At 65.7% G+C, this 224,423-nt stretch carries 228 protein-coding genes, 2 tRNA genes and 2 pseudogenes (2 of these 232 cut by a window edge); 117 read left to right on the top strand and 115 right to left on the bottom strand.

The window, feature by feature from the left end:
- The 5 genes from RD110_RS10615 to RD110_RS10595 all read left to right on the top strand — a co-directional run.
- Positions 1–272, top strand: partial view of a DUF1330 domain-containing protein gene (locus RD110_RS10615; RefSeq protein WP_076199247.1) — the 3' portion only. Its footprint begins 19 nt before the window's first position; 272 of the gene's 291 nt are visible here — the last part of the coding sequence; the start codon falls outside the window, past its left edge; its stop codon occupies positions 270–272.
- A gap of 49 nt (positions 273–321) precedes the next feature.
- Positions 322–1,608, top strand: coding sequence for a phosphopyruvate hydratase (gene eno / locus RD110_RS10610; protein ID WP_076199245.1), 1,287 nt, complete (start codon positions 322–324; stop codon positions 1,606–1,608).
- A 20-nt stretch (positions 1,609–1,628) separates the two neighbouring features.
- On the top strand, positions 1,629–1,907 hold the full coding sequence (ftsB, locus tag RD110_RS10605; RefSeq protein ID WP_076199243.1) for a cell division protein FtsB: 279 nt from the start codon (positions 1,629–1,631) through the stop codon (positions 1,905–1,907).
- Between the two features lie 163 nt (positions 1,908–2,070).
- Complete coding sequence (gene pnuC, locus RD110_RS10600) at positions 2,071–2,715, top strand: nicotinamide riboside transporter PnuC (protein WP_076199242.1); 645 nt, start codon at positions 2,071–2,073, stop codon at positions 2,713–2,715.
- Positions 2,712–3,398: an AAA family ATPase gene (locus tag RD110_RS10595; RefSeq protein ID WP_076199240.1), complete on the top strand. Its 687-nt coding sequence runs from the start codon at positions 2,712–2,714 to the stop codon at positions 3,396–3,398. Before pnuC ends, RD110_RS10595 begins: the two co-directional genes overlap by 4 nt.
- Here RD110_RS10595 and RD110_RS10590 read toward each other — a convergent pair.
- Positions 3,395–4,129 carry a GntR family transcriptional regulator gene (locus RD110_RS10590; RefSeq protein WP_083686212.1) on the bottom strand — a complete coding sequence of 245 codons (735 nt, stop codon included), beginning with the start codon at positions 4,127–4,129 and terminating at the stop codon, positions 3,395–3,397. The two genes, RD110_RS10595 and RD110_RS10590, sit on opposite strands and share 4 nt — an antisense overlap.
- A 239-nt stretch (positions 4,130–4,368) precedes the next feature.
- Between RD110_RS10590 and RD110_RS10585 the strand changes: the two genes are divergently transcribed.
- Together RD110_RS10585 and RD110_RS10580 are read left to right on the top strand one after the other, a co-directional pair.
- Positions 4,369–5,262, top strand: coding sequence for a polysaccharide deacetylase family protein (locus RD110_RS10585; RefSeq protein ID WP_076199238.1), 894 nt, complete (start codon positions 4,369–4,371; stop codon positions 5,260–5,262).
- 11 nt (positions 5,263–5,273) lie between these two features.
- Positions 5,274–5,693: a hypothetical protein gene (locus RD110_RS10580; protein ID WP_157900129.1), complete on the top strand. Its 420-nt coding sequence runs from the start codon at positions 5,274–5,276 to the stop codon at positions 5,691–5,693.
- Here the strand turns inward: RD110_RS10580 and hslO are convergent.
- On the bottom strand, positions 5,687–6,670 hold the full coding sequence (gene hslO, locus RD110_RS10575; RefSeq protein ID WP_076199234.1) for an Hsp33 family molecular chaperone HslO: 984 nt from the start codon (positions 6,668–6,670) through the stop codon (positions 5,687–5,689). The genes RD110_RS10580 and hslO overlap by 7 nt on opposite strands.
- Positions 6,671–6,702: 32 nt before the next feature.
- Complete coding sequence (locus RD110_RS10570; RefSeq protein WP_076199221.1) at positions 6,703–7,227, bottom strand: gamma carbonic anhydrase family protein; 525 nt, start codon at positions 7,225–7,227, stop codon at positions 6,703–6,705.
- A 71-nt stretch (positions 7,228–7,298) separates the two neighbouring features.
- Between RD110_RS10570 and RD110_RS10565 the strand changes: the two genes are divergently transcribed.
- Entirely contained in the window at positions 7,299–8,093 is a 795-nt protein-coding gene (locus RD110_RS10565; RefSeq protein WP_076199219.1) for a ferritin-like domain-containing protein, read from the top strand.
- Here RD110_RS10565 and RD110_RS10560 read toward each other — a convergent pair whose 3' ends face one another.
- Positions 8,094–8,933 carry an alpha/beta hydrolase gene (locus RD110_RS10560; RefSeq protein ID WP_239467214.1) on the bottom strand — a complete coding sequence of 280 codons (840 nt, stop codon included), beginning with the start codon at positions 8,931–8,933 and terminating at the stop codon, positions 8,094–8,096.
- A 278-nt stretch (positions 8,934–9,211) separates the two neighbouring features.
- Between RD110_RS10560 and RD110_RS10555 the strand changes: the two genes are divergently transcribed.
- The 3 genes from RD110_RS10555 to RD110_RS10545 all read left to right on the top strand — a co-directional run bounded on the left by RD110_RS10555 (position 9,212) and on the right by RD110_RS10545 (position 13,751).
- Entirely contained in the window at positions 9,212–10,972 is a 1,761-nt protein-coding gene (locus RD110_RS10555) for a methyl-accepting chemotaxis protein (protein ID WP_076199215.1), read from the top strand.
- A gap of 89 nt (positions 10,973–11,061) precedes the next feature.
- Positions 11,062–12,321, top strand: a complete 1,260-nt coding sequence (locus tag RD110_RS10550) for an EAL and HDOD domain-containing protein (protein ID WP_076199213.1) — start codon at positions 11,062–11,064, stop codon at positions 12,319–12,321.
- A gap of 161 nt (positions 12,322–12,482) precedes the next feature.
- Positions 12,483–13,751, top strand: a complete 1,269-nt coding sequence (locus RD110_RS10545) for an EAL and HDOD domain-containing protein (protein WP_076199211.1) — start codon at positions 12,483–12,485, stop codon at positions 13,749–13,751.
- Between the two features lie 3 nt (positions 13,752–13,754).
- On the opposite strand, the gene xerD is transcribed toward RD110_RS10545, so the two are convergent.
- The 3 genes from xerD to RD110_RS10530 all read right to left on the bottom strand — a co-directional run bounded on the left by xerD (position 13,755) and on the right by RD110_RS10530 (position 16,319).
- Entirely contained in the window at positions 13,755–14,660 is a 906-nt protein-coding gene (gene xerD / locus RD110_RS10540; RefSeq protein ID WP_076199209.1) for a site-specific tyrosine recombinase XerD, read from the bottom strand.
- 67 nt (positions 14,661–14,727) lie between these two features.
- Positions 14,728–15,690 carry a tripartite tricarboxylate transporter substrate binding protein BugE gene (locus tag RD110_RS10535; RefSeq protein WP_076199207.1) on the bottom strand — a complete coding sequence of 321 codons (963 nt, stop codon included), beginning with the start codon at positions 15,688–15,690 and terminating at the stop codon, positions 14,728–14,730.
- A gap of 44 nt (positions 15,691–15,734) precedes the next feature.
- On the bottom strand, positions 15,735–16,319 hold the full coding sequence (locus RD110_RS10530; RefSeq protein WP_157900128.1) for a chalcone isomerase family protein: 585 nt from the start codon (positions 16,317–16,319) through the stop codon (positions 15,735–15,737).
- A gap of 58 nt (positions 16,320–16,377) precedes the next feature.
- Here RD110_RS10530 and RD110_RS10525 point away from each other — a divergent pair, with 58 nt between their 5' ends.
- Positions 16,378–17,331 (top strand): AEC family transporter, encoded by a 954-nt coding sequence (locus RD110_RS10525; protein WP_204250050.1) that lies wholly within the window; start codon positions 16,378–16,380, stop codon positions 17,329–17,331.
- A gap of 231 nt (positions 17,332–17,562) precedes the next feature.
- Positions 17,563–18,396, top strand: a complete 834-nt coding sequence (locus RD110_RS10520) for a THxN family PEP-CTERM protein (protein ID WP_083686210.1) — start codon at positions 17,563–17,565, stop codon at positions 18,394–18,396.
- A 14-nt stretch (positions 18,397–18,410) separates the two neighbouring features.
- Here the strand turns inward: RD110_RS10520 and queG are convergent, their stop codons facing one another.
- Positions 18,411–19,508: a tRNA epoxyqueuosine(34) reductase QueG gene (queG, locus tag RD110_RS10515; protein WP_076204789.1), complete on the bottom strand. Its 1,098-nt coding sequence runs from the start codon at positions 19,506–19,508 to the stop codon at positions 18,411–18,413.
- On the opposite strand from queG, the gene tsaE reads away from it, so the two are divergent.
- The 3 genes from tsaE to RD110_RS10500 all read left to right on the top strand — a co-directional run bounded on the left by tsaE (position 19,491) and on the right by RD110_RS10500 (position 21,826).
- Entirely contained in the window at positions 19,491–20,018 is a 528-nt protein-coding gene (gene tsaE, locus RD110_RS10510; protein ID WP_076204791.1) for a tRNA (adenosine(37)-N6)-threonylcarbamoyltransferase complex ATPase subunit type 1 TsaE, read from the top strand. The genes queG and tsaE overlap by 18 nt on opposite strands.
- Positions 20,015–21,451 carry an N-acetylmuramoyl-L-alanine amidase gene (locus RD110_RS10505; RefSeq protein WP_076199203.1) on the top strand — a complete coding sequence of 479 codons (1,437 nt, stop codon included), beginning with the start codon at positions 20,015–20,017 and terminating at the stop codon, positions 21,449–21,451. Before tsaE ends, RD110_RS10505 begins: the two co-directional genes overlap by 4 nt.
- A gap of 153 nt (positions 21,452–21,604) precedes the next feature.
- Positions 21,605–21,826, top strand: coding sequence for a glycine zipper 2TM domain-containing protein (locus RD110_RS10500; RefSeq protein ID WP_076199201.1), 222 nt, complete (start codon positions 21,605–21,607; stop codon positions 21,824–21,826).
- A gap of 42 nt (positions 21,827–21,868) precedes the next feature.
- Here RD110_RS10500 and RD110_RS10495 read toward each other — a convergent pair whose 3' ends face one another.
- Together RD110_RS10495 and RD110_RS27870 are read right to left on the bottom strand one after the other, a co-directional pair.
- On the bottom strand, positions 21,869–22,522 hold the full coding sequence (locus RD110_RS10495; RefSeq protein WP_076199199.1) for a VTT domain-containing protein: 654 nt from the start codon (positions 22,520–22,522) through the stop codon (positions 21,869–21,871).
- 244 nt (positions 22,523–22,766) lie between these two features.
- Positions 22,767–22,943: a hypothetical protein gene (locus tag RD110_RS27870; protein ID WP_157900127.1), complete on the bottom strand. Its 177-nt coding sequence runs from the start codon at positions 22,941–22,943 to the stop codon at positions 22,767–22,769.
- A gap of 949 nt (positions 22,944–23,892) precedes the next feature.
- Between RD110_RS27870 and RD110_RS10485 the strand changes: the two genes are divergently transcribed.
- Complete coding sequence (locus RD110_RS10485) at positions 23,893–24,984, top strand: hypothetical protein (protein ID WP_076199195.1); 1,092 nt, start codon at positions 23,893–23,895, stop codon at positions 24,982–24,984.
- Between the two features lie 263 nt (positions 24,985–25,247).
- Here the strand turns inward: RD110_RS10485 and RD110_RS10480 are convergent, their stop codons facing one another.
- Both RD110_RS10480 and RD110_RS10475 read right to left on the bottom strand, forming a co-directional pair.
- The gene (locus RD110_RS10480) at positions 25,248–26,192 is read right to left on the bottom strand and encodes a DMT family transporter (RefSeq protein WP_076199193.1); all 945 of its coding nucleotides are present in this window, start codon (positions 26,190–26,192) and stop codon (positions 25,248–25,250) included.
- Entirely contained in the window at positions 26,189–26,572 is a 384-nt protein-coding gene (locus RD110_RS10475) for a 2OG-Fe dioxygenase family protein (protein ID WP_076199191.1), read from the bottom strand. Before RD110_RS10475 ends, RD110_RS10480 begins: the two co-directional genes overlap by 4 nt.
- A gap of 91 nt (positions 26,573–26,663) precedes the next feature.
- Between RD110_RS10475 and RD110_RS10470 the strand changes: the two genes are divergently transcribed.
- The 16 genes from RD110_RS10470 (at position 26,664) to RD110_RS10395 (ending at position 42,482) form a co-directional block, all read left to right on the top strand.
- Positions 26,664–27,581, top strand: a complete 918-nt coding sequence (locus tag RD110_RS10470; RefSeq protein WP_076199189.1) for a LysR family transcriptional regulator — start codon at positions 26,664–26,666, stop codon at positions 27,579–27,581.
- A 126-nt stretch (positions 27,582–27,707) separates the two neighbouring features.
- Positions 27,708–28,625, top strand: coding sequence for a LysR family transcriptional regulator (locus RD110_RS10465; RefSeq protein ID WP_076199187.1), 918 nt, complete (start codon positions 27,708–27,710; stop codon positions 28,623–28,625).
- 234 nt (positions 28,626–28,859) lie between these two features.
- Entirely contained in the window at positions 28,860–29,273 is a 414-nt protein-coding gene (gene madL, locus RD110_RS10460; RefSeq protein ID WP_076199185.1) for a malonate transporter subunit MadL, read from the top strand.
- Between the two features lie 4 nt (positions 29,274–29,277).
- Positions 29,278–30,042, top strand: coding sequence for a malonate transporter subunit MadM (madM, locus tag RD110_RS10455; RefSeq protein WP_076199183.1), 765 nt, complete (start codon positions 29,278–29,280; stop codon positions 30,040–30,042).
- An 8-nt stretch (positions 30,043–30,050) separates the two neighbouring features.
- Entirely contained in the window at positions 30,051–31,721 is a 1,671-nt protein-coding gene (gene mdcA, locus RD110_RS10450) for a malonate decarboxylase subunit alpha (RefSeq protein WP_076199181.1), read from the top strand.
- A 26-nt stretch (positions 31,722–31,747) separates the two neighbouring features.
- On the top strand, positions 31,748–32,077 hold the full coding sequence (gene mdcC, locus RD110_RS10445; RefSeq protein WP_076199179.1) for a malonate decarboxylase acyl carrier protein: 330 nt from the start codon (positions 31,748–31,750) through the stop codon (positions 32,075–32,077).
- Positions 32,074–32,973 (top strand): biotin-independent malonate decarboxylase subunit beta, encoded by a 900-nt coding sequence (locus RD110_RS10440; RefSeq protein ID WP_076199177.1) that lies wholly within the window; start codon positions 32,074–32,076, stop codon positions 32,971–32,973. The genes mdcC and RD110_RS10440 overlap by 4 nt, the downstream gene beginning before the upstream one ends.
- The gene (gene mdcE, locus RD110_RS10435) at positions 32,970–33,668 is read left to right on the top strand and encodes a biotin-independent malonate decarboxylase subunit gamma (protein WP_076199175.1); all 699 of its coding nucleotides are present in this window, start codon (positions 32,970–32,972) and stop codon (positions 33,666–33,668) included. Before RD110_RS10440 ends, mdcE begins: the two co-directional genes overlap by 4 nt.
- A gap of 14 nt (positions 33,669–33,682) precedes the next feature.
- On the top strand, positions 33,683–34,366 hold the full coding sequence (gene mdcG / locus RD110_RS10430; RefSeq protein WP_157900126.1) for a malonate decarboxylase holo-[acyl-carrier-protein] synthase: 684 nt from the start codon (positions 33,683–33,685) through the stop codon (positions 34,364–34,366).
- 5 nt (positions 34,367–34,371) lie between these two features.
- On the top strand, positions 34,372–35,262 hold the full coding sequence (gene mdcB / locus RD110_RS10425; RefSeq protein WP_076199171.1) for a triphosphoribosyl-dephospho-CoA synthase MdcB: 891 nt from the start codon (positions 34,372–34,374) through the stop codon (positions 35,260–35,262).
- Positions 35,259–36,176: an ACP S-malonyltransferase gene (locus RD110_RS10420; RefSeq protein ID WP_076199169.1), complete on the top strand. Its 918-nt coding sequence runs from the start codon at positions 35,259–35,261 to the stop codon at positions 36,174–36,176. The genes mdcB and RD110_RS10420 overlap by 4 nt, the downstream gene beginning before the upstream one ends.
- A gap of 65 nt (positions 36,177–36,241) precedes the next feature.
- Positions 36,242–38,269, top strand: coding sequence for a DNA mismatch repair endonuclease MutL (mutL, locus tag RD110_RS10415; RefSeq protein ID WP_083686207.1), 2,028 nt, complete (start codon positions 36,242–36,244; stop codon positions 38,267–38,269).
- 255 nt (positions 38,270–38,524) lie between these two features.
- The gene (locus RD110_RS10410; protein ID WP_083686206.1) at positions 38,525–39,487 is read left to right on the top strand and encodes an alpha/beta hydrolase; all 963 of its coding nucleotides are present in this window, start codon (positions 38,525–38,527) and stop codon (positions 39,485–39,487) included.
- An 81-nt stretch (positions 39,488–39,568) separates the two neighbouring features.
- Positions 39,569–40,813 (top strand): Bcr/CflA family efflux MFS transporter, encoded by a 1,245-nt coding sequence (locus tag RD110_RS10405; protein WP_076199167.1) that lies wholly within the window; start codon positions 39,569–39,571, stop codon positions 40,811–40,813.
- On the top strand, positions 40,810–41,817 hold the full coding sequence (gene miaA / locus RD110_RS10400) for a tRNA (adenosine(37)-N6)-dimethylallyltransferase MiaA (RefSeq protein WP_076199165.1): 1,008 nt from the start codon (positions 40,810–40,812) through the stop codon (positions 41,815–41,817). Before RD110_RS10405 ends, miaA begins: the two co-directional genes overlap by 4 nt.
- Positions 41,817–42,482, top strand: a complete 666-nt coding sequence (locus RD110_RS10395; RefSeq protein ID WP_076199163.1) for an ABC transporter ATP-binding protein — start codon at positions 41,817–41,819, stop codon at positions 42,480–42,482. Before miaA ends, RD110_RS10395 begins: the two co-directional genes overlap by 1 nt.
- A 104-nt stretch (positions 42,483–42,586) precedes the next feature.
- Here the strand turns inward: RD110_RS10395 and RD110_RS27865 are convergent, their stop codons facing one another.
- On the bottom strand, positions 42,587–42,820 hold the full coding sequence (locus tag RD110_RS27865) for a hypothetical protein (protein ID WP_157900125.1): 234 nt from the start codon (positions 42,818–42,820) through the stop codon (positions 42,587–42,589).
- A 262-nt stretch (positions 42,821–43,082) separates the two neighbouring features.
- Between RD110_RS27865 and RD110_RS10390 the strand changes: the two genes are divergently transcribed.
- Positions 43,083–43,724 (top strand): CDP-alcohol phosphatidyltransferase family protein, encoded by a 642-nt coding sequence (locus RD110_RS10390; RefSeq protein WP_076204783.1) that lies wholly within the window; start codon positions 43,083–43,085, stop codon positions 43,722–43,724.
- 10 nt (positions 43,725–43,734) lie between these two features.
- On the opposite strand, the gene RD110_RS10385 is transcribed toward RD110_RS10390, so the two are convergent.
- The 3 genes from RD110_RS10385 to RD110_RS10375 form a co-directional block, all read right to left on the bottom strand.
- On the bottom strand, positions 43,735–44,793 hold the full coding sequence (locus RD110_RS10385; protein ID WP_083686205.1) for an SDR family oxidoreductase: 1,059 nt from the start codon (positions 44,791–44,793) through the stop codon (positions 43,735–43,737).
- A gap of 34 nt (positions 44,794–44,827) precedes the next feature.
- A complete protein-coding gene (locus RD110_RS10380; RefSeq protein ID WP_076199161.1) occupies positions 44,828–45,085 on the bottom strand; it encodes a hypothetical protein in 258 nt (85 codons plus the stop codon).
- 166 nt (positions 45,086–45,251) lie between these two features.
- Positions 45,252–46,040 (bottom strand): SDR family oxidoreductase, encoded by a 789-nt coding sequence (locus tag RD110_RS10375; RefSeq protein ID WP_076199159.1) that lies wholly within the window; start codon positions 46,038–46,040, stop codon positions 45,252–45,254.
- Positions 46,041–46,113: 73 nt separating this feature from the next.
- On the opposite strand from RD110_RS10375, the gene RD110_RS10370 reads away from it, so the two are divergent.
- From RD110_RS10370 to RD110_RS10360, 3 genes are read left to right on the top strand one after another with little or no spacing between them, the layout of a single operon-like run.
- Positions 46,114–47,223 carry a DMT family transporter gene (locus RD110_RS10370; protein ID WP_076199157.1) on the top strand — a complete coding sequence of 370 codons (1,110 nt, stop codon included), beginning with the start codon at positions 46,114–46,116 and terminating at the stop codon, positions 47,221–47,223.
- 48 nt (positions 47,224–47,271) lie between these two features.
- The gene (locus RD110_RS10365; protein ID WP_076199155.1) at positions 47,272–47,955 is read left to right on the top strand and encodes a response regulator transcription factor; all 684 of its coding nucleotides are present in this window, start codon (positions 47,272–47,274) and stop codon (positions 47,953–47,955) included.
- Positions 47,952–49,325, top strand: coding sequence for a histidine kinase dimerization/phospho-acceptor domain-containing protein (locus RD110_RS10360; RefSeq protein WP_076199153.1), 1,374 nt, complete (start codon positions 47,952–47,954; stop codon positions 49,323–49,325). The genes RD110_RS10365 and RD110_RS10360 overlap by 4 nt, the downstream gene beginning before the upstream one ends.
- Here the strand turns inward: RD110_RS10360 and RD110_RS10355 are convergent.
- From RD110_RS10355 to RD110_RS27860, 18 genes are all read right to left on the bottom strand, one after another.
- Entirely contained in the window at positions 49,291–50,187 is an 897-nt protein-coding gene (locus tag RD110_RS10355) for a ChbG/HpnK family deacetylase (RefSeq protein ID WP_076204778.1), read from the bottom strand. The two genes, RD110_RS10360 and RD110_RS10355, sit on opposite strands and share 35 nt — an antisense overlap.
- Positions 50,177–51,757, bottom strand: a complete 1,581-nt coding sequence (locus tag RD110_RS10350; protein ID WP_076199151.1) for an ArnT family glycosyltransferase — start codon at positions 51,755–51,757, stop codon at positions 50,177–50,179. The genes RD110_RS10355 and RD110_RS10350 overlap by 11 nt, the downstream gene beginning before the upstream one ends.
- Entirely contained in the window at positions 51,754–52,764 is a 1,011-nt protein-coding gene (locus tag RD110_RS10345) for a glycosyltransferase family 2 protein (protein WP_204250049.1), read from the bottom strand. Before RD110_RS10345 ends, RD110_RS10350 begins: the two co-directional genes overlap by 4 nt.
- Positions 52,761–53,336, bottom strand: a complete 576-nt coding sequence (locus RD110_RS10340; protein WP_157900124.1) for a phosphatase PAP2 family protein — start codon at positions 53,334–53,336, stop codon at positions 52,761–52,763. Before RD110_RS10340 ends, RD110_RS10345 begins: the two co-directional genes overlap by 4 nt.
- Positions 53,337–53,420: 84 nt before the next feature.
- Entirely contained in the window at positions 53,421–54,218 is a 798-nt protein-coding gene (locus RD110_RS10335) for an ABC transporter permease (protein WP_076199147.1), read from the bottom strand.
- A 12-nt stretch (positions 54,219–54,230) separates the two neighbouring features.
- On the bottom strand, positions 54,231–54,875 hold the full coding sequence (locus RD110_RS10330) for an ABC transporter ATP-binding protein (RefSeq protein WP_083686202.1): 645 nt from the start codon (positions 54,873–54,875) through the stop codon (positions 54,231–54,233).
- On the bottom strand, positions 54,872–55,582 hold the full coding sequence (locus tag RD110_RS10325; protein WP_076199145.1) for a phosphatase PAP2 family protein: 711 nt from the start codon (positions 55,580–55,582) through the stop codon (positions 54,872–54,874). Before RD110_RS10325 ends, RD110_RS10330 begins: the two co-directional genes overlap by 4 nt.
- A 168-nt stretch (positions 55,583–55,750) precedes the next feature.
- Positions 55,751–57,304 carry a methyl-accepting chemotaxis protein gene (locus RD110_RS10320; protein WP_076199143.1) on the bottom strand — a complete coding sequence of 518 codons (1,554 nt, stop codon included), beginning with the start codon at positions 57,302–57,304 and terminating at the stop codon, positions 55,751–55,753.
- A gap of 572 nt (positions 57,305–57,876) precedes the next feature.
- Entirely contained in the window at positions 57,877–58,452 is a 576-nt protein-coding gene (locus tag RD110_RS10315; protein ID WP_076199141.1) for a recombinase family protein, read from the bottom strand.
- Between the two features lie 96 nt (positions 58,453–58,548).
- On the bottom strand, positions 58,549–58,959 hold the full coding sequence (locus tag RD110_RS10310; protein ID WP_076199139.1) for a hypothetical protein: 411 nt from the start codon (positions 58,957–58,959) through the stop codon (positions 58,549–58,551).
- 10 nt (positions 58,960–58,969) lie between these two features.
- Complete coding sequence (locus RD110_RS10305) at positions 58,970–59,896, bottom strand: rolling circle replication-associated protein (RefSeq protein ID WP_157900123.1); 927 nt, start codon at positions 59,894–59,896, stop codon at positions 58,970–58,972.
- Between the two features lie 585 nt (positions 59,897–60,481).
- A complete protein-coding gene (locus RD110_RS10295; RefSeq protein WP_076199133.1) occupies positions 60,482–61,579 on the bottom strand; it encodes a zonular occludens toxin domain-containing protein in 1,098 nt (365 codons plus the stop codon).
- A complete protein-coding gene (locus tag RD110_RS10290) occupies positions 61,576–61,866 on the bottom strand; it encodes a DUF2523 domain-containing protein (RefSeq protein WP_076199131.1) in 291 nt (96 codons plus the stop codon). Before RD110_RS10290 ends, RD110_RS10295 begins: the two co-directional genes overlap by 4 nt.
- 3 nt (positions 61,867–61,869) lie before the next feature.
- Entirely contained in the window at positions 61,870–63,342 is a 1,473-nt protein-coding gene (locus tag RD110_RS10285) for a virulence factor TspB C-terminal domain-related protein (protein WP_157900122.1), read from the bottom strand.
- The gene (locus RD110_RS10280; protein WP_076199127.1) at positions 63,332–63,730 is read right to left on the bottom strand and encodes a hypothetical protein; all 399 of its coding nucleotides are present in this window, start codon (positions 63,728–63,730) and stop codon (positions 63,332–63,334) included. The genes RD110_RS10285 and RD110_RS10280 overlap by 11 nt, the downstream gene beginning before the upstream one ends.
- A gap of 78 nt (positions 63,731–63,808) precedes the next feature.
- On the bottom strand, positions 63,809–64,087 hold the full coding sequence (locus RD110_RS10275) for a hypothetical protein (RefSeq protein WP_076199125.1): 279 nt from the start codon (positions 64,085–64,087) through the stop codon (positions 63,809–63,811).
- Positions 64,088–64,223: 136 nt separating this feature from the next.
- On the bottom strand, positions 64,224–64,718 hold the full coding sequence (locus tag RD110_RS10270; protein WP_157900121.1) for a hypothetical protein: 495 nt from the start codon (positions 64,716–64,718) through the stop codon (positions 64,224–64,226).
- Between the two features lie 158 nt (positions 64,719–64,876).
- Positions 64,877–65,161, bottom strand: coding sequence for a hypothetical protein (locus tag RD110_RS27860; protein WP_157900120.1), 285 nt, complete (start codon positions 65,159–65,161; stop codon positions 64,877–64,879).
- 113 nt (positions 65,162–65,274) lie between these two features.
- On the opposite strand from RD110_RS27860, the gene RD110_RS10265 reads away from it, so the two are divergent.
- Positions 65,275–65,628, top strand: coding sequence for a YdaS family helix-turn-helix protein (locus tag RD110_RS10265; RefSeq protein ID WP_076199123.1), 354 nt, complete (start codon positions 65,275–65,277; stop codon positions 65,626–65,628).
- On the opposite strand, the gene RD110_RS10260 is transcribed toward RD110_RS10265, so the two are convergent.
- The 6 genes from RD110_RS10260 to orn form a co-directional block, all read right to left on the bottom strand.
- Positions 65,596–65,688, bottom strand: a tRNA-Ser gene (locus RD110_RS10260). The genes RD110_RS10265 and RD110_RS10260 overlap by 33 nt on opposite strands.
- Positions 65,689–65,721: 33 nt before the next feature.
- Entirely contained in the window at positions 65,722–66,990 is a 1,269-nt protein-coding gene (locus RD110_RS10255) for an aspartate kinase (protein ID WP_076199121.1), read from the bottom strand.
- A gap of 105 nt (positions 66,991–67,095) precedes the next feature.
- On the bottom strand, positions 67,096–68,067 hold the full coding sequence (gene tilS, locus RD110_RS10250; protein WP_076199119.1) for a tRNA lysidine(34) synthetase TilS: 972 nt from the start codon (positions 68,065–68,067) through the stop codon (positions 67,096–67,098).
- Positions 68,068–68,073: 6 nt separating this feature from the next.
- Positions 68,074–69,501 (bottom strand): sensor domain-containing diguanylate cyclase, encoded by a 1,428-nt coding sequence (locus RD110_RS10245; protein WP_076199118.1) that lies wholly within the window; start codon positions 69,499–69,501, stop codon positions 68,074–68,076.
- A 134-nt stretch (positions 69,502–69,635) separates the two neighbouring features.
- Positions 69,636–71,567 (bottom strand): DEAD/DEAH box helicase, encoded by a 1,932-nt coding sequence (locus RD110_RS10240; protein WP_076199116.1) that lies wholly within the window; start codon positions 71,565–71,567, stop codon positions 69,636–69,638.
- A 249-nt stretch (positions 71,568–71,816) separates the two neighbouring features.
- The gene (gene orn, locus RD110_RS10235) at positions 71,817–72,425 is read right to left on the bottom strand and encodes an oligoribonuclease (RefSeq protein ID WP_076199114.1); all 609 of its coding nucleotides are present in this window, start codon (positions 72,423–72,425) and stop codon (positions 71,817–71,819) included.
- Between the two features lie 37 nt (positions 72,426–72,462).
- Between orn and RD110_RS10230 the strand changes: the two genes are divergently transcribed.
- From RD110_RS10230 to rsgA, 3 genes are read left to right on the top strand one after another with little or no spacing between them, the layout of a single operon-like run.
- On the top strand, positions 72,463–73,785 hold the full coding sequence (locus tag RD110_RS10230; protein WP_157900119.1) for a M48 family metallopeptidase: 1,323 nt from the start codon (positions 72,463–72,465) through the stop codon (positions 73,783–73,785).
- Complete coding sequence (locus tag RD110_RS10225; protein WP_076199112.1) at positions 73,782–74,117, top strand: 4a-hydroxytetrahydrobiopterin dehydratase; 336 nt, start codon at positions 73,782–73,784, stop codon at positions 74,115–74,117. The genes RD110_RS10230 and RD110_RS10225 overlap by 4 nt, the downstream gene beginning before the upstream one ends.
- Positions 74,118–74,126: 9 nt before the next feature.
- Positions 74,127–75,071: a ribosome small subunit-dependent GTPase A gene (gene rsgA / locus RD110_RS10220; RefSeq protein WP_076199110.1), complete on the top strand. Its 945-nt coding sequence runs from the start codon at positions 74,127–74,129 to the stop codon at positions 75,069–75,071.
- Here the strand turns inward: rsgA and hisC are convergent.
- The 7 genes from hisC to rpsP all read right to left on the bottom strand — a co-directional run bounded on the left by hisC (position 75,068) and on the right by rpsP (position 80,287).
- Positions 75,068–76,150 (bottom strand): histidinol-phosphate transaminase, encoded by a 1,083-nt coding sequence (gene hisC, locus RD110_RS10215; RefSeq protein ID WP_157900118.1) that lies wholly within the window; start codon positions 76,148–76,150, stop codon positions 75,068–75,070. The genes rsgA and hisC overlap by 4 nt on opposite strands.
- A gap of 7 nt (positions 76,151–76,157) precedes the next feature.
- Complete coding sequence (locus RD110_RS10210) at positions 76,158–77,144, bottom strand: CobD/CbiB family protein (protein ID WP_076199108.1); 987 nt, start codon at positions 77,142–77,144, stop codon at positions 76,158–76,160.
- Between the two features lie 36 nt (positions 77,145–77,180).
- Positions 77,181–77,933: a CoA pyrophosphatase gene (locus tag RD110_RS10205; protein WP_083686200.1), complete on the bottom strand. Its 753-nt coding sequence runs from the start codon at positions 77,931–77,933 to the stop codon at positions 77,181–77,183.
- A 108-nt stretch (positions 77,934–78,041) separates the two neighbouring features.
- The gene (rplS, locus tag RD110_RS10200; protein ID WP_076199106.1) at positions 78,042–78,428 is read right to left on the bottom strand and encodes a 50S ribosomal protein L19; all 387 of its coding nucleotides are present in this window, start codon (positions 78,426–78,428) and stop codon (positions 78,042–78,044) included.
- Between the two features lie 120 nt (positions 78,429–78,548).
- Complete coding sequence (gene trmD / locus RD110_RS10195; RefSeq protein WP_076199104.1) at positions 78,549–79,346, bottom strand: tRNA (guanosine(37)-N1)-methyltransferase TrmD; 798 nt, start codon at positions 79,344–79,346, stop codon at positions 78,549–78,551.
- A 13-nt stretch (positions 79,347–79,359) separates the two neighbouring features.
- On the bottom strand, positions 79,360–79,938 hold the full coding sequence (gene rimM, locus RD110_RS10190) for a ribosome maturation factor RimM (RefSeq protein ID WP_076199102.1): 579 nt from the start codon (positions 79,936–79,938) through the stop codon (positions 79,360–79,362).
- A gap of 73 nt (positions 79,939–80,011) precedes the next feature.
- A complete protein-coding gene (gene rpsP / locus RD110_RS10185) occupies positions 80,012–80,287 on the bottom strand; it encodes a 30S ribosomal protein S16 (RefSeq protein WP_076199100.1) in 276 nt (91 codons plus the stop codon).
- A 165-nt stretch (positions 80,288–80,452) separates the two neighbouring features.
- Here rpsP and RD110_RS10180 point away from each other — a divergent pair, with 165 nt between their 5' ends.
- From RD110_RS10180 to rfbC, 6 genes are all read left to right on the top strand, one after another.
- The gene (locus tag RD110_RS10180) at positions 80,453–80,983 is read left to right on the top strand and encodes a GNAT family N-acetyltransferase (RefSeq protein WP_076199098.1); all 531 of its coding nucleotides are present in this window, start codon (positions 80,453–80,455) and stop codon (positions 80,981–80,983) included.
- Between the two features lie 10 nt (positions 80,984–80,993).
- The gene (locus RD110_RS10175) at positions 80,994–81,440 is read left to right on the top strand and encodes a TM2 domain-containing protein (protein ID WP_076199096.1); all 447 of its coding nucleotides are present in this window, start codon (positions 80,994–80,996) and stop codon (positions 81,438–81,440) included.
- Between the two features lie 114 nt (positions 81,441–81,554).
- Entirely contained in the window at positions 81,555–82,637 is a 1,083-nt protein-coding gene (gene rfbB, locus RD110_RS10170) for a dTDP-glucose 4,6-dehydratase (protein WP_076197017.1), read from the top strand.
- Between the two features lie 10 nt (positions 82,638–82,647).
- Positions 82,648–83,538, top strand: a complete 891-nt coding sequence (gene rfbD / locus RD110_RS10165; protein WP_076197019.1) for a dTDP-4-dehydrorhamnose reductase — start codon at positions 82,648–82,650, stop codon at positions 83,536–83,538.
- 20 nt (positions 83,539–83,558) lie between these two features.
- Complete coding sequence (rfbA, locus tag RD110_RS10160; RefSeq protein ID WP_076199094.1) at positions 83,559–84,443, top strand: glucose-1-phosphate thymidylyltransferase RfbA; 885 nt, start codon at positions 83,559–83,561, stop codon at positions 84,441–84,443.
- Positions 84,443–85,000 carry a dTDP-4-dehydrorhamnose 3,5-epimerase gene (rfbC, locus tag RD110_RS10155; RefSeq protein ID WP_076199092.1) on the top strand — a complete coding sequence of 186 codons (558 nt, stop codon included), beginning with the start codon at positions 84,443–84,445 and terminating at the stop codon, positions 84,998–85,000. Before rfbA ends, rfbC begins: the two co-directional genes overlap by 1 nt.
- A 40-nt stretch (positions 85,001–85,040) precedes the next feature.
- On the opposite strand, the gene RD110_RS10150 is transcribed toward rfbC, so the two are convergent.
- Together RD110_RS10150 and RD110_RS10145 are read right to left on the bottom strand one after the other, a co-directional pair.
- Positions 85,041–86,051 (bottom strand): inorganic phosphate transporter, encoded by a 1,011-nt coding sequence (locus RD110_RS10150; RefSeq protein WP_076199091.1) that lies wholly within the window; start codon positions 86,049–86,051, stop codon positions 85,041–85,043.
- A gap of 20 nt (positions 86,052–86,071) precedes the next feature.
- Positions 86,072–86,719, bottom strand: coding sequence for a DUF47 domain-containing protein (locus RD110_RS10145; protein WP_076199089.1), 648 nt, complete (start codon positions 86,717–86,719; stop codon positions 86,072–86,074).
- Positions 86,720–87,279: 560 nt separating this feature from the next.
- Between RD110_RS10145 and RD110_RS10140 the strand changes: the two genes are divergently transcribed.
- The 14 genes from RD110_RS10140 to RD110_RS10075 all read left to right on the top strand — a co-directional run bounded on the left by RD110_RS10140 (position 87,280) and on the right by RD110_RS10075 (position 104,877).
- Entirely contained in the window at positions 87,280–88,698 is a 1,419-nt protein-coding gene (locus tag RD110_RS10140; protein ID WP_239467212.1) for an undecaprenyl-phosphate glucose phosphotransferase, read from the top strand.
- Positions 88,695–89,993 (top strand): XrtB/PEP-CTERM-associated polysaccharide biosynthesis outer membrane protein EpsL, encoded by a 1,299-nt coding sequence (epsL, locus tag RD110_RS10135; protein WP_076199087.1) that lies wholly within the window; start codon positions 88,695–88,697, stop codon positions 89,991–89,993. Before RD110_RS10140 ends, epsL begins: the two co-directional genes overlap by 4 nt.
- A gap of 32 nt (positions 89,994–90,025) precedes the next feature.
- The gene (gene epsE / locus RD110_RS10130) at positions 90,026–90,835 is read left to right on the top strand and encodes a polysaccharide export protein EpsE (protein WP_083686199.1); all 810 of its coding nucleotides are present in this window, start codon (positions 90,026–90,028) and stop codon (positions 90,833–90,835) included.
- 93 nt (positions 90,836–90,928) lie between these two features.
- Complete coding sequence (locus RD110_RS10125) at positions 90,929–92,332, top strand: Wzz/FepE/Etk N-terminal domain-containing protein (RefSeq protein WP_076199085.1); 1,404 nt, start codon at positions 90,929–90,931, stop codon at positions 92,330–92,332.
- Positions 92,333–92,351: 19 nt separating this feature from the next.
- A complete protein-coding gene (locus tag RD110_RS10120) occupies positions 92,352–93,245 on the top strand; it encodes a polysaccharide biosynthesis tyrosine autokinase (RefSeq protein ID WP_157900117.1) in 894 nt (297 codons plus the stop codon).
- 8 nt (positions 93,246–93,253) lie between these two features.
- Positions 93,254–94,603: a hypothetical protein gene (locus RD110_RS10115; RefSeq protein WP_076199083.1), complete on the top strand. Its 1,350-nt coding sequence runs from the start codon at positions 93,254–93,256 to the stop codon at positions 94,601–94,603.
- Between the two features lie 101 nt (positions 94,604–94,704).
- Entirely contained in the window at positions 94,705–95,751 is a 1,047-nt protein-coding gene (locus RD110_RS10110) for an acyltransferase family protein (protein WP_076199081.1), read from the top strand.
- A 4-nt stretch (positions 95,752–95,755) separates the two neighbouring features.
- Positions 95,756–96,700 carry a glycosyltransferase family 2 protein gene (locus RD110_RS10105; protein WP_204250048.1) on the top strand — a complete coding sequence of 315 codons (945 nt, stop codon included), beginning with the start codon at positions 95,756–95,758 and terminating at the stop codon, positions 96,698–96,700.
- Between the two features lie 29 nt (positions 96,701–96,729).
- Positions 96,730–97,932, top strand: a complete 1,203-nt coding sequence (locus RD110_RS10100) for a glycosyltransferase family 4 protein (protein ID WP_076199079.1) — start codon at positions 96,730–96,732, stop codon at positions 97,930–97,932.
- Positions 97,929–99,911, top strand: coding sequence for a glycosyl hydrolase family 28-related protein (locus RD110_RS10095; RefSeq protein WP_083686197.1), 1,983 nt, complete (start codon positions 97,929–97,931; stop codon positions 99,909–99,911). Before RD110_RS10100 ends, RD110_RS10095 begins: the two co-directional genes overlap by 4 nt.
- 68 nt (positions 99,912–99,979) lie before the next feature.
- Positions 99,980–100,951 (top strand): glycosyltransferase, encoded by a 972-nt coding sequence (locus RD110_RS10090; RefSeq protein ID WP_204250047.1) that lies wholly within the window; start codon positions 99,980–99,982, stop codon positions 100,949–100,951.
- On the top strand, positions 100,948–102,042 hold the full coding sequence (locus tag RD110_RS10085; protein WP_083686195.1) for a glycosyltransferase: 1,095 nt from the start codon (positions 100,948–100,950) through the stop codon (positions 102,040–102,042). Before RD110_RS10090 ends, RD110_RS10085 begins: the two co-directional genes overlap by 4 nt.
- A 46-nt stretch (positions 102,043–102,088) precedes the next feature.
- Positions 102,089–103,375 carry a glycosyltransferase WbsX family protein gene (locus RD110_RS10080; RefSeq protein ID WP_076199071.1) on the top strand — a complete coding sequence of 429 codons (1,287 nt, stop codon included), beginning with the start codon at positions 102,089–102,091 and terminating at the stop codon, positions 103,373–103,375.
- Positions 103,372–104,877 carry a lipopolysaccharide biosynthesis protein gene (locus RD110_RS10075; protein WP_076199069.1) on the top strand — a complete coding sequence of 502 codons (1,506 nt, stop codon included), beginning with the start codon at positions 103,372–103,374 and terminating at the stop codon, positions 104,875–104,877. Before RD110_RS10080 ends, RD110_RS10075 begins: the two co-directional genes overlap by 4 nt.
- Positions 104,878–105,146: 269 nt before the next feature.
- Here the strand turns inward: RD110_RS10075 and RD110_RS27855 are convergent, their stop codons facing one another.
- The 3 genes from RD110_RS27855 to RD110_RS10070 are packed head-to-tail and all read right to left on the bottom strand — an operon-like array spanning position 105,147 to position 105,719.
- A complete protein-coding gene (locus tag RD110_RS27855) occupies positions 105,147–105,317 on the bottom strand; it encodes a hypothetical protein (RefSeq protein ID WP_157900116.1) in 171 nt (56 codons plus the stop codon).
- The gene (locus RD110_RS27850; protein ID WP_157900115.1) at positions 105,284–105,547 is read right to left on the bottom strand and encodes a hypothetical protein; all 264 of its coding nucleotides are present in this window, start codon (positions 105,545–105,547) and stop codon (positions 105,284–105,286) included. The genes RD110_RS27855 and RD110_RS27850 overlap by 34 nt, the downstream gene beginning before the upstream one ends.
- The gene (locus RD110_RS10070) at positions 105,519–105,719 is read right to left on the bottom strand and encodes a hypothetical protein (RefSeq protein ID WP_076199067.1); all 201 of its coding nucleotides are present in this window, start codon (positions 105,717–105,719) and stop codon (positions 105,519–105,521) included. Before RD110_RS10070 ends, RD110_RS27850 begins: the two co-directional genes overlap by 29 nt.
- Positions 105,720–106,302: 583 nt before the next feature.
- Here RD110_RS10070 and RD110_RS10065 point away from each other — a divergent pair.
- Complete coding sequence (locus RD110_RS10065) at positions 106,303–107,421, top strand: acyltransferase family protein (RefSeq protein ID WP_083686194.1); 1,119 nt, start codon at positions 106,303–106,305, stop codon at positions 107,419–107,421.
- A gap of 862 nt (positions 107,422–108,283) precedes the next feature.
- Here RD110_RS10065 and RD110_RS27845 read toward each other — a convergent pair.
- From RD110_RS27845 to hda, 11 genes and pseudogenes are all read right to left on the bottom strand, one after another.
- Positions 108,284–109,021, bottom strand: a pseudogene (locus tag RD110_RS27845) (acyltransferase family protein); the annotation flags it as partial.
- Between the two features lie 16 nt (positions 109,022–109,037).
- Complete coding sequence (locus RD110_RS28955; protein ID WP_076199063.1) at positions 109,038–109,355, bottom strand: acyltransferase family protein; 318 nt, start codon at positions 109,353–109,355, stop codon at positions 109,038–109,040.
- A gap of 10 nt (positions 109,356–109,365) precedes the next feature.
- Positions 109,366–110,439: a glycosyltransferase family 4 protein gene (locus RD110_RS10055; protein ID WP_076199061.1), complete on the bottom strand. Its 1,074-nt coding sequence runs from the start codon at positions 110,437–110,439 to the stop codon at positions 109,366–109,368.
- 79 nt (positions 110,440–110,518) lie between these two features.
- Positions 110,519–111,841: a UDP-glucose dehydrogenase family protein gene (locus RD110_RS10050; protein ID WP_076199059.1), complete on the bottom strand. Its 1,323-nt coding sequence runs from the start codon at positions 111,839–111,841 to the stop codon at positions 110,519–110,521.
- A 68-nt stretch (positions 111,842–111,909) separates the two neighbouring features.
- The gene (gene gmd / locus RD110_RS10045; protein WP_076199057.1) at positions 111,910–113,031 is read right to left on the bottom strand and encodes a GDP-mannose 4,6-dehydratase; all 1,122 of its coding nucleotides are present in this window, start codon (positions 113,029–113,031) and stop codon (positions 111,910–111,912) included.
- 18 nt (positions 113,032–113,049) lie between these two features.
- The gene (gene fcl, locus RD110_RS10040; RefSeq protein ID WP_076199055.1) at positions 113,050–114,039 is read right to left on the bottom strand and encodes a GDP-L-fucose synthase; all 990 of its coding nucleotides are present in this window, start codon (positions 114,037–114,039) and stop codon (positions 113,050–113,052) included.
- 332 nt (positions 114,040–114,371) lie between these two features.
- Positions 114,372–114,725 (bottom strand): hypothetical protein, encoded by a 354-nt coding sequence (locus tag RD110_RS10035; protein WP_157900113.1) that lies wholly within the window; start codon positions 114,723–114,725, stop codon positions 114,372–114,374.
- A 244-nt stretch (positions 114,726–114,969) separates the two neighbouring features.
- Positions 114,970–115,458 carry a 2-amino-4-hydroxy-6-hydroxymethyldihydropteridine diphosphokinase gene (folK, locus tag RD110_RS10030; protein ID WP_076199051.1) on the bottom strand — a complete coding sequence of 163 codons (489 nt, stop codon included), beginning with the start codon at positions 115,456–115,458 and terminating at the stop codon, positions 114,970–114,972.
- 54 nt (positions 115,459–115,512) lie between these two features.
- The gene (gene pcnB / locus RD110_RS10025; protein ID WP_076199049.1) at positions 115,513–117,120 is read right to left on the bottom strand and encodes a polynucleotide adenylyltransferase PcnB; all 1,608 of its coding nucleotides are present in this window, start codon (positions 117,118–117,120) and stop codon (positions 115,513–115,515) included.
- A complete protein-coding gene (locus RD110_RS10020) occupies positions 117,117–117,824 on the bottom strand; it encodes an HAD family hydrolase (protein ID WP_076199047.1) in 708 nt (235 codons plus the stop codon). Before RD110_RS10020 ends, pcnB begins: the two co-directional genes overlap by 4 nt.
- Entirely contained in the window at positions 117,821–118,507 is a 687-nt protein-coding gene (gene hda, locus RD110_RS10015; RefSeq protein ID WP_076199045.1) for a DnaA regulatory inactivator Hda, read from the bottom strand. The genes RD110_RS10020 and hda overlap by 4 nt, the downstream gene beginning before the upstream one ends.
- Positions 118,508–118,709: 202 nt before the next feature.
- On the opposite strand from hda, the gene purM reads away from it, so the two are divergent.
- The gene (gene purM, locus RD110_RS10010) at positions 118,710–119,759 is read left to right on the top strand and encodes a phosphoribosylformylglycinamidine cyclo-ligase (RefSeq protein WP_076199043.1); all 1,050 of its coding nucleotides are present in this window, start codon (positions 118,710–118,712) and stop codon (positions 119,757–119,759) included.
- 5 nt (positions 119,760–119,764) lie between these two features.
- On the opposite strand, the gene RD110_RS10005 is transcribed toward purM, so the two are convergent.
- The gene (locus tag RD110_RS10005) at positions 119,765–121,702 is read right to left on the bottom strand and encodes a glycosyl hydrolase family 28-related protein (RefSeq protein WP_076199041.1); all 1,938 of its coding nucleotides are present in this window, start codon (positions 121,700–121,702) and stop codon (positions 119,765–119,767) included.
- A gap of 437 nt (positions 121,703–122,139) precedes the next feature.
- On the opposite strand from RD110_RS10005, the gene RD110_RS10000 reads away from it, so the two are divergent.
- The 3 genes from RD110_RS10000 to RD110_RS09990 all read left to right on the top strand — a co-directional run bounded on the left by RD110_RS10000 (position 122,140) and on the right by RD110_RS09990 (position 124,383).
- Entirely contained in the window at positions 122,140–122,652 is a 513-nt protein-coding gene (locus RD110_RS10000) for a hypothetical protein (RefSeq protein WP_076199039.1), read from the top strand.
- 83 nt (positions 122,653–122,735) lie between these two features.
- On the top strand, positions 122,736–123,356 hold the full coding sequence (locus RD110_RS09995; RefSeq protein WP_076199037.1) for a DJ-1/PfpI family protein: 621 nt from the start codon (positions 122,736–122,738) through the stop codon (positions 123,354–123,356).
- A gap of 1 nt (position 123,357) precedes the next feature.
- Positions 123,358–124,383: a GlxA family transcriptional regulator gene (locus RD110_RS09990; protein ID WP_239467211.1), complete on the top strand. Its 1,026-nt coding sequence runs from the start codon at positions 123,358–123,360 to the stop codon at positions 124,381–124,383.
- Here the strand turns inward: RD110_RS09990 and RD110_RS09985 are convergent.
- Positions 124,370–125,671, bottom strand: a complete 1,302-nt coding sequence (locus RD110_RS09985) for a hemolysin family protein (protein ID WP_076199035.1) — start codon at positions 125,669–125,671, stop codon at positions 124,370–124,372. The two genes, RD110_RS09990 and RD110_RS09985, sit on opposite strands and share 14 nt — an antisense overlap.
- A gap of 24 nt (positions 125,672–125,695) precedes the next feature.
- Here RD110_RS09985 and RD110_RS09980 point away from each other — a divergent pair, with 24 nt between their 5' ends.
- Complete coding sequence (locus RD110_RS09980) at positions 125,696–126,538, top strand: symmetrical bis(5'-nucleosyl)-tetraphosphatase (RefSeq protein WP_076204747.1); 843 nt, start codon at positions 125,696–125,698, stop codon at positions 126,536–126,538.
- A gap of 4 nt (positions 126,539–126,542) precedes the next feature.
- Here RD110_RS09980 and RD110_RS09975 read toward each other — a convergent pair whose 3' ends face one another.
- The 8 genes from RD110_RS09975 to RD110_RS09940 all read right to left on the bottom strand — a co-directional run bounded on the left by RD110_RS09975 (position 126,543) and on the right by RD110_RS09940 (position 138,858).
- Complete coding sequence (locus RD110_RS09975; protein WP_076199033.1) at positions 126,543–128,066, bottom strand: DEAD/DEAH box helicase; 1,524 nt, start codon at positions 128,064–128,066, stop codon at positions 126,543–126,545.
- Positions 128,067–128,262: 196 nt separating this feature from the next.
- Positions 128,263–130,704: an endopeptidase La gene (gene lon, locus RD110_RS09970; RefSeq protein ID WP_076199031.1), complete on the bottom strand. Its 2,442-nt coding sequence runs from the start codon at positions 130,702–130,704 to the stop codon at positions 128,263–128,265.
- A 123-nt stretch (positions 130,705–130,827) separates the two neighbouring features.
- Positions 130,828–132,096 (bottom strand): ATP-dependent Clp protease ATP-binding subunit ClpX, encoded by a 1,269-nt coding sequence (gene clpX / locus RD110_RS09965; RefSeq protein WP_076199029.1) that lies wholly within the window; start codon positions 132,094–132,096, stop codon positions 130,828–130,830.
- 99 nt (positions 132,097–132,195) lie between these two features.
- Complete coding sequence (clpP, locus tag RD110_RS09960; protein WP_076199027.1) at positions 132,196–132,816, bottom strand: ATP-dependent Clp endopeptidase proteolytic subunit ClpP; 621 nt, start codon at positions 132,814–132,816, stop codon at positions 132,196–132,198.
- A gap of 104 nt (positions 132,817–132,920) precedes the next feature.
- The gene (tig, locus tag RD110_RS09955) at positions 132,921–134,234 is read right to left on the bottom strand and encodes a trigger factor (RefSeq protein ID WP_076199025.1); all 1,314 of its coding nucleotides are present in this window, start codon (positions 134,232–134,234) and stop codon (positions 132,921–132,923) included.
- A 21-nt stretch (positions 134,235–134,255) separates the two neighbouring features.
- Positions 134,256–134,342: transfer RNA gene (locus RD110_RS09950), tRNA-Leu, on the bottom strand.
- A 162-nt stretch (positions 134,343–134,504) separates the two neighbouring features.
- Entirely contained in the window at positions 134,505–137,714 is a 3,210-nt protein-coding gene (locus RD110_RS09945; protein ID WP_076199023.1) for an efflux RND transporter permease subunit, read from the bottom strand.
- A 7-nt stretch (positions 137,715–137,721) separates the two neighbouring features.
- Positions 137,722–138,858 (bottom strand): efflux RND transporter periplasmic adaptor subunit, encoded by a 1,137-nt coding sequence (locus RD110_RS09940; RefSeq protein WP_076204744.1) that lies wholly within the window; start codon positions 138,856–138,858, stop codon positions 137,722–137,724.
- Positions 138,859–139,053: 195 nt separating this feature from the next.
- Here RD110_RS09940 and hpnC point away from each other — a divergent pair, with 195 nt between their 5' ends.
- The 4 genes from hpnC to RD110_RS09920 all read left to right on the top strand — a co-directional run bounded on the left by hpnC (position 139,054) and on the right by RD110_RS09920 (position 143,465).
- On the top strand, positions 139,054–139,929 hold the full coding sequence (hpnC, locus tag RD110_RS09935) for a squalene synthase HpnC (RefSeq protein ID WP_076199021.1): 876 nt from the start codon (positions 139,054–139,056) through the stop codon (positions 139,927–139,929).
- A 178-nt stretch (positions 139,930–140,107) separates the two neighbouring features.
- The gene (gene hpnD / locus RD110_RS09930) at positions 140,108–140,947 is read left to right on the top strand and encodes a presqualene diphosphate synthase HpnD (RefSeq protein WP_076199019.1); all 840 of its coding nucleotides are present in this window, start codon (positions 140,108–140,110) and stop codon (positions 140,945–140,947) included.
- On the top strand, positions 140,944–142,263 hold the full coding sequence (gene hpnE / locus RD110_RS09925) for a hydroxysqualene dehydroxylase HpnE (RefSeq protein ID WP_076199017.1): 1,320 nt from the start codon (positions 140,944–140,946) through the stop codon (positions 142,261–142,263). Before hpnD ends, hpnE begins: the two co-directional genes overlap by 4 nt.
- Positions 142,260–143,465, top strand: coding sequence for a CynX/NimT family MFS transporter (locus tag RD110_RS09920; RefSeq protein ID WP_083686190.1), 1,206 nt, complete (start codon positions 142,260–142,262; stop codon positions 143,463–143,465). Before hpnE ends, RD110_RS09920 begins: the two co-directional genes overlap by 4 nt.
- Positions 143,466–143,478: 13 nt before the next feature.
- Here RD110_RS09920 and RD110_RS09915 read toward each other — a convergent pair whose 3' ends face one another.
- Together RD110_RS09915 and RD110_RS09910 are read right to left on the bottom strand one after the other, a co-directional pair.
- Positions 143,479–143,979 carry an RES family NAD+ phosphorylase gene (locus RD110_RS09915; RefSeq protein ID WP_076199015.1) on the bottom strand — a complete coding sequence of 167 codons (501 nt, stop codon included), beginning with the start codon at positions 143,977–143,979 and terminating at the stop codon, positions 143,479–143,481.
- The gene (locus tag RD110_RS09910) at positions 143,979–144,683 is read right to left on the bottom strand and encodes an HAD family hydrolase (RefSeq protein WP_083686189.1); all 705 of its coding nucleotides are present in this window, start codon (positions 144,681–144,683) and stop codon (positions 143,979–143,981) included. Before RD110_RS09910 ends, RD110_RS09915 begins: the two co-directional genes overlap by 1 nt.
- Before the next feature lie 19 nt (positions 144,684–144,702).
- Between RD110_RS09910 and hemH the strand changes: the two genes are divergently transcribed.
- Both hemH and RD110_RS09900 read left to right on the top strand, forming a co-directional pair.
- On the top strand, positions 144,703–145,836 hold the full coding sequence (hemH, locus tag RD110_RS09905) for a ferrochelatase (protein WP_239467210.1): 1,134 nt from the start codon (positions 144,703–144,705) through the stop codon (positions 145,834–145,836).
- 61 nt (positions 145,837–145,897) lie between these two features.
- The gene (locus tag RD110_RS09900; protein WP_076199009.1) at positions 145,898–147,121 is read left to right on the top strand and encodes a BaiN/RdsA family NAD(P)/FAD-dependent oxidoreductase; all 1,224 of its coding nucleotides are present in this window, start codon (positions 145,898–145,900) and stop codon (positions 147,119–147,121) included.
- A gap of 12 nt (positions 147,122–147,133) precedes the next feature.
- On the opposite strand, the gene RD110_RS09895 is transcribed toward RD110_RS09900, so the two are convergent.
- Together RD110_RS09895 and RD110_RS09890 are read right to left on the bottom strand one after the other, a co-directional pair.
- Positions 147,134–148,711, bottom strand: coding sequence for a GGDEF domain-containing protein (locus tag RD110_RS09895; protein WP_076199007.1), 1,578 nt, complete (start codon positions 148,709–148,711; stop codon positions 147,134–147,136).
- An 8-nt stretch (positions 148,712–148,719) separates the two neighbouring features.
- Positions 148,720–149,178: a putative pterin-binding protein gene (locus tag RD110_RS09890; protein ID WP_083686188.1), complete on the bottom strand. Its 459-nt coding sequence runs from the start codon at positions 149,176–149,178 to the stop codon at positions 148,720–148,722.
- 323 nt (positions 149,179–149,501) lie between these two features.
- Between RD110_RS09890 and rpsU the strand changes: the two genes are divergently transcribed.
- The 3 genes from rpsU to RD110_RS09875 all read left to right on the top strand — a co-directional run bounded on the left by rpsU (position 149,502) and on the right by RD110_RS09875 (position 152,507).
- Positions 149,502–149,714 carry a 30S ribosomal protein S21 gene (rpsU, locus tag RD110_RS09885; RefSeq protein WP_068628364.1) on the top strand — a complete coding sequence of 71 codons (213 nt, stop codon included), beginning with the start codon at positions 149,502–149,504 and terminating at the stop codon, positions 149,712–149,714.
- 142 nt (positions 149,715–149,856) lie between these two features.
- Entirely contained in the window at positions 149,857–150,318 is a 462-nt protein-coding gene (locus tag RD110_RS09880) for a GatB/YqeY domain-containing protein (protein WP_076199003.1), read from the top strand.
- A gap of 191 nt (positions 150,319–150,509) precedes the next feature.
- Positions 150,510–152,507: a DUF6600 domain-containing protein gene (locus RD110_RS09875; RefSeq protein WP_076204738.1), complete on the top strand. Its 1,998-nt coding sequence runs from the start codon at positions 150,510–150,512 to the stop codon at positions 152,505–152,507.
- A gap of 17 nt (positions 152,508–152,524) precedes the next feature.
- Here RD110_RS09875 and pmbA read toward each other — a convergent pair whose 3' ends face one another.
- Positions 152,525–153,967, bottom strand: a complete 1,443-nt coding sequence (pmbA, locus tag RD110_RS09870) for a metalloprotease PmbA (RefSeq protein WP_083686187.1) — start codon at positions 153,965–153,967, stop codon at positions 152,525–152,527.
- Positions 153,968–154,054: 87 nt separating this feature from the next.
- On the opposite strand from pmbA, the gene yjgA reads away from it, so the two are divergent.
- A complete protein-coding gene (yjgA, locus tag RD110_RS09865; protein WP_076198999.1) occupies positions 154,055–154,705 on the top strand; it encodes a ribosome biogenesis factor YjgA in 651 nt (216 codons plus the stop codon).
- Positions 154,702–155,301, top strand: a complete 600-nt coding sequence (mog, locus tag RD110_RS09860) for a molybdopterin adenylyltransferase (RefSeq protein WP_076198997.1) — start codon at positions 154,702–154,704, stop codon at positions 155,299–155,301. Before yjgA ends, mog begins: the two co-directional genes overlap by 4 nt.
- Before the next feature lie 26 nt (positions 155,302–155,327).
- On the opposite strand, the gene cysE is transcribed toward mog, so the two are convergent.
- Both cysE and RD110_RS09850 read right to left on the bottom strand, forming a co-directional pair.
- Positions 155,328–156,101 (bottom strand): serine O-acetyltransferase, encoded by a 774-nt coding sequence (cysE, locus tag RD110_RS09855; protein WP_076198995.1) that lies wholly within the window; start codon positions 156,099–156,101, stop codon positions 155,328–155,330.
- A gap of 9 nt (positions 156,102–156,110) precedes the next feature.
- Positions 156,111–156,914: an RNA methyltransferase gene (locus RD110_RS09850; RefSeq protein ID WP_076198993.1), complete on the bottom strand. Its 804-nt coding sequence runs from the start codon at positions 156,912–156,914 to the stop codon at positions 156,111–156,113.
- Between the two features lie 110 nt (positions 156,915–157,024).
- On the opposite strand from RD110_RS09850, the gene RD110_RS09845 reads away from it, so the two are divergent.
- Positions 157,025–157,960: an inositol monophosphatase family protein gene (locus RD110_RS09845; RefSeq protein ID WP_076198991.1), complete on the top strand. Its 936-nt coding sequence runs from the start codon at positions 157,025–157,027 to the stop codon at positions 157,958–157,960.
- Between the two features lie 15 nt (positions 157,961–157,975).
- Here RD110_RS09845 and RD110_RS09840 read toward each other — a convergent pair whose 3' ends face one another.
- A complete protein-coding gene (locus RD110_RS09840; RefSeq protein ID WP_076198989.1) occupies positions 157,976–159,088 on the bottom strand; it encodes a response regulator in 1,113 nt (370 codons plus the stop codon).
- Positions 159,089–159,366: 278 nt separating this feature from the next.
- On the opposite strand from RD110_RS09840, the gene mutS reads away from it, so the two are divergent.
- Both mutS and RD110_RS09830 read left to right on the top strand, forming a co-directional pair.
- The gene (gene mutS / locus RD110_RS09835) at positions 159,367–162,069 is read left to right on the top strand and encodes a DNA mismatch repair protein MutS (RefSeq protein WP_076198987.1); all 2,703 of its coding nucleotides are present in this window, start codon (positions 159,367–159,369) and stop codon (positions 162,067–162,069) included.
- Between the two features lie 36 nt (positions 162,070–162,105).
- Entirely contained in the window at positions 162,106–162,933 is an 828-nt protein-coding gene (locus tag RD110_RS09830; protein WP_076198985.1) for a proteasome-type protease, read from the top strand.
- A gap of 7 nt (positions 162,934–162,940) precedes the next feature.
- On the opposite strand, the gene RD110_RS09825 is transcribed toward RD110_RS09830, so the two are convergent.
- From RD110_RS09825 to RD110_RS09805, 5 genes are all read right to left on the bottom strand, one after another.
- The gene (locus RD110_RS09825) at positions 162,941–163,789 is read right to left on the bottom strand and encodes an IclR family transcriptional regulator (RefSeq protein ID WP_076198983.1); all 849 of its coding nucleotides are present in this window, start codon (positions 163,787–163,789) and stop codon (positions 162,941–162,943) included.
- Positions 163,790–163,839: 50 nt separating this feature from the next.
- Positions 163,840–164,559 carry an SDR family NAD(P)-dependent oxidoreductase gene (locus RD110_RS09820; protein WP_076198981.1) on the bottom strand — a complete coding sequence of 240 codons (720 nt, stop codon included), beginning with the start codon at positions 164,557–164,559 and terminating at the stop codon, positions 163,840–163,842.
- A 213-nt stretch (positions 164,560–164,772) separates the two neighbouring features.
- Positions 164,773–165,741 carry a tripartite tricarboxylate transporter substrate binding protein gene (locus RD110_RS09815; protein WP_076198979.1) on the bottom strand — a complete coding sequence of 323 codons (969 nt, stop codon included), beginning with the start codon at positions 165,739–165,741 and terminating at the stop codon, positions 164,773–164,775.
- 40 nt (positions 165,742–165,781) lie between these two features.
- Complete coding sequence (locus RD110_RS09810) at positions 165,782–166,513, bottom strand: SDR family NAD(P)-dependent oxidoreductase (protein WP_076198977.1); 732 nt, start codon at positions 166,511–166,513, stop codon at positions 165,782–165,784.
- A gap of 7 nt (positions 166,514–166,520) precedes the next feature.
- On the bottom strand, positions 166,521–167,048 hold the full coding sequence (locus RD110_RS09805; RefSeq protein WP_076204735.1) for a 2,4'-dihydroxyacetophenone dioxygenase family protein: 528 nt from the start codon (positions 167,046–167,048) through the stop codon (positions 166,521–166,523).
- A gap of 218 nt (positions 167,049–167,266) precedes the next feature.
- Here RD110_RS09805 and RD110_RS09800 point away from each other — a divergent pair, with 218 nt between their 5' ends.
- Complete coding sequence (locus RD110_RS09800; protein ID WP_076198975.1) at positions 167,267–169,198, top strand: secretin N-terminal domain-containing protein; 1,932 nt, start codon at positions 167,267–167,269, stop codon at positions 169,196–169,198.
- Here the strand turns inward: RD110_RS09800 and RD110_RS09795 are convergent.
- The 4 genes from RD110_RS09795 to RD110_RS09780 all read right to left on the bottom strand — a co-directional run bounded on the left by RD110_RS09795 (position 169,195) and on the right by RD110_RS09780 (position 171,725).
- Positions 169,195–170,022 (bottom strand): undecaprenyl-diphosphate phosphatase, encoded by an 828-nt coding sequence (locus tag RD110_RS09795; protein WP_076198973.1) that lies wholly within the window; start codon positions 170,020–170,022, stop codon positions 169,195–169,197. The two genes, RD110_RS09800 and RD110_RS09795, sit on opposite strands and share 4 nt — an antisense overlap.
- A gap of 98 nt (positions 170,023–170,120) precedes the next feature.
- Positions 170,121–170,510 (bottom strand): hypothetical protein, encoded by a 390-nt coding sequence (locus RD110_RS09790; RefSeq protein ID WP_239467209.1) that lies wholly within the window; start codon positions 170,508–170,510, stop codon positions 170,121–170,123.
- A 152-nt stretch (positions 170,511–170,662) separates the two neighbouring features.
- A complete protein-coding gene (locus tag RD110_RS09785) occupies positions 170,663–171,115 on the bottom strand; it encodes a CHRD domain-containing protein (RefSeq protein ID WP_076198971.1) in 453 nt (150 codons plus the stop codon).
- A gap of 139 nt (positions 171,116–171,254) precedes the next feature.
- Positions 171,255–171,725, bottom strand: a complete 471-nt coding sequence (locus RD110_RS09780; RefSeq protein ID WP_076198969.1) for an Lrp/AsnC family transcriptional regulator — start codon at positions 171,723–171,725, stop codon at positions 171,255–171,257.
- 184 nt (positions 171,726–171,909) lie between these two features.
- Here RD110_RS09780 and RD110_RS09775 point away from each other — a divergent pair, with 184 nt between their 5' ends.
- Positions 171,910–173,310 (top strand): amino acid permease, encoded by a 1,401-nt coding sequence (locus tag RD110_RS09775; protein WP_076198967.1) that lies wholly within the window; start codon positions 171,910–171,912, stop codon positions 173,308–173,310.
- A gap of 12 nt (positions 173,311–173,322) precedes the next feature.
- Here the strand turns inward: RD110_RS09775 and RD110_RS09770 are convergent, their stop codons facing one another.
- On the bottom strand, positions 173,323–174,480 hold the full coding sequence (locus RD110_RS09770; protein WP_076198965.1) for an acyl-CoA dehydrogenase family protein: 1,158 nt from the start codon (positions 174,478–174,480) through the stop codon (positions 173,323–173,325).
- A gap of 197 nt (positions 174,481–174,677) precedes the next feature.
- Here RD110_RS09770 and RD110_RS09765 point away from each other — a divergent pair.
- The 4 genes and pseudogenes from RD110_RS09765 to RD110_RS09750 form a co-directional block, all read left to right on the top strand.
- Positions 174,678–175,154: pseudogene (locus RD110_RS09765) on the top strand (GNAT family N-acetyltransferase); the annotation flags it as partial.
- Between the two features lie 26 nt (positions 175,155–175,180).
- The gene (locus RD110_RS09760) at positions 175,181–175,789 is read left to right on the top strand and encodes a chromate transporter (protein WP_076198963.1); all 609 of its coding nucleotides are present in this window, start codon (positions 175,181–175,183) and stop codon (positions 175,787–175,789) included.
- Entirely contained in the window at positions 175,786–176,373 is a 588-nt protein-coding gene (locus RD110_RS09755) for a chromate transporter (RefSeq protein ID WP_076198961.1), read from the top strand. The genes RD110_RS09760 and RD110_RS09755 overlap by 4 nt, the downstream gene beginning before the upstream one ends.
- 215 nt (positions 176,374–176,588) lie before the next feature.
- A complete protein-coding gene (locus tag RD110_RS09750) occupies positions 176,589–176,768 on the top strand; it encodes a hypothetical protein (RefSeq protein ID WP_076198959.1) in 180 nt (59 codons plus the stop codon).
- Positions 176,769–176,777: 9 nt separating this feature from the next.
- Here the strand turns inward: RD110_RS09750 and RD110_RS09745 are convergent, their stop codons facing one another.
- From RD110_RS09745 to RD110_RS09720, 6 genes are all read right to left on the bottom strand, one after another.
- On the bottom strand, positions 176,778–177,812 hold the full coding sequence (locus RD110_RS09745; RefSeq protein WP_076198957.1) for an L-idonate 5-dehydrogenase: 1,035 nt from the start codon (positions 177,810–177,812) through the stop codon (positions 176,778–176,780).
- A gap of 14 nt (positions 177,813–177,826) precedes the next feature.
- Complete coding sequence (locus RD110_RS09740; RefSeq protein WP_076198955.1) at positions 177,827–178,600, bottom strand: glucose 1-dehydrogenase; 774 nt, start codon at positions 178,598–178,600, stop codon at positions 177,827–177,829.
- Positions 178,597–179,160, bottom strand: coding sequence for a gluconokinase (locus RD110_RS09735; protein WP_076198953.1), 564 nt, complete (start codon positions 179,158–179,160; stop codon positions 178,597–178,599). The genes RD110_RS09740 and RD110_RS09735 overlap by 4 nt, the downstream gene beginning before the upstream one ends.
- 1 nt (position 179,161) lies before the next feature.
- Complete coding sequence (locus RD110_RS09730) at positions 179,162–180,154, bottom strand: 2-hydroxyacid dehydrogenase (RefSeq protein ID WP_076198951.1); 993 nt, start codon at positions 180,152–180,154, stop codon at positions 179,162–179,164.
- Between the two features lie 17 nt (positions 180,155–180,171).
- Positions 180,172–180,843: an RraA family protein gene (locus RD110_RS09725; protein WP_076198950.1), complete on the bottom strand. Its 672-nt coding sequence runs from the start codon at positions 180,841–180,843 to the stop codon at positions 180,172–180,174.
- 63 nt (positions 180,844–180,906) lie between these two features.
- On the bottom strand, positions 180,907–181,893 hold the full coding sequence (locus tag RD110_RS09720) for a Bug family tripartite tricarboxylate transporter substrate binding protein (RefSeq protein ID WP_076198949.1): 987 nt from the start codon (positions 181,891–181,893) through the stop codon (positions 180,907–180,909).
- A 214-nt stretch (positions 181,894–182,107) separates the two neighbouring features.
- On the opposite strand from RD110_RS09720, the gene gntR reads away from it, so the two are divergent.
- The gene (gene gntR / locus RD110_RS09715; protein ID WP_076198948.1) at positions 182,108–183,130 is read left to right on the top strand and encodes an HTH-type transcriptional regulator GntR; all 1,023 of its coding nucleotides are present in this window, start codon (positions 182,108–182,110) and stop codon (positions 183,128–183,130) included.
- 40 nt (positions 183,131–183,170) lie between these two features.
- Here gntR and RD110_RS09710 read toward each other — a convergent pair whose 3' ends face one another.
- Complete coding sequence (locus RD110_RS09710; protein WP_076198947.1) at positions 183,171–184,394, bottom strand: aspartate transaminase; 1,224 nt, start codon at positions 184,392–184,394, stop codon at positions 183,171–183,173.
- A gap of 240 nt (positions 184,395–184,634) precedes the next feature.
- Here RD110_RS09710 and nac point away from each other — a divergent pair, with 240 nt between their 5' ends.
- The 12 genes from nac to RD110_RS09650 all read left to right on the top strand — a co-directional run bounded on the left by nac (position 184,635) and on the right by RD110_RS09650 (position 194,527).
- Complete coding sequence (gene nac, locus RD110_RS09705) at positions 184,635–185,585, top strand: nitrogen assimilation transcriptional regulator NAC (RefSeq protein WP_076198946.1); 951 nt, start codon at positions 184,635–184,637, stop codon at positions 185,583–185,585.
- A 134-nt stretch (positions 185,586–185,719) separates the two neighbouring features.
- Positions 185,720–186,172, top strand: coding sequence for an acetyl-CoA carboxylase biotin carboxyl carrier protein (gene accB, locus RD110_RS09700; protein ID WP_076198945.1), 453 nt, complete (start codon positions 185,720–185,722; stop codon positions 186,170–186,172).
- A 2-nt stretch (positions 186,173–186,174) separates the two neighbouring features.
- The gene (gene accC / locus RD110_RS09695) at positions 186,175–187,551 is read left to right on the top strand and encodes an acetyl-CoA carboxylase biotin carboxylase subunit (RefSeq protein ID WP_076198944.1); all 1,377 of its coding nucleotides are present in this window, start codon (positions 186,175–186,177) and stop codon (positions 187,549–187,551) included.
- Complete coding sequence (pxpB, locus tag RD110_RS09690) at positions 187,548–188,216, top strand: 5-oxoprolinase subunit PxpB (protein ID WP_076198943.1); 669 nt, start codon at positions 187,548–187,550, stop codon at positions 188,214–188,216. Before accC ends, pxpB begins: the two co-directional genes overlap by 4 nt.
- Positions 188,213–189,193: a 5-oxoprolinase subunit C family protein gene (locus RD110_RS09685; RefSeq protein ID WP_076198942.1), complete on the top strand. Its 981-nt coding sequence runs from the start codon at positions 188,213–188,215 to the stop codon at positions 189,191–189,193. The genes pxpB and RD110_RS09685 overlap by 4 nt, the downstream gene beginning before the upstream one ends.
- A gap of 2 nt (positions 189,194–189,195) precedes the next feature.
- Positions 189,196–189,639, top strand: coding sequence for a hypothetical protein (locus RD110_RS09680; RefSeq protein ID WP_076204730.1), 444 nt, complete (start codon positions 189,196–189,198; stop codon positions 189,637–189,639).
- A gap of 10 nt (positions 189,640–189,649) precedes the next feature.
- A complete protein-coding gene (locus tag RD110_RS09675; RefSeq protein WP_076198941.1) occupies positions 189,650–190,423 on the top strand; it encodes a LamB/YcsF family protein in 774 nt (257 codons plus the stop codon).
- Positions 190,424–190,616: 193 nt separating this feature from the next.
- On the top strand, positions 190,617–191,369 hold the full coding sequence (locus tag RD110_RS09670) for an SDR family oxidoreductase (RefSeq protein WP_076198939.1): 753 nt from the start codon (positions 190,617–190,619) through the stop codon (positions 191,367–191,369).
- A gap of 34 nt (positions 191,370–191,403) precedes the next feature.
- The gene (locus RD110_RS09665) at positions 191,404–192,105 is read left to right on the top strand and encodes an amino acid ABC transporter permease (protein ID WP_076198937.1); all 702 of its coding nucleotides are present in this window, start codon (positions 191,404–191,406) and stop codon (positions 192,103–192,105) included.
- Positions 192,106–192,123: 18 nt separating this feature from the next.
- On the top strand, positions 192,124–192,873 hold the full coding sequence (locus tag RD110_RS09660; RefSeq protein WP_076198935.1) for an amino acid ABC transporter permease: 750 nt from the start codon (positions 192,124–192,126) through the stop codon (positions 192,871–192,873).
- Positions 192,874–192,895: 22 nt separating this feature from the next.
- Positions 192,896–193,630, top strand: coding sequence for an amino acid ABC transporter ATP-binding protein (locus RD110_RS09655; RefSeq protein WP_076198933.1), 735 nt, complete (start codon positions 192,896–192,898; stop codon positions 193,628–193,630).
- Positions 193,631–193,684: 54 nt separating this feature from the next.
- A complete protein-coding gene (locus RD110_RS09650) occupies positions 193,685–194,527 on the top strand; it encodes an ABC transporter substrate-binding protein (RefSeq protein WP_076198931.1) in 843 nt (280 codons plus the stop codon).
- A gap of 21 nt (positions 194,528–194,548) precedes the next feature.
- Here the strand turns inward: RD110_RS09650 and RD110_RS09645 are convergent, their stop codons facing one another.
- Entirely contained in the window at positions 194,549–195,463 is a 915-nt protein-coding gene (locus tag RD110_RS09645; protein WP_076198929.1) for a protein NO VEIN domain-containing protein, read from the bottom strand.
- Between the two features lie 130 nt (positions 195,464–195,593).
- Positions 195,594–196,688 (bottom strand): YncE family protein, encoded by a 1,095-nt coding sequence (locus RD110_RS09640; protein ID WP_083686181.1) that lies wholly within the window; start codon positions 196,686–196,688, stop codon positions 195,594–195,596.
- Between the two features lie 183 nt (positions 196,689–196,871).
- Here RD110_RS09640 and RD110_RS09635 point away from each other — a divergent pair, with 183 nt between their 5' ends.
- The gene (locus RD110_RS09635) at positions 196,872–197,975 is read left to right on the top strand and encodes a DNA glycosylase AlkZ-like family protein (RefSeq protein WP_076198927.1); all 1,104 of its coding nucleotides are present in this window, start codon (positions 196,872–196,874) and stop codon (positions 197,973–197,975) included.
- 17 nt (positions 197,976–197,992) lie between these two features.
- On the opposite strand, the gene RD110_RS09630 is transcribed toward RD110_RS09635, so the two are convergent.
- Complete coding sequence (locus RD110_RS09630) at positions 197,993–198,937, bottom strand: MYG1 family protein (protein WP_239467208.1); 945 nt, start codon at positions 198,935–198,937, stop codon at positions 197,993–197,995.
- 86 nt (positions 198,938–199,023) lie between these two features.
- Between RD110_RS09630 and RD110_RS09625 the strand changes: the two genes are divergently transcribed.
- Positions 199,024–199,263, top strand: coding sequence for a hypothetical protein (locus RD110_RS09625; RefSeq protein WP_157900111.1), 240 nt, complete (start codon positions 199,024–199,026; stop codon positions 199,261–199,263).
- Between the two features lie 102 nt (positions 199,264–199,365).
- Positions 199,366–199,617 carry a hypothetical protein gene (locus RD110_RS09620; protein WP_076198921.1) on the top strand — a complete coding sequence of 84 codons (252 nt, stop codon included), beginning with the start codon at positions 199,366–199,368 and terminating at the stop codon, positions 199,615–199,617.
- Positions 199,618–199,647: 30 nt separating this feature from the next.
- Here RD110_RS09620 and RD110_RS09615 read toward each other — a convergent pair whose 3' ends face one another.
- The 7 genes from RD110_RS09615 to RD110_RS09585 form a co-directional block, all read right to left on the bottom strand.
- The gene (locus RD110_RS09615) at positions 199,648–200,475 is read right to left on the bottom strand and encodes an alpha/beta fold hydrolase (RefSeq protein WP_076198919.1); all 828 of its coding nucleotides are present in this window, start codon (positions 200,473–200,475) and stop codon (positions 199,648–199,650) included.
- Positions 200,476–200,503: 28 nt separating this feature from the next.
- Complete coding sequence (locus RD110_RS09610) at positions 200,504–201,499, bottom strand: SLAC1 anion channel family protein (protein WP_157900110.1); 996 nt, start codon at positions 201,497–201,499, stop codon at positions 200,504–200,506.
- Positions 201,496–203,142: an MFS transporter gene (locus RD110_RS09605; RefSeq protein WP_076198917.1), complete on the bottom strand. Its 1,647-nt coding sequence runs from the start codon at positions 203,140–203,142 to the stop codon at positions 201,496–201,498. The genes RD110_RS09610 and RD110_RS09605 overlap by 4 nt, the downstream gene beginning before the upstream one ends.
- Positions 203,132–203,551: a DoxX family protein gene (locus RD110_RS09600; RefSeq protein ID WP_076204723.1), complete on the bottom strand. Its 420-nt coding sequence runs from the start codon at positions 203,549–203,551 to the stop codon at positions 203,132–203,134. Before RD110_RS09600 ends, RD110_RS09605 begins: the two co-directional genes overlap by 11 nt.
- Entirely contained in the window at positions 203,551–205,434 is a 1,884-nt protein-coding gene (locus RD110_RS09595; protein ID WP_076198915.1) for an amidohydrolase, read from the bottom strand. Before RD110_RS09595 ends, RD110_RS09600 begins: the two co-directional genes overlap by 1 nt.
- A gap of 20 nt (positions 205,435–205,454) precedes the next feature.
- Positions 205,455–206,108, bottom strand: a complete 654-nt coding sequence (locus RD110_RS09590; protein WP_076198913.1) for an isochorismatase family protein — start codon at positions 206,106–206,108, stop codon at positions 205,455–205,457.
- A 146-nt stretch (positions 206,109–206,254) separates the two neighbouring features.
- Entirely contained in the window at positions 206,255–206,956 is a 702-nt protein-coding gene (locus RD110_RS09585; protein ID WP_076198911.1) for a pirin family protein, read from the bottom strand.
- A 95-nt stretch (positions 206,957–207,051) separates the two neighbouring features.
- Between RD110_RS09585 and RD110_RS09580 the strand changes: the two genes are divergently transcribed.
- Positions 207,052–207,969, top strand: a complete 918-nt coding sequence (locus RD110_RS09580) for a LysR family transcriptional regulator (protein ID WP_076198910.1) — start codon at positions 207,052–207,054, stop codon at positions 207,967–207,969.
- Positions 207,970–208,003: 34 nt separating this feature from the next.
- Here the strand turns inward: RD110_RS09580 and RD110_RS09575 are convergent, their stop codons facing one another.
- Together RD110_RS09575 and RD110_RS09570 are read right to left on the bottom strand one after the other, a co-directional pair.
- A complete protein-coding gene (locus RD110_RS09575; RefSeq protein WP_076198909.1) occupies positions 208,004–208,957 on the bottom strand; it encodes an AraC family transcriptional regulator in 954 nt (317 codons plus the stop codon).
- Between the two features lie 115 nt (positions 208,958–209,072).
- Positions 209,073–209,546, bottom strand: coding sequence for an SET domain-containing protein (locus tag RD110_RS09570; protein ID WP_076198907.1), 474 nt, complete (start codon positions 209,544–209,546; stop codon positions 209,073–209,075).
- A gap of 149 nt (positions 209,547–209,695) precedes the next feature.
- On the opposite strand from RD110_RS09570, the gene RD110_RS09565 reads away from it, so the two are divergent.
- The 4 genes from RD110_RS09565 (at position 209,696) to RD110_RS09555 (ending at position 211,577) form a co-directional block, all read left to right on the top strand.
- Positions 209,696–210,019, top strand: coding sequence for a hypothetical protein (locus tag RD110_RS09565; RefSeq protein ID WP_157900109.1), 324 nt, complete (start codon positions 209,696–209,698; stop codon positions 210,017–210,019).
- A gap of 87 nt (positions 210,020–210,106) precedes the next feature.
- Positions 210,107–210,454 carry a hypothetical protein gene (locus tag RD110_RS09560; RefSeq protein WP_076198903.1) on the top strand — a complete coding sequence of 116 codons (348 nt, stop codon included), beginning with the start codon at positions 210,107–210,109 and terminating at the stop codon, positions 210,452–210,454.
- Between the two features lie 37 nt (positions 210,455–210,491).
- Entirely contained in the window at positions 210,492–210,644 is a 153-nt protein-coding gene (locus tag RD110_RS27840; protein ID WP_157900108.1) for a hypothetical protein, read from the top strand.
- A 39-nt stretch (positions 210,645–210,683) separates the two neighbouring features.
- Positions 210,684–211,577: a DMT family transporter gene (locus tag RD110_RS09555; protein ID WP_076198901.1), complete on the top strand. Its 894-nt coding sequence runs from the start codon at positions 210,684–210,686 to the stop codon at positions 211,575–211,577.
- Here the strand turns inward: RD110_RS09555 and aroC are convergent.
- Positions 211,574–212,671, bottom strand: a complete 1,098-nt coding sequence (gene aroC, locus RD110_RS09550; protein WP_076198899.1) for a chorismate synthase — start codon at positions 212,669–212,671, stop codon at positions 211,574–211,576. The two genes, RD110_RS09555 and aroC, sit on opposite strands and share 4 nt — an antisense overlap.
- A 107-nt stretch (positions 212,672–212,778) precedes the next feature.
- On the opposite strand from aroC, the gene RD110_RS09545 reads away from it, so the two are divergent.
- The gene (locus tag RD110_RS09545; protein WP_076198894.1) at positions 212,779–213,201 is read left to right on the top strand and encodes a cupin domain-containing protein; all 423 of its coding nucleotides are present in this window, start codon (positions 212,779–212,781) and stop codon (positions 213,199–213,201) included.
- 195 nt (positions 213,202–213,396) lie between these two features.
- Here the strand turns inward: RD110_RS09545 and RD110_RS09540 are convergent, their stop codons facing one another.
- Positions 213,397–214,053, bottom strand: coding sequence for a glutathione S-transferase (locus RD110_RS09540; RefSeq protein WP_076204721.1), 657 nt, complete (start codon positions 214,051–214,053; stop codon positions 213,397–213,399).
- Positions 214,054–214,250: 197 nt separating this feature from the next.
- On the opposite strand from RD110_RS09540, the gene RD110_RS09535 reads away from it, so the two are divergent.
- A complete protein-coding gene (locus tag RD110_RS09535) occupies positions 214,251–215,468 on the top strand; it encodes a polyhydroxyalkanoate depolymerase (RefSeq protein ID WP_076198892.1) in 1,218 nt (405 codons plus the stop codon).
- A gap of 181 nt (positions 215,469–215,649) precedes the next feature.
- Here RD110_RS09535 and RD110_RS09530 read toward each other — a convergent pair whose 3' ends face one another.
- A complete protein-coding gene (locus RD110_RS09530) occupies positions 215,650–216,102 on the bottom strand; it encodes a CBS domain-containing protein (protein WP_076198890.1) in 453 nt (150 codons plus the stop codon).
- Positions 216,103–216,297: 195 nt separating this feature from the next.
- On the opposite strand from RD110_RS09530, the gene RD110_RS09525 reads away from it, so the two are divergent.
- The 3 genes from RD110_RS09525 to RD110_RS09515 all read left to right on the top strand — a co-directional run bounded on the left by RD110_RS09525 (position 216,298) and on the right by RD110_RS09515 (position 219,121).
- Positions 216,298–217,599, top strand: coding sequence for an O-acetylhomoserine aminocarboxypropyltransferase (locus tag RD110_RS09525; RefSeq protein ID WP_076198888.1), 1,302 nt, complete (start codon positions 216,298–216,300; stop codon positions 217,597–217,599).
- On the top strand, positions 217,596–218,402 hold the full coding sequence (locus RD110_RS09520) for an alpha/beta fold hydrolase (protein WP_076198886.1): 807 nt from the start codon (positions 217,596–217,598) through the stop codon (positions 218,400–218,402). The genes RD110_RS09525 and RD110_RS09520 overlap by 4 nt, the downstream gene beginning before the upstream one ends.
- A 71-nt stretch (positions 218,403–218,473) precedes the next feature.
- A complete protein-coding gene (locus tag RD110_RS09515; RefSeq protein WP_076198884.1) occupies positions 218,474–219,121 on the top strand; it encodes a phosphatase PAP2 family protein in 648 nt (215 codons plus the stop codon).
- Here RD110_RS09515 and RD110_RS09510 read toward each other — a convergent pair whose 3' ends face one another.
- Positions 219,122–219,517 carry a YciI family protein gene (locus tag RD110_RS09510; RefSeq protein ID WP_076198882.1) on the bottom strand — a complete coding sequence of 132 codons (396 nt, stop codon included), beginning with the start codon at positions 219,515–219,517 and terminating at the stop codon, positions 219,122–219,124.
- 114 nt (positions 219,518–219,631) lie between these two features.
- A complete protein-coding gene (locus RD110_RS09505) occupies positions 219,632–220,900 on the bottom strand; it encodes a YihY family inner membrane protein (RefSeq protein WP_076198880.1) in 1,269 nt (422 codons plus the stop codon).
- A 21-nt stretch (positions 220,901–220,921) separates the two neighbouring features.
- Here RD110_RS09505 and RD110_RS09500 point away from each other — a divergent pair, with 21 nt between their 5' ends.
- The 4 genes in view from RD110_RS09500 to RD110_RS09485 are tightly spaced (at most 47 nt apart) and all read left to right on the top strand, a layout consistent with a single transcriptional unit that may run on beyond the window.
- Positions 220,922–221,326, top strand: coding sequence for a DUF2069 domain-containing protein (locus RD110_RS09500; protein WP_076198878.1), 405 nt, complete (start codon positions 220,922–220,924; stop codon positions 221,324–221,326).
- Between the two features lie 7 nt (positions 221,327–221,333).
- Positions 221,334–222,752 (top strand): FAD-binding oxidoreductase, encoded by a 1,419-nt coding sequence (locus RD110_RS09495; protein WP_076198876.1) that lies wholly within the window; start codon positions 221,334–221,336, stop codon positions 222,750–222,752.
- A complete protein-coding gene (locus RD110_RS09490; protein ID WP_076198874.1) occupies positions 222,749–223,522 on the top strand; it encodes a tRNA-uridine aminocarboxypropyltransferase in 774 nt (257 codons plus the stop codon). Before RD110_RS09495 ends, RD110_RS09490 begins: the two co-directional genes overlap by 4 nt.
- A gap of 47 nt (positions 223,523–223,569) precedes the next feature.
- On the top strand, positions 223,570–224,423 hold the 5' portion of the coding sequence (locus RD110_RS09485) for a GGDEF domain-containing protein (protein ID WP_157900107.1). It continues 217 nt past the right edge of the window; 854 of the gene's 1,071 nt are visible here — the first part of the coding sequence; the start codon lies at positions 223,570–223,572; its stop codon lies beyond the right edge, outside the window.

Here is a 224,423-nt window from a genome sequence, read left to right as displayed (position 1 = left end):
TCGCCAACGTGCAAGTCCACGATGCCGAGCAGTACGAGGAATACAAGAAGTGGTCGTCCGCGGCCATGAAGGCGCATGGCGCCGAAGTCTGCGTTCGGGGTGGCAAGATCGAGGTGCTCGAAGGCGACTGGACGCCCGAGCGCATCGTCATCCTCAAGTTCCCGACGTTCGAGGCCGCCAAGGCCTTCAACGATTCGGCCGAATACGACAAGGCACGCCAGGCCCGCAAGGGCATCGCGGTGATGCGCATGGTGTTGGTCGAAGGCGTCTGATTCGAAACCACACGCCGGTTCTGATTTTTTAGCTCTGAAAGAAAAAGCAATGAGTGCAATTGTTGACATCGTCGGCCGCGAGATCCTGGACAGCCGCGGCAATCCCACCGTGGAATGCGACGTGCTGCTGGAATCCGGCGTGATGGGCCGTGCGGCCGTGCCGTCTGGCGCGTCCACCGGCTCGCGTGAAGCCATCGAACTGCGCGACGGCGACAAGAGCCGCTACCTCGGCAAGGGCGTGCTCAAGGCGGTGGAACACATCAACACCGAGATCTCCGAAGCCGTGCTCGGCCTGGACGCTTCGGAACAGGCCTTCCTCGACAAGACGCTGATCGACCTGGACGGCACCGAGAACAAGAGCCGCCTCGGCGCCAACGCCATGCTGGCCGTCTCGATGGCCGTGGCCCGCGCCGCCGCCGAGGAAGCCGGCCTGCCGCTGTACCGCTACTTCGGCGGCATGGGCAGCATGCAGATGCCGGTGCCGATGATGAACGTCATCAACGGTGGCGCCCATGCCAACAACAGCCTGGACATCCAGGAATTCATGATCATCCCGATCGGCGCGCCGAGCTTCCGCGAAGCCCTGCGCTACGGCGCCGAGGTGTTCCACGCACTCAAGAAGATCCTGAACGACCGCCACATCAGCACCGCCGTGGGCGACGAAGGCGGCTTCGCCCCCAGCGTCGAAAGCCATGAAGCCGCGATCCAGCTGATCCTGGAAGCCATTGCCGCCGCGGGCTACACCGCGGGCGAACAGATCGTGCTCGGCCTGGATTGCGCGGCCAGCGAGTTCTACAAGGACGGCCAGTACGTGCTCGAAGGCGAAGGCGGCATCAAGCTGTCGGCCGAGCAATGGACCGACATGCTGGCGAGCTGGTGCGACAAGTACCCGATCATCAGCATCGAGGACGGCATGGCCGAAGGCGACTGGGATGGCTGGAAACACATCACCGAGCGCCTGGGCAAGAAGGTGCAGCTGGTGGGCGACGACCTGTTCGTCACCAACACCAAGATCCTGCAGGAAGGCATCGACAAGCACATCGGCAATTCGATCCTGATCAAGATCAACCAGATCGGCACCTTGACGGAAACCTTCGCCGCCATCGAAATGGCCAAGCGCGCGGGCTACACCGCCGTGATCAGCCACCGTTCGGGCGAAACCGAAGACTCGACGATCGCCGACATCGCGGTGGGCACCAATGCCGGCCAGATCAAGACCGGTTCGCTGAGCCGTTCGGACCGCATGGCCAAGTACAACCAGCTGCTGCGCATCGAGGAAGACCTGGGCGACATCGCGACCTACCCTGGCCGCGCCGCCTTCTACAACCTTCGCTGACTCGCAGGTAGCAGGCGCTCATGGGCTCACGTGTCGTTCCGGTGATCCTGCTCGCCTTGCTGGCGATGCTGCACGCCCAGCTCTGGCTGGGCCGCGGCAGCGTGCCGCAGGTCAACCAGCTGCAGCAAAAGCTGGAGCAGCAGAAAGCCAACAACGCCAAAGCCCAGCTGGCCAACGAGCGTCTGGCGGCCGAGGTGCGTGACCTGAAGGAAGGCCTGGAGATGGTCGAGGAACGCGCCAGGATGGAACTCGGCATGGTCAAGCCCAACGAAATCTTCGTCCACGTGAGTAAAAAGTAACACCCCCAGGTTGGCTCACTGCGTGTAGCCGCCCACCCCCTTGCAGGGGGCGACACCAGCGGCCGGGCAAAGCCCGTTCCGCGGTGTCCCTGGAATAAGGCAGGCACGTCCTTCACGTCCGTTCGTGCTGAGCTTGTCGAAGCACCACCCTCGAAACGCCAAGATGACCGATGTGTGGAACACCTTGTGGGCGCTGGCGGAGCAAACCGCTTTCACGCTCTGGGGCGCGCCCACCACCTGGCTGGAACTCGTTGCCGTGGTGTTGGCGCTGGCCATGGTGTTGTGCAACATCCGAGAAATCCATTGGGGCTGGCCGCTGGCCATCCTCAGTTCGCTGCTGTATGGCGAACTGTTCTGGCGCAACCGGCTGTATGGCGATGCGGCGCTGCAGGGCGTCTTCGTCGTCCTGGCTTTCTGGGGCTGGTGGCAGTGGCTGCGGGGCCATCGGGCGGGCGGCAGCAGTCTGCACGTGCAATACTTGCCAGGCATGGGTGCTCTCAAAACGCTAGCTGCCTGCGCCGTGCTGTGGCCCGTCACGGGCCTGATTCTTCAAAATTTCACCAATACCGACGTCCCCTGGTGGGACGCGTTCCCGACCGCTGTCAGCCTGGTGGGCCAATACCTGCTGGGCCGCAAGTACATCGAGAACTGGCTGGCCTGGATCGCGGTAAACACGGTGAGCGTCGGCCTGTTCGCGTACAAGGGGCTGTGGCTCACCGCCGTGCTCTATACCCTTTTCATCGTCCTCAGCGTGGCCGGCTGGCGCGCCTGGCGCGACCGCGCGGTGCAGCAGGGGGCGGCTGCATGAGCGACGTCGTCACCATCGCGCTGCTGGGTACCGAAAGCACGGGAAAAACCTGGCTCACCCAGGCGATGTCCAGAGCCTTGGCCGCGCGCGGGCACCGCGTGGCGACGGTGGCCGAATGGCTGCGCACCTGGTGTGACCAGCACGGCCGCACGCCGCGGCCCGACGAGCAGGCCGGCATCGCCCAGACCCAGGCCAGCCACGTGCGCCAGGCCGTCGCGCAACTGGCCGGCGAGCCCTCGGCATCGCCAGGCTTCGTCATCGCCGACACCACGCCGCTGATGACCGCGATCTACAGCGACTGGCTGTTCGGCGACGATTCGCTCTACGCCATGGCGTTGGCCCATCAGCAGACCTACATCCACACCCTGGTCACCGGCCTGGACCTGCCCTGGGTGGCCGACGGCCTGCAGCGCGACGGCCCCCAGGTGCGCGCGCCGATCGATGCCCTGCTGCGCGGCAAGCTGGCGCAGGGCGACGTGCCCTACAAGGTGATCTACGGCAGCGGCGACGAGCGGCTGCACAACGCATTACAGGCCTGCCAACTGCTGCCCTCCCCCGCCTCGCGGGATCCGGCCAGCCCCGAGGCCGGCGCCGAGCGCTGGGTCTGGACCTGCGACAAGTGCAGCGACCCGGCCTGTGAACACCGGCTGTTCAGCCGGCTCACCAAGCCGCCGGCAAGCTAACGGAACGCGTCCTCCAGCGACCGCGATTCCTCGATGCGCGGCGCCAGCTTCAGCCCGCGTTCGATGTGCGCCAAATGGTGCAGCATCAGCGCCGCCGCGCCCTCGGTGTCGCGCGCCTCGATGGCTGCCAGCAGGCGTTCGTGTTCGTCCTGCGGACAGCTTTCACTACCCGGCGCGTCGTAGAGGATGATGCTCAGGCAGGTCAGCGACTCGAGTTCGCGCAGCGTGCGCGCGAGGAAGCCGTTGCCGGCGATCTCGGCGATCAGCAGATGGAATTCGCCGGTCAAGGGCATCAGCGCATAGGGGTTGCTGCCCGCGCGGGCCCTTGCCTCGCGCGCCACATGGCTGCGCAGCGTGGCGATCTGGCGCGCCGTGGCCTGGCGGGCGGCCAGGCGCGCGAGTTCGGGCTCGATGAGCCGGCGTGTGGCGAACACCTCGCGCGCCTCCTCCGGCGTGGGGCTGGTAATGAACGCGCCGCGGTTGGGGAAATTTGTGGCGATGCGGTCGTGCACCAGCCGGCCGATGGCCTCGCGGATCTTGGTGCGGCTGACCTCGAACAATTCGGCCAGCCGGTGCTCCACGAGTTGCGTGCCCGGCGGCAGCCGGTGTTCGAGGATGGCGGTGAGGATGCGCTCATGGATCTGGTCGACGCTCAACGCCACTTCGGTGGCCGTTTTCGCCGTGACCGTGCGTGGTTTTCGGATCGTCGTCTTGGCCGCTGGGGTTGGCATCGTGGTTCACCTGTAGGGAAGATGCCCGCGGCCGTGGAGTCGACCTCGAGCGCGCATTGCATCCGATTATGCATAGTCGCCAATCGATCCACGAATGGCATTCCATGCACCAGCCACGGGCAGCCCGACGCACCAATCCGAGTCACCATCGCGCCAATTGACGACTCAACCCTTCAGCAACCCTGGCATCAAGATTGCATGCCATTCTATAAAACATTGCATGCTTTATAGGATTTGACATGCCACTCGCCAACTTCCCGCTGCGCCATCACGCCCGCTATGCCGACAGTCCCATCACACGCCGCGCGCCGTTCGCCTGGCCCGAAGGACGCGGGCTGGCGGTCTATGTGGCGCTGAATCTCGAGCAATACGCGTTCGGCGAAGGCCTGGTGGAGGACCTGGTGCCCGGCATTCCCGGGCCGGACGTGCTCAACAACAGCTGGCGCGAATACGGCAACCGTGTCGGCGCGTGGCGCCTGCTCGAGTTGTTCAAGTCGCTGGCACTGCCGCTGTCGCTGCTCGTCAATTCCGCGCTGTACGAAACCTGCGGCCCGCTGCTGGCGGCCTTCCGGGCGCATGGCGCCGACTTCGCCGCGCATGGCCGCACGAACTCCGAGCACCAGGCCGACCTGCCCGAAGACGGCGAGCGCGCGCTGATCGACGAAGTCACGCGCACCATCGCCGGGCATGAGGGCCGCCACCCCGGAGGCTGGCTCAGCCCATGGATCGCCGAGACAGCCATCACCCCCGACCTGCTGCGGGAGGCTGGCTACGGCTACGTGCTGGACTGGTGCATGGACGACCAGCCCGTATGGTTGGCCACGCGCGACGGCGGCCGCATCCTGTCGGTGCCCTATCCGCAGGAGCTCAACGACAGCGCGGCCATCATCGGCCGGCACATGGGGGCGCGAGATTTCGCCGACATGGTGATCGACCAGTTCGAGGAGATGCGCCTGCAGGCACGCGAACAGCCGCTGGTGATGGGTATCTCGCTGCATTCCATGATCGCCGGCCAGCCGCACCGCATCCGCCACCTGCGCCGCGCGCTGGCGCACATTGCCGCGCAGCGCGAGCACTGCTGGATCACCACCGCCGGCGCCATCGCCGAACACGCCGCACGCCACATCGACTGAGGAGTCCCACCATGCAACACCCTCCCCCGCCTCAACTCGAAACCGCCGTGTCGCAGCTGCGCGTGGCCATCGCGCTGTTCCTGGAGGTGCGCGAATACGGCGAGGTCATCACGCTGGCCCGCACCGCCGAGCAGACGCTCGAAGACCTGGCGCGCGAAGCCAAGCAGGCGCCAAGGTTTCGCGGCCTCAACGGCTCGCATCAAAGGCTGGGTGCCGAGGCTGAGAAGGCGTTTGCCAAGCTCGGCGTCAAATGTGGCGATTTGAGGCGTCACAGTTGGGGCCTGCCGATCGAATTCGGCCTGGAGGCCGAGGCCATGCGGCTGATCAACCGCGCTGTCGAGAAATACCGGCTGCTGCACGCACGGGCCGCCAGCTTCATCCTGGTCTACGAACGGCGGCGCGACGTGTTGATGCGCCGCGCGTCCTACTGAACGCTGGAAGGCCCCGGCAGCGTCGCGTCCGGCTTCACGAAAAGCTGCGCGGCATCCACCGCGTCGAAGCGGTACTGCTGGCCGCAGAACTCGCAGCCGACCTCGACTTCGGCGCGTTCGGACAGAATGCCTTCCACTTCGTCGCGGCCCAGGCTCTGGATCATGTTGCCCACGCGTTCGCGGCTGCAGGTGCAGTGGAACCTGGGCGCCGTTTCGCCGGCATAGGGCGCGAACATCAGCACCTGCTCTTCCCAGAAAAGGCGGCGCAGGATGGTGTCGACGTCCAGCGTCAGCAGTTCCTCGCGCTTCAGCGTGGACGCCAGGTGCGCGATGCGGTTGTAGTGTTCGTTGACGCCGATCTCATCCTCGTCGGCCTGGCGGCCGCCGGCCAGGTTCGCCTCGCCCTTGGCCGGCAAACGCTGGATCAGCAGGCCGGCAGCCACCTTGTCGTCGGCGGCCAGCACCAGCAAGGTGTCGAGCTGTTCGCTCTGCAGCATGTAGTGCTGCAACACGTCGCTGACTTTCTCGAGCTTCTCGCGCTGGTCACCGAACAGCGGCACCACGCCCTGGTAGGGCTGCTGGCCGGGGAACTTGGTCTTGGGGTCGAGCGTGATCGCGCAGCGGCCCTGGTTGGTCACATTGACCATCTGGGAGAGCGTGGCGTCGGCCGCCACCTCGCCCATCACACTGGCGGTGGCGCGCAGGCTCAGGTCGGGCTGCACCTCGACCACGGCCAGCTTGACCGGGCCGTCGCCGAACACCTGCAGCACCAGCGCGCCGTCGAACTTGATGTTGGACTGCATCAGCGCCGCGGCCGCCGTCATCTCGCCCAGCAGTTCGGCCACCGGCGTCGGATAGGCGCCCACGGTGGTGTTCGACGCACGACGGCGCAGAATCTCCTGCCAGGCATCGGTGAGCCGTACGATGGAGCCGCGCACCGGCAGGCCGTCGAAGAGAAATTTATGGAGTTCGGACACGCATGGACCTTGATAAACAGATGAAGTGCGGCTCAACCGACTTTTTTCAACCCGCTGCGGTAACGCCGCGCGTTGTCGATGTAGTGCTGCGCGCTGCGCTTGAAGCCGGCGATCTGCTCGGGCGTGAGCTGGCGCACCACCTTGGCCGGGCTGCCGAGGATCATCGAGCCGTCTGGAAATTCCTTGCCCTCGGTGACCAGCGAACCCGCGCCGACCAGGCAATTCTTGCCGATGCGCGCGCCGTTGAGCACCACCGAGCCGATGCCGATCAGCGTCTCGTCGCCGATGGTGCAGCCGTGCAGCATCACCTGGTGGCCGATGGTGACGTTCTCGCCGATGACCAGCGGCACGCCCGCGTCGGTGTGCAGCACGCTCAGGTCCTGCACGTTGCTGCCGCGGCCGATGCTGATCAGGTGGTTGTCGCCACGGATCACCACGCCGAACCAGACGCTGCTGTCCTCCGCCAGGCTCACCTCGCCGATGACTTCGGCGCTGTCGGCCACCCAGGCCGTGGGCGCGAGCGTCGGGGCTTTGCCGTCGAGTTCGTAGATGGCCATGTGTCGATCTCCTGGGTGCCTGTTCGATGGGGTTGGCACGATTGTAGGTAGGGATGACCTAGGATGCCGCCATGACCTCCCTGCGCCAACAATGCCTCGCGCTGCTGCGCGAGCGCGACCCTGACCGCAAAGCCGCCGGTGCGCGCGCGCTCGACGCGGCGGGCCACGTCGACACGCACGAAGCCCTGGCCGAGCCGCCGGGCATTCCCGGCCGGCCCGACCGGCCCGAACTGTTCGCCAAGCTGCAGTTCAGGAAACAGTCGCTGCACACCCCGGAAGGCCGGGCCGTGTTGATCCATTCGCTGGCCCACATCGAACTCAACGCCATCGACCTGGCGCTGGACATCTGCTGGCGCTTTCCCGGCATGCCACCCGCGTTCTACGCCGACTGGCTCCGGGTGGCCAACGAGGAAGCCCTGCATTTCGAACTGCTGCGCGACCATCTGCACGGGCTCGGCCACGCTTACGGCGACTTCCCGGCGCACACCGGGCTCTGGGACATGGCCGAACGCACGAAGCACGATCTTCTGGCGCGGCTGGCGCTGGTGCCGCGTACGCTGGAGGCGCGCGGGCTCGACGCGTCGCCGCCGGTGCGGGCCAAGCTCATCGGCGCCGGCGACCACCGCGCCGGTGACATCCTCGCCATCATCCTGCGCGACGAGATCGGCCACGTGGCCATCGGCAACCACTGGTACCGCGTCGAATGCGCCCGACAGGGGCTCGACCCCGTGGCCATCTACCCGGGCCTGGCCGCGCGCTACGAGGCGCCGCGGCCGCGTGCGCCGTTCAATCTCGAAGCACGGCGCGCGGCCGGCTTCGAAGAGGCCGAACTCGCGGCCCTGAACCAACCCTCTGACGGCGCTTGATCAGCCTGGCGGCAAGGCCTCGCCACGCACGAAGGCCAGCACCGGAGGCAACACCGGCGCCAGCCAGTCCAGCGGCCGAGCCAGCGCGGCCACGGTGCGCACATGGCCGATGCCTTCGATGATGCGCACCTCTACCTCGGTGCCCGAAGCACGCAGCCGACGCGCCAGGCCTTCGGTGTTGCGCCGCGGATCGACCACGGTGTCGGCACTGCCGGCGATCAGCAAGGTGCGCGGCGCCCTGGCCATGGCGTGGTTGATCGGCTGCGAATCCGCCGGCGTACCGGGAAAGCCGAACGCCACCTTGACCTCGGGATCGACGATCGGCAGGAAATCGTAGGGGCCGGCCAGGCCGATCCAGCCCGCGAGCCGGCCCGGCGCGAGGCCGACTTCCCCCAGCCAGCGCGGATCGAGCGCCAGCATGGCCGCGTTGTAGGCGCCGGCGGAGTGGCCCATCAGCATGACACGTGCCGGTTCGCCCCCGTAGTCGCGTGCATGGGCCAGCGTCCACTGCAGGGCCAGCGCGCCGTCGCGCAGCATGTCGCCATACCGCACCTGCGGGCTGAGCCGGTAGTCGGCCACCACCGCGACGATGCCGTTGGCGGCCAGCGCCTCGCCGACGAAGCGGTAGTCGGCACGTTCCCCGCGGGTCCAGTTACCGCCATAAAAAAACAGCACCACGGGCGCACCGCCCGGCGGCGGCGTGCCGTTGGGCTGGTAGACGTCGAGCCGCTGGCGCGGATCGGGGCCGAAGGCCAGGCCAGGATCGCTGGTGTAACTGCGATGGGAAACCAGTTTGTCAAGCGCAGCGGTGGCCGAGCACCCGCTCAGCAACGTGGCCATGGCGGCGCCCAGAAGGCTGCGCCGACGGGTGGTTCGAGTGTCTGGTGCAAAGGAGGACATGGTGATATCTGAAGGATTGTCCGCCAGTACGCGGAAAAACGCTGTCCGGATTCAAGGTCAACCGTGTCACGCAAAATGTGACATTAATCACCAAATGTGACACAATTTACACATTGATTTTTGATCAACCTGACTTACGGCGTCGGATGTTTCCAGTGAAGCACCAAGGCCGAGGCCCGATAGGCCTGTTGACAGTGGCACAAGGAAGAGGATTTCCAATGCACATCCGCACCAGATTGAACCTGGCCTTTGGCGGCCTGGCCGCGGCCGCGGCGACCGTGGCCGCGCTCGGGCTCTATGCTTTGGCCGATGCCAACGCACGCTTCACCAGCTACACCGATGGGACCAATGCGCGCGCCACGGTGGCCGCGCATGTGCGCGCGGCGGTGGACGACCGCGCCATCGCCGCCCGCAACCTGGTGCTGGTCACCAAGGACGCCGACCTGGCCTCCGAGAAAGCCGCGGTGCTGGCCGCGCACAAAGACGTGCAGGCCAGGCTGGCCCAACTCGAGGGCATGATCGCCACCGGCGCCGACGTGTCCGACCAGGCGCGCACGCTGGTCGCCGACATCGGCAAGGTCGAACAGGCCTACGGGCCGGTGGCGCTGGCCATCGTCGACCTGGCACTCAGCGGCAGGCGCGAGCAGGCCATCTCCCGCATGAACGACGAATGCCGGCCACTGCTAGCGGCATTGGTCCGGGCGACCAGCGCCTACGCCCGCTTCACCGAAGGCCGCACTCAGGCCCTGCAGCAGCAGGCGCTGGTCGACTACGAGCGCCAGCGCAATCTGCTCGCTTCGCTGTGCCTGCTGGCCGTGGCCGCCGCCATCCTGGCCGGCTGGGGTATCACGCAGAGCATCACCGGGCCTTTGAACCGCGCCGTGGCGGCCACCGACCGCATTGCTGCCGGCGACCTCAGCGTGGAGATCGAAGCCACGGCCACCGACGAGACCGGCCGCCTGCTGGCCGGGCTGCAGCGCATGCAGCAGAGCCTGGTGAGCACGGTGAGCGCGGTGCGCGGCAATGCCGACAGCGTGTCGGTGGCGAGTTCGGAAATCGCGCAGGGCAACAGCGACCTCAGCATGCGCACCGAGCAGCAGGCAGCGGCCTTGCAGCAGACCGCGGCATCCATGGCGCAACTCGGCGGCACGGTGGCCAACAACGCCGACAGCGCGCGCCAGGCCGGTGAACTGGCGGCGGCGGCGTCCACGGTGGCGACCAAGGGTGGCGACGTGGTCGGCCAGGTGGTCGAGACCATGAAGGGCATCAACGACAGCTCGCGCCAGATCGCCGACATCATCAGCGTGATCGACAGCATCGCGTTCCAGACCAACATCCTGGCGTTGAACGCGGCCGTGGAAGCGGCGCGTGCGGGTGAACAGGGCCGCGGCTTCTCGGTGGTGGCCAGCGAAGTGCGCAGCCTGGCGCAACGCAGCGCCCAGGCGGCCAAGGAGATCAAGACGCTGATCACGGCGAGTGTCGAACGCGTGGAAAAGGGCACGGCTCTGGTCGACCGCGCCGGCAGCACCATGCAGGAGATCGTGGCCTCGGTGAAACGTGTTTCGGACATCATGCGCGAGATCAGCACCGCCAGCAGCGAGCAGAGCACCAGCGTGGCCCAGGTCGGCGACGCGGTGAACCAGATGGACCAGGCCACGCAGCAGAACGCCGCGCTGGTGGAACAAAGCGCCGCCGCCGCAGCCAGCCTGAAGACTCAGGCCGAACAACTGGTACAGGCCGTTTCGGTGTTCCAACTCGCGGCGCAGGCGCAAGGCCAGGTGCGTGCGCCGGTCCAGGCCGTGGCCGCGCCGGTGGCCGTGCGTTCCGCAGCCAGGAGCACGTCCCTTGTCGGCACCGACCGCCGCAGCCCGCAGCGTGCGACCAACGTCTCGCGCCTGCAGCCCGCGGCCGAGGCGCCAGCCACCGCCCAGGCCGCGCAGCCGGGGAGCACCGGCACCGACGACTGGACCAGTTTCTGAGACGGCAGGGGCAGCAGCGAGCCTCGGAGCCGACAGACGGAACGGCCCGCACGGTGCGATAACATCCGGTATCGCTCAGCCGCCCGCCCATGCCATCTCCTGACTCCGCAGCCGCATCCGCCCCCGCCGGTCCCGGCAACTTCGTGCTGATCGCACGCCAGCCCATCGTCGATGCGCGGCGCGAGGTGGTCGCCTACGAACTCTTTGATCGCTCGACCGCGGTCGACGCGCACACCCCGGCCAGCGACATCGCGATGATCTTCAACGCGCTGACCCATACCGGCAACGAATCCCTGGTGGGCAAGCTCACCATCTTCATCAACTGCACGCACAACAGCCTGGCCGGCGGCCACCTCGACCTGATCCAGCCCGACAAGGTGGTGCTGGAAATCCAGCCGGAGCCGGGGCATGGCGTGCAGGACATCCAGAACCGCTCGTTGGTGCTGGCCGAGCTGCGTCGGCGCGGCTTCCGGCTGGCCTTCAACCACACCATCCTGGCGCCGGCCTACGCCGCCTGGCAGCCGCTCGCCGACTTCGTGAAGCTCGACCTGGCCGCGCTCAAACCGGAGCAGTTGCAGGTGATCGTCGCCGCTGCGCACAAGCGGGTGCCGCAGGCCCAGGTGGTGGCCGAGAAGGTGGAGACCGCCGAGCAGTTCAGCGCCCTGGCCAGCTACGGCGCGACGCTATTCCAGGGCTACTGGTTCGCCCAGCCGACCATCGTCAAGGCCCGCGTGGTGAGTCCGTCCCAGGCGCACGTGCTGCAGCTGATCAACCTGGTGCGCAACCAGGCCAGCACCGACGAAATCGAGGAAGTCCTCAAGAAGGACGCGATGCTCGGCTTCAACCTCATGCGGTTGATCAACTCCTCCGGCTTCGGGTTGAACCAGGAAATCACCTCGTTCCGCCAGGCGGTGATGCTGCTCGGCCTCAAGAAGCTGTTCCGCTGGGCCGCGCTGCTGCTGAGCACCTCCAAGGCCAACGGCACGCCGCCCGCGGTCGGCAGCATGGCGGTGGTCCGCGGGCGCATGATGGAACTGCTGGCCGCGGAGAACATGTCGGCCGAAGACCGCGACAGCGCTTTCGTCGTCGGCATCTTCTCGCTGCTCGACACCATGCTCGGCATCCCGCTGCCCGAGGCGCTGCAGTTGCTGTCGTTGCCACCGGCCGTGGTGGAGGCGCTGGAACACGGCAGCGGCCCGTTCGGCCCGCTGCTGGCCCTGACCAAGGCCTGCGAAGGCGAGGACGATGCCGCCTTTGCCGCGGCGGCCGCCGTTTTGCCGTTCAGCAACCACCAGATCAACATGGCGCACATGGATGCGCTGGCCTGGGCCGACGAACTGGGTGCCTGAAGCGGCCGCCGACGCTGCGCTTGCAGGAGTTGCCGGGAGCTACACGCGGTTACTGCGTCAATTCAGCCGGTATCTCGCACGAATCGCCCCCGCGTGGCCGTTCTTCTCTAGAATGAAACCATCGCTCCGACGCTTCCTGCCCCACCGTTCCCGCCAACGCCATGTCCACCATTCCCGACCAACTTCAGTCCGTGCGCCAGTCCCTCGAGGCGGAAACGGAGAATCAGGCCGTCATCGCACGCCAGGCGATCGTGGACGAAAATCGGGCAGTGTTCGGCTACGAGCTGTTCGACCGCTCGCGCACCATTGAGACCCACACCGCCGAAAGCGATGCAGCCCTGCTGTTCAACGCCCTGTCCTTCGCAGACGCCGAGTCGCTGGTCAGCAAGAAGCTGGTCTTCATCAACTGCACCCACGACAGCCTGGCCGGCGGCCACCTGGAACTGGTGCATCCGGACAAGGTGGTGCTCGAAGTCCCGCCGATCCCGGGCAACGTGCCCGAGGACATCGAAGCCCGCGCCGTGCTGCTCGAGGATCTGCGCAAGCGCGGTTTCCGCTTCGCCTTCAACCACACGGTGCTCACGCGCGGCTACGCCTCCTGGCGCACGCTGGCCTCCTTCGTCAAGCTCGACATGATGGCGCTCAAGCCCGAGATGGTGCAGCCCTTCGTGCGCTTCGCGCAGGCCAACACCACGGCACAGCTCATCGCGGAAAAGGTCGAAACCTCGGAACAGCACCAGTTGCTCGCCAGCTACGGCATCAAGTTGTTCCAGGGCTACTGGTTCGCCAAACCCTCGCTGGTGAAGGCGCAGACCATCCGCCCCTCGCAGGCCACCATCCTGCAGCTGATCAACCTGGTGCGCAAGCAGGCCACCACCGCCGAAATCGAGGACTTGCTGAAGAAGGACCCGACGCTGTCGTTCAACCTGCTGCGTTTCATCAACTCCTCGGGTTTCGGCCTCAGCTGCGAGATCACCTCTTTCCGCCACGCGGTGATGATCCTGGGCCTGAAGAAGCTGTTCCGCTGGGCCGCGCTGCTGATGACCACCTCGCGCAACGGCGGCGCGCCGCCGGCCGTGGGCCAGACCGCGGTGGTGCGCGGGCGGCTGATGGAGTTGCTTGCGGCCGAACTGCTGTCCCAGGAAGAATGTGACAACGCCTTCGTCGTGGGTGTGTTCTCGCTGCTCGACACCATGCTCGGCGTGCCGCTGGACAAGGCCCTCGAATCCATGGCCCTGCCCCAGCCCGTGCTCGACGCGCTGCTGCGCCGCACCGGCGTCTTCGCGCCATTCCTCGAACTCACCGAGGCCTGCGAAAGCGGCAACGACGAGGTGTTTGCGCGCACCGCGAACGCACTGCACCTGTCGAACAAGCAGGTGAACTGGGCGCATCTGCAAGCCCTCACATGGGCTGAAAGCTTCGGGGAGTAGGTCTCAACCGCGCGGATGGTGCTGCCGGTGCAGCGCATGCAGCCGCTCCCGGGCCACATGGGTGTAGATCGTCGTCGTTGAAATGTCCGCGTGGCCGAGCAGCATCTGCACCGCGCGCAAGTCCGCGCCGTGGTTCAGCAGGTGGGTGGCAAAGGCATGGCGCAGGGTGTGGGGCGACAGGGCGACGTGGATGCCTGCCGCCGTGGCGTGTTTCTTGACGATCATCCAGAACATCACGCGCGACATGGCCTTGCCGGCCTTGCTGCCGCGGTGCGTGACGAACAGGTCGTCGGTCTGCTTGCCGGCCAGGATCGCCGGGCGGCTCTCCGCCATGTAGCGGTCCAGCCACTCGCGCGCGACTTCGCCAAACGGCACGAGCCGCTCCTTGCTGCCCTTGCCCATGATGCGCAGCACACCGTCGGCCAGGCTCAGGTGGAAGGTCTTGAGCTGCACCAGTTCGCTCACGCGCAGGCCACTGGCGTACATCAGTTCGAGCATGGTGCGGTCGCGCAGGCCGAGCGTGTCGCCCACGTCAGGTGCGCCGAGCAAGGCCTCGACCTGCGCCTCGGTCAGGGTCTTGGGCACGCGCAGCGCCTGGTGCGCGGCCTGCAGCTTGAGCGTCGGGTCGACCTGGATCGCGCGTTCGCGCAGCGCCCAGCGGAAGTAGCGCTTGAACACCGTGAGCCGGCGATTCGCCGAGGTCGCCTTGGTGCCGGCATGGCGGGCTGCGAAATAGGCCTGCAGGTCGGCCTCGGCGGTCTGGTCCAGCGCCCGCTGCCGGCCAGCCAGCCAATCGGCATAGAGGCTCAGATCGCGGCGGTAGGCGCTGAGCGTGTTCTTCGCCAGCCCCTCCTCGAGCCAGATGGCGTCGATGAAACTGTCGATTCGGGCTTGGCTGTCGGCATGCATGGATGAAAGGCGGTCGCTGCAAAAAGAAAGCCGCCCCACGGGCGGCTGGTGTGGCGTGGGAAGGGTATCAGTCCAGCGTCAGCTTGGCGTCGGTGACGACCTTCTTGTACACCTCGTATTCGGCCTTGATCTGCTCGGCGAACTGCTCGGGTGTGTTGGCCACGATCAGCGAACCCGTGTCCTCGATGCGCTTGCGCACCGCGGGATCTTCCAGCGCCTTGCGCACGCCCGCGTTGATCTTGTCGACGACTTCCTTGGGCAGGCCTTTCGGGCCATAGATGCCGTAGAACGCCATGCGGTTCACGGGCTCGAGGCCGACTTCCTTGAAGGTCGGCACATTGGGCAGCGCGGCCAGCCGCGTGGGCGCGGCGACGACGATCGGCACCAGGCGGTTGGTGTTGATGAAAGGCAACGCGGACGGCAGGTTGTCGAAAATCATCGGCACCTGGCCGGCCACGGTGTCGTTCAGCGCCGGGCCAGCGCCGCGGTAGGGGATGTGCGTGACGAAGGTGCCCGTCATGCTTTTGTAGAGCTCCATCTGCAGGTGGCCGATGCCGCCCGTGCCCGACGAAGAGAACGAATACTTGCCGGGCGCCTTCTTCAGTTCGGCCACGAAGGTCTTGTAGTCCTTGGCGGGAAAGCTCGGATTCACCGCGATGATGTTGGGCGTGGCCGCAATGTTGATGATCGGCGTGAAATCGGTCAGCGGGTTGTACGGAATCTTCGGATTGATCGCCGGATTGGCCGCCACCGTCGACACCGTGGCGATGCCCAGCACATAGCCGTCCGGCGGCATGCGCGCGGTCTCCGTGGCGCCGACCACACCGCCGCCGCCGGCCTTGTTCTCGACGATCACGCTCTGGCCGAGCACACGGCCCAGCGGCTCGGCAATCACCCGGGCAATGATGTCGGTGGTGCCGCCGGGGGCGAACGGCACCTGCAGACGGATGACCTTGCTGGGGTAACCCTGGGCCAGGGCGGAGCCGGCAGCGGCCAGCAGGCTCAAGGCAAAAATGGTACGGCGTTGCATGTTGAGAGATTCTCCATTCAGAAAAAAAACACTGACCAACTCATTCACTGGCCCAACAGGCCGCTTTTCAATTTCGCATCCACCGGACGCGGCCCCACGAAAATCCCCAGCACCGCGTTGTAGAAATCGGCACCCGGCACCACGGCGGGCTGGGCCTTGCCGTTGACCGCCAGCGTCATGCCGCGGGCCGGTTCGTAGTCGAGGTCGACGGTATCCCCCTGGCGCAGCGTGCCGGCCGCATCGATCATGCTCTCGAACAGGTCGATCCGCTCACGCAGCGCCGCCAGTTCGGCCTCGCTGGCGTTCTTGCGGATGCCCGAAACCAGCGCCTTGTTGAACACCTGTGGCGGCGCGTCGATCAACAGGCGCATCTGCACCCGCTTCGGGCCGGGTGCGGCCATTGCCTCCTCGCCGGTGCCAGCCTTCTGCGTCAGGTACAGACCGGCCACATAGCCCTTGAGGATGGATACGGCGCGCAGCCCCAGGCCGTTGAGCCGCAGGTCACTGCCGGCCAGGCGCACGGTGTCGTCGAAACGCGCGCCCTCCAGCGTGGCGGCCGCGGCCGGGCCACAGGCCAGCGCGAGCACAGCGACCATCACCAGGTTGGGTAGTTTGAGCAAGGGATTCATGGTCATGAGAGGAGTCGATGGTAAACACATCGGTGGCGCCCGCCAACGTGGATTACCCATGGGCGGCCGTGCGGGAAGCGCGGCGTCGGCTGGTATTCTCAAGCAGGTGAACTATGCGCAACTCCTTCTTCCCGATTTCTCCCTCATTCTTTGCGGCTACCTGGTGTGCCGCTTCACCGCGCTGAACCGCACTGTGTGGCTGCAGGTCGAGAGCCTGACCTACTATTTCCTGTTCCCTGTACTGCTCTTCCACTCCATCGTGAAGAGCCCGCTCGATCTCGGCGCGGCCTCGAGCCTGATCGCAGCGGGCGTGGCGCTGGGCCTGCTCGGCATCGGCATGGCCTACGCCCTCCCCCACCTCCCCTGGCTTGGGCGGCACATCGACCGGCGCGAACACGCGGCCAGCGCGCAGGTCGCCTTCCGATTCAATTCTTTCATCGCGCTGGCGCTGGCCGATCGGCTGGCCGGCCCGGCGGGCCTGCTGTTGATCGCGGTGCTGATCGGCGTCTGCGTGCCGATCTTCAACGTGGCAGCCATCTGGCCCATGGCGCGGCACGCACAGCGCGGGTTCGCGCGCGAGTTGCTGCGCAATCCGCTGATCCTGGCCACCGCGTCGGGGCTGCTGGCCAACGTGTTGGGCCTGCGCATTCCATTCTGGCTGGAGCCGGCCGTCGGCCGCATTGGCGCCGCTTCCCTGGCGCTGGGTTTGATGGCCGCAGGTGCCGGCATGCAATTCGGCCCGCTCGCGCGCGCCAAGGCCCTGGCGACCGCTGTGCTGGCGATCCGGCATTTTCTGTTGCCGCTGGTCGCGCTGCTGCTGTCCCGGGTGTTCGCACTGTCCCCTGTGCAAAGCACGGTATTGCTCGCGTTCTCGGCCTTGCCAACGGCCTCGAGCTGCTATGTCCTGGTAGCCAAGATGGGTTACGACGGCGCCTTTACGGCGGGCCTGGTGAGCCTGTCGACGCTGCTCGGCATGCTGAGCTTGCCCTTCGCATTGTGGTTGATCACATAAATTGAATACAAAAATAATGTGATTTTTTTACCGTCGACAATTCTTACAGTTTCAGTATTGAATACAAAAAATATAATTTAACCTATTGATTTGATTGGTTTTATTGGCGTTGGCACAAAACCCGCTGTATGCGGACAGTCAACCACTCGCCTGTGGTTGACCCGCGGCACCAGCCGGTGCTTCGGTACCGCATCCCCGGCCCGTCGGCCGGCCTCCCGAAAGCGCAACGCCATGAAAACCACTTCCATGAAACTCTTCTTCCTCGCCATGGCTTCGGCCCTGGGCCTGGCCAGCACGGCCGCCACCGCCGGTCCGCTGGTCACCGACTGGCAATACACCGTCAATGCCAGGTTCGATACGAGTTCACCCACCTTCTCGTCCAGTGGTGGTAGCCAGTACGTCTCCAGCGACATGATTTCCTGGGGCGCGGCAAACGCCAATCCGGCACCCGTCAACACCGGCAACAGCGACACCAGCCGCAGCGGCATCACCATCACCAACACGCCGGCAACGGGCAGCGTGGTGACGAACGGTGCCGCAGGCGCCGTCAATACCTACACGCACTACAACAACGCCATCTCGGGCACGTTCGGCACTTTGCAGACGGCCACGGTCAATTCGACACTGACCCTGACTTCGATTTCGCCGGTCACAGGCGTCAGCTACGGCCCGGTCACGGTGTCCTACGCCATCAACTTCCTCGAAACGCCGAACACAACCCCCTGTGTTGCGGCCAGCCCCACGCCCTGCAACGACATCTTCGTGATCGAAGGTCTGTTGAACAATGCTTTCACGGTCGACGGCAACACCTACTACGCCAGCTTTTTTGAATCCAGCAATGCCTTGACGCCGCTGCCCAACGCTGTTTGCGAAGCCGCCAGCGCTGCCGACAACTGCCTGGGCTTCACCACGGTGGAAGGCCAGGCGAATGCGTTCACCTTCAACCTGTTGATCACCAGCGCGCCGGTCACGGTCAACGTGCCCGAGCCATCGAGCCTGGCCTTGCTGGGCCTGGGCCTTGCCGCCGTGGCCGCATCGCGCCGCCGGGGTCAAAAGCAGGCCTGAATCGGCATGCAGCGCTAGGCCATCTGCCCCGCACCCTGGCGCAAGGCCCAGGCGACGTGCTCACGCACGATGGGGCTTTCGTGCATGGCCCGGGCCTGCAATGCCGCGCGGCCATCGCCGCCGTTGCCCATGCGCAATGCGTTGCCTAGCGCCACGGCCACATTGCGCAGCCAGCGCTCGTGGCCGATGCGGCGGATCGGACTGCCCTCGGTCAGGCGCAGAAACTCCTCTTCCGTCCAGGCGAACAGCGCACCGAGTTGCTGGCCGCTCAGGCCCCGGCGCTCGTCGAAATCGGGCAGCGCCGCACGCTGGGCGAACTTGTTCCAAGGACACACCAGCTGGCAGTCATCGCAGCCGTAGATGCGATTGCCGATCAGCGGCCTCAGTTCCAGCGGGATCGCACCGGGGTGTTCGATCGTCAGGTAGGAGATGCATCGCCGCGCATCGAGCCGCTGCGGCCCCAGGATGGCCTGGGTCGGGCACACGTCGATGCAGGCCTGGCAGCTGCCGCAATGGTCGCTGACTGGCGCAGTCGGCGGCAGTGCGATGTCCACATAGATCTCGCCGAGGAAGAACATCGAGCCCGCGTCGCGGCTCAGAACCAGCGTGTGTTTGCCGCGCCAGCCCTGGCCGCTGCGCGAGGCCAGCTCGGCTTCGAGCACCGGCGCGGAATCGGTAAAGGCCCGAAAGCCCATCGGCCCGAGGTGCGCGGCGATGCGCTCGCCGAGCTTTTGCAGCCGCGTGCGCAGCACCTTGTGGTAATCACGCCCCCTGGCATACACCGACACGATGCCCTCGCTCGGCCGTTGCAAACGTGCGAATTCATGCGCCTGCCAGTCCGGCGGCGTGCCACGCGGCAGATAATTCATGCGGGCGGTGATCACGCTGACCGTGCCCGGTACCAGTTCGGCGGGCCGCGCGCGTTTGAGGCCATGGGTCGCCATATAGGCCATCTCGCCATGGAACCCTTGGGCCAGCCAGGCACTCAACCCCGCTTCGGCGGAGGACAAATCCACCGGGGCCACGCCGATTTGGGAAAATCCCAACTCCCGTGCCCAAAGCTGAATTTGAGACACCAATTGGAGACCGTCGTTCTGAGCACTGTCAAACATCACCAGGCCATTGTAGGAAGCGCGCGGCCACAGGCCGCCGGCGGTCACCCGTTGCGGCTGTCCTGGCCCGACGAATCCGCTACCCAGGCCTTCGCCGAAGGCCTGGCCGCGCAGCCCGCACTGCGCAACGCCTTCATCTCGCTGCAGGGCACGCTGGGCGCCGGAAAGACCACCCTGGTACGCCACCTGCTGCGGGCACTGGGGGTGCGGGGCCGCATCAAGAGCCCGACCTACGCCGTGGTGGAACCCCATGAGTTGCCGGGCCTGAACATCTGGCATTTCGACTTCTACCGCTTCAGCGATCCGCGCGAATGGGAAGACGCGGGCTTTCGCGACATCTTCGCCAGCCCCGGACTCAAGCTCGCGGAATGGCCCGAGCAGGCCGGCGGCATGCTGCCCACGCCCGACCTGGTCATCGCCATCGAGCCGACCGGCGACACCGCCAGGCAAGCCACGCTCACCGCGGGCAGCGATACCGGCCGGGCGCTGTTGCGGGCGGTCGAGCCATGAAGCGCCGCGAAGCCCTGCGCGGCGGCGCCCTGGTCCTGCTGCTGGGCCTGCAGCAGATTGCCCGAGGGGCAAGCATCGTCGCCGTGCGCGTGTGGCCCGCGCCCGACTACAGCCGCGTCACCATCGAATCCGACACCGCCCTCGTGGCCAAGCAGATGTTCGTCACCAACCCACCGCGACTGGCGGTGGACATCGAGGGCATCGACCTGAACCCGGCGCTGCGCGACCTCGTCGGCCGCGTGCAGGCCGACGACCCGAACATTGCCGGCATCCGCGTCGGCCAGAACGCCCCCGGCGTGGTGCGCCTGGTGATCGACCTCAAGCGCGCGGCCTCCCCGCAGGTGTTCACGCTGCAGCCAGTGGCCGCCTACCAGCACCGCCTGGTGTTCGACCTGTATCCCGCCCAGGCCGAGGACCCTTTGGAGGCGCTGATCACCGAGCGCATGAAGGCGCCCGCGCCGGCGCCGGGCAGCACGAATTCGATCAACACGCCGCTGGTGGCTTCCGCGCCACCAGGCCCGCCTGCGCCCGCCGCCGACCCGCTGGCCGAACTCATTGCGCGGCAGGCCGAGAAGGCCGGCCATCCGGTGCCTGCGCCGGTCCCCATGACGCCGCCGGCCGACCGCGCCGTGGTCACGATCGCGCCGCCTGCGCCATCGCCCGCCGCCAAGGCTGCGCGGGATGCCATCCCTTCGCCGGCCAGCCGCACCGACCGGCTGATCATCATCGCGCTCGATCCGGGCCATGGTGGCGAGGACCCGGGCGCCATCGGCCCCGGCGGCACCCGCGAGAAGGACGTGGTGCTCAAGGTCGCGCACCTGCTGCGCGAACGCATCAACAACACCGTCATCAACGGCAGCCCGATGCGGGCGTTCCTCACCCGCGACGCCGATTTCTTCGTGCCGCTGCAGGTGCGCGTGCAGAAATCGCGCCGCGTGCAGGCCGACCTGTTCGTCAGCATCCATGCCGACGCCTTCATCACGCCCCAGGCGCGCGGCGCGAGCGTGTTCGCACTGAGCCACGGGGCGGCCTCGAGCAGCGCGGCGCGCTGGCTGGCCAACAAGGAAAACAACGCCGACCTGATCGGTGGCATCAACGTGCAGTCGAAGGACACGCAGGTGCAGTCGGCGATGCTCGACATGAGCACCACGGCGCAGATCAACGACAGCCTGAAGCTGGGCAGCGCCCTGCTGGGCGAGATCGGCCATGTGGGCCAGCTGCACAAGGCCCGCGTGGAACAGGCCGGCTTCGCGGTGCTGAAGGCGCCCGACATCCCGAGCGTGCTGATCGAGACCGCCTTCATCAGCAACCCCGAGGAAGAGGCCCGGCTGAAAAGCGACGCCTACCAGACGCAATTGGCCGATGCGATCATGCGCGGCATCACCGGCTACTTCGCCAAGAACCCGCCGCTGGCGCGCAACAGGACCGTGTGATCGGCCCGCCGATGGCGCAGGCAAGACGCCAGTTTGCAACCGGGGCCGACAACAGGGGCTGTTGTTGACCTACAAGGCCAGCGGCGCCGGCCCCTTAGATTAATCCCACAGGCCAGTCCAATCGGTCTGCAACAAGACTTAGAGGTGACCCTTATGAATTCCAGAATCCTGTTGGCCGCTGCGGCCGCTTCGATGATCGCTTTGTCGGGTTGCGCTTCCAACCCGAGCAACGCTCAGATCGGTACCGGCGTCGGTGCCGTAGCAGGCGGCGTGGTGGGCAATGCCGTGTTCGGCAGCACCCTCGGCACCGTCGGCGGTGCCGCGGCGGGCGCGCTGATCGGCAACGAAGCCGGCAAGAACCGCGACGGCCGTTAAGCCCCCGGCGTTTCGCCGCCGACCGCATTCACCGGATGCGGCTCACGTCGGTTCGGCCTTCCTGGCGTAACGCGCCTTGAGCGCGCCGAACACGACGATCAAACCTGGAACCAGGATCATCGCCCAGATGATCTTGTCCAGGTTTTGTTTTACCCACGGCACGCTGCCGAGGAAGAAGCCGGCCGTCGCGATGCCGAACACCCAGATCAGCGCGCCGACGATGTTGAAAGCGCTGAACTTCTTCCGATCCATTTCAGCCACGCCGGCCACGAAGGGTGCGAAGGTGCGGATGAACGGCATGAAACGCGCGGCGATGATGGTGAAGGCGCCGTATTTCTCGTAGAAGGCATGGGCCTCGTTGAACGCGCGCTTGTTGAAGAAGCGCGAGTTCTCCCACTGGAACACCTTCGGGCCAAAGTGCCGCCCGATCATGTAGTTGCTCTGGTCACCGAGGATGGCGGCCAGCAGCAGCACCGCGCAGGCGACCGGAAAACTCATCAGCCCCACGCCGCACAGGGCACCGACCACGAAGATCAGCGAGTCACCCGGCAGGAACGGCATCACCACCACGCCCGTCTCCACAAAGATGATCACGAAAAGCAAGGCGTAGACCCACGGCCCGTAATTGGTGACGAAGGCTTCGAGGTAGCGGTCGACGTGCAGGATGAAGTCGATGAGATGCGTGATGAGTTCCATGTGGCGCATTATCGATGCTGCCTTGCAACGGCCTCGCGACAACCCGCTGGCGCGCCGGTGTTTGCAACTGCATTGAAACGGTATACCCGCATGAAGTTTGCTAGCATCGTCTCAAACAATGCCCAGGCGACTCCGACTCCAAGAACGCCGGGCCACTCATCTATCTAGCGAGGGAACCCATGGCTGTCACCTGCCCGCGATGCAGCGCGGAAAACCGCGATGGCGCGACGCGCTGCGCGCAGTGCTATGCGCCGCTGCCCGCCGTGACAGGCGCAGCCGGCCGCTCCACCAGCGTGGTTTCGCCCGCGGTGTACGGTGCCATCGCGCCGAAGGAGAAAGACGGCGGCGATCCGATGTCGACCTTGCAGGCGGCGATCGAACGCAGTTCGAGACCCGCGAACCTGGAAGAGGCCGTGGCCAAAACGACGCCGACACCGAAGCCAGCCCCTGCACCTGAGCCGGAGCCTGCACCTGCACCTGCACCTGCACCTGTGCCTGCACCTGTGCCTGTGCCTGTGCCTGTGCCTGCACCAGCTCCAGCTCCAGCTCCAGCTCCAGCTCCAGTTTCGCCGCAACCCGGGGTGATCGACGCCCCGGCCCCGTCACCTGCCATGGCGCCACCGCCGTTACCGTCACCTGGCGCCGAGCAACCCGCTACAAGGGAATCCAAGAGCGCAGCATGGCTGATCGCCGCATTGGTCATCCTGCTGATCGCCGGTAGCGGCTACTGGTGGTGGTCGCACCGTGGCCAAGCCGAAACGTCCCCGGCACCAGCCGCTGACGCGCCAAGCCTCCCGGCCGTACCGTCGGCGCCTGCTGTCGCGCCGGCATCCGACGCGGAGCCGGTGGCCGTGCCCGCGCCAGAAGCGACGCCACCGCCATCGACGGCACCCTTGAACCCGTCCGAGCCGTCTACACCTTCGGCGCCTGCCGCCCTGCCGACACCGCCGACACCGCCCGTTGTCAGCGTACCACCGGCAGTGACGGCCGCTTCGGCCGCCCCGCGCGCAGTCGCCGCTCCCAAGCCGCCGAAAACCACCGCAAAGGCCATCGCCAAGCCGGCGTCACAACCACCGGTGGCCGAGCCCGCCCCATCGCCGCCGCCTCCCCCACCTGCGGCCAGCCCCGTGGCACCCACACCCGAGCCGCCCAAGCCGCAGCCCACCGGCCCAGCGAGCCCGGAAGAGGCCTGCAGCGGCCGCAGTTTTCTTGGCAAGGCCGCCTGCCTCTCCGAACAGTGCCAGCGGCCCCGGTTCGCCCGGCTTGCACAATGCGAACAGTTGCACGAGATGGAGGAGCGCCGCAGGGCGCAACGAGATCTGCGCAATTGATCCACGACACCTCAGAACAGAACACCAGGAGTGACTTGAATGCTTTCCCACCAGCTCAGGAACAGCGGCACGCTGCTCGACAGCATCGACGCCATCCGCAACTGGCGCGCCGTCGGCCTGTTGCTGACCACCTTTCTCTGCATGGCCCTGGTGGTCTCGGTCGCTGGGCTCGTGGGGCAGTTCAGCTATTTCCTCGCCAGCCCTTTCGTGCTGCTGGCCTACGTCATCTTCTTCTACGGCGCCAATGCCGTGGGCATGATGATGATGGACGAAGCGCGCGGCGGCGAGTCCCGGCATGCGATGGAAGCCGTCGCGGCCTCGGTGGCGACCTCGCACCGGCTGATCCTGGTGTTCCTGCTGCTCGGCGCGCTGTACCTCGCGGGCTTCGTCGCACTGGCGGTGGTGCTGTTCATCTGCAAGCTCCCCTTCATCGGGCCGGTGCTCTACACCGTGGTGTTCCCGGTGTCGGTGGTCGTGGCCGGCACGGCGATGTTCGCGGTGCCCACGGTGATCTTCCCGCTGTCTGCCCCGGCCATCTGGGGCGGCGCGGGCATCATGGCCTGCATCAGCCAGTTGCTGGTGATCGTGCGCGAGCGCCTGGTGATGGTGCTGGTGCTGATGCTGGCCGTGTCCTTCATGGCCGGCATGGTCGGCCTGTTGATCGGCGCCATCGTGTTCACCGGCGTGGCTGCCACCGCCGTGGTCTCGGTGCCGATCCTCGGCGGCATGCCGGGCGTCTTGCCGGCCATGAGCGGCATGGGCCTGGCCGGCGTGGTGATGGCCGGCAGCGGCCATGCGCTGGCCGCTGCCATCGGCGGCGCCTTGCTGTTCGCCGTGGCCTTCACGCTGCCGGGCATGGTCTACCTGCGCGGCGCGAGTTCGGTGTACCTGCGCGCCATCGACGGCCTCGATCTCGTGTCGGAACAAGCTTTGATGGACGAACGCATCGCCGCCGCGACGGCCAGGGCACGCGAGATGCAGGCCAAGGCTCAGGCAGCGGCGCAGAAATATACGGCGGCACCCGCGGCGCCCCCGCCGACCGCTCCCATCGAGCCCAAATGGATACCGCCGGCCTCCACGCCTGGCACCGATCCACACACGACCGGAGCGCCCACGTCGCCCCCTACGTGAAAAGGGCCACAAGCTGAGCCGACCACCACCGTAGCCCCTTGCCCTAGCCGGTCTTGGCACCGACGTGCTCCAAATGAGCACTGCCATCCGCTGATAGCTTGAATACGCAGCATGTTCATCCCCAGGAGCGAAGCAGCGCGGAAGAGAAACGCCACCTGAAGAAGAAGCCCGCCACGGGTCGCGGAGGCCTGCCGTGGCTGGTTCACGAAGGTCATGCACGTTTTCCGAAGTTGGAGATGCGGTAACACGCACCACCCGAGAAATCAAACGACGATCTTTTTTCCTTGGCGTGTGACCCACCATGCCGACGCAACGATCAACAAGCCACCGATCCAGCCCTGCAAGGCCATCTGCTCGCCCATCCAGAGAACGGCGATCAGTGCGCCCCACATCGGTTCGCTGCCCATCAACAAGGCCACGCGGGAGGGGCTGATGCGCGATGCCGCATAGTTCTGCGCGAAGAATGCAAACAACGTGCACAACAGGACCAGGAAGGCCATGGCCGACCAGAACGATGTACTGCTCGGCAGCGGTGGCCACGCGGTGCCGTGCACGGCCAGCATCAGGATGATCGAACCCAGCGCCATCACGCCCATCTGTACTGCCGTCACAGTCAGCGCGGGCAGGCCGTGTCGTTGACCATGGCGACGAGTCAGGCAGACCATGATGCCGCGCAAGAAGGCCGCAAGCACCATTAGGCCGTCTCCCCAGGCCAGACTGGCTGACCCGCCGTGCTGAAACGCCAGAAGTCCTGCTCCCAGCAACGAAAGTCCCGCTCCCGCCAGAACCGTTCCACCGGGCTTTGTCTTGAGCAACCACCACTCGCACAGCGGTGTGAAGGCGACGCAGAGGCTGATCAGAAATGCCGCATTGGAAGCGGTGGTCAATGACACACCGAAAGTCTCGCAGACGAAAATGGCCAGCAAGTTGATGCCCAGTATCAACGCCCCAGTCAGCGCCGCAGGCCATGAAGCCACAGCAAGCCCGCGCAAAGCGGGCAGCAGAACCAAGAAAGTCAGGCCAAAGCGCAGCACCAGAAACTGCAGCACGGGCATCTGCTCAGTCGCGACCTTGGCCGCGCTGTAGCTTCCTCCCCAGATCGCGGCCACCAGAAGCAGCAGCCATTCGACCGGGCCGAGCAACGGCCCGGACCGACCACCCGTTTTGACCGGTCCCTTCGAGTCCGCTGCGATGGACGGTGTATTCATGCAAGCACCTTGGTAGACGCGATCACCAGGACGTCCTGGCTGTTGATGTACTTGGGCTGCTCGTAGGGGCCATGCGGCAACTGTTGGCAGACTGATCCAGGCCGCGAATCAAACGCTCCATAGCGGCGCAGCCGGTAGGTCCCACCGTCACCCATATAGCGACCTTCAACCGCCTCGCGGGTCCATAGCTGCTCCAGCGCCCCCTTCTCGCGAAGCAGTTCCGCGTCCACCGAGAGCGCGGTGATGCGCAACTTTCGCTGCGACAGCTCCTCGAGCACATCGCTGCTATCAAGGCCGCCACTGAACAGCGTGAGTACATGGTCGACCTGACCTTGCATGGCGTCAAGGTCTCCGCAGCTGCGAATCCTGCGTGTTGACATGCCCTCTCCTCCTGAATGTTGTTGGCATGCGAATTGTTCGCTTCGCTCTCGGCATTGACTAGACTCGACGACAGAACAGGAGCTGTGCACCATGAGAACAGATGACTTCTTGGACGTGATGCACGAACTGGTGGCGTTCGTCCGCGTCGCGGAGGCCGGTAGTTTCTCGGCGGCTGCGCGTCGGCATGGGCTGACGCCGTCTGCCATCAGTCGGCAGGTCGCGCGGTTGGAAAGAGCCATGGGCGTTTCGCTCATGCAACGTACGACCCGGCAGTTGCGCCTGACCGAGGCCGGTCTGGCAGTGCTGGAACGCGGGCGCGAAATGGTGGCTGCGGCACAGGCAAGCATGCAAGTGGCTGAGGGACATGTGGACAAGCCCAAGGGCCTGGTCCGCGTCAGCGCGCCCAAGGCGTTTTCGCGCCACGTCCTTCAGCAACCCTTGCTGTCGTTTCTGCAACATTATCCCGACGTGGATGTGCATCTTCTCGTGGCTGATCGACCGGTAGACCCCTTGCGCGAAGGTTTCGACCTCGTCATCCGTCTGACCGATGACCCGCCGCACGGCATGGTGGCTCGCGCCTTGATGCCTGTGCGCCAACTGGTGCTGGCCAGCCCGTCCTATCTGGCATCGAATGAGAGCATTCGCATTCCCGAGGATCTGATGGCCCACAGTTGCCTGTCGATCGGCGAGCAGGCGCTTGACAGCCGCTGGCGCTTTGTGCGCGGCAACGACGAGGTGGAAGTGGCGGTGGTCGGCCGCTACAGCTTGAATCACAGCGAGATGCGTCTGGCGGCGGTCGAGGCAAGTCTGGGTGTGGGCTGCGTGCCGGATTTTGTGGCGCGCGATGCGCTGGCGGCTGGGCGGGTGGTCCGTTTGCTGCCCGATTGGGCTTTCGATACCAATTACCAGGGCATGGCGTACCTGCTGTTTTCCGCGTCCCGCTACACCACTCCCAAGGTACGCGCTCTGATCGATCATCTCGTCGCCGCGCTGACGATTCCGTCCTGAATGTTGCGCTTGAGGCCTGCCGTGACAATGAAGGACAAGTGTGAGCGGCCCTGGGTTAGACACTGTAGGTGCCGCACCAGCCACGCACTACCATCGGCACTTCCACCACCTGTGCCGAGCCCAGCCATGTCGTCCCCCCGCATCGACGAAGAAATCACCTTCCGCAAGCTCGAAGTGCTGCTGGCCTTCATGGAGACCGGCAACCTCACGCGGGCGGCCGAACTGCTCGAGGTGAGCACCGTCAGCGTGCACCGCGCGCTGCATTCGCTGGAGGTCGGCGTGCGCTGCACGCTGTTTCGCCTGGAAGGTCGCAACCTGCACCCGACCGAGGCCGCGCGAGCACTGGCCGACGTGGCGCGCGACGTGCTGCAGCGCATGAACGAAGGCATCCGCAGCACCCGCCACGTCGCTGGCTACTCGGCCGATCGCATCCGCATCGGCTCGCTGTATTCGCTGACCGTCAAGACCGTGCCGAAGGTGATCATGGCGCTGAAGCTGCGCAAGGCCGAGCTGCAGGCCGAGCTGGTGCTGGGCTCGAACGCCGACCTGCTGCAGAAGCTGCGCGACGGTGCGATCGACGCCGCGCTGATGGCCATTCCGCCCGCGGCCCCCGACATCGAATCCGAGCCGCTGTTCGAGGACGACATCCATTTCGCCGCGCCGGTGGGCTCGCGCTACGACGCGCTCACCGAGGTCGACCTCAGCCGCTGCGCCGACGAACGCTTCGTGAGCCTGACCGAAGGCTTCGCCACGTACAACGGCTTCCTGGAATCGTTCCGCATCGCCGGTTTCGAGCCGAATGTGGTGATGCGCACCGGCGACATCTTCTCGCTGATGAACCTGGTGTGCAACGGCCTGGGCTGCACCCTGCTGCCGGGCCGGGTGCGCGATGTGTTTCCACAAAAGGTGCGGCTGATTCCGCTGCAGGCCAAATACCTGATGCGGCAGACCATCGCACTCAACTTCCTGCACACGCGCGAGCGCGACCCCAACCTGTTGAGCCTGCTGGCCGTCTGCCGGGGGGCGAAGGCCGAGCTGGCCTGACACGCGTGCCGCCATGGAGCCTGCGTCCGGGCCGAGCGCGTCGAAGCGCCCCAGCTCGCGGTGAACAGGCACCTCGACGGGCTCGGCGCAAACGGGCGAGGCATCCGCGGCCCGCAACCGTTACACCCAGTGAAAACTTCGCCGCTCGGGGTTAATTGATCCTTCGTCGCCCGTTTCCTACCATGCGTCTCAAGGGATTTCCCCTTTATTCACTACAACGGACGGAGACACACCATGATCATCTACGGGACAGCGCTGCTGGCCGCCTGCCACCTGCTGGGCATCTTCATCGGCGACCTGCTCGGGCAGGCGATGGGCGTCAAGACCAACGTCGGCGGGGTGGGCATCGCCATGCTGCTGCTGATGCTGGCGCGGCTCTACATGCTCAAGCACGACAAACTGCCCAAGCTCACCGAGCTCGGCGTCGAATACTGGGGCGCCATGTACATCCCGGTGGTGGTGGCGATGGCGGCGCAGCAGGACATGGTCTCGGCGCTGCGAGGTGGCCCGGTGGCGGTGCTCTCGGCCATCGCGGCGGTAGCGGTCTGCGCGGTGGTGATCGCGGCCATCAACCGCGGCGAAAAACTCTCGCCCGACGACGAGGCCGAAGCCCGGCTGAACAACCCGCTCGTGGCCGCCGAGGAGTGACACCATGCTCGAAATCCTTGAAAAAGCCGCGCTGCAAAACGGCCTGGTGACGGCCTTCGCCGTGGTCGGCCTGATCGTGCTGCTGTCGGGCCAGATCTCCAAGCGCCTCACCTACGGCCGCGTGCACGGCTCGGCCATCGCCATCGTCATCGGCCTGGCGCTGGCCTACTGGGGCGGCAAGCAGACCGGTGGCCACAAAGGGCTGGCCGACATGTCGCTGTTCGGCGGCATCGGTCTGATGGGCGGCGCCATGCTGCGCGACTTCGCCATCGTGGCCACGGCCTTCGAGGTGCAGCCGCTGGAAGCGCGCAAGGCCGGCCTGATCGGTGTGGTGGCGCTGCTGCTGGGCACGGTGCTGCCGTTCATCGTCGGCGCAGCCATCGCCTGGAGTTTCGGCTATTCCGACGCGGTGAGCATGACCACCATCGGCGCCGGCGCGGTGACCTACATCGTCGGCCCGGTCACGGGCGCGGCCATCGGCGCCAGCCCCGACGTGATGGCGCTGAGCATCGCCACCGGCCTGGTCAAGGCCATCATCGTGATGGTCGGCACGCCGGTGGCCGCGCGCTTCCTGCGGCTGAAGACACCGCGCTCGGCGATGGTCTTCGGCGGGCTGGCCGGCACGGTGAGTGGGGTCTCGGCCGGCCTGGCCGCCACCGACCGCAAGCTCGTGCCCTACGGCGCGCTGGTGGCCACCTTCCACACCGGACTGGGCTGCCTGCTCGGGCCCTCCCTGCTCTTCTTCGCCACCAAGGCCATCGTCGGCTGAGGACATCTATGGAACACATGAACTGGAACACCCAACAGACCAACCGCCGGGCGCGGCAGGCGCGCGCGGCCGAGGCGCTCGGCGCGCAGCGCCAGGGCAAGACCGTGCTGGCCGAGGCCATCGCCACGCTGCTGCACGCGGTGATCGAGCCCGGCGACCGCGTCTGCCTGGAAGGCAACAACCAGAAGCAGGCCGACTTCCTGGCCCGCGCGCTGACCCAGCTCGACCCGGCCCGCGTGCACGACCTGCACATGGTGCAGTCGGTGCTGGCCCTGCCGGAGCACCTGGACCTGTTCGAGAACGGCATCGCCTCGCTGCTCGACTTCTCGTTCTCCGGCCAGCAGGCCGGGCGGCTGGCCAAGATGGTCTCGGCGGGGCAGATCCGCATCGGCGCGATCCACACCTACCTGGAGCTGTTCGCGCGTTACTTCGTCGACCTCACGCCGCGCATCGCACTGGTCTGCGCGCAGTCGGCCGACGCCCAGGGCAACCTCTACACCGGGCCCAACACCGAGGACACGCCGGCCATCGTCGAGGCCACGGCCTTTCGCGGCGGCATCGTCATCGCCCAGGTGAACGAACTGGTGGACGCGGTGCCGCGCGTGGACATCCCGGGCGACTGGGTGGACTACGTGGTGCTCGCACCCAAGCCCAACTTCATCGAGCCGTTGTTTACCCGCGACCCGGCGCAGATCAGCGAGATCCAGGTGCTGATGGGCATGATGGCGATCAAGGGCATCTACGGCGAATACGGCGTGCAGCGGCTCAACCACGGCATCGGCTTCGACACCGCGGCCATCGAACTGCTGCTGCCCACCTACGGCGACTCGCTGGGGCTCAAGGGCAAGATCGGCAGCCACTGGGCGCTGAACCCGCATCCGGCGCTGATCCCCGCCATCGAGGCCGGCTGGGTGAAGAGCGTGCACTCCTTCGGCTCGGAGCTCGGCATGGAGGACTACATCCGCGCGCGCTCCGACGTGTTCTTCACCGGGCCCGACGGCAGCATGCGCAGCAACCGCGCGTTCTGCCAGGCCGCCGGCCACTACGCCTGCGACATGTTCATCGGCAGCACGCTGCAGATCGACCTGAACGGCCACAGCTCCACCGCCACACTGGGCCGCATCTCCGGCTTCGGCGGCGCACCCAACATGGGGGCCGACGCGCGCGGCCGCCGGCATGCCTCGCCCGCCTGGCTCAAGGCCGGCGCGCAGGCGCGCGAGGGCCGCGGCGGCGTGTCCGCCATGCCGCGCGGACAGAAGCTGGTGGTGCAGATCGTGGAAACCTTCCGCGAGCACATGCAGCCGGCTTTCGTGGAAAAGCTCGACGCCTGGCAGCTCGCCGAGCAGGCCGGCATGGCCATCCCGCCGGTGATGATCTACGGCGACGACGTGACCCACATCCTCACCGAGGAAGGCATCGCCAACCTGCTGCTGTGCAGGAGCGACGAGGAGCGCGAGCAGGCGATCCGCGGCGTGGCCGGCTACACCCCCATCGGCCTGGGCCGAGACAAGCGCATGGTGGAGAACCTGCGCGACCGCGGCGTGATCCGTCGTGCCGAGGACCTGGGCATCGACCAGCGCGACGCCACGCGCAACCTGCTGGCCGCGCGTTCCATGCGCGACCTGGTGCGGGCCTCGGGCGGGCTGTACCAGCCGCCCAAGCGCTTCCGGAACTGGTAATCCCAAGAACAGAGAAGGCCAACACCATGAGCATTCCCGCTGGGCTCGAAGCCCTCCATTTCTCCTTCACCGGCACGCGGCCGGCCGGCCGGTTCGCGCCGGTGCTGGTCGGCGTGGTCGGCTCGGGCAACCTCGAAGTCCTGATCGAACCATCGCCAGACGCCGAATGCCGCATCGACGTCAGCACCTCGGCGCGCGGCTTCGACCCGATCTGGCGCGCGGTGGCCGAAGACTTCCACACGCGCCACGGCCTGGCCGGCGTGGCCATCTCCATCAACGACATGGGCGCCACGCCCGCCGTCGTCAACCTGCGGCTCGACCAGGCCGTGGCCCAATTGCGGAGCGCCAAGCCATGAGCACAACAACCTACAGCTTCGCCGAGTCCACCGCGCGCGAACGCGTGGCGCGGCTGCTCGACGCGGGCTCGTTCACCGAGATCCTCGGCCCATCGGAACGCGTGATGAGCCCGCACCTGGCCCAGCTCGGCGTGCCGTCCTCGTTCGACGACGGCGTGGTCGTGGGCGAGGGTCTGCTCGGCGGCCAGCCGGTGCTGATCGCCGCGCAAGAAGGCGAGTTCATGGGCGGCGGCGTGGGCGAGGTGCATGGCGCCAAACTCGTCGGGCTGTTCCAGCGCGCGCTGCGCACCCGGCCAGCCGCCGTGCTGGTGCTCGCCGAATCGGGCGGCGTGCGGCTGCACGAGGCCAATGCCGGGCTGATCGCCGTCTCCGAAGTCATGCGCGCGCTGCTGGCCACACGCGAAGCCAGCATCCCGACGCTGATGCTGATCGGCGGGGCCAATGGCTGCTTCGGCGGCATGGGCCTGATCGCCCGCTGCGCCGACCAGGTGGTGATGAGCGATGCGGCGCGGCTGGCGATGTCGGGGCCGGAAGTCATCGAGTCCTCCAACGGCGTGGAGGAATTCGACTCGAAAGACCGCGCCTTGGTGTGGCGCACCACCGGCGGCAAGCACCGCTACCTGATCGGCGACTGCGACGTGCTGGTCGAAGACGACGTGGCCGCGTTCCGCGAAGCGGCGCTGGGGCTGCTCCAGGCAGCCCGGCCGCTGACGCTCGAGGCGCTGGAGCAGGAGCACGCCATGCTGGCCGCGCGCATCCAGGACTTCGGCGACTGCTTTGACGCCGTCGACATCTGGCGCCGGCTGGGCGTGGCCGATGCCGAGCGCGTGGTCGACCTCGACGCCGCCCGGATCCGCGCCCTGAAACCCCAAACCCGAGAAGGAGTCCGGCCATGATCTGGACCGAACTGCTGAACCGCCTGTTCGCCGATCGGCACCAGGTGACTTGCGAAGGCGAACTGCTGCGCGGCACGGCGCAGCTCGATGGCGAAACACTCGCCATCGTCGGCACCACCGGCCACGCGGCCATCGGCGTGGAGCTTGCCCTGGCCCAGGCCCGCGCCGTGCTCGACACCGTGCACGCGCACCCGGGCCGCGCCATCCTGCTGCTGGTCGATACCCAGGGCCAGCGCCTGCGCCGGCGCGACGAACTGCTCGGCATCAACCGCTACATGGCGCACATGGGGCTTTGCATCGAACTCGCGCGCCGGCGCGGCCACCGCGTGCTCGGCCTGGTGTACGACCAGGCGCTGTCGGGCGGCTTCATCACCTCGGGCCTGATCGCCGACGCCTGCGACGCCCTGCCCGAGGCCGAGATCCGCGTGATGCGCCTGCCGGCCATGGCCCGCGTGACCAAGATCGACGAGTCCCGGCTCGCGCAACTGGCCGAGGCCAACCCGGTGTTCGCGCCCGGGGTGGAGAACTACGTGGCCATGGGCGGCGTGCGCGCCCTGTGGCGTGGCGACCTGGCCGCGCACCTGCGCGCCGCGCTGGCCGACACACCCACCACCGACGAACGCGCGCGCGACGGCGCCTCCCGCGGCGGCCGGTTGTTGGCCGCCGATGTGGCCCGACGCGTGGCCGAAGCCTGACCCAGGTGAGCGCCGTGTTGCAACTCGAACGCAACAGCCTGGTCTGGCCCACGCCGGCCGGCTGGGACGCACTGCGCACCCAGGCCTTGCAGGACGCGACCACGCAGGCCATCGTCGGCCATTGGCATGGCGAGCGCCTGCCGCTGGTGGTGAGCCGACAGCCGCCGGGCCGTGCCAGGGACCTCATTGCGCTCGGCCTGCCGGCGCCGCTGCAGTGGAACAGGCGCCGGCTCGCCTTCGCGCTGCCCGCGGCGCAACTGGCGTACAGCGGCCGCTTCCCAAGGCTGGCTGAAGCCGCGGCGCACCACCGCTGGCGCCGCGCGGCGCTGGCGCTCGAACATGCCCTGGGCGAGGCGCTCGGGCACGGCACGGGCGCGGTGCAGGTCTATGGTTCGTACGGCTGGCAATGCCTCACCGGCCTGCGTTACCTGCGCGAAGGCTCCGACCTCGACCTGCGTATCGCCGTGCCGGACGTGGCCGCCGCCGCTGCCGTGGTCGATCTGCTGGCCGCGCAGCGCCTGCCCTGCCGCATCGACGGCGAGCTGGTGTTTCCCGACGGCCAGGCCGTGGCCTGGCGCGAAATGGCGCAACTGTTCGAAGGCGAGGTCTGCCAGGTGCTGAGCAAACGACTCGACGGCATCGCGCTGGTGGGCCTGGCCGATCTCCAGCCCTGCGCCGCCACCGCCGTGGCCGCCTGAAGACCATGTACCAGGCAGCCGACCTCGACACCGCGGTGCACCGCCTCGCCCGCGAAGCCGTGCGCGCGCTGTACGCCGAACTGGTGCTCGAACCCAAGCCCGGTCTGGTGTCGCTGCGCGACAACGGCAGCCACAGCGACATGCATGCGGGGCATTTCATGCGCAGCCTGTTCGCGCTGCGCCACTATTTCGCGCGCATGGTGCGTGCCGGCGCCGAAGGCGCGCCGTTCGCCGAACTGGAACAACTCGGCCAGCAGGCCGAGGCCCGCATGCTGGCCGCCACCGGCGGCGTCAACACACACCGCGGGGCGATCTTCTGCCTGGGCCTGCTGTGCGCCAGCGCGGGCTGGCGCGTGGCAGCGGGCCTGCCGCTCGACGCGGAGGGGCTGCGCCAAAGCCTGCGCGCGCGCTGGGGCGCTGCGCTGCGTGCGCGGGCCGAGCGCGCGAGCCACCAGCCGCCGCGCTCCAACGGCCAACGCGCCGCACGCGAACACGGCCTGCACAGCGCCGGTGACGAGGCGGCCGACGCCTTCCCGGTGCTGTTCGAGGTCAGCCTGCCCGCGCTGCAGCGGGCCACGGCCGCGGGCTGGCCCGACCGGCGCGCCCGCGTGCAGGCGCTGTTCGCCACCATGGCCGTGCTCGACGACACCAACCTGGTCCACCGCGGCGGCATCCGGGGCCTGCACGACGCGCGGCAGGCGGCGCAGCGCTTCCTGGACGAAGGCGGCGCGGCAGGCGCCGACTGGCGCGACCGGGCGCGCGCCATCCATGCCGCCTTCGTGGCGCGTCGGCTCTCGCCCGGCGGCGCGGCCGACCTGCTCGGCGCGGCCTGCTGGCTGGCGCAGGTGACGGCGCCTGCCAGCTCGAAGCGGTTGCCGACCACCGCCCGCGCATGAGTTACGCCGTGCTCTTTCCCGGCCAGGGCAGCCAGCACGCAGCCATGTTGCCCTGGCTCGAGGAAGAAGCACCGTCCGCACTCGTGCTGCAGGCCATGGCCGCCATGCTCGGCGCGGACTGGCGGCAGCGGCTGGAAGATCCGGACTTCCTGGCCAGCAACCGGGTGGCGCAGGTGCTGGTCACCGGCGTATCGCTGGCCGCCTGGGCTGCGGTGCGCGCGCACCTGCCGGCGCCGCCGGACATCGTTGCGGGCTACAGCGTGGGCGAACTCGCGGCGGTGGCCTGCGCCGGGGCCTTCGATGCAGCCACCGCGCTTGCCCTGGCCGCGCAACGCGCCCAGGCGATGGACGCGGCGGTGCAGGGCCTGGCGACCGGCCTGCTCTCCGTCTCGGGTCCGAACCAGGCCGCGCGGGACCGCCTCCTCGCCGAATGGCGCGTGGAGACGGCCATCCGGATCGCGCCCGGCCATGTGATCCTGGCCGGCGAGGCAGCGACGCTGCAGGCCGTGGCGCGGCTCCTGGCCGACGAGGGCGCGCATTGCACGCCGCTGCCGATCCGCGTGGCCTCGCATTCGTCGTGGATGCGCGCGGCCGCCACGGCCTTCGCGCAAACCTTGGCCGATGTCGCCTGGCGGCCTTTGCAGTGCGCCGTCGCCGCCAATGCGACCGGCAGTGCGCTGCGCCGGCCCCAGCCCCTGTGCGAAGCCCTGAGCCGGCAGATCGACCACACCGTGGCCTGGGACGCCTGCCTGGAAACCGTGGCCGAACGCCGCGTCGAACGCGTCATCGAGATCGGGCCGGGCCGCGCCCTGGGCGCCATGTGGGCACACCAACATCCGGATGTGCCGGTGCGCTCGCTGGAGGATTTCCGTTCGGCCCGCAGCGCCGCGGACTGGGTGCAGCAGGCGGCCTGAGCACCGCTGGCGCTACCGGGCAGCCACAAGGCCTGGGGACATTCGCCTCCCCCTAAAATCATCCGGTGAACGACACCTCCACACTTCCAATTCCCGAGGCCGCCCCCTCGGCCACCTCGGCCCGCCGCGTCATCCGCGAGTTGCCCGACGAACTCATCAGCCAGATCGCGGCCGGCGAAGTGGTCGAACGGCCGGCCTCGGTGGTGCGCGAACTGGTCGACAACGCGCTCGACGCGGGCGCCACGCAGATCACGCTGCGCCTGCTGGCCGGCGGCGTGCGGCTGATCTCGGTGGAGGACGACGGCGGCGGCATTCCCATGGCCGAGCTGCCGGTCGCGCTCAAGCGCCATGCCACGAGCAAGATCGCCAACCTGGACGACCTCGAATCCGTGGGCACGATGGGATTCCGCGGCGAGGCCCTGGCGGCCATCAATTCCATCGCCGACATGGCCATCCTGTCGCGGGCGACGGGCCACGCCAGCGCCTATTTGCTCGATGGCCGCTCCGGCGAACTGCGGCCGGTGGCGCGCAGCGCGGGCACCACGGTGGAGGTCAAGGAGCTGTTCTTCAGCACGCCGGCACGGCGCAAGTTCCTCAAGACCGATGCCACCGAACTGGCGCATTGCATCGAAGCGGTGCGCCGCCATGCGCTGGCCCGCCCCGATGTGGGCTTCGCCATCTGGCACGAGGGCAAGCTCGTCGAACAATGGCGCGCCTGCCCGCACCCGGATGCCATGGACGCGCTGACCCAGCGCCTGCGCGACGTGCTGGGCGACGATTTCGTCGAGCAGTCGGTGGCGGTGGACTACCGCAGTTCGGCGCACAAGCGCCCCCATGAAGAGGACGGCCTGCCGCCGGTGCGCGTCTGGGGCCGGGCCGGCATTCCCGACGCCTCGCGCGCGCGGCCCGACCAGCAGTTCGCCTACGTGAACGGCCGCTTCGTGCGCGACAAGGTCATCACCCATGCGGCGCGCAGCGCCTACGAGGACGTGCTGCACGGCCAGCGCCAGCCGGTGTATGCGCTGTACGTGGCCATCGAGCCAAACCGCGTCGACGTGAACGTGCACCCGACCAAGATCGAGGTGCGTTTCCGCGACAGCCGCGAAGTGCACCAGGCCGTGCGGCATGCGGTGGACGATGCGCTGGCCGCGCCGCGCGCCGCGGCAGTGGCCGCAGCGGTTTCGGTGGCGGCGCCGTTGGCCACGCCCGCCTCGCCGGAATCTGCATCGATTCGCCCTCCCGCGCAGGCGCAATGGGCGCAGCCTGCTATGAATTTTGGTAGTGGCAACGTCGGGCACCGGATTTCGGATTTCGAAGCGCTGTGGCCGGTGCGCGCGGTCGTGCCATCGCCGTCCGATGCGCCGACGCCGCCGCTGTCGGCCACTGAAGCGCCGCCGCCGGTGTTCGCCACAGCGCCAGCCACGGCATCGGCGCCGGCCACCGCCGCGAACGACGAAGCCGCCACCCCCGCCGCCACACCCACCGCCACGGAAGCCCCCGCCTGGCCGCTGGGCCGTGCGCTGGCGCAGCTGCAGGGCGTCTACATCCTGGCCGAAAACGCCCAGGGCCTGATCGTCGTGGACATGCATGCCGCGCATGAGCGCATCGTCTACGAGCGGCTCAAGCTGCAGATCGAGAACACCAGCAGCGCCAGCATCGCCAGCCAGCCGCTGCTGATCCCCGTGACCTTCGCCGCCACGCCGCAGGAGGTGGCCACGGCCGAGGCCGCCGCAGACACGCTGGCAACCCTCGGCCTGGAGATCACCGCGTTCTCCCCCAAGACGCTGGCCGTGCGCGCGGTGCCGACCACCCTGGCCCAGGGCGACGCGGTGGAACTCGCGCGCAGTGTGCTCGCCGAGCTGGCCCAGGTGGACGCCAGCACCGTGGTCCAGCGCGCGCAGCACGAACTGCTGTCCACCATGGCCTGCCACGGCGCGGTGCGCGCCAACCGCAAACTCACCATCGACGAGATGAACGCCCTGCTGCGCCAGATGGAAACCACCGACCGCTCCGACCAATGCAACCACGGCCGGCCGACCTGGCGCCAAATCACCCTCAAGGAGTTGGATAGCCTCTTCATGCGCGGCCGGTAGGTTCTACCATGTTGATCATCGCCTCTGCCCCTTCCAGAACACCGCGGAACTGGCTCTGCCAGGCCGCAGGTGTTGCCCCCCTGCAAGGGGGTGGGCGGCTACACGCAGTGAGCCAATCTGGGGGTGAGCCTAATTAGCGGGTAAACACCGAGTAAATGAGACGGTTGGCCCGTCCACGGCATGGATGTTGCATCCGTTGAGGGACGTCCCGCCCGGAGAACTTTTCCGCCCCAAGCCTACTCAGTCCTTCCATCCATGAAACGCTGGTCTCTGTTCGGTTACCTCGGCTCCATCGCCCTCGGCTTCGCCGTCCTGGCGGGCTGCGCATCCCTCGACGAAAAACAACGCAGCTGGATCTTCCAGCCCAGCGACGCCAGCTGGGGCTCCAGCGCCGACATGGCGCGCGAGATGCAGGACGTGTGGATCTCCTTCGACTCCACCACCACCGGCAGCCCGGCCAAGCTGCACGGCCTGTGGCTGCCGGCCGACCCGGCCCAGCCCGGCTGGAGCGGCAGCGCCAAGGCGCCCGTGCTGCTGTACCTGCACGGCGCGCGCTGGAACGTGGCCGGCTCGGCGCCACGCATCAAACGCATGCAGGAGCTCGGCTTCTCGGTGCTGGCCATCGACTACCGCGGCTTCGGCAAGAGCACGCCGGGCCTGCCGTCGGAAGCGATGGCTTATGAAGACGCCCAGGTGGCCTGGAACTGGCTGGCGCAGCAGAACCCCGGCCAACCACGCTACATCTTCGGCCATTCGCTCGGCGGCGCCATCGCCATCGACCTGGCCTCCAAAGTCGACGACGAGGCCGGCACCATCGTCGAAGGCACCTTCACCTCCATCCTCGACGTGGCCAGCAGCATGAAGTGGGGCTGGCTGCCGCTGGCGCCGCTGATCACCCAGCATTTCGCCTCGGAGCAAAAGGTCGGCCACCTCGGCGCACCGCTGCTGGTGGTGCACGGCTCGAACGACAACATGATCCTGCCCGCCCTCGGCCGCAAGCTGTTCGAAGCCGCCAAGGGGCCGAAGGCCTTCGTTCTCGTGGAGGGCGGCTCACACTTCAACACCATGAACCTTGGCCAGGACCAGTACCGTGCGGCGCTGGCCGGCCTGTTCGGCACCGCCGGCCCGGGCCCGAACACGCAGCAGGGCACCATGGCCATGCAGACGCACGTGGACATCGGCGGCAACATTTCCTCGACACCGTCCACGCCGAACTGAGGCCGCGCGGCGCCCCCGCGGGCTGGGACGGATGCGAGGCTCACCCGGGGCTCACCCGGGGCTTTCTGTTAGCCTCGATCCATGCCCGCGTCTTCCTCTCCCGTCACGGCCGCGCCGCCGGCCCATGCGATGCAGCCCGGCCTGGTCGTGCTGATCCTGTCGCTGCTGCTCGGCATCCAGCCCGTCACGACCGACCTCTACCTCCCCGCCCTGCCCGCGCTCACCGACGGCTTCAAGGCGCCGATGGCCCAGGCGCAACTCACGCTGAGTGCGCTGCTGCTGGCCTTCGGCGTGTCGCAACTGCTCTGGGGGCCGCTGTCCGACCGCTTCGGCCGCCGGCCGATCCTGCTGCTGGGCCTGGCGGCCTACACGCTGGCGGCCGCGGGCAGTGCGCTGGCCGCCTCCATGGAACTGCTGATCGCCTGGCGCACCGTGCAGGGCGCGGCCATGGGCGCGGCGGTGATGGGCGCACGCGCCGTGGTGCGCGACCTGTATGCGCCGGAAACGGGCGCACGCGTGATGTCCAAGGGCTTGAGCGGCCTGGGCCTGATGGCCTGCATCAGCCCGCCGCTGGGTGGCCTGGTCTCCGACCTGCTGGGCTGGCGCGCGGCCCTGCTGCTGCTGGCGCTGTTCGGTGCCACGGCGCTGACCGTGGTGGCGCTGCGTTTCCAGGAAACCGTGCAGCGCCGGAATCCCGACGCCCTGCGGCCCGGCACGCTCGTGCGCACCTGGGCCGGCATCGTGCGCCATCCGACCTTCCTGGCCTACACGCTGCTGGCCACGGCTTCGTATTCGGTGCTATTCACCTTCCTGGCCGCCTCGTCCTTCATCTTCATCAAGGTGCTGGGCATGGGCAAGACGGCCTACGGTTTCGCGATGTTCTCCTCGGCCTTCGCCTACCTGGCCGGCACCTTTCTCTGCCGGCGCCTGCTGCCGCGATTCGGCGTGCGCCGCAGCGTGGCCATTGCCGGGGCGATATCGCTCACCGGCGGCAGCTTGATCGGCGGCTTCGCGCTCGCGGGCTGGCACAGCGTGGCGACCATCCTCGTGCCGTTCTGGCTGGTGATGCTGGCCCACGGCGTGCACCAGCCGTGCAGCCAAAGCGGCGCGGTCGGCCCGTTTCCGCAGGCGGCGGGCGCGGCCTCCGCACTGAACGGGTTCTCGATGATGCTGGCCGCGTTCGGCGTCGGCGGCTGGCTGGGCACACGCTTCGACGGCACGGTGTTTCCGCTGACCAACGGCATCTGGTTCTTCTCGGTGCTGATCGCGGCCGTGGCCTGGACGCTGGTGCAGAAGTTCGGCGAGCCGGGCCACGCGCAGCGATGACCGGCCCGACCTTGTCACCCCTCTTGACACCCGTCCTGCCACGGTCCATCGCCCTGGCCGGCCCCACGGCCTCGGGCAAGACCGCCGCGGCCTTCGCCATCGCGCACCACCTTGCGCCGCGCCGGCCGGTGGAGATCATCAGCGTCGACTCCGCCCTGGTCTACCGAGGCATGGACATCGGCACCGCCAAGCCCACGCGCGCCGAACTCGCCAGCGTGCCGCACCACCTGATCGACATCCGCGACCCTCTGCAAGCCTACAGCGCCGCTGATTTCGTGCACGACGCCGAGCGGCTGATGGCCGAAATCACCGCGCGCGGCCACCTGCCGCTGCTGGTCGGCGGCACCATGCTGTACTTCAAGGCGCTGTTCGAAGGCCTGGATGCCATGCCCAAGGCCGATGCGGCCACGCGCGCCGCGCTGGAGGCCGAAGCGGCACAGCTCGGCTGGCCGGCCATGCACGCGCAGCTGGCCATGGTCGACCCGGTCACCGCCGCACGGCTCGAGCCGGCCGATGCCCAGCGCATCCAGCGCGCATTGGAGGTCTACCGGGTGTCGGGCCAGCCGTTGTCAGACTTTCACACCGCACGCGATACCGCAGCCGAGGCCGAGCGCACACGCAACGTCACGCTGATCTCGCTGGAACCGGACGAGCGCGCCTGGCTGCACGCCCGCATCGCCCAGCGCTTTGACGCCATGCTGGCCGATGGCCTGATCAACGAGGTGCGCCACCTGCGCGCACGGGGCGACCTGAACCCCGAGCTGCCCAGCATGCGCTGCGTCGGTTACCGCCAGGCCTGGACCCTGCTCGACGAAGCCGATGTCCCCACGGCTGCGCAGAAGGCCGTGTTCCGCGACCAGGGCATCTTCGCCACGCGCCAGCTGGCCAAGCGCCAGCTCACCTGGCTGCGTTCCATGCCCCGGCGCCACCTCGTGGCCGCCGATGCGCCCGACGCCCTGTCCCAGGTGCTCGGGCTGGTGGATGCCGCGCTGGAGTCGACCTGATGCCGCCCACGCTGGCCCTGACAGGCCTTGCCAAACACTATGGCGCGACGCCGGTTTTCGCCAACGTGAGCCTGTGCGTCGAGGCGGGCGAGTTCGTGGCCATCGTCGGCGAATCGGGCGTGGGCAAATCCACCCTGCTCAACTGCATGGCCGGCCTCGACACCTGGGACGCGGGCCAGGTGCGCATCGACGGCGTGGACCTCGGCGAATTGAACGACGACCAGCGCGCCCGCCTGCGCCGCGAGAAGGTCGGCTTCGTGTTTCAGGCCTTCCACGTGTTGCCGCACCTGGACGTGGCGCAGAACGTGGCCCTGCCGCTGATGCTGCTCGGCCGCCCCGACGCTGCGCGGGTGCAGGCCCTGCTCGCCGACGTCGGCCTCGAAGGCCTGGGCGCGCGGCTGCCGCAGCAGCTCAGTGGTGGCCAGCTGCAACGCGTGGCCATCGCCCGCGCGCTGGTGCACCAGCCGCGCCTGCTGCTCGCCGACGAACCCACCGGCAACCTCGACCCCGGCACCGCAGCCAAGGTGATGGACGCCCTGCTCGCCCAGACGCGCCGCCACGGCGCAGCGCTGGTGCTGGTCACGCATTCGGAAGCCGCCGCCGCGCGCGCCGACCGCGTGCTCATGCTCAGTGCCGATGGGATCGGCGCGTCCCGGGCTGGGTGAAGGCCAAACAGCCCGCCGCCGCGCCAGTCATGTGGCATGCGGAATGCCCTCGCCGACAGGGGCTGCGGATCGCGCCGCCCGCTGACTGGCGGCGTGGCGCCAGATCAGACCTGCGCGTGCCGCCTCGAATTGCGGATCGGCACACATCCCTGCTCCTGGTCCGGCTCGGAAGCATGCGGTGACTTTGGCGATGGCCTGGGCTGGCTCGCCGCTGTGCATTTCGCGGGATTGGTGTTGGCCTTGGCGAGATCTTCCTCGCCGTCATGCAGCGTGTAGGCGGCGATGCACGCGATGAGAATGGCTGTGACACGCCACTTTGTCGTATTCGAACGTTTCATTCACCAGCCCAATCTGCCCATCAAGTTCTGCATTTTTGCATTGCATTGTGTGCAGATTGTGGAGACCGAATGCAGATCGCATACATGCTTGTACTTAGGTAGTTCCCCATCCTGGTCGGGTGGCCCCGGCTTCCACGGCATGCTGGCAGGCCACCGCCTACAGGCGCGCTCCCCTCCGGCCGACAGCCTGAAAAGCGGGGAACGTGCATGCTGCAGTTCAAGTTCCTGCCATGGCCCGCGGCCATCACCCAAAATGAACACCATGACCCCACACCACCCAGAACGCCGCACCGAGCGCCGCCATTTCACGATGATCCGCGGCTTTCACCTCGCCGACTTCTTCACCCTCGGCAATGCCGCCTGCGGCGCGGCCGCGGTGTTCTGCGCCATGCTGTACATGGCCCAGGGCCGTGTCGCCCTGTTCCACGCGTCGGCCGCGCTGATGGTGGCAGCGCTGGTCTTCGACGTGTTCGACGGCCGCATCGCGCGCTGGCGCCAGCAGAATTCCTCGCTCGGGCGTGAACTCGATTCACTGGCCGACGTGATCTCGTTCGGCGTCGGCCCTGCGGCACTGGGCTTCGCAGCCGGGCTGCAGGGCGGCTGGGACGTGGCCATCCTGCTGTACTTCGTCTGCTGCGGCGTGAGCCGGCTGGCGCGCTACAACGTGACGGCGGAAAGCCTGTCCGGCGACGACGACAAGGTGGCCTATTTCGAAGGCACGCCGATTCCGACCAGCGTGCTGCTGGCCGCGATCCTGGCCTTTTGCGCCTGGCAGGGGCGCGTTGGCGAGGCGCTGTACGGCGGCGGCTGGATGCTCGGCTGGGAACTGCACCCCATGTCGCTGCTGTTCGCGCTGTCCGGCACGCTGATGATCAGCAAGACGCTGCACATTCCGAAGCTCTGACCGGCCTCCGTCAGGCGCCGTCGCCGGCCGTTCCGGTCACCGGCAGGACGATGCCGGTGATGTAGCTCGCGCAGCAAGGCGCGGCCAGGAACACGTAGGCTGGCGACAGCTCCTCCGGCTGGGCCGCGCGGCCGAAGTCGGTCTTGCTTCCGAATTCGACGATGTCCTCGGGGGACTTGTCCGCCGGATTGAACGGCGTCCATACCGGCCCCGGCGCCACCGCGTTGACGCGAATGCCGCGTTCCAGCAGCTGGCTGGCCAGTGCCTTGGTGAACGCGTGGATCGCGCCCTTGGTGGTCGAATAATCGAGCAGCTCCTTGCTGCCGCGCAGCCCCGTCACCGAACCGGTGTTGATGATGCTGCCCCCGCTGGGCAGATGCGGCACCGCGGCCTTGGCCATGTGAAAGTAGCCGTAGACATTGGTCTTGAGGGTTTCATCGAAGCGTTCCTCGCTCAGGTCTTCGATCGACTTGGCGTGCTCCTGGAAGCCCGCGTTGTTGACGAGCACGTTCAGCCCACCGAAGGCCTTCACCGTCTTCTTCACCGCGCGGCGGCAGAAATCCGCATCCTTCACGTCGCCGGGGATCAGCAGGCAACGCCGGCCCTCCGCCTCGACGTGGGTGCGGGTCTGCTGCGCGTCCGCCTCTTCATCTGCGAGGTAGACGATGGCCACGTCCGCACCTTCGCGCGCGAACAGCACGGCCACCGCCCGGCCGATGCCCGAGTCGCCGCCGGTCACCAGGGTCGAGAAACCTTCGAGCTTGCCGCTGCCCTTGTAGTGCGGCGCCGTGAATTGCGGCTTGTGCACCATGTCCGCTTCCAGGCCCGGCTTGGGCAGGTGTTGCGCCGGCAACGGCGGCGCGGGCGGCATCTTTCCGGGGCCGGTGTGCGGGAGCCCGCCGGCAGCGCCCTTTTGCGTGGGCGCCGGCTCGGCCTTCTTCTCCTGCCGGTCGCGCTGGTCCTGCTCGCGCTGGAGGCGCAGCTGCTTCTCCACGACCGCGGACTTGGCCTCCTTCCGGTTCTTGCCGGTCTTCTTTTCGCTGGTTTTCGTTTCGCTGGTCTTTTTCATGACGATGGATCTTGTGTTGCCCGATGGCAGTGTTTCAGGAGGGCTTGTCGGCCCGCGCGTCGCCGAAGTCTTCCCACACCATCACGGCCAGCCGCAACAGCAGGCACACTGCAGCGCCGAAGATGCAGATCCACGAGCTTTGCAGCGCGTCCTCCGCCGGCACCCTCGGCAACCACAAGGTCGCGCAGAACGTGATGGCCGCGGCCACCACCAGCAGGTAGAAGCCGGCGTTGACACAGTGGTCGAACACCGCGAGTCGCGCGGGCTCGGGGCGGGCGTTGATGTCACGCATGACGAATCTCCTCGGAGGTCGATCAAAGCGGGCAGGCAACAGCGCCGGGCCCAGTGCAGAACTTAATCAGCGCGTGGCGGGCCCCAAGTCGGCGTGGCGGAACGGCCAGCGTAGGAAAAAGGCTTGTCCCCGATCGGTGGCCCCAGCAGGTTCCCCTAACGCCTTCTCAGTACACGCCCGGCGTGCCGCCGCCGTCCACGGCGATGGCCGTGCCCTGGATGTGGCGCGCCGCCTCGCCACACAGGAACAGCGCTAGCGCCGCCACGTCCTCGGGCGTGCCCAGCCGCGCCAGCCCCTCCTTCGCAACCTGGGCCGCACGCTCCTCGTCCACCGTCTTGCCGCTGGCCGCGGCGCGCTGCGCGAAAAGCTGGCCGACGCGCGCGGTCTCCGTCAGGCCGGGCAGGATGGCGTTGACGTTGACGCCATCGCGTTTGCCCAGGCCGGACAGGCCCTTCGTGAAGTTGTGCATGGCCGCGTTCACCGAGCCGCCGATCAGGAAACCCGGGTCGGGTGTGCGCGCCGCGCCGCCGATGATGTTGACCACATGGCCGTGCGATGCCGCCAGCATCGGCCAGAACAGCCGGCACAGGTGCACGCAGCCGAAGAACTTGAGCGCGAAGCCGTCCTGCCAGGCGTCGGCCGTGAGGTCGAGGAAGGCGCCGGCACGCGTGGCGCCGGCCGAGTTGACGAGGATGTCGCAGCGGCCGTGGCGCTGGCTCACCAGCGCGAACACGGCCTTGCAGCCGTCCTCGGTGCGCAGGTCGGCCGCGCACACGTCGGGGCGGATCGCGCCGCTTTGGGTGATGGCATCGGCCGTCGCGTTCAGGGTGTCCTGCGAGGAAGCCGCCAGCACGGTCTGCGCGCCCTGGGCGGCGAAAGCGGCGGCGATGCCGCGACCGATGCCGCGGCTGCCCCCGCTGACCACCACGATTTTTCCGGCGAATTCCTGCGTCATATGTTCGTCTCCGAGGCTTGGTTTGAGGGGTGTATCGTAGGACGCCGCTGCCCAACCGTGTTCGCCCGAAACCATGACCTTACGCTCCACTCTGCCAGCACTTCCTGCGCTGGCCGCCGCCCTGCTCTTCGGCGCCAGCACGCCGCTGGCCAAAGCGCTGGTCGGCGATATGCCGCCCTTGCTGCTGGCCGGCCTGCTCTACCTCGGCAGCGGCCTGGGACTGGGCCTGCTGCTCGGTCTGCGCCGTGTCCTGGTGGCCGCGGCCACCAGGACACGGCCACCAGGCCAGGACACGGCGCGGCTGCACATCCCGCGTGCCGAATGGCCCTGGCTGCTCGGCGCGATCCTGTTCGGCGGTGTCTGCGGGCCGGCCCTGCTGATGCTCGGCCTGACGCAGACCGGCGGCGCCACCGCCTCGCTGCTGCTCAATGTCGAAGCCGTGCTGACGGCGCTCATCGCCTGGCTGGTGTTCCGGGAGAACGCCGACCGCCGGGTCGTGCTGGGCATGGCCGCGATCGTGCTCGGCGGCGTGCTCCTGGCCTGGGAGCCCGGCGGTGCCACCCTGTCCACCGGTGCCCTGCTGGTGGTCGGCGCCTGCCTGTGCTGGGCCGTGGACAACAACCTCACGCGCAAGGTGTCGACCAACGACGCGATGCTGGTGGCCGGCCTTAAGGGCCTCTTGGCCGGCGCCACCAACACCGCGCTGGCGCTGGCCGGCGGCGCGGTGCTCCCCGCCGCGGGGCCGCTCGCCGCCAGCCTGGTGCTGGGTTTCTTTGGCTACGGGCTGAGCCTCACGCTGTTCGTGCTGGCGCTGCGCACGCTGGGCACGGCGCGCAGCGGGGCCTACTTCTCCGTCGCGCCGCTGTTCGGCGTGGCGGTGTCGTTCGCGTTGTGGCCAGCCGCGCCCGGGGCGCTGTTCTGGGCGGCCGCGGCGCTGATGGCCGGGGGCGTCTGGCTGCACGTGCGCGAAAGGCACGAGCACGCCCACGTGCACGAGCCGCTGGCCCACAGCCACCGGCATCGCCACGACGCGCACCATCGGCACACGCACGCCTTCGCCTGGAACGGCGAAGAGCCCCACACCCACGCGCATGTGCACGAGGTGCTGGTGCACCGGCATGCGCATTTTCCCGACATCCACCACCGGCATCGCCATGGCGCGCAAGGCGGGCATTCCCATTGAGCACGCGCGCCCCGCGGAAATCCATGCGGATCGACGCACAATGCGGGCATGCGCATATTGGTTGTCGAAGACGATGAGGGCATCGCCCGCGGCCTCGAGGCCCACCTGAAACAGCTGGGCTGGGCGGCCGACATGGCCGACGGCGTGGCCCCGGCCTGGGCGGCCCTGTGCGCCGAGCCGTTCGATCTGGTATTGCTCGACCTCGGCCTGCGTGACGGCGATGGCGGCGAGGTGCTGCGGCGCCTGCGCAAGGCGCCCCAGGGACGGCTGCCCGACGCCGACACGCCGGTGCTGATCATGACCGCGCGCGACCAGGTCGCCGCGCGCATCGAATGCCTGGACATGGGCGCCGACGACTACGTGATCAAGCCCTTCGATCCGGACGAACTCGCCGCCCGCATGCGCGCCCTGCGCCGGCGCTCGGTGGGCCGTGCCCAGCCCACGCTGAAGATGGCCGCGCTGGAGATCGACCCCGCCGCCCGTACCGTGCGCCACAACGGAGAGATCGTGGCCCTGTCGAGCCGCGAATTCGGTGTGCTGCTGGCGCTGGCGGAGGTGCGGCCACGGGTGCTGTCGCGCGCGCAGATCGAGACGCGGCTCTACAACTGGGGCGACGCGCTGGACAGCAACGCCGTGGAGGTGCACATCCACCACCTGCGCAGGAAGCTCGGGGAGAAGGTGATCCGCACCATGCGCGGCGTGGGTTACTTCGTGCCCGAGGATCCCGCGTGACCCGCCAGAAATACCTGACCACCAGCCTGCTCGCCTGGGCGCTCGGGGCCTTGCTGATCGTCTGGGGCGGCCTGCTGGCGCTCGGCTACAGGACCGGCGTCCACGAGGCCGACGAACTCACCGACGGCCACCTGGCCAGCGTGGCCTTGCTCGAGCTGGCCGAGGAGCCGGGCGCCTTCGCGCCGCAGGACGACAGCAGCCGCTATGCGGCCCTGTCCAACCTCAGGAGCCACGACTACCAGCGCTCGATGAGCATCGTGATCTGGGACGGCCAGGGCAAGGTGATCAGCCGCGGCGGCGAGGCACCCGACGTGCCCTTCAGCCGGACCGAGGGCTTCGAGACCCTTTCGCTGGGCTCGCCGCCGGTGGCCTGGCGTGCGTTTTCGCGCTGGGACAACAACGAGCGACGCACGCGCCGCGTCACCGTGCTGGTGAATGTGGTGGAGCGCGACGAACTGGCGGCAGACATCGCGGAACAGATCGCCGGGCCCGGCTTCTGGCTGCTGCCCGTGGTCGCGCTCGCGCTCGGCCTGGCGATCTACCGCGGGCTGCGCCCCCTGCATGCGCTCGCGCGCGAGGTCGACACGCTGAACATCCAACTGCCTTCGCCGCTGCAGGGCCACTACGTGCACCAGGAGCTGCAGGCGGTGGCCAGATCGATCAACACCCTGGCCGGGCGTTACCAGTCGGCGGTGGACAAGGAACGCGAACTCTCCAGCGAACTCGCCCATGAGTTGCGCACGCCGCTGGCCTCGCTGGCCCTGCAGGCGCGCGCGCTGCGCCGGGCGCGCTCGGACGACGAGCGCGAGACCCTGCTGCTGCAGCTCGAGCAGGACGCACTGCGCGCGGGCAGTGTGTTGTCCAACCTGCTGGCACTGGCGCGGGCCAGCCGCACCGAACTGCTGGAAACGCAGGAACAGGTGGACCTGGACGCGATCACCCGCGCCGAAGTCGCCGAGTTCGGGCAGATCGCCCTCGACACCGAACACGAGATGTCGCTGGTCAGCGATGGGCCTTTCCTGCTGAAGGGCCACGGGCTGTTGCTGAGCCTGGTGGTGCGCAACCTGGTGGAGAACGCGTTGAGCCACACGCCGCCCGGCACGCGCGTGGAAGTGCAACTCGATGCCGGGGCGGGCTGGCTCCAGGTTTGCGACTCTGCGCCCTCGGCGGACCGCACGGCCCCACGCGCTGCCTGCGCACCGGGCGAAGAAGCGGACACATCGCGCTCGCTCGGGCTCGGATCGGGTCACCGCGTGGTGGCCAAGATCGCGGCCATCCACAACGCGCGCTTCGCCAAGGTGTCCGCACCGCTCGGCTTCACGAGCTGCTACCGGATCAGCTTCGCGCAATCCCCTCCGGCCGCGGCCTGAGGATTCGGCTCATGGGCTGCAGCACGAAGCCCCCGTCGGCCAGCACGCGGCCCAGCGCGGCCCCGCGCAGCACGTCGAACTCCACCAGCCGGGCGGCCTCGATCTCGTCGAGGTCGTCGGCGCCGCTGCCGCCGACGAACTGGCTCGGATGGCACATCACCAGCGCCGCGTCCGGCGCCTGCGACAAGCCCGCGGACAGCAGCGCCAGGTAGCCCTCCCGGTCCGCATCGAAGCCGTAGGCGCCGAGCAGGCACCGGTTCTGCGCAATGCCCTGCCGGCGCGCCGCCGCGGCCAGGCCGCAAGCGCCGAGCGCCGCGATCACCCGCGCCTTCGCCCAGCCCGCCCAGCCGCCATTTGCAGCCGGCACGAGGCCGGCCGGCGGCCGGGTGGCGCGCAACCACGGCGGACTGTTGCCATAGCGGTCTTGGATCTCGGCCAACAGTTCGCTGCGCACGCCGGGCAGTTGGTGGACGTGCTGGTGGCCATCGATGTAGGCCGGCGGCCGGCCCAGGGCCGCCTCGAAGGCGTCGAGCTGCGCGCGGATTTCCTCCCGCAGCATGCGGCGCTGCAGCAGGCCCGCATGGCTCGCGAGGATCCAGCGCGGGAGCGACTGGCGCATCCTGGCCAGCAAGGGATGCTGGGTGAGGTCCAGATGCAGGCCGACGTCCACTTCGGCCGGTGGCAGCCGCCGCGCTTCGTACTGCCAGGGCGCCCATTTCGGCGCGCCCACCATGCAGCCCACGGCTTGGATGCGGCCGCGCTGCACCAGTTCCAGCACCGCCGAGCCGATGCCGTCATCCAGGCCGAAATCGTCCGCCGCGAAGCAGATGCGCCGTGGGCGGTCCTGGGTCTCAACCGGCATCTGGCCTTCCCGCACAGCCCGGCCCGCCGGCCTGGCCGGCATGGCGCCGGTCCACGCGCCAAAGCACCCGGCCTTCGCCGCGGTAGACCTGCTCGGCGCCGGCCAGCGCGGGCCACGCATCGGCCTGGTCCGCGGGGCCGATGACCCAGCTCAGTGGCGCATCGCACAGCGCGGCGGGCAATTGCGCCGGCAACAGCAGGCTGGCCGATGCGCGGGCCGGCGCAAAGCCTGCCGCATCGGCGATTTCCTTGCGCCAGTTGTCGGACTGTGCGAGTGCCGGGTCATCCCAGGCATCGACGATGGCCACCGGTTCGCGCAACCCGGCGTAGAAAGGCACGTCGTAGTCGTAGTTGCCGAGCATGAAAAGCGGCTCGGTCGGCTGGTGACGGTCCTTGAGCACCAGCGCCAGCTGCCGCGTGGACTTCACCGGATGCAGCGCCAGCCAGGCCACCACCGCCAGCGCGCCGATGGCCGACAGGGCCACGGCACCGGACCACCAGCGCCGTGGCCCATGCGCGCCGTCCACCCCTTCCACTGCGGCCGTCTGCACCGCGAAGCTGTCGGCCAGCAGATACACCAGCGGCGGCACGGCCGGCAGCACGTAGCCGACGAGCTTGGACTTCGGCAGCGAGAAGAACACCAGCACCACGGCGAACCAGACCCACATCAGCAGGCGCACCGGGTCCCGGCGCGCCGCCGTCAGTTGCGTCGGCGCGAAGATGCGCAGCAGCCAAGGCAGCCACAGGCCGTGGCACAGCAGCAGCACGGCCGGATAGAACCACCAGGCCTGCACATTGTTGAAGCCGCTGCCGCTGAAACGCTGGAAGTGCTGCACCACGAAGAAATAGTTCAGGAAGTCGGGAAACCGCGCCTGCATCACCAGGAACCAGGGCGCGGCAATGGCCAGCATCAGCAGCAGGCCGGGCCACCACCACAACGCCAGCAGCGTGCGCCAGCGCCGCAGGGCCAGCAGCCAGACGACGATGACCAGCCCCGGCAGCACGATGCCGATCAGCCCCTTGGCCAGCACGCCGAGCGCGGCGAACACATATGCCCCGGCCAGCGCGTGACGGTGTGGCCGCCCGGCCTGCTGCTGCAGCGCCCCGTGGGCGGCCAGCAGCACGGTCGCGCTGATGCAGCCGGCCACCAGCATGTCCAGGTTGGCGAACTGCCCGCCGAGGAAGAACAGCGGCTGCGCCAGCAGCGCCACCACGGCGAGCCGGGCCAGGCGGGGGCTGCCCCAGCGCCAGGCGAAAAGGTACACCGCCGTGGCGCCGGTCCAGGCCCCGAGCATCGAGGCCGCGCGAGCGGTCCACTCGTGCATGCCGAACATGGACATCGCCGCGGCGGTGATCCAGTAGAACAAGGGCGGCTTGTGGAAGAACGGCAGACCGTCCAGCGTCGGCGTCCACCAGTCGCCCGAGCGCAGCATCTCCCAGGCGACGCCGGCGTAGCGCCCTTCGTCGGGCAGCATCAGCGGCCGGGCCCAGGCCGTGGCCGCGAGCACCAGCAGGATGGCCAGGGAGACCTGCCACCGCTCCCCCCGCGCGGGCCGCGCCGCGGGCCTCACTTGCGTGCGACCTTCATGCCGCGGCCCACCCGGCTGCGCACCACGAACAGGGGTCTGGCCTTGACCTCCTCGAAGATGCGGCCCACGTATTCGCCCACCACGCCGAGCGACACCAGCTGGATGCCCACGAACAGCATCAGGCTGACGACAATGGTCGTCCAGCCGCTCACCTCATGGCCGTACAGCAGGTAGCTGACGGTGAGGAAGCCGCCGTACACGAAGGCCAGCAAGGCCATCACCATGCCCATCACGCTCACCGCGCGCAGGGGCCAGTTCGTGAAGGCCGTCAGGCCGTCGAGCGAGAGCTTGATCAGGCGCAGCAGGTTGAAGCTGCTGTTGCCGTGGGCCCGCGGCTCCGGCTGGTAGGGCACAGCCACCGTGCGAAAGCCGACCCAGGCGTACAGGCCCTTCATGAAGCGGTTGCGCTCGGGCAGGGCCAGCAGCGCATCGACCACCACGCGGTCCATGAGCCGGAAGTCGCCGGCGCCGGCTGGCACTTCCACGCCATCGGCCGCGTTGACCAAGGCATAGAAGCCACGCGCGCCGAGCCGCTTGAGGAAACCTTCGTCCTCGCGGTGGCGGCGCTGCGCGAAGGCGACATCCGCGCCGTACCGCCAGTGGCGGACGAATTCGTGAATCAGGGCCGGCGGGTGCTGCAGGTCGGCGTCCATCATCACCACGACCTCGCCGGTGGCCTCCTGCAGTCCCGCGGTCAGGGCGGCCTCCTTGCCGAAATTGCGCGACAGCTGCAGACAGCGGAAACCCGGCAGCTCGGCCCATTGCAGGGCCTCGGCCAAGGTGCCGTCGGTGCTGCCGTCGTCCACCAGGATCACCTCCCAGGCACGGCTGCAACTGTCGAGCACCGCAGCCAGCATCGGCAGCAGGCGCGCCAGATTGCGCGCCTCGTTGTGGCATGGGATGACGCAGGAAAGGGAAGGCAGCGCAGCGCGCGGCATGTCGGGTGGCGCGTACGCCCCGGGCTCCACGAAGACGGTTTCGCGTTTCATGATTCAGCGGACGCCCGCAACGGCACAGTGCCCTCGGGCGGGATGCGCTTCCCGTTCGTGAATGCCGTCTCGGCAAGGTGGAGCAGCCCGGCCACGGCCGCCCCCAGGCCGAATCCCGCAGCGATGTCGAGCGGGAAATGAACCCCCACGAACACCCGCGCGAGGCCGGTGGCGCAGGCCAGCAGCAGCAGCACCGCACCAAGGCGCCGCAGCGGCCGGCGCCGCAGATACATCAGCGCGATCAGCATCAGCACGGCCGCATGCGAACTGGGCAGGGAGCCGGTCGGGCTGTGGCTGATGTAGGACGGGCCGAAGCCGGACACGAATGGCCGGGGCACGGCCAATTTCGCCGCAATGTAGTGGGCCAGCAGGGTCGTGATACCGCAGGCGAGCATGGTCACCAACAGGTAGCGCCGCTGGGCGGGCCATCGCCAGAGGCTCCAGGCCACCAGGGCCGCCACCAGCCATGCGGTGCCCACGGCCACGCCGCGCGCCAGCGGCAGCAGCCACGGCGCCGCGCCGAAGATGGCCGCAATGCCGTGGAAGACCTGGGTATTGAATTCGTTCGCCATGTACATCGCTGTCGGACCTGTCATCGGCTCGAGAGCTTGCGCGGGGCCGCTTAAGTCAGTCTTAACAGCAGCGTCTCGGCGTCTTCAGCGGCCCCGCAGGCGGTCCAGCCGCAGCCGCTGGCGCTCGTCGGTGACGGCCGCCGCCGCGAGGTAGACCGCTCCGGCACCGGCCATGGCCCCCGCGCCGGTCAGCAGAAAGAGCAGCATGATCTGGTACTTGACCGATTCGAGTGGGTCCATGCCGGCGAGCAACTGCCCGGTCATGATGCCCGGCAGGGTGATGATGCCGGCAGCCGACATCTGGTTGATCAGCGGGATCAGGCCGCGGCGGATCGCGTCGCGCACGAACGGCGCGAAGGCTTCGCGCGTGGTGGCGCCCAGCGCGAGCCGGGCCTCGATGGCGGCGCGGCCCGCGGCCAGGCCACCGTAGAACGAATCCAGCGCCAGGCTCGCCGAATTCAGCACCGTGCCGAGCACGATGCCCATCAGCGGGATCGCATAACGCGGGTCGTACCAGGGCGAAGGCTGGATGGCAGTGAACAAGGCCAGGCAGACCGTGGCGATGCTCGACGCCCCCACCACCAGCGCGCCGATGCGGAAGTTGGCCCAGCCGCGCAGGCGTTCGGCCGGGCGCACCGCCACCTCGCGCGCAGCGGCACCGATCATCAACAGCACGATCAGCAGCGTGGCCGGCGCCGAGCCGGCGCGAAACACCAGCCGCAGCACCAGGCCGACCATCAGCAACTGCACCGTCATGCGCGCCGCGGCCCACAACAGCGGCCGGTGCAGCCGCAGTTGCAGCGCCAGCGAAGCCGCGGCGCTGGCCAGCACCAGGCCCGCGGCGATGGCCAGGTCGGTGAAGCCGAGGTGGACGACGTTCATCTCAGTGGGGTTTCATCCAACGGGATGCAGCCTGTGGTCGCGCACCTCGACGAGGCGGTGACCGATGCGCTCGGCCTGCTCCCGCGAATGCGTGACGAAGACCACGGCCAGCCCGGTCTCGCGCATGCGGGCCTGCAGCAGTTGCTCGACGGCCAGCACCGACGCCGCGTCGAGCGACGCCGTGGGCTCGTCCAGCAGCAGCACCCGTGGCTGGCGTGCCAGCGAGCGCAACAGGGCCATGCGCTGGCGCTCGCCGGTGGACAGGCGTGCCACCTCGGCGAGCAGCGCCTGGGGGCCCAGGCCGAGCTGTTCCAGCCAGGGCGCGAGCGCACCGGCCGTCTGGCCGCTCATATGTTCTTCGGCGGTCGGCGCCCACCAGGCGGGCTCGGCGGCCTGGTAGACCACCTGTCGCCGCCACGCGGGTGCAGGCCAGCCCGAGCGCGCCCGGCCTTCGAGCCAGACTTCGCCCTGGTGCGGATCGAGATCGGCGACCAGGCGCAGCAGCACGCTCTTGCCGCTGCCCGAGCGGCCCACGACGGCGATGCATTCGCCAGCCCGCAGCGTGAAGCTGTAGGGCCCCCCATGCGGGGAGTGAAGCGCATCGACCTGCAGCAAGGGCGGCGCCAGGGCGAGACCCTCCCCGGCCTCGACCGTCATGCCACCTCGCCCAGATCGCCTGGCAACTGCCCGAGCTTGAGCCGCGGCATCAGCGCATCCACCGCCCAGGCCGCGCACCAGCACAGCCAGCCGGTCCACAGCGTGTGGCTCATGAAATGTGCGCCGCGCATCTGCTGTGACACCCCCAGCACCAGGCCGACCAGCAACGACGTCGCCAGCCAGCGCCGCGCCAGCCCCGGTGCCTCGTGCCGGAACGCGAAATACCCGCCCACAAAAGCGAAACCCGCGGCCGCATGCCCCGCCGGGAAACAGGCGCCGCTGCCGCCATCGGTGACGAACCAGCCCGACCAGTGCGACACGTAATGCGCCACGCCACCGAACTCAGCCAGGCTCCAGGGACAGCTGGCATGGCTCGTGACGCGCGCCAGGGTCACCAGCGAAACCGCCACCAGCGTGGTGACGGCCAACTGCAACCGCCGCCGAAAACCCAACCGCCCGAGCCAGCCCGCCGGAAACCAGACGCCCAGGCAGAGCAGCAGCGCCAAGACCCAGGCCAGGTGCCGCACCCCGTCATGCAACACCCTCGTGAGGAACCATTCGTCCTGCAGCGGAAAACCACCCGGCCCGCCGGACCAGCGCGCCAGCGGCAGGTCGAGCCCTGAAAAATCCCAGGCCAGCACCGCCAGGCCGGCAAGGACGGTCAGGCAGGCAATCGGCGAAAGGCGTGAGGTGGGTGAGCGGAGCATGGCGGCGAGTGTCGGGGGATGGGCTTAACCCGAACTTAACCGGAAACTGCCGCTGGCCCCGGTCATCAGGTGCTCGGGCTTGGTCGCCACGCCACGCCACGACCACTGCCCTAACTGCCAGGCGAAAAAGGCTTACAGCAAGCGGGATCAACCGCGCTTCGGGCGGGTTCAGCCCTCCACGGCCCTGAGCTTGAAGACACCCACGGCATTCACCAGTTCCTCCGCCTGCGATCTGAGGCTGCTGGCGGCAGCGGCCATCTCCTCCACCAGTGCGGCGTTCTGCTGGGTGGCCTGGTCCATCTGGGTGACTGCTTCGCCGACCTGGGCCACACCCAGGCTTTGCTCTGTGCTGGCAGCGCTGATTTCACCCATGATGTCGGTGACCCGCCTGATGCTGGCGACCACCTCCGTCATCGTCGCGCCCGCACGGTCCACGAGGAGCGAGCCCTTTTCCACCCGGCCCACGCTGTCCGAAATCAGGATCTTGATCTCCTTGGCCGCCTCGGCGCTACGCTGGGCGAGGCCGCGCACTTCGCTGGCGACCACCGCGAAGCCGCGCCCCTGCTCCCCGGCGCGCGCTGCCTCCACCGCAGCGTTCAGAGCCAGGATGTTGGTCTGAAAGGCGATGCCATCGATCACGCCGATGATGTCCGCGATCTTGCGTGAACTGTCGTTGATCTCCCGCATGGTCTGCACGACCTCGTTCACCACTTCCCCGCCTTGCAACGCCACCGTGGAGGCGTTGGCGGCCAACTGGTTTGCGCTGCGGGCGTTGTCCGCGTTCTGGCGTACGGTGGAACTGAGTTCCTCCATGGAGGCCGCCGTCTGTTGCAATGCGCTGGCTTGGCTTTCGGTCCGCGAAGACAGGTCGTGGTTGCCCTGGGCGATCTGCGCACTCGCGGTGGCCACGCTGTCGGAGCCCTGGCGCACCTGGCTTACCACCGCTCGCAAGGCTTGCTGCATGCCCACGAGCGCGGTCTTGAGTTGCCCGATTTCCGTGGCGCCGCCAGCCTCGATGTTCTGGCGCAGATCGCCTTCGGCAATGTGGTTGGCAGCCGTCACCGCTTCTTCCATGCTGCGGGAGATGTTGTTCACCAGCAGCCAGCCGAGTGCGGCCGCGCTCCCCACGCCCACGACGATCGACACAATCGAGAACAAGCGCAATCGATCGTAGCGTTGGACAGCCGCCTCGTACTCGGTCTTGGCCACGTCGACCTGGAGCTTGATGATGTCGGCCAGCGGTGCCTGAACGGCGCCGAACACACGCTCGACCGTGCCCATCGCCAAACGTCTGCCAAGTGCCATGTCGTTGGCCCGCAGCGCATCGGTCATCGGTCCGATGGCCTCCTTTTCGATCAACGCTCGGCCTGCCTCGATCCGCTTGGCCAGCTCCGACTCCTCCGGCGTGAGATACGTCGCCATGTAGGCAGCCCACGTGCTGTCGATGAGCTTGCCATTGCTGGCAAGCTCATCCGCCGCGGCTCGGCCTGTCTCGGGTGTCCCAGTGACAACCGCGCTCGCAATCGACAGACGGTCCTGCAGCAAGAGCCTGCGGACGTCATTGAGTTGTTGCATCGGGACCGTGCGGTCCTCGTACACCGTTTTCAACGAGGCGTTGCTATCGGCAATACCGAACAGGCCCAGCAGTCCCACACCGATCAACAGCACCGAGAGCAGGCCGATGATGATGATCAGGCGCGTGGAAATCTTCAAGCCGTTCATTGTTGCCTCCGTCGGTGGTCACCCCGCAGCCGCATGTGCGACATCGATCAACCCCATCCATCGGAACCCATTGTCCTTGGAGACACTGTAATCAAAAGAATCAATAGCTGATGAAATTTACAAAATTTCGTATCTTTTTGATGACGGTTTTCTGCATGCAAAGTTCGATGAATTTTTGGACATCAACGCCGAAACGCGCATCCCATCCGCCACGCCCCAGAAACCAAAAATCCCCTGGGAGCACAGGGCTCGCAGGGGACAACTTGGCGGAAACGGAGCATTTCGAACAAAAAATCGACCCACTTTCAGGGTCTTTTTTTTGCCTTGGTTAAACGTACGCGCGTGGTTTTGGGAGCTTGGATGGCAATTCAAACGGCCACCCCACGCTATACGTGAACCAACCGGACTCTCCCTCTCTCTCCGCAACCGTGTTCAGAAGTACCCACCCCAAACTTAGATACCCATTCAACTCAGCCGTTTGCGTCGTGTGATGCACTTCGCGGATGTCACGAAAATTAAGTTGATCCACTCTGACTCCTTTCATTGAGGCAAGGACTTTAGCACCGCGTAAGTCACCGAAGACTCGAATGGCCCGGCTTCTTCGCCCGATAGATTGCCCGCTTCACGACAGAATCAGATACCCCAAAAAGCTTCGCCAACGTATTCAATGTGTATTCGCCACTGGCATATAGCTTGACGACTTCGGCTTCAGCATCTGGAACGAGCGCACGGGATCGGCCGGGGAGCTTTCCACGATCACGTGCGGCTTGCTGACCAGCGATCGAGCGTTCACGGATGATGCCGCGTTCCAACTCGGCCACAGCGCCGAGGATCTGAATGACGAACGAACCCATGGCGGTTGTAGTGTCGAGCGGTTCCGTGAGGCTTTTGACCAGCGCACCGGCAGTTTTGATATCGGCCAGGATAGACAACAGATCCGGCAGCGACCGGGCAACACGGTCGAGCTTGTAGATCACGAAAACGTCACCCTTTTTCAGGGCCGCAAGGCAACGCCTTAGCTGCGGTCGTGCACCAACCGAGCTTGCCTTCTCCTCATAGATCTCTGTCACCCCTGCCCTGCGTAGCGCATCAAGCTGCAGGTCGGTCTCTTGTTCCTTTGTGGACACCCGTGCATATCCAATCAGCATGCAATTTTCCTTCGTAGTTGAGGAAAAAAGCTACCGGTCGGTATTGCCGACAAAGCCCAGAAAAAGACCGTATTTGCTTGAATGTGAAAGTGCACGCTACTTAAAGAAGTCGATTTTTGGCTTGGGCTTCAACGCCTCGTTCTGGCGCTTCAACTCTTCGATCACACGCTGCTGTTCGACAAGCTGACGCTCCACACGGCGCTGTTCCTGTTGGCGACGCTCTAAAAACTTAAACACTCCGAACAACAAGCTGAGAACCGTAACCCACACGGCCACTTTCACCACCCAATGCCAAGACGCACCCCAAGGGTCGGGCGGACCATCGGTAACGCCGAGATCAACGCGGGGCCTGAGCGGCGGTTTTCGAATTTCCCGATCCTCATCCGTGTCCGCCACGACGCGATCAGCTTCCCGGCGCCTGGAATAGCGAGCGCGGCGCGAGTCGTATTGCATGCCCTGCTTTCGGGCAAATTCTTCGCGGTAATAGTCCCTATCCTGCATGCCCATTCGCGACCCCTTAAACCTCCGCCATAGCCCTGCGCTTAGGAGGCAGCTCAGCATAAAGGACAAACCAGTCTTTCCAGCGGTCCAGGCGCATCACGTCGACCTGATGGCCATCGAAAAGGATCGCGTAACCGCCTGCGATCATGGTTTCCAGGGTCGGGAAGATGCCGAGATCCACGGGTTTCGGCGGGGCATCGAAATTGCCGTATTTGGTCCAGCGGTTGGACTCCAGTTCGCCCTCTTCAAACGCCTTGATGATGTAGCCGGCGATGTAGCTGGCGATGCGGGCCGGGGTGCGCTGCATGCGGCGTTTGGCGTTCTGCACATCGATGTTGCCGCCGCGTTCCTTGGTGACACCACGCCACACGGCGCGGATGACGTTGAAGCTCTTGACCTTGGTGCCGTTCTTAGCCAGCAGTTCAACGGGGATGCGCTCCGTGGCCATGTGGACATGGCAGGCGCCCCGGTCTTGTCGTTCAAACGCGGCGACAAAGCGGAAGCCGGGAATCAGGCGCAGCATGCGGCGGTTGAATTCCTTCAGATCCGCTTTGCAGCGGGCCATGTCGGTTTCATTGGCCTGATAGGTCAGCGTGAGCAGGGTATCGGCCCCCATGCCCTTGCACAGTTGCCGAACGCGTTTCTTGGCCCGTTTGGCGGCCTGTTCGGCATGCTTTTGCCGGATCTCTTCGGCGTGTTCTTCGGCGTGCCGCTCCAGCATGTCGAGATGGTCGGCAATCTGGCCGATGGGCCAATCGAGTTCTTCCCAGAGCATGGTGCGCGAGCCGACGATCTCAAGGTGCCCGTTTCCGAGGTCGGTCGCCTTGAGCTTGAAGTGATCGCCGGACCTGCCGAGGTAGGCGCGGGCACCGCAGCGGCGCAGATGGGCCGGAGAACAGCCGGGTTTTACACGGTTACCCAATTGGTCGATAATTCTGATCATGAACAGTGCTCGTATCGCTGTTTGTCAAGAACCCGGAACAGTTTGCCGCTGTTGCCGGGTTCACCTTTTTGCGGGTTTCAACCCGCTATGTGCCAAAGTGTCTTAGGGATAAATCTAGCGCCGCTGCGCGGCGCGGTCGCCAGCGCCCGCTTGCCGCTGCAGCCTGCGCTCTCTGCCGCAGAACGAAAGGGAATCGGGAGGGGGAGCGCCATCAGGCTATGGCCTGACGGAACGCCGGGCAGCGCCACGGCCCGCCAAGGTTGACCATGGGGTTGCACCCCATACCCCGCCCCCCGTGCCGCATCGCTATTCGCTTGCTGGGGGCCCCCTTGCTGCAACCAGGAAGAGCGCCAGGCCTGCATGGCGGTTTTCACCAAGACAACCCCAGCGCACGCTCGATGGACCGCTTGGTGGAACGCTCCACATAGTCGTCTGCTTCAGCCCGCTGAAAGGTGCGAAGTGGCACACGGCAATGCGCGGCACACTGAACCTGCGTCATACCCTGCGCGATACGAAGACGCTTAATCGTGCTCGAGCTGGTGGCGGTTTTCAAGTAAGGCCCCCTCGCGGCCTGCATGGCGGTTTTCATCGGAACGCGGCCACGACATCGGCCACCGTGGACCCGGTACGCCGCGGCGCCGTATCGGGCGCCCAACCGACCCAACCCTTAGGCGGGGGCGGCGGATGGTGTTCCTTGAGCGATGCGGGAATCTCGGCCAGCTTTTCCGGGCGGTTCGCGCCCACGATATCGAGACACATCGACGGTTCCTTGTCGACCGGCTCACCAGCGGTATCAATGCATTTACAGGCACCCCGCATGGAGACGCAACCAGCGAACTTCGCGGGAGCCGGTGCCGACGACGCTGGCGCGACCGGTGCGGGTGCCGCAGGTGTAGCGGAGGGGGTTACCAAGGGTTGAGCCTGCGCGGGGCGTGGCGGCGGTTCAGCGGGCTTTTTCGATGGCACGATGCCGTTACCGGACTTGACGCCGACGACGGTATCCCAGACACGCGGCACGGCCCAGACCGCCACGGGGATCATGAGCACGGGGAGCCACATCCACCACGGCTTTTTGAAGGCTTGCTTGGTGTGAATCTCGGCCGACTTGTACAGCGCAAAGGTCTTTTTCGGATAGGTCCAATTGACCATGACCGCGTGTTTCAGGCCCTGCAAGCCATCCTCGCAATGCGCCCACTCGTAAATCACGGCACGGTTCCAGCCGAAGACGCGGCGAATGTGCCGATGCTTGTTGACGAGACGCCGCACGCCGTTATCGAGGTTCTTTGGGTGCTGGGTGATCAGCCAAATATCGAGCCCAGCATGCCGGTGCGTGTTGAGGAACTTGGAATGCACCGGCTGACCAACCGACGGGCCACGCATCGGAAAAAGGTACTGCGCCTCATCGATGATGACCAGGGAGCCGTCGGGGATCTCACCGAAATCCATCGCGAGTGCACAGGTCGGCAGGCCCCGGCTGTCCACCGGTATCTCATCGCCCTTTTTACCAGTCAGCGGCCACGCGTCAATGACATTGTGTGGCAGGGTCAAGCCCTTGATGCCCCAGACGTAGACGGCGCGGGCCGTGGTGCCGTCCTTTTCCCATTGCTTGAACAGCGCAGCCAGTTCAGAGACGGCCAAGAGGGTCTTACCGCCGCCAGGGTTGCCGGTGAAAAGATCGATCATGTTTTGCCGGTGAAGAGCAGCTTGGTGGCATTGGCCGCTGACCACAACGTGATGCGCGCGATGTAAGCACCGCAGATCAGGCCAATGGACTCAGGCAGGCCCGCGAGACTGGCCATTTGCAGCATGGCGGTCGGCACAGCGGACCATGAGCTTTGCGCCTGCGCGATCAATTGATCCACGACCAGTTGAACACCGGTGAAGGTCACTGCGGTAAAGCCGAGCGCCGCGAGGCCCCGGAGGACCATCGGGGCGACAAGGCCCATCAAGAGTTGCGCGAGGGTTCCCATGTTCTACGCCTTCAAGCCGCCAACGAAGATGCCCGCCGCGACCAAGGCAGCGGCCAACAGCAACAACGGGCGGATGTAGGTGCTGGCGGCGTTGCACAGCGGTTCGAAGGGGATCACGTAGTGGGCGCTACGACCGAACAGCGTGTAGTCGATGGGCACGCCAGCGGGGCACGTGGCATTGCTCTGGAAGGCTACCGGTGTGAAGGTGACGGTCTTTTCCGCTTTTGGAAGTTGTTCAGCGTCTGGTGCATCGCCCAGCTTGGCGCAGGCAATGATTTCCGGATGCAGCACGCACAAGTCGGTTTCCTTGTCCTCGCTAGCGGGTTTATCCGTGTCCTTTGTCGTCGTTTCCGTATCAGTCGTCGTCGTGCTGCTGCCATCCGGGTTGGTCAGCTTTGTCGTGGTCGTGGTCGTGGCCGATGGCTGCACCTTGACGCCCTCATCGGTGTATGTGACCGGCCGCGTGGTGGTCGTTGTCTTGGTGACCTCTTCCGTGCGGGTAATGCCATCAGGACCGACGACCGTGCGCGTCGTGGTCTCCGTTTCCGTAATCGGCGGAATCGTCGCAGGGCCTGTCACCTTGGTGGACTCGACATCAGTCGGCCACGGCACGATGCCGTTCTTTTGCGCCTTCTCACGCGCATCAAGCTGTGCCTTGACCAATGAAGCGAGGTCAAAATCTGCGGACTCAAAGTCGGGCCTGACCTCATCCCAATTGGCCTCCCTTGTCTCCAAGGTCGTAGACGTTTCCCGCACCGCCGACATGTAGGCAATGAAGTTGGGATTGTCCTTCGCGACGAGGGAGATACCCGACTCTTCGCACTGGCGAAACTTATAGACGGACCCGTACAGCTGGACAGAAAGCTCGAAGCTCTGACGAGCAGCAGCGCAAGCAGTTCCGGCCTGAGCCTGATAGGGCGTGCCCTTGTTTGCCCACCACGTATAGCCGTCAATCGACAAGCTTTTCTTGAACGGGGCGGCGGGCTTGTGATAGCCCGTATTGGGATCAATGTTGGAGGACACCCCGGCCGCTTGCATCGCTTCCATGACGGCAGGCACCGCAAACAGCGCGAGCCCGAGCGGACCACCTGCGAGCGCACCAACAGCCTTACCGAACGCCTTCAACGCGCCGGCCTTACTCACCGTCGAAGCGAGCGTCACGGGCACCTTGCCACCAGCGAGAGCTACCTCCCCAACCTGCCCAACGGCGGCTGAGCCACTCGCCAACTTACCAACGCCCCATTTCTCGGCCATGGTCCAACCAGAAGTGCCGCCCAGGGCCGTAGGTGCACTGGTCACAACGGCCGTGCCGCCAGAGCCAAAGCCAACGGTGGCAGAGTTCTCGGTGACCTTGACCATGAATTTCTCGAAGCCGTCAGCAGTCTGGACGGCGGCGTGGGTCACCGAAACAAAAGCCAGACCGCAACACAGAGCGAGTAGACCAACAATATTTCTTGGCTTGAAATCATGACTCATAACGCCCCGTACGAAAGAAGTTGATGATCTGTTTTCCCGCCCAGATCGTGACCAGGAAACCAAGGCACATGCCCCACAGGACCAGATCGGCCTGGACGCGATCCGCATCGAGTTCAGGCGGGGAAATCGTGAGGCTGACGGTGCACGCGCTGGTGCAATTGATGGTGTTGCCTTCCGATGGCGTGGAGGTCGGCGCATCGCATTGCTTCGGATAGTTGTAGGTGTTCGACGCCTCACCGTCCACCACGGTGCACTGTTCGCCGTTGACGCTCCACGTGGCCTCGTTCGACCAGTACGCCTGCGTGACCTTTGCGCAGACTTCCGCAACGGTGTTGCCCTGAAATCCGCTATCCCCGTAGGGCGCTTGCCAGCTTGCGCAGGTAGCCATGTGTTTACTCCAATCGACTGACAGGAAGGGCCGGTATCACCAGGTCTGTGTCACTGGCCCCTCGCATCAGCGGACTGATCAGCGGCCGAACAGACCCTTGACCTTCATGAGGGCCCACTTGCCGACTTGGTAGGTGATCATGGCGGCGATGACACCACCGACCGCCGTGGTGGCAGCGGCAATGCCATCGGTCGCGGCCGTGGTATCGATGGTCGGGGCAGCGGCCATTGCCGAACCGGCAGCGGCCAAGATGGCGGCGGGAATGGCCGAGAACTTGAGAGCGACTTTGCGAGTGACGAACATGGTTTTTCCTTGGTTGGAGCCCTGCGAAATTGCAGGCCAGATCAGGCGGCGCATCCCTGCGATGACCTGATCCGGTCTGAAATCTCTAACCTTTCTTCAACTCCCTGACGAGCCAGACCGCGACCGCACCACCACCGAGGATGGCGGCCAGCATCAAGCCCGTGAGGTAGGCGTAATGCGCGGCCATGGCTTAGGCCTTTGCGGCAGGCGTGGACGGTGCGGGTGGCGCGGCGCGCACCACGTGGGGCACCAAGCCGGTTAGAACGGACTCGATGCGGCCGGACTGGAAATTGGTCTTCATGGCGAAGGAACCGGCGTAGAGGCCGGGCTGCACTTTCTCGCGCAATGCGGGCGGGATGTCGAGGACGCCGACCGTATCGATTTGGCCGTTTTCATCGATCAGCGCGGCCTGCGCGGTGTGGATCTCGTACGGGTTGCCGGTTTTCTTGGCGATGCCCTTTTTGACTTCATCGAGCTTGAAAATTTGGATCAGAGATTGCATGGTGGTTTCCTCATGGGACGCAGCAGGAGCACTGCCGTAGACCCTGCGCGCAAGGACTAAGGCAAGGTTCATATTCGGTTCCTCAAGGAAGACTTGCGCGGCCGACAACTCGCCGAGTTGCGCCAGAAACAGTTCGCGCATCTGACGACGAACACGCCGCGCATTGAGTTGGGCGAAATTCATTCAAGGGGCCTTCGGCTCAGGGAGGGGATAGGCCCCGGGCTGCATCCAAACAGATGGCAGCGACTGGACGCACACGGGCGCATCGAAGGTCGAGGCCTGCACCAGGGCGCCGAGGACGAACGATGCGAAGCAGGCGCCGAAGAAGGGGATGTAGCGCCTCATAGCCCCGCCCCGATCAGCCGAGCAGCAGCGGCGAGGACACGACGCTCATAGAAGCGCTGACGTTTCACCGTGCCGTTGCAACCCTCAACCAACTCCCATTTATCGGAGTGAAGGCGCCGAGCATCAGGGCTCATCGACAAATACACATCAGACGTAGGAACGATCAGGGTGGAGACCCCCCGGCCGGACTCTGCCGGTTGAGCCACCAACGCGGCGTTGTCGTTTGCGCCGGGGGAGACTCCGAAAAGGTCGGGGGTGTGCGTGTCGTCGGGATTTTTCACAGGTGGCTCCGTGAGGTTGATCGATAATTACCCGAGGTAGGGTTACATATCCCTATTTGGGGTTACAGCAATGTAACCTTTTTAAGGGATACACACAAGCGCAGGAGCACCGCATGTCATTGAAGTTAACTATCGAAAAGGCCGTGGAGGTAGTGGGGAGCCAAGCCGAGCTTGCACGGATGCTGGATGTGGCACCACAGCACATCAGCAACTACAAAACGGGGAAAAAGATATGCGGCCTGGAGAGACGAATCCAGATCGCCAAGATCGCAGGCGAAGACCCGCGCCGAGCCATCGTTGACTACCTAGCCGATCAGCTGGACGAGAGCGACGACTACAAAGCCGAAGTTAAACAGCAGGTGATTGCCATCTATGAAAGCTTCGACCCAAAAACCAAAAAACCCCTGCAAGCCGAAAGCTCACAGGGGGTATCTTGGCGGAAACGGAGGGATTCGAACCCTCGATGAGGCTCTACACCCCATACTCCCTTAGCAGGGGAGCACCTTCGGCCACTCGGTCACGTTTCCAATCCTCTGATTATCTCATGAAAATTCGCGGTTTCAGGCCGCGGTCTGGTCCAGATCGAAAGCTTTGTGCAGCGCGCGCACGGCGAGCTCCATGTACTTTTCGTCGAGCACGACCGAGGTCTTGATTTCGCTGGTGGAGATCATCTGGATGTTGATGCCCTCCTCGCTCAGGCAGCGGAACATCTTGCTGGCCACGCCCACATGGCTGCGCATGCCGATGCCGACGATGCTGACCTTGCAGATCTTGGCGTCGCCGGTGACTTCCTTGGCGCCGAGGCTGGGCAATACCTTTTCCTTCAGCAGGTCGATGGTGCGTGCATAGTCGTTGCGGTGCACGGTGAAGCTGAAGTCGGTGATGCCGTCCTTGCTGACGTTCTGGATGATCACGTCGACGTCGATGTTGGCGTCGGCCACGGCGCCGAGGATCTGGTAGGCGATGCCGGGTTTGTCGGGCACGCCGAGCACGGAGATTTTGGCTTCGTCGCGGTTGAACGCGATGCCGGAAACGATGGCTTGTTCCATATTTTCGTCTTCTTCAAAAGTGATCAAGGTGCCGGACTTGGCCTCGACGTCGACGTCGATGTCCCACGGCGTGAAGCTGGACAGCACGCGCAGCGGCACTTTGTATTTGCCCGCGAATTCGACCGAGCGGATTTGCAGGACCTTGGAGCCCATGGAGGCCATTTCGAGCATCTCTTCGAAGCTCACGGTCTGCAGGCGGCGCGCTTCGGGCACGACACGCGGGTCGGTGGTGTAGACGCCGTCCACGTCGGTGAAGATCAGGCATTCGTTGGCCTTGAGCGCGGCGGCCACGGCCACGGCCGAGGTGTCGCTGCCGCCGCGGCCGAGCGTGGTGACGTTGAGGTCTTCGTCCACACCCTGGAAGCCGGTGATGACCACGACCTTGCCGGCGGCCAGGTCGGCGCGCACCTTGTCGTCGGCGATGGACTCGATGCGGGCCTTGGTGTAGGCGTCGTCGGTCTTGATGGGCACCTGCCAGCCGGCGTAGCTCACCGACTCCATGCCTTCGGCCTGCAGCGCAATGGCCAGCAGCGCCGAGGAGGCCTGCTCACCGGTGGCGGCCAGCATGTCGAGCTCGCGGTTGTAGGCGGCGTCGGGCTTGCCCGGCGCCAATTCCTTGGCCAGGCCGAGCAGGCGGTTGGTTTCGCCGCTCATGGCGCTCGGCACCACCACCATCTGGTGGCCGGCGCGAGCCCATTTGGCGACGCGTTTGGCAACAAGGCGGATGCGCTCGGTCGAGCCCATCGACGTGCCGCCGTATTTATGAACGATCAATGCCATGAAGTGATGAAGGACGGTTGGAAACGAAACGCCTCGCCGGACAGATAGCTAGGGGCGAGGCCTGGACACGGCCCGAGGCTTTCGGGAAGACCGCTCGTGACGGCTTCAATCGGCGGGGGGCAAAGCCCCGGGATTGTACCAATCCAGCACAGGGCCCCGGCGCACCAGCCGCCCCGCGCCCACCTTGAGTTCGATGTGGTGACCACGCGTGGTGCAGGCCGCCACCTGGCGCAGCACCTCCTGCAGCTGCGCCGCGCTGGGCATGGTGGCGTGCGAGGCCTTGAGCCAGTGCCTCAGCAGGTTGGCCTGCCGCGCGCCGGACAAGGCCTGTAGCCGGCGGATCGCGGGCGGCGAGCCGACCTCGGCCAGGTCCTGCGCGGCCAGTTCGTCGAGCAGGGACTGCGCCTGCGCCGCATGGCCGATGCTGCGCGCGAAGGTTTCGCGGAACTGGGGGAAAGCCTGATCCAACGCGGGCAGCAGCCGGGCGCGGATCCGGTTGCGCGTGTAGCGTTCGTCGCTGTTGCTCGGATCGATGAGGTAGGCCACGCCACGCTCGGCGAGCCAGGCGCGGATGTCGGCCGCGTGCACGGCCAGCAGCGGGCGGTGGAATTGCAGCCCGTCGCGCTGCCAGGCGGCCGGCATCGCGCTCAGGCCCGGCAGGCCGGCGCCGCGTGTGAGGGCCAGCAGCAAGGTCTCGACCTGGTCGTCGGCATGGTGTGCAAGCGCTATTGACTTGATAGCAGGTTGCGCCGATCCATCCTGCGATACGGCCATGAAAGCTGCGTGACGTGCGATGCGCGCCGCATCCTCCGGGCTTTCCCCCGGTGCATGCCTGGCGTGCACGCGGCGTACGGTCAGCGGCACCTGCAGCGCGGCGCAGAAGGCCTCGCAGTGCCGCGCGAAATCGTCCGCGGCCGGCTGCAGGCCGTGGTGCACGTGCAGTGCCCTCACCTGCGCCGGCCAGCGCGCGGCCGAGGCCATCAGCAAGGCCGTGGAATCGGCACCGCCGCTGAAGCCGACGAGCAGCGGCAGCGCGGGCTCGAAGGCCTGGATCGCGGCATCGAATGCGCTGCGCATGAAGACCTACGCGTGTTGCCGCCGCTCGATGTGGTTGTCCACGTAGTAGCGCGCCTTCTCGACGTACATGGCGCGGTCGGCGCGGATCAGCGTGGCCTCGAGCTGGTCGCTCGCGTGGCAGGTGGCGGTGCCGATGGCCATGCTGAGCTTGTGGCTCGAATAGAACTGGTTGTTCATCTCGAGGATGGTGCCGATGCGCTCGATCACCGCCTGGGCCGCACGTTCGTCGGCGCCGGGCAGCAGCACGGCGAACTCGTCGCCGCCGATGCGGGCCGCCACCGACTGCGGGCTCACCACCTTGGCCAGCACCTCGCCCGCGCGGCGCAGCAAGGCGTCGCCGGCCACATGGCCATCCTCGTCGTTGACGCGCTTGAGCCCGTTGAGGTCGATGGCCAGCACGCTCACCGGCCACGGCCCCTTGCGCGACAGGCGGTTGAGTTCGTCCATGTAGAACGCGCGGTTGCGCAACTGCGTGAGCGAATCGTGCTTGCCCAGGTATTCGAGGTAGGCCTCGGCCTTCTTGCGCGCGGTGATGTCGACCAGCGAGACCAGCACCAGGTCCCAGTCTTCCATGTGGCCGGGCAGCACGGCGAACTGCATGTGGATGTTGATGGCCTCGCCCGAAAGGCCGTAGTTCACCACCTCGCGGAATTGCGTGGTCTTGCCCTGCCAGAGGTCGAGCAGCTGCTCGGCGAAGGAGTCGCGCATCTCGTCGCGGAAGATGTCGCCCAGCCGGGTCAGCAGGAGCTGCTTGGTGGAGGCGCCGAACATGGACAGCGTCTGCTGGTTCACGTCGATCACGCGGATCTCCTGCATGCAGCGCGTGATGAACTCGGGGTGCACGTTCATGAAGGTGCGGAAGTCCTGGATGCCGTTGGCGCGCACGCCGTCGATCAGCCGCTTCACCGCGCTGAAATCCTCCACCCACAGCGACACCGGCGAGTAGTCGAACAGGTTGCGGCCGTGCTGCTCGCTCTGCACCAGCTGGCGCGAGGTGCGCAGCTTCTCGGTCACGTCCTGCAGCGACAGCAGCACGCGGTCCCAGCTGGCTTCGTGGCCCTGCAGCACCGTGGCCTGGATCTCCACGTCGAGCCGGCGGCCGTCGAGCGCGTAGTTCACCGTCTTGCTGAAGAAGCCGAGTTGGCCGTCCCAGAGCTGCGACAGCTCCTGCACCATGTGGTCGAACATGTCGCCACGGAACACGTCGTCGAGCCGGGAGACGAGTTCCTCCTGGCTCGCGGCGGCGAAGATTTCCAGCGTGCGGCGGTTGACCTTGAGGATCTTCAGCGCGGCCGCGCACTGCGGGAACAACTCGGGATGCACGCTCAGGTGCGCGCGCAGGTCGGTGACACCTTCCGCACGCCAGGTGTCGAACAGTTGCTTGAGCGCACTGAAATCCTCGAGCCATAGCGAGACCGGCGCCATCTCGAACATGTGCTCGAAATCGGTCTCTGTTGACGAATGGGCCACGCGTGAAATCCTCCTGCGGGTATTGTGACTCCTGGCATCGTGCCGGACGAAAAAAAGCCAGGCCACTCGGTGGCCTGGCTTTCATGGAAAACGTCGGATCAGCGGGCTGGCTTCACCAGGCGCTTCTTGGCCGCGTCACGCGGCACGAAGACCTTGCCACCCAGGCCGGCCGGTGCGCCGGGCTTGCTGAAAGCAGGCTTGCCGGCAGGACGGCCGGCGCCGAAACCGCCACGGTCGTTACCGCGGTCATTGCGATCACCACGCTCGCCACGCGGCGCGAAGTCTTCACGCGGTGCGGAGAAGCCTTCGTTGAAGCCACGGCGCGGCGCGCCACGGTCTTCGCGTTGGCCAAAACCACCGCCGGCCGGTGCACCACCACCAAAGCCGCCGCCGAAGCCGCCGCCGTTGTTGTCGCGGTTGCCCTGGTAGCCGCCGGTGCGTGCCGGCGGACGGCTGTTGCGGTCGTTGAAACCGCTGGCGCCGCCGTAGCCGCCACCGCCTTCGCGGTTGCCGCCACCGAAACCGCCACGCGAACCGCCATCACCGCGGCCCGAAGGACCGAAGCTGCGGCCACGCGGCGCGCCATCACGGCCGCCGAAGCCGGCACGCGGAGGACGCGAATCGGGCTGGCGCTGCTGCGGCTCCATGCCCGGAATCACTTCCGCCTTGAACTGCTGGTGGCTGTAGCTTTCGATGTCGAAAATCTTGCGGCGATCGCGCATTTCGGCAAAGGTCACGGCGATGCCGTCGCGGCCGGCACGGCCGGTGCGGCCGATGCGGTGGGTGTAATCCTCGGCCTTCATCGGCAGGCCGAAGTTGAACACGTGGCTGATGCTCGGCACGTCGATGCCGCGGGCGGCGACGTCGGTGGCCACGAGGATCTGCACCTGGCCCTGGCGCAGCGCCATCAGGCGGCGGTTGCGCAGGCCCTGGCTCAGTGCACCGTGCAAGGCCACGGCGCTAAAGCCTTCCTGCTGCAGGTCGTTGGCCAGGCCGTCGCACTCGATCTGGGTGCTGGCGAACACGATGGCCTGGGCGATCGTGGTGTCGCGCAGCCAGTGGTCGAGCAGCTTGCGCTTGTGCTGGGCGTTGTCGGCCCAGAACAGGATCTGCTTGATGTTCGCGTGCTTTTCCTGCGGGCTGTCGATGGTCACGCGCTGGGGTTCGCGCATCACACGGGCAGCGAGTTGCTGGATGCGCGGCGCGAAGGTGGCGCTGAACATCATGGTCTGCTTGCGGCCGATGGTCATCTGGTTGATGTCGGCGAGGTCGTCCGAGAAGCCCAGGTCGAGCATGCGGTCGGCTTCGTCCACCACCAGGAACTGCACCTGGTCGAGCTTGATCTGCTGCGAGCGCTGCAGGTCGAGCAGGCGGCCGGGCGTGGCCACCACGAGGTTGGCGTTCTGCAGCTTGGCGATCTGCAACTGGTAAGGCATGCCGCCGACCACGTTGGCGATACGCAGGCCGCGGCAATGCTGCACCAGGCCGATGGCGTCATGCGCCACCTGCTGGGCGAGTTCGCGCGTCGGGCACAGGATCAGGGCGCCGGGCGTGGCGGCCTTGAAGTTGCGCGCGCTGGTCGGGTCCTTGCGCTTGGCGCGCTTCGGGGCGGGTTCGCCCTTGGCAGCGGCTTCGGCCACGGCGGCTTCGAATTCGGCGCGTTCGGCGGCTTCGGCTTCGGCCTGTTGCTTGAGCAGCGTGTGCAGCACGGGCAGCAGGAAGGCGGCGGTCTTGCCGCTGCCGGTCTGGCTGGAGACCATCAGGTCGACGAAACGGGCGGACTCGCTTTGCATGGCCATCGGAATGGTCTGCATCTGCACGGCGGTGGGCTGGGTGTAGCCGAGGTCGGCTACGGCCTGCACCAGTTCAGGGGCCAGGCCCAGGGTCACGAAGCCGTTCGGGACTTCGGGCTGTGCCACCACGGCTTCGGCATCGGACTGCAGGGTCTCGGTGACGAAGGTGTCGTTGCTGGAGGAGGAAAAGTCGGATGCAGGCACGAAATCGCCCGCGACGTCAAAGGAGTCGTTCATTTAATTTCAATCCACGGAAACGCCGCAGGAGCTGCAGCGAGGCCCGTCAAATGGTTAAAAAACATCAACCATCAAACGGAGCCGGTACCTTTGGAGGCCAGTGCGATCTTGTGGTGATCTCTGGCCGGTACTGGTTGACGCAACTTTGTGCGCCAGGTGCATGAAGGGAGATGTGCAAAGTGCACCGTGATTTCAGTGCAGCCTCGAATTATAAGCCGGATTCGGGTTTTTACCTAAAGCTTTCTGCAATCAGGACGGCGTGAGCCGCAAAAAATGTTCGCGGTAATGCGCGAGCTCCTCGATCGACTCGTGCACGTCGGCCAGCGCCGTGTGCTTCTGCTTCTTCTTGAACGCCGCCGCCACCTCGGGCCGCCAGCGCTTGGCGAGCTCCTTGAGCGTGCTCACGTCCAGGTTGCGGTAATGGCAGAAGGCCTCGAGCCTGGGCATGTATTTCACGAGGAAGCGCCGGTCCTGGCCGATGGTGTTGCCGCACATCGGCGACTTGCCTTTGGGTACGTATTGCTTGATGAAATCGATGAGCTGCTGCTCGGCCTCGGCCTCGGTGAGGGTGGAGGCCTTGACCTTGTCGATCAGCCCGCTGCGGCCATGCGTGCCCTTGTTCCACGCGTCCATCTTGTCGAGCTGGGCGTCGGACTGGTGGATCACCAGCACCGGGCCTTCGATGCGGGGCTCGAGGCTAGGGCCGGTGACGACCACGGCGATTTCGATGAGGCGTTCGTTGTCCGGATCGAGGCCGGTCATTTCGCAGTCGAGCCAGATCAGGTTCTGGTCGGATTTGGCAAGGTGTTTGGGTTCCGGCGTCAAGCCGGTGGTGCTCGGGGTGTTCGGTTCGGCCATGGGGGCGATTGTCGCCGATGGCCTACACTTCGCCCTGATGCCCACCCCCGAAGAAACCGCTTTTTTGACACCCTCCAACGCGCTGACGCTGGCCTTCGCCGCCGCGCTGCTGCTGGGCCTGCTGGTCAAGTTCTGGCTGGCCTCGCGCCAGATCCGCCACGTGGCCCGGCACCGCGACACCGTGCCCGCGCCGTTCGCCGGCACCATCACCATGGCGGCCCACCAGAAAGCCGCGGACTACACCATCGCCAAGGCGCGCTTCGGCCTGATCGAGCTGGCCCTGGGCGCGGCCGTGCTGCTGGGCTGGACCCTGCTCGGCGGCCTGAACGCGCTGAACCAGGCGCTGCTGGGCTGGCTCGGCGGCGGCATGTGGCAACAACTGGCGCTGCTGCTGGCCTTCGTGGTCATCGGCGGGCTGATCGACCTGCCGGTGACGCTCTACCAGACCTTCGTCATCGAAGAGCGCTTCGGCTTCAACAAGATGACCTTCAAGCTGTGGCTGGCCGACGCGCTGAAGTCGAGCCTGGTCGGCGCGCTCATCGGCCTGCCGATCGCGGCGCTGATCCTTTGGCTCATGGGCGCGGCCGGCCGGTTGTGGTGGCTGTGGGCCTGGTGCACCTGGATGGGCTTCAACCTGTTGCTGCTGATGATCTACCCGACCTTCATCGCGCCGCTGTTCAACAAGTTCAAGCCCCTCGAGGACGAAACCCTGAAGGCCCGCGTGACCGCGCTGATGCAGCGCTGCGGCTTCGCGGCCAAGGGCCTGTTCGTGATGGACGGCAGCAAGCGCAGCGCCCACGCGAACGCCTATTTCACCGGTTTCGGCGCGGCCAAGCGCGTGGTGTTCTACGACACGCTGCTGGCCAAGCTCTCGCCAGGCGAGGTCGACGCGGTGCTGGCCCACGAACTCGGCCACTTCAAGCACAAGCACATCCTCCAGCGCATCGCAACCATGTTCGCGCTGAGCCTGGTCGGCTTCGCCCTGCTGGGCTGGCTGTCGGGACAGGCCTGGTTCTACACCGGCCTGGGCGTCATGCCGGCGGTGGATGGCAGCCCGAACGACGCGTTGGCGCTGTTGCTGTTCCTGATGGCCGTGCCGCTGTTCAGCTTTTTCGTCTCGCCGCTGTCGGCCCGCCTGTCGCGCAAACACGAGTTCCAGGCCGACGCCTATGCCGTGGCCCAGACCAGCGGCGCCGACCTGTCGGCCGCGCTGCTCAAGCTGTACGAGGACAACGCCTCCACCCTCACGCCCGACCCGGTGTTCGTGAAGTTCTACTACTCGCACCCGCCCGCCTCGGAACGGCTGGCGCGCATGACCCAGGGCGTATCCCAGACAGCAACTCGAGGCATTGCGGCATGAGCAGCGTTTTGAAGAAAAAAGACTGGTCCACGCAGAAGCGGCGGGCGTTGAAAGCTACGGAAATCGTAGCAAGCCTGGCCAAGATCGAAGGCTGGAAGCTGCACGGCGACGGGGCCGACCTGGCCATCGAGAAGAGCTACAGCTTCGCCAACTATTACGAGACGATTTCCTTCGTCAACGCCGTGGCCTTCATCGCCAACGCGCAGGACCACCATCCCGAGCTTGCCGTGTTCTACAACCGCTGCGTGGTGCGTTTCAACACGCATGACGTGGCCGGCGTTTCATCCACCGATTTCGAGTGCGCGGCGCTCGTGGACGGCCTGCTTGTCTAGGGTCGTGGCTTGAGCGCCCGCCCTGCCCTCGCGCCGGGCCTGGTGGTCGCCACCCATGGCCGCCACTGCATCGTCGAGTCCCCGGACGGCACGCGCCGCATCTGCCACCCGCGCGGCAAGAAAAGCACGGCCGTGGTCGGCGACCACGTGTTGTGGCTGGCGGCGGCGCAAGGCCAGGGTCAGGGCCAGGGCGACGACGGCACGATCGAGAAGCTCGAGCCGCGGCGCAACCTGTTCTACCGGCAGGACGAGATCCGCACCAAGTCGTTCGCGGCTAACCTGGACCAAGTGCTGATCCTGATCGCGGCCGAACCCGAGTTCTCCGAAACGCAGCTCTCGCGCGCCCTCATCGCCGCCGAGGCCGAGCGCATCCCGCCGATCATCGCGCTGAACAAGAGCGACCTGGGCGAGCCCTTCACGCGCGCCTGGGGCTGGCTCGCGCCCTACCGCGCCATGGGCTACGACATGCTGCCGCTGTCGCTCAAGACCGGCGGCGAGAGCTCAGGCGAGCTCGCCCAACGGCTCAAGGGCAAGACCACGCTGGTGCTCGGCCCCTCCGGCGCGGGCAAGAGCACGCTGATCAACCAGCTCATCCCCGGCGCGCTGGTGGCCACGGGCGAGTTGTCGCAGGCATTGAACACGGGCAAACACACGACCACCAGCACCACGCTGTACTGGGTCGACAAGGAAGCCGGCACGGCGATGATCGATTCGCCGGGCTTCCAGGAATTCGGCCTGCACCATGTCGACGCGCGCCACCTGGCCGATTTCATGCCCGACATCAAGCGCCATATCGCGGGCTGCAAGTTCTACAACTGCACGCATCTGCACGAACCGGGCTGCGGCGTGATCGCGGCGGTGAAGCCGGGCGACGAGGCAGACAGCATCAGCCCGCGGCGCTACAAGATCTACGGCGATCTTTTCGCCGAACTGAGCCAGGGCCCGCGGTACTAACGAAGGATTTCGGACAGCGCCTGCAGCAAGGCGTCGCACTGCTGCGGCGTGCCGATGCTGATACGCAGGTATTGCGCGATGCGCGGCTGGCGGAAATGCCGCACCAGCACGCCGCGCTCACGCAGCCTGGCGGCCAGGCCGGCCGCATCGTGCGACGGGTGCCGCGCGAACACGAAGTTGGCCTGCGACGGCAACACCTCGAAACCCAGGTCTTCCAGCTGCAGCGACAGGCCTTCGCGGCTGTGCATCACCGCCGCGCGCTTCTCGTCGAAGTAGGCGCGGTCTTCATAGGCTGCGGTAGCACCGGCCTGGGCCAGGCGATCGAGCGGATAGGAGTTGAAGCTGTTCTTCACGCGCTCCAGGGCGTCGATCAAAGGCGATTGCCCGAAGGCCACGCCAACGCGCAGACCCGCGAGGGCGCGCGATTTCGACAGCGTGTGGACCACCAGCAGGTTCGGATACTGCGCCACCAGGCCGACCGCGTTTTCACCGCCGAAGTCCACATAGGCCTCGTCGACCAGCACGACGCGGCCCGGGTGCATCTGCAGCAGCCGCTCGATGCTTGCCAGCGGCAGGCCGATGCCGGTGGGCGCGTTCGGGTTGGCGATCACCACGCCGGCGACCTCGACACCCGCCGGCGCCACCAGCGCCTCGACGTCGACGCGCAAGCCATCGGCCAGCGGCACGACTTCCATCGGAATGCCGTAGAGCCCGCAATACACCTGGTAGAAGCTGTAAGTCACGTCAGGCAGCAGCAAGGGCGCACCGCGCTGCTGGAAGAACGCGAAGAAGGCGTGGGCCAGCACCTCATCGGAGCCGTTGCCGACGAACACCTGGTCTGCCGCCAGGCCATGGTGCGCCGCCACCGCCTGCCGCAGCAGCGTGGAGTCGGGATCGGGGTAGAGCTGCAGACCCTGCTGCACCGCGGCCTGGATGGCGGCGGCCACGCGTGGCGAAGGCGGGTACGGGTTCTCGTTGGTGTTGAGCTTGACCAGGTTGGCCAGCCTGGGCTGCTCACCCGGCACATAAGGCACGAGCCCGTGCACACGCGGGCTCCAGAAGGGGGATGGACTCAGCACCGCAGGCTCAACCCAGCAGCCGCGCGAGCGTGAGCAGCGCCAGCAGGCCCATCCACATCACCACGGTGCGCCACACCAGGCCGACCACGCTGCGCAGGTGGCCGAGTTCCGGGTCGCGGCCCGGCGTGGATTCGGTGTCCTGCTGCACCACATCGGCCTCGAAGGTGTGGGAGGTGGAAGCGCTGAACACCGTCTTCAAGGCCTCGCCACCCAGCCGCACGTTGAGCGCGCCCGAGGTGGCGGCGAGGATCACGCCGTCGTTGTCGTTGGGGAACCGCTGGGCGTAGTTGCGCCAGCTGTCGATCGCGTCCTCGAAACTGCCCATGACCGCGAAGCCCAGCGCGGTGATGCGCGCGGGCAGCCAGTCGATCACCGTCCAGGCCCCGGCAGCGACGCCGCGCAGCGCGGCGCTCGCGGGTTGCTGGTCCACGGTGTTCTTGTACTGCCAGTAACGCGAGGTGAATTCGGCGAGCCGGTAGAACACGGCCCCGGCCGGCCCGAGACCGAAGGCCGCCAACACCGAATACCAGCACAACACGCCGAACACGTGGCGGTGCGCGGCGAGCACTGAATACTCGATCACATGGCGCACGATTTCGCTGCGTGGCAGCTCGGTGGCGTCGACGCGCTGCCAGTCGGCCAGCAACTGGCGTGCGAGCACTTCGTCGCCCGCATCGAGCGCATCGCGGATGTCGGTGAAGTGATGGCTGAACTGGCGAAAGCCCAGCGTCACGTACAACACGGCCACGTTCCACAGCACCGCCACCGGCCAGCCCAGCGACCACACCAGCAGCCAATGCACGCCGAGCACGATCAGGGTCGGCACGAGCACGGCCAGCGACCATGCCAGCCAGCCGTGGACAGGCTTGCCCGCATCGAAATTGCTGCTCGTGCCGCGCACCCAGGTGCGCAGCAGGCTGTGGATCGGATTGTCACGTGAGAGCGGGCGCACCTGCTCGATCAGCAACGCAAACATGATCGCGAAAAAACTCATGAGGGCGATGATAACGACACGGCCGCGCCGGCGCGTTCAGGCCGCCAGGAAGCGGTAGAAATTGCGCAGCATGGCCGCCGTCGCGCCCCAGATAAAACGTTCGCCATGGGCGTCGGCATAGGTCATGGAAAACCATTCGCGCCGCTCCGGGCCGGCTTCGCTGGTCCACTCAAAGACATGGCGGTGGTGGTTGGCCGGGTTCATCAGGAACGCCAGCGGCACCTCGAACACATCGGCCACCTCGCTCGGGTTGGCCCTGAGCTGGAAGCCGGGCCGCACCAGCGCCACCACGGGCGTCACGGTGAAGGCCGTGCCCGTGGTGTAGAGGGGCATGCGGCCGATCACCTCGATGAAGCCGGCGTCGAGATCGACCTCCTCCTTGGCTTCGCGCAGGGCGGTGGCGGCCACGTCGGCATCGCCCTCGTCGACCTTGCCGCCGGGAAACGCCACCTGGCCGGAGTGCGTGTTCATGTGCGCTGCGCGTTCGGTGAGCAGCACCGTGAGCTCGTCGCGCGCCGGGCCGCGCATCACCAGGGCCATCAACACCGCGGCCCGCATCTCGGCGCGGTCGGAGAAGCGCTTCTCGAAGATCACCTCGGGTTGCCACGCCGGCGGCGCATGGAAGCGGTGCAGCAGCGCCTCGGGTGTCAGCAGTTGCGGACCGATGGCCGGCAGATGCGCATCGGTGCCGAGCGAGGGCACACGCCGCGGGTCGAAATGGGGCAGCTTCGACAGCGGTGTGAAGGCCGGGATGCGCGGGGGCGCGGATGGGGTGGTGGGGTCGGACACGTGAGTCTTGGAACGTCTCGGGACAATGGATACGCTGGAATGCAAAAGACCGCCAGAGCTTGCGCTGTGGCGGTCTTTCTGGCCGGAGCCGTCAGCCTAAGTTGTGACTTAAGCGGCGGTAGCAGCAGCCACCTTGACGCGGTTCGGCAGCTTTTCCTTGATGCGTGCCGACTTGCCGCTGCGGTCACGCAGGTAGTACAGCTTGGCACGGCGCACGTCGCCGCGGCGCTTGACTTCGATGCCGGCGATCAGCGGGCTGTAGGTCTGGAACGTACGCTCCACGCCTTCGCCGCTGGAGATCTTGCGCACGATGAACGCGCTGTTCAGGCCGCGATTGCGCTTGGCGATGACAACGCCTTCATAGGCCTGGACGCGCTTGCGCGAGCCTTCGACGACATTGACGCTGACCACCACGGTGTCGCCAGGAGCGAATGCGGGAATGGTCTTGCCGAGACGAGCAATTTCTTCTTGCTCAAGAGTTTGGATCAGGTTCATGGTTTACCTCTAGGGATCATGTCCGCGCCAGTACCGGGATGGTACAAGGCTCGAATGCTGCAGTCCGTCGAAGGAACTGGGAGGCACCGAGCGGCCGGCAGAGGATCGAAAAGCCTTTGATTATAGCAGTTTGCCGCGCCCCGGCCCAGCGGTACCGGCTTCGGAAGCCTTGACGGCCTTCAAGGCGGCTTCGTCGCGCTTGTCGAGGCGGCCCGCAGCGCGCGCGGCGTCGATGAGTTCGGGCCGGCGCTGCGCGGTGATCTGCAGCCTCTGGTCGCGCCGCCAGCGCTCGATGTGGCCATGGTGCCCGGACAACAGCACCTCTGGCACCGGCGCCCCAGCCCAGACCTCGGGCCGCGTGTAGTGCGGGCAATCGAGCAGCCCGTCGAGCGCCGGATTGAAGCTGTCGAATTGGTGGCTGCCTTCGTCGTTGAGCACACCGGGCTGCAGCCGCGCCACCGCATCGAGCAAGGCCATGGCCGCGATTTCGCCGCCGGACAACACGAAGTCGCCCAGGCTGATCTGGTGGGTCACATGCGCATCGATGAAGCGCTGGTCCACGCCTTCGTAACGGCCGCAGAGCAGTACCGCGCCGGCGCTGGCCGACCAGGCTTCGACCGCCGCGTGGTTCAGCGCCGGGCCGAGCGGCGAGAACAACACCACCGGCGCGGGGCTGGCTTCGGCGCGGTCGCTCCGGATCTGCGCCAGGCACAGGCCGAGCGGTTCGGCCATCATCACCATGCCAGGGCCGCCACCGAACGGCCGATCGTCGATGCGGCGGTAATTGCCTTCGGCGAAATCGCGCGGGTTCCACAAATTGACCTGCACCAGCCCGGTGGCATAGGCGCGGCGCGTCACGCCGCTGCCGAGGAAGGGCTCGAAGAGTTCGGGGAAGAGCGTGATGACGTCGAAGCGCATGCCGGCGACGCGTTCAGTAGTCAGGCTGCCAGTCGACCGTGATGCGCTTGGCGGGCAAATCCACACCGTCGACGAAAGCCGCGACGAAGGGAATCATGCGTTCGATGGGTTTCATGGCGCCTTCGGCGTCCAGCGCCTGGTCGCCGATGACCAGCACGGTCTGCGGACCGGTAGACAACAATTCCTTGACCTGGCCCAGCGCCACACCTTCGCGGTTGACCACGGTAAGGCCGATCAGGTCAACCCAGTAATACTCGTCGGTTGCGGCGGTCGGGAAACTCTCGCGGGCGATGAAGATGCGCGCACCACGCAGTGCCTCCGCGGCATCCCGGCCTACGACCTCGTTGGCCGTGGCGACGATGGTGCCGGAATGGTCCTTGGCCTCGCGTACCCGCATGAGCAGCGTGCCGGTGAAGGTTTTGGCGCCGCGTTCGGCCGGCAGCAAATACCAGCGCTTGGATGAAAAAAGCGCCTCGGGATCGGCGCTGTAGGGAATGACCTTGAACCAACCCTTGATGCCCCAGGCGTCCGCAATGCGGCCGACTTCAATGGCATCTGCCGGCAGTTCGGCCGCATCCAGAAGAGGCGTCATAACAACAGAGGGACCGGCCGCGCCATTCACCTGGATGCCCAGGTGGAGCGCCGCCCTGCCCCTGGACTGCCAATTAAGCGGCGACTGCGGCTGCAGGTGCAGCCGCCTTCTTGGCGTGCTGCTGAATCAGGCGTTCCACGGTGGGAGAAGCCTGGGCACCGACACCGCGCCAGTACGTCAGACGGTCCTGGGCAATGCGGATGCTTTCTTCGCTGGCTGTGGCGATCGGGTTGTAGAAACCGATGCGCTCGATGAAACGGCCGTCACGACGGGTACGCTTGTCGGCCACGACGATGTTGAAGAACGGGCGTGCTTTTGCACCGCCACGGGCGAGTCGAATGACGACCATGATTTATCCTTTGGGGTGGCTGAAAAATCAACCGAAAATACCGGTCTTGCAAACCGGATTTCACTTCGACATTATTTCGACGTTGAGACACGCGACTGACCACCTGACCAGCGACACGCCGAAAAGCTCTCTATTATAGCTTTAACCCGCCCCTCAACGAAATCCATGTCCATTGCTCCCCTCGTTCGCCCCAGCCGGGACGAAGACCTCACAACCATCACCGCCATCTACGCCCACCACGTGCTGCACGCCACGGGCACTTTCGAAACCGAAGCCCCGACCGAGACCGACATGCGCGCCCGCCGCGCCGACGTGCTGGGCAAAGGCCTGCCCTACCTGGTCGTCGAAGTGGACGGCCAGGTCGCAGGTTTTGCCTATTGCAACTGGTTCAAGCCGCGCCCGGCCTACCGTTTCTCGGCCGAAGACTCGATTTATCTCGCCGCCGACCAGGCCGGCAAGGGCCTGGGCAAACTGCTGCTGACCGCGCTCGCGGCGGAGGCCGAACGCATCGGCGTGCGCAAACTCATCGCCGTGATCGGCGACTCGGCCAACGCCGGCTCGGTGGGCGTGCACCGCGCACTCGGCTTCAACCATGTCGGCGTACTCAAGTCCAGCGGCTGGAAGTTCGGCAAGTGGCTCGACGTGGTCCTGATGGAAAAAGCCCTCGGCGCAGGCGACACTACGGCGCCCGAATAAGAGACTCTCCATGAAAAACAAAACCCTGGCGGCCTGGCTGTCGTTCGTCGGCGGCCCGCTGGGGCTGCAGCGCTTCTACCTGCACGGCATTGGCGACATCTGGGGCTGGCTCAGCCCCATCCCCACCGCGCTGGGCCTGTACGGCATCGAACGCGTGCAGCAGCGCGGCCTGGACGACCACTGGAGTTGGTTGCTGATCCCGTTGCTCGGCCTGGTCATCGCCAGCGGCGCCCTCACCGCCATCTTCTACGGATTGATGACGCCAGAGAAATGGAACGCCCGCTTCAACCCGGGCGCAACGCTCGACGCGACCAGCGGCCAGACGAATTGGCTCACCGTGGGCGCGTTGGCCTGCGCCTTGCTAGTAGGCACAGGGACCCTGATGGCCAGCCTGGCGTACAGCTTCCAGCATTACTTCGAATACCAGATCGAAGAGGCGGCGAAGATCAGCCAGTAGAGGCCTGACTCCAAAAGATGCAAAGCGATACGCAAACAATCGATATTTCACTGGATTTTTGTGTAAAGCTGGTAGGATTGTTTCGGGTTTCCCCTGATGGCAATTGGAAAAAACATGATCCTAGTAACCGGCGGCGCAGGCTTCATCGGCGCAAACTTCGTCCTCGACTGGCTGGCATGTGGTGCCGAGCCGGTGGTCAACCTGGACAAGCTCACCTACGCAGGCAACCTGCAGACGCTGGCCAGCCTGCAGGGTGACGCCCGGCACCACTTCGTGCAGGGCGACATCGCCGACAGCGCCCTGGTGGCCCGGCTGCTGGCCGAACACCGCCCGCGCGCGGTCGTCAACTTCGCCGCCGAATCCCATGTGGACCGTTCGATCCACGGCCCGGAAGACTTCGTGCAGACCAACGTGCTGGGCAGCTTCCGACTGCTGGAGGCCGTGCGCGGCTACTGGAGCGGCCTGCCCGCCGACGAGAAGGCCGCCTTCCGCTTCCTGCACGTCTCCACCGACGAGGTCTACGGCAGCCTGTCGGCCACCGACCCGGCCTTCACCGAAGACAACAAATACGAGCCCAACAGCCCGTACTCGGCCAGCAAGGCCGCCAGCGACCACCTGGTGCGCGCCTGGCACCATACCTACGGGCTGCCGGTCTTGACCACCAACTGCTCCAACAACTACGGCCCGTACCACTTCCCCGAGAAACTCATCCCGCTGATGATCGTCAACGCCCTGGCCGGCAAAAACCTGCCCGTGTACGGCGACGGCATGCAGGTTCGCGACTGGCTGTACGTCAAGGACCACTGCAGCGCCATCCGCCGCGTGCTCGAAGCCGGCCGCCTGGGCGAGACCTACAACGTCGGCGGCTGGAACGAAAAACCCAACATCGAGATCGTCAAGACCGTCTGCGCGCTGCTCGACGAACTGCGCCCCAAGGCCGACGGCACGAGCTACAGCACGCAGATCACTTATGTGACCGACCGCCCCGGCCACGACCGGCGCTACGCCATCGACGCCCGGAAGCTCGAGGCCGAACTCGGCTGGAAGCCCGCCGAAACCTTCGACACCGGCATCCGCAAGACGGTGGCGTGGTACCTGGCCAACGGCGACTGGGTGCAGAACGTGCAAAGCGGCGCCTACCGCGCATGGGTCGAGCAGCAATACGCCAAGCCCGAAGCCGTCCAGGCCTCCGCATGAAGGTCCTCGCATGAAAATCCTGCTCTTCGGCCAAGGCGGCCAGGTCGGCTGGGAACTGCAGCGCAGCCTGGCACCGCTGGGTGAACTCGTCGCCCTCGACTTCGACAGCACGGACTACGCCGCCGACTTCAGTCGGCCTGAAGCGCTGGCCGAGACGGTCCTCGCCATCCGCCCCGACGTCATCGTCAATGCCGCGGCCCACACCGCCGTCGACAAGGCCGAAAGCGAGCCCGAGTTCGCGCGCAAGCTCAACGCCACCTCGCCCGGCGTCGTGGCCCAGGCCGCCGAAGAAATCGGTGCCTTGATGGTGCATTACTCCACCGACTACGTCTTCGACGGCAGCGGCAGCACCCCCTGGCGCGAAGACGCCGCCACCGGCCCCTTGAGCGTGTACGGCCGCACCAAGCTCGAAGGCGAGCAACTGGTCGCGGCCCACTGCAGCCGTCACCTGATCTTCCGCACCAGCTGGGTCTATGCCGCGCGCGGCGGCAACTTCGCCAAGACCATGCTGCGCCTGGCCAAGGAACGCGACCGCCTGACCGTCATCGACGACCAATTCGGTGCACCCACCGGCGCCGAACTGCTGGCCGACGTCACCGCGCACGCCATCCGCGCCGCCCAGGCCGACTCGGCCAAGTTCGGCCTGTACCACGCCGTCGCCGGCGGTGAAACCAGCTGGCACGGCTACGCCCAGTTCGTCATCGAGCAGGCGCGTGCGGCCGGCGTGGACATCAAGGTCGCCCCCGACGCCATCGCCCCCGTGCCCACCAGCGCCTTCCCCACGCCGGCCCAACGCCCGCAGAACTCGCGGCTGAACACCGACAAGCTGCAGGCCAGCTTCGGCCTGGTGCTGCCGCCCTGGCAGACCGGCGTGGCCCGCATGCTGCGCGAAATCCTTTGAACCCAGAAGAAGACCAGACCATGACACCACGCAAAGGCATCATCCTCGCCGGCGGCTCGGGCACCCGGCTGCACCCGGCCACGCTGGCCATCAGCAAACAACTGCTGCCGGTCTACGACAAGCCGATGATCTACTACCCGCTCGCCACCCTGCTGTTGGCCGGCATCCGCGAGATCCTGATCATCAGCACGCCGCAGGACACGCCGCGCTTCGAGCAACTGCTGGGCGACGGCCGCCAGTGGGGCATCCGCCTGGAGTACGCCGTGCAGCCCAGCCCGGACGGCCTGGCCCAGGCCTTCGTCATCGGCGAGCAGTTCCTGGCCGGTGCCCCCAGCGCCCTGGTGCTGGGCGACAACATCTATCACGGCCACGACTTCCAGGACCTGCTGGCCAGCGCCCATGCCCGCACGGCCGGCGCCAGCGTCTTCGCCTACCACGTGCACGACCCTGAACGCTACGGCGTGGCCGAGTTCAACACCGAGGGCAAGGTGCTCTCCCTCGAAGAAAAACCCACGGCGCCGAAGTCCAACTACGCCGTCACCGGCCTGTACTTCTACGACGGCCAGGTCGTCGAACTGGCCAAGAGCCTGAAGCCCTCGCCGCGCGGCGAACTCGAGATCACCGACCTGAACCGCCTCTACCTCGAGCAAGGCCAGCTCAACGTCGAGATCATGGGCCGCGGCTACGCCTGGCTGGACACCGGCACGCACGAGAGCCTGCTCGAAGCCGGCCAGTTCATCGCCACGCTGGAGCACCGCCAGGGCCTGAAGGTGGCTTGCCCCGAGGAGATCGCTTACCGCCAGGGCTGGATCGACGCCGCCCAGCTGGAAAAGCTGGCCAAGCCGCTCGCCAAGAACGGCTACGGCCAATACCTGCAACGGATTCTGAAAGAGAAGGTGTACTGATGCAGGCGACCCGACTGGCCATCCCCGACGTGATCCTGATCGAGCCCAAGGTGTTCGGTGATGCGCGCGGTTTCTTCTACGAGAGTTTCAACGGCAAGGCCTTCGACGAAGCCGTGGGCCACCACGTGGAGTTCGTCCAGGACAACCACAGTCGCAGCAGCAAAGGCGTCCTCAGAGGCCTGCATTACCAACTGCCGCCGCATGCGCAGGGCAAACTCGTGCGCTGCACGCGTGGTGCGGTGTTCGACGTGGCGGTGGACATCCGGAAGTCGTCGCCGACATTCGGGCAGTGGGTGGGTGAGGAGCTGAGTGAAGAGAACCACAAGCAGCTGTGGATTCCGCCGGGCTTCGCGCATGGGTTCCTGGTGCTGAGCGAGACGGCGGATTTCTTGTACAAGACGACCAACTATTACGCGGCGAGCCATGAGCGGTCGATTGCCTGGAATGACGCAACCGTCGGTATCACTTGGCCGCTGAGCCGGCTGGATGGCGCACCCAGCCTGTCGGCCAAGGATGTGCAAGGTGCCGCGTTCGAGGCGGCCGACAAGTTCGATTGAGCCTGCCCCGACCACGCGCCCCAGGCCCGGGCGCGGCCGGTCAGAACAGCTGCAGGCTGACCCAGTAGGCGATCGCCGCCACAAACGCCGACGCGGGGATCGTCAGAATCCAGGCCCAGACGATATTCCCCGCCACTCCCCAGCGCACCGCGCTGGCCCGCTGCACCGAGCCAACCCCGACGATGGCGCCGGTGATGGTGTGGGTGGTAGAGACTGGAATGCCCAGCAACGTGGCCATGAACAGGGTCAACGCCCCACCGGTTTCCGCACAGAACCCCCCGACAGGCTTGAGCTTGGTGATCTTCTGCCCCATGGTGCGCACGATGCGCCAGCCGCCGAACATGGTGCCGCCGGCGATGGCGGTATAGCAACTCACGATGGTCCACGTCGGCGGCGCGGCGTCGGAGGCCGACGCATAACCGGTGGCGATCAACAGCATCCAGATGATGCCGATGGTCTTCTGCGCATCGTTGCCGCCGTGGCCCAGGCTGTAGGCACCGGCCGAAGCGAGCTGCAGCCTGCGGAACCAGCGGTCCACGCGCGAAGGCGTGGAGCGGCGGAAGACCCAAGCCACGAGCACCATCATCAACGAGCCAAGCAAGAAACCCAGCAACGGCGAGACGAAGATGAAAAGCACCGTGCGCCAGATGCCCGAGGCCACCAGTGCACCCGTGCCGGCCTTGGCGATGACGGCGCCGACGATGCCGCCGATCAACGCATGCGAGGAACTGCTCGGAATGCCGTAATACCAGGTGATGAGGTTCCAGGTGATCGCCCCGATGAGCGCACCGAACACCACATGCACGTTGATCACATTCGGATCGGCAATGCCCTTGCCTACCGTCGCTGCCACGCTGAGATGAAAGACGAACAAGGCCAGCAGATTGAAAAATGCCGCGAAGACCACGGCCTGGCCCGGCTTGAGCACCCCGGTCGACACCACGGTCGCAATCGAATTGGCGGCGTCGTGGAAGCCGTTCATGAAATCGAAAACCAGCGCCAGCAGAACCAGCAACACCACCACCCACACTGCCACCTGCACGGTTGCCATACGTCAAGCCCCGCGCGAGATCAGGAGTTCTCGAGGACGATGCCCTCGATCACATTGGCCACATCCTCGCACTTGTCGGTGATGGTTTCCAGCAGCTCGTAGATGGCCTTGAGCTTGATCAGCTCGCGCACATCGGGCTGTTCGCGGAACAGCCGGCTCATGGCCGAACGCATCACGCGGTCGGCGTCGGACTCGAGCTTGTCGATCTCTTCACAGGTTTTGAGTGCGGCCTCGGCCGTCGCCGGATCGGCAATGCGGTCGAGCAGCTTCACCGCGTCCTTCAGGCGCTCGCAGCACTTTACGCTGAGCTCGGTCAGGCGGCGCATCTCGTCCGTCATGTTGCGCACGTCGTACAGCGCCATGGTTTCCGCGGAGTCCTGGATCAGATCCGCCACATCGTCCATGGTGTTGATCAGCGAATGGATCTGCTCGCGATCGATCGGCGTGATGAAGGTCTTGTGGATCGCGCGATTGACCTCCTGCGTGATGCGATCGGCGGCGCCTTCGGCTTCGTCCACCTCACGGTTGTACTTCTCACGCAGATCCGGATCGCTGTAGTTCGCCACCAGCTTGGCAAACGCGTGCGCGGCCTCCACGATCCGCTCGGCGTGCTGGTTGAACATTTCGAAAAAATTGCCTTCGCGCGGCAACAACTTGCCAAACAGCATGGCGGACTCCTGAGGAAGGGGATTGCGTCAGAAATATGACGCCTGAATGAAAACTGCGCGAAGTTTAACCGCGCGCCGAAACGCAACCGCGAGCCGGGCCGGCGCGCTGAGCGGCAGATCCGAACCCGTCCGCGGGATGACTGCGGCGGAAAAACCACAGACATCGAGTGCACCGCCACATCAGACTAATCTATCTAAACGCCGGATCCGACGCGCAGTCTCTGTGTCGTCACGAAGGTAAATTAAGCTCCATCCAGCCGCGTGCATAGCGGCAGGGTAGCTTTCTCTTACGATAATTTCGCCCCAAATCTGGGCCAGGGCGGCGTGTGACGCCATACTCCACCGCTCGGAAAAACACTGGAAATGCTGCACTGCAATATGATGTGCGACATCGCGCCAGCCAGAATTGCCAGCGCCCTCCTCTCCGCAAGAGCCACGCCTCCATTGGCACGATTCTTGATGCAAATAGGTCACCGAAACAGCTTATGCAGCGAAATTCATCAGCCTGGACGCAACCGCCCGAACCCCAGCCTTCTACCGACTTAAGGATCCCGAATTCGATGGAAAGCCCCCCACTGCTTAGCGAAGACGCGTCGGCTGTCAACTCCGGCAGCGGTGCGCTGGGCCGCGACAACATTCTGAGCATCATCGAATCGGCGATCGACCCGGGGATGCTGGTGCTTTCGCTCTGGGGCGTGGCCATGTATTTCGAGAAGACCGTCCCACCGGCCTACCTCATCCTGTCGGTGATCGTGTTCGCGATGACCTTTCCGGGCACGACGCAGCTGCAGTCGTCCTTTCGCAAACTCGTCGGCCAGACCATCATCAACTGGATCGTGATCGCCGCGCTGCTGCTGGCCACTGGCATCGTGACCCGCTACATCCGCGAGTTCTCACAAAGCGCCATCGTGGCCTGGCTGTGGGTGGCACCGCTGGCGCAGATCGTCGCGCACCGGCTGCTACGCCTGTCCGCGCCCGTGCTCGTCGCCCTGCAAGGGCCGCCGCGGCGCGCCATCATCGTCGGCATGAACAACCAGGGCATCGCCCTGGCGCGCCGCATCCGCGAAACACCGTTCTCCCGCATCGAACTGGCCGGCTTCTTCGATGACCGCGAGCTGCACCGCCTGAACGCGCCATCGGGCTTCCCGCTGATCGACAAGCTCCATGCCCTGCCGCAATACGCCAAGGAAAACAACATCCAGCAGATCTACCTGTCGCTGCCCATGGCCTCGCAGCCGCGCATCCTGCAGGTGCTGGACGACCTGAAGGACACGACGGCATCGATCTACTTCGTGCCGGACATGTTCGTCACCGACCTGATCCAGGGGCGCAGCGGTGCCGTGTGTGGCATGCCGGTGATCGCCGTGTGCGAAACGCCGTTCCGCGGGACCAACGGCGCGGCCAAGCGGCTCAGTGACATCGTGCTGTCGTCACTGATTCTGTTGCTGGTTTCACCCGTGCTGCTGGCGGTGGCGATCGCCATCAAGCTCAGTTCGCCGGGCCCGGTCATCTTCAAACAACGCCGCTACGGCCTCGATGGCAAGGAGATCCTCGTCTACAAGTTCCGTTCCATGACGGTCACCGAAGACGGCAAGAGCACCTACACCCAGGTCACGCGCAACGACGCGCGTGTCACGCGTGTCGGCGCTTTCATCCGCAAGACCTCGCTCGATGAATTGCCGCAGTTCATCAACGTGCTCGAAGGCAAGATGAGCATCGTGGGCCCCCGCCCGCACGCCATTGCGGTGAACGAGCAATACCGCAAACTCATCTCGGGCTACATGATTCGCCACAAGGTGAAGCCCGGCATCACCGGCTGGGCCCAGGTCAACGGTTACCGCGGTGGCGACGACCTGGTGCACATGCGCCATCGGATCGAGTTCGACCTCGACTATTTGCGCAACTGGACGTTGCGGCTGGACCTCTACATCATTTTCCGAACGATCCGGGTGGTGTTCAATGACACCAAGGCGTTTTGATCGCGTTGCTGTTGCTACAGAGGAACGCTCGTGTCCGCGCTTTGCTGGCCGCGGCTTACTGTTCGATTCGCATCGAGGGCAAGTTCTTGAAGGGGCGATGGACCTCGCTTCTGCTAGCGTGTGCGCCTTTGGCAGCTGCGGTCTGCAGTGGGCCGGCCTCGGCAGATGCCCTGGACACCTTCAATCTGAGTGCCGGCTACTCGACACAGACCGACAGCAATCTGTTTCGCTTGTCCCCATCGTCAGCAGTTCCAAGCTCTGGCACGAAGTCAGAACGCATCGACACAACGACGCTCGGAGCTTCGATCGACAAGTCCTATTCGCTGCAAAACATCCGAATCAACGCGACAGCGCTCGACTACAAGTACCGAACCAACGACTATCTCAGCTTCACCACGCTCAATTACGACGCGGCGTGGCGGTGGGCCGTAACACCTCGGATTCGCGGAAATATCGTTTCGGAAAAGCGCACCTCACTCAACAACTTTTCCGATTTCCGGAACGTGAGTGCGCGCAATCTCAGAACGGTGAGCTCGAGCCGAATCGATGCGGAGGGCGAGCTAGCGGCGGCGTGGCGCGTCTTTGGCGGCTTTCAACGGTCGCGCAATACCAACGACCTGCCCGTCGTACAAGAAGGCGACGATCAAGTCACAAGCACTTATGTGGGCTTGCGTTATGTTTTTCCATCGGACAATTTTTTGAGCTACCGGCTGCGCGAAGGGACTGGCGACTATTTCAACCGTATCCCAACTCCCGGCTCGCTTCTTCCGACCAGTCTAAAAGAAGAAGAGCAGGAGGTGCGCATGTTCTGGAAGATCACGGGAAAGACCACTGTAGTAGCCCGACTGGCGCACATCGCCCGCACCCATGCGGATCTGCCCATAAGGGACTACTCTGGGCCGATCGGAGATGTGAGCTTGAGTTGGGCTGCGACGGGCAAGATCAACCTGGTGGCCGCCCTTGGGCGGGATCTGAGTACTTACCAGACGAACACAAGCAGCTTCGTGAGCGCCAACCGGTTCAGCCTAGCTCCGACTTGGCGGATGAGCGACCACACGAGCTTGAGGGCTGCCTATCAGTATGCGCAATTGAACTACCAAGGACCTTTGCCAAGTGCAACACCAGTCCTAGAGCGCAAGGACACAGAGCGCACAGTACAGTTGAGCGTCAACTGGCGTCCGCGAGATGCCTTGGCGCTCGGTCTGTCGTTACAGAACACCCGGCGTGGCTCCAGTTCGCCAGGTTTTGACTACAAATTCAATACGGCGACCCTGACGGCCCTGGTCACCTTTTAATTTCACGTTTTTGAATTGATCCGAATAGAACTATGAGCTGCAATCGTCTGACAAGATATATTTCCGCCTTGCTAATAGGCTTCCTGTTCTGGGGCCAAGCGGCAGTGGCCCAGGCCGTACAGGATTACCGCTTGGGGGCAGGCGACAACATCCGGGTCCAGGTTTTTCAGAATCCAGACCTCACCGTCGAAGCCCGTGTCTCAGAAAACGGCAGCATTACCTATCCCCTCATCGGATCTGTGGAAGTGGGGAGCCTCACGATCAGCGCTGCCGAGAAGAAAATCGCGGATGCGCTGCGAACTGGCGGCTTCCTGCAAAAGCCCCAGGTCAACATCGTGCTGACCCAAATCCGGGGAAGCCAAGTGTCCGTGCTGGGCCAAGTAAATCGACCTGGCCGTTTTGCGCTGGAAACCAACACGCGGGTGACAGATGCCCTGGCGATGGCCGGTGGTGCCACAGTGACCGGCGACGACATCGTCATCCTAACGGGGACACGCGCAGGCAGGCCGTTTCGCAAGGTGATTGACGTGCCAGCATTATTTCTCGACGGCCGATCCGAAGAAGATATCGCCGTAAGCGCCGGGGACACGCTCTACGTGCACCGGGCGCCGGTGTTCTATATCTATGGCGAAGCGCAGCGTAACGGCCCCTACCGAATCGAGCGCGGTATGACCGTCATGCAAGGCTTAGCCACCGGCGGCGGTCCCACGACCAGGGGAACCGAGTCGCGTTTGCGCCTGTACCGCAAAGACGCCTCAGGGCTGGTCCAGCAGATCACGCCTGCGTTGACGGATCCGCTGATGCCGAACGACGTCATCTTTGTACGTGAAAGCCTGTTTTGAAATGTTGAAGATGACCAACTTTAATAAACGAATGCCCCGCCGAAACCTTTGTCCCTCGGTGGACGACGCCACACCCAGAGGAGGGCAACAGGCATGAATTTCGCCCAACTACTCGAAGTGTTTCTGGGCAGGTGGAAAATCATTGTTCTGGCCTTTTTGCTGTTTGCGGTCGGTGCCACTGCGGTTACCCTACTGTTGCCCAAAAAGTACACCGCTACCGCCTCGATCCTGGTGGACGCCAAAGGCGGTGACGCGCTTGGTGCAGGTGACCGCGCGCAAAGCCCGAACCAAGTGGTCATGACCACCCAGGCGGATCTGATCGGCTCGGAACGGGTGGCGCGCAGGGCGGTCACTATCCTCAAATGGGATGCCGATCCGGAATGGCGCCGGTCCTGGCAGGATGACGGCCAGAGCAAGGGCGAACTGGCAAATTACATCGCGCGTAGCTTGCTGCCTTTTATTGTCGCAAAGCCAAGCCGAGACTCCAACGTGATGGACATCTCCTACACCGGACGCGACCCGGCAGAAGCGGCCAAGGTGGTCAATGCCTTTGCTCAGGCCACCATCGAAACGAATCTCGAGCTCAAGGTGGAGCCTGCCAAGCTCTTCACAGGGTGGTTCGACGAACGCACTAAGAGTCTGCGGAAGAACCTCGAAGCCGCTCAGGAACGCCTGACGGCGTACCAGCGCGAAAAGGGGCTTGTCACGGCCGGCGAGGGCCGCATCGACATCGAAAATGCGAAATTGGCTCAGCTTGCGGCACAACTAGTTCAGATCCAGGAAAGCCGGGCTGAAAGCAATTCACGCCAGGCCCAGGCGCACGGCGACGCGCGCAACTCGCCCGACGTGATGAACAATGGCGCCATCACAACGCTGCGTGGCGCCCTGAACACAGCGGAAACCAATTTGACGCAACTGCGCACGCAGTATGGCGAGCAGCATCCTTCGGTGGCCAATGGCCGTGAACAAGTCCAATCTTTGCGAGCACAACTAGAGCGAGAGATGCAGGCCGTGGCCCGCTCGCTTTCGACTAACAACTCCGTAAATGAACAGCGTGAGGCAGCTGCGCGTGCCGCGATTGAGGCACAACGCGCCCGGGTGTTGTCGATGATGAACGAGACGACCGACGCAGTGGTCCTACAACGCGACGTTGAAAGCGCCCAACGGGCGCTGGAGACGGCGACCACGCGTCAATCCCAGACGCTGCTCGAGTCGCAGGTCCAGCAAACCAATGTGTTTTTTCTGACTTCCGCGGATGAGCCAACGACTCCTTCGCGGCCCCGCGTATTCATCAACATTGCATCAGGCGCTGCTTTCGGCCTGCTCGTCGGCTTAGCGCTTGCCCTTTGGCTGGAAGCACGCACCCCTTTGATCCGCAACGCAGATGATCTGATGGCTTTGGTGGAATTGCCGGTGCTTGCCTCGTTGCCCCGGATTCGCGGGCTGGAAAAGCCCCGAGCCGTGCCACGGCTTCCCAACCACGTTGCCCCGTCCTGAGCCCCACCAAGGAATGACCATGGACATGAAGCCACCCCATATTGCGCTCGAGCCGATGGGCGTACCCACGCCTCGCCGCAGCACCCGTTTCATCGGTGAAATTCTCGTGGAAGCGGGCTATCTCGACGCGGAAGCATCCGAACGTATCGCCCAAGCGCAACGCCAGAATGGCCTGAGCTTCGGCGATGCTGCCGTAAAACTCAAATTGCTTTCGCGGGCTGACATCGAGTTCGCTCTTGCGCAGCAATTCGAATATCCCTATTTGCACGCCACCAATGAATCGGTCTCCCCAAGCGTGGTGCTCGCGTTCCGACCCTCCGATCCATTCGCGGAACAAATGCGTTCGCTGCGCACTCAGCTTGTCATGCAACGCGCGGCAAACACTTCCGTGCCGTCGAGCTTCGCCATCCTAAGCGCCCAATCGGGTGAAGGCCGAAGCATGGTGGCGGCGAATCTGGCCGTAGCTTTTTCGCAGATGGGTGAACGCACGCTGCTGATCGACGCGGACATGCGCAGTGCAAGCCAGCACAAGCTTTTTAATCTGTCTTCGCGCAACGGCCTCAGCAACATGCTGCTGGGCCGGGCCGGGCCTGAATGCATTTCCAAGGTGCCGCACTTTTTCGATTTGTCGGTGCTGACTGCTGGCTCCGTACCACCAAACCCCCAGGAACTGCTGACACGCGCCCGTATGACAACCATCCTTGCCGAGGCGGCAAAAACATTCGATGTTGTGGTTTTGGACACTCCGCCTGCCGCCGAATTTGCCGACGCGCAGATCATCGCCTCACGCACCGGCGGTGGCGTGCTGGTAACTCGCGCGGCAAAGACCAACGCCAGAGTTTTGAACCGGGTTCTCACCGCATTCAAGGATTGCGGAACAAACCTTGTTGGAACGGTGTTGAACCTCGCGTAGTCCCTCCCATGCTGCCGTTTTCATTTGCCGCTAACAAGAAGCCCCGACCGGCCCCAACGGTTGAGACCGGGGTGTCCGCGCCGACAGCAAGCCGGCAGCTTGAGGAACCCAAGCTAGCTTACTACGCCATCTGGGTGGCCATCGCTTTGTCGGTTTTCGAAGGCCCCACCCGGTACTTGCTGGCGATGGTGCACCTAGATTCCGCTATTTTCATTCGCGACGCATTGCTGCTGTTAGCACCAGTCGTTTTTGTCGCGTCAAGAAACCGAAACAACCCAATGCCGGCATCGGTCGGTGTGTTCTTCATTCTGATGGCCGTCCATGCGTTCATCAGTCTGGTGAATATCCGAAGCGCCATTCCCGCCATCTACGGATTGAAGATGTTCATTCCAGTCCTATGCGGATTTTTGGCAGGATCGGCCATTTTCAACCCGACGCCCAAACTGGTTCGGGTGATTTTCGTCTTCTGGGTCGCCACGGTTGTCGCTGCGGCGCTTGACCAGTATGTACTTGATTACCCCTGGGTTGGCATCAACGTCGAGCTGGGCGGCGTGGACGTCTTCCTGGGCCGGGACTGGCAAAGCGGAACTGAGCGCGTGGGTGGACTAATGCGGTCCTCGATTAATCTTGCGGTCGGCATTCCACTTCTGACGTCAATGCTGCTTATCAGCGTCAAACAGAACTGGCTAAAGTTGCTCATCTCTACCGCTACGTTTTTCGTGCTCGTGTGGACCACGCAGAAAGGTGCGATCCTGGCATTTGTCGTCGCAATGGGGGCGCTGCTCATTTCGAGCAAGAACTTCACCACGCCTTTGAAGACTGCAGCCGTCGTAGCCATCGTCTTCATGATCTTTGCGCCGACCGTGTTGATCTTCGTCGATATGCCGCGGGACGCGGGTGTATTCAGTTTTCAATCCTTCATCGAGCGTATCGAGTCCATGTGGCCTGCAGCGTGGAAGTGGATCGGCCAATTCCCGCCGTTGCTCGGCGTTGGCCTAGGTGGCATCGGAGGCGGACAGAGATTTTTTGCGCCTGATGACCGAAATGCCGCCGACAACCTCTTCGTCTACCTCTACGGCAACTTTGGAATCATGTCTGTTGTGTATTTGTTCTTGATCGCCTCGCTAGCCATGAATGCCCGAAACGTAAGGGACAACAGGGATCTGATGGCCCTGGCCTCTCTGGTATTTCTTCTGATGTACGGCGTCGTCGTATCACTCATCGAAGATCAGCTGGCCGCCATGTGGCTTGGCGCCGCGATAGGCTGGCTCATACGCATGCGGTCTGCCGAAAGTAGTCCGTTTGCAAGACTTCGTATGAGGCGAGATTCACCGCGCCTCATCGCCCAAAAACAATAATCCGGCCGATTTTCTCCATGCCCACACTTTCCTTGAGTCGACGGCAGTTTGCATTGTCTTTTTTTTATACGTTTCGCAAATCTGACGCGAGAAAAATCTAAGTGGATTTCACGCTTTTGCGCTTATTGCTGGCATCCGACGTGGTGTTGGCACATTACCGAGAGTTGACCGGTTTCGGCCAATGGTGGTCCCACGGCTTCTCGAGCACGGTCGCGGTGCAAGCATTTTTTGTCATCAGCGGTTGGATCGTCACCGCGAGTTATGAGTCTTCCAGCAACGTAGGAGGATTCTTCGTACGGCGCATCGCACGTCTTTATCCACTTTATGCAGTGGTCGTCGTCGCGCAAGCGTTCTTCGCTAGCATTCTGATGCACGCGCCGGCAGGATCTTTTGGCGAAATCACCCACTATCTCGCAGCCAATCTCAGTTTTGCAAATTTCTTAAAACCGAGCCTATTAGGGTTTCTCGATCAGGCGCGAGTTCATGCCATCAATCCAGCGCTGTGGACACTCAAGATTGAGGTGATGTTCTACCTGTCAGTCCCGCTTTTGGTCACATTCAACCGCTGGTATCCGCGACAAGCCCTAGCGGCCATGTTCATTGCCTCTACTGCATTCTATTATTTGGTCGACCCCATATCTGGCGAACTGGCGAAACAGCTACCAGGTCAACTTCGGTTCTTTGTTGCGGGAATGGTCTGTCGGCGGCTGTTGGCAAAAACCTCATACGTTCAAAAGTTGCCTAAGGCAGTTTGCTTGCTCCTCACCTTGACTGGATTAGCCGCTGCGCAGTTTTTTGATGGAAACTACGCCTTCGCCTTCTTCCAACCTCTGTTTGTTGCCATCTTTGTTGTGGCGGCGGTCCGACTTTCCCCCAAGCTCAGCCATGTGCCAGACATCTCGTTTGGCGTGTATCTGATACATGCCCCGATCATCCACTTCTTGCATCAAGACGGTATAGGTCTACTCGAACCGGGCCCGCACGGTCTCGCAGTGGTGTTGCTTGCTACGCTGGCTTTCGCCATCGTGGGCTCCTACGCGATTGAGCAGCCTGCCATCCGTTTGGGACACCGTTTATCGCAACATCTTTCAGAGAGGCGAAATGCACGCTTCAAGTCAGCCGTCGAGAGCCTCAATGAAGCTAAATGAAGATATGACCACAGCCGCCGTAACCGAGCATGCCCGCGTGGCAGTGCTGATGTGTACTTACAACGGCGAGAAATACCTGTCGCAGCAGTTGGAATCCATGCGTGCGCAGACCCATTCCAATTGGACGCTGCATGTTTCCGACGATGGCTCCAAGGACGGCTCGCTGGCGATTCTGCGTGCCTTTGCCGCCTCCTTCGACGACAACCGCGTCCAGGTGTATGAGGGCCCGCGCCAGGGTTTCTCGCGCAACTTCTTTTCGCTGATCGCCCGCGCCGAGATTCAGGCCGACTGTTATGCGTTCTGCGACCAGGACGATGAATGGGACACTGGCAAACTGGCGCGGGCGACCCAGGCTCTCGGCGGCCTGCAAGCAGGCCTGCCAGGCCTGTATGGCACGAGCTCGGAATTGATCAGAGCCTCGGGCGACCGCATTGGACGCTCACGCATCTTCCACAAGAAGCCGGGCTTTGCCAACGCACTGGTGCAGAACATGACTACCGGCAACACCATGGTCCTGAACCATGCAGCAGTGGACCTGATGCGCCGAGCCGGTACCGACGTCGAAGTTTCCGCGCATGACTGGTGGGCCTACCTGCTCATCACCGGCAATGGCGGCACGATGATCTACGACCCTTACCCTACCATCCGTTACCGCCAGCATGGCAGCAACCTCTATGGCGAGAACATCTCGCTGCGGGCCAAGTGGGCGCGGGTAAGCAAGCTGTTCAAGGGCGACTTCAAGACCTGGAATGCACTCAACGTGGCCGCGTTGCGCAAGTGCGCCCACATGCTCACTCAGCAAAGCCTGCACCGCCTGGACATGTTCGACCGCGCACGTCGCGCTTCATTGCTTTCTCGGCCTGTGTATCTGCTGCGCTCCGGTGTCTACCGGCAGACCTGGGACGGCCAACTGGCCCTGATCATCGCTACCTTTGCTAAGCGCATCTGAAGCGTCACCTAGCTATCACCATCTCCCGCATGAAAATCCTGTACGTAAATACCTTGTTCCCACCCGATGTGGGGGGCGGCGCAGAACTGTCGCTGGCCATGCTTGCTGCAGGCCAGATGGTCAAAGGCAACGAGGTGCTGGTTGCCGCCACGACCGACCGCAATGAAGTCGTGGACGAAGTGATCGCTGATGTGCCTGTGGTACGCCTTCCGCTGCACAACATCTATTGGCCTCATTCGGAAAAAGGCCCTAGTACTTTGCGCAGGCTGGCTTGGCACGCGCGGGACATCGACAACAGCGCCATGGCCGAATCCCTGACCGGTGTGGTACAGAAATTTAACCCGGACGTCATTTCCTTCCATAACCTCGCCGGCTTTTCGGCCTCGGCCTGGCGCGTGGCAAAGCAGCTTGAGAAACCGGCCGTACAGGTGCTGCACGATTACTACAACCTTTGCCCGAGGTCGCAGCTATTCCGTAACGAACGTAATTGCGAAACACCTTGCCAGCAGTGCAGCATCTTCCGCATTGGGCGTGCCAAGGCGTCCAATCAAGTAGATGCCGTGGTGGGCGCCAGTCAGGCCGTACTCGATGCACATCTGCGCAACGGCTTGTTCGCCAACGTGCAGGCCCGTCGCGTGATCAACAACGCGCGGGATTACGCCACCCCCGGCCGTGCGACTTATCCCGCCACCGCCCAGACCTTTGGCTTTATCGGCACGGTCGCCCCGTGGAAAGGCGTGGGCTTGGTGCTGGAAGCCTTTAGCCAACTGCAGACCAAGCCCGGCATGCAGGCCACCAGAATAGTCATCGCCGGCGGTGGTGAAGAAAGCTATCTGAATGAGCTGAAGACCCGTTACGCCTCGGAGCAGGTGGTTTTTCTCGGCAAGGTGAAACCAGACGAATTCTTCGAGCAGGTCGACGTGTCGGTTGTGCCATCGTTGTGGCACGACCCCTTGCCCGGGGTCGTCTTCGAATCGATGATCTTCGGCGTGCCGGTGATCGGCTCCCGGCGTGGTGGCATTCCCGAGATGATCTCGAACGACGGGAACGGTCTTCTGTTCGAGCCCGATCAGGCCGGCGACCTTGAGGCCGCCATGCACAAGTTGGCCAGTACTCCCGGCCTGTTGGCGCGCTACGGCAACCAGGCCCATCGGGACTCGGCGCGTTATTCGGATACCGGCCGCGTGATCGACGCCTATTACCGACTGTACGAGGAGATCATCGCTGCATGAACAGTTGGCCGCCAAGTTCCCTCTTGCACGCGAAATCCACGGTCGCCGCTCTGGTGCTGGTCTGCGCCTGTCCTTGGCTGCTTGGCGCCGTATTGCCGGCCGACAGCGGCGCCGTTAATGTGCGCGATCACGGCGCCAAGGGTGACGGCAAGGCGGACGATACCGCCGCCATCCTTGCCGCCATTGCGGCCGCGCGCACCGACCAAGGCAAGTTCTTCTGGCCTTCGCGCGTGGTGTACTTCCCCGCAGGGACTTACCGCGTGACCGATTCGCTGATGAAGCGCGACGAGAACGGCCGTTACCTCGCGTCGATGGCGCTAGTGGGTGAATCGGCCGACACGGTGCGCATTCGCCTGGACGAAGCCACCGCGGGCTTCACCGATGCCAAGGCTCCCAAGCCAGTGATCTACACGACGTCAATGCTACTTGGTGGTGCATCCGGTGCCGGTGGCAAGGATTACACCGGCAAAGGTGAAGGCAACGACGCCTACGGCAACTACGTGGAAGATCTAACCATCGACATCGGCCCAGGAAACCCAGGTGCGGTAGGCATCGATTTCCTGGCCAATAATTCTGGCGCCATCCGACATGTACGCATCATGGCCGCCGCGGGCAGCGGCCGTACCGGCATTTCGATGGAACGCAAATGGCCTGGCCCGCTGCTTCTGTCCGACGTCAAGGTACAGGGCTTCGCGGTCGGTATTTCCGTCAGTCAGCGGGAATACGGCCTGACGATGGAAGGAGTCGCGCTCAGCGGCCAGTCCGAGGTGGCACTGCGCAACAACGGTAACGCCCTCGCCCTGCGCAATGTGCGCATCGAAACCGGCGCACTGGCCCTGCAGAATATGGGGCCCGACGGCCTGGTCGTATCCGACCAACTGGTGGTCCAGCTGGCGCGCAACGACGCGACCTGGGTTGACAACCGTGGCTACCTCACCATGAAAGGCACACGTGTCACGCTGGTCAGCGGCGAGAGCGTCGCTGAAAAGGCGGGTGGCTCCTTGCAATCGGCCACTGACGGCGCCTATTTCGGCAATTTGCGCCTGGCAAAGTTCGATGCGTTCTGGAAGCTCGCGACTCCTCCCACCCCCGCCGCGTGGACGCCTGAGGCCAAGCGTTGGGCCAGCGTCGAGCGGTTCGGCGCCAAGGCGGACTCCGGCGAGGATGCCACCGAGGCCATCCGGGCCGCCATGCAGTCCGGGGCCGAAGTCGTCTATTTGCCATCGGGCCGTTATGTCATCAGCGACGTGATCGACGTGCCTGCCAAGGTGCGCCGCATTGTCGGGATGTACTCGTCTGTCACAGTGTCGCGCCGGCGAGCCCCCACACTCAAGGGTGAAACGGGCATGTTCCGGGTGGCCACCGCAGGTTCACCGCTGACGATTGAACGCATTGCACTGGACAATATAGGCATGCCCTCGCAACTGGGCATCGAGCACAGCGGCGCTCGCTCGCTCGTGCTGCAGGATGTGCTTGCGGCCGGCACAGGCCTGGTAAGCCGTATGCCAAGCGGCGGCCCCCTGTTCCTGGAAAACACTTGCTGCGGCCCCATGGTCCTGGCCGGCAGGAACGGCGTATGGGCGCGGCAATTCAATACTGAAGGTCAAGGCGTACGCATTTTCAACGACGGTGCGCCACTGTCCATCCTTGGATTCAAAACCGAACAGAACAACACGGCAATCCAGAACACCGCCGGGGCCAACACCGAGGTGATCGGTGGCCTGCTCTACATGATCCACCCGCCAGCGGTTGCTCGTCCAGCCTTCATCAACGCATCCGGCGCGCGCTTCTATGCGGTCTATGTAGAAACCGTGCAGCGTGAAGGGGCGTCCTACCGTGTTCACGTATCGCCAAGCGATGACGGCACGGAATCTGCAAAGCAACTTTCGTCCGCGGTCATGGCCGAAGACTTGCCAACACGTGGCCGCGGCCGCGTTGTGCCAGGCCTGGAAGTCGGCCTCCCCGCCAACTCGAAATAACCCGCTATTCCCATGATGACCCAAGCCTTTCTTTTCTTGCCTGCATGAGTGCGGTAACCCTTGTGACCGTGACCTACGGCGACCGGCTGCATCTTCTGCGGCAGGCGTTGTCCTCGGCCTTCAGCGAAGGCGTGGCTAATGCTGTTGTCGTCAGCAACGGCTCTTTCGTCCCGATCGAGGCCGAGTGCCAAGCCGTCTTCGGCGATCGAGTCCAGGTAATCAGCCATGCCAAGAATCTCGGTTCCGCTCCAGGATTCAGGGCCGGTATGGAAGCCGCTTGCCGTGCCGGCGCCGACTACATTTTGCTCCTCGACGACGACAACCGGCTCGAACCCGGCAGCCTTCTCAAATTACTGCAAGCCTATCGCCACACGCTGGAGACAAGCCAGGACGCGCCACTGGCCGTGGTCGGCTTCCGGCCCGAGAACCAGACCGAGATCAGCAACGGTAGCACCCGTCAGAGACTGCATCCCAATGCGTTCTTCGGATTCCATCTGAAGCATTTGCCACGAAAGCTGTTGCGACGTATGCACCCTCTACGTCCATCCGGCCAAGCGCGATTGCCTGAATTCGGGTTGCTCGACGTCGCCCCCTATAGCGGCATGCTGTTCCAGGCATCCCTTATTCAGAAAATCGGCCTGCCGGACGCAAGCTTCGTGCTGTATGCCGACGACACAGAGTTTTCCTACCGTGTCACACGCATGGGCGGCCAGCTGATCGTGGTCACTGGAAGCCGGGTGGTCGATATCGAACCCTCATGGAATACCAAGCGCCTGCACAAATCAGCTTCGCATGCCTGGCTGGCCGGCGGCTCGGATCTCAGCGTCTTCTATGCAGCGCGCAACCGCTCGTATTTCGAGCGCTACAGCGTGCCGCATAACCCGCTACTGCGCGGGCTGAACCGGTTTGTTTTCCTAACTGGCATGCGGCTGCTCGCACGCAGGCTGGGCAAACAGGCACGGTATGAGCTCTTTCTCTCGGCCGTAGCCGACGGCGAGGCACGTCGTCTCGGCTCCAAACAAGGCTTTGAGCTCGCATGACTGAAGCGTCTCTACCAACACCATTGGCAGGGCCGGCCGACCAACCCCTCAGCACGGCCGACATAGTTGCGCTGACCGTGACCTATGGACGGCGCATCGCTCTTATCCGCCTCTGCGTGCAATCGCTGGAAGCGCTTGGCATCCCCCGTCTGGTCATTGTGGGCAACGGAGTCGACGCGGCTTACAAGTTGGAACTGGAAGCTCTGAAGACTACGGCGAACCTGGCTATTACCATCGTCCATCTCGACAAGAATGTGGGAGCCGGCGCGGGTTTCACAGCCGCCATTCGCCATGCGCGTGCCGAATTGGGAGACCGATACCTTTGGCTGCTGGACGACGACAACTGCCCACGTCCCGGCGCACTCGAGGCACTGCGTCATGCAGCCAAACAATGCGATCCGCTGCATTCGTTGATCGCTTTCACAAGCCTTCGTGGCGAAAGATTTCCCCTTTGGCTCAACGCTGCCAAGACCGGCCAGGGCGAAGGGGTGTTCTACCGGAAATCCAGCATTTCGTCCCTCGATGTGCGCCGCATACCGGAGTTCGTGCTGAAACGGCTGCGTAGCAGTCCGCCGTCATTACCCTTAATGACCGAGGTCGACTCCTCTCCCGAAGCGCAAGGGGTCGATATTCCCGGTGGACCTTATGGCGGATTTTTCATCCACAGCCGGCACATCGATGTCATCGGTTATCCCGACGAACGCTTTGTGCTGTATTTCGACGACCTCGAATGGACCAACCGGGTGCGCCGCCATGGTGGCCATGTAGTGCTCGTGCCGGGCTGTGTAGTGGACGACGCCGAGGGAGACTGGGCCGCTGGCGATGCGCAGCCCACTGGCAGGAGCCGCTTCTTCATGATCGACCTTTTGCGTAGCGAGAACCCCAAACGGCTGTACTACAGCATCCGCAACAACATTTATTTCAAGAGCCGGTATTGGAGCGACGGCTGGGTCATCACCGCGGCCAACGTGACCATGTTCGTCACCCTTGCGCTCGGTCTTGGCCTGGTTCTGCGCCGCCCGCGCAATGCCTGGACCATGGTCAGCGCCGCTTTCGACGGGGTGACCGGTCGGCTGGGCGGCTCGCTCTGACACCGCCGACCAGATTGAAACGATTACTTAGTAACCTAGGAAAACAATGACCACCATCATCGAACAATACGAACACAACACATCCAAGGGGCCGGACTACCGCCCTTCTTCGGACCTGCCCGCGGAAGGCGTGGCCGACCCGGCGGTTCGCTACATTGCCTACTACCTTCCACAGTTTCACACGATTCCGGAAAACGACGAATGGTGGGGTCGGGGATTCACCGAATGGAGCAACGTCACGAAGGCACTGCCGCGGTATGTGGGCCACTACCAGCCGCGCTTGCCCGAGGAACTCGGTTACTACGATCTCTCCAAGGTGGACGCACTCAAGCGTCAGGTGGAGCTCGCCAAGCGTGGCGGCATTTATGGCTTCTGTATCCACAACTACTGGTTCAGCGGCCGCACAATCCTGGACACCCCACTGAACTTGCTGCTCGAAAACAAGGACATCGACTTCAAGTTTTGCCTGAACTGGGCAAACGAAACCTGGTCGCGTCGCTGGGACGGCTCTGAACAGCATGTACTGATGAAGCAGAACCATGCGCCAGGTGAAGACATCCAGTACGCCGAGTACATCGCCAAGTTCATCAGGGACGAACGCTACATCCGGATCGACGGCCGCCCGGTCATCATGTTGTACCGCCCAAGCCTCGTCCCCGATGCGAAGGAGATGGTGCAGAGATGGCGCGAGTACTTCAAGGCCCAGGGCCTTGGCGACCCTTACATCATGATGCCGCAGGCCTTCGACGACAACGACCCGCGCAAATACGGCATGGACGCCGTGGCGGGCTTCCCGCCGCACAAGGTGGGCAAAGGCTTGTTCAACAACCGACGCCGACTGCGCTACCTCGACCCGCGCTTCATTGGCAACGTCGTGACATACGATGAACTGGCCGAAAGCGGCATGGCCAACAAGGCGGAAGGCTACACGCTGCATCCCGGCGTATGCCCTAGCTGGGACAACGACGCGCGCCGCCCGAACTGGGGCCGCGGCTACTCTGGCTCCAACCCAGCGAAATACGGCGACTGGCTACACGCCGCTTCCACCCAGGCACTCCAGGAGCCCTCTAAAGAAGCACGCATCGTGTTCATCAACGCGTGGAACGAATGGGCCGAGGGCGCCTATCTCGAACCCGATCGGCATTTCGGCTCCGCGTATCTCCACGAAACGCGCAAGGTCCTAGACCAACTGGGTAGCAAACGTAGCAGGAAACGGCCGAACCACGGCCCGATGGAAGAAGCACCCGCAAGCTTTTTCAACTTCGTAAAAAATCTGCCCAGCCTAGGATTACGCAAACTCACGGGCAACTTTGGCGGACGCAACCTTCGATGACCGAGGTGCGGGACCGGGAGATTTTTCCGCGCAGCGTGGTGCCGGGCGGAATGCAATCCGCGTCGGTCAAAGGCTCATTTGCCACGATGCTCAGCCAGGGCCTGAAGATGGCCCTGCAGTTCGGCACGCAATTGGTGTTGGCGCGGATTCTGTTCCCGGCCGACTTCGGTTTGCTGGCGATGATCGCCCCCATCATTGCCGTGGTCATGATCATCAACGACCTGGGTTTTGGCCAAGTGGTGGTTCAGCGCGCATCGATCTACCAGTTGCAGATGTCGAATCTGTTCTGGGTCAACCTCGCCATGGGGACCACGCTCGGCGCACTCATCATTGCCGCCGCACCGTTGGCCGCCTACCTCTATGGAGAGCCGCGGGTGCTGGGGTTGACATCCGTCATGGCGCTAATGATTCCGCTGGGAACGCTGGGTATCCTGCCTAACGCCTTTCTTACCCGAAAGATGCGCTTCGTTTCCATCGCCAAGATCGATGTTGGCGCTGCCTTGATGGGTAGCGCCGCAACGGTCGCCGCAAGCCTGCTGGGCATGAGTTATTGGTCGCTGGTATTTGGGCAACTCGTCTCGACCCTGACCGCAGTATCGACGGCTTGGTTGCTTAGCGGCTGGAAGCCGTCTTGGCCGACACGGTCGATCTCGGTGCGGGCCGAGTTCGCCTTTGGCCGCAACGTCACCGGGACCAACCTCGCCAACGTACTCTCCAAGTCTGCCGACAACCTGCTGATCGGATACGTCGAAGGGCCGGTACAGCTAGGCTTTTACGATCGAAGTTATCGGCTGCTGGTTCAGCCGCTCAGCCAGTTGCTGTTGCCGATCAACCGTGTGGCGGTGCCGCTGCTGTCCAGCCTGTCGCAGGACGCGGCCGCGTTTCGCAAAACTTATTTGTTTATGGTCCAGCTTCTCGTCGTAGCGACGGTACCCGGCCTTCTGGTATGTGTTGCCGATGGGGCAACCGTGATTCGATTTCTGATGAGTAGCCGCTGGGAGCCCGCCACGCCGATATTCGCGTGGTTTTGCGTCGGCGGCATGACTTCTGCCCTGTTTTCCAGCGCGTCGTGGATTTTCATCAGCCGCAATCGAACCGGCGCCATGCTCAAGTACTGGGTGACCGCCTCTGGCATCAATCTCACCGCGTGCATCATCGGCATTTACTGGGGCGCAGTGGGGGTTGCGGCCGTGGCGAGTCTGTCGTTCATCTTTATCCAGACACCCTTGGTGCTAAGCGGAGCGCTTAAGGAAGGGCCCGTGAACTTCCGAGATATTTTTGGCGTCATTGCCACGCCCACACTGGCCGCGGCGATCACGTTTGCGGCCGTGCGATTTGGCTTGTTCGCCAAGGCGCCATCCGATCTTGTCACGCTGTTGCTGGAAGTAGGCCTGTCGTACGGGCTACTTGTGCTCCTGTTGGCGTGCACGGGCCATGGCAGGGCATTTCTCCTTCAGACACGAAAAGCGCTCCGTAAAGCGATCCACCCATCGGAACGTTAGTCTTGCTGCGCCGTGGGTTCGATATTTCGCTTGGGCAATACAACCTTTAAGTTGCTTGGATGCTTTTTCGGTAGCAATGGCTGAACTATTGAACCCGAGTACCTCCGGCAGCCGCCGGCTTATACCCTGCGTATCAGCCGTGCCGCCTACGCCACAGGGAGTCCATTCTGGGTGTGGTGTAAACAGCCGACAGCATGCCGATCTACCACGAGGTGTTTGCCGGCAATAGGTAAGCGGCCAGCCATACCGTCTTGACGGTAGGACCCAAATCAGTAGCCGTTGATTTCGTCGACCATATCTCCATCGTCATAGAACTGCCCGATGGCTTTATCGAGTCGCTTAAGCAATGCGTTCATTGCCCGCAGCGCGGCAATGAACTCCTTGGCTTCGTAACCCTTGTCGGCCCTCAGCGTGAATTCGGCCTGCCGCTTGCCGTGCATCGGTTGATCATCACCCTGGTCGCCTCGCGCTCGGCAAAGCCATCGGCGCTGGTGGCGATGGCTTTGGCCACCAGCCCATGGCGGTTGCCCGTGAGGATATGGCCCATGAAACGGAAGAGGCAGGCGTTGTCGCCTTTGCAGTACAGCCGGGCATCGGCATCAGTATTCGATGCAGATGTGCTGCCGGTTGCGGCGCCATCATCAGCTCCATCGCTGGCGTGCTTCCACACGAAGCTTTGTGCCCCGGCAAGGCTGCATCGGATTGACATCCCCACTGAAGTACTCACCCGAGAGCATCCCTTTGTCCACGGCCTGCACCAGCACCAGATTGAAGAGTTCGATGACCGTGTTCTGTGCAACCAAACGCTCGCGGTTCTTGATGAACACGGTGGGCACCCACACGTCGTCATTCGTGGTCAGACCGATAAACCGGCGAAACGGCAGGTTATATCGGCCGCTGCATGAGCTGGCGCTTCAAGTGCACGCCGTGGAACACCTGGCCTGCAGCAGCATGACGCGCAAAAGTTTCTCCTAGGCGATGCTTGGACAACCGCCTTTGCTTTGATATGGACCTTGTACATGGCGCGGAACAGAACGTCAATCTTCACCAAGGCCGCGTTGATCAACTGGCGGATCAGCCGTAGTGCACACTGGCGGGGCGAAGTCCTCCAGCCGGCGCGGCGTGAATAGGCTCTCGAGGAAGGAGTCGGCTCACCGCTTGGTCTGGGCTCAGGATCGGTGGGGGGATGGATGACAGCATCGCGTCCGGCTAGGACGTGATCGCTATGGCGACCAGACGTTTCAGCCGCCTTCGAAGTGAAGTGCAACAAACGATCAAATCTGAAACATAAATCATTGACAGTGTCACATCTCTTGGAATTACGTTGTTGACTACCTACAGTGGCACATTTGTTGCAGTGCACAATGCCGACGCGCGCCACGCAAACTGAACGCATCGACTAATAAAAAAGTACCAACGACAACCATGACCAACAATTCATCGCCATCCGACAAGACAGTGACGACAGACTTACCAGTAAGCCTGTGGCGTCGAGCTCCACCCGCGTCGATCTATGATTACATGGAAGGAATTAAAGGATTCACAACCGGATTCGATTACCTACGGTTTGGGCTTTCGTTAGCCGTTCTCATTTGGCACTCATATCTTTTCACCTTCGGATTATCCGAGGCACTTGAATTGGCCACGAACTGGAGTGGAAGAATCACTTACTGGATTCTTCCAATGTTTTTCGCACTGAGCGGCTTCCTCATCACATCGAGCCTATCGCGTACGCCGAGCATTAAAAAATTTCTCTGGTTGCGATTCATTAGAATCTACCCTGCGCTTACTGTAGAGGTCATTCTTTCCGCGCTGATTCTTGGTCTATTAGCTACATCGTTTTCTATTCGACAGTACTTTTCGGACCCGGCGTTCTACAGGTATTTGCTCAATATATTGGGCTGGATTCATTATGAGTTACCCGGAGTCTTTTTAGAAAATCCGCTTCCCAACTTGGTAAATACTTCTTTGTGGACCGTACCATTTGAACTGGAATGCTACATTGCTCTTACACTTTTGGCACTCTTTGGATTACGCAAATGGCCCGGCTGGTTTTTGGTGACTTTCACGTTACTCTGCCTAATTAAAACGGTGGTGGCAATCTACATACCAATAACCGCAGGAAGTTCAGCCAACGTCAATGGTCGACACTTGGTTCTTTTCTTTATCGCTGGCGTCCTGATTAATATCAACCGTGAAAAAATTCCCTTCAGCGGTGCTTTGGCCATTCTTTCTACCCTGCTGGGTGCATTATTTTTATACAACTATCAGTTTATCTACCTTGCCCCGTTTCCCGTGGCATATCTCACCATATGGCTGGGTCTTCAGCGCCCCAAGCGGATTCCCTACGTCATGGATGGTGACTACTCATATGGAATATATTTGTACGCAGCCCCAATTCAGCAGGCTGTTTGGCATTTTACTGTTTTCGGTAAAACATACGTCGGCAATGTCATATTATCGATAATCCTCACCTCCATTTTTGCAGTATTTTCATGGCATGCCATAGAAAAACCCATGTTGCGATTTAAAAAGATGTTTTGATGCGTGGCAGGCTCAACTTTGAAATGCGAGACAGCGTTATCTGTAAAGTGTCACCCGCTCTGAACGTCAGCACGGACAGCGTCTCGCAACATTAGGGGCCGACGGCCTGACCCTATGAGGGGCGTCTTCAAAGTCTCGCGCGATCCACGCTTTGCGGCAAAACTTGAATACATCTCTTGGGCCTGTGCGTGCTGCCACCCGAACACTCGCTGGTGCTGTGGTGCGGCGAGAGAAGCTTGGTGCAGGCGCCGGATCCGGCTACACCTTGGCTATGGGGGCTTAAGATCCGTCAGCGTCGCGGGATCCTATCTTGGGTGGCTGCGGAGCCGTCAAATCCGTCAAAAGTGGCACCTGCCCATCCAAATCCGTTTCTGGCGGTTCTTTAGACACTAAAGATGGATCAGGACTTCCCACGGTGAAAAAATCGTCCTGGGACTGGTACGGCGAGTCTGCACCCACGAACCGCTCCCATTGTTTCACAATGAATACAAAAAAAGCGTTCGACAGCTTTGACATGCTCCGCGCATGATACAGCTGGTGCTGCCATGGACAAAATTCTCCAAAAAGTGCGTAATCGCTGGTTAGCCAGGCAAGGCCTGCCGATGCCCAGACACACCATCTTGCGCCATATCGAACGGTAGCCCGCGCATAGCTATCTGATTGATCAGGCTTGAGTCAGCCAAGACGTACGGTGTGCCGGAAGCGCCACGCCTACCCTATTTTTACCAACTCCCGCGGTCTTGCGCATCGCAAAATACACTCTTGCGCCAATGCTTTCACCTCGCGATTTTCAGGTATGGTTAGTAAAAATACAGTTGACGATAAACTAAAAATAAATTCTTTTGAATTTTCCTAGCACAAACTATCTTCCACCGGTTACAAACCTTAAAACCGATGGGAAATATCGAGAAAATGTAAAAAATAAAATCAGAGTAAAAGCAATGGTTACAGTGGGAGCAAGAAAATACAAAGCCAGAATCGAAAATTGATTTTCTGGATGAACCAATCCATAAGATACTTTTTTAAAAGCAGTCAGCATAGGCTCGTGAGTCGCATAGACGAAAAAACTAGCAGAGCCCAAACTAATAATTTTATTCTTCAAAGCCTCCACCAAAATTACATATTTCGTTCCACTCATGATTGCCATACAACCCCAAATGATACTGAACTTATAAAAATATGGATAAATATCCACCCCCTTCAATGAAACCGTCAAAACAAGAATTACGAAATAACACAAGATCTGGATTTTTGCAAATTTATCAGAAAAAAACAGATTAATTTTCTTCAGCGAAAAGAAACAGCCCAAAGAAAAATAGAGAAGCGCTTCAAAATCAGGGAAATACGCAACGCGAAGATCAAAAACCCACGCCGCCAGCAGAAGGGTCAAAAACACCCATGCGATTTTATTAATAAATATAAAAATCAACGGTGAAAAAACCACCAACACCATTAAATCGCGAATAAACCAAAACTGATAGGCAATTGGCATGCGCCCAATTCCAAAGATTGCCCGAAGGTAGTCATAAGTCCCAAAACCAACCATCGAAGTATGCCCCCAGAGAAATACTTTCGTAACGCTGGTATAGACTGCGCAACCGAGAAAATAGAGACAGTTAACACCCCCAAAAAAGAAAAGGGATAAGCAAGGTTTTTACACGAGAAATGACATTATTCTGGTAATGCTCAAAAGACCATCCCTCTTTCAAGAAAAATAAATATCCGGAAATAACAAAAAACAATGGAACGGCAGTTCTCGCCAAGCCATTCGAAATAAAATCCTGAACAAAGCCAACTATTGGCGAATTCTTAATCGGAGAAATTTCCGAATTCGAAAGATTCATACTCCCACCATACGCATGTACGAAAACGACCCCAACGATTAATGGAAATCGCAGCAGGGCAAGCCGCGCAGAATTTTCATGATTCAACACTGGCTAATTCTCATCGACTGACAACTAAACGTTCCAGCATCGGTTCAACTTTCAACAACGCTTGAACGAGTTGAGCCGCCGAATTCTCCCATGTGTACTTCTTAACGGGCGGGGTCGCCACATTTAAAGAAACTTTTGGTTCACTCGACCTCAGCAAGGCAAAAGCAGCCTCCCAACTGGCCTCATCACCCAAGCGGACATACGACGCGGATGTACCCAAAACTTCACGCAACACGGGGATGTCCGAAACAATCACGCGGGCACCACAAGCCAGGGCTTCGAGCGGTGGAATACCGAATCCCTCCCACATCGATGGATATACGAAGGCTGCACAGGTTTGATATAACCTTAGCAATTCTGCATTTTCAGCATATGGAATAATTTTTACTCGACCAACCAAACCGGCATTCTTGATCAATTCACCCAAATACTCACGATATTTCCCCCGAGATGAAACGATAACAAGAGAATAGTCATCCTTCCAAAATTTGGCATTTTGAATGATTTCCTGTACATTCTTGTGAAAATAGGAAGCCCCTACCACCAGGAGAAAATTCTCCTTGGGCGCAGATGATGGGTAAAACTTTGTCGTATCGACTCCATTGGGAACAACGTGAATATCATCCAATGGCACACCATATTCCTCATGGATATCTAGCCGTGTGGTCTCAGAAACAGTAAAGACAGCTCTCGCGACAGCCAGCTGGGGGGGCAATATATGCTTAAAATATAAGCTCTGCAGAGGATGATTTTTAGGAAGCCGCACCGAAATTAAATCGTGAACGGTGAGTATCTGCTGCTTGCTGTTTGGGAACGCCAAATGAGTTGGCGAATACAGCAAACGATCATTGGGCTGCTGAAAACGGCGCGCCCATAAAAGGCGGCGGACCGGTGCCAGCTTGCCTGCGCCTAAAAGGATGTTGTCCGGGCTTGTACTCACGACGCGGCCCTGCCCCAGATAACCCGCGGGTGCCACGATATCGGCATCGAACATACGGGTGATCGCATCTGCACAGTGGGTGGCATAGACACCAAGACCGGTCGATTTGGTGCCGACCACAGACATATTTACGAGTAACTTCATTTGAATCAGAGACTAAATCGATGATTTGAAAAGCAGAAAGGGCGCAAAGCGCCCCTTTACATAGACGAGTAGGTCCGACTCAACCCCGCCCGATACTGAAATACTCAATCTCCATCGCCCGCACCAACGCCGGGTCATACAGATTCCGACCATCGAACACCACCGGCTGCTTCAGCCTTGTCTTGATCGCATCGAAATCCGGACTGCGGAATTCCTTCCACTCCGTCACGATGACTAGCGCATCGGCACCATCCAGCGCGCTCTTCGGCCGCCCGGCGAAGCTCAGCCGTGGCTCATCACCAAAGATACGCTCGGCTTCGCTCATGGCCACCGGGTCATAGGCCGTGACCGTGGCGCCGCGGCGCAGCAGCTCGGCCACCACCACGCGGCTCGGTGCGTCGCGCATGTCGTCGGTGTTGGGCTTGAAGGCCAGGCCCCATAGGGCGAAGCGCTTGCCGGATAGGTCGTTGCCGAAGCGTTCGACAATCTTGTCCACCAGCACGTGTTTCTGCGCGTCGTTGGCCTCTTCCACTGCGGTCAGCACGCGCAGCTTGTTGCCGTGCTGGCCCGCGGTCTTGATCAGCGCCTTGACGTCCTTGGGGAAGCATGAGCCGCCGTAGCCGCAGCCCGAATACAGGAAGTGGCTGCCGATGCGCGGATCGCTGCCGATGCCGGAACGCACCAGTTCGATGTCGGCGCCCAGCACTTCGGCCAGGTTGGCCAGTTCGTTCATGAAGCTGATGCGCGTGGCCAGCATGGCATTGGCGGCATATTTGGTGAGCTCGGCGGAGCGCACGTCCATCAGCACCAGTTTCTCGTGGTTGCGTTGGAACGGGCCGTAGAGCTGGCGCATCAGGCCGATGGCCTTTTCGTCGTCGGCGCCGACGACGATGCGGTCGGGCCGCATGAAGTCTTCGATGGCCGCGCCTTCCTTCAGGAACTCGGGGTTGGAGACCACGCTGAATTCGGTCTTGCTGTCGCGCGCGGCGAGTTCGGCCTGCACCGCTTCGCGCACCTTGTCGGCCGTGCCCACAGGCACGGTGGACTTGTCGACGATGACGCGGTAGCCGTCCATGTGTTTGCCGATGTTGCGGGCCGCGGCCAGCACGTATTGCAGGTCGGCCGAGCCGTCTTCATCGGGCGGCGTGCCCACAGCGATGAACTGGATGGTGCCGTACTGCGCGGCGCGCTTCACATCGGTGGTGAAGGAAAGGCGGCCCGCCTCGACGTTGCGGCGCACGACTTCCTGCAAGCCGGGCTCATGGATCGGGATGCCGCCGTCTTCCAGAATCTTGATCTTGGCAGGGTCCACATCCAGGCACAACACGTCATTGCCCACATCCGCCAGGCAGGCGCCGGAAACCAGGCCCACATAACCCGTACCGATGACCGTAATCTTCATGAAGCAAACCCCTCGTCAAAAAATTTAATTCGAAATCTCTCAAGCGCAACCGCGCCCGCCGCATGGACTCATTCCATGCTGACGTTGATCTTGTAGCCATGGCTTTGCAGCAAGGCCTGGCGCTGGGCGTGCGCCAGGTCGGTGGCCACCATTTCGCCGATCATTTCATCCAGCGTGATCTGCGGCACCCAGCCGAGGTCGGACTTGGCGAGCGCCGGATCGCCGAGCAGCGTCTCCACTTCTGCAGGCCGGAAATAACGCGGGTCGACGTTGACCAGCACGTCGCCGATCTTTACGGCGGGCGCCTTGTCGCCGGTCACGGCGGTCACCACGGCCTTTTCTTCCACGCCCGAGCCCTCGAAGGCCAGCGTGATGCCGAGTTCGGCCGCGGCCTTCTCGATGAACTGGCGCACGCTGTATTGCACGCCGGTCGCGATCACGTAGTCCTTGGCTTCCTGCTGCTGCAGCATCATCCACTGCATGCGCACGTAGTCCTTGGCATGGCCCCAGTCGCGCAGCGAATCGAGGTTGCCCATGAACAGGCATTTGTCCAGGCCCTGGGCAATGTTGGCCAGGCCACGCGTGATCTTGCGCGTGACGAAGGTCTCGCCGCGGCGTGGGCTCTCGTGGTTGAACAGCACGCCGTTGCAGGCATACATGCCGTAGCTCTCGCGGTAGTTCTTGGTGATCCAGTAGGCGTAGAGCTTGGCCACGCCGTAAGGGCTGCGCGGATAGAACGGCGTGCTTTCCTTTTGCGGGATCTCCTGCACCAGGCCATACAGCTCGCTGGTGCTGGCCTGGTAGAAGCGCGTCTTCTTTTCCAGCCCGAGCAGCCGGATGGCTTCCAGCAGCCGCAGCGTGCCCATGGCGTCGACGTCGGCGGTGTACTCGGGGCTTTCGAAACTCACGGCCACATGGCTTTGCGCGCCCAGGTTGTAGACCTCGTCGGGCTGCACCTGCTGCACGATGCGCGTGAGGTTGCTGGTATCGGTCAGGTCACCATAGTGCAGGTACAGCTTGCGGTTCGTGACGTGCGGGTCCTGGTAGAGGTGATCGATGCGCTCCGTATTCAGCGACGAGGCGCGCCGCTTGATGCCGTGGACTTCGTAGCCCTTTTCAAGCAACAGTTCCGCGAGGTAGGAGCCGTCCTGGCCGGTAATGCCGGTGATGAGTGCGCGTTTCGTCGTCATTTTTATATGTCTCGGTTTTCAGGAAGCAGCCGCAGTGCGGTGGTTTTGCAGGAAATCAAGGTAGGCAAGATGGATGCCATCGGCCAGCGAGGTGGTCGCACGCCAGCCGAGGTTCTGCAGCCGCTGCACGTCCATGAGCTTGCGCGGGGGGCCGTCGGGCTTGCTGCTGTCGCATTCGATGCGCCCCTGGTAACCCACCTCGCGCGCCACCAGCGCGGCAAGTTCACCGATCGACAGGTCTTCGCCGGTGCCCACGTTGATGTGGCTCAGCATCGGCCGGGTATGGGCGTGGTAGACCTCGGGGGCCAGGTTCATCACGTGGATGCTGGCCGCGGCCATGTCGTCCACGTACAGGAATTCACGCTTGGGCGTGCCCGTGCCCCAGATCGTCACACTGGCGGCACCCGCTTCGCGCGCTTCATGGAAGCGGCGGATCAGCGCGGGCAACACGTGGCTGTTCTGCGGATGGTAGTTGTCGCCCGGGCCATACAGGTTGGTGGGCATCACGCTGCGGTAGTCGATGCCGTGGCTCGCACCGTATTGGCGGTTGTAGCTCTCGCAGAGCTTGATGCCGGCGATCTTGGCCACCGCGTAGGGCTCGTTGGTCGGCTCGAGCGGGCCCGTCAGCAACGCATCCTCGGCCATGGGCTGAGGCGCCAGGCGGGGGTAGATGCAACTCGAGCCCAGGAACAGCAGCTTCTTTACGCCTGCCGAAAACGCCTGGTGCACCACATTGGCTTCGAGCATCAGGTTGGCGTAGATGAATTCGGCGGGATAAGTACTGTTGGCATGGATGCCGCCGACCTTGGCCGCCGCGAGATAGACCTCGTCGATGCGTTCGGCCTGGAAGAACGCACGCACCTGCGCCTGTTCGGTGAGATCCATGTCAGCATGGCTGCGGGTGACGATCTGCGCCGGGCTCACGCCCTGGGCCAGCAACTGGCGCAGGATGGCACTGCCCACCATGCCGCGATGTCCGGCTATGAAAATTCGTCGCTGCTGGGTCATCGGGCCTCTTCTTCGCTGGGATGGTTTACAACGGTCGCACGGGTTGTGGAAACACGGACTGCGAAGGGTGTCATGGTCCCGCCGAGCACCGCGATGAAGGGTGCCACCCGCGCGGATCGGGCGTTCGCCGAAACGCGCCTGCCACAGGCCGGCTGCGGGCCGACCTGCACCTTGGGAAGGCGACCAGTCAAGGGGTTGATCTTACAGCTGAAGCGCGACAGGCCAGAGGCAGGCGCACGCCGCAAAACTCGAGGAAAGCCCGGGCCGGATGAGTCCATCCCGGACGTGGAGCGCCGCACGCCGGCCGCGGACCGTTGTTGCCCGGCTCAGTGCTAGCGGGCGGCGAGCCGGCGCTTGGCGATGACGAAAATCACGCCGACGGCGGCCATCAGTGTGAAACCCTTGCTCTGCGGCAGACCTTCCAGGAACTGGATCAGCCCGCCGCGTGCGGCCGGCGCGTTGCCACGGTAGCCGGGCTCGTTGAGGGAACCGGTCGACGCATCGGACGAGATGCCACCCACGTAGCTCGCCTTGACCATGCGGCCCGAAGGATCAAAAGCATCGTGCTTGAAAGCCTGGCCGGCCGTTACCGCACGGGCCATGGCATCCTGCGGCGAAGCCATCGAGGAAGTGGACGCGGCAACGCCCAGTAGCAAAGCAGCTAAAGAGTATGTCAGTCTGTTCATGAATCCTCCAGGAAACCGTTGATCCGGTAGCAGCCAGGGCGCAAACCCCGACTACCCAACACATCTAGGGAGGTACCCCATTCGCGTTAATACCTAGTTTACACACTATGCTGCGGTGCAACACGACAATTTTGCATTTCCGCAACGGATGGAAGTAAGGGTTGATGGCGATGTGTTGGTAAATATTTCCGCGATGGGCGGGATCGACCGCACAAACATCGGTGAATGACAGATGACAGGCGAATTACAACGCCGTACCAGCTATCCGCTCCACTTTCTGATCGGACAGTGCCTGCAATGCGGCTGGCTGCACCAAGTTGGGGTTGATTTCGGCCAGAGGCGCCAGCACGAAGGCCCTTTGCCTCATGCGCGGGTGGGGAATGCTGAGATGGGGGCTTTGCACGCACGCTTCCCCATACAACAGGATGTCCAGGTCGAGTGTGCGCGGCGCATTGAGATAGGGGCGTTCGCGGCCCGCGAGATGCTCCAGTTTCTGTAGCTTCTCCAGCAATACCGGTGCGCTCAGGCGCGTGGAAACCTCGATGACCGCATTGATGTAGTCCGGGCCGCTCGAATCGACAGGGGCCGTGCGGTAAAGCGACGAGCGTCGGCACACCGTCGTCCCGGCCAGCTGGGCGATGTCGTCCATGGCGCCCCGAACGGTCGCCTGGGCGTCACCGAGGTTGGCGCCGAGGGCGATGTAAGCGGTGACGGAAACGCGGTCCGCGGTCATGGCAAAGGCGTCAGGCACGCGGGCTCTCGGGCCTACCCGTGACCAGCAGGACGATCAGCCGTCCTGGCCCGGCGTCGAGGCCGCATCGCCACGGCCCGCGCCCGGCTTGCGGCGACGCCGGCGTTTGCGCGGCGCACCGTCCGCGGGGGCGCCCTCGCCTTCCGGGGCCGTCTCGGACTCGGCCGGACGTGGCCGCTTGGCAGCGGTCGGCGCCGCGCCCTCTTCCTTCGGCGCCGCCGGTTGGCGCACCACGCGGACACGCTGGCGCTGGCCCAGTTCTTCACGCGCCTGCTCGAGCAGGTCCTGGCGCTGGTTGTCGTCGCCCACGCTGAATTCTTGCCACCACTCGGCCAGGGCTTCGTCGATTTCGCCGGTGTCGGCGCGCAGGCGCATGAAGTCGAAGGCGGCGCGGAAGCGCGGCTGGTCGATCAGGCTGTAGGGCGTGCTGCCGGTGCGCTTTTCGAAACGCGGCTGCATGAGCCAGGTCTCGCGCATGTCGCCGGCGAGCTTGCCGCGGCCGGACACATCGCCGATGCGCGAATTGAACACATCTTCGATGGCGTCCTGCAGCGCCGAGAACGATGGCTGGCGTTGTGCCTGGCGCTTGGCCCAGCCCTCGCGCACGTCGGCCCACAGCACGCAGGCCAGCAGGAAACTCGGTGCCACGGGCTTGCCTTCGCCGACGCGGCGGTCGGTGTCCTGCAGCGCGGCGCGCACGAAGGGCTGCTCGGCACGTTCGACCACCACGTCGAGCAGCGGATAGATGCCGGTGGCCATGCCGAGCGCCTTGAGCTGCTCGATGGTGGCGATGGCGTGGCCGGTCTGCAGCAGCTTGAGCATTTCGTCGAACAGCCGGCTCTGCGGCACGTCGGCGAGCAGCTTTTGCGAATGCACCAGCGGCGCGGCCGTCTTGGGCTCGATCTTGAAGCCCAGCGCGCCGAGCTTGGCGGCGAAACGCACGGCGCGGATGATGCGCACCGGGTCTTCGCGGTAACGCGTGGCCGGGTCACCGATCATGCGGATCACGCGGTTCTTGCTGTCCTTGATGCCGCCGTGGTAGTCGACCACGATCTGGCTCTTCGGGTCGTAGTACATGGCGTTGATGGTGAAGTCGCGGCGTGCGGCGTCCTCGTCCTGCGGGCCCCAGACGTTGTCGCGCAGCACCCGGCCGGTGGAATCCACCGCATGCTTCATGTTGGCCAGTTCGCTCTTGCTGGTGCGCTCATTGCCCGCCACCTGCTCGGCCGCGGCGTTGTCCATGTGCGCGCGGAAGGTGGAGACCTCGATCACCTCGTGTTCGCGGCCACGGCCGTAGACCACGTGCACGATGCGAAAGCGCCGCCCGATGATGAAGGCGCGGCGGAACAGCCCCTTCACCTGCTCGGGCGTGGCGTTGGTGGCCACGTCGAAGTCCTTGGGGCGCAGGCCGACCAGCAGGTCGCGCACCGCGCCGCCGACGATGTAGGCCTCGAAGCCAGCCGCCTGCAGCGTGCTGACGACGTTGATGGCGCGTTCGTCCACGAGCTTCGGGTCGATGCCGTGCGCCTCGGCCGTCACTTCGGCGCGTTTGCCGAACTTGTTCTTCTTGGCCGCGGCGGTGGTGGCCGCACTGGAAGCGGCCGGCTTCTTGCCGAGCAACTTGTCGATGAAATTTTTGATCATGTCTGCTTTTGAAACAATTCGAGTATGGGCCATCCGCGCTCGACGGCGACGGCGCGCAGGCGGTCGTCCGGGTTGGTGGCGACGGGGTGGTCCACCTTTTCCATCAGCGCGAGGTCGTTGATGGAGTCGGTGTAGAACGTGATCTCCACGTCCGACCAGTCGAGCTGGCGCTCGGCCAGCCACTGGGCCACACGGGTGACCTTGCCTTCACGCGCCGATGGTACGCCCTTGATGGCGCCGGTGAACCAGCCGCCAGCGCCGTCCTCGCCGATGGGCTCGCACTCGAGCTCCACCGCGATCAGCTGCGTCACGCCGAACTCGGTGGCGATCGGGCGCGTCACGAATTCGTTGGTGGCGGTGACGATCACCACCTCGTCACCCGCGTCCTGATGCCGCTTCACCAGCGCACGCGCCGCTGGCGTGATGGCCGGCAGCACCACATCGCGCATGAAATCTGCGTGGGCAGCTATGGATTTCGTAGCACCCTGGCGCCGAGCGGCGTCCACGGCAAAGCGAACATAGTCGTGGATGTCGAGCGTGCCGGCCTTGTAGTGGGCGTAGAACTCGTCGTTGCGCCGCTTGAATTCGACCGGGTCCGTCCAGCCGATGGCGGTGGTGAACACGCCCCAGGTGTAGTCGGAATCGACGGCCAGCAGGGTATGGTCGAGGTCGAACAGGACGAGCTTCTTCTTCGCTGAATTCAAAGTGTCTCCAACATGGACTTGATCATGGGCACGGTGATGCCGCGTTGCGTCTGCAGCGCGTAGCGATCAAGGTGGTCGAGCAACTGCATCAGGCTGCCCAGGTCGCGGCTGAAGCGGTTCAGCATGAAATCCATCACCTCGTCGCCGAGGAACAGGCCACGCGCGTCGGCCTGCTTGCGCAGCACCGCGCGGCGCTCGGCCTCACCCAGAGGCTGCAGTGCGAACACATGGCCCCAGCCCAGGCGCGTGCGAAGGTCGTCCCGCAGCGGCAGGTCGGCCGGCGGCAATTCGCCCGCGCCGAGCACCCAGCGCTGCCAGGTCTGGGCGTTGACGAACCAGTTGAAGGCCGCATGTTGCTGCTCGCTGTTGTACAGGTGCACCTCGTCGAGCAGCACCGCCGCCCAGGCCTCGTTGAATTCGGGTGGCTCGAACACGCTGGCATCGAGCCAGCCCACGGTCGCGCCCTGCTCGCGCAAGGCTTCGCGCACTGCCTTGAGCAGATGGGTCTTGCCACTGCCGCCCGGCCCCCAGAGGTAGGTCGGCACGGGCGAACGCGTGCTCTGGCTGGTCTGCGGGCCCGTCCACAACTGCAGATGGCGCAAGGCGGCCTCGTTCGGCCCGGCAAAAAAACTGTCCAGCGTCGGCCCTGGGACGAGGCCGATGTCGAGCACCAGTTGTTGCATGTGAGGGCCGGGCATGGGGTTGGTGAGGAGAGAAAGAGCCAATCGGCAGCGGTGTCGACAAGAGCGGCGGAAAACACGACGACCGTGGCGCCGGAGCGGCGCACACAAGCCTTTAAAATCCTCCAAATTCTATAGGGCCGCGCGCCCGTTCACCTTTTGGCCGGATTCCGGCTGTTTTTGCCCACTTTTCCGAACAATCACCATGACATCATCCAACGCCACCCCCCTCTCGTACAAGGACGCCGGGGTCGACATCGACGCGGGCGACGCCCTGGTGGAACGCATCAAGCCGCTGGCCAAGAAAACCATGCGCGAAGGCGTGCTGGCCGGGATCGGTGGCTTCGGTGCACTCTTCGAGGTGCCCAAGCGCTACAAGGAACCGGTGCTGGTGAGCGGCACCGATGGCGTGGGCACCAAGCTGCGCCTGGCGTTCGAATGGAACATGCACGACACGGTGGGCATCGACCTGGTGGCCATGAGCGTGAACGACGTGCTGGTGCAGGGCGCCGAGCCGCTGTTCTTCCTCGACTACTTCGCCTGCGGCAAGCTGGACGTGGACACTGCCGCGGCCGTGGTCGGTGGCATTGCCAAGGGTTGCGAACTCTCGGGCTGCGCACTGATCGGCGGCGAGACGGCGGAGATGCCAGGCATGTACCCGCCCGGCGAATACGACTTGGCCGGCTTCGCCGTTGGCGCGGTCGAGAAGAGCAAGATCCTCACCGGCCGCGACGTGGCCCCTGGCGACGTGGTGCTCGGCCTGGCCTCGAGCGGCGTGCACTCCAACGGTTTCAGCCTGGTGCGCAAGTGCATCGAGCGTACCGGCGCCTCAAACACAGTCCTGCCCGCCACGCTCGACGGCAAGCCGTTCAAGCAGGCACTGATGGAGCCCACCCGCCTGTACGTGAAGAACGTGCTGGCCGCACTGGCGGTTCATCCGATCAAGGCCCTGGCTCACATCACCGGCGGTGGCCTGCTGGAAAACATCCCGCGCGTGCTGCCCGAAGGCACGGCGGCGCACCTGGTGGCCGGCAGCTGGCCCCAGACCGAGCTCTTCGCCTGGCTGCAGAAGACGGCCGGCATCGACGACTTCGAGATGAACCGCACCTTCAACAACGGCATCGGCATGGTGGTCGTGGTCGATGCGTCCAATGCAGCGGCCGTGAGCGCCACGCTGCAGGCCGCGGGCGAGACGGTCTACACCATTGGCAAGATCGCAGAGCGTGGTGATGGCGCTGCGGTGGTGGTGAGCTGATCTTCTTAACTTCCGAATGCGCCGGTTGCCAGCAGAGGCACGATACGCCCCAGACCGCGGGGCGCTAGCGAAGTTGCATTGACGATGCGCTCAGCACCGGGCGTCTGGTCGGAAAGGTGTACATCATAGGTCGCGGTTGCAATGTAGGACGATTCAACATAGGAAGCGAACACCTTGCCCCCGCTATTGGTCAAGGCGGGGTTCTTGGCGGAGGGTGTGTTCACCATGTAGATCAGGCCACCCATCAATTCGGTGGTGCCACCCGAGGTCGTCGCCACCATGGTCGCGTTCTGTTCGGTTTTGACGCCAAGAATCCATAAAGGCGCACCGTTGTTCGTCACGCGAATGCCGTTGCCTTCGGAGTTGAGCTGCCGAATCCAGCCGCCACTGGTTCCAGCGATCCGGACCGTGCCACCCACATTCTCGGCAAACAACTCGCCACCCGTCTCAGCACGGTCCACCAGCGTAATGCCCGCCGCCACGATGTCGCGCAGTACCAGTTGTGCCGCGCCCACGTATTCGATGGCCAGCTTGCCGCCCTTGTTCACCATGTCGAAGGAGAGGCGCTCGATCACCAGCGGCGCGCCGTTGGCCGCCACCTTGAAGATGCCGCCGCCCAGCCAGAATGGCGCGGAGTTGTATCGCTTCACGCTGATGGTCGACATCGCGCCTTCGATGCGGCGCACGCTGGCCGGCACGTCCACGGTATCGTTGATCACGTAGGAGCCAAACGGGAAGTAGATCGTCGATGCGCCCGAACGCAAGGCCTGCTGCACGGCGCTGGTGCTGTCGGTCACGCCATCACCCACCGCACCGTAAGCCTGCACGTTGACCCAGCTCTCCACGCCATCGGTGATGCCCGTGACCGGCACCGGCTTGACCGGCAGCGCCCAGGAAGGCGTGGCGCTGCGCAGACGGGCGTTGCCCTGGTAAACGCCTTCGAAGACGGCCCCGCCGGCGACTGGCCCGCCGAAGAATTGCGCGCGGTTCTGGGTGCGCACCTGGCGCAGCGTCATCGCACCGTAGTTCTCGATGGCGGTGGCCGTGGTGCCGTCGCCGCTGAACCGCAGATTCACTGCGGTGATCAGGCCACGCGGGTCCAGGTTCTGGACACCCACGGCGTCGGCGTCGATGTCCATGTCGTTGATGGAAAGGGAATTGCCGCGGTTGCGCAAAGCGATGCTGCGGGCGCCTGCGAGCGTGACCTTGTCCAGGGTCACGCCGTATTCGGTATACGACGCGGAAATGCCGATGTCGAAACCGGAAACCGAAATGTCGCTGAGCAAGGCCGGGCCCGGCCATTTCCGGTCCATCGAGATCCCGATCGCCCCGCTGTCGCTGCCGCCGACGATGGCCAGATGCCGCAAGGCCCCGGAATTGTTGGCAAGGTAGTCGATCGCCACCGCGCCGGGGTTGCCGTTGCCGACGTCGATGGTCATGTTCTCGACATAGTTGGCGTAGGCGTCGTTGCCCTCGCCCTTGCCCAGGTAATCCTTGCCACCGGCCGTGGGTTGGCCCGCGAGCAGCGTGGAGGAGGTGAAGATGACCGGCTTCGGCGAAGCCGCGTTGTCGTAGCCGGCCGCGCGGTCTTTCAGGCGCAGCCTGGTGGTTTGCGGCGAGGCGCCGATGAGCACCATGCCGCTGAGATAGCGGCCGTCCGCGGCACGTTTGTTCAACGTGTCCGAAACCAGGTAGGTGCCTGCGGGGAAGAACACGATGCGCGCGCGCCACCAGGCCGTACCAAAACTCACATCGGCGGCGCGGATGGCGGCCAGGATCGCCGCGGTATCGTCGTTCACCCCGTCACCCCTGGCGCCGAATTTTTTGACGTCGATGACGCCCGCGTCGGCTGGAAAGGCCGCGCAGCCCATGGCGCCGCAACCAACGGCCGCACGCGCAACAGGCACGGCGGCGAGGAACATGGCGATGCATGCCAATACCATCGCACCTCGGTGTAGTGCGCCGAAAAGCAGCGTCTTCAAGCAACAGGAATTTTTCATGGGATATCTCCGCATCAGTGCCAGGTAGGCGGGTTGACCGCGGCCTCACTCGCGCCAGTCGGCGCGTTGCCACGGGTAGAAGCGGAGATTCGGGACGAATCGCGCAACGCTTCCAAGCCTGTTTTCGACGGTCGGCCATGCAGGCAGAAGCGCGTTTACCCCGCGGTTTCTTTTGCTTACAATTTATCCATTAAGTTCGTCCATCGGCGGCAATGGTTTGTATGCACCGAGGCAGCCATCGGCGGCGATACCTTCGACCCGCACGTGAATGGCGCTTGATCTGACGTGGTTTTGCGATCCGCACGTTTGCGACACATGGCCTTTTTCCCCAAACTGTCTCCGTGGCGATGCAGATTCGTCACCGAGCGAAGGGAGCCCAGATGACCGACGTCCAATTGGCCAAGATCGCCTATGCGGCGGCCATGCGCGCCAACGGCTGGAGTGCCGCCTGGGACGAGTTCCAGCGCGACCCGCGTGCGATCAAGGAGTGGATGGTCGGCGTGGCGGCGATCCGGGCCACGCTGGCCGAGGAGCAGTCATTCGAGCAGGCCGCGATCCAACGCGCCGTCGACACGCGGCACACCGTGACCGACCCGCGCATGCCCGTGGTCGCCCGCGCCCGCGGGTTGCCTGGCAACCACGTCGGCGGCTGCATCTCCGAAGCCGAACTGCAAAGCTGGATCACCGAATGGTCCCAGCAGGACGACACCTTCAACATCCCGTTGGTGCGTGAGTCGGACGCGCTGGCCGCCCTGCGAAACAAGATCGAGGAGTGCGCCGCGATCTGCGACGCGCTGGCCAAGGAAAGAGGTTTCGCCGCCGCACGCGTCTGCGCGCAGGCCATCCGTAATCAACAGGACCATCCGGCGAACCCTGCCCATGTCCTGAAATGATCGTTGCGTGGCGGCATTCGAGCGGGCGAGCGCCATTCATCGGCTCAGAATGAGGACTTCATGGTCCACAATGAAGTCTCAAAATGAACCCTTCTCCCTTCCGCATCGCCATCCTCGCCTTCGACGGCGTGGAGGCCCTCGACCTTGCCGGCCCGTACGAAGTCTTCACGACCGCGGTCCGGATGGCGCAACGCCTGGCTCCCGGTGCCATGGACGGCGCAGCGGCTTGGCAGGTGGATTGCGTGGCGCGCACGTTGGACCCGGTCCAGGCCCGCGCAGGCCTGCGGCTGCTGCCGTCTCTCGATTTCACGCAGTGCCCGCAGGCCGATCTGCTGGTCGTGCCGGGAGGCGTCGTCGATGAGGCAGTAGCCTGCCCCGCCACGCGCGCCTGGGTGGCGCGGGTGGCGACGGGGGCGCAGATCGCGGCCTCGGTCTGCACCGGCGCGTTCATCCTCGCCGCCAGCGGCGTTTTGACCTCGCAGCGCGTGACGACCCACTGGGAAGACATCGACGACCTGCACCGCCAATTCCCCGCGCTGCAGGTCGAGGCGGATGTGCGCTGGGTCGACGAAGGCCGCTTCGTGACGTCCGCCGGCATCAGCGCCGGCATCGACATGAGCCTGCACCTCGTGGAACGGTTGGCCGATGCCGCGTTGGCGGCGCGCACCGCGCGGCAGATGGACTACCCGTGGCAGGACGCATGAGGTGAGCGCTGCCGCCGCGCCGATCGACGTTCATTTCGTCCTGCTGCCCGACAGCCTGATCCTGGACTGGGCCGGGCCGGCGGAGGCGCTGCGCATCGCCAACCAGGTTTTGTGCGCGCAAGGCGGGTCACCGGCCTTCGCGATGCATTTCGTCGGACCGCAAACGGAGACGAGCACTTCGGTCGGTGCCCGCATGGCGGAACTCTCGCCGCTGCCGTCGGCGTCACAACTTGCAGACGCGGCAGCCTGCCAATGGATCGTGCTCGTCGGCCAGCCGGGCCGCACGATGGACCTGGACGGCCCGCCGGCACGCAGCGTGCTGCACTGGCTGCGCGGACTGCGCCTGGCGGCCGGCCGGCTCGAGCTGGTGTGCATCTGCGCCGGCGCGGTGATCGCCGCGCGCGCCGGCCTGCTCGCCGGACGACGCGCGACCACGCACCACCAGCATCTGGAAGAACTGCGGCAGGCCGAGCCCGGCTGCGAGGTGGTGGCCAACCGCGTGTTCGTCGAGGACGGCCCCGTCTACAGCAGTGCGGGCGTGACCACCGGCGTGGACCTGATGCTGCACCGCATGGCCGCCCGTTGCGGCGAGGCCGTCGTGGCGCAGGTGGCACAGACCATGGTGGTGGCGCTGCGCCGCGGGCCGCACGATCCGGAACTGTCGCCCTTCCTGCAGCACCGCGCCCACCTGCACGCCGCGCTGCATCGTGTGCAGGACGCGGTAGCCCAGCGACCGTCCGAGGCGTGGAACGTTCCGCGCATGGCGGCCGTGGCGCATGTGTCGCCGCGCCATCTCACGCGGCTGTTCGTCGAACACGCGGGCATCGCGCCGCTGCAATACCTGCGCGGGCTGCGCCTGGCCTCGGCAGAAGCGGCGCTGCAGTCGGGCGGCAACGTCACCCAGGCGGCGGCGCAGGCGGGCTTCAGCTCGGATGCACAGCTGCGGCGCACCTGGAAGCAACTGGGCAAGCCGCAGACGCCATCACGGCGCCGCCGGCAATCCGCGCAGGCGCCTACGCAGGATTGAGCGGCGCGAGGCTGGCCAGCACCTTGTCGATGCGCTTGCCGTCCAGATCGACCACCTCGAAGACCCAACCCGCGCACTCGATGCGCTCGCCGACCGCGGGCAACTGGCCCGATACCGACATCAGCAGGCCAGCCACGGTGTTGTAGCGGCCGCGGCCGTCTTCGGGCAGGTCCTTGATGTCGAGCCGGCTCTTGAGCTCACCCACCGGCATCAGCCCGTCGAGCAGCCAGCTGCCGTCTTCGCGCTCGAAGGCCCAGGCATCGGCTGGCGCGCCGGGCTGCAGTTCGCCGGTGATGGCCTCCAGCAGGTCGCGCGGTGTCATCAGGCCCTGCACCACGCCGTATTCGTCGACCACGAAGACCATGCGGCCCGACTTGGCGCGGAATTGCTCGAGCAACTCCATGCCGCTCAAGGTCTCGGGCAGGAAGGCGGCAGGCAACACATGCCGCTCGACCGGGCCCGGCTCGTCGGGGCCGAGCTCGAGCAGGCGCCCGACGCTGATCACGCCGACCACGTCGTCCAGCGAACCGCGGCACACCGGGTACCAGGAATGCGCGCCATGGCCGCCGCCACTGCCGGCATGCTGCAGGCACTGGGCCACGGTGTGGGAGGCGTCGAGCCATTCGACGTCGGCGCGCGGCACCATCAGCGAGGTCAGCGGCCGGTCGTCCAGGCGGAACACGTTCTGCACCATCTGGTGTTCGTGTTGCTCGATCACACCCGCGTCCACGCCCTCCTCCAGGCTGGCCACGATTTCCTCTTCCGTCACCGAACGGCCGGCCGAGTTGTCGATGCGCAGCAGTTTCAGCACCGCATGCGTGCTGAGCGACAGCAGCCTCACGAAGGGCTTGGCGACCGTGGCTACCCAGGTCATGGGACGCGAGATGGCGCGCGCCACCGGCTCGGGATACAGCTGGCCGATGCGCTTGGGCACGAGTTCGCCGAAGACGATGGTGATGAAGGTGATCACCGTCACCACCACGGCCGTGGCGGTGATGTCGGCCGGCCGGGTGTTCATCCCGAAGGTCTGCATCCAGGCCGAGAGCTTGTCACTGAAGGCGGCCTCGCCCAGGATACCGTTGAGCATGCCGATCGAGGTGATGCCGACCTGCACCGAGGACAGGAACTGCGTCGGGTTGTCCAGCAGCGTCAGCGCCGCGCGTGAGCCCTTGTCGCCCGCCTCGGCCATCGCGGTCAGCCTCGCTTTGCGGCTGGAGGCCAGGGCCAGCTCGGACATGGCGAACACGCCATTGAGCAGGGTCAGAAACGCGATGAGCAGGAAATCCATGAAACCAATGCAAGAATGAACACCATGGCAATGTACCTGATAGGCGATATACAAGGTTGCGATGCGCCGCTGGGCCGTCTGCTCGACACCATCGGTTTCTCACCGAGCCGCGACACGGTGTACATGCTCGGTGACCTGGTGAACCGCGGTCCGGCTTCGGTCGGCGTGCTGCGCCGGCTCATGGCCTATGGGGATGCGGCGCGCTGCCTGCTCGGCAACCACGACCTGCACCTGCTGGCCGCCGCGCACGGCGTGCGCAAGCCCCATCGCAGCGACACGCTGCAGGCCGTACTGGACGCGCCCGACCGCGCCGCCCTGCTCGACTGGCTGCGCCACCGGCGCATGGCGATGCTGGAAACGGTGGCCGGCGAGACCCTGCTGATGGTGCATGCCGGGGTGTTGCCGGCCTGGACGGCGGCACAGACGCTGATGCTGGCCGCGGAAGTGGAGGCGGTGCTGCGCGGGCCGGACCTGCCATCCTTCCTGCACGAGATGTACGGCAACGAACCCGCAGCCTGGCACGACGACCTCGTGGGTGCGCCGCGCCTGAGGGTGATCGTCAATGCACTCACGCGGCTGCGCTTCTGCTCGGCCGACGGCCGCATGGAGTTCGATGCCAAGGAAGGTGCCGGTGAAGCGCCCGCCGGCTACATGCCGTGGTACGCGGTGCCGGGCCGGCGCACGGCCGGGGTCCGGTTGGCCTTCGGCCACTGGTCGACGTTGGGCTGGATGGATGCGGCCGGCGTGTGGTCGCTGGATACCGGCTGCGTCTGGGGCGGGTCGCTCAGTGCCCTCAGGGTCGGCACGACGCTGGCCGAGCACGAACTGATCCAGGTGCCGTGCCCGCAGGCGCAGCGGCCCGGCTGAAAAGCTAGACCGTTTCGGCCGGCGCCGCTTGCGCCACGGCCACAGGCGCTGCAGGTGCCGGCGGACGCGCCTTGAACAAAGCCGCCACCTTGCGCTTGGGCTTGATGTTGGCGGAGATGCTGCGCACGGCGGGGTTGCGCGCCGCGGCTTCCCAGGCGGGAGCGGCCTCGGTCGAAGGGGCCTGGTAGGGCTGGTCGAAGAACGGATCGCGCGAAGGCCGGCGCGGCGCTTCGGCGCGTGGCGCACGCGGAAACCGTGGCTCGCGTGGTTCGCGCGGCGCATCCAGCACGTCGCGCGGATCATCGCCACCCCAGGCGCGGCGGCCGTCGTTGATGCGGCCCTGGGTGCGGATGCGCGGCGTGTCCTCGTCGTATTCCACCGCTTCGAGTTCGATCTTCTTGCCGATCAGTTTCTCGATGTCCGTCACCAGGCGCGCGTCGCTGCCGGAGACGAAGCTCACGGCCAGACCCGAAGCGCCGGCGCGGCCGGTACGGCCGATGCGGTGCACGTAGTCTTCGGCGTTGAACGGGATGTCGATGTTGAACACCGCCGGCACGTCCTTGATGTCGAGGCCGCGCGCGGCCACGTCGGTGCAGACCAGCAGGTCGACTTCGCCCTTCTTGAACGAGTCGAGCGCCTTCAGGCGTTCGTCCTGGCTCTTGTCGCCGTGCAGGGCGGTGGTCTTCAGGCCGTCTTTCTCGAGATCGCGCGCAAGCCGGGCGCAACCCAGCTTGCTGTTGACGAACACGAAGGCCTGCTTCACGCCACGGGTCCTGAGCACCTGGTGCAGGGCGCGGCGCTTGTCGTCGCCGTTCACGCTGTAGAAATGCTGCTCCACCGTGGAAGCCGTGGCATTGGAGCGCGCGACTTCGATGGTGACAGGATCCTGCAGGTAGCTGTTGGCCAGGCGTTTGATTTCGGGCGAGAACGTGGCCGAGAACAGCAGCGTGATGCGCTTCTTCGGCAGGTAGCTCAGGATGCGCTGCAGGTCCGGCAGGAAACCGATGTCGAGCATGCGGTCGGCCTCGTCGAGCACCACGTACTCGACCTGGTTCAGCACGGCATTCTTGGCTTCGATGTGATCGAGCAGCCGGCCCGGCGTGGCCACCAGGATTTCGACGCCTTTTTTCAGCTCCAGCGTCTGCGGCTTCATGTCCATGCCGCCGAACACCACCATGCTGCGCAGGTTGGTGTGCTTGGCGTAGGCCTTGATCGCCTGGGCCACCTGGTCGGCGAGTTCGCGCGTAGGCAACAGCACCAGCGCCCGCACCGGATGCCGCGCGGGCGATGTGGAGGCGTTTTCGTGCGCCAGCATGCGCTGCAGCAGGGGCAGCGAGAAGGCAGCGGTCTTGCCGGTGCCGGTCTGGGCGGCGCCCATCACGTCGCGGCCCTGCAACACCACGGGAATGGCCTGCGCCTGGATCGGCGTCATCGAGGTGTAGCCCATGTCGGCCACGGCGCGCGACAAAGGCTCTGCGAGTTGCAGCTGAGAGAAGGAGTCCAGGGAGTCCAGGGGGGTAGCGGTCATCAAGTCCAGCGGTGTTTAGCTATTGAAACCATAGCAGGTTGCGCCCGATAGACTAGGCGCCGGCAAATATTATCGCCGAATTGTGAAAATCTCTGCCGAGCACATGGCCGACGACCTTCCGCCAGCAGGGTTGTCGGCCATGAAAAAAGCCGACGGATGGGGCTCCGTCGGCTTGGCGCCCGGGAAGGCAATCCGCTCAGTGCTTCACCGAGCCCTCGGTGCCAGCCGGTGCGCCTTCCCCGGCCGCAGCCACGCCGAGCGGCACGGGCGTCGCGGCCGGTTCGTCCTCGGGCAAGGGCGTGGGCATGCGCTCCAGCGCCACTTCGAGCACCTGATCGATCCACTTCACCGGCACGATTTCCAGACCGTTCTTCACGTTTTCCGGAATGTCCTGCAGGTCCTTGGCGTTTTCCTCGGGGATCAGCACCGTCTTGATGCCGCCGCGCAGGGCCGCCAGCAGCTTTTCCTTCAGGCCGCCGATCGCCGTGACTTCGCCGCGCAGCGTGATTTCACCCGTCATGGCCACGTCGCCGCGCACGGGGATGCCGGTGAGCGCGGACACGAAGGCCGTGGTCATGGCCGCGCCCGCGCTCGGGCCGTCCTTCGGCGTGGCGCCATCGGGCACGTGGATGTGGATGTCCTTCTTCTCGAACACTTCGTCCTTCAGGCCCAGCATGCGTGCACGGCTGCGCACGACCGTCCGGGCTGCGGAAACCGATTCCTTCATCACGTCACCGAGCGAGCCGGTGGTGGTGATCACGCCCTTGCCCGGCATCAGCGCGGCTTCGATCGTCAACAGGTCGCCGCCGACCTCGGTCCAGGCCAGACCGACCACTTGGCCAACCTGGTTCTGCTGCTCGGCGCGGCCGTAGCTGTACTTGCGCACACCGAGGAAGTCGTTGAGGTTGTCGGCCGTGACGAGCACCTGAGGCTTCATCTGCTTCAGCAGCAGCGCCTTCACCACCTTGCGGCAGATCTTGGACAACTCGCGCTCGAGCGAACGCACGCCGGCTTCCCGCGTGTAGTAACGCACGATGTCGCGCACGGCGGCCTCGGAAATCAGCAGTTCCTCTTCCTTCACGCCGTTGTTCTTCAACTGCTTGGGCAGCAAATACTTGATGGCGATGTTGGTCTTCTCGTCTTCCGTGTAGCCCGACAGGCGGATCACTTCCATACGGTCCAGCAGGGCCGTGGGAATATTCATCGAGTTCGAGGTGGCGACGAACATCACGTCGGAGAGGTCGAAGTCGACTTCCACGTAGTGGTCGCCGAAGGTGTGGTTCTGCTCGGGATCGAGCACTTCCAGCAACGCGCTCGACGGGTCGCCACGGAAGTCCGTACCGAGCTTGTCAATCTCGTCGAGCAGGAACAGCGGATTGCGCGTGCCGATCTTGTTCAGGCTCTGCAGCACCTTGCCCGGCAGCGCGCCGATGTAGGTGCGGCGGTGGCCACGGATCTCGGCCTCGTCACGCATGCCGCCCAGGGCCATGCGGGTGTACTTGCGGCCGGTCGCCTTGGCGATCGACTGACCGAGCGAGGTCTTGCCCACGCCCGGTGGGCCGACCAGGCACAGGATCGGCGCCTTGACCTTGTCCACGCGCTGCTGCACCGCGAGGTATTCCAGGATGCGGTCCTTGACCTTGTCCAGGCCGTAGTGGTCTTCATTGAGCACGGCTTCGGCGTTGGCCAGGTCGTGCTTGATCTTGGTCTTCTTGCTCCAGGGCAGGCCGACCAGCACGTCGATGTAGTTGCGTACCACCGTGGCCTCGGCCGACATGGGCGACATCAGCTTGAGCTTCTTGAGTTCGGCCTCGGCCTTCTTCAAGGCTTCCTTCGGCATCTTGGCGGCCTTGATCTTCTTTTCGATCTCTTCGATGTCGGCGCCCTCTTCACCTTCGCCGAGTTCCTTCTGGATCGCCTTGACCTGTTCGTTCAGGTAGAAGTCGCGCTGGTTTTTCTCCATCTGGCGCTTCACGCGGCCGCGGATCTTCTTGTCGACGTTGAGGATGTCGACTTCGCGCTCGAGTTGGCCGAACAGGTTTTCCAGGCGTTCACGCACGTCAGCCAAGTCCAGCACCACTTGTTTGCTATCAAGCTTGAGCGGCAGGTGCGCGGCAATGGTGTCGGCCAGGCGGCCCGGATCGTCGATGCTCGAGATCGAGGTCAGGATCTCGGGCGGAATCTTCTTGTTGAGCTTGACGTACTGGTCGAACTGCTGCATCACCGCACGGCGCAGCGCCTCGACCTCGGTGTTCTTCTGCGCCGTGGCCACGGCTTCCACCGGTGTCACATTGGCGGTGAAATGCGATTCGCCGTCGTCGATGTGGTTCACGCGCGCGCGCTGCTGGCCTTCGACCAGCACCTTGACCGTGCCGTCGGGCAGCTTCAGCATCTGCAGGATGGTGGAGACGCAGCCGACGTCGAACATGTCGGAGACCAGCGGCTCGTCCTTGGCGGCAGCCTTCTGCGCCACCAGCATGATGCGGCGATCGGCTTCCATCGCGGCCTCGAGCGCTTTGATGCTCTTGGGACGGCCGACGAACAGCGGAATCACCATGTGGGGAAAGACCACCACGTCGCGCAAGGGCAGCAGTGGCAGTTCGAGTGGTTCAGCAGGCAATGAGGTGTGTCCGGACATGAAGATCCTTTGAAAGTCCTGATGAATATGGACGTCGATGGGCTATTTTCAACCCGACGGCCAAGACCAAAGCCATGGTAAGGGCAAAAAAAGGCCGGCTCATTCGGCCGGCCGGTGATCGCGTCAGGCCTTCTTGGCCGCTTCGCGGTACACGAGAAGCGGCGGTTTGTTTTCTTCGATGGTGGATTCGTCCACCACCACCTTGTCGACATTCGTGGTGTTGGGCAGCTCGAACATGGTGTCGATCAGCGAGAGCTCCAGGATGGACCGCAGGCCGCGCGCACCGGTCTTGCGCGCCAGCGCCTTCTTGGCAATGGCCTTCAGCGCCGAAGGGCGAATCTCCAGGTCCACACCCTCCATCGCCAACAACTTGCTGTATTGCTTGACCAGCGCGTTCTTGGGCTCGGTGAGGATCTGCACCAGTGCGTCCTCGCTGAGTTCGGCGAGCGTGGCGACCACGGGCATGCGCCCCACAAGTTCGGGAATGAGGCCGAACTTGATCAGGTCTTCGGGCTCGACCTCGCGGAACACCTCGGTGAGGCTGCGTTCCTTCTTGCTCTTGACCGCGGCGCCGAAACCGATACCCGAAGATTCCGTGCGGTTGCCGATCACCTTTTCCAGCCCGGCGAACGCGCCGCCGAGGATGAACAGGATGTTGGTCGTGTCGATCTGCAGGAAGTCCTGGTTCGGATGCTTGCGCCCACCCTGCGGCGGCACGCTGGCCATGGTGCCTTCGATGAGCTTCAGCAGCGCCTGCTGCACCCCCTCGCCCGACACGTCGCGCGTGATCGAAGGGTTGTCGGACTTGCGCGAGATCTTGTCGATCTCGTCGATGTAGACGATGCCGCGTTGGGCACGCTCGACTTCGTAGTTGCAGCTCTGCAGCAGCTTGGCGACGATGTTCTCGACGTCCTCGCCCACGTAGCCGGCTTCGGTCAGCGTGGTGGCGTCGGCCATCACGAAAGGCACGTCGAGCATGCGCGCCAGCGTCTGCGCGAGCAGCGTCTTGCCGGAACCGGTGGGCCCGATCAGCAGGATGTTGCTCTTGGTGAGCTCGATGTCGTCCTTCTTGGCCTTCTCCTTGTGGCGCAGGCGCTTGTAGTGGTTGTAGACCGCCACCGCCAGCGTGCGCTTGGCGACCTCCTGGCCGATGACGTAGTTGTCCAGGTTGTTCTTGATCTCGATCGGCGTCGGCAGGTCGCTGCGCGGTTCGCCGCCCACCTCGGTACCCGAAGGCACTTCGTCGCGGATGATTTCGTTGCAAAGGTCGATGCATTCATCGCAGATGAACACCGACGGCCCCGCGATCAGCTTCTTCACTTCGTGCTGGCTCTTGCCGCAGAAGGAGCAATACAGGGTCTTTTCGCTGGAAGAGCCTTTTTTCTCGGCCATGGGAAGAATGCCTTTTTCAGTCGTTACTGAATGATAACCAAATAAAAAACGGCGCTTTCTGACTCAGAAAACGCCGTTCGATCAGCCGACCCGCGCGGTTCAGGGTCGCTTGGCGATGACCTCGTCGACCACACCATACGCCTTGGCTTCGTCGGCGAACATGAAGTAGTCGCGCTCGGTGTCGCGCTCGATCTTCTCGATGCTCTGGCCCGTGCGTTCGGCGAGGATGCGATTCAACTGGTCACGCGTCTTCAGGATGTCGCGCGCATGGATCTCGATGTCCGTCGCCTGGCCCTGCGCACCGCCCGAGGGCTGGTGGATCATGACGCGCGAGTTCGGCAGCGAGAAGCGCTTGCCCTTGGCGCCGGCCGCGAGCAGGAAGGCACCCATGCTGGCCGCCATGCCGACGCACAGCGTAGACACGTCGGGCTTGATGAACTGCATCGTGTCGTAGATGGCCATGCCGGCCGTGACCGAGCCGCCGGGCGAGTTGATGTAGAACGAAATGTCCTTGTCAGGATTTTCGCTCTCCAGGAACAGCAGCTGGGCGACCACGAGGTTGGCCGTCTGGTCGTTGACCGGGCCGACCAGGAAAATCACGCGCTCCTTGAGCAGGCGTGAGTAGATGTCGTAGGAGCGTTCGCCACGACCTGATTGCTCGATGACCATGGGGACCATGCCGAGTCCCTGGGTGTCGAGCGCGCTTTTTCCGATGATCATGTGATTTCCCGATATGGTTGAAGGAGACTCCACGTAAATAAGGGCCTGCACCGCAAAGCACAAGCCCCCTGCTACATGGTCAGCAAATCGATTGTGTTCGCAAATCAGTTCTGCTGTGCCATCAGATCATCAAACGAGATGACCTTGTCGCTGACCTTGGCTTGGCCCAGCACGAATTCCGTCACGTTGTTCTCGATCACGATGCCTTCGACTTCGGCCAGGCGCTGCTGGTCGCTGTAGTACCAGCGCTGCACTTCCGAGGGCTTCTCGTAGCTCGAGGCCAGCTCTTCCACGTGGGCCTTGATCTGCTCGGGCTTGGCCTGCAGGTTGTTGGCGCGCACCAGTTCGGCCACCACCAGGCCCAGGCGCACGCGGCGCTCGGCCTGCGGGCGCACGACTTCGTCGGGGATCGGCGCGTTTTCAGCGTCCTTGATGCCGCGCGACTTCAGGTCGGCACGTGCCGATTCGATCATGCGGTTGATTTCGGATTGCACGCTGGCATTGGGCAGGTCGAGTTCGGCCTTGGCGACCAGCGCGTCCATCACGGCTTGCTTGTTGCGCGACTGCAGGCGGAACTTGACTTCGCGCTCCAGGTTCTTCTTGATGTCGGCGCGCAGGCCTTCCACGCTCGCATCGGCGATGCCGAGCGACTTGGCCAGGGCTTCGTTGACTTCGGGCAGGTGAGCCGCTTCGATCTTCTTCAGCGTGACCATGAAGTCGGCCTGTTTGCCGGCCACGTCCTTGCCGTGGTAGTCGGCCGGGAACGACAGCGGGAAGGTGCGGCTTTCGCCAGCCTTCATGCCGCGCACGGCGTCTTCGAATTCCTTGAGCATCTGGCCTTCGCCGACCAGGAACTGGAAGTCCTCGGCCTTGCCGCCGGAGAAGGTTTCGCCGTCGATCTTGCCTTCGAAGTCGACCGTCACGCGGTCGCCGTCCACCGCAGCGGCGTCCTGTGCGCGCTGGGCGAAGCTGCGGCGTTGCTTGCGCAGGATCTCGATGGTCTTGTCGATGGCGCCTTCGTCCACTTCGGCCGAGAGCTTCTCGATCTCAGCGGTAGTCAGGTCGCCTAGCTTGACTTCGGGGAACACCTCGAACACCGCGTCGAAAGCCAGCTGGCCTTCGGGCGATTCTTCCTTCTCGCTGATGCGCGGCTGGCCGGCCACGCGCAGCTTGGCTTCGTTGGCGGCGCTGGCGAAAGCCTCGCCGACCTTGTCGTTCATCACTTCGTAATGCACCGAATAGCCGTAACGCTGGGCGACGACGTTCATCGGCACCTTGCCGGGACGGAAACCGTCCATCTTGACCGTGCGCGCCATCTTCTTGAGGCGGGAATTCACCTCGTTCTGGATCACGTCGACCGGCAGCGACAGCGTGATCTTGCGTTCCAGCTTTTCCAGGGTTTCAACAGTAACGGCCATTTTGGTCTCTTAAAAAAAGTGTGGTGCGCGGGGGGGGACTCGAACCCCCACACCATTGCTGGCGTCAGGACCTAAACCTGGTGCGTCTACCAATTTCGCCACCCGCGCTTGTTCCAGACAAAACGAAGGCCCGCATGCACGGAGATTCCTGGAATCCCGGGCCGCCGACCGTTCGCGTGAAATCGGTGAACCTGGCATTTTAGCCTGCGCAGGCGCCGGTTTTCCGGCCGGCGATCCGGAAAATCGCCCTGGGCCGAGGTCAGGCCGGTTTCAGGCGGGCACGACGGAGCGCGCGGGCTCTTCGGCTGGCGGCTCGCGCCTGACGCGGAACCAGGCCGCGTACATCGCGGGCAAGGCCAGCAGCGTCAGCACGGTTGCGACCACCAAACCGCCCATGATCGCCACGGCCATCGGCCCCCAGAACACGGAACGCGACAGCGGAATCATCGCCAGCACGGCCGCCGCGGCGGTGAGCACGATCGGGCGCAGACGGCCGACGGCCGCGTCGACGATCGCGTCCCAGGTCGGCACGCCACGGGCGCGTTCCTGCTCGATCTGGTCGATCAGGATCACCGAGTTGCGTTGGATCATGCCCATCAGTGCGATCACGCCCAGCAGCGCCACGAAGCCGAACGGCCGGCCGAGCAGCAGCAGCGCCCCGGCGACGCCGGCAATGCCCAGCGGCCCGGTCAGGAACACCAGCATCGCGCGGCTGAAGCTGTGCAGCTGCAGCATCAGCAACGTGAAGGTGATGAACAGCATGATCGGCACGCCAGCCGCGATCGAGGCCGAGCCCTTGCTGCTCTCCTCCACGGCACCGGCCACCTCGATGCGGTAGCCGCCCTGGCCCTGTTCGGCCCATTTGGCTTCCAGCTTCTTCAACTGCGGCAGCAGTTCGTTGGTCACGGTCGCGCCCTGCAGGCCTTCGGTGATGTCGCTCTGCACGGTGATCGCGTAGTCGCGGTTCTCGCGCCACATGACACCGGGCTCCCAGTCGAACACCGGTTTGGCGATCTGCAGCAGCGGGATCGACTTGCCGCTGGCCGTGGGCAGGTAGGCATTGGCGATGTCGGTGATGGCACTGCGCTCGTCGAGCGGCTGGCGCAGCACGATGTCGATGAGCTTGTCGCCTTCGCGGAACTGGCCCACGGTGGCGCCGAGCAGGATGGTGTTCGCGGCCTGCGCGATGGCCTGGCTGTTCACGCCGAGCGCGCGCGCCTTGGCCTGGTCGACCTGCAGCCGCATGACCTTCACCGACTCGTTCCAGTTGTCGTTCACGCCGCGGGTGTTGGCGTTCTCGCGCATCGCGGCCTTGACCTCGTTGGCGCGGTCGCGCAGCACCAGCGGATCGGTGCCGACGACGCGGAATTGCACCGGATACGGCACCGGCGGCCCGTTGGGCAGCAACTTGACACGGCCGCGCACCTCCGGGAATTCCGTGGCCAACAGGTCCGGCAGCTTCACGCGCAGCACCTCGCGCTGATGCAGGTCCTTGGCCAGCACGATGAACTGCGTCACGTTGGTCTGCGGGAACACCTGGTCCAGCGGCAGGTAGAAGCGGGGCACGCCCGAGCCGACCCAGCCGGTCACCGTGGCCACGCCGGCCTCGCGCATCAGGCGCGCCTCGACCTGCTTGGCCACCTTTTCATTGGCGACGAAGGAGGTGCCTTCCGGAAACCAGATGTCGACCATGATCTCCGGCCGGCTCGAATCGGGGAAGAACTGCTGCTCCACCTTGCCCATGCCGACGATGCCGAGCGCGAAGGTGGCCAGCGTCAGCGCGATGGTGATCCAGCGGTGCAGCACGCACCAGTTCACCAGGCGCCGGAAGCGGTTGTAGAACGGCGAGTTGAAGCTCTCGTGGTGGACCGGGCTGCCGTCGGCGGCCGTCTCCACGTGCGCCGGCGGCTTCAGCAGCAGCGTGCCGAGATAGGGCACGAAATACACGGACACGAACCAGCTCAGCAGCAGCGCGAGCACCGTCACCGCAAAGATCGCGAAGGTGTATTCGCCGGTGACGGATTTTGCGATGCCGATCGGCAGGAAGCCGGCCGCGGTGATCAGCGTGCCGGTGAGCATCGGCATGGCGGTGATCTCGTAGGCAAAGGTGGCGGCGCGTACCTTGTCGTAGCCCTCCTCCATCTTGCGCACCATCATCTCCACGGCAATGATGGCGTCGTCGACCAGCAGACCCAGCGCGATGATCAGCGAGCCCAGCGATATCTTGTGCAGCCCGATGCCCCAGTACCACATGCCGAGGAAGGTCAGTCCCAGCACCAGCGGGATGGTGATGCCCACGACCAGGCCGGGCCGGATGTCGAGCATGTAGTGTTTCCACCAGGGGTTGCGGCCGGGCCGCTTGTGCAGGCCGAGGCTGACGAAACTCACGGCCAGCACGATCAGCACGGCCTCGATCAGCACGCCGACGAACTCATTGACCGAACTCGACACGGCCTTCGGCTGGTCCTGCACCTGCACCAGCTTCACGCCGGCCGGCAGGCTCTTGGCAATGCGCGCGGACAAGGTGTCCATGGCCTTGCCCAGCGCAATGATGTCGCCGCCTCGGATCATCGACACGCCCAGCGCAATCACCTCGTTGCCCTGGTGGCGCACCTTGACCTGCGGCGGGTCCACGTAGCCGCGTGTGATCTGGGCGATGTCGGCCAGCCGCAGCGTGCCGCCCGAGCTGCCGCGGATCGGCAGCGCCTTCAGGTCCTCGACGGCCTCGAACTGTCCGTCCACGCGCACCTGCACCACGTCCAGCGGCGTCTGCACCGCGCCCGCGCTTTCCACGGCGTTCTGCTGGCCGAGCTGGGCCAGCACCTGGTTCAGGTCCAGGCCGAGCTGGGCCAGGCGCTTTTGCGAAATCTCGATGAAGACCTTCTGGTCCTGCACGCCGAACAGGTCGACCTTGGCCACGTCGGGAATGCGCAGCAGCTGCTGGCGCACGTCGTCGGCGAACACCTTGACCTCGGCATTGCTGAAACCGTCGGCCTCCAGCGCATAGATGATGCCGTAGACGTCGCCGAAATCGTCGTTGAAGAACGGCCCCTGCACGCCGGACGGCAGCGTGTAGCGCATGTCGCCGATCTTCTTGCGCACTACGTACCAGAGGTTGGCCACCTCGCTGCCCTTGAACGAATCCTTGAGCTGGAAGATGATCTGCGACTCACCCGGCTTGGAATAGCTGCGGATGCGGTCGGCGTACGGCACCTCCTGCAGCGTACGTTCGAGCTTGTCGGTCACCTGCTCGGCGACCTGCTGCGCAGTGGCGCCGGGCCAGTAGGTACGCACCACCATCACCCGGAAGGTGAACGGCGGGTCTTCGTCCTGGCCGAGCTGGAAGTAGGCGGCGAAGCCCATCAGCATCAGCACCACCATCAGGTAACGCGTGAGCGCCGGATGGTCGAGCGCCCATTTCGAAAGATTGAAACCCTTGGGCTGCGCGTCGGCCGCGGCTTGGTATTCTGGATGGCTCATCGAGGGCTCACTTCGCAGCCGGCGTGCTGGCCGCGGCAACCGGCGCTGGCGCCGGCACGGCGGCGGCCGAGGCCGTCGTCCTCTCCTGGTAGATGCGCACCTTCTGCCCCGGCGCGAGCACGTGCACGCCGGCCGTCACGACCTGCATGCCCGGCGTGAGGCCCGAACCGATGACCACCTCGTTGCCGTCCGCCGTGGCCACCGCCACCGGTTGCGCCCGCACCGTCATGCTCGACGGCTCGAGCACCCAGACCGCGCTGCCCTGCTTGGCGTCCTGCCACAGCGCACTGGTCGGCAACTTGATGACCGGGGCGCCGGCGCGGCTCAGCGCCTTGGGTACCACCGTCATCGTCGTGCCCAACGGCGGCGGCTCGGCCGTCTCCAGCGCCACCTTGACCTGGAAGGTGCGCGTCACCGGGTCGGCGCTGGCCGCCACCTCACGCACCGTGCCGCTCAACACCGCGTCCGAGGCCCAGATGCGCGCCTCCACCGGCGAGCCGACCGCCATGGCCGCCACCATGTCCTCGGGCACGGTGAACACCACGTCGCGTGGCCCGTCCTGGGCGATGCGCACCACCGGCGTGCCGGCGGCCACCACCTGGCCAGGCTCGGCTTCGATGCCGGTGACCACGCCCGCCACGTCGGCGACCAGCCGCGTGTACCTGGCCTGGTTGCCCTGCGAGGAAGACTGCGCGCGCGCCTGGTCGTATTGCGCCTGCGCCGACTTGAGTGCCGTGTCGCGCCGCTCGAGTTCGGCCCCGCTGATGAAGTTCTGATCGCGCAACTCCTTGTAGCGCTTGTAGTCGGCCGCGGCCAGGTCGCGGTTGGTCAACGCCGCGGCCACCTGGGCCTGGGCGGCATCGTTCGCCAGCCGGAAATCCTGCGGATCGAGCTGCGCCAGCACCTCGCCGACCTTGACGCGCTGGCCGAGTTCGGCCTGGCGCCGCACCATCTTGCCGGCCACCCGGAAGCCCAGCCGGGATTCGACCCGGGCGCGCACGTCACCCGAGAATTCAAGGCGCGACTGCAGCACGCTCGGCGTCACCGTCTGCACCTTGACGGAGCGGATCGGCTCGGCCTCCGGTTCGGGCTTGGAACATCCGGCCGTCAGGCCGACCAGGCCCAGGATTGCCAGCCAGGCCATGGCCGTGAAACCGGCGCGCACAGGGGAGCGTAAGGAACTACGCGGTATTTTTTTTGACATGACTGGCCTGCTGAAAACGACTGAGCGACTGCCGACTGACTGTACAGATAAGCACATATCCGTACAACCGGTTACCGTCTGCTCGAAGACTGATGGAACGCGACAGGGTCATGGCCACAGCTTAGTCCAGCGACAATGCGGCCCGTGAATGCCCCCTCCTCGACCCAAAATGCTACCCGACAAAGCGTCGAGCACTACGAAAATTTTCCCGTTGCCTCCTGGCTTTGCCCGCCACGGCTGAGGCCGCCCATCGCGGCCATCTACCACTTCGCGCGCACGGCCGATGACCTGGCCGACGAAGGCGATGTGACTTTTGCACAACGCCTGGACGACCTCGCCGCCTACCGCGCCGACCTCGCGGCCATCGTGGCGGGCCGCGCGCCATCGACCCGCTGGCCCCAGGTTTTCGGGCCGCTCGCACGCGAGATGACGGCATTTTCGCTGCCGCACCAGTTGCTGGCCGACCTGCTCGATGCCTTCACCCAGGATGTGCATAAGACCCAAAACCGACAGGGCTATGCCGACCGCACCGAACTGTTGGCCTATTGCCAGCGTTCGGCCGCGCCGATCGGCCGGCTGCTGCTGCACCTGTACGGCGTCGCGGACGGCCGTTCGCTGCAGCAGAGCGATGCCATCTGCAACGCCCTGCAGCTCATCAACTTCTGGCAGGACCTGAGCCTCGACCTGCCGCGCGGGCGCTACTACCTGCCTGCCGACGCCCGCCTCCGCCACGGGGTGAGCGACGCCACGTTGCTGGCCCGCGAACAGACGCCCGAAGCCACGCGGCTGATCGCCGAACAGGTGGCCTGGGCGCGGGAACTGATGCAAAGCGGCACGCCGCTGGTGCACGCCGTGCCGGGCCGGGCCGGCTGGGAGCTGCGGCTGGTGGTGCAAGGCGGCCTGCGCATCCTCGACAAGATCGAGGCCATGCATTTCGCCACGCTGCGTGCGCGGCCACGCATCGGTGCCTGGGACGCACCGCTGATGCTGGCGCGTGCGTTCGCAATGTAAGAACTTTCGCTCACCCCCAAGTCGCTCACTGTGTGTAGCGCCACCCCCTTGCAGGGGGCGCCACCAGCGGCCCGGCGAAGCCGGTTCCGCGGCGCCCCTGGAATGGGACAGGCTTTTTGCCGAAGGCGGGCCAAGCTGAGCGATGGGTTGACCAGTGACAATGTAACAATCCCCCCAAATGACCCCCGAGCAGTACGTCCAGCAAAAGGCCGCCGCCTCCGGCAGCAGCTTCTATTACGCCTTTCTTTTCCTGCCACGCCCGCGGCGCGCGGCCATCACCGCCTTCTATGCGTTCTGCCGCGAAGTCGATGACGTCGTCGATGAGACGACCGACGCCGGCGTCGCCCAGACGAAGCTCGCCTGGTGGAAAAGCGAGGTCGCACAAGCCTACGCCGGCAAGCCCACGCATCCCGTGATGCAGGCTCTGATGCCGCACAGCGCCGAATACGACATCCAGCAGCACCACCTGCAGGCCATCATCGACGGCTGCCAGATGGACCTGGAGCAGACGCGCTACCTCGACTTCCCCGGTCTGCAGCGTTATTGCCACCTCGTGGCCGGCGTGGTGGGCGAAGTGTCGGCGCGCATCTTCGGCCAGACCCAGGCCGCCACCACCGACTACGCACACAAGCTCGGCCTGGCCTTCCAGCTCACCAACATCATCCGCGACGTGGGCGAGGACGCGCTCATGGGCCGCATCTACCTGCCGGTCAACGAGTTGCAGCAGTTCGACGTGAAGGCGCACGAGATCCTCAAGCGCACCTATTCCGACCGCTTCACCGCGCTGATGCGCTTCCAGGCCGAGCGCGCGCACCGGCTCTACGACGAAGCCATGGCCGTGCTGCCCGAGGCCGACCGCCGCGCGCAAAAACCCGGCCTGATGATGGCCAGCATCTACCGCACGCTGCTGCGCGAGATCGAACGCGACAACTTCCAGGTGCTGCACCAGCGCAACAGCCTCACGCCGATCCGAAAGCTCTGGCTGGCCTGGAAGGTGCAGGCTTTGGGCAGGGTGTGAGGATCGCCATCGTCGGTGCCGGCTGGGCCGGCCTGGCCGCTGCCGTGGAAGCCACGCGCGCTGGCCACACTGCTATCGTTTTCGAAGCATCCCGCGCGCTTGGCGGCAGGGCCAGAGCCCTGAAACATGCAAAAACCGACGGCACCACGCTGTGGCTCGACAACGGCCAGCACATCCTCATCGGCGCCTATGCCGAAACCCTGCGGCTGATGCGAGAGGTCGGTGTCGATGCCGACCAGGCCCTGCTGCGCCTGCCGCTGACCCTGCGTTTTCCCGATGGCAACGGCCTTGAATGCCCCGACTGGCCCGCGCCTTTCGACGGCCTGGCCGGCATCCTGGGCGCACGTGGCTGGAACTGGCGCGACAAGCTCACGCTGCTGCGCGCCGCTTCAGCCTGGCAACGCGCCAAGTTCCGGTGTGACGCGGCCCTCAACGTCGCCGACCTGTGCGCCGAACTCACGCCGCGCGTCATGGCCGAACTCATCGAGCCGCTGTGCGCCTCGGCCCTGAACACGGCCGCCAATGAGGCCAGCGGCCAGGTGTTCCTGCGGGTGATCCAGGATTCCTTGCTCGGCCCGCGGACAGGCGCGTACGGCGGCTCGAATCTGCTGATCCCGCGTGTCGACCTGGGCCAATTGTTTCCCGCGCCCGCCGCGGCCTGGCTCGTGGCGGGCGGCGGCGAAGTGCGGCTCGGCCGCCGCGTCGCGGCGATCACGCAACCGGGCCCGCGCTGGCAGGTGCTAGCCGATGGCCTGGCGGAAGATTTCGACGCGGTGCTGCTCGCCTGCCCCTCCTGGGAAGCTGCGCGCCTCGTACGGCAGGCCGGCCTGGCCGACAGCGAAGGCTGGCTCGCCGACAGCGACGGCCTGGCCTTCGAAGCCATCACCACCGTCTACGCCACCAGCGCCACGCGCCTCGCCGCGCCGATGCTCGCGCTGCGTTCCTCGCCTGCAGCACCGGCCCAGTTCGTGTTCGACCGCCGCCACCTGGGCGCGGCGCATGCACCCGGGCATGGGGGTATATTGGCCTTCGTGGTCAGTGTGAGCCACGGCGACCGCGACACCATCGAAGCCCAGGTGCTGGCCCAGGGCCGGTCGCAACTCGGCCTGGAAGACCTGATGCCGGTGCAGACCATCGTCGAGAAACGCGCCACCTTCGCCTGCACCCCCGGCCTGCGCCGTCCGGCGATGCGGGTCGCGCCCGGCCTGCTGGCCTGCGGCGAACACGTGGCCGGCCCCTATCCCGGCACACTCGAGGGCGCAGTGCGCAGCGGTGTGGCCGCTGCCGCAGCCCTTTCCAACCCATCGTTTGCATGACCCCGAACCCTCCCGCGCGCAGCCGCGCCGCACACTGGTTGCTCGCCGCCAGCATCATCCTGATCGCGTTGAACCTGCGCCCGGCGCTGGCCAGCCTGCCGGTGCTGCTGCCCGAGATCAGCGCCGGCACCGGCCTCACCGCGCTCGGTGCAAGTTACCTCACGGCGATACCGGTGCTTTGCCTCGGCCTGTTTGCGCCGCTCGCCCCCAGGCTGGCACTGCGCTTCGGCATCGAGAAAACCCTGCTCGGCGTGCTGCTGCTGCTGGGCCTGAGCACCGCGCTGCGCGGCACCGGCAGCCTGCCGATGCTTTTCGCCGCCTCGGCGGTCGCTGCGGGTGCCATCGCGGTGGGCAACGTGCTGCTGCCGGGCCTGGTGAAACGCGACTTCGCGGCCCAGGCCGGGCTGATGACCGGGCTCTACACCATGGCTGTCTGCGGCGGCGCCGCGGGCGCGGCCGGCCTGTCGGTGCCGCTCGCGCAATGGTTCGGCCACCGCTGGACCTGGGCGCTGGCCGCATGGGCCGTGCCTGCCGCGCTGGTGGCGCTGATCTGGGCACCGCAGGCCCTGCGCCGCGGCCCGGCCGCCGATGGGCACCAGCGCCAGCGCGTGCGCGGCCTGTGGCGCGACCGGCTGGCCTGGCAGGTCACGATGTACATGGGGCTGCAGTCGGGCCTGGCCTACGCCATGTTCGGCTGGCTCGCGCCCATCCTGCGCGAACGCGGCCTGGACGGCGTGACGGCTGGCTGGGTGATCTCGGCCTCGGTGATGGCGCAGGTCGCCACCTGCCTGCTGCTGCCGAGCTTCGCGATCCGCCAGCGCAACCAGAGCGGGCTCAACGTCGCGCTGGCGCTGCTGGCCGGCGCCTGCCTGCTGGCCATGCTGTACGCGCCGCTGTCGCTCGTGTGGGGCTATGCGGCGCTGCTCGGGCTGGCGCAGGGCGGGCTGTTCTCGGTGTGCATGACGCTGATCGTGCTGCGCTCACCCGACAGCCAGGTGGCCGCGCAGTTGTCGAGCATGGCGCAGACGGTCGGCTACCTGGTGGCCTCGGCCGGGCCGATGCTGATCGGTGTGCTGCACGGCCGCACCGGCAGCTTCGCGAGCGCAGGCTACGTGTACGGCGGCATGGCGCTGGGGGCGGCCTGGTTCGGCTGGGGCGCGGGAAGGGCGGCACTGGTGCGGGCGACGCGCGAGCCAAGCTGACCACAGCAGGGCATCAGTCCAGCAAGCGGACCTGTGCGCAAGGGCCGTCACTGTTCCAGGCGAACAGGACCAGGTGCCACAGGCCCGGGGCTTTTCGAGAAGGATCGATCAGGCCGACCGCGCCCATCGCCGTCACGCGATCGCGGACATCCCACGACGGCGGCCGGTGTCCTTGCGCCACGAGTTCCTGCCATGGTGCCGTCGCGTCCCGGAGGTCGATGCCGGCCAGCCGGCAGGCTTTTTCATCCCGCAGGTCGAATATCCGATCGGAAATGACTTCCACGCCGACCACCCTGAGCCTGGCGGCCCGTGCATGGCTGTGAGCGGCCATCGCGGCTTCGACGCCTTGCGCAGAGGCGCTGAGGTAGAGCGTGGGCTGATCGGCCGTGGAATAGCGGCCAGCAGCCCGCGAGCCGGCGATGGCGGCATCGATGAAGTCGGGATCGACAGCCCGATAGAAACGGCCGTGAACCGGGATGAGAACGCCGTCGCGATGCGGCGCGGCTGGTGGCATCACGGGGCCTCGTGCGCAAACATCGCCCCGAGTTCAGCCAAACTCGCCACCTCGGCATGCGGCTGCATCTCTTGTTGCCACAACTGGTCCGTGCGGTTCACCCAGACGGCCTGCATGCCGGCGCCGAGCGCGCCCAACACATCGAGCAGCGCATCGTCGCCCACGTGCAGCACCTGTTCGGGCGCGACGTCGGCGGCGCGGGCCGCGGCCTCGAAGATGCGCGCGTCGGGCTTGGCCACGCCGAACTCGCGCGCGGTGATCGAGGCCGTGAAGTAGGCACCCAGGCCCACCCGCGCGATGTCGGCATTGCCGTTGGTCAATGCCACCAGGGGATAGCGCGCGGCCAGCAGGTCGAGCGCGGGCAACACGTCGTCGAACAGATCCACGCGCTGGCGTTCCGCGAAAAACACCTCGAAAGCCTCTTCGGCGAGCGTGCCGTCCTCGTTCGCCTGCTGCAGCGCCAGGCGGATGGACTCGCGCCGCAGCGCGCTCAGGTCGGCATGCAGGTCGGGGCGCAGCGTGTGCATGCGGTTGCGGATTTCGCGCAGGGCTTCCGGGCTGCCGAACAGGCCAGCCGTGGCCGGCGCCCGCAGCTTGAGCCAATCGAGCAGCACCTGCTCGGCGCGGGCGATGGTCGGCCAGATCGGCCACAGGGTGTCGTCCAGGTCCAGGGAAATGGCGCGGATTTTGGTGAGGTCCAGCATAGGTGCCCGAGAATACGGTATGCGCTCATCTTCCATGCTCGACTCGCCTTTTCGCCCCGAACCCACATTCCAGCACGGCAAGGCCCCGACCACCCCCACGCGTTCGACCACCGCCATCCTGTTCTGCAACCTGGGCACGCCGGACGATCCGACGCCGCCCGCGGTGCGCCGCTACCTGGCCGAATTCCTCAGCGACCACCGGGTGATCGAGATCCCGAAAGTGATCTGGAACCTGATCCTGCACGGCATCATCCTGCGCACCCGGCCCAAGCAGTCGGCGGCCAAGTACGCCAGCATCTGGACCAAGGAAGGCTCGCCGCTGCGGCTGTGGACGGCCAAGCAGGCGCTGCTGCTGCAGGGCTGGCTCGGCGAACGCGGCCACCGCGTCACGGTGCGCTACGCCATGCGCTACGGCAACCCTTCGATCCCGGCCCAGCTCGATGCGCTCAAGGCCGAAGGCGTCACCCGCGTGTTGATCGTGCCGGCCTATCCGCAATATTCGGCCACCAGCACGGCCAGCGTGTTCGACGCGGTCTACGGCTGGGCGCAGCAGATCCGCAGCATCCCGGAACTGCGCTTCGTGAACCGCTACCACGACGACCCGGGCTACATCGCCGCGCTGGCCCACCAGGTGCGCGAACACTGGAAGCACCACGGCCGGCCCGACAAGCTGGTGCTGAGTTTCCATGGCGTGCCCGAGCGCACGCTGCACCTGGGCGATCCCTACCACTGCGAATGCCACAAGACGGCGCGGCTGCTGGCCGAGGCGCTGGACCTGAAGCCGAGCGAGTTCCAGGTCACTTTCCAGTCCCGACTGGGCCGCGCCAAATGGCTCGAACCCTACACCGAGCCGACGCTGATCGCCCTGGGCAAGGCCGGTGTGAAACGCGTGGACGTGTTCTGCCCCGGCTTCACCAGCGACTGCCTGGAAACCCTGGAAGAAATCGCGATGGAGGGCCGCGCGGCCTTCCTCACGGCCGGCGGCAAGGAGTTCCACCACATCGCCTGCGTGAACGACCAGCCGACCTGGATCGCCGCACTCGGCGCGATCGCGCAGAACCACCTGGCCGGCTGGCCGACGCAGCAAGGGCCCGACCAGGTTGCGCTCGACGCCATGCGGGCCCGCGCCGTGGCGCTGGGGGCCAAGGAATGAGCGCCGCGCCGGGCCGCGCGACGCCAACTTGCACCGCCGTGCAAGGCACGGAGGTTTTCCAGTGAGCCATCGCTTCGACGTCGTCATCGTCGGCGCGGGTGCGGCCGGCCTGTTCTGCGCGGGCGTGGCCGGCCAGCTCGGCCTGAAGGTGCTGGTGATCGACCACGGCGAGAAGGTGGCCGAGAAGGTGCGCATCTCCGGTGGCGGCCGCGCCAACTTCACCAACCGCGAGGCCGCGCCGGCCAACTTCCTCGGCGACAACCCGAACTTCTGCCGCAGCGCGCTGAGCCGCTATGGCCCCAAGGATTTCGTGGCCCTGGTGCAGCGCCACGGCATCCCCTTCCACGAGAAACACAAGGGCCAGCTGTTCTGCGACCGCTCGGCCGAGGACCTGATCGCCATGCTGCTCGCCGAATGCGCCGCGGGCGGGGTCGAGCGCTGGCAGCCATGCGCCATCAAGGGTGTAAGCTTTTCGGCCGCCAGCGCAGATGGGTCGGGCACAGGCAGCTATGAAATCGAGAGCGACCGAGGCACCGTCAGCACCCCGAGGCTGGTGGTGGCCACGGGCGGCCTGTCGATCCCGAAGATCGGCGCCACGGATTTCGGCTACCGCCTGGCGCGCCAGTTCGGCCTGCGCCTGGTGCCGACCCGGCCGGCCCTGGTGCCGCTGACGTTCGACGGTGCGCACTGGGCGCCCTATGCGCAGCTGGCCGGGCTGGCGCTGCCGGTGTGGATCGAAACCGGCGCCAAGAAGGCGCGCATGGGGTTCGCCGAGGACCTGCTGTTCACGCACCGCGGCCTGAGCGGGCCGGCCGTGCTGCAGATCTCGAGCTACTGGGCCGAGGGCACGCCGATCCGGCTCAACCTCGCGCCCGACACCGACCTGCCACAGGCGTTGGCGCGCGCCAAGGCCACGTCGCGCAAACTGATCGCCAACGAACTCGCGCAGCTCGTGCCCGCGCGCCTGGCCGACGCCTGGGTGCAGCAGGACACCGGCTGGCAGCGGCCGGTGGCCGAGGCGTCGGACAAGGCCTTGAACCTGCTGGCCGAGCGGCTGGCGCGCTGGGAGATCACGCCGATGGGCACCGAAGGCTACCGCAAGGCCGAGGTCACGGCTGGCGGCGTGGACACGCGCGACCTGTCGTCGCAGACCATGGAATCGAAACAGCCCGGCCTGTACTTCATCGGCGAAGTGGTGGACGTGACCGGCTGGCTCGGTGGCTACAACTTCCAGTGGGCCTGGGCCAGCGCCTTCGCCTGCGCGCAGGCCATGGCGGCAGGCTGATCCGCGCCTGCTTCAGGAGCGGCTGTCGGAAAAGCTGATGTCGGCCACGACCACGCGGTTGCGCCCCGCGCGCTTGGCCTGGTAGAGCGCGGCGTCGGCGCGGCGGTACAGCGCCTGGTCGTCGTCTTGGGCCGCAAGGCTGCTCAGGCCGATGCTGACCGTGAGCATGATGCGCAGGCCGTCCAGCAGCACCGGTGTCTGCGCAATGGCCGCGCGCAGCCGCTCCGCCGTGGCCAGTGCCTCCTCGGCGCCGGTTTCGGGCAACAGGATGGAAAACTCCTCGCCACCCAGGCGGCCCAACAGATCGATGGCGCGCAGGCTGCGCAACGACACCTCGGCGACCTGCTGGATCGCCAGGTCGCCGGCGGCATGGCCGTGGCTGTCGTTGACCACCTTGAAATGGTCGATGTCGAGCATCAGCACCGCCAGCGGCCGGCCGTGCCGCTGCGCGGCGGCGATGGCCTGCGCGCTGCGCTCCGTGAAGGCGCGGCGGTTGAGCACGCCGGTCAGCGGGTCGGTGTGGGCGAGCTGGCGCAGCTCGGCCTCGAGCTCCTTGCGGGTGCTGATGTCGTAGGCCCAGAACAGCAGCACCGCTGCGCCATCCATCACCAGCTCACGCGCCGAGACCAGCGCCCAGACGCGGCCGGCCCCGCCGATCAGCTGCACTTCGTAGCCTTCGACGCCGCGCGCAATGCTGTAGACCTGCCAGAATTCCCTGAGTGCGGCCGGGTCCGCAAAGATCGCCTCGAAGGCCGGCAGCACGACCTCCAGCCCATCGCTCACGCCGAACTGCTGGCGAAAGCGCTGGTTGGCGAACAACATGGTCGGTCCATCCAACCGGAGCAACGCGACCGCGATCGGGCTGGCGTCGAGGATGGTGTGCAGCTGGCGCTCGCGGTCCTGCAGCTGCACGGTGCGCCGCGCCACGCGGTCTTCGAGCGTGAGGTTGAGCTCGGCCAGCGAATCGCCGAGCTGGCTCGACCGCCTGAGCTGGCGCCACAGCACGCCGAACAGCAGCAACAGCCCCAGGGTCAGCGCGGCGACGGCCGTCAGCAGCCAGCGGAAACGCGCGAAGAACAGCAAGCGGTCCTGGTCGCGGCGGTCGCTGAAGGCGCGGTTGGTCTCGACGACCATGTCCTGCACCTGGGAGCGGAATTTCTTGACCTCGACGATGAGCTCGGCCGCCCGCGCCACCGATGCGGCGTCGCCATCGCTCAGGCTGGCCACCACCGGCGTCCAGGCGTCGATTCTTTTCTCAAGCTCCTGCAGCACGCCGTTGGGGCCGGGCAACTCGGAAATGCCGGACAGCTGCCGCGCCGGCGCCAGCCGGCTGGCCACGATGTCCAGCCGGAACGACAGGGCCGCCGCGTCGAGCTTGCCGGCGGAGAACGCCCACAGCGCCTCGAGGAAACGCTCGTACTGCAGCTGCAGCTGGTCGACCTGGAAGCCGTTGGTCTGCAGGGAAGGCTCCGACAAGGCACGCATCGGCTTGAACACATGCCACAGCGCCGTTCCCGCCGCCGCGCCGAGCAGCGCCACACCCAGCGACAGCGCCAGCACCAGCCGCCGCATCTTGACCAGGCGCAACATGAACCGCCCTATTCCACGACGATTTCCCGCAACTGCCAGACCGCCCTGTCGTGGTAGACCTGGGCGTTGAGTTCGGGAAAGTGGTCGAAGGGATAGATCAGGATCAGCGGACCGCGGTCGCGCACGCTCAAGCCCTTGCCGTTGAGCCGGCTGGCCAGGATGGGGCCGAACCGGACTACATCCGCCATGGGCACGGTCACCGAATAATCGTTGAGCGCCCGCAGGCGCAAGCTGTCCCCCGCCGCGCCCACACTGGCCAGTACCTTGTCCAACGGCACGCCGCTCCAGTCGGCCGGCGCGGTGAGCCACTGCGTGCGGGTGCGGATCTCCCGGGTGCCGAGGGCCTCGAGCGCCCTGGCATCGAAGTCGACCGGGCCGGCGCCGCGAATCTTGCCGCTCACCGACAGGATCACCGGACCGCCCGGCTCGGCCTCGGCGGCGCCAAGCGGCCCGCTACCGAGTGGCATCGCGGACAATGCGATCAAACTTTTCAAAAAATTACGTTTGCACATGGCAAGCCGGATCCGGTCGGTCGATGGGGCAAATTGCAGCCGCCCTCTTGCGGCGTCAACTCATCCGGAGATGATAGGGCGGCCCCGACCCGTGCAGGAATAAATATCGTGCCGCGCGCCCTGTTGCCCGCACTTCATAAAAAGCTATAATCCCAGGCTTTGCTGGCAATCCCCCAACGGCCTGATCACCTTTCAGTTGGGGACACCGCAGGTATGGCTCCAGGGCACCGATCTTCCCTGTAACCCGCTTCCTGCACAATTTCGGAACACATTACGTAATGACCACCATCCGTGTAAAAGAGAACGAGCCCTTTGACGTCGCACTGCGCCGCTTCAAGCGCACCATCGAAAAGCTGGGCCTGCTGACCGACCTGCGCGCCCGCGAGTTCTATGAAAAGCCAACCGCAGAGCGCAAGCGCAAGAAGGCCGCTGCCGTGAAGCGCCACTACAAGCGTGTGCGCTCCATGCAACTGCCCAAGAAGCTGTTCTAAAGCTGCTGGCGCGCCGCGCCAACCAGGCCTTGCACCTCCGGGTGATCGGCCTGAAAGCGGCCTGAAAGCCCGCCCCGGGACGCCAGGGCGGGTTTTTTCATTTCCGCCTCCCTTTTTTCATTTTTCGCCGAAGGAAACCGCCATGTCCCTCAAGGAACAGATCACCGACGACATGAAAACCGCCATGCGCGCCAAGGACAGCGAGCGCCTGGGCACCATCCGCCTGTTGCTGGCCGCCATGAAACAGAAGGAAGTCGACGAACGCGTGGAACTGGACGACGCCGCTGTGGTGGCCATCGTCGACAAGCTGATCAAGCAGCGCAAGGATTCGCTGCAGGCCTTCACCCAGGCCGGCCGCACGGACCTGGCCGACAAGGAAGCCTCCGAACTCAAGGTGCTCGAGCACTACCTGCCCCAGCGCCTCGGCCCGGACGAGATCACGGCCGAAGTCAAGGCCATCGTCGCCGCGCTGGCCGCCGAACTCGGCCGTCCCGTGGCCCAGGGCGACATGGGCAAGGTGATGGGTGCGGTGAAGGCCAAACTCGCCGGCAAGGCCGAAATGGGCCAGGTGTCGGCCGCGGTGAAGGCGGCTCTGGCCGGCTGAAACCACGTCCGCCCGGCCACGGCCGCAACACCCGGTTGCAAAAAACCGCGCCGATTTCCGATCCGCGCGGGCTTTGAAGCGAACCTTTTGGCTGGTTCGCACGTTCTTAGTGCATGTGCCCCATGGGCTTTGAAACGCACCTCGAACGCGCGACCCGCCTCATGAACCCCTCCTTTCTGCCAAGCTTTCCGATGCCCCGCTGGCGCCCGCTCTGGCTGGCCGCCAGCCTGCTGTTGGGCGTGGCCGGCGCCTCGGCCCAGGACATCGACCCGCCCGGCCGCGTGGCCAGGCTGAACCTGCTGCAAGGCACGGTGAGCCAACTGGTCGCCGGCGACAACAATTGGAATGCGGCCGAGATCAACCGGCCGCTGACCACCGGCGACCGCCTGCACGCAGAGCCCGGCGCGCGGCTGGAACTGCACAGCGGCTCCAGCGCGGTGCGGCTCGAAGGGCCGGGCACGCTCGACATCAGCCAGCTCGACGACAACACGACCCGCCTCACCCTCGGCGAGGGCAAGCTCAATCTGCGCGTGCGCAACCTGTATCCCGGCGAGCAGATGGAAATCGACACGCCGAACCTGGCGCTGACCGTGCAGCAGCCCGGCAGCTTCAGCCTGGAGGTCGACGCGCGCACGGGCACGACCAGGGTGGCGGCACGCTACGGCAACGCCACGGTCTACGGCGAAAACGCCGAGTCGCTGCCGCTTTCGGCCAACGGCCAGCAATTCAGCTTCGCCGGCCGCAACCTGGCACAGACCGCACCGCCCAACCTGCGACAGAACGACGGCTTCGATCTCTGGGCCGATGCGCGGGACCGCGCCGAGGACCAGTCCATCAGCGCACGCTACGTCTCGCGGGACATCCCGGGCTACCAGCAGCTCGACAGCTTCGGCGACTGGCAGAACGACACCACCTACGGCGCGGTGTGGATTCCGCGCATCACCGTGGCCGAATGGGCGCCGTACCGCTACGGCCAATGGCGCTGGATCGCGCCCTGGGGCTGGACCTGGGTCGACGACGCGCCCTGGGGTTTTGCGCCCTTCCACTACGGCCGCTGGGCGCAGATCGGCCCGCGCTGGGCCTGGGTGCCCGGGCCCAAGGCGCCGCGCCCGACCTATGCGCCGGCGCTCGTCGGCTTCCTCGGCGGCCAGCCGGGCCGCGCCGACTGGAACATCCATGCCGGGCCTGACCACCGGCCCGGCCCCGGCATCGGCTGGTTCCCGCTCGCGCCCGGCGAGGCCTGGCGGCCAGGCTTCAACGCCACCCCGCGCTACCTCGACGGCATCAACCGCGACGGTCGCCGACGCGGTGACGACCGCCCCTATTTCTTCCAGGGCCGCCCCAACGCCGTGACGGCCGTGCCGCAGGTGGATTTCGGCCGTGGCCCGGCCTGGCGGCCGAACCGTCCCAACCTGCGCGACGGCGACCTGGCTGGCGCCCAGCTGCTGCCCGCGCCACCGATGCCGGGCGTGCGCCCCGGCAACGACCGTCCTCAATGGAACGGCCCGGCACGCAGCCAGGCCGAGCAGGCGCAGCGCGCGCAGATCCAGGCGGACCAGGCGCGCCAGCGCCAGCAGGAGGCGCAGCAGCGGCCAAGCCAGGAATTCCAGGCGCAGCAGGACCGTTTGCAGCGGGAAAACCAGATGCAGCAACTGCAGCAGCGCCAGCAGTTTGAACAGCAGCAACGCCAACAGCAACAGTGGCAACAGCAACGCGACCTGCAGCGCAACCAGATCGATCCGCCGCACATTCCGATCGGCCGCCCACCCTTCCAGCAGGCGGACGGCCTGCGGCGCGAACAGCAGGCGCAGCAGGAACGTCTGCAGCGCGACACCGCCCAGCGCGAGCAGATCCAGCGCCAGCAGCAATTGCAACAGCGTGAGCAGCAGAACCAGCAGGAACAGCAGCGCGCCCGCCAACAGGCGCAGCAGGCGGAACAGTCACGGCGCGAGCAGCAGGCACAGCAGGAGCGCATGCAGCGCGACGTGGCACAGCGCGAGCAACTGCAGCGACAACAACAGCAACAGCAACAACAGTTGCAACGGCCGCAGTTCCAGCAGTCGCCGCAGCCCAACCAGATCGACCCGCCCGGTGTGCGCGGCCAGCCGCAGGCTCAACCCCTGCAAGGCCAGCCGATGCCCCGCCAGAATCCGCAGATGCTGCCTGGCAACAACCGCGATCCGCGTTAGGCGGAGGTCAAACCGCTTTAGCTGCCAGCCACCTTCATGCGGTTGACCAGCACCGAGCCCACGGTCTTGGCACCGTAGTTGTAGCTGTCCGCACCGACGGCGACGATGCCCTTGAGCATGTCCTTCAGATTGCCGGCGATGGTGATTTCGTGCACCGGGAAGGCGATCTCGCCGCTCTCCACCCAGAAGCCGCTCGCGCCGCGCGAGTAGTCGCCGGTCACGTAGTTCACGCCCTGCCCCATGAGCTCGATGACGAACAGGCCCGTGCCGAGTTTCTTCAACATGGCGTCGAGGTCGTCCCCGCGCTTCGTCTGGCGCGACACCAGGCTCAGATTGTGTGAACCGCCGGCGTTGCCGGTGGTCTTCATGCCGAGCTTGCGCGCCGAATAGGTGCTGAGGAAGTAACCCTGCACCACGCCCGCATCGACCACCTTGCGCGGCTGCACGCGAACGCCTTCCTCATCGAACGGCGAACTGCCCTTGCCGCCAAGGATGAACGGGTCTTCGAGCAGGTCGATGTGTTTGGGAAACACCTGCTTGCCCAGCGAATCGACGAGAAAGGTGCTCTTGCGGTACAACGCGCCGCCACTGATGGCCTGCACGAAGCCGCCCAGCAGCCCGGCCGCCAGCGGCGACTCGAACAGCACCGGGCATTGCGTGGTCGGGATCTTGCGCGACTTGAGGCGGGAGAGCGCACGCTCGGCCGCATACCGGCCCACGGCCTGCGGCGACGCGAGGTCGGCCGCGTTGCGCATCGAGCTGTACCAGGCGTCGCGCTGCATGCCGCTGCCCTTGCCGGCGATGGGCGCGACCGACAACGAATGCCGCGAACTCGCATAACCGCCGCGGAAACCGTGCGTGTGGGCGCTGAAGAAATGTGACTGCTGGGCCGACACGCCCGCGCCTTCGCTGTTGGTAATGCGTTTGCTCGTGGCCAAGGCCGCGGCCTCGCATTCGAGGGCAATGCGCGCCGCCTCTTCGCTCGTCACGCCCCAGGGATGGAACAGGTCCAGATCGCGTTGCTCGGTCGCGATGTCCTGTTCGTCGGGCAGACCGGCCACCGGGTCTTCGGCGGTGAAGCGGGCGATGTCGAAGGCCGCCTGCACCGTCTGCTCGATGGCCTTGGCCGAGAAGTCCGAGGTGCTCGCGTTGCCGCGGCGCTGGCCGACGTAGACCGTCACGCCGAGCGATTTGTCGCGGTTGCGCTCCACGTTCTCCAGTTCGCCCTGGCGCACCGAAACACTGAGGCCGCAGCCTTCGGAAGCCTCGGCGCCGGCGTTGGTCGCGCCGATCTTCTTCGCGTGCGCCAACGCGCTGTCGACCAGGTCTTCGAAAAACGCGCGGCTGTAGGCGAAGCCACTGTCGGGGCGGCCCGCGGCGTGGCCGGTCTGCGTGGGGGTGGCGTCGTCGCCGGCGGTCTGGCCATACGCGCCATTGGCGCTGGAATCGGGTGTTTTCATGTTGGCGGCTATGATACTTGCCACGCGGCCGCAGCGCCGCATGGCCACGCTTCACCCTGACGCGCAGCGCACCAAGACCAGATACCCATGTCACGCAAATTCAAAAAAGGCTACTTCGTCCGCGGCCAGTTCGTCGCCGAAGGCAGCGAGCTCGACCTGCAGATGAAGGCAGAACTCAAAGGCACGGACGCCGCCAGCCGCACCGAACTCAAGGCCGAGAGCGACAAGCTGCAGGAGCTCGGCGAACAGCTGATGACGCTGCGCACCGACCTGTTCAACCGCCTCGGCCTCGACGAAAAGCTGCACGACGCCATCCTCGAGGCCAAGCGCATCACCAACTTCGAAGGCAAGCGCCGCCAGATGCAGTACGTGGGCAAACTCATGCGCAAGCAGGACGAGGCCATGATCGACCGGATCCACGCCGCGCTCGACGAACAGCACAACGGCTCGGCCCATGAAAACCTGGCGCTGCACAAGGCCGAGCGCTGGCGCGACGAGCTCATCCAGGACGACACCCGCCTCGCGGCCTGGATGGAAGCCTATCCCGACACCGATTCGCAGCAGCTGCGCGCCCTGATCCGCCAGGCACGCAAGGACGCCAAGCCCGAGACGCCCGGTGCCTTCCCGCGCTACGGCCGCGCCTACCGTGAGATCTTCCAGCTGGTACGCCAGCACCTGGCGGGCGAGGACGGGCCCTTGAACGACGGCACCATCCATGACGAGGAGGACGAAGCATGAGTGAACTGGCTCCCGTGAAGATCGGCATCGTGTCGGTCAGCGACCGTGCCTCGAGCGGCGTCTACGAAGACAAGGGCCTGCCCGCGCTGCAGGAATGGCTCACCAGCGCGCTGAAGAACCCCATCGAATTCGTGCCGCGCCTGATCCCCGACGAACAGCCGCTGATCAGCGCGACCCTCATCGAACTCGTCGATGCGGGCTGTTCGCTCGTGCTGACCACCGGCGGCACCGGCCCCGCGCCGCGCGACGTCACGCCCGACGCCACGCTGGCCGTGGCCGACAAGGAAATGCCCGGCTTCGGCGAACAGATGCGCCAGATCAGCCTGCGCTTCGTGCCCACCGCCATCCTCTCGCGGCAGACCGCCGTGGTGCGCGGCCAGTGCCTGATCGTCAACCTGCCCGGCCAGCCCAAGGCGATTGCCGAAACGCTGGCCGGTGTGGCGGGCGTGGCCGGCGAACCGATCGTGCCTGGCATCTTCGCGGCCGTGCCGTATTGCATCGACCTGATCGGCGGGCCGTACCTGGAGACGCATGAAGCCGTGTGCAACGCTTTCCGGCCGAAATCGGCCGTGCGGCTCGCCAACACCGGCGACTGAGAGCGCTCAAAAGCCGGCGGGCGGCCCTACTTGCCCACCAGTTCGTTGAGCTTCGCCGCCTCGAAACATTCGGTGCGCGAGGCGTCGCCTGGCACGCAGTCGCCGGTCTCCCTGTTCGCCGAAAGCTTCTCGATGGCCTGCCACAGCAGCGCGATCTGGTGGTCCTGGGCCGAGGCGCTGTCGATCAGGCCGCGCATCGCCTGGCCCACCGGGTCGACGTCGGGCGTCACGCCATAGGCCGAGAAGCTGCGCGTGGACATGGCGGCATCACCCGCATTGCCATCCTTGGGCATGATGATGCGCGCCGGAATGCCGACCGCCGTGGCCCCGGCGGGCACAGGCTTGATGACCACCGCGTTCGAGCCGATGCGTGCGCCGTCGCCCACGGTGAAGCCGCCGAGCACCTTGGCGCCGGCGCTCACCACCACGTCGCGGCCCAGCGTCGGATGGCGTTTCGTGCCCTTGTAAAGCGAGGTGCCGCCCAGTGTCACGCCCTGGTAGATGGTGCAGCCGTCGCCGATCTCGGCGGTTTCGCCGACCACGACGCCCATGGCATGGTCGAAGAACACGCGTTCACCGATCTTGGCGCCCGGATGGATCTCGATGCCAGTGAGCCCGCGCGCGACATGCGAGACGAAGCGCGCCAGCCATTTGAAGCCGTGGTTCCAGCACCAGTGCGCGCGCCGGTGCAGCACCACGGCATGCAGGCCCGGATAACACGTGAGCACCTCCCAGACGGTGCGCGCGGCAGGGTCGCGGTCGAGGATGCACTGGACGTCGGAGCGAAGGCGGGCAAACATGCGCGGAGTCTAGTTGTTTGACGACCGGGCTGCAGAAGCCTTGTCCGCGGTCTGCAGCATGGCCTTGGCGATGCCGCGCAGGATGTGGATTTCTTCGATGGTCGGTGCCGCGCGGTTGAACAGCTGGTTCAGCCGCGGCATGAGCTTCTTCGGTGCCGCCGGGTCGAGAAAGTCGATCGCGGCCAGCGCCTCTTCCCAGTGCGCGAGCATGCCGCCGACCTGGCGCGCGTCGGCCCGCACCGGCGGCGCGGTGGCCGGCAGCACGTCGTACCCGCCGAGCGCGAGCCGCCATTCGTAGGCGATGAGCTGCACCGCGGCGGCCAGGTTCAGCGAGCCGAATTTCGGGTTCGTGGGGATGCTCAGCGCCACGTTACAGCGGTAGACGTCTTCGTTGGCCATGCCGAAACGCTCGCAGCCGAACAGAAAGGCCATGCCTTGCGGCACACCGGATTCATGCATTGAATCGGCCTCCAGCGCAGAGGAACGCTGCGCGGCAAGCTCTCTTTCCGATAGCAACTCGAAATATTCCCGCGGCGCGTGGGTGGGCGGGCCGAAGTCACGCGGCGTCATGGCCGTGGCGCACAGGTGCGTCATGCCGTCCAGGGCTTCGTCCAGCGTGGCCACGATGCGGGCCTTGTCGAGCACATCGAGTGCGCCACTCGCGCGCTGGATCGTTTCCTGCCGGCGCAGCACGTTGGCCCAACGCGGCGCGACCAGCACCAGGTCGTCGAAACCCATGACCTTGAGCGCGCGCGCGGCGGCGCCGACGTTGCCGGCATGGCTGGTTTGGATCAGGATGAAGCGGGTCTGCATGGGCGGGCAATGGACAGTCGCAGGCAGCGAAGCTGTGCGGGAAGGTAAAATCCGCCTATTGTCGCCGTCCGCATCGCCGGATCGCCCTGTTCCGTTCTTCACTACAACTTATGTCGTCCCTCAATCTGCACCCCATGCTCAACGTGGCCGTCAAGGCCGCCCGCGCCGCCGGCAAGATCATCAACAGCGCCGCGCTCGATCTCGAAGCCGTGCGCATCTCGCAAAAGCAGGTCAACGATTTCGTCACCGAAGTCGACCACGCCGCCGAGAAAGCCATCATCGAAACCCTGATGGCCGCCTACCCCGGCCACGGCATCCTGGCCGAGGAATCGGGCACCGAGCATGGCGCCAAGGATTCGGAATACGTGTGGATCATCGATCCGCTGGACGGCACGACCAACTTCATCCACGGCTTCCCGTTCTACTGCGTGAGCATCGCGCTGTCCGTCAAGGGCCGGCTCGAGCAGGCGGTGGTCTACGATCCCACCCGCAACGACCTGTTCACCGCCACCAAGGGCCGCGGCGCCTACATGAACGAGCGCCGCATCCGCGTCTCCAAGCGCGTGCGCATGAACGAATGCATCCTGTCCACGGGCTTTCCGTTCCGCCCGGGCGACAACTTCAAGAACTACCTGCGCATGATGGCCGACGTGATGCCGCTGGCCGCCGGCCTGCGCCGCCCGGGTGCGGCCGCGCTCGACCTGGCCTACGTGGCCGCGGGCTTCTCCGACGGCTTCTTCGAGACCGGCCTGAGCCCCTGGGACATGGCTGCCGGCGCGCTGCTGATCACCGAGGCCGGCGGCCTGGTCGGCAACTTCACCGGCGAATCCGACTTCCTCGAGCACAAGGAATGCCTGGCCGCGAACCCGCGCATCTACGGCCAACTGGTCGGCCTGCTCGGCAAGTACAGCAAGTTCGCCAGCGCCGGTGAAAAGGCGGCGCTGCGCCAGGCGCCGGACGCCGTGGAGCCGCCGCTGGAGCCGGCATCGCCAGCCGGCGCAGCCGCCGCCGCACAGCCCGCCAGCAGCGACGACGCGCCGCTCTGACACCGCCGGGCGGCGTCACTCGTCGTCGGTGTATTTCTTGGCGATGGCCTGAAAGTCGCCCGCCACCGCCATGAACGCGTCGGTGATGTCCGGGTCGAAATGGCTGCCCCGCCCCTGGGCCACGATGGCCAGCGACGCTTCATGGGTGAACGCGGGTTTGTAGACGCGTTTGCTGATCAGCGCGTCGTACACGTCGGCCAGCGCCATCAGCCGCGCCGAGATCGGGATCGCATCACCGGCCAGGCCAAGCGGATAGCCCGAGCCGTCCCACTTCTCCTGGTGGCTGTACGCGATTTCCTTGGCCAGGGTCAGAAACACCACCTTCATGCCCAGGCGCCGTTCGGCGTCCTCGATCGCGTTGCGGCCCAGCGTGGTGTGGGTCTTCATGATCTCGAACTCTTCGGGCGTGAGCTTGCCGGGCTTGAGCAGGATGTGGTCGGGGATGCCGATCTTGCCGATGTCGTGCAGCGGCGCCGACTTGAACAGCAGCTCGATATTGCGCTCGGTCAGGAAGTCGGCGAAGCGCGGATGCGTGCGCAGTTTCTCGGCCAGGCAGCGCACGTAGAGCTGGGTGCGGCGGATGTGGTTGCCGGTCTCGTTGTCGCGCGTTTCGGCGAGCGAGGCCATGGCCATGATGGTCACGTCCTGGATTGCATGCACCTCCAACGTGCGCGTGGCCACTTCTTTCTCGAGGAAGGCGCTCTTGTCGCGCAGGAAATCGGCCGAGGCCTTGAGCGCCAGGTGCGCACGCACGCGCGCGAGCACGATGGGCGGGCTGATCGGCTTGGTGATGTAGTCGGCCGCGCCGAGTTCCAGGCCTTTGGTTTCGTCCTCCACCTCGGAGCGGGCCGTGAGGAAGATCACTGGAATGTCGCGCGTGCGCGGATCGGCCTTGAGCCGGCGGCAGACTTCGTAGCCGTCGATGTCGGGCATCATGATGTCGAGCAGGATCAGGTCGGGCGGCGTGTCCGACATGGCGATGCGCAGGCCCTTGTCGCCGTGGTTGGCGACCTTCACGCGGTAGTGGTCCTTGAGCAGCGAGCTCATGAGCGAAAGATTGTCCGGCGTGTCGTCCACCACCAGGACGGTGACCACCGGTTTCTCAGAAAAGGCCGTCGCAAAGTCCATGTATTCAAGCCCGTAAAGCCATAGCCGCCAGATCACATTGCGCATTCACCCCGCAGACTGTAATACGCTTCGCCGCTCGCGTGTGCCGATCTCGGGCATCGCCTACAGATGAGCCAGGCCAGCATACCGTCATTTTGTATCAGATGGTTTTTTATGCTTCTCTAAGAAAACAAAACGCCTTCGTATCCGCGACCGAAAGGCGAACGGGAAGAGGCCGTAGCGCGTCGCTACACTGAGTCCCTTTTCACGCCGGTCCGGCGCGCAGTTCTCCCACGTCCATGGACAAACCTGACTTCTCCGCCCACACGCCCATGATGGCCCAGTACCTCGGGCTCAAGGTGGACTTCCCCGACACCCTGGTCTTCTACCGCATGGGTGACTTCTACGAACTGTTTTACGCCGATGCCGAGAAGGCCGCGGCGCTGCTCGACATCACGCTGACGCGGCGCGGACAGTCGGCCGGCCAGCCGGTGGTGATGTGCGGCGTGCCGTTCCATGCCATGGAGGGTTACCTCGCCAAGCTGATCAAGCTCGGCGAATCGGTGGCGATCTGCGAGCAGGTGGGCGAGGTCACGGGCAAGGGGCCGGTGGAGCGCAAGGTGGTCCGCGTCGTGACGCCCGGCACGCTCACCGACACCGAACTGCTGGCCGACAAGTCCGAATCCATCCTGCTGGCCGTGCACCAGGGCCCGCGCAACAGCTGCGGCCTGGCCTGGCTGAGCGTGACGCAGGGCGAGATCCACCTCGGTGAATGCGCCGCCGACGAGATGGAAGCCTGGGTGGTGCGCATCGCGCCCAGCGAACTGCTGGTGAGCGCGGACGTGACGGCGAGCTTCGCCCAGCGCATCAAGGCGCTGCGGCTCAACACCGCGCAGGGCGTGGCGCTCTCGACCACCTCGCGGCCCGGCTGGCAGTTCGACGCGGCGCTCGGCCAGCGCAAGCTGCTGCTGCAGATGCAGGCCGCGAGCCTGGCCGCCTGGCAGGCCGATGCCCTGCCCCAGGCGCATGCGGCCGCCGCCGCGCTGCTCAACTACGCCGAACACACGCAGGGCCGGACCTTGTCGCATGTGCAGACCATCCGCGTGCAGCGTGGCGACGCGGGCATCGAACTGCCGCTGTCCACCCGCCGCAACCTCGAATTGACGCAGACCCTGCGCGGCGAGGACAGCCCGACGCTGTTCTCGCTGATCGACACCTGCATGACCAGCATGGGCAGCCGCGCCCTGAAACGCTGGCTGCTGGAGCCCCAGCGCGACCGCAGCGAAGCCGCCTTGCGGCTGCAGGCGATCGCCACGCTGCGCGACGCGCCCGGTGCGGCGGGCTGGCAGAAACTGCGCGAGCAACTGAAGGGCAGCAGCGACGTGGAACGCATCACCGCCCGCATCGCGCTGCGCCAGGTGCGCCCGCGCGAACTCGTGGCGCTGCAGTTCACGCTACAAAAAACAGAGCTGCTCACGCCCGCCATAGCTGCGCAGACGGCACTTTTGGCTGAAATTTCCAGTCGACTGCTGCCGCCCGTTGGCTGCGCCGCACTGCTGCAGCGCGCCATCCTGGAAGAACCCGCCGCCCTGGTGCGCGACGGCGGCGTGATCGCCGGCGGCTTCGATGCCGAACTCGACGAGCTGCGCGCCATCCAGACCAATTGCGACGGATTCCTGCTCGACCTGGAAACCCGCGAGAAGGCCCGCACCGGCATCGCCAACCTCAAGGTGCAGTTCAACCGCGTGCACGGCTTCTACATCGAGATCACGCAGGGCCAGCTGGACAAGGTACCCGACGACTACCGCCGCCGCCAGACGCTGAAGAACGCCGAGCGCTTCATCACGCCCGAGCTCAAGGCCTTCGAGGACAAGGCCCTGAGCGCGCAGGAACGCGCGCTGGCCCGCGAGAAATGGCTGTACGAGCAGATCCTCGATGCGCTGCAGGCCTTCGTGCCGCGCCTGGGCCAGCTGGCGCAGGCGCTGGCCTCGCTCGACGCGTTGTGTGCGCTGGCCGAGCGTTCCCTCACGCTCAACTGGTGCGCGCCGGTGTTCGTGCGCGAGCCCTGCATCGACATCCAGCGCGGCCGCCATCCGGTGGTGGAGGCGCGGCTGGCCGAAACGGCCAACGCGAGTTTCATCGCCAACGACACCAGCCTCGGCCCGCGCCAGCGCATGCAGGTCATCACCGGGCCGAACATGGGCGGTAAATCGACCTACATGCGCCAGGTGGCGATCATCGTGCTGCTGGCCAGCATGGGCAGCTACGTGCCGGCCGCGAGCTGTCGGCTCGGGCCGATCGACGCCATCCACACCCGCATCGGCGCGGCCGACGACCTGGCCAACGCGCAGTCGACCTTCATGATGGAGATGACCGAGGCCGCGCAGATCCTGCACGCCGTCACGCCGCGGGAAGCGCCGGGCCGCCCCAAGCTAACCGACTCCCCTCGGGGGACGAGTGAGGCGCAGCCTCGCTCTAGGGGCGAATATTCCCTGGTGCTGATGGACGAGATCGGCCGCGGCACCTCGACCTTCGATGGCCTGGCGCTGGCGTCCGGCATCGCCGCGCACCTGCACGACAAGACGCAAGCCTTCACGCTGTTCGCCACGCACTATTTCGAGCTCACCGAGTTTCCGGCGAAACACCGCGCGGCCATCAACGTGCACGTGAGCGCGGCCGAAGCGGGCAGCGAGATCGTTTTCCTGCACGAGATCCAGGCCGGCCCGGCCAGCCGCAGCTACGGGATCCACGTGGCGCGGCTGGCCGGCATGCCCACGCCGGTACTGAACCACGCGCGCCATGCGCTGGACGCGCTGGAGACGGGCGCCAGCGCCTCGCGGGCGCAGGTCGACCTGTTCGCGCCGCCGCCGGCGAGCCTGGACAACAGCCCCGGCCCTTTAGAATCGGCGCTGAACGACATCCAGCCGGATGCGCTGACACCCCGCGAGGCGCTGGACGCGCTCTACCGGCTCAAGAAGCTGGCCCAGCGGGAACAGGCCTGATCCCATCCGACACGACCCCTCTCCAGAGACCGCCCCATGACCTACTGCGTCGCCATCAAACTCAATGCCGGACTGGTCTTCCTGTCCGACTCCCGCACCAACGCCGGCCTCGACCAGATCAGCACCTTCCGCAAGATGATCGTCTACGAGAAGCCCGATGACCGCTTCATGGTGCTGCTGTCGGCGGGCAACCTCAGCATTTCGCAGTCGGTGCGCGAGATCCTGCAGGTCGAGCAGCTGAAGGAACACGAGGACAGCCCGCCGATCACCATCTGGAACGCCAAGAGCATGTTCGACGCCGCGCGTGTGCTCGGCGCCGCCGTGCGGCACGTGCACGACCGCGACGCCGCCTCGCTCAAGGCCGCGGGCGTGGACTTCAACGTCTCGCTGATCTTCGGCGGCCAGATCAAGGGCGAAGGCATGCGCCTGTTCCAGGTGTATTCGGCCGGCAACTTCATCGAAGCCACGCCCGAGACGCCGTATTTCCAGGTCGGCGAGTCCAAATACGGCAAACCCGTGCTCGACCGCGTGATCAGCCCCGACACGCCGCTCGACGAAGCCGCCAAATGCGCACTGGTGTCGATGGATTCCACGCTCAAGTCCAACCTGTCGGTCGGCCTGCCGCTAGACCTGGTGGTCTACGAGGTCGACCAGTTTCAGACCGACAAGGTGGTCTGCATCGACGAACACAACCCGTACTTCCGCATGCTGCACAGCAGCTGGGGCCAGAAGCTGCGCGAAGTCTTCGACAGCATCGAACACCCGCAATGGAAGGACGGCCCGACCGACATCCCGCTGATGGTCGAGTCCGGCCGCGGCAAGCCCCTGCGCAAGATCACCACGCCGCAGGAGCGGCTGATCTAGCCCGCTTTCACAACATGTCGGCGGCCGACAGCGAAGGTGTCTCGGCGATGCGCGCCGAAATCGCGGCACAGGCCTCGAGCAGCGGCGCCACGTAGGCCTGTTCGGGGTTGTCCTTCTGGCGGAAGATCAGGGTGCTGACGCTGATGGCCGCCACCGGCGCGCCGCGATGGCCGCGGATCACCGCGCCGAAGCAGAAGATGCCGGCCTCGTTTTCCTCGTTGTCCACCGACCAGCCCCGTGCACGCGTGGCCTCGAGTTGCGTGCGCAGCGCGGCCAGGCTGGTCGACGTGTTCGGCGTGTAGCGCGGCAGCGGCAGGCCTTTGAGCAGCGGCTCGAGCGCCGGGGTTTCAAGCGCGGCCAGATAGGCCTTGCCGACCGACGTGGCATGCAGGGACACGCTGGTGCCGATGCGCGACGCCATGCGCACCGCGCTCGGGCTTTCCAGTTTTTCGATGTAGACCATGCTGCGGCCGTTGGGCACCGCCAAGTGCACCGTTTCACCGGTAATGTCGCGCAGGCGCTTGAGCTCGTCCACCGCAGCCAGGCGCAGTTCGGACCGACCCCAGCTGCGGCTGGCCAGCTGGATCAGCCGCGGGCCGAGCGCCAGCGTGTTGCTGCGCGGCACCTCCACCAGCAGCCGCTCGGCGACGAGGCCCGCCACGATGCGGTGCACCGTCGGGCGCGGGTAGCCGCTGGCACGCATCAGCGCGGTGACGTTGAGCGCCTCGTCGGCATCGTTCCAGTCGGCCACCAGCTGCAGCACGTGCATGAACTTCGAGAACGAGGCCGTACCGGCGACCTGCGCCTGCGGGACGCAACTATCGGAATCGTCGGGCTGCTGAAATGGTGAGGTCATCGATGGAAGAACGGCGGAGCGGAGCTTCCGATTATCCGCGTCGCTGACCGTCAGGAAACCATGTAGCCGCCGTCTACCGGCAGGATCACGCCGGTCATGAACGCCGCCGCCGGCGTGCACAGGAACACCGCTGCACGCGCCACGTCGTCGGGCGTGCCCCAGCGGCCCAGCGGGGTGCGCGCCAGGATCGGGCCGGCGCGCGCCGGATCGTCCTGCAGCGCCCGGGTCAGCGGCGTGGCGATCCAGCCCGGCGCCACCGCGTTGACACGAATGCCGTCGGCCGCATAGGCGATGGCCAGCGACTTGGTGAGCTGCGCCACGCCGCCCTTGCTGGCCGCATAGCCCGGCACCAGGCCGCCGCCGAAGAAGCTCAGCATCGAAGCCGTGTTCACGATGCAGCCGCGCCGCGCCTTGAGCTTCTCACGCGTCGCCGTGCACACACGCATGGTGCCGGTGAGGTTCACCGCCAGCACCTGCTCGAACACCTCAAGGTCGTGTTCGGCGCCGCGCTTGATGATGCCGGCGCAGTTGAAGACGATGTCGAGCTCGGGGATGTCGGCCAGCGCGTCGGCCAGGCTCTGCTTCGAGGTGACATCGGTCTGCTTGACCTTCACGGCCGCATCCAGCGTGCCGTCGCCAGCACCGAGCCCGAGCGCGACGACATCGGCCCCGAGCGCGGCAAGGTGGTTGGCGATGACGGCGCCAATGCCCTGCGTGGCACCGGCCACGAGCGCGCGCTTGCCGTTGAAGAGTCCGGGTTGGTAGGTCATTCGAGTTTCCATTTTTTCATAGGCTCCACCCCTCCGTTCGCCCTGAGCCTGTCGAAGGGCTTGATGCCGGACACGGCCCAGGCCAGGCTTCGACAAGCTCAGCCCGAACGGGGTGGATGGGTCAGCCCGAACGGGGCGGGTGGCTCAGCCCGAACGGGGGTGGGTGGCTCAGTTCGGACGGGAACCGGCGGCTCCGGTCGCTTGGAGGCAAGGTCAGTTCTTGATGCCGAGTTTGGTGATCAGCGTCTTGAAATACGCGTCATCCTTGGCCATCACGGCCTTGAAGCCTACGTCGTCCGCATAAACGAATCCCAGGTTCTGCTTGTCCAGCGTCTCGCGGAAGGCCGGTTCGTTCGAGGCGTCGCGCGCCAGCTTCTTCAGGAAGGCCACGACTTCGGGCGGCGTGCCCTTCGGTGCCGCGATGCCGCGCCAGGTGCCGATGGTCAGGTCGATGTTGCGCTCCTTCAGCGTCGGCACCTTGTCGAAGCCCTTGACGCGCTGGTCGGCCATGACCGCCAACATCTTGAGCTTGCCGGCGGCCACGTAGGTGGTGACTTCGGCCGGGCTGACCGCCACCGCGTCGATATGGCCGCCGAGCAGCGCCAGCACGGCCGGGCCCGCGCCCTGGAACGGCACATGGTTGAACTTGGCACCCGTCTTGTCTTCGAGCGCGGTGGCCGCCAGATGCCAGATGGAGCCGTTGCCCGCATTGCCCACGCTGAGCTTGCCCGGCTCCTTCTTGGCCGCGGCCAGGTATTCCTCGATGGTGTTCCACGGCGCTTCGGCACGCACGGTGATGGCGGCCTGGTCGGCGTTGAGCTGGGCGATGGGTTGCAGGTCGGCATAGGTAAACTTGCCGATGCCCATGTGCGGCAGCGTGGTCAGTTCCACCGTGACCACGGCCAGGGTGTAGCCGTCGGGCTTGGCGTTCATCACGTATTGCCAGCCGACGGCGCCGCTCGCGCCGGCCTTGTTGTTGACGATCATGCTCTGCGACATGTGTTTGCGCGTGGCATCGGCGAACGAGCGCGCCAGGGCGTCGGTGCCGCCGCCGGGCTGGAACGGCACGATGAGTTCGATCGGTTTGCTCGGAAATTCGGCCTCGGCGTGCGCGACGCCGGCGCCCAGCAGCAGCAAGGCGGCCAGGGCGGTCAGGCCGCGGCGGGTGGTGTGGATAGACATTGTTTTCGGTCTCCGTGGGTTGAGGGGTGAACAGGGGGAATCAGTAGGTAGCGCGGCCGCCAGACAGGTCGAACACGGCGCCGGTGTTGAAGCTGCACGAGCCAGAGCACAGCCAGGCCACCATTTCGGCGACCTCGGACGGCTCGCCCAGGCGCTGCATCGGGCTTTTGTCGATCATGGTCTGCACATGCGCCGGCGCCATCTGGTCGAGGATGGCGGTGCGCACCGCGGCCGGCGCAATCGCATTGACCCGGATGCCGGTGTTGGCGAGTTCCTTGCCAAGTGATTTGGTCAAGGCCAGCACACCGGCCTTGGCCGCGCTATAGGCCGAAGCGTTGGGCGTGCCCTCCTTGCCGGCCAGCGAGGCGATGTTGACGATGCGGCCCTGCCCCGCCTGGCGCATCAAGGGCACGACGGCATGGCAGACGTTGAAGGTGCCGCCCAGATTCACATCCACCACGCGGTGCCACACCTCGGGATCGAACTGGTCCAGCGCCATGGTCGGGCCGGTGAAGCCGGCGCTGTGCACCAGCATGTCGATGCGGCCCCATCGCTCAGTCGTCTGCTGCGCGGCGCGGGCCACGGCCGCGCGGTCGGCCACGTCGACCTGCAGGTCGCCTTCGGCCGACCCTGCGACCGACATGTCCCAGACGACCACGGTGGCACCGAAGCTGCGCAGCAGTTGGGCGGTCTCGGCGCCGATGCCGCTGGCACCGCCAGTGACGACCGCGATGCGGCCCGAGAAATCGTATTGCGCTTTACCAAAAGCCATGGCGCGTTCAGCGGATGAATTGCTTGGTGTATTCGGCGCCGAGGCCGACCGCCTCGAAATGCTTGTTGCACATCTCGATCTTGGTGAACACGTCCTCGTAACCCATGCCCTTGCCGTACGGATCGGTGTAGTACATGACCCCGTTGACCTGGAAGTAGGTGATCATTTCCGTCACGTCTTCCGGCACGTAGAGCGTGTGGGTCTCGCCCGGCGGCTCGAACACGTAGCTGCCTTCCGTGGCCTCCCAGTCGTGTTCCAGGTAACGCCAGCGGCCCTTGAGCACGAAGCCATGCACGGCCTGCGGATGGCGGTGCCGGCTCAGCACGCCCGACTTGCGCACCCGCAACAGGTTCATCCAGTAGCCCTGGCTCGCGTTCAGGCACAGCGGGCGAAACCACACGTTTTCGGCCTGCGGCACCCACAGCCGCTCGTCCTGCGGAATGGCGTGCTGCACCACGATCTCCGGCAACGCGTCCTTCGGGTTGGGGTACTGGTAAGGCGTCATCGGTTCCGGGTCGGCTCGGTCTACAGGCATCTTGCGTCGCGTCTTGCGTCCATATTGTGGATAGATGTCCATATTGTAGATAACTGCCGGCTAATGGATATCCGGGATTCCCCTAGGCCGGCAGTTACAACACGGCGGATCGCCACACGCTTCTTCATCAAGCCACACACAGCCGGTACCGGCGCGCCACATGCACCCGGCAGACTCGGGCAGCGGCCACAGCTGCTCCTTTCCAACTCGAACGCCTGATGAAAACCCTATCCCGCCTGCCGGCGTGTGTGCTGCCGCTGCTGTGCACCTGCGGCCTGCTCTCTTCGTCGGCCATCGCTGCCACCCCGAACACCTTCACGCTCGATTTCCAGAATGCGGACATCGAGGGCGTCGCGCGCAGCCTGAGCCTGATGACCCAGCGCAACATCGTGGTCGATCCGCGCGTCAAGGGCACGCTTTCCCTGAATGCGGACACGCCGGTTTCACCCGCCATGGCCTGGGACCAGTTCCTTGGGGCCTTGCGCATGCAGGGCTACACCATGGTCGAAAGTGGCGGCCTCTACAGGATCGTGCCCGAGGCCGACGGCAAGCTGCAGTCCGCTTCGGTCGACGTTGGCCCGGTGGCCCTGCGCGGCGACCGGATCGCCACCGAGATCATCAAGCTCAGGTATGAGAACGCCAACAACCTGGTGAGCGTGCTCAGGCCCTTGATCAGCGCCAACAACGTGATCAGCGTGAACGCCGGCAGCAACGCGCTGGTGCTGACCGACTATGCCAACAACCTGTCACGGCTGCGCAGCATCGTCGCCGCGCTGGATGTGCCGAGCGCCACCGACGTGGAAGTCATGCCGCTGCAATATGCGAGCGCGGCCGAGCTGGTGGTCACGGTGCGGCGGCTCATGGAAACCTCCGCGGGCAATGCGGCCGCGGCGGCCGTGCCGGCTGGGTCGGCGCAGCAGGCCTCGGCATCGGCATCGGGCAGCAGCCTTTCCATCGTGGCCGACAGCCAGGGCAACAACCTGCTGGTGCGCGCGCCGAACGCGGCGCAGCTCGCCTCCGTACGCGCGCTGGTGGCCCAGCTCGACCATCCGCGGGGCAGCGCCAATGTGCGCGTCGTGTATCTCAAGAACACCGATGCCGCACGCATGGCCCAGGTGTTGCGCGCCGCATTTCCTTCGGACACGGCGAGCGCGGGCACATCGGCCGCCACGTCGACGGCAACCAGCAGCCTCGGTGCATCGGCCGGCCTCGGCAGCGCCAGTTCGACCGTGAAGGAATCGACCCAATCCACGACGCCAGTCACCGCGAGCGCGCAACCATCGACGGGCGGCGGCATCCAGGCCGATCCGGCGAGCAATTCGTTGATCATCAGCGCGCCGGAGCCGCGTTTCCGTGAGATGCGCCAGATCATCGATCAACTGGATTCGCGCCGGGCGCAGCTCTACGTGGAGTCGTTGGTCGTGGAAGTGGACGCGAGCCGCAGCGTCGACCTGGGTGTGCAGTGGTCGCAGATTTTCGACATCAGCAGCAGCACCACCCTCACGCTCGGCACGGTGGCCAAGGCGTTGGAGGCGATATCGGGCACCAACATCCTGTCCACCGCCAACCTCGTCACGCTGGACAACGAAGAGGCCAAGATCGTCGTCGGCCAGAACGTGCCCTTCATCACAGGCTCCTACACCAGCACGAGCAGCAGCAACCCCTTCACCACCGTGGAGCGCAAGGACGTCGGCATCACGCTGCGCATCAAGCCGCAGATCGGTGAAGGCGGCAGCATCCGCATGACGATCTACCAGGAATCCTCGTCGGTGGCCTCGACGAACAGCACGCTCGGTCCGACCACCAACAAACGCTCCATCGAATCCACCGTGATGGTGAACGACGGCAAGATCATCGTGCTCGGTGGGCTGATCGAGGACAGCTACAGCGACAGCGCCGCACAGGTGCCATGGGTAGCCGACGCGCCGGTGCTCGGCGCCCTGTTCCGCAGCATCAGCCGCTCACGCAAGAAGACCAACCTGATCGTGTTCCTGCGCCCGGTCGTCATGGTCGACCAGAGCGCTGCCGACGCCATGGCGCTCGACCGCTACGACTACATAAGGGCCAGCCAGCAGGCACTGCCGGCCGAGATCCACCGCCTGCCAAAAGCCTTCGACTTCCCGCCGGTCCTCGGGCCGATCGCGCGTTAGTTGTCGGCCCAGACCACCAGGCCGCTCCAGGCCGTGGCCAGCACCACGATGCCGAAGGCGATGCGGTACCAGGCAAACGGGACGAAACTGTGGCTGGAGATGTAGCGCAGCAGCCAGCGCACGCAGAACCAGGCGCTGATGAAGGAGAACACCAGGCCCACGGCGAACATCGGCAAATCGGCCATCGACAGCAGCGCCCGCTCCTTGTAGAGGCTGTAGACGCCCGCACCGATCAGCGTCGGAATCGCCAGGAAGAACGAAAAATCGGTCGCCGCCTGGCGCGACAGGCCCAGCAGCATGCCGCCGATGATGGTCGAGCCGCTGCGGCTGGTGCCGGGAATCATGGCCAGGCACTGAACCAGGCCGACCTTCAGGGCATCCATCGCCGTCATGTCGTCGACATGCTGGACGCGCACCGCCGTCTTCTGCCGCTTTTCGGCCCACAGGATGATGAAGCCGCCGATGATGAAGGTGCTGGCCACCACGGCCGGCGTGAACAGGTGTTCCTTGATCGCCTTGCCGAACAGCAGCCCGAGCACGACGGCGGGCAGAAAGCCGATCAACACATTGAGCGTGAGACGCTGGGCCGATTTTTCCGTCGGCAGCGCCACGATGGTGCCCTTGATCTTCGGCCAGTAGACCATGATGACGGCCAGGATGGCGCCGGTCTGGATGGCGATGTCGAAGACCTTGGCCTTGGCGTCGTCCAGCCCCAGCAGCGAGCCTGCGAGGATCAGGTGACCGGTCGACGAAATGGGCAGGAATTCGGTCAGGCCTTCGACGATGCCCATCACCGCTGACTTGATCAACAGAACAATATCCACACACGCTCCCAGAATTGATGGGCGATTATCGCCTCAGCAATTCGGGGTTTCCCGCACAGCGGAGCGGATTCCGGTTGCCCGCAGGTAAAGCTCGGGAGTCAGTCGAGCTTATTGGTGCCGACCTGTGCGTCCTGCACCTTCGCGAGCTGGGCCTGGCTCTGCGCGAGTTGCCGCTCCAGCCGCCGCCGCCGCGCGACCTCTTCCTCAAGCGCCTCGTTGACCTCGACGAGGTCCTCCACGCACTCCTGCACGATGCTCTCCAGTTCCTCGTGCTTGTCGAGGGCCTGCGCCACTTCCCCGGTCTGGAGCTTTTCGGGAATCTCCTGCTTGAGCACGGTGTTCACGATCAGCAGTTCGTCGCCGACGCCGACGATCTTGTCCTTCACTTCGACGGTCTGGTTCAGCGCCTGGGCCAGCGAGGGTTGCGCGCCTTCCGTGCGGCCGGGTGACGCAGCCTTGGGAGAAGAGGATGGGCGAACTTCGGACATGACAACAAAACCTTGGATGGGAAAGCCGGTCGGACCGGCGGTAGGGGGATTTTCCGCCAAAGCAGATGGTTGTGCTGCAATGCCCATTTTTCAAGCCTGGGAGAAGCCCCAAGGCCGGGGCAGCGCCGCCGAAACCACACGCCCTGCCCTGGTCATTCGCGCAAGATCATCTGCCCGCGGATTTCGCCCGCAGGATGCGCCGCCGTATGCACATTGGCGTACCAGCGGCCGGCCAGCAGGTCGGCGGCCTGCGCCGCCGTGAGCGTGGCCTGGCCGCTCATCGATGGCGTGAGCGGCGAGCCGAAAGGCAATACCACCGGCGCATTCACGCCCACCGGAGCCGGTCCATGGAAATGTCCCATGGTCGGCTGGCCGCTGAGCCCGGTATAGGTGAGGCGCCAGCGCAGCAGGTTGGTCTCCTTGTTCAACACGGCATCCACGCGGCCCGTGGCCGCACCGGGAACCGGCGGCACCTCGTTCATGCTGGTCATCTGCGCGCTGAAGGCTGCCAGTTGAGGGTCGCGCGGCGCAGGCGCGGATGCGCCCGGGCCGAAGGTGCCGCAGCCCGCCAGCCAGAGGGTCGACGCGGCCGCGACCCCCAACAAAGCTCGGCGGGGCTGGCGGAGTCGGCGTGGACGGCGCGTCGATGAAGACAAAACAGGGTCGGTCATGGTCTGGCTCGCAGTCGTGAAAAGGATAGGCCGGTGTGTCGGCACCATCTTAACCAAGGACCTGTACCGTGAGTCAATCCGAAATCGGCAGCTGCCCCATCCCCTTGAATTCCTGCAGCGAGAAACAGGTTCGCACCTGGCGCACGCCCGGCAGCCGGTGCAGCCTGGTCTGCAGCAGCGTGGAATAGTGGTCGAGGTCGCGAGCCACCACGAGGAGGATGAAGTCCTCGGGCCCGGAGATGCCATGCACCATCACCACTTCCGGGATGGCGATGACCGCGTTCTCGAACTCCACCGAACGCATCTCGTTCTGATGGTCGATCCCGATCATCACGAACGCCATCACGCCATAACCGAGCGCGCGCCGGTCCAGCCGCGCCTGGTAGCTGGCGATGACGCCGCAGTCCTCCAGCCGCTTGATGCGGCGCCAACAGGGGGATTGCGAAAGCTGAGCCATCTGCGCCAACTCACCTGTCGTGAGCCTGGCGTTGTTTTGCAACGCATCGAGCAGCTTTCGATCGGTCGAATCCATCTCTATTCGCATAAGTATTCCAAAATTTTTCAGCTTTAGGATAAACATGCCCCAATCCGTGCCATATAGGGTTAGCCATTACGGTTTTTGCCAATCCTCTGCATAGCATTGCATGCACTTCCGGCGCCGGGCTGACTTGCTCACATGGACTTGGGCCGGTCGGCGGCCATGCCACTTTCAAACAGGAGGAGACCACGTGACCACCAAATTCCAGGAAATTTCCAACCGCGAGCAAGGCTTGCAGAAGGAACTCAGCGGCGGCCAGATGGCCATGATCGCCATCGGCGGGGCGATCGGCACCGGCCTGTTCCTCGGCAGCGGCTTCGCCATCGGCCTGGCCGGACCGAGCGTGCTGGTCAGCTATGCTGTCGGCGGCATCATCGCGCTGCTGCTGATGGGCTGCCTGGCGGAGATGACGGTCGCGCACCCCACGTCGGGCTCGTTCGGCGCGTACGCCGAGCACTACATCGGCCCCTGGGCCGGCTTCCTCGTGCGCTACGCCTACTGGGCCTGCGTGGTGCTCGCGGTGGGCACCGAGGTCACCGCCGTCGGCGTGTACATGGCGTACTGGTTTCCGGGCTCGCCGCAGTGGCTCTGGGTGGTGCTGTTCTCGGCGGCGCTGATCCTGGTCAACGCGATGAGCGTGAAGGCCTTCGGTTTCGTCGAGTACTGGTTCTCGATGGTCAAGATCGTGGCCATCGTGGTCTTCATCCTGATCGGCGCCTATGTCGTGTTCGGCTCGCGGCCGGCCGGCGTCGGGCTGGACAACTACAACGTGCAGGGCGGCTTCTTCCCCAAGGGCCTGTGGGGCACCTGGGTGGCGGTGGTGGTGGCGATCTTCAGCTACATGAGCATCGAGACCATCGCCGTGGCCGCTGGCGAGGCCAAGGACCCGGAACGCGCCGTGACCGGTGCCTTTCGCGCCACGATGCTGCGCCTGGTGATCTTCTATCTCGCGTCGATCGCGTTGATGCTGGCCATCGTGCCCTGGAACGCCACCAACGCCGACAAGAGCCCGTTCGTGAAGGTGATGGAGATCATCGGCATCCCGGGCGCAGCCGCGGTGATCAACTTCGTGGTGTTGATCGCCGCGCTGTCGGCCATGAACAGCCTGCTCTACATCGCCACCCGCATGATGTTCAGCTTGTCGCGCGCCGGCCATGCGCCCCAGCGCTTCGGCCGCATCCGCGCCAATGGCGTTCCGCTCGACGCCCTCGCCATCTCGTGCGTGGGCATCGCCATCGCCACCACGCTGAGCGTGGTGGCGCCCGAACAGTCGTTCGCCATGATGATGGCGATTTCGATGTTCGGCGGCATGTTCACCTGGTTCATGATTTTCGTGACACACTGGTTCTTCCGCCGCACCTGGGTGCGGGAACGCCAGCCGCGGCTGAGCTTTCGCATGTGGGGTTTTCCGTGGTTGACGCTGCTGGGCGCGACGCTGATGCTCGCGGCCCTGGTCACCACCTATTTCACGCCGATGTTCAAGATGACGCTGGTCGTGGGGATCCCGTTCCTGATCGCGCTGCTGGCGGTATACCTCGTCTGGTACCGGCCACTGCCGGCAAGCGCGTCCCTGCATGCGCGGCCTCGCTGAGAAGCCGCTTCGTCACCCCAGCCCCATGGCCTGCGCCACCGTCTCCTTCATGATCTCGTTGGTGCCCCCCTGCATGCGCTGCACGCGTGCATCGGCATGGGCGCGGGCAATCGGGTAGTCCCACAGGCAACCGTAGCCGCCGAACAGCTGGGCGCAGGCATCCATCACCTTGCATTGCAGGTCGGTGCTCCAATACTTCGCCATGCTCGCGCTCGGGAGGTCGAGCCGGTCGTGCAAGACGAGCTCGATGCAGCGGTCCACGAACACCTGGGCCACCTGGACCTCGGTCTGCAGCGCGGCCAGCGTGTGGCGGGTGTTCTGGAAACTGGCCACGGGCTGGCCGAACACGTTGCGCACCAGCACGTAGTCCACCGTCCACTCGATCGCCGCCTGCGCCGAGGCACAGGCGGCGATGGCGATCTGCAGCCGCTCCCACGGCTGCTGCGCCGTCACACAGGCATGGCCGCGGTTCAACAGCGCGGGGCCGCCCAGCAACTGAGTTGCGGGCAGGCGCAGGTTGTCGAAGAAGAGTTCCGCCATGTCCTGCGCCTTCATGCCGAGCTTCCTGAGTCGGCGGCCCGTGCTGAATCCCGCCATGCCGCGTTCGACAAGAAACAGGCTGATCCCCTCGGCGCCCGCGGCCGGATCGGTCTTGGCGGCCACGATCACCAGGTCCGCATGCCAGCCGTTGGTGACGAAGGTCTTGCTGCCATTGAGCACGAAGCTGCCGTCCGCCTGTGCCATGGCGGTGGCCTGGATCGCTGCCAGGTCGGAACCCGCGCCCGGCTCGGTGATGGCGAACGCGCCCACCATGTCGCCGAAGGCCAGCCTGGGCAGGTAGTTCTGCTTCTGCGCGACCGTCCCGTGACGCAGCAGATAAGGTGCGACCGTCTCGCTGTGCATGCCGTAACCGATGCCGGAGAAGCCGCCGCGCGCGAGTTCCTCCAGTTGCACGACGGCATGCAGTTTGTCGGCGCCGGTGCCGCCGTAGGTCTCGGGCATGCCGGTGCACAGGAAATTTTCGTCCCCGGCCTTGTGCCAGACCACACGGTCCACATGGCCCTGCTCTTCCCAATCGGCATGGAAGGGCGCAATCTCGCGCTCGATGAAGCGGCGAAACCGGTCTCGAAAAATCTCATGCTCGGCAGTGAACAGGGTGCGTTCGATCATTGGCGTTTCAGTGGCGGGCCGACTGGCGGATTCGCCCCGAGACTAGCGCCGGCGGGCGGCGGTGTTCTGTAAATACTGCCGCGCGCCGCCTTCGGATCTCCATCAAATGCATGATGGTCCACATGGCGCGCCGCGCACTTGCCAAGCCGCGCCGGATCCCCGAGCATCGCAGGATGAGCACATCCGACAATTCACTTGTACTGCGCGACCCCGGGCCGGGCGACATCGGCTGGGTGGTGCAACAACATGGCGAGATCTACGCCCGCGAATACGGCTGGAACAGCGAATTCGAAGCGCTGGTGGCCGAGATCGCCGCGAAGTTCCTGCGCAGGTTCCAGCCCGAATGGGAAAGGTGCTGGATCGCCGAGCACCACGGCCGCCGCGTCGGTGCCGTGTTCGTCGCGCGCAAGAGCGCCACGGTGGCGCAGTTGCGCATGCTGATCCTCGCACCAGAAGCGCGCGGCCTGGGGCTGGGCAGCCGCCTCAGCGACACCGCCATCGACTTCGCACGCGCCAAGGGTTACCGCAAGATGGTGCTGTGGACCAACAGCTGCCTTACCGCGGCCCGCGCCATCTACGCCCGACGCGGCTTCGTGCTCACCGCCAGCGAGGCCTACCGAGGCTTCGGGCAGGACCTGGTCGGCGAAACCTGGGAACTCCAGCTCAGGCGCTGAAACCGGGCCATCGCGATAATGGCCGCATGCCATCCTCGCCGCAGCCCGCCCTCGCCCGCCCCAGGTCCCCGACCGACCTCTTCGTCTCTTTCACCTGGCTGGCGCTGCAGGGCTTCGGTGGCGTGCTGGCGGTGGTGCAGCGTGAACTGGTGGAAAAGAAGCGCTGGATGACCCGGGAGGAATTCATCGAGGACTGGGCCGTGGCCCAGATCATGCCGGGGCCGAATGTGGTCAACCTCTCGATCATGCTGGGCGACCGGTACTTCGGCTGGCGCGGCGCCGCCGCGGCGCTGGCGGGTATGTTGACCCTGCCGCTGCTGGTGGTGCTCACCCTGGCGCTGGCCTATGCGCGTTTTGCCGGCGAGCCGGCCGTGGTGGGGGCGTTGCGCGGCATGGGCGCGGTGGCCGCCGGGCTGATCGTCGCCACCGGGCTCAAGCTCGTCGTGGCGCTCAAGACCAATCCGCTCGGGCCGCTGCTGTGTACGGTGCTCGGCGCGGCCTGCTTCGTCGCCATCGCCTGGCTGCGCTGGCCATTGCTGCCCGTGTTGCTGGTGCTCGGCGGCCTGGCCTGCACGCTCGCCTACCGGCGCCTGCCGCAGCTCAAACCCGCCGAACCGCAGGCGCCGAAGCCATGACGCCGGTGCTACACCTGGCCATGGGCTGGGCGGACTGGCTGAACCTGTTCGCCCACTTCCTCATGCTGTCGCTGCTGGCCGTGGGCGGCGCCATCACCGCCGCGCCGGAGATGCACCGCTTCCTGGTGGACCACAACCACTGGCTCACCGACACCCAGTTCAACGCCTCCATCGCCATCGCCCAGGCCGCGCCCGGGCCGAACGTGCTGTTCATCGCGTTGATGGGCTGGAACGTGGGCCTGAACGCTGGCGGCGGCCTGTGGACTGCCTTGCTCGGCATGGCCGCCACCATGCTCGGCATTCTGCTGCCCAGCTCCCTCGTCACCTGGCTCGCCGCGCGCTGGGGCCACCGCAACCGGCATCTGCGCAGCGTGCGGGCGTTCAAGCAGGGTATGGCGCCGATCGTCGTGGCGTTGCTGATTGCCACCGGCTGGGTGCTGGCCACCGTGCACCATGGCGACGTGCCTGCATGGCCCCTGTGGCTGGTGACCCTGGTCTCCGCCCTGGTGGTATGGCGTACCCGGCTGCACCTGCTCTGGCTTCTGGGCGCCGGCGCGCTGCTCGGGGCCTTCGGCCTGGTCTGAGCCCCCATCTCCGTAAAGCCCCCACGCGAACCCGAGAATTTCGGGGACACGCTCCAATACGGCTTGATTAGCGTCCGACACGCCGCAAATTCAAGCGTTTTCCTGACACCTAGACGCAACAATTTCATCTACCGCTCGGAACAGTGCGCGTCCAAAGTACTCAAATCGGTTTGACAGAGAAAGGAGTTCCGGTTTTGCTAGCTTCATTTGGATGGATGATTTTCCTACTCATCGGCATTGCGATCGTGGGCCTGGCGGCCTACGCCGAAATCGGCCGGCGCAAGCGCGCGGCGGCCGAACGGCGTGCGGCCTGGAAGGCGCACGAGGACTGGCTGCGCCGCAGCGGCTACAAGCCGCCGCCGGCGGACGACGGCCCGCGCATGGGCCATCGCTGAACCGCGTCCTCAGTCGAAGTTCAACAGCACCTTCATCGCCTGCGACCGGTCCGCCGCCAGCGCGAACGCCCGGGCCGAGTCCCGGTACGACAACGTGGCCGAGATCAGCGGCTTCACATCCACCAATCCCTTGTTCAGGAACTCAACGGCCATCGCGAATTCCTCATGGAAGCGGAACGCCCCCCGTAAGTCGAATTCCTTGGCGACGATCATGTTGATCGGCAGCGTCATGTCGCCGCCCAAGCCCACCTGCAGGATGATGCCGCGCGGCCGCACGGCCTCCATCGCGCCGCGCAGGGCGCGCTCGTTGCCGCTGGCTTCGAACAACACGTCGAACGTGCCTTTGTCGGCGGTGAAGCGCTTCAGGCCTTCGGGCTCCTCGGCGACGTTGACGACTTCGTCGGCACCGACCTTCAAGGCCTTGCCCAGCGTGTGGCTGCTCACGTCGGTGGCCACGATGTGGGCCGCGCCGGCACGGCGCGCGGCAATGATGACGAGCGCACCGATCGGCCCGCAGCCCGTGACCAGCACCTTCTTGCCGACCAGCGGGCCGGCGCGGCGCACGGCGTGCAGGGCCACCGACAGCGGCTCGGCCATGGCGCCCTCGCCGTCGCTCACGCTGTCAGCCAGCTTGTGCGCCTGGTGCGTCTCGACCACGATTTCCTGGCGGAAGGCGCCCTGCACGTGCGGGTTGCGCATGGCGCTGCCGTAGTAACGCATGTCCAGGCAGTGGTTCTGCAGGCCTTCCTGGCAGTATTTGCACAGGCCGCAGGGCCGGCTCGGGCTGACCGCGATGCGTTCGCCGGCCGTGAAGCCGGTGACACCCGCGCCCACCGCGTCGATGACGCCGGCGACTTCATGGCCGAGCACCATTGGCTCCTGGATGCGGATGGTGCCGAAGCCGCCATGCTGGTAGTAGTGCAGGTCGGAGCCGCAGATGCCGCCGCAGCGCACGCGCACGCGCAGCTGGCCGGCGCCGAGTTCGGCCGTGGGAAAGGTTTCGACGCGCAGGTCGCCGGGGGCGTGGATGACGAGAGCTTCCATGGGAGATGTCCTTTTCAGAGTGTGGCCGTCACGCCGCCATCGACGTACAGGATGTGGCCATTGACGAAGTTGGAGGCGTCGCTGCAGAGGAACACCGCCGCGCCGCACAGGTCCTCCACGTCACCCCAGCGGCGCGAAGGCGTGCGGTTGACGAGCCACTGGGTGAACTCGGCGTTCTTTACCAGGGCGTCGGTCAGTTCGGTCTTGAAATAGCCGGGACCCAGGCCGTTGACCTGGATGCCGTGCTGGCCCCAGTCGATGGCCATGCCCTTGGTGAGCATCTTCACCGCGCCCTTGCTCGCGGTGTAGGGCGCGATGCCGGGGCGGCCGAGTTCGCTCTGTACCGAGCAGATGTTGACGATCTTGCCGCGCCCGCGCGGAATCATGCATCGCGCCACGGCCTGGCCGACGAGGAACACGCTGTCCACGTTGGTCTTCATCAGTTCATGCCACTGCGCTTCCTGGAACTGGTCGAGCGGGCCGCGGCGCTGCATGCCGGCGTTGTTCACCAGGATGTCGATCGGCGCGATGTCCTGCTCGATGCGCGCGATGGCCTGCGTCACGGCCGCGCCGTCGGTCACGTCGAAAGCCGCCGTGTGCACCGTCGCACCTTCGCCGCGCAACGTGGCCGCCGCCGCTTCCAGCTTGTCGGCGCTGCGTGCGTTGAGCACGATGGACGCGCCGGCCTGCGCCAGTCCACGTGCCAGCGCGAAGCCGATGCCCGCGCTGGAGCCGGTGATGAGCGCCGTGCGCCCGGTGAGGTCGAATTTTTGGATGAATGCATTCATGGGAAAGCCAGCTCCGAAGGTGAAAAAACCAGGGGTGCGCCAGTCGGCGCGGTCGATTGAAGCCAATGCGCGACAGCCCTTGCCTGCTCGGGCTGGGGCAGCATGGCCGAGACGCGAAAGACGCCCTCCTCGCCCACGGGCGACTCCAGCGCCATGAACTGGCTGGCGACCAACCTCGGGTTGAAAAAATGGTCTTTGCGCGCGGCCAGCCGCCGCGTCGCTTCTTCCAGGTCCAGTTCGATGAACACGATACGCAGCCCTGGCACGGCAGCCCGCAGGCGGTCGCGGTAGCTTTTCTTCAGGGCGGAACAGGTCAGCACCGCCGGGCCGGTGGACGCGGCCAGGAGCGCGCCGAGCACGCCGAGCCAGGGCAGGCGGTCCGCGTCCTCGAGCGCGATGCCGCGCCGCATCTTGTCCACGTTCGCGGCGGGATGGTGGTCGTCGCCTTCGATCAGCGAGGCACCCAGGCCTTGCGCGAGCCGCGCGGCCAGGGTGGACTTGCCGCAGCCGGAGACGCCCATCACCAGCAGCTGGCGGGCGTTCAAAGTTTCAGGTGCCATGTCATTTCAGAACTTCAGGATTCACCGGCGTGAGCGGCTTGCCGGCCTGCGGACCGAAGCCGAGCGCGGCGATCAGGTTGTCGATGGCCAGCGCGGCCATGGCGCGTCGCGTGCGCACCGAGGCGCTGCCGATGTGGGCCGTGAGCACGGTGTTCGGCGCCGTCCGCAACTCGGGATGCACTTTCGGCTCTCCCTCGAACACGTCGAGCCCCGCAGCCGCGATGGTGCCCGCGCGCAGAGCGGCAGCCAGCGCCGCGTCGTCCACGATGCCGCCACGCGCAATGTTGGTGAGCGTGGCCGTGGGCTTCATCATCGCCAGCTCGGCCGCGCCGATCGTGTGGTGCGCGGCCGGCGAATAGGGCAGCACCAGCACCAGGTGATCGGCTTCGCGCAGCAGCGTCTGTTTGTCGACGTATTGCGCGCCGGATTCGGCTTCCTGCGCCGCGTCGAGCCGCGAGCGGTTGTGGTAGACCACGCGCATGCCGAAGCCGAGCGCGCCGCGGCGCGCGATGCCGCGGCCGATACGGCCCATGCCGAGGATGCCAAGCGTGGCGCCCTGGATGTCGCCGCCGACGAAATGGTCGTGGATGCCGGTCTTGGTCCAGGCGCCGGTGCGCACGAAGCGGTCGGATTCGGCGATGCGCCGGGCCGTGGCCATCATCAGCGCGAAGCCGTAGTCGGCCGTGGTGTCGGTCAACACGTCGGGCGTGTTGGTCACCACCACGCCGCGCGCGGTGCAGGCGGCCACATCGATGTTGTTGTAGCCCACGCCGACGTTGCACACGGCCTTGAGACCGGGGCAGGCGTCGAGCAGCGCGGCGTCGATGCGTTCGCTGCCGGTGCTCATCACGCCGGACTTGCCCTGCAGTCGGGCGATGAGTTCAACCGGGCTCCAGATCGTGTCTTCGGGATTGTCGGTGACGTCGAAGTGCTGGCGCAGGCGGTCGGCGATGTCGGGAAAGGTGGCGCGGGTGGCCAGGACGGAAGCTCGCATGGTTTCAGCTCAAAAGTTCAGTTGTTGCAGCGCGCTTCGAGCGCGTCGATGAAGCTGCGGTCCCAGCGGCCCTCGCGCATGGCCTGCATGGTTTTCTCTTCGGCAACGAGCACGGCGCGCGCCTTCTCGATGAGCCGTTCGGCATCTTCGGGCACGATGGCCAGCAGGCCATCCTGGTCGCCGACCACGATGTCGCCGGGGTTCACCACCAGGCCGCCGACGGCGATCGGCACGTTGATCTCGCCCGGGCCATCCTTGTACGGGCCACGGTGCGTCACGCCGCGCGCGTACACCGGGAAGTCGCGTTCTCGGATCTCGGCCACGTCGCGGATCGCACCGTCGATGACGATGCCGGCCAGGCCGATCTTGGCGGCGTAGAAGGACAGGATGCCGCCGACCACGGCGTTGTTCAGGTCGCCCTGCGCATCCACCACCAGCACGTCGCCGGGGCGGCAGAACTCCAACGCGCGCAGGTAGGTCAGGTTGTCGCCGCCGCGCGAACGCGCCGTGACGGCCGTGCCGGCCATGCTCTGCTTGCCCGCACGGTGGTACGGATGCAGGTTCGAGCTGCCGATGTTGCGGTGCATGTTGTCGCTGATGGCCGCAGTAGGCAGGTCACGCAGGGCGTCCAGGATCTTGGCGTCGATCTGCGGGGCCGACGCGTTCTTGCGCAGGGCTTTGTATTCCATGGGAGGCTTTCTGGTTGAGGGGCTGCGGGGCGCGGCGATGGTTGGGGGGGTGGATTCGCAGCGTCAGGTCGCGGTGATGCCAAGGTCGCGAATCAGCTGGCCGAAGGCCTTGTGGTCGGCCCGCGCGCGGTCGGCCAGGGCGGCCACGCTCAACGGCGATGGCTCCAGACCCGCGGCACGCAGCCTGGCGGCCATCTCCGGGGCGGACATGATCCGGTTCACCAGGCCGTTGATCTGCGCCACGACGTCCGGCGGTGTCTTCGAGGAGACGACCACCGTATGCCAGCTGCGCAGCTCCCAGTTCTTCAGCCCCAGTTCCTCGGAGGTGGGCACGTCGGGCAACTTGCTCCAGCGCTGGGTGCCCATCACCGCCACGGCCTTGAGCTTGCCCGCGAGCACGCTGTCGGCGCTTTCGGGGCCGAAGATCATGTCGATGTCGCCGGCCAATGCCGCCTGCAACGCCGCCGTGCCGCCCTTGTAGGGGACGTGCACGATGTCGATGCCCAGGCGCCGCTTCAGGTATTCACCCGAGAGGTGGTTGCCCGAGCCGATGCCGCCCGAGCCGAAGTTGAGCTTGCCGGGATGCGCCTTGGCGTAGGTGACGAGTTCGGCGAAGGACTTGACCGGCACCCTGGGACTGACCACCAGCGGCAAGAACGCATCGCCGAGCAGCGCCGCAGGCACCAGATCGGCCAGCGGGTCGTACTTGACCTTGTTGATGAACGGAATGACGCCGAAGAAGCCGTTGGTCGCTCCCAGCACGGTGTAGCCGTCGGCCGGCGCGCGCAGCAGCGTGTCGACCGAGATCGAGCCACCCGCGCCGAGCTTGTAGTCGACCAGCATGTTCTTGCCCGTCGCGCGCATCACGCCGTCGCCGAGCATGCGCGCCACCTGGTCGCTGAGGCCACCCGCGGCATAGGGCACGAAGTAGGTGATCATCTGCGCAGGATAAGCCTCGGCGGCCTGGGCGCCGCGCAGGCCGCCGAGGCCGGCACAGGCCAGCGAGGCCGTGGTGCCGAGAAAGCGGCGTCGGTTGGTTGGAAGAGGCATGGGCTTTGCTCCAGGTTCAGGCCGCGGCGCGGCCCCTCGGGATGGTCGGCGCATCGGCGCAGAGGAAGCTCGACCTTGGATGTCGCTGCGAGTCACTCTTTCTTCGCTTCCGATGAACTACGATGGGCGGATTGGCGTTTGGATAGCGCTATCCAAGGACAGCGCTATCCTAAATCCACGCTCCACGTTTTTTATCAGGGTTTGTCCTCGGTCTATGGGTTCTTTCGTTCGAAGTCGGGCCAGTGGCCGCATCACGCTCAATGAAGTGGCACTGGCCGCAGGCGTCAGCCCGATCACGGCCTCGCGCGCCTTGCGCGGCGAGCGCCGCGTGGCCAGCGAGCTGGTGGCGCAGGTGCGGGCCGCGGCGGAGCGGCTGGGCTATGTGCCAGACCCGGCCGCACGCGCGCTGGCGTCCAGCCGCAGTTCCAACGTGGCGGTGCTGATTCCGCTGCTCACCAACACCCTTTTTGTCGACCTGCTGGAATCCGTGCACAACACGCTCGCACAGGCCGGCTTCCAGACCCTGATCGGCGTGACCCACTACGACCCCGGCCAGGAGGAAAGCCTGCTGCGCAGCTACATGGCGCACCGGCCGGCCGGCTTGCTGGTCAGCGGCTTCGACCGCACGCCGGGCAGCCGGCAACTCATCGCCCAGAGCGGCATCCCCTGTGTCCACCTGATGGAGATCGGCCAGGATCCGGACGTCTACGCCGTCGGGCTGGACCAGCAGGCCGCCGGCCGGACCATGACCGAACACCTGATCGCGCGCGGCCGCAGGCGCATCGCCTTCGTGGCGGCGCAGATGGACACGCGCATGTTGCAGCGCCTGGCCGGCTACCGCGAGGCGCTGCAGGCCGCGGGCCTGTACGACGACAAGCTGGAAAACCTGCACGGCGAGCGCTCGTCGATCGCCCTGGGACGCTACCTGTTCGAGGAAACGCTGGGCCGACATCCGGACGTGGACGCCATGTTCTTCTGCAACGACGACCTGGCGCAAGGCGGCCTGCTGGCGGCGCTGCGCCTGGGCGTGGCCGTGCCGGGCCGGGTCGCGGTGGGTGGCTTCAACGACCTGGCCGGGAGTGCGCAGATGCTGCCGCCGCTCACCACGATCCGCACCGCGCGCGGCGAGATCGGCACACGCGCGGCCACCATGCTGCTGCGGCTGATGCGCGGCGAATCCGTGGACCAGCCCTGCGAGAACCTCGGCTACGAATTGGTCGTGCGCGGGAGTACTTGATGCCCCTCGATGCGCGCGGCGGCCCCTGGGGTGCATAGGTTCAGCCCGCCAGCGCCGCGACGGCGCGCCCGATGCGCTTGCAGCCTTCTTCGATGGTCTCGACGGCCGTTGCGATCGACATGCGGAAGTAAGGCGCGACGCCGTAGGACGAACCCGGGATCATCGCCACGCCTTCGGCGTCCAGCAGGTACAGGATCACATCCACATCGGTGTCGAGCCGCTGGCCTGCCGGCGTGGTCCTGCCGATCAGGCCGCTGCAATTCACGAACAGGTAGAACGCGCCGCCGGGCGTGCGGCAACTCAGGCCGGGGATGTCGTTGATCATGGCCAGCGCGCGGTCGCGGCGCTCGCGGTAGACGGCCACGAAGCCCTTCAGGAAGCTGTGATCGCCCTGCAGCGCGGCCAGCGCGGCGGCCTGGCTGATGGTGCAGGCATTGCTGGTGGACTGCGACTGCAGTGTCTCCATGGCGCCGATCAGGTCGGCCGGACCGGCCGCGTAGCCGATGCGCCAGCCGGTCATGGCGTAGGTCTTGGAGACGCCGTTGATCACCACCGAGCGCTCCCGCAACTGCGGCGCGATCGCCACGATGTGCGGCAGCGCTTCGCCGTCGAAGCGGATGTGTTCGTAGATGTCGTCCGTCATCAGCAGCACCTGCGGATGGCGCAGCAGCACGTCGGCCAGGGCACGCAGGTCGGCGGCGCTGTAGGCCGCGCCGGTCGGGTTGGTCGGCGAATTCAGCAGCAGCCAGCGGGTCCTGGGCGTGATGGCCGCCTGCAGCACGGCGGCGGTGAGGCGGAAGCCGTCGTCTTCATCGCAGGCCACCACCACCGGCGTGCCGTCGCAGGCCAGGACCATGTCCGGGTACGACACCCAGTAAGGCGCGGGAATGATCACCTCGTCGCCCGGCTCCAGCGTGGCCGACAGGGCGTTGAAGATCGCATGCTTCGCGCCGCAGGTCACCACCACTTCGTTCGGCTTGTAGGCCAGCCCGTTCTCGCGCAGCAGCTTGTCGCAGATGGCCTGGCGCAACGCGGGTGTGCCGGCCGACATGGTGTAGCGCGTCTCGCCGCGCTCGATGGCGGCGCAGGCAGCCTGGCGGATGTGTGCCGGCGTGTCGAAATCCGGCTCGCCGACCACGAGGTTGACGATGTCGCGGCCCTGGCGGCGCAGTTCGTTGGCGCGGTCGGCCGCGGCGCTGCTGGGAGACGGCTTGATGCGGCGCACGCGGGCTGCGATGCGGGAGTCGGCGGGGGAACGGGACACGGCATTTCCTTATGGCTGTGGGGTCGATGCCGCCATGGCGAATGGCCGGGCGACCGGGTGGACTGGCCCGAACATTACGCGTTGCGCTTGTGGAAAGCCAAGACAAGATCGCTCTGGAGATATAGGAAGAGCTTATGACCGGCGGTCGGCCTGATGTGGCGGGCCGCGTGCACCGGGTTAGCACCCTCGCCACCGCGGACGGCCCGGTGCTAGGCTCGCCTTTTGCTTGCCCTGTGCCGAATGAACCTGCGTCGCCTCAAATATTTCGTGAAGATCGTGGACATCGGCAGCCTCACGCAGGCCGCCCAGGTGCTGTTCATCGCCCAGCCGGCGCTGAGCCAGCAGTTGGCCACGCTCGAGGCCGAAGTCGGCCAGCAGTTGCTGGTGCGCACGCAGCGCGGCGTCACGCCCACCGAGGCCGGCAAGGCGCTGTACCGCCATGCGCAGATCATCCTGCGCCAATGCGACCAGGCCATGAGCGACATGGCAGCCGCCAGCCAAGGCCTTTCGGGCCAGGTGTCGGTCGGCATGGCGCCGGGCACCGCGGCCACCACGCTGGCGCTGCCACTGCTGCGCCGCGTGCGCGCCCGCCATCCCGGCGTGCTGCTCTACCTCAACGAGAACTACGGCACCACGCTGAGCGAACTCATCATGAACGGGCGCATGGACCTGGCCGTGCTCTATGGCGACAAGGCCATCCACGGCCTGAAGTTCCTGCCGCTGGTGAAGGAGGAGCTGTACCTGGTCGGCCCGGACAGCGAGCCGAGGCCCGGCGAGAACATCCGCCTGGAGGACCTGCGCGACGTGCAACTCCTGCTGCCGCGGCCCTACAACATCGTGCGCAAGCTCGTGAACGAAGCCTTCGTTCGCGCGGGCATGACGCCGCGCGTGGTGGCCGAGGTGGAATCGGCCATCACGCTCACCGCGGCCATCGCCGACGGCCTGGGCTCGACCATCCTGCCGGCCTCGATGGCGCGCGGCTTCGTGGCCTCGGGCCACGCCTGGCAAAGCCGCATCGTCGAGCCGGTGATCGAGGCGCCGCTGGCGCTGTGCCAGTCGGACCACCTGCCGCTGTCAGAGCCGGCACAGGCGGTGCGCGAGATCCTGCTCGAACTCGTCGACGACCTGCTCGTCGGCGGCGGAACGGGCCTGTCGGTCGCCGATGCCCCGGTCCTGCTCACCACCCCATAAGCCCCCCATAAGACACACTTATCCCGGCAAAGCCAAACGGTCTTGGCGTCCCGCGCCGTCTCTCGGTAACTTAACGGCATTGAACATGCTGATGCACAGCGTGTGAACGCCGCCCCGCGGGGCAGGAACACGAGATGAATCTGACCGAGATCAAGGCGCTGATCGACACGATGGCCGCGTCGGACCTGAGCGAGATGGAACTCACGCAGGGCGACACCCAATTGCGTCTGGTGCGGCGCAAGGCAACGCCCGCGAGCGCTGCGCAAGCCGCCTGCTCCGCACCGGCCGTCCGCCCGGCCATGCCATCCACGCCGCGCGCAGCGCGCCAGGCTGAGGCCAGTGCATCACCGGCCAGCGCAGAGATCACCGCCCCGCTGTACGGCGTGGTGCACTGGAAACCGTCGCCCGACGCCGCCCCTTTCGTGGCGACGGGCCAATCCATCAAGGCCGGCCAGGTCGTGTGTGTGGTCGAGGCCATGAAGGTCTTCAACGAGGTACGCGCCGAGGCCGACGCCACCGTGCTGGCCCTGCTCGTGGAACCGGGCGCCGAGGTCGAAGCCGGTCAACCGCTGTTGCGCCTGGGTTGAGCATGTTCGACACCGTCCTCATTGCCAACCGCGGCGAGATCGCCTTGCGCATCCAGCGCGCCTGCCGCGGCCTCGGCCTGCGCACCGTCGCGGTGTATTCCGAGGCCGACCGCGAGGCGACCTACGTCGCGCAGGCCGACCAGGCCCTGTGCATCGGCCCGGCCGCGCCCACGCAAAGCTACCTGAACCAGGCCGCCGTGCTCTACGCCGCCAAAGTCAGCGGCGCGCAGGCCATCCATCCGGGCTACGGCTTCCTGTCGGAGAACGCCGGCTTCGCCGCACGCGTGGAAGCCGCGGGCCTGCACTTCATCGGACCGACGTCGGAATGCATACGCACCATGGGCGACAAGGTGGCGGCCAAGCGGGCGATGCGCGCCGCGGGCGTGCCCTGCGTGCCCGGCCCCGACGGCTCGCTGCCCGAAGACCACGACGCGATCCTCGGCATCGCGCGCGACATCGGCTACCCGGTGATGGTCAAGGCGGCCGGCGGCGGCGGCGGGCGCGGCATGCGCATCGTGCAGGCCGAAGCCGAGCTGCTCGACGCGATGGCACTGACGCGCGAGGAAGCGCGCCGCGCTTTCGGCAACCCCGAGGTCTATATCGAGAAGTTCCTCGGCCATCCGCGCCACGTGGAGATCCAGGTGCTGTGCGACCGCCACGGCCATGCACTGTGGCTCGGCAGCCGCGACTGCTCGCTGCAACGGCGCCACCAGAAGGTGCTGGAAGAAGCACCCGCACCAGGCATCGACCCGGTGCTGCTGGCCAAGGTGGGCGCGCGTTGCGCCGAGGCCTGCCGGCAGATCGGCTACGTGGGCGTGGGCACCTTCGAGTTCCTCTTCGAAGACGGCGAATTCTTCTTCATCGAGATGAACACCCGACTGCAGGTCGAACACACGGTGACCGAGATGACCACCGGCATCGACATCGTGCAGCAGCAGATCCGCATGGCGCGCGGTGAACCCCTCGCGCTCACGCAGGACCAGGTCGGCTGTTTCGGCCATGCGCTCGAATGCCGCATCAACGCAGAGAATCCCGAGACCTTCGCGCCCGCGCCGGGCCGCATCACGGCCTGGCAGCCGCCCGGCGGCTTCGGGGTGCGTGTCGATTCACACGTGCACGCCGGCTACCGCGTGCCACCCTACTACGACTCGATGATCGCCAAGCTCATCGTGCACGGCAGCTCGCGCGAGGACGCGCTGGCCCGCATGCGCCTGGCCCTGGCCGAGATGCATGTGGAGGGCATCGCCACCAACGTGCCGCTGCACCGCGCGATCGTCGAGGACGCCGGCTTCCAGCAGGGCGGCGTGGACATCCACCACCTCGAACGCTGGCTGCAACAACGCGCCAGTGCACACACCGCCAAAGCGGAGCGCGCATGAACGACGGCACCCCTCACCTCACCCTGCTCGGCACCACCGCGCTGCTGTTCGAAGCGCCCGGCGCCCTGGACCTGGCACCGCAGCAACGCATCTGGGCGATGGCGCAGGCCCTGCAGTCCCTGCCCGAGGTGCGCGAAGCCGTGCCGGGCATGAACAACCTGATGCTGACCTTCGCCCGACCGCCGCGCGACCTGCCCGCGCTAAAAGTTTTCGAAGCCCGCGTGCTGCAGGCCTGGAGCGACACCCAGCCCCTGCCGCTGCAGGGCCGTGTCGTCGAGTTGCCCGTGGTGTATGGCGGCGCCGGCGGCCCTCACCTGGCCGACGTGGTGGCGCACACGGGTCTGAGCATCGACGCGGTGGTCGAGCTGCATGCCGCGCCGCTGTATCCGGTGTATGCGCTCGGCAGCCATCCGGGCTACTGCTACCTCGGCGGCATGGATGCGCGCATCGCCACGCCACGGCGCGCCGTGCCCATCGTCAACCTGCCGGGCGGCTCGGTGTCGATCGGCGGCGTGCAGACCGGCGTGTCGGCATCGGCCGGCCCGAGCGGCTGGAACACCATCGGCAGCACGACCATGGACTTCTTCAACCCGGCAGCGGACCCGCCGGCCGTGCTGCAGCCGGGCGACTGCGTGCGCTTTCGCGTTCAGGACATCATCCGATGATCGAGATCCTTTCCTCCACCGCACTGGCCACCGTGCAGGACGCGGGCCGCCTGGGCAGCCTGCGCTTCGGCGTGGGCACCGCGGGTGCGATGGACCAGCTGGCACTGACCGTCGGCAACCTGCTGCTCGGCAATCCCGAAGGCGCGGCCGCGCTCGAGATCCCGGTCTATCCTTTCCAGGTGCGCTTCACCGAAGACTGCGCCTTCGCCCTCACCGGCGCCGACGGCCAGGCCAGGCTCGACGGGCAGGCCATCGCACCCTGGTGGGTCGGCCAGGCGCGCCAGGGCCAGGTGCTGACGATCGGGCTCCCCGTTCCCAACTCCGGCAGCAGGGCCTACCTGGCCCTGTGTGGCGGCATCGATGTGCCCGAAGTGCTGGCCTCGCGCAGCACGCAGTTGCGCGGTGCGTTCGGCGGCCTCGACGGCCGTGCCGTGCGGCAGGGCGATGTGCTGCGCGCGGCAAGGCCCGGTGCGCAGCCGGCGGTGGATTTCGGCGTGGTGCCGCCGGCCATCGGCCTGCCGCTGACCCGCGATGGCCTGCCTGCGATGCGCGTGCTGCCGGCGGCCGAATACGCCTGCTTCAAGGAAGCATCGCGCGCCGCCTTCTGGGCCGGCGAATGGAAGATCACGGCACAGAGCGACCGCTACGGCTACCGGCTGCAGGGCACGCCGCTGGAGCCGATCGCGCACATGGAGATCCGCTCGCACGGCATCGTGCCCGGTGTGATCCAGGTGCCGTCCGGCGGCCAGCCCATCGTGCAGATGCGCGACGCGCAGCCTTCGGGCGGCTACCCCAAGTTCGGCACGGTGATCGAGGCCGACCTGTGGCGCCTGGGCCAGGCGGCGATCGGCAGCCGCGTGCGCTTCGTCGAGACGACCTACGAGGAGGCCGTGGCCGCGCAGGGCGAGGTGCAGGCCTGGCTGGACGAGGCGCGCCGGATGATCGAGTTGCAGCGCTGGGCGCAGCAAAGGAAATGAACATGCAGACCGAGGACATCCGCCAACTGGCCGAATGGCTGGCCGCCACCGACATCGACTTCCTGGAACTGCGCGGCCCGGATGCCGAGGTACGGATTCACCGTGACGGCGCCGCGCCGGACGACACCGTGCGGGCGCCCGGGCCGGATGCGGGGAATCCGGCGAATCCGGTGACTTCGGCGGCCGAGCCCGTCACCGTGCTGGCGCCGTCCCTGGGCGTGCTGCGCGATCGCCCGCCTGGCCGCGCCGCGCCGCTGTGTGCCGCCGGCGCGGCCGTGCAGGCCGGCAGCCTCGTGGCCTTGCTGCAGGTCGGCCCGCTGCTGTTGCCGGTGCGCGCGCCCGCAGGCGGCTGGGCCGGCGAATGGCGCGTGCCGCCCGGCAGCACCGTGGGCTATGGCACGCCTCTGCTGGACATCTTCGTCGAGCCTTCGGCCGACGCGACCTGAGGAGCCTTGGATGGACATCGACCTGAACGCAGACCTCGGCGAAGGCTTCGGCCCCTGGCGCATGGGGGACGACGAAGCGCTGCTGAAGATCATCTCTTCGGCCAACATCGCCTGCGGCTTCCATGCCGGCGACCCGGTCATCATGGACCGCACGGTGAAGCTGGCCGCCACGCGCGGCATCGACATCGACATCGGCGCCCATGTCGGCTTTCCGGACCTGCTGGGCTTCGGCCGCCGCCCGATGCAGGTCGATACTAAGGAACTCGCCAGCTACGTGGTCTACCAGCTCGGCGCCCTCGCCGGCATCGCCCAGGCCAATGGCCGGCGCATGACCCACATGAGCTTTCACGGCGCGCTCGGCAACATGGCCGCAGCCGACGCCGCATTGGCCATGGTGCTGGTCGAGGCCGTGGCCCGCTTCGATGCGGGGCTGATCATCAGCTCTTCGGCCAGCCAGGCGATCGAGCGCGCGGGCGACCACCACGGCCTGCGCGTGGCCGGCAGTTTCCTGGCCGACCGCGCCTGCGACGACGAAGGCCTGCTCGTTCCGCGCGGCATGCCCGACGCGGTGATCCACGACAGCGCAGCCGTGCTGGCGCGCGTCACGCAGCTGCTGGACGACGGTACGGTCACGGCCTACAGCGGCCGCAGGATCCCGATGCGCGCGAGCTCGATCCTGCTGCACGGCGACACGCCGGGCGCTGTCGCGCTGGCCACCGCGGTGCGCGAGCGCATCGAGGCGGTGGGCGGGCGCATCGTACCGATCTCGCGGCAGGTGCCATGAACGCAGCACCATCTTGGCGTTTGGACGCCCGGTCATGCACCGTCGCGGAGCGACATAAGGGCAGCTTATCGCCTCACAGCCAATCCGTCTTGGCGCTCCCGTCGCAGCGTCGATAAAGTGGGTTCATCGGCGGCGGATCCAGCACCAAAACGCAGAAATCCGCCCCGCCTCCAACCAGAAGAAAGAAACAGACATGCCTTTTTCCGATTACAAGACAGCCCTCGTGACCGGCGCCTCCTCGGGCATCGGCGCCGCCACCGTCGAGCGCCTGTGTGCCGAAGGCCTGCAGGTACACGCCCTGGCGCGCAGCGCCGGCAAGCTTGCCGAACTCTCGGCGCGCACGGGCTGCATCGTCCATGCGATCGACGTGAGCGACCTGGCCAGCGTGACGCGGCTGACGAAGGAGATCGATTTCGACGTGGTGGTCAACAACGCCGGTGTGGACCGGCCCGGCTCCATCCTCAAGGCCGACGAGGAAGGCATCGACCTGCTGGTGGACGTGAACCTGCGCGCGGTGCTGCACATCTGCCGCCTCACCCTGCCCGGCATGGTGGCGCGCGACCGCGGCCACATCGTCAACATCAGTTCGATTGCCGCCGCCTACAACTTCGGCGGCAACAGCACCTACCATGCCACCAAGGCCGCGGTCAGCATGCTGTCGCGCCAGTTGCGCATCGACGCCTACGGCAAGCGCGTGCGCGTCACCGAGATCTGCCCCGGCCGCGTGGCCACCGACATCTTCGCCCACGTGCATGGTGACAGCGCCGAGGTGCGCGAACGTTTCGTCGACGGTTTCGAGCTGCCGCAGGCCGAGGACATCGCCAACGCCATCGCCTTCGCAATCTCCGCGCCGATCGCCGTGAACGTCGGCCACATGGAGATCACGCCGACCCTGCAGGTGCCCGGCGGCCTGTCGACGATGCGGCCCGAGCATCCGCAGGCCTGAAGCCCCGCCCCCGCCCGCCCACGCAAAGCCGCGCATGAAAGACTTCGACCTGCTGACCATCCTGATGAATGGCGAATTCAGCGCCATGCTGCTCAAGGGGATCCGCATGACGCTGCAGATCGCCGCGGGCTCGTGGCTGCTGGCCATGTCGCTCGCGCTGGTGCTGCTGGTCGTGCGGCTCACGCCGAGTGTCATCGCGCAGCGGGCCGTGGCGGCCTATGTGTCCTACCACCGCAACGTGCCGACGCTGGTGCAACTGATGCTGTGGTACTTCGGCATCTCCAGCCTCCTGCCCGACGACCTGCAGGCCTGGCTGTCGGAACACAACGGCGAGGCGCTGTTCGCCATCATCGCGCTCGGCCTGTGCCAGGCGGCCTATTTCAGCGAGGACCTGCGCTCCGGCCTGCGTTCCATTCCCGATGGCCAGACCGAGGCCGCGCGGGCGCTGGGCCACAGCTACCTGAGCTCGATGCGCCACGTGATCCTGCCGCAGGCCGTGCGCAACGCCGTGCCGGCCCTGGTGAACCACAGTGTGTCGCTGTTCAAGAACAGCAGCCTGGCCATGGCCATCGGTGTCGCCGAACTCACGCATGCGGTGAAGGAAATCGAAAGCCAGAGCTTCCGCACCTTCGAGGCTTACCTCGTGGCCACCGTGCTGTACCTCGGCTTCTCGCTTTTGATCATGGCCGCGGGCGCCTGGCTGTCCAAGCGCTACAGCATCGCCGGCGCCCGATAGGCCACGGGCAAGACCACCATGATCGACCTCTACGACATCCTGCGCGACAACTGGCTGCTGCTGCTCGTCGGCCAGTACCCGAACGGCCCGATGGGCGGCATCGTCTGCACGCTGGTGCTGTCGGTGCTGGGCATCGCGCTGGCGTTCCCGCTCAGCGTGCTGATGGCGCTGGCCCGCCTTTCGCCCTGGCGCGTGCTGCGCTGGCCCACCACGGCCCTGGTGTACGTCGTGCGCGGCGTGCCGCTCCTGATGGTGATCCTGTGGGTGTATTTCCTGGTGCCGCTGCTCATCGGGCGCAATGTCTCGGGCTTCACCACCATGCTGTGCACGCTGGTGATCTACGAAGGCGCCTACCTGTCGGAGGTAGTGCGTGCCGGCATTCAGGCGCTGCCGCGCGGTCAGCTCGAGGCCGCGCGGGCACTGGGCAACAGCTACCTGGGCGCGATGTGGAGCGTGATCCTGCCGCAGGCGCTGTACAACATGCTGCCCAGCCTCTTGAGCCAGTTCGTCTCGGCGGTGAAGGAAACCACGCTGGGTTATGTCATCAACGTGCAGGAGCTCACCTTCGCCGCGAACCAGATCAACAACCAGTTGCTGACCAAGCCCTTCCACGTGTTCTTCATCCTGGCGGTCACGTATTACGTGGTCTGCTACAGCCTGACCCAGCTCGCGCAATGGCTCGAGCGGCGGGTGACGAAGAAGCGCCAGGGCCAGCTCGGCACCGCACCGGCCACGCTGCCGTCCACCGCCGCCACGGCCGAAACCTGAACCGCCCGGACCCGGAGACCCCATGATCTGCTTCAACGAAATCAACAAATGGTACGGCAGCTATCACGCGCTGATCGACATCAACGCCGAGGTCAGGAAAGGCGAAGTGGTGGTGGTCTGCGGGCCCTCGGGCTCGGGCAAATCCACCCTCATCCGCACCGTGAATCGCCTGGAAGAGGTGAAGTCGGGCCAGTTGCTGTTCGACGGCAACGACATCCATGCGCCGATGAGCAGCATGGCGCTGAACAAGCTGCGCAGCCGCATCGGCTTCGTGTTCCAGAGCTTCAACCTGTTCCCGCACCTGTCGGTGCTGGAGAACATCATGATGTCGCCGATGCGCGTGCGCGGCGTCAACCGCACGGATGCCAAGGCCAAGGCGCAGCAGCTGCTCGACCGCGTGGGCCTGGCCGCCAAGGCCGGCGCCTACCCCGCGCAGTTGTCGGGCGGCCAGCAGCAGCGCGTGGCCATCGCCCGTGCCCTGGCCATGGAGCCGCCGGCCATGCTGTTCGACGAACCCACGAGTGCGCTCGACCCGGAGATGGTCGGCGAGGTGCTGTCGGTGATGCGCAGCCTGGCCAACGACGGCATGACCATGATGTGCGTCACCCACGAGATGAACTTCGCGCGCGAGGTGGCCGACCAGATCTGGTTCATGGACGCGGGCCGCATCCTCGAGACGGCCACGCCGCAGGCATTCTTCAGCAACCCGCAGCATCCGCGCGCCAAACGTTTTCTGTCCGACCTGCGGGCGCATTGAGCGCCCATCCATCCCCCAGCTTTCACCCCCAGTTTTTCACCCCAGGAGTCCCCCATGTCCAACGCCTCTCGTCTTTCACGCACGGCGGCCGTCGCCGGCCTGCTCGCCCTCAGCTTCGCGGCCCAGGCCGACCAGTGGCAGGACATGGTCCAGCGCAAGGAACTCAAGTGCGGCACCTTTGCCGACGTGCCGCCGTTCGCAGCGCCCGATCCCAAGACACGCGAGATGGTCGGCTTCGACGTCGACATGTGCAACGCCATCGCCAAGCAACTCGGCCTGGTGGCAAAGATCACGCCGCTGTCGGTCGAGGCGCGTGTGCCGGAAGTGAAGATGGGCCGCGTCGACCTGACGGTGGCCAACCTCGCCTACACCAAGAGCCGTGGCGAGCAGATCCAGTTCAGCGACCCGTACTACATCGCCAAGGAAATGCTGGCGGTGAAGGCCAGCGACCCGGGCACGACCAAGGCCGACTACAAGGGCAAGCGGCTGAGTTCGACCAAGGGCTCGACTTCTGAGCTGTCGATCAAGATGAACGGCTCCGAGCCCGTCACCTTCCAGGACACCGGCTCGGCCTACATGGCCGTGCAGCAGAACAAGTCGGTCGGCATGGTCGCCAACACCATGACCATCACCAAACTCGTCAACCAGTCGAAGACCTCCGGCACCGAGCTGAAGATGATCAAGGACCCGATGGTGTTCCAGCCCATCGGCGTGGGCATGAAAAAGGACGAACCCGTGCTGCTGGCCAAGGTCAATGCCGCGCTCATGGCCATGGACAAGGCCGGCGAGATCGACGCCATCTGGGCCAAGTGGATCGGCCCGAACACCGAATTCAAGCTGGTGCGCGAAGAAAAGGTCACGCCCCTGGCCGACCTGAAGTTCGAACTCCTGCCCTGACGCGCCCGGGCCGGTGGTGGCTCAGGCGGCCGTGTAGCCCTCGGCCTGCTCCACTTCGGTTGGCTTGTAGATCTTGTGGGCCGCGGCCGGCCCGGTCACGTCGGTCACCACCAGCAGCTTCCACAGCGGTTCACGTGTCGAGCATTTGAGCTCCTGCTGGCTCAGGCTGAAGTTCGGCCCCTTGGGCGTCGTCCCTTTCACCGCGACCCTGAGCAGTTTGGCGCCCTTGGCATTCGTCACCTCGATGTCGTAACCGAGGTTCTGGCTGCGCACGTCCTCGGGCTTGTAGCCGTAGCCCGCGAAGTGTTTGGTCACGTAGGCCATGGCGGCGGCCTGCAACTCTTCCGGCGAGAAGATCCTCGATGCGTTCGGGTCCGGCGCCACCGGCTCCGGAATGCCGCAGCGCGCGCGTGCTTCCTGCACCTGTGCGTCGCTCGGCACAAAGCCGCGCGGGCCGCGCACGAGCACGGCGAACTGCTGCTCGGCGTCCCAGGCGGCCACATGCCATTCCTCGGGATCGCGCACGCGGGTCGACACCTTGGCGTTCTTGTCGCTCTCCACATCGGCGATGGCCACGCGGTTGGTCTGCAGCACGGCCCTGAAGCCCCGCTCCTCCTTCAACGTGCGCTTGAGCAGGGCGAGGCGGTCGATGGCCTTCTGCACCTGGTTCGGCGCGCGCGGACGGCCGTCCGGCCGCTGCTGCGTGTCGAGCGAGTCGAGGCAGAACCAGCGACCGCCATCACCCAGGCTCACGCGTTCGGCCCAGACGGTGGCGATGACGATGTCGCCCGTGGCCAGCCAGGCGTGGTCGTAGGCCTTTTCGCGCGCATCGAACACCCCCATCTTGGCCACGATGTCAACTGGGCTCAGCCGCGGTCCGGACAGGCGCTCCTCGTTGAGGACTGCGAGTACCTGGGGGTTGACTTCCGATTCCATGCGGGGGCTTTGTAGCGAGTTGGGGGGACGGCAGTATGCCACGCGGTGATCGTCCAAGGCGCGGTGCAGCGCTGGCCGCTCCACGCGGCAGTGGAGCGACGCAAGCCAGGTCGCCCGAGCGGCTCGCGTGTCAGTTGCGGCTGTAGGTCAACACGAAGAACCGGTCGGGGAAGAACGTGTTGGCGTAGTAAGGCGACACGCTGGTGGTGATCTTCTTCGAATAGTCGGCGCTGCCTTCGGCGGTCACGGCGTAGATTTTCTTGCTCTTGGCATCCATCGCCATGGTGCGCACCCCCGCCTGCGTGCCCAAGGCTTCCAAAGGCCTGTAGGTGTTCGCATCGACCTGTTCGAATACATTCATCACGCTGTTCACGCCATTGGCAAGGAACACGCGCTTGAGTTCGGCGTCGAACACCACGTCGTCGTTGCCGCCGCCGATCTCGGCGCTGTAGAGCACGGCACCGCTGTCGGCGTCCATGACAGCGAAAGTGGGCTTCGCCGTGGCGCTGCCGCGGCAGCCCAGGAAGATGCGGCGGTTCGCCGCGTCGAGCGCCAGCCCGTTGGTCTGAACGCAGCCGGGCGTGGGCCACCGGGCCGTGACCTTCATGTCCTTGGTGTCGATGCGATAGACCGCGTTTTCATCGCGCGCCGCGAGGAACAGGTTGCCCTTGCCGTCGGCTTGCGCATGTTCGGGCTTCTTGCTGGTGATCTTGATGGTGCCGAGCGTCTTGAGCGAAGGCGCTTCCAGTACCAGTAGTTCGGTGCCATCCTTGCCCGCCGCCATGTTGACCACCAGGCGGCGCGTCGCAGGATCATAGTGCGCGGAGTCGAGCTCATCGCCCAGCTTGATGGAGGGAGCGGCTTCCAGGGTGGACAGCTTGAACGGCGTGATGGTGCCGTTCTCGTTGTAGGAAATACCGAGATCGAGATCGTCCATGATTGCTGCGCCGTTCGAACTCTCCGCGGCTGTCGTCCCGATGACAGCGATGGCCTTGCGGCTCGCGATGTCGTAGACCTGCAGGCCGCTGCCGCGACGTCCGATGAACAGATGGCCGCGCGCGGCATCGAGCGAGACATAGTCCCACGCCGATCCCGGGCCTGCGATGGCGCTGGCGTTTTCCAGGTGCCAGCCATCGAAGGCGGATGCGGGCAAGGCTGCGCCGGCCAGCATGACGGCAACGGCCGTGGCGGTACCGGCGGCGGAGAGGGTGTTTTGAAAGGTCATGGCTTGTCTCGGTCCTGTTTTGTTGAAAGCTGTCGTCCGCCGCGCGCTCGGCCAACGACAGCGCGACTGTTCCTGCGCCAACTTAATGCACGCTTAAGGGGAACGCCGTCGGCTTGCGCAAACCGAGCCGAAGCAACCCGGAGCCGGCGCGGCGCGTGACCGACACGGGCTTACCATCTCGCGATGACTTCGCCCGCCCCCCGACTCGAAGAGCTGCGCCGCTACGCCATCGCCCGCAGCCTGTTCAAGCCCACCACCCTGCCCGCGGCCATCCGCAAGCTCGGCTTCGTGCAGGCCGACCCGATGCGGGCGCCGGCGCGAGCGCAGGACCTGATCCTGCGCCTGCGGGTCACGGACTATCGCGCGGGCGAACTGGAGCAGCGTTATGCCCGCCTGCAGATCGAGGAAGACTGCCTGGTGAACTATGGCTTCGTCGAGCGCAAGACCCTGGCGCTGCTGCATCCGCGCGAACCGCGCGAGCAGTGGGACGAGGCGACGCACGCCAACGCCCGGCAGATCCTGGCTTTCGTGCGCGAGCGCGGGGCGACCCATCCGAAACACGTGCTCGAAGCCTTCAGCCACCACGGCCGCATGCCGGGCTACTGGGGTGGTGAGCTCAACGTCGGCACGCAGCTGCTCGACGGCATGCATTACCGGAGCCAGTTGCGCGTGTTGCGCCGCGAAAACGGCACCCGCATCTACCAGCATGTGCAGCATCCGGAACGGGATCAGAGTCCCGAGGCCCGCAGGCTGCGCGCGGAGGCTCTGGTGGACATGATCGTGCGGCTGTATGCGCCGCTGCCCTCGGCGAGCCTCGGCTACCTCGCCACGCTGTTGCGCCTCGGCGCGCCGGACCTGCAACCCGAGGTCCGGCAGGTGGTGAAGGCGGCCAAGCAGCGGTATGGCCACGCGCTGGTCGAGGGCATGACCTGGTTCTGGCCCGCCGACGAGAATCCCCGCTCGAAACGCCACGCACCAGACGATCGCCTGCGCCTGCTCGCGCCTTTCGATCCGGTGGTCTGGGACCGCCGCCGCTTCGAGGCCTTCTGGGGCTGGGCCTACAAGTTCGAAGCCTATGTGCCCCAGGCCAAACGGACCATGGGGCACTACGCCCTGCCGCTGCTGTGGAACGGCCGGATGCCCGGCTGGGCAAACCTGAGGCTCGTCAAGGGACGGCTGGAGCACGAAATCGGCTTCGTGGACGGCCGGCGGCCGACGGATGCCGCCTTTGCCCAAGCGCTGGAAGAAGAACTCGCACGGATGCGAGCGTTCCTCGGCGTACGCTGAACCCGCGTCGTCCCGTTCTAGGAAGCGAGCGCGAGCTCCGCCAGGCGCATGGCACCCGCCAACGATGCGGCCCCAGCGATGAAGCGGCCGTTGTGGCAGAACACCGCGTCGGCCACACCGGTCACCTCCGCCAGCTCGGCCAGGCGCAGGCCGGCCCACGGCCTGGGCAGGTCCTTGCGGGCCTGGAAGGAATGCGGCTCGACGGTGACGACATGCACCTGGTACTGCCGGGCGCTCGAGTCGGGGTAGACGACGAACAGCACCTCGGGCATCTCGCGGCTTACCACCTCGCGCCAGGGCAGACCGCCACGCGGCATCAGCAGCACCTGGCCGCCGAACAGCTTTTCGGCGTTGCGCACCAGTTCCGCGCCCTGGTATTTGGCGCGCAGCTGGTCCAGCGTGGCAGCCAAAAGGGTGTCGACCACCGCCATCGCCTTGCGGAAGTTGGCCAGCGCATCGGCTTCGTCCTGAACGGCGTCGCGCCGGGCGTCCCAGGTCGTGTTGAACTGCGAGAGCAAGGCGGACAGGCCGAACAGCCCGGGCGCACCATGGTCGACGCCGGTATCGGCACGGTCCAGGTGCTGCACCAGTTCTTCGTCCAGCGCATCGGCCACGCTTTGCGCCAGCGCCGGGTCGTTCAGGCCGAAGGTCTGTTCCACCAGCGCGGCGCCATGGGCGCGCCAGACCAGCCCCGCGCTCGCGTAGACGACGCCACTGTCGCGTGCGCCGGAGAAGCCACGCTGGTGATGGTCGAAGCGTCCGCGCCCGGCGTCCCATTCGCCGCCGACATCGACCGCGAAGTCGGCCCGCGCGATCAGCTCTGCGTCGCGCGTGCGGATGAGCTGCGCCCCAGGGTGCAGGCGCAGCAGCACGGCAACGCCGAAGATATCGTCCGCGTGAAAGGACCCGTTGTGCGTCGCGATCACCACGGGGCGGGGGGGCGTCAGGGAAGGGTTTGTCATCTGGACTCCGAGTTTAGGGCCGTTTTTCCCACCAACAGGTTGCCGTGGACTACAGCGCCTGCCACGGCGCGGACGTAGAAGGATGAATGTCCGTCCCTTTGATTTTCCTTTGGATGCAGCGCCGCTTCATCCGCTTCCTCTGCCGGCCGCAGCGCATCCAGCGCCTTTGGCGGGCCCGCAATGCGAGCGAGCGCACATCCCCTTACGTGCACGACTTCGAGGCCGAGACCTGGCGGCTGGGCCTGCGGCTTGGCGCCGACCCCTTCCAGCATCATCTGGCCATGATGCGGCTGCTCAAAGACGACATCGAGTCGACGCAGCACTAGCTGTCAACTCTGACAGGGCGCGCTCCGGATCCGGGGGTGGGCCGACATGTCCGGCCCCTAAACTCCGGGCATGTTTCGAACGCCTTTGCCTTGCGTGCCCCCATGCCTCTGAACCTGTTGCAGGAACTGGCCCGCGCGCCCCTGCCTCGCTCCTTCACCCATCCCGCCGACATCGACCGCGTGATGGTCTGCCGCGAAGCCGGCTTCATCGACGCCAACATCCCGCCGGTGGCGCGCGGCGGCTCGTCGTATGCCGAGGGCGCCGCCATTGTCACCCGCATCCGCCCGCTGGGCTATGAGGCCCTGGCCCGACACCTGCGCGAACGCGGCCGCACGTTCGACGCCCAGGGCTGAGCCGCCCGCCGGGCGCATGCACAGGCGCCCTCAGGCTTTGATGAAGGCCAGCAGATCGGGATTGATCACGTCCCCATTGGTCGCACACATGCCGTGTGGGTAGCCTGGGTAGACCTTCAGCGTCGCGTTCTTGACCAGCTTGGCGGTCAACACGCTGGAGATGTCGATCGGCACGACCTGGTCGTCGTCACCGTGCATCACCAGCGTGGGCACCTCGATCTTCTGCAGGTCTTGCGTGAAGTCGGTTTCCGAAAACGCCTTGATACCCTCGTAGTGCGCCTGGATCGAACCCATCATGCCCTGTTGCCACCACTTCAGGCTCAAGCCTTCGGAGACCTTGGCGCCCGGGCGATTGAAGCCGTAGAAGGGACTCGGGAAGTCCTTGAAGAACTGCGCGCGGTTGGCCGCCACGGCGGAACGGATGCCGTCCAGCACTTCCATCGGCACGCCGTTGGGGTTCGCGGGGGTCCTGGCCATCAGAGGCGGCACGGCGCTGATCAGCACGGCCTTGGCCACACGCTTGTTGCCATGCCGGCCGATGTAGCGTGCGATTTCGCCGCCACCGGTGGAGTGGCCGATGTGCACGGCCTTCTGCAGGTCCAGGTGTTCGGTAAGTGCCGCCAGGTCGTCGGCATAGTGGTCCATGTCATGGCCCACGGAAGTCTGGCTGGACCGGCCATGGCCACGGCGATCGTGCGCGATGACGCGGTAACCCTGCTGCAGGAAATACAGCATCTGGCCGTCCCAGTCGTCGCTGGACAGCGGCCAGCCGTGCGAGAACACGATGGGTTGGGCGGACTTGTCGCCCCAGTCCTTGTAGAAGATGTCGGTGCCGTCCTGGGTCTTGATGTAAGGCATGTGATGCGCTCCTTGGTGGTTGAAAAAATCAGTCTTCGCGAAATGCGGCGCCGCTGGCCATGTGCAAAGCCGTGCGCACGGCGATCCACACCACGATGCCGCTGGCCGCGGCCAACGCGAACCAGGCGATGGCCTGGGTATAGACGGACGGCCGCGCATGGAAGAAGGCGATCGTCGCGCCGGCCCAGCCGTCGGCCGGAAAGGTCATCGCCCACCAGCTCATGAAGAACGCGCCATGCGCCACATGCCGCCAGAGCGTGGCCAGCAGGATGGCGATGAACAGCGCCAGGCAGTACAGGATGTCGCCGAGCGCGCCGGCCTGCCCGCCGGTGAAGGCGAGGTAGGCCGACAGGCCGATCGAGGGCGGCGCCAGCAGGATGAACAAGGTGGGCATGCTGCGCTGACTCATCGCCGGCACGAACAGCACGCGGTGCAGCACGATGGTGAAAAAGGACAGCCAGAAGATCAGCCCGACCGAAAAGAAGAACCAGCTGATCTCCACGTGCCCCAGCGGAACGCCGCCCACCGGCACCAGGATGTTGCCCACCACCGGGATGAACCAGGCCGGCGTCAGCACCGCTTCGTCCTGCGCGTGCAGGACCCAGCGCCGGATCAGCGTCACTGCCAAAACGAAATGCATCGCCGCGCCGAGCCACCACAAGGCCTGGGCCAGCGGCAGTGAATAGGCCCGCAAGCCGATCGACAGCACGACCATCGACACCGACGTTGCGGGGAAAAAGCTCGAGCGCACCGGGTGCGCGAACTCCTCGGCCACCTCCCTGAAACAGAAACCGAGTTTGGCCAGGTGCGCCACGACCAGAAGGACGAAGGCCAGCAGCGCCAGCACCAGCAGGACCTGGCTGATCCACAACGGAACGCCCAATGTGCGGGCCGCGGCCGCCCACGCATTGGACAGGCCGCCGATGCCCATGACCATGCCGAACATCGCGATCGACATGCGCGCCAGAAGGGGCTTCTCGCCCGCCTCGGGCACCTGTTGTGGCCTGATGGCGGATTCGCTCACGGCGTCGCTCCCGCGGCGTGTTGGCCCGGCGGCCTGCTATCCTTCAGGTCCAGTGCGAGGAAGTGGTGCACCACCGGCTTGTCCGGCCCCTGGTGATAACGCAGCGCCTCGCCCTGCATGTCGGCATCGGCCTTGGAGACACGCCTGTGCTGGCGCAGATGCTCAGCCCACGACTCGACCATGAACCATTCGACCACCCGCTCCGGTTCGCCCGTGTGTTCGGCCACGCCCCAGGCATAGGCGCCGTCGCGGCGGCGCTCCTGCGCCACGTGGCGCATGGCGAAAAGAAAGGCCGGGATGTCGCGTTTGGCGATCCGGTATTCGATCTGCACCAGCACCGGACCACGGTCGTGCGCCACCGGTTCGGTCAGCATCGGCTCGGGCCAATGGTTCGAAGCCTGCAGGTCGGCCTCGCCCGTGGGCAGCTTCACGCGGTGGAACACGCATCCCACCGCCAGCAGGCCGACGGCACCGGCCAGCAGCGTGGACGGCACGCCGATCTCCTGCGCCACCAGCCCCCAGCACAGGCTGCCGCCGGCCATGGCCCCATTGAACACCATGAGGTAGATGGCCAGGCCGCGGCCGCGCACCCAGTTGGGCAACACCGCCTGCGCCACGCCATTGAGCGTGGTCAGCGCGATGATCCAGCCCATGCCCAGCACCAGCATCAGCAGCACCGCCACCCATTGCGGCGGCGCCAGCGCGAGCCCACCCATCACGGCGGCGCTCAGGAGCGAAGCCGTCAGCACCAGACCGTCGGCGTCGAGCCGCCGGCGCATCCTGGGCAGCAGCAAGGCGCCGAGGATCGCCCCGGCACCGACCGCACCCAGCATCACGCCGTAGAAGCCGGCCGTGCCGCCGAGCATGCGCCGCGACACCAGCGGCAGCAGCGCCCACACCGAACTCGCGAACAGGAAGAACACCGCGGCGCGCAGCAACACCACATGCAGTTCGCGGCTGGCCTTGGCATAACGCAGGCCCGCGCGGAAGGCACCGAAGAACTGCTCGGACAGGCCGGATTCGACCGCCGGTGGCCGTTTCCACCACAGCAGCGCCGCGATCACGAACACATAGCTCAGCACGTCTGCGCCATAGGCCATGGCCGCACCGAAGCTGGCCAGCAGCAGGCCACCGGCGGCCGGGCCGACCGCACGCGCCACATTGATGCCGAGCGAATTCAGCGCCACCGCATTCTTTAAATCCTTGCGCGGCACGAGCTCGGGCACGATGGACTGCCAGGTCGGCCCCATCAGCGCACCGCCGATGCCGCCGACGAAGGTCAGCGCCACCAGGTATTCGACCGTCAGCGCATTGGTCCTGGACAGCCACAGCAGCGTGCCGCTGACACCCGCCAGCAGGATCTGCACCGCGATCAGGAAGCGGCGGCGGTCCAGGATGTCCGACAGCACACCGGCCGGAATGGCCAGCAGGAAGATCGGCAGCGTGGCCGCGGTCTGGATCAGCGACACCGCGGCCGGGCTGGCCGAGAGTTCGGTGACCATCCACGAACTCGCCACGTCGCGCATGAAGCTGCCGATGTTGCCGAGCACGGTCGCCACCCACAACACGGCGAACACGGGCTGCGCCAGGGGTGCGAAGCTGCCGCCGCCCTTCTCGACGGCCTGCGTGTGGTTATCCGCCATTTGCGCCTCCCAGGTCGTACCAGGCCACCAGCAGGAAGCCGCCGGCCAGGCCCCAGTGTTCGAAAAAGGAATTGGCCACCGTCACGCGTTCAGACTGCGGTACGCTCCAGAAGCGGTCGGCCAGGAAGTTGGCCATCACCGTGAAGCCGGCCAGCGCCAGGGCGCCGAGCCAGCGGTGGTAGTTGGCCAGGATCATGGCCGAAGCTGCGAACTCCATCACGATGACCGCCGCCGCCATCGGCGCCGCGGGCGACAGCCCGAAGTGCTGCATCTCGGCGACGGCCGCGGGGAAGTCGCGTGCCTTGTCGAACGCACCCTGCAGATAGGCCGCGCACAGGAACAGCAAGGCCAGCCAATGCACCCAGGGGGCCGTGAAAACGGAACGGACCTCTTGAACCAACTCGAGCATCAGACCGCCCAGCAGGCGCAACCGAGCGCGCCCCAGAAGCTCTTCAAATCGGCGATCGGCAACTTACTGCTCCAGGCCGTGGCGTGCTGGTGGCCGTGCACATTGCAGTCGTTGGCGCAGGCGCAGGCTGCCGCTGCATTGCGCATGACAGCTTGCATCGGCGCGCCCTGCTCACCCCAGTTGGCGTAGCCACCGAAGCGGCGCACCGGCGACCAGTCGGGCATGGCCGGCGGCAGCGGGCTGTCGTCGAAGGACGCGAAGTCGCCCGCGCCATAGACCACCTTGCCGCCGACCACGGTCAAGAGCGCCGTGGTGTCGGCGATCTCGGATTCGGCGCAGGCGAAGAAGTCGCGGTCGGGCACCACCAGGTCGGCGAACTGGCCGACCTCGATGCGGCCCTTCTTGCCGACCTCGTTGCTGAACCAGGTCACGTTCTCCGTCCACATGCGCAGCGCGGCCTCGCGGTCCAGGCAGTTGCGCTGCGGGTAGAGCTGCAGGCCGCCCACCGTCCGGCCGGTGACGAGCCAGGACAGCGACACCCACGGGTTGTAGGAGGCGACACGCGTGGCATCGGTGCCGGCCGAGACCTTCACGCCCTTCTCCAGGATCTTCTTCACCGGCGGCGTGGCCTCGGCCGCGCCATGGCCGTAACGTTCGACGAAATATTCGCCCTGGTAGGCCATGCGGTGCTGCACGGCGATGCCGCCGCCGAGTGCGGCGATGCGGTCGATGCTCTGGTCCGAGATGGTCTCGCAGTGGTCGAAGAACCAGTTCAGGCCTTCAAGCGGCACGTCCTGGTTCACCCGTTCGAACACGTCGAGCGCACGGCTGATGGTTTCGTCATAGGTCGCATGCAGCCGCCAGGGCCAGCGGTTCTGTGCGAGCAGGCGCACCACCTCTTCGAGCTCGCCTTCCATCTCTGGCGCCATGTCGGGCCGCGGCTGGCGGAAGTCCTCGAAGTCGGCGGCGGAGAACACCAGCATCTCGCCCGCGCCGTTGTGGCGGAACCAGTCCGTGCCCTGCTTGTATTTGGAGGTGGCCGTCCAGTGCAGGAAGTCGGCCTTCTCCTGCTTGGGCTTCTGCGTGAACAGGTTGTAGGCCAGGCGGATCGTGAGCTGGTCGGCCTTGGCCAGTTCCTCGATGACCTGGTAGTCGTCGGGATAGTTCTGGAAACCGCCGCCCGCGTCGATGGCGCCGGTCACGCCCAGGCGGTTCAATTCGCGCATGAAGTGGCGCGTGGAGTTCAGCTGGTACTCGTACGGCAGCTTCGGCCCTTTGGCCAGCGTGGCATAGAGGATGGCGGCGTTCGGCTTGGCCAGCAGCAGGCCGGTGGGGTTGCCGGCGCTGTCGCGCACGATCTCGCCGCCAGGTGGCGCAGGCGTGTCGCGGGTGTAGCCCACGGCGCGCAGCGCGGCACCGTTGAGCAGCGCGCGGTCGTACAGGTGCAGCAGGAACACCGGCGTGTCGGGCGCCACCGCGTTGAGTTCGTCGATGGTGGGCAGGCGCTTTTCGGCGAACTGGTGCTCGGTGAAGCCGCCGACCACGCGCACCCACTGCGGCGCGGGCGTGACGTCGACCTGCCGCTTGAGCATGGCCATGGCGTCGGCCAAGCTACGCACGCCGTCCCAGCGCAGCTCCAGGTTGAAATTGAGGCCGCCGCGGATGATGTGCAGGTGGTTGTCGATCAGGCCGGGCAACACGCGCTTGCCGCGCAGGTCGATCACCCGGGTGTGCGGACCGGCCAGCGGCATCACTTCATGGTCGCGGCCCACATGGGTGAAGCGGCCGTCCCGGATGGCGACGGCGCTGGCCGTGGGGTTGGCGCGGTCCAGCGTGGTGAACAGGCCGCGGTGCAGGATCAGGTCGGGGTGTGAATCAGCCATGGGAGCGTGTCTCGCCGAACTCAACCTTCGTGCGCTCCGAACATGGCCCGCGCGTAATTGATGCCGATGCCATAGCCGCCGCCGTACTTGCGCGCCACACCGGTGGTCATGGCGTAAGTGTCGGTACGCGCCCAGTCGCGCTGCATCTCCAGCAGATACTGCAGCGAGGTCATCGGCTGTGCGCCGGCCATCACCATGCGCTCCATGGCGCGGGTGTGCGCTTCGGCGGACACGTCGCCACAGGCGTCGGCGATCACGAACACCTCGAACCCCTGGTCAATGGCCGACAGCGCCGGGCCGACGATGCACACGCTGGTCCACAGGCCGGCCAGCACGATGCGGCTCTTGCCGATCTCGTTGATGCGCGCGATCACGGCGGCGTCTTCCCAGGTGTTCATCGAGGTGCGGTCGAGCAACTTCTGGCCCGGGAACGGTGCGGTCACTTCCTCGAACATCGGCCCGGAGAAACTTTTCTCGGCCACGGTGGTGAGGATGGTCGAAGCTCCAAAGCCCGCGGCCGCGCTGGCGACCAGGCCGGCGTTCGAACGCAGCAGCACGGGGTCGATGGAATTGGTGGCAAACGCCATTTGCGACTGGAAGTCGATCATGACGAGCGTGTGGTCCTTCGGGGTGAGCAACTTGGCGCCGGGGGTTGGCGTGGCGGTGATCGGCATGGGATAACTCCTATTGACTTCGATGAAAAAACTGGCCTTTCGACCACTTGGAAGGACCAGGCAGCTTATGCAGCGCCCGCTCCGGGGTATTGAAGTTTTGCGCGGCCTTTTGGACATTTGTGTTGTGACTGCGAGGCCTTTGCGCATCAGGGCGCGGAATCGACGAGCACCAGCTCTGCGTCCTCGAGGGCATCCACCTGGAGCAGCAGCTCGTCCTTCATGGCCGCGCCGTCGCGTGCCTGTAGCGTCACGCCGTTGACCCGCACCCGGCCGGCGGCGGGCACGAGGTAGCCGAAACGCCCCGGCGCGAACCGGTATTGCGTGCTTTCGCCGGCCTTGAGCGAGGCGCCGAGCACACGGGCATCGGCGCGGATCGGCAGGGCGCCGGCATCCTCCGCGCGACCGCTGGCCAGGACCACGAACCGCCCCGAGCGGTCGCCTTTGGGAAACGGCTTCGCACCCCAGGTCGGCCCATCGCCGTGGTGGCCGGGCTCGATCCAGATCTGGAAGATGCGCGTCGTGCCTGGCTCCTGGTTGTATTCGGCATGGCGCACGCCGGTGCCGGCGCTCATCACCTGCACGTCGCCAGCCTCGGTGCGGCCGCGGTTGCCCAGGCTGTCCTGGTGGGTGATCGCGCCTTCGCGCACATAGGTGATGATTTCCATGTCGGCATGGGCATGCGGCGGGAAGCCGGTGCCGGCGGCAATGGTGTCGTCGTTCCACACGCGGATCGCGCCCCAGCCGGTGCGCCTCGGATCCCAGTAGTCGGCGAACGAGAAATGGTGCCGGGCGTCGAGCCAGCCGTGCTCGGCGTGGCCGAGGCTGTCGAAGGGTCTGCGTTCGATCATGGCTGGCTCCCGGGGCGATGCGATGCCTGGAAGTTAAACGGCTTCGATCGATAATGAAATGGAAAACATCGAAAACCATCCTTTCCAAAAACGCAATGAAGCGACTTCCCGACCTCGAAGCCTGGGCCATCTTCGCCAAGGTGGCCGAGACCGGATCCTTCGCGCGAACGGCCACCGAGCTCGGCCTGTCGCAGGCCACCGTCTCCAAGGCCATCACCCGGCTCGAGGAACGCACGCGGACGGTGCTGTTTCACCGCACCTCGCGGCGCATCTCGCTCACCGACAGTGGCAGCGCCTCGCTGGAGCGCGCCGCGCGCATCCTCAGCGAGGGGGAAGCCGTCGAGGCCGAGGCGGTCGAGCAGTCGAAGGCCCTGCGCGGCCCGATCCGGCTCGCCGGGCCGATGTCCTTCGGCATCTCACACCTGGCGCCGGCCCTGCCCGACTTCCTGGCCGCGCACCCTGACGTCCTGCTCGACCTGAACCTGGACGACGAACTCGTCGACATGGTGGCCGGCGGTTTCGACGTGGCCCTGCGCATCTCCACCCTGGCCGATTCGAGCCTGCTCGCAAGGCGCCTGTGCACGGTGCGGCTGCTGCTCGTGGGGACGCCGGCCTACTTCGAGCGCCACGGCCTGCCGCAGCATCCGCGCGACCTGGTGCACCACCGCGCGCTGCAGTACGTGCATTCACGCGTGGGCGGCGCCTGGCGCTTCCAGCACGCTGTGCACGGCGAGTTCTCCACCGTGGTGCCCACGCCGATGCGGGTCAACAACGCCGAGGCCTTGTCGCCCGCGCTGTGCGCCGGCCTGGGGCTGGCGTTGCAGCCCGAATTCCTGGTGTGGGACGAACTGCAATCGGGCGCCCTGGCCACGGCCATGCCCGACTGGGAAGTGCCGTCGATCGCGCTGCACATCGTCACGCCGCCCGGGCGCAGCCGGCCTGCGCGCGTACAGGCCCTGATCGAGTTCCTGGCCCAGCGTTTCGCGGTGGCGCCCTGGGCGCGGCCGGCCTGAATCAGCCGACCGGCCGGACGTCGGCGCGACCCGCTCAGTTGCGGATGCGGGAAGCGCTGCCTGCCACGGGCGCGTGGCGGCGCCACTGGCCAGGCGGCACGCCGACCTGCTGCGCAAACACCCTGGTGAAATGGCTCTGATCGGCAAAGCCGCAGGCGCTGGCGACCTCGGCCAGGGACTGGCTCGAGCCCGACAACAGATCCCGCGCGCATTCGATGCGGCAGGCCTGCAGCCACTGGTGCGGCGTCTGGCCGGTGCTCTGGCGGAACGCACGGATGAAGTGGCTGCGCGACAGGCCGCAGGCCTCGGCCACATCGGCCACCGACACGTCGCCGTCGAGCCGCGCCCGCAGCATCTCCTTGGCGCGGGTCGCATGGGCGCGCGAGAGGCCGCCGCCTTTGGCCCGGACGGACGCATTGGCCAGCTTCGCGCCGCCGTAGCGGCCCAGCAGGTGCAGGCCCGCCGCCATGGCCAGGTGATCGACGAACAGGCGGCTGACCGCTTCGGGCCGTTCAAGCGCGGGCATCAGCGCATGCAGCAGATGGCTGAGCACCGGATCCTCGACGCCCGCAACCGGCGACAGCCCACCAAGACGACCCGTGCCTTCTTCATCCACGATGCGGCCGAGCAAGTCCCGCGAGAGTTCGAGCAACAGGAAATCCATCGGGCCGCTCAGGTCGGCGCGGTAGTCGTCGCAGAAGTTGCGCACGTAAACAGTGCCGCGTCCGAAGTCGTGCAGGCTGGCATGGTGCGGGTGGAGGATGCGCCGGCGATGGTCCGTGCCCAGCGACAGGCCGACCAGCACGCCGCGGTCGGCCGCGGGCATGGCCACATGGGCGAGCGCGGGATCGGCCGAGCGCTTGCGGTACAGCCGCAGGCCTGCGCCCGCGAATTCCTGGCTCAGGTGCAGCTTGTCGGATGGGCAGCCGAGCGTGTCGGTGCGCGTCGGTGGCGCCTGTTGTAGGTTGATGCTGGAGCCTGGGGACATGGCCTTGCCTTTTGTTGTTGTCCGGAACATGCCGCGAACGCAGCCTGGCGATGTTGCATGACGGCATGCTGACAGTCCGCTCAAAGCCCGCTCGCGCGCAGGGTTGTGCGGCGGGCTAGCGCCCGACCATGTCGCCACGGCAGGCCGGCGTGCCGCAGAAGCAGGGGTAGTCGCTGGGCGCGGCGTTGTCGTCGATGGTGAGCGCGTAGTCGAGAAACAGCTCTTCGCCCGCCGCCACCGCCCGGATGGTCGAGATGCGCAGCACCAGCCGCTTGCGCGGCCCATCGACCTCGACCGCCTCGCAGTTGGGCACGCAGGCGTGGTTCAGGTGGCGCGTGAGGTTGCCGCCCTGCGCACCGTCGATGGTGCTGCCGTCCGACAGGCCGAACAGGTAGGTCAGCCGGTCGTTGAAGTCGGCGCGCGCGATCTGCTTGGGCGTGTACCGCCGGCCTTCGTAGAAAGCCAGGAAGGTACCGCTCGGAATGTCGGTCCTGGCGAAGACACCATAACCGTGCACGCTGCTGTGCCGGACTTCGATCAGCGGATGGGCGGTCAAGGGAGGCGCGATGGAATCGGATGGGGTGGGCATTTCGGGTGTGTGTCGGAATCAGGGTCGGAATCGGCAGGGGCGCAGGGCAACGGGCCATCTGGTCAAGCAAGCGCCGTACCGGCCATTGTCTCCGGCGTGGTCTTCGGGGCTAAACTTCCCGACCAACCTTCTTGCGCCGGGAAGCCACCGTGACCTTCGATCCAAGTCTTCGAAAACCTGCCCGATGGCGGACCGCGGCCTGGCTGCTGGTCGCCACCTGTGCCGGCTTGCCGGTGGTGGCTGGAGCCCAGGCCTCCGAAGCCCAGATGTCGGCCTTCCAGAAGTACACCACCTGCCCATCCACCGGCCGGCGCAGCGGGGCCTGCCCCGGCTACCGCATTGCCTGGAAGGTGCCTCCGTGCGCCGGCGGGCAGGACCGCTGGACCAACCTGGTCTGGCTCACCGAGGTGGCCGCCCGGCAGAAGATGCAAAGCGACGCGGCGGCCTGCGCGGCCAGCGCACCGCGCCCGTAGGACGGCGCCGCAAATTCCCGCGCGGGCCGTGACACGCCGCGGACACGACCGCATACTGGGCCGATGTTCCACTCCGCCGTCCACCCCTTGAAGCCATACGCCACACGCGCCTTGCTCGCCACCTCGCTCTGCCTGTCGCTCGGCGCCTGCGCAGTCGCACCCAAGAGCACCGGCGTCGTCGATCTCGGCGACAACCATTTCCGCATCACCGCACGCGGCGCCCTGGGCGTGCCCGCGCAGAGCCGCAAGGTGGCAATGGTGCAGGCCGACGAGTTCTGCGCCGCCCGCAACCAGGCCATGCAGGTCACCGAAACCGGCAAGGCACCGCTGGCCGGCCCTTATGAACTCACCTTCACCTGCCTGCCCGACGACGACCCGGAAGGTACCCGCAACGTGGTGAAGCGCCCGCCATCCGAGGTGCGTCCCGTAAAATGAAGCGATTGCAGGGCGGCCCGGCGAGAGGATGTGAGCCATGAAACCCATGAAACTTCTCCTATCCATTTTTTCCACTTGTTGCGCCCTGGCGCTTCTCACCGGCTGCCCGGATGCCAAACCGCCGAAAGACCCGACCCTGCTGCCCATGCCCAAGACCGGCGCTGCTACCGAGCCAGCGAAAGCGCCATGACGTTTTGATCAGGCTGTCAGCGCGGACCTTTTCCGCACGATGAACGGCCGTTATTTCCTGCAGCTGATCCTGCTGTCCGCGCTCTGGGGCGCTTCGTTCCTGTTCATCCGCATCGCCAGCCCGCTGCTCGGGCCAAACGTGCTCGCCGGCGTGCGCATCGCGCTGGCCACGCTCACCCTGGCGGTGATCATGCGTCTCATGCGCCAGCGCTGGCCTTGGCGGCACTGGCGCAAACTCGTGCTGATCGGCGCCTTGTCCGTGGCCCTGCCCTTCCTGCTGTATTCATGGGCGGCGCTGCAGCTGCCGGCCGGCTACGCGGCGCTGCTCAACAGCACGGCCGTGGTGTTCGCCACCTTGTCAGCCGCATGGCTCAAAGAGGAGCGGCTCACCGCGCGCAAGCTGGTCGGTTGCCTGTTCGGCTTCGCGGGCGTGGCATTGATCGTACGGCTCGGGCCGATCGCGCCGACGCCCCGCGTGCTGCTGGCCGCAGCGACCGGCGTGTTGGCGTCGGCCAGTTATGGCATCTCCACACCGCTGATGAAACGCGCCACGACGCACGTCCCACCGCTGGCGATCGCTGCGGGCATCCACGCCGCCGCCGCGCTGATGCTGCTGCCGGGCGCGGCATGGAGTTGGCCCGCGGCCCGCTTCACGCCGGCGGCCATCGCGGCGCTGCTGGTGATGGGCACCGTGACTTCAGGCCTGGCCTACTGGATGCACCTGAACATCATGCGCCACGTGTCGGCCGTGGCGGCCATCAGCCCGGCCTTCATGATCCCGGTGTTCGGCGTCGCCTGGGGCCACCTCTTCCTCGGCGAGCCGCTGGGCTCGGGCCTCTACGCCGGCGGCGCGCTGGTGCTGCTGGCCACGGCGCTGGTCACCGGCTTCAACCCTTTCGCGAAGTGGATGCGCGAACGGCCGACGGGTTCCTAGAGAAAAGAGGCCCGGATCGGCGGCACGTCCTGCTTCACGTCGGCGTTCTGGGCACGTTGACGCAGGGCGTGCTCCATCACCACCAGCGCGAGCAGCGCCTCGACGATGGGCGTGGCGCGGATGCCGACGCAGGGGTCGTGGCGGCCCTTGGTCACGACTTCAGTGGACTGACCGGCGGTGTCGATCGATTCGCGCGGCGTGATGATCGAACTCGTGGGCTTGATGGCGATGGCCACTTCCAGGTCCTGCCCGGTGCTGATGCCGCCGAGCACGCCACCGGCATTGTTCGACTTGAAGCCTTGCGGCGACAGCGAATCGCCGTGCAGGCTGCCGCGCTGCGCGACGCTGGCGAAACCCGCGCCGATCTCCACGCCCTTGACGGCGTTCAGGCCCATCATCGCGAAGGCGATGTCGGCGTCGAGCTTGTCGTACAGCGGCTCGCCCAGGCCGACGGGCATGCCGGTGGCGGTGACGCGGATCTTCGCGCCGCAGGAGTCGCCGGCCTTGCGCAGGCTGTCCATGTAGTCCTCGAGCGCAGCCACGTCGGCCACGGGCGCGAAGAACGGGTTGTTGGGCACGTGGTCCCAACTCTCAAACGGGATCACGATGTCGCCGATCTGGGTCATGCAGCCGCGGAACACCAGGCCGTATTTCTCGGCCAGCCACTTCTTGGCCACGGCGCCGGCGGCCACCGTGGGCGCGGTCAGGCGCGCCGAGGAGCGCCCGCCGCCGCGCGGATCGCGGATGCCGAACTTGTGCCAGTAGGTGTAGTCGGCATGGCCCGGGCGGAAGCTCTGCGCGATGTTTTGATAGTCCTTGCTGCGCTGGTCGGCATTGCGGATGAGCAGCGCGATCGGCGTGCCGGTGGTCTTGCCCTCGTAGACGCCGCTCAGGATCTCCACCGCGTCGGGCTCGTTGCGCTGCGTGACGTGGCGGCTGGTGCCGGGGCGGCGGCGGTCCAGGTCGTGCTGGATGTCGGCCTCGGTGAGCGCCATGCCCGGCGGGCAGCCGTCGATCACGCAGCCGATGGCCGGGCCGTGGGATTCACCGAAATTGGTGACTGCGAAGAGGTTTCCGAAGGTATTGCCGCTCATGCCGCCGATTATCGCCGAGGCCCCGACAGCGCCTTTGGCAGGAACGTTTCATGCTTATGCTGCAGCGCACCAATCGTGGTGTACGACTTCTTTTCAAGGAGAGTCCGATGCTCGACCGCACCGCCACCAAGTTTTCCCACGTCAAGCCAGGCGACACCGACTACGTTTCCGGCGGCTTGCGCGATTTCTTCCTCTACCGCGACCTGGGCATCGCCGACGCCACGCACGGAAAAGTGATCGCGCACCTCGTGAAGGCCAACATGGCACCAGAAACGGGCACGGGCTGGCACCGCCACGAGGCCGATTTCCAGATCGTGATCATGCTCAAGGGCTGGGCCCGCTTCATGTACGAAGACAAGGAAACCCTGGTCCAGGCCGGCGACTGCGTGCACCAGCGCCCCGGCATCTCGCACTACCTGTTCGACTATTCGCCGGACATGGAATACCTGGAAATCGTGTCGCCGGCGGACTTCAAGTCGATCGACGTGGAACCGGTTTGCGAGATTCCGGCGCCGACGCCTTGGAAGTGATCCTGCGCCTTTGGCGACCCACCCCTCACCCTGGCCCTCTCCCCACAGGGGCGAGGGAACAAGACCGTAACGGGTAACCGCAGCGCCAATGTACAAGCCTTCCAGAACAACCGCGGAACGGGCTTTGCCCGGCCGCAGGTTGTGCCCCTTGCAAGGGGGTGGGCGGCTACACGCAGTGAGCCAACCTGGGGGTGTTCAAAATTCAGCGTCGAGTTCCTCGATGTCGTCTGGCTCGCGCTGGGCCTCTTCCACCCATTCCTGCATCGCGGGCAGTTCCATGATGCGTTTGCAGTAGGCGGCGCAGACCGGGTCCACCTTCACGTCGTAGGTCAGGAAACGCGTCACCACCGGCGCGTACATCGCGTCGGCCACGCAGGGGTGGCTGCCGAAGAGATAGGGGCCGCCGTAGACGGCCAGGCATTCCTTCCAGATCTCGAGGATGCGGTCGATGTCGGCCTGGGCCCGCGACCATATCTTGAAATTCGGGAAATGGCCCTTGATGTTCATCGGCAGCGCCGCGCGCAGCGAACTGAAACCCGAATGCATCTCGCCGCAGATGGCGCGGCAATGCGCGCGGGCGGCGGCGTCGGCAGGCAACAGGCCGGCCTTGGGCTTGATCTCGTTGAGGTATTCGCCGATGGCCAGCGTGTCCCAAACCTTGATCTTGTTGTGCACCAGCGAAGGCACGAGCATGGAGGACGACAGCAGCAGCATCTCGGCCTTCATCGCCGGATCGTCGGGCGAGACCACGTTCTCGGTGAACTCCAGGCCGGCCAGCTTCGCCATCAACCAGCCGCGCAAAGCCCAGGCGCCGTAGTTCTTGCTGCTGATCGTCAATTCGGCCTTGGCCATGTTGTGCTCCTGCTTCGTGTTGGCCAATCGCTTCGCAAGGGTTGTGCCAGAAAGCCCGGCGCCGTGCCAGAGGTGACAGGCCGACAGCGGCCCTCGCGCCGCCCCCGCCATCGCCTTGGCGACACCACCAATGCAACTGGCCCGTAACTTGCCTGCTAGCCACCACAAGCCCCAAAACGGCACAGGACAACTCAACGATGCTTTACCAGGCCTATCAACTCCAGTCCGACCTGACGTCGCCACTGCGTCTCATGGCCCAAAGCCTCAGCGCTGCCTTCTGGTTACCCGACACCGAAAGCAGTCCGCTGCGCAAACTCGCCGCCGCCTGCGACGTGTTCTCCCGCATGCGCCTCACCCACAGCCGGCCGAGTTACGGCATCGCCAGCGTGACGGTGGGCGAACGCGAGTTCGCCATCACCGAGGAAGTGGTGATGAAGCAGCCGTTCGGCAGCCTGCTGCACTTCAAGAAGACCCTGGCCGCCGACGAACCGGAACAGCCCAAGGTGCTGCTGGTGGCGCCGCTGTCGGGCCACTTCGCGACGCTGCTGCGCGAAACCACGCGCACCCTGCTGCAGGACCACGACGTCTACATCACCGACTGGCACAACGCCCGCGACGTGTCGCTCAAGCACGGCGCCTTTGCGCTGGACGACTACGCCGAGCACATGATCCGCTTCATCGAGGCCATCGGCCCCGGCACACACGTGATCGCCGTCTGCCAGCCCTGCGTGGCCGCGCTGGCCGCCACGGCGGTGATGGCCGAGGACGACCACCCGGCCCAGCCGAGAAGCCTCACGCTGATGGCCGGCCCGGTGGACTGCCGCATCAACCCAACCGGCGTGAACACCCTGGCCACGAGCAAGCCCATCGACTGGTTTGAGAAGAACCTGATCACCCACGTACCCTGGCCGCACGCTGGCTACATGCGCCGCGTCTACCCAGGCTTCATCCAGCTCAGCGCGTTCCTGAGCATGAACCTGGACCGGCACAAGCAGCAGTACAAGGACATGTACAAGTTCCTCGTCGAAGGTGAGCTCGACAAGGCCAGGACCATCCAGGTGTTCTACGACGAGTACCTGGCGGTGAACGACCTGCCGGCCGAGTTCTACCTGGAGACGGTGGAGAAAGTGTTCCAGACCTACGACCTGCCGCGCGGCGTGCTCACGTACAAGGGCCGCACGGTCAACTGCGGCGCGATCCGCCGCACCGCACTGATGACGGTCGAGGGCGAACGCGACGACATCTGCTCCATTGGCCAGACCGTGGCCGCGCACGACCTGTGTACAGGCATCCGGCCCTACATGAAGACGCACCACATCCAGACGGGCGTGGGGCATTACGGCGTGTTCAGCGGGCGCAAGTGGAACCAGCAGATCTATCCGCGTGTGCGGGACATGATCCATAGCACGAGCTGAGTGGCACTAACCCTTCGACGAGCTCGGGGCGAACGGGGACAGGAACCACCAAGGTACCCACCGTTCGTGCTGAGCCTGTCGAAGCACCCCGATCATCCTGAGCGCGACGAAGGGGCTGAGCCTGTCGAAGCACAAAAAAGCCCGCTGACAGAGCGGGCTTTTTGTTGGGCGAAGGCCGGTTTCAAGTCGGCGATTCGTCTTCGGCCGGCCAGTCGCGGATGTAGGCCTTGAGCATCTTGTTCTCGAAGTTCTGGCTGTCGACCACGGCCTTGGCCACGTCGTACAGGCTGATCACACCCATCAGCATCTTCTGGTTCATCACCGGCATGTAGCGCGCGTGGCGGTCGAGCATCATGCGCCGGACTTCATCCAGGTCGGTCTCGGAACTGCAGGTGAGCGGGTGGTCGTCCATCGCCGTGCGCACCAGCGTGTTGCCGATGGCGCCGCCGTTCTTCACGATGGCCAGGATCACCTCCCGGAAGGTCAGCATGCCGACCAGGTCGCCATGCGCCATCACCACCAGCGAACCGATGTCCTTCTCGGCCATCAGGTTCACCGCCGTGGCCAGGGGCTCGTCGGGGGTGGCGGTGTAGAGTGTGTTGCCTTTGACGCGCAGGATGTCGCTGACTTTCATGGAAGTTCTCCTCGTGGCTCGCGGTTTCGGTGATCGGGTAGGGACTCGGCGCGTCCCATGGTGTCAATATAGCCCACAATAAACGCACTGTCGGGTCTTTTCGGGCGGTTTTGCCCAGTTTGGCCTTGACGGCGTCGGAAATACCAGGAGGCCGCACCAGCCGCCGCCCGCGCCCAACCACGGAGACAAAAGCCCATGCCCGGTTACTCAGACCCCGGCTTCGACACGCTGGCCCTGCACGCGGGCGCCGCGCCCGACCCGGCCACCGGCGCCCGCGCCGTGCCCATCCACCTCAGCACCTCGTTCGTCTTCGAGTCGAGCGACCATGCCGCCGCGCTGTTCAACCTGGAGCGCGCCGGCCACGTGTATTCGCGCATTAGCAACCCGACCAATGCCGTGCTCGAGCAGCGCATCTCGGCACTCGAAGGCGGCATCGGCGCCATTGCCACGGCCAGCGGCCAGGCGGCGCTGCACCTGGCGGTGGCCACGCTCATGGGCGCGGGCTCGCACATCGTGGCCAGCACGGCCCTGTATGGCGGCTCGCAGAACCTGCTGCACTACACGCTGCGCCGCTTCGGCATCGAAACTACCTTCGTGCAGCCCGGCGACATCGACGGCTGGCGCGCCGCAGTAAAGCCGAACACCAAACTCTTCTTCGGCGAAACCGTCGGCAACCCCGGTCTGGACGTGCTCGACATCGCCACCGTCTCGGCCATCGCGCACGAGGCCGGCGTGCCGCTGCTGGTGGACTCCACGCTGACCTCGCCCTGGCTGATCAAGCCTTTCGACCATGGGGCCGATCTGGTCTACCACTCGGCGACCAAGTTTCTCAGCGGCCACGGCACGGTGATCGGCGGCCTGGTGGTCGATGGCGGCAGCTTCGACTGGGAGAAATCGGGCCGCTTCCCCGAACTGACCCAGGCCTACGACGGCTTCCACAACATGGTGTTCAGCGAGGAGAGCACGGTCGGCGCCTTCCTGCTGCGCGCGCGCCGCGAAGGCCTGCGCGACTTCGGCGCCTGCATGAGCCCGCACACGGCCTGGCTGATCCTGCAGGGCATCGAGACCCTGCCGCTGCGCATGGCGCGGCACATGGAGAACACGCGCAAGGTCGTGGAATTCCTGGCCGGGCACGCTTTCGTGGCGCGCGTCGGCCATCCTTTGCTGCAAACCCATCCGGGCCATGCCCTCGCCCAGAAGCTGCTGCCGCGCGGCGCGGGTTCCGTCTTCAGCTTCGACCTGAAAGGCAGCCGCGAACAGGGCAAGAAGTTCGTCGAGGCGCTGAAGATCTTCAGCCACCTGGCCAATGTGGGGGACTGCCGCAGCGTGGTGATCCACCCCGCCAGCACCACGCATTTCCGCATGGCGGACGAGGCGCTGGCCCGTGCCGGCATCACGCAGGGCACGATCCGCCTGTCGATCGGCCTGGAAGACCCGAGCGACCTGATCGACGACCTTCAGCGCGCTTTGAAAACAGCAGAAAAGGCGGCGGCATGATCTTCACCGTCCACGGCGCCGCCGTCTACGCGTACACCGGCGGCAAAAGCTTCAATCCCGGGCAACCGACCCTGGTCTTCGTCCACGGCGTATTGAACGACCACAGCGTGTGGATCTTGCAGACGCGTTACCTCGCGCACCACGGCTGGAACGTGCTGGCCGTGGACCTGCCCGGCCATGGCCGCAGCGCGGGCGCGCCGCCGACGTCGGTCGAAGCCGCGGCCGACTGGCTGATCGCCCTGCTCGACGCGGCTGGGCTGCCGGCCGCCACGCTGATCGGCCACAGCTTCGGCTCGCTGATCGCCATGGAAGCGGCGGCGCGTGCGCCTTCCCGCGTGCGCCAACTGGTGCTGCTCGGCACGGCCGCGCCGATGAAGGTGTCGCCCGCGCTCCTGCAGGCCTCGCTCGACGAGCCGCTGGTGGCCATCGACATGGTGAACCGTTTCTCGCATGCGCTGCTGGCGCCGCCGCCGTCCGTGCTCGGCCCCGGCACCTGGGTGGCCGGCGGCGCGCGCGCCCTGATGCGACGCGTGCTGGCCAGCAACCCGGCGGTGAACGTGTTCCACACCGGCTTCAAGGCCTGCGACGACTACCGCGGCGGCGAGTCGGCCATGGAGAAAGTCGAAGCCTCCACACTCTTCATCGCCGGCCAGCGCGACCAGATGACGCCGCCGCAGGCCGCGCAGCCGCTGGTGCTGCGCGCACGCCACGGCCGGTTGGTGACGGTGGATGCCGGCCACGACCTGATGGCCGAGGCGCCGGAAGCGGTACTGGCCGCGCTCAACCATTTCCTGGTGCGCTGAGGAATCGAAGCGCGAAGCACGAAGCGCCGTGTCCATGCTGCACTGCAACAGTGCCGGCCTAGAATCGCGCGATGCTTTTGCCCTATTCCGAATACCGCTGGCTCACCCGCTTTGGCGAAATCGGCATCCTCTGGCCGGTGGCCATCGCGTTGGCGCTGTGGATGCTGTTCGTCGGCCGTTCCTGGCGGCTCGCGCTGGCCTGGCTGCTGCCGCTGGGCGTGGCCGTGTTCATCACCTCGGTGTCGAAAATCGCCTTCATCGGCTGGGGCGTGGGCATCCGCGCGCTCGACTTCACCGGGGTCTCGGGCCATGCCATGTTCTCCGCGGCCATCTACCCGGTGATGGCCTTCGCCCTCACCGCCAGCGCCCGGCCCGAGCGGCGGCGCTGGCAGCTGCTGGCCGTGGCCGCGGCCTATGCCTTCGCCCTGCTCATCGCCTACAGCCGGGTGGTGGTCCACGCGCATTCCTGGTCGGAGGTGGTGGCCGGCTTCGTGCTGGGCGCGGCCGCCAGCGGCTGCACCTTGTGGCTGGCCGGGCGGCCGGCCGGCCGGCCGTGGCTGCGCTGGGCCCTGGTCGCGGTGGCGTGCTGGTTCGCGCTGATGCCGGGCTACGCCGCGCCGACCAACGCCCATGATCTCGTGACCGAACTGTCGCTGCGGCTGGCCGGGCGGGACCGGCCCTTCCTGCGCGAGGACCTGCACGCGGGCCAGCCGTCCTGACTAGCCGCCAGACGGCTGCCGGGGCTCAGCCGGCGATGGCAACACCCGTTCCTCCAGAGGAATCAGCTCGATCCCCCAGCCTGCGGCTTCGCCCAGGGTCGCCGCCGGATGCATCGCGGCAATGCGCAGCGCCTCGTCGCGGGAATCCGCCTCGATGATGAAGAGCCCGCCGACGATTTCCTTCGATTCGGCGTACGGACCATCGCTGATCAGCGTCTTGCCCGCGCGGGGGCGCAAGGTCATCGGCGCGCCGAGCGACGCCGAAACCCGCACCTTCCCGGTGGCGTACATCTTTTGGTCCAATGCCGGGCATTGGCTCACGATGGCTTGCCGCTCCTGGGGCGGCAGCGCACCCATCTTTTGCGGGTCGTAGTAGGCGAGTCCGATGTATTTCATGAAGGCTCCGTTGGATGGGTGGTCTGCTACGACGAACGTCACCGCCGCGAATCGACGGTGGCCGCCGTCTTGCGGGAAACCTGGCAGTGCCAACCGCCGATTTTGCTCACTTTTTCATAACAGGTCACACAGATGCAGACTGCGCAAACGGCTGTTTTTCCATAGATTTTCAAGGCCCGGACTCGGTGCCAGCAGCAACTGCTCGAACAGCGGCGCGGCGGGCGTCGCGTCCGGATCGGCCAGCAGCACGTAACGCGCCTCGGGCCTCGGCGTGCCGGCCATTTCCATCTCGTCGAGTTTGCCGGTCCAGTCGAGCGCGCCCAGCGTGTCGAGCACCGGCTCGAGCTGCAGCACATCGACGCCCAACGCCTGTGCAAGCTGTGTGGCACTCAGTCCATGCCCGCCGCGCGCGAGGTTCAGCCGCGACCGGTCCAACTGCTGCAGCACCTCCACCGCAAGCTGGAACTGCCAGCCGTGTTCGCTCGCGCGCCGCGCCACGCCGGTCATGAGGCTGGGCAGGTAGGCCGCGATCACCGCGCCGAGCAGCACGATCACCCAGGCCAGGTACAGCCAGACCAGCAGGATCGGCAGCGTGGCGAAAGCGCCGTAGACCATGGAATAGGTCGGCACCGAGGCCAGGTAGAAGCTCAGCAGCCGCTTGGCAACCTCGATGCCGGCCGACACGAAGATGCCGCCGGCCCAGGCATGGCCCCAGCGCACGCGCGTGTTCGGCACGTAGTGGTACAGCGCGGCCATGCCGCCGGCCAGCAGGGCGAACTCGATCGTGTCGAGCAGCACCCGCACGCCGCCGGGCAGGTTGTCGACCACGCCCTGCGAGCTGGAGATGGCATAGGAGGTCAGCGCCAGGCTCGCGCCTAGGATCAGCGGGCCGAGCGTGATCGCCGCCCAGTAGATCAGCACGCGCTGGCCCAGCGGCCGCGGCCGGCGCACGCGCCAGATGCGGTTGAGCGTGCGGTCGATGGTGAGGATCAACGCCAGCGCGGTGACCAGCACGATGGCCAGGCCCACGCTGCCGAGCTTGCTGGCCTTGGCCGCGAACTGCGTGAGGTAGCCCAGCACCTGGCGCGCGATCGAATCCGGGATCAGGCTCTGCACCAGCCAGCGCTGCAGCACGTCCTGCACCTTGCCGAACATCGGGAACGCGGTGAAGACCGCCAGCGCCACGGTGAAGAACGGCACGAGCGCCAGCGAGGTGGTGAAGGTCAGGCTGCTGGCGGTCAGGCCGAGCTGGTCTTCGCGGAACCGCTCGCGCAGCGTATGGGCGGTAGTGCGCCAGGGAAAGCGGCGCAGATCGGCCAGCAGCAGTTCGAGGCGGCGGGACAGTGACAGGGAATGAGCGACAGGCGCCGGGGGCAAAGGCATGCTCGGTATGATGCCATCGCAATGACTACCGATCACCATACCGTCGCCTGGACGCGCCGCCTGGCCGTGGCCTGCCTGCTGGGCCTGATCGTGCTCGGCCTGGCCTGGGAGCTCTGGCTCGCGCCGATCAAGCCCGGCGGCTCGCTGCTGGCGCTGAAAGTGCTGCCGCTGTGCCTGCCGCTGGCCGGCGTGCTGAAGAACCGCATGTACACCTACCGCTGGCTAAGCCTGGTGGTATGGCTGTATTTCACCGAGGGCGTGGTGCGCGCCTGGAGCGACAAGGCGCCGAGCGCCTGGTTCGCCTTGGCCGAAGTGTTGCTGTGCCTGGGCCTGTTCGCCGCCTGCGCGCTGCATGTGCGGCTGCGCCAGAAACACGCCAAGGCCGCCGCCCTCGCCGCTTCGTCCACGACACCCCTTTCCGCCTGAAGGCCCCATGCAAGACCTGATCGACCAGTTGCGCCGCATCGTCGGCGACACCAACGTTTTCACCCACGACGATCCCGAAGCCGACCTCGGTGCCTGGGAACAGGACTGGCGCAAGCGCACGCGCGGCAGGGCGTTGGCGGTGGTGCGCCCGGGCAGCACGCGCCAGGTGGCCGAAGTCGTGCAGGCCTGCGCCGCCGCCGGCACCAGCATCGTGCCGCAAGGCGGCAACACCGGGCTGGTGGTCGGCTCGATCCCGAACGACAGCGGCACCCAGGTGGTGCTGAGCCTGCAGCGCATGAGCGCCGTGCGCAACGTGGACCCGGGCAATTCGACCATCACCGTGGAGGCCGGCTGCATCCTGCAGAACCTGCAGGACGCGGCCGAGAAAGCGGGTTTCCTGTTCCCGCTGAGCCTGGGCGCCGAAGGCAGCTGCACCATCGGCGGCAACCTGGCCACCAATGCCGGCGGCACCCAGGTCGTGCGCTACGGCAATGCACGCGAACTGTGCCTGGGTGTGGAGGTCGTGACCGCGCAGGGCGAGATCTGGGACGGCCTGTCGGGCCTGCGCAAGGACAACACCGGCTACGACCTGCGCGACTTGTTCATCGGCAGCGAAGGCACGCTGGGCATCATCACCGCAGCCACGGTGAAGCTGTTTCCGCAGCCGGCCGCGCAGCTCACCGCCTGGGCGCCCGTGGCCTCGCTCGACGACGCGGTCAAGCTGCTCGTGCTGGCCCACCAGCGCCTGGGCGCAGGCCTCACCGGCTTCGAGGTGATGGGCCAGTTCGCGCTGAGCCTGGTCGACAAGCACTACCCGCAGTTGCGCGTGCCGATGTGGAAGGACGCGCCGTGGTGCGTGCTGCTGGAAAATTCCGACAGCGAGTCCGAGGACCACGCCCGCTCACAATTCGAGAGCCTGCTCGAGGCCGCACTCGAACAGGGCCTGGTCAGCGATGCCGTGGTGGCCGAGAACATCGCCCAGGCGCACAACCTCTGGCACGTCCGCGAAAGCATCACCCTGGCCCAGGCCGAGGAAGGCCTGAACATCAAGCACGACATCTCGATTCCGGTCTCGCGCATCCCCGAGTTTGTGCGGCAGACCGACGCCGCCCTGGCCGCCGCGATTCCCGGCGTGCGCTTCGTCAACTTCGGCCACCTGGGCGACGGCAACCTGCACTACAACATCCAGGCGCCCGCCGAAGGCGACCCGAAAGCCTTCCTGCGCGAACAGGAGGAACACGTGAACACCATCGTCTACGACGCCGTGCAGCAATTCGACGGCTCGATCTCGGCCGAACACGGCGTGGGTGAACTCAAGCGGCACAAACTCGTGAAGCACAAGTCGCCGGTGGCGCTATCCATGATGCGCGCGATCAAGACCGCGCTGGACCCGCAGGGGCTGATGAACCCTGGCCGGGTGTTGTGAGCACACAGCAACTCCACGCCGTCGCCCGGCTGCGCGCAGAGCGCCAGGCCAGCAGCAAGAAGCCCTTCGTCGGCCGAGGCAACCGCCAGCCACGCTGCCCCGGCTGCCGTGTCATCGCCAGCCATTGCTTCTGTGCGCTGCGGCCGCGGGCGCAGACCGAGGCCGGCATGTGCCTCATCATGGCCGATGTGGAAGCCCTGAAGCCCAGCAACACCGGCTGGCTGATCGCCGACGTGGTGCCGCACACCTTCGCCTTCGGCTGGGCGCGCACCGAAGTCGACCCGGCCCTGCTGCGGCTGCTGGCCGACCCGCAATGGACGCCCTACCTGGTGTTCCCCGCCGACCCGCAGGACGCCCCGGCCGTGGCGCGCACCGTGACCGAGGTGCCCACCCTGCCCGGCAAACGCCCGCTGTTCGTGCTGCTGGACGGCACCTGGACCGAGGCCAACAAGATGTTCAGGAAGAGCCCCTACCTCAACGGCCTGCCGATGCTCAGCGTCCGCCCCGAGCAGCTTTCCCGCTACCGGCTGCGCCAGGGCTACGACGACGCACAGCTCTGCACGGCCGAAGTCGCCGCGCGCTGCCTGGCGCTGGCCGGCGAGCGCCAGGCGGCCGAAACCCTGGATGCCTACCTGGAAGTTTTCACCGGCCGCTACATCGACGCCAAGAACTCGGTGAAGCCGGACCCTGAAGACGCCGCGCACCTGCGCCTGCGGGCCTCGACCCATCAGAGGGAAGCGCAAGGCGTTCCCGCGGACAGCCAGGCCTAGTCATTGCTTGCGGCACGCTGCCGCCGTCGTTCACAACGCCCCCGCCCGTGCCGAAGCCAGCCGAACATCTCAAACGCCGCGTCCTGATGGCGATCCTTGCGCTGAGCCTGCTGAGTTCGGCGGCCGGCTGGGCCCTGATGGAGGCGCGCGGCCAATCGTCTGCAGTGCTGCGCGGGGTGTTCGGACTGAACCTGGTGTTCCACCCGGTGATGTACGTGGTCGTGTGGCGGCGACTGCTGCCGACGCGCTACATCGACATGGCCTGCCTGTTGTTCGCGGCCGGCATCTGCGCCGCCTGCATGGCGCTGCGCCTCTATGCACCCGTGTACGGCGCCAGCATCGACCTGCAACCGCTGTACCTGTGGATTCCGGTGATCTACGTGTTCGCCTTCACGCTGGCGGGCCACAAGACCAGCCTGACCATCTCGCTCTGCATCCTCGCGCTCTTTGTGGCCATCAGCCTGCCTTACCTGCTGAGCCAGGATCCGCCGCCCTACGCCAACTTCACCGTTCAGTTGCACATGGTGTCGGCGGTGTTGATCGCGGCGCTTTATTTTTTCTCCAGCTACCAGCACCGCTTCCAGATCGCGCTGCTCACGGTGGACGAGCTGGCCCGGCTGGCCAACACCGACGAACTCACCAAGCTGGCCAATCGCCGGCGCATGGCCGAAGCGATCGGTTCCGAACTGGTCCGCTTCACGCGTTACGGGCACGCGTTTTCAGTCATCCTGATCGACATCGACCACTTCAAGACGATCAACGACCGTTTCGGGCACGCCGTCGGCGATCAGGCCCTCGTGGCCCTGGCCGCGCGGGCCACGGAAGTGCTCCGCGACGTCGACATGCTCGGCCGCTGGGGCGGCGAAGAGTTCATCGTGGTCCTGCCGGAGACCGCGTTCGA

The organism is Rhodoferax koreense, assembly GCF_001955695.1.
Classification (GTDB): Bacteria; Pseudomonadota; Gammaproteobacteria; order Burkholderiales; family Burkholderiaceae_C; genus Rhodoferax_B; species Rhodoferax_B koreensis.
This window is presented reverse-complemented; position numbering and strand designations above follow the sequence as displayed.

Bases quoted from the DNA above. Each gene is read 5' to 3' on its own strand.
- queG (WP_076204789.1), bottom strand. From the start codon at position 19,508: ATGTTTGACAGTGCTCAGAACGACGGTCTCCAATTGGTGTCTCAAATT.
- RD110_RS10505 (WP_076199203.1), top strand. From the start codon at position 20,015: ATGAAGCGCCGCGAAGCCCTGCGCGGCGGCGCCCTGGTCCTGCTGCTG.
- gntR (WP_076198948.1), top strand. From the start codon at position 182,108: ATGGGTTCTTTCGTTCGAAGTCGGGCCAGTGGCCGCATCACGCTCAAT.
- RD110_RS09780 (WP_076198969.1), bottom strand. From the start codon at position 171,725: ATGCGAATAGAGATGGATTCGACCGATCGAAAGCTGCTCGATGCGTTG.
- RD110_RS09805 (WP_076204735.1), bottom strand. From the start codon at position 167,048: ATGCCTGTAGACCGAGCCGACCCGGAACCGATGACGCCTTACCAGTAC.
- eno (WP_076199245.1), top strand. From the start codon at position 322: ATGAGTGCAATTGTTGACATCGTCGGCCGCGAGATCCTGGACAGCCGC.
- RD110_RS09725 (WP_076198950.1), bottom strand. From the start codon at position 180,843: ATGGAATACAAAGCCCTGCGCAAGAACGCGTCGGCCCCGCAGATCGAC.
- RD110_RS09525 (WP_076198888.1), top strand. From the start codon at position 216,298: ATGCCCGGTTACTCAGACCCCGGCTTCGACACGCTGGCCCTGCACGCG.
- RD110_RS09505 (WP_076198880.1), bottom strand. From the start codon at position 220,900: ATGCCTTTGCCCCCGGCGCCTGTCGCTCATTCCCTGTCACTGTCCCGC.
- hda (WP_076199045.1), bottom strand. From the start codon at position 118,507: ATGCAACAACTGGTGCTCGACATCGGCCTCGTCCCAGGGCCGACGCTG.
- RD110_RS10325 (WP_076199145.1), bottom strand. From the start codon at position 55,582: ATGCTCCGCTCACCCACCTCACGCCTTTCGCCGATTGCCTGCCTGACC.
- RD110_RS09650 (WP_076198931.1), top strand. From the start codon at position 193,685: ATGTCCAACGCCTCTCGTCTTTCACGCACGGCGGCCGTCGCCGGCCTG.
- RD110_RS10115 (WP_076199083.1), top strand. From the start codon at position 93,254: ATGCTGCCGTTTTCATTTGCCGCTAACAAGAAGCCCCGACCGGCCCCA.
- RD110_RS10000 (WP_076199039.1), top strand. From the start codon at position 122,140: ATGACCGACGTCCAATTGGCCAAGATCGCCTATGCGGCGGCCATGCGC.
- RD110_RS10565 (WP_076199219.1), top strand. From the start codon at position 7,299: ATGACCTCCCTGCGCCAACAATGCCTCGCGCTGCTGCGCGAGCGCGAC.
- clpX (WP_076199029.1), bottom strand. From the start codon at position 132,096: ATGGCCGAGAAAAAAGGCTCTTCCAGCGAAAAGACCCTGTATTGCTCC.
- RD110_RS09840 (WP_076198989.1), bottom strand. From the start codon at position 159,088: ATGGACTTTGCGACGGCCTTTTCTGAGAAACCGGTGGTCACCGTCCTG.
- RD110_RS09585 (WP_076198911.1), bottom strand. From the start codon at position 206,956: ATGATCGAACGCAGACCCTTCGACAGCCTCGGCCACGCCGAGCACGGC.
- hpnD (WP_076199019.1), top strand. From the start codon at position 140,108: ATGACCCCCGAGCAGTACGTCCAGCAAAAGGCCGCCGCCTCCGGCAGC.
- RD110_RS10365 (WP_076199155.1), top strand. From the start codon at position 47,272: ATGCGCATATTGGTTGTCGAAGACGATGAGGGCATCGCCCGCGGCCTC.
- RD110_RS10105 (WP_204250048.1), top strand. From the start codon at position 95,756: ATGACCACAGCCGCCGTAACCGAGCATGCCCGCGTGGCAGTGCTGATG.
- RD110_RS09680 (WP_076204730.1), top strand. From the start codon at position 189,196: ATGCAGACCGAGGACATCCGCCAACTGGCCGAATGGCTGGCCGCCACC.
- RD110_RS09720 (WP_076198949.1), bottom strand. From the start codon at position 181,893: ATGCCTCTTCCAACCAACCGACGCCGCTTTCTCGGCACCACGGCCTCG.
- rfbA (WP_076199094.1), top strand. From the start codon at position 83,559: ATGACACCACGCAAAGGCATCATCCTCGCCGGCGGCTCGGGCACCCGG.
- RD110_RS09670 (WP_076198939.1), top strand. From the start codon at position 190,617: ATGCCTTTTTCCGATTACAAGACAGCCCTCGTGACCGGCGCCTCCTCG.
- RD110_RS09590 (WP_076198913.1), bottom strand. From the start codon at position 206,108: ATGCCGATCACCGCCACGCCAACCCCCGGCGCCAAGTTGCTCACCCCG.
- RD110_RS27840 (WP_157900108.1), top strand. From the start codon at position 210,492: ATGAAACCCATGAAACTTCTCCTATCCATTTTTTCCACTTGTTGCGCC.
- xerD (WP_076199209.1), bottom strand. From the start codon at position 14,660: ATGCATGCCGACAGCCAAGCCCGAATCGACAGTTTCATCGACGCCATC.
- trmD (WP_076199104.1), bottom strand. From the start codon at position 79,346: ATGCGCTTCGACGTCATCACGCTCTTCCCCGAACTCTTCGAGCCCTTC.
- ftsB (WP_076199243.1), top strand. From the start codon at position 1,629: ATGGGCTCACGTGTCGTTCCGGTGATCCTGCTCGCCTTGCTGGCGATG.
- rfbD (WP_076197019.1), top strand. From the start codon at position 82,648: ATGAAAATCCTGCTCTTCGGCCAAGGCGGCCAGGTCGGCTGGGAACTG.
- RD110_RS09850 (WP_076198993.1), bottom strand. From the start codon at position 156,914: ATGCAGACCCGCTTCATCCTGATCCAAACCAGCCATGCCGGCAACGTC.
- madM (WP_076199183.1), top strand. From the start codon at position 29,278: ATGCTCGAAATCCTTGAAAAAGCCGCGCTGCAAAACGGCCTGGTGACG.
- RD110_RS10380 (WP_076199161.1), bottom strand. From the start codon at position 45,085: ATGCGTGACATCAACGCCCGCCCCGAGCCCGCGCGACTCGCGGTGTTC.
- RD110_RS09945 (WP_076199023.1), bottom strand. From the start codon at position 137,714: ATGAGCCATCCAGAATACCAAGCCGCGGCCGACGCGCAGCCCAAGGGT.
- RD110_RS09580 (WP_076198910.1), top strand. From the start codon at position 207,052: ATGAAGCGACTTCCCGACCTCGAAGCCTGGGCCATCTTCGCCAAGGTG.
- rfbB (WP_076197017.1), top strand. From the start codon at position 81,555: ATGATCCTAGTAACCGGCGGCGCAGGCTTCATCGGCGCAAACTTCGTC.
- orn (WP_076199114.1), bottom strand. From the start codon at position 72,425: ATGGCCGAACCGAACACCCCGAGCACCACCGGCTTGACGCCGGAACCC.
- RD110_RS09620 (WP_076198921.1), top strand. From the start codon at position 199,366: ATGCCTCTGAACCTGTTGCAGGAACTGGCCCGCGCGCCCCTGCCTCGC.
- RD110_RS10075 (WP_076199069.1), top strand. From the start codon at position 103,372: ATGACCGAGGTGCGGGACCGGGAGATTTTTCCGCGCAGCGTGGTGCCG.
- RD110_RS10085 (WP_083686195.1), top strand. From the start codon at position 100,948: ATGACTGAAGCGTCTCTACCAACACCATTGGCAGGGCCGGCCGACCAA.
- RD110_RS10570 (WP_076199221.1), bottom strand. From the start codon at position 7,227: ATGGCCATCTACGAACTCGACGGCAAAGCCCCGACGCTCGCGCCCACG.
- RD110_RS10355 (WP_076204778.1), bottom strand. From the start codon at position 50,187: ATGCCGGTTGAGACCCAGGACCGCCCACGGCGCATCTGCTTCGCGGCG.
- RD110_RS10210 (WP_076199108.1), bottom strand. From the start codon at position 77,144: ATGAGTTTTTTCGCGATCATGTTTGCGTTGCTGATCGAGCAGGTGCGC.
- RD110_RS09575 (WP_076198909.1), bottom strand. From the start codon at position 208,957: ATGTCCCCAGGCTCCAGCATCAACCTACAACAGGCGCCACCGACGCGC.
- RD110_RS09800 (WP_076198975.1), top strand. From the start codon at position 167,267: ATGAAAACCCTATCCCGCCTGCCGGCGTGTGTGCTGCCGCTGCTGTGC.
- RD110_RS27865 (WP_157900125.1), bottom strand. From the start codon at position 42,820: ATGAAACGTTCGAATACGACAAAGTGGCGTGTCACAGCCATTCTCATC.
- pcnB (WP_076199049.1), bottom strand. From the start codon at position 117,120: ATGATCAAAAATTTCATCGACAAGTTGCTCGGCAAGAAGCCGGCCGCT.
- RD110_RS10375 (WP_076199159.1), bottom strand. From the start codon at position 46,040: ATGACGCAGGAATTCGCCGGAAAAATCGTGGTGGTCAGCGGGGGCAGC.
- rplS (WP_076199106.1), bottom strand. From the start codon at position 78,428: ATGAACCTGATCCAAACTCTTGAGCAAGAAGAAATTGCTCGTCTCGGC.
- RD110_RS10305 (WP_157900123.1), bottom strand. From the start codon at position 59,896: ATGATCAGAATTATCGACCAATTGGGTAACCGTGTAAAACCCGGCTGT.
- RD110_RS10290 (WP_076199131.1), bottom strand. From the start codon at position 61,866: ATGGGAACCCTCGCGCAACTCTTGATGGGCCTTGTCGCCCCGATGGTC.
- RD110_RS10335 (WP_076199147.1), bottom strand. From the start codon at position 54,218: ATGAACGTCGTCCACCTCGGCTTCACCGACCTGGCCATCGCCGCGGGC.
- tig (WP_076199025.1), bottom strand. From the start codon at position 134,234: ATGGCCGTTACTGTTGAAACCCTGGAAAAGCTGGAACGCAAGATCACG.
- RD110_RS10595 (WP_076199240.1), top strand. From the start codon at position 2,712: ATGAGCGACGTCGTCACCATCGCGCTGCTGGGTACCGAAAGCACGGGA.
- mutS (WP_076198987.1), top strand. From the start codon at position 159,367: ATGGACAAACCTGACTTCTCCGCCCACACGCCCATGATGGCCCAGTAC.
- RD110_RS09540 (WP_076204721.1), bottom strand. From the start codon at position 214,053: ATGGCCAAGGCCGAATTGACGATCAGCAGCAAGAACTACGGCGCCTGG.
- RD110_RS09830 (WP_076198985.1), top strand. From the start codon at position 162,106: ATGACCTACTGCGTCGCCATCAAACTCAATGCCGGACTGGTCTTCCTG.
- RD110_RS09985 (WP_076199035.1), bottom strand. From the start codon at position 125,671: ATGGATTTCCTGCTCATCGCGTTTCTGACCCTGCTCAATGGCGTGTTC.
- RD110_RS09500 (WP_076198878.1), top strand. From the start codon at position 220,922: ATGACTACCGATCACCATACCGTCGCCTGGACGCGCCGCCTGGCCGTG.
- RD110_RS09605 (WP_076198917.1), bottom strand. From the start codon at position 203,142: ATGGCGGATAACCACACGCAGGCCGTCGAGAAGGGCGGCGGCAGCTTC.
- RD110_RS10535 (WP_076199207.1), bottom strand. From the start codon at position 15,690: ATGCAACGCCGTACCATTTTTGCCTTGAGCCTGCTGGCCGCTGCCGGC.
- RD110_RS09920 (WP_083686190.1), top strand. From the start codon at position 142,260: ATGACCCCGAACCCTCCCGCGCGCAGCCGCGCCGCACACTGGTTGCTC.
- RD110_RS09790 (WP_239467209.1), bottom strand. From the start codon at position 170,510: ATGTCCGAAGTTCGCCCATCCTCTTCTCCCAAGGCTGCGTCACCCGGC.
- RD110_RS10100 (WP_076199079.1), top strand. From the start codon at position 96,730: ATGAAAATCCTGTACGTAAATACCTTGTTCCCACCCGATGTGGGGGGC.
- RD110_RS09820 (WP_076198981.1), bottom strand. From the start codon at position 164,559: ATGACCTACCAACCCGGACTCTTCAACGGCAAGCGCGCGCTCGTGGCC.
- RD110_RS09635 (WP_076198927.1), top strand. From the start codon at position 196,872: ATGACTTCGCCCGCCCCCCGACTCGAAGAGCTGCGCCGCTACGCCATC.
- RD110_RS10175 (WP_076199096.1), top strand. From the start codon at position 80,994: ATGAAAAACAAAACCCTGGCGGCCTGGCTGTCGTTCGTCGGCGGCCCG.
- mdcB (WP_076199171.1), top strand. From the start codon at position 34,372: ATGTACCAGGCAGCCGACCTCGACACCGCGGTGCACCGCCTCGCCCGC.
- RD110_RS10530 (WP_157900128.1), bottom strand. From the start codon at position 16,319: ATGAATCCCTTGCTCAAACTACCCAACCTGGTGATGGTCGCTGTGCTC.
- RD110_RS10230 (WP_157900119.1), top strand. From the start codon at position 72,463: ATGCCCACCCCCGAAGAAACCGCTTTTTTGACACCCTCCAACGCGCTG.
- RD110_RS09740 (WP_076198955.1), bottom strand. From the start codon at position 178,600: ATGAATGCATTCATCCAAAAATTCGACCTCACCGGGCGCACGGCGCTC.
- RD110_RS10005 (WP_076199041.1), bottom strand. From the start codon at position 121,702: ATGGTATTGGCATGCATCGCCATGTTCCTCGCCGCCGTGCCTGTTGCG.
- RD110_RS10265 (WP_076199123.1), top strand. From the start codon at position 65,275: ATGTCATTGAAGTTAACTATCGAAAAGGCCGTGGAGGTAGTGGGGAGC.
- tilS (WP_076199119.1), bottom strand. From the start codon at position 68,067: ATGCGCAGCGCATTCGATGCCGCGATCCAGGCCTTCGAGCCCGCGCTG.
- RD110_RS10225 (WP_076199112.1), top strand. From the start codon at position 73,782: ATGAGCAGCGTTTTGAAGAAAAAAGACTGGTCCACGCAGAAGCGGCGG.
- RD110_RS09595 (WP_076198915.1), bottom strand. From the start codon at position 205,434: ATGGCTGATTCACACCCCGACCTGATCCTGCACCGCGGCCTGTTCACC.
- RD110_RS10255 (WP_076199121.1), bottom strand. From the start codon at position 66,990: ATGGCATTGATCGTTCATAAATACGGCGGCACGTCGATGGGCTCGACC.
- rpsU (WP_068628364.1), top strand. From the start codon at position 149,502: ATGACCACCATCCGTGTAAAAGAGAACGAGCCCTTTGACGTCGCACTG.
- hemH (WP_239467210.1), top strand. From the start codon at position 144,703: ATGCGCTCATCTTCCATGCTCGACTCGCCTTTTCGCCCCGAACCCACA.
- rpsP (WP_076199100.1), bottom strand. From the start codon at position 80,287: ATGGTCGTCATTCGACTCGCCCGTGGCGGTGCAAAAGCACGCCCGTTC.
- RD110_RS09515 (WP_076198884.1), top strand. From the start codon at position 218,474: ATGCTTTTGCCCTATTCCGAATACCGCTGGCTCACCCGCTTTGGCGAA.
- miaA (WP_076199165.1), top strand. From the start codon at position 40,810: ATGACCGGCCCGACCTTGTCACCCCTCTTGACACCCGTCCTGCCACGG.
- epsE (WP_083686199.1), top strand. From the start codon at position 90,026: ATGAGCTGCAATCGTCTGACAAGATATATTTCCGCCTTGCTAATAGGC.
- RD110_RS10275 (WP_076199125.1), bottom strand. From the start codon at position 64,087: ATGCGCCGCCTGATCTGGCCTGCAATTTCGCAGGGCTCCAACCAAGGA.
- RD110_RS09825 (WP_076198983.1), bottom strand. From the start codon at position 163,789: ATGACCTCACCATTTCAGCAGCCCGACGATTCCGATAGTTGCGTCCCG.
- RD110_RS10125 (WP_076199085.1), top strand. From the start codon at position 90,929: ATGAATTTCGCCCAACTACTCGAAGTGTTTCTGGGCAGGTGGAAAATC.
- RD110_RS09770 (WP_076198965.1), bottom strand. From the start codon at position 174,480: ATGATCGAACGCACCCTGTTCACTGCCGAGCATGAGATTTTTCGAGAC.
- RD110_RS10140 (WP_239467212.1), top strand. From the start codon at position 87,280: ATGGAAAGCCCCCCACTGCTTAGCGAAGACGCGTCGGCTGTCAACTCC.
- RD110_RS09685 (WP_076198942.1), top strand. From the start codon at position 188,213: ATGATCGAGATCCTTTCCTCCACCGCACTGGCCACCGTGCAGGACGCG.
- RD110_RS10330 (WP_083686202.1), bottom strand. From the start codon at position 54,875: ATGACGGTCGAGGCCGGGGAGGGTCTCGCCCTGGCGCCGCCCTTGCTG.
- RD110_RS10500 (WP_076199201.1), top strand. From the start codon at position 21,605: ATGAATTCCAGAATCCTGTTGGCCGCTGCGGCCGCTTCGATGATCGCT.
- RD110_RS10410 (WP_083686206.1), top strand. From the start codon at position 38,525: ATGAAACGCTGGTCTCTGTTCGGTTACCTCGGCTCCATCGCCCTCGGC.
- pnuC (WP_076199242.1), top strand. From the start codon at position 2,071: ATGACCGATGTGTGGAACACCTTGTGGGCGCTGGCGGAGCAAACCGCT.
- RD110_RS09615 (WP_076198919.1), bottom strand. From the start codon at position 200,475: ATGCCTTACATCAAGACCCAGGACGGCACCGACATCTTCTACAAGGAC.
- purM (WP_076199043.1), top strand. From the start codon at position 118,710: ATGACATCATCCAACGCCACCCCCCTCTCGTACAAGGACGCCGGGGTC.
- mog (WP_076198997.1), top strand. From the start codon at position 154,702: ATGAGTGAACTGGCTCCCGTGAAGATCGGCATCGTGTCGGTCAGCGAC.
- RD110_RS10315 (WP_076199141.1), bottom strand. From the start codon at position 58,452: ATGCTGATTGGATATGCACGGGTGTCCACAAAGGAACAAGAGACCGAC.
- RD110_RS10145 (WP_076199089.1), bottom strand. From the start codon at position 86,719: ATGCTGTTTGGCAAGTTGTTGCCGCGCGAAGGCAATTTTTTCGAAATG.
- RD110_RS09630 (WP_239467208.1), bottom strand. From the start codon at position 198,937: ATGACAAACCCTTCCCTGACGCCCCCCCGCCCCGTGGTGATCGCGACG.
- RD110_RS09745 (WP_076198957.1), bottom strand. From the start codon at position 177,812: ATGGAAGCTCTCGTCATCCACGCCCCCGGCGACCTGCGCGTCGAAACC.
- accB (WP_076198945.1), top strand. From the start codon at position 185,720: ATGAATCTGACCGAGATCAAGGCGCTGATCGACACGATGGCCGCGTCG.
- RD110_RS10280 (WP_076199127.1), bottom strand. From the start codon at position 63,730: ATGGCTACCTGCGCAAGCTGGCAAGCGCCCTACGGGGATAGCGGATTT.
- RD110_RS10310 (WP_076199139.1), bottom strand. From the start codon at position 58,959: ATGGGCATGCAGGATAGGGACTATTACCGCGAAGAATTTGCCCGAAAG.
- pxpB (WP_076198943.1), top strand. From the start codon at position 187,548: ATGAACGACGGCACCCCTCACCTCACCCTGCTCGGCACCACCGCGCTG.
- RD110_RS09555 (WP_076198901.1), top strand. From the start codon at position 210,684: ATGAACGGCCGTTATTTCCTGCAGCTGATCCTGCTGTCCGCGCTCTGG.
- RD110_RS09520 (WP_076198886.1), top strand. From the start codon at position 217,596: ATGATCTTCACCGTCCACGGCGCCGCCGTCTACGCGTACACCGGCGGC.
- RD110_RS10440 (WP_076199177.1), top strand. From the start codon at position 32,074: ATGAGCACAACAACCTACAGCTTCGCCGAGTCCACCGCGCGCGAACGC.
- RD110_RS10385 (WP_083686205.1), bottom strand. From the start codon at position 44,793: ATGAAAAAGACCAGCGAAACGAAAACCAGCGAAAAGAAGACCGGCAAG.
- RD110_RS10055 (WP_076199061.1), bottom strand. From the start codon at position 110,439: ATGAAGTTACTCGTAAATATGTCTGTGGTCGGCACCAAATCGACCGGT.
- RD110_RS10285 (WP_157900122.1), bottom strand. From the start codon at position 63,342: ATGAGTCATGATTTCAAGCCAAGAAATATTGTTGGTCTACTCGCTCTG.
- RD110_RS10320 (WP_076199143.1), bottom strand. From the start codon at position 57,304: ATGAACGGCTTGAAGATTTCCACGCGCCTGATCATCATCATCGGCCTG.
- RD110_RS10475 (WP_076199191.1), bottom strand. From the start codon at position 26,572: ATGTCAACACGCAGGATTCGCAGCTGCGGAGACCTTGACGCCATGCAA.
- RD110_RS09760 (WP_076198963.1), top strand. From the start codon at position 175,181: ATGCCATCCTCGCCGCAGCCCGCCCTCGCCCGCCCCAGGTCCCCGACC.
- RD110_RS09730 (WP_076198951.1), bottom strand. From the start codon at position 180,154: ATGCGAGCTTCCGTCCTGGCCACCCGCGCCACCTTTCCCGACATCGCC.
- RD110_RS10035 (WP_157900113.1), bottom strand. From the start codon at position 114,725: ATGAACAGACTGACATACTCTTTAGCTGCTTTGCTACTGGGCGTTGCC.
- RD110_RS09880 (WP_076199003.1), top strand. From the start codon at position 149,857: ATGTCCCTCAAGGAACAGATCACCGACGACATGAAAACCGCCATGCGC.
- RD110_RS10340 (WP_157900124.1), bottom strand. From the start codon at position 53,336: ATGGCGAACGAATTCAATACCCAGGTCTTCCACGGCATTGCGGCCATC.
- RD110_RS09975 (WP_076199033.1), bottom strand. From the start codon at position 128,066: ATGACCGCTACCCCCCTGGACTCCCTGGACTCCTTCTCTCAGCTGCAA.
- RD110_RS10420 (WP_076199169.1), top strand. From the start codon at position 35,259: ATGAGTTACGCCGTGCTCTTTCCCGGCCAGGGCAGCCAGCACGCAGCC.
- RD110_RS09675 (WP_076198941.1), top strand. From the start codon at position 189,650: ATGGACATCGACCTGAACGCAGACCTCGGCGAAGGCTTCGGCCCCTGG.
- nac (WP_076198946.1), top strand. From the start codon at position 184,635: ATGAACCTGCGTCGCCTCAAATATTTCGTGAAGATCGTGGACATCGGC.
- RD110_RS10465 (WP_076199187.1), top strand. From the start codon at position 27,708: ATGTCGTCCCCCCGCATCGACGAAGAAATCACCTTCCGCAAGCTCGAA.
- RD110_RS10390 (WP_076204783.1), top strand. From the start codon at position 43,083: ATGACCCCACACCACCCAGAACGCCGCACCGAGCGCCGCCATTTCACG.
- RD110_RS09910 (WP_083686189.1), bottom strand. From the start codon at position 144,683: ATGCTGGACCTCACCAAAATCCGCGCCATTTCCCTGGACCTGGACGAC.
- RD110_RS09980 (WP_076204747.1), top strand. From the start codon at position 125,696: ATGGCAATGTACCTGATAGGCGATATACAAGGTTGCGATGCGCCGCTG.
- folK (WP_076199051.1), bottom strand. From the start codon at position 115,458: ATGACCGCGGACCGCGTTTCCGTCACCGCTTACATCGCCCTCGGCGCC.
- RD110_RS09810 (WP_076198977.1), bottom strand. From the start codon at position 166,513: ATGGCTTTTGGTAAAGCGCAATACGATTTCTCGGGCCGCATCGCGGTC.
- RD110_RS10080 (WP_076199071.1), top strand. From the start codon at position 102,089: ATGACCACCATCATCGAACAATACGAACACAACACATCCAAGGGGCCG.
- RD110_RS09875 (WP_076204738.1), top strand. From the start codon at position 150,510: ATGCCCCGCTGGCGCCCGCTCTGGCTGGCCGCCAGCCTGCTGTTGGGC.
- RD110_RS09815 (WP_076198979.1), bottom strand. From the start codon at position 165,741: ATGTCTATCCACACCACCCGCCGCGGCCTGACCGCCCTGGCCGCCTTG.
- RD110_RS09600 (WP_076204723.1), bottom strand. From the start codon at position 203,551: ATGCTCGAGTTGGTTCAAGAGGTCCGTTCCGTTTTCACGGCCCCCTGG.
- lon (WP_076199031.1), bottom strand. From the start codon at position 130,704: ATGTCCGGACACACCTCATTGCCTGCTGAACCACTCGAACTGCCACTG.
- mdcA (WP_076199181.1), top strand. From the start codon at position 30,051: ATGGAACACATGAACTGGAACACCCAACAGACCAACCGCCGGGCGCGG.
- aroC (WP_076198899.1), bottom strand. From the start codon at position 212,671: ATGAGCGGCAATACCTTCGGAAACCTCTTCGCAGTCACCAATTTCGGT.
- RD110_RS10525 (WP_204250050.1), top strand. From the start codon at position 16,378: ATGGGCGGCCGTGCGGGAAGCGCGGCGTCGGCTGGTATTCTCAAGCAG.
- RD110_RS09915 (WP_076199015.1), bottom strand. From the start codon at position 143,979: ATGCCACCAGCCGCGCCGCATCGCGACGGCGTTCTCATCCCGGTTCAC.
- RD110_RS09735 (WP_076198953.1), bottom strand. From the start codon at position 179,160: ATGGCACCTGAAACTTTGAACGCCCGCCAGCTGCTGGTGATGGGCGTC.
- mdcC (WP_076199179.1), top strand. From the start codon at position 31,748: ATGAGCATTCCCGCTGGGCTCGAAGCCCTCCATTTCTCCTTCACCGGC.
- RD110_RS10120 (WP_157900117.1), top strand. From the start codon at position 92,352: ATGGACATGAAGCCACCCCATATTGCGCTCGAGCCGATGGGCGTACCC.
- rfbC (WP_076199092.1), top strand. From the start codon at position 84,443: ATGCAGGCGACCCGACTGGCCATCCCCGACGTGATCCTGATCGAGCCC.
- RD110_RS09665 (WP_076198937.1), top strand. From the start codon at position 191,404: ATGAAAGACTTCGACCTGCTGACCATCCTGATGAATGGCGAATTCAGC.
- RD110_RS27855 (WP_157900116.1), bottom strand. From the start codon at position 105,317: ATGCACGGCAAGCGGCAGGCCGAATTCACGCTGAGGGCCGACAAGGGT.
- RD110_RS10485 (WP_076199195.1), top strand. From the start codon at position 23,893: ATGCTTTCCCACCAGCTCAGGAACAGCGGCACGCTGCTCGACAGCATC.
- RD110_RS09645 (WP_076198929.1), bottom strand. From the start codon at position 195,463: ATGGAATCGGAAGTCAACCCCCAGGTACTCGCAGTCCTCAACGAGGAG.
- RD110_RS10095 (WP_083686197.1), top strand. From the start codon at position 97,929: ATGAACAGTTGGCCGCCAAGTTCCCTCTTGCACGCGAAATCCACGGTC.
- RD110_RS10345 (WP_204250049.1), bottom strand. From the start codon at position 52,764: ATGAAACGCGAAACCGTCTTCGTGGAGCCCGGGGCGTACGCGCCACCC.
- cysE (WP_076198995.1), bottom strand. From the start codon at position 156,101: ATGTTTGCCCGCCTTCGCTCCGACGTCCAGTGCATCCTCGACCGCGAC.
- RD110_RS09530 (WP_076198890.1), bottom strand. From the start codon at position 216,102: ATGAAAGTCAGCGACATCCTGCGCGTCAAAGGCAACACACTCTACACC.
- RD110_RS09570 (WP_076198907.1), bottom strand. From the start codon at position 209,546: ATGCCCACCCCATCCGATTCCATCGCGCCTCCCTTGACCGCCCATCCG.
- RD110_RS10395 (WP_076199163.1), top strand. From the start codon at position 41,817: ATGCCGCCCACGCTGGCCCTGACAGGCCTTGCCAAACACTATGGCGCG.
- hpnC (WP_076199021.1), top strand. From the start codon at position 139,054: ATGCGGCCCGTGAATGCCCCCTCCTCGACCCAAAATGCTACCCGACAA.
- RD110_RS09995 (WP_076199037.1), top strand. From the start codon at position 122,736: ATGAACCCTTCTCCCTTCCGCATCGCCATCCTCGCCTTCGACGGCGTG.
- RD110_RS10050 (WP_076199059.1), bottom strand. From the start codon at position 111,841: ATGAAGATTACGGTCATCGGTACGGGTTATGTGGGCCTGGTTTCCGGC.
- RD110_RS09640 (WP_083686181.1), bottom strand. From the start codon at position 196,688: ATGACCTTTCAAAACACCCTCTCCGCCGCCGGTACCGCCACGGCCGTT.
- RD110_RS09895 (WP_076199007.1), bottom strand. From the start codon at position 148,711: ATGTTGCGCCTGGTCAAGATGCGGCGGCTGGTGCTGGCGCTGTCGCTG.
- RD110_RS09940 (WP_076204744.1), bottom strand. From the start codon at position 138,858: ATGGCCTGGCTGGCAATCCTGGGCCTGGTCGGCCTGACGGCCGGATGT.
- RD110_RS09755 (WP_076198961.1), top strand. From the start codon at position 175,786: ATGACGCCGGTGCTACACCTGGCCATGGGCTGGGCGGACTGGCTGAAC.
- RD110_RS09510 (WP_076198882.1), bottom strand. From the start codon at position 219,517: ATGAAATACATCGGACTCGCCTACTACGACCCGCAAAAGATGGGTGCG.
- clpP (WP_076199027.1), bottom strand. From the start codon at position 132,816: ATGATCATCGGAAAAAGCGCGCTCGACACCCAGGGACTCGGCATGGTC.
- accC (WP_076198944.1), top strand. From the start codon at position 186,175: ATGTTCGACACCGTCCTCATTGCCAACCGCGGCGAGATCGCCTTGCGC.
- RD110_RS10150 (WP_076199091.1), bottom strand. From the start codon at position 86,051: ATGGCAACCGTGCAGGTGGCAGTGTGGGTGGTGGTGTTGCTGGTTCTG.
- RD110_RS09750 (WP_076198959.1), top strand. From the start codon at position 176,589: ATGATTTTCCTACTCATCGGCATTGCGATCGTGGGCCTGGCGGCCTAC.
- madL (WP_076199185.1), top strand. From the start codon at position 28,860: ATGATCATCTACGGGACAGCGCTGCTGGCCGCCTGCCACCTGCTGGGC.
- rimM (WP_076199102.1), bottom strand. From the start codon at position 79,938: ATGACGCCTCTTCTGGATGCGGCCGAACTGCCGGCAGATGCCATTGAA.
- RD110_RS10550 (WP_076199213.1), top strand. From the start codon at position 11,062: ATGCCATCTCCTGACTCCGCAGCCGCATCCGCCCCCGCCGGTCCCGGC.
- RD110_RS10180 (WP_076199098.1), top strand. From the start codon at position 80,453: ATGTCCATTGCTCCCCTCGTTCGCCCCAGCCGGGACGAAGACCTCACA.
- pmbA (WP_083686187.1), bottom strand. From the start codon at position 153,967: ATGAAAACACCCGATTCCAGCGCCAATGGCGCGTATGGCCAGACCGCC.
- RD110_RS09655 (WP_076198933.1), top strand. From the start codon at position 192,896: ATGATCTGCTTCAACGAAATCAACAAATGGTACGGCAGCTATCACGCG.
- RD110_RS10240 (WP_076199116.1), bottom strand. From the start codon at position 71,567: ATGAACGACTCCTTTGACGTCGCGGGCGATTTCGTGCCTGCATCCGAC.
- mdcE (WP_076199175.1), top strand. From the start codon at position 32,970: ATGATCTGGACCGAACTGCTGAACCGCCTGTTCGCCGATCGGCACCAG.
- RD110_RS10245 (WP_076199118.1), bottom strand. From the start codon at position 69,501: ATGTTCGAGATGGCGCCGGTCTCGCTATGGCTCGAGGATTTCAGTGCG.
- RD110_RS10470 (WP_076199189.1), top strand. From the start codon at position 26,664: ATGAGAACAGATGACTTCTTGGACGTGATGCACGAACTGGTGGCGTTC.
- RD110_RS10065 (WP_083686194.1), top strand. From the start codon at position 106,303: ATGACCAACAATTCATCGCCATCCGACAAGACAGTGACGACAGACTTA.
- RD110_RS10370 (WP_076199157.1), top strand. From the start codon at position 46,114: ATGACCTTACGCTCCACTCTGCCAGCACTTCCTGCGCTGGCCGCCGCC.
- RD110_RS10405 (WP_076199167.1), top strand. From the start codon at position 39,569: ATGCCCGCGTCTTCCTCTCCCGTCACGGCCGCGCCGCCGGCCCATGCG.
- RD110_RS09890 (WP_083686188.1), bottom strand. From the start codon at position 149,178: ATGCCACTCGGTAGCGGGCCGCTTGGCGCCGCCGAGGCCGAGCCGGGC.
- RD110_RS09535 (WP_076198892.1), top strand. From the start codon at position 214,251: ATGCTTTACCAGGCCTATCAACTCCAGTCCGACCTGACGTCGCCACTG.
- RD110_RS10295 (WP_076199133.1), bottom strand. From the start codon at position 61,579: ATGATCGATCTTTTCACCGGCAACCCTGGCGGCGGTAAGACCCTCTTG.
- RD110_RS10590 (WP_083686212.1), bottom strand. From the start codon at position 4,129: ATGCCAACCCCAGCGGCCAAGACGACGATCCGAAAACCACGCACGGTC.
- RD110_RS09845 (WP_076198991.1), top strand. From the start codon at position 157,025: ATGTCGTCCCTCAATCTGCACCCCATGCTCAACGTGGCCGTCAAGGCC.
- RD110_RS09660 (WP_076198935.1), top strand. From the start codon at position 192,124: ATGATCGACCTCTACGACATCCTGCGCGACAACTGGCTGCTGCTGCTC.
- RD110_RS10585 (WP_076199238.1), top strand. From the start codon at position 4,369: ATGCCACTCGCCAACTTCCCGCTGCGCCATCACGCCCGCTATGCCGAC.
- RD110_RS09545 (WP_076198894.1), top strand. From the start codon at position 212,779: ATGCTCGACCGCACCGCCACCAAGTTTTCCCACGTCAAGCCAGGCGAC.
- gmd (WP_076199057.1), bottom strand. From the start codon at position 113,031: ATGACGACGAAACGCGCACTCATCACCGGCATTACCGGCCAGGACGGC.
- RD110_RS10545 (WP_076199211.1), top strand. From the start codon at position 12,483: ATGTCCACCATTCCCGACCAACTTCAGTCCGTGCGCCAGTCCCTCGAG.
- RD110_RS10520 (WP_083686210.1), top strand. From the start codon at position 17,563: ATGAAAACCACTTCCATGAAACTCTTCTTCCTCGCCATGGCTTCGGCC.
- RD110_RS09625 (WP_157900111.1), top strand. From the start codon at position 199,024: ATGTCCGTCCCTTTGATTTTCCTTTGGATGCAGCGCCGCTTCATCCGC.
- yjgA (WP_076198999.1), top strand. From the start codon at position 154,055: ATGTCACGCAAATTCAAAAAAGGCTACTTCGTCCGCGGCCAGTTCGTC.
- RD110_RS10495 (WP_076199199.1), bottom strand. From the start codon at position 22,522: ATGGAACTCATCACGCATCTCATCGACTTCATCCTGCACGTCGACCGC.
- RD110_RS10555 (WP_076199215.1), top strand. From the start codon at position 9,212: ATGCACATCCGCACCAGATTGAACCTGGCCTTTGGCGGCCTGGCCGCG.
- RD110_RS10270 (WP_157900121.1), bottom strand. From the start codon at position 64,718: ATGAATTTCGCCCAACTCAATGCGCGGCGTGTTCGTCGTCAGATGCGC.
- fcl (WP_076199055.1), bottom strand. From the start codon at position 114,039: ATGACCCAGCAGCGACGAATTTTCATAGCCGGACATCGCGGCATGGTG.
- RD110_RS10560 (WP_239467214.1), bottom strand. From the start codon at position 8,933: ATGGCCACGTTGCTGAGCGGGTGCTCGGCCACCGCTGCGCTTGACAAA.
- RD110_RS10480 (WP_076199193.1), bottom strand. From the start codon at position 26,192: ATGAATACACCGTCCATCGCAGCGGACTCGAAGGGACCGGTCAAAACG.
- RD110_RS09495 (WP_076198876.1), top strand. From the start codon at position 221,334: ATGCAAGACCTGATCGACCAGTTGCGCCGCATCGTCGGCGACACCAAC.
- RD110_RS10580 (WP_157900129.1), top strand. From the start codon at position 5,274: ATGCAACACCCTCCCCCGCCTCAACTCGAAACCGCCGTGTCGCAGCTG.